At 31.2% G+C, this 230,686-nt stretch carries 212 protein-coding genes, 2 pseudogenes, 4 riboswitches and 1 other annotated feature (1 of these 219 cut by a window edge); of the genes and pseudogenes, 154 read left to right on the forward strand and 60 right to left on the reverse strand.

The window, feature by feature from the left end; translation table 11 throughout:
• On the forward strand, positions 1-528 hold the final stretch of the coding sequence (locus tag ACZ5N4_RS04755; RefSeq protein WP_464207626.1) for a PAS domain-containing sensor histidine kinase. It extends 1,305 nt beyond the left edge of the window; only the last 528 of its 1,833 coding nucleotides appear in the window; its start codon lies off the left edge, out of view; the stop codon is at positions 526-528.
• 78 nt (positions 529-606) lie between these two features.
• Positions 607-1,017, forward strand: coding sequence for a hypothetical protein (locus ACZ5N4_RS04760; protein WP_464207628.1), 411 nt, complete (start codon positions 607-609; stop codon positions 1,015-1,017).
• 319 nt (positions 1,018-1,336) lie between these two features.
• Here the strand turns inward: ACZ5N4_RS04760 and ACZ5N4_RS04765 are convergent, their stop codons facing one another.
• The gene (locus tag ACZ5N4_RS04765) at positions 1,337-1,741 is read right to left on the reverse strand and encodes a YsnF/AvaK domain-containing protein (protein ID WP_464207630.1); all 405 of its coding nucleotides are present in this window, start codon (positions 1,739-1,741) and stop codon (positions 1,337-1,339) included.
• A 131-nt stretch (positions 1,742-1,872) separates the two neighbouring features.
• Complete coding sequence (locus ACZ5N4_RS04770; protein WP_464207632.1) at positions 1,873-2,340, reverse strand: YsnF/AvaK domain-containing protein; 468 nt, start codon at positions 2,338-2,340, stop codon at positions 1,873-1,875.
• A gap of 444 nt (positions 2,341-2,784) precedes the next feature.
• Here ACZ5N4_RS04770 and ACZ5N4_RS04775 point away from each other — a divergent pair, with 444 nt between their 5' ends.
• The 31 genes from ACZ5N4_RS04775 (at position 2,785) to ACZ5N4_RS04925 (ending at position 31,195) form a co-directional block, all read left to right on the forward strand.
• Positions 2,785-3,759, forward strand: coding sequence for a helix-turn-helix transcriptional regulator (locus ACZ5N4_RS04775; RefSeq protein ID WP_464207634.1), 975 nt, complete (start codon positions 2,785-2,787; stop codon positions 3,757-3,759).
• 41 nt (positions 3,760-3,800) lie between these two features.
• Positions 3,801-4,340, forward strand: coding sequence for a nitroreductase family protein (locus ACZ5N4_RS04780; RefSeq protein WP_464207636.1), 540 nt, complete (start codon positions 3,801-3,803; stop codon positions 4,338-4,340).
• Positions 4,341-4,577: 237 nt separating this feature from the next.
• Positions 4,578-4,985, forward strand: coding sequence for a YjdF family protein (locus ACZ5N4_RS04785; RefSeq protein ID WP_464207638.1), 408 nt, complete (start codon positions 4,578-4,580; stop codon positions 4,983-4,985).
• Positions 4,986-5,158: 173 nt separating this feature from the next.
• Complete coding sequence (locus ACZ5N4_RS04790; protein WP_464207640.1) at positions 5,159-5,800, forward strand: TVP38/TMEM64 family protein; 642 nt, start codon at positions 5,159-5,161, stop codon at positions 5,798-5,800.
• Positions 5,801-5,993: 193 nt separating this feature from the next.
• Positions 5,994-6,554 carry a class I SAM-dependent methyltransferase gene (locus tag ACZ5N4_RS04795; protein WP_464207642.1) on the forward strand — a complete coding sequence of 187 codons (561 nt, stop codon included), beginning with the start codon at positions 5,994-5,996 and terminating at the stop codon, positions 6,552-6,554.
• Positions 6,555-6,572: 18 nt separating this feature from the next.
• Positions 6,573-7,259, forward strand: a complete 687-nt coding sequence (locus tag ACZ5N4_RS04800) for a response regulator transcription factor (protein ID WP_464207644.1) — start codon at positions 6,573-6,575, stop codon at positions 7,257-7,259.
• Positions 7,256-8,341 (forward strand): sensor histidine kinase, encoded by a 1,086-nt coding sequence (locus ACZ5N4_RS04805; RefSeq protein WP_464207646.1) that lies wholly within the window; start codon positions 7,256-7,258, stop codon positions 8,339-8,341. Before ACZ5N4_RS04800 ends, ACZ5N4_RS04805 begins: the two co-directional genes overlap by 4 nt.
• A 78-nt stretch (positions 8,342-8,419) precedes the next feature.
• Entirely contained in the window at positions 8,420-8,878 is a 459-nt protein-coding gene (locus tag ACZ5N4_RS04810; RefSeq protein WP_464207648.1) for a GNAT family N-acetyltransferase, read from the forward strand.
• Positions 8,879-9,099: 221 nt separating this feature from the next.
• Positions 9,100-9,642 carry a GNAT family N-acetyltransferase gene (locus tag ACZ5N4_RS04815; RefSeq protein ID WP_464207650.1) on the forward strand — a complete coding sequence of 181 codons (543 nt, stop codon included), beginning with the start codon at positions 9,100-9,102 and terminating at the stop codon, positions 9,640-9,642.
• A 1-nt stretch (position 9,643) separates the two neighbouring features.
• A complete protein-coding gene (locus ACZ5N4_RS04820; RefSeq protein ID WP_464207652.1) occupies positions 9,644-10,348 on the forward strand; it encodes a response regulator transcription factor in 705 nt (234 codons plus the stop codon).
• Positions 10,349-10,439: 91 nt separating this feature from the next.
• Positions 10,440-11,264 (forward strand): sensor histidine kinase, encoded by an 825-nt coding sequence (locus ACZ5N4_RS04825; protein WP_464207654.1) that lies wholly within the window; start codon positions 10,440-10,442, stop codon positions 11,262-11,264.
• 149 nt (positions 11,265-11,413) lie between these two features.
• Complete coding sequence (locus ACZ5N4_RS04830; RefSeq protein ID WP_464207656.1) at positions 11,414-12,337, forward strand: ABC transporter ATP-binding protein; 924 nt, start codon at positions 11,414-11,416, stop codon at positions 12,335-12,337.
• On the forward strand, positions 12,330-13,064 hold the full coding sequence (locus ACZ5N4_RS04835; RefSeq protein ID WP_464207658.1) for an ABC transporter permease: 735 nt from the start codon (positions 12,330-12,332) through the stop codon (positions 13,062-13,064). The genes ACZ5N4_RS04830 and ACZ5N4_RS04835 overlap by 8 nt, the downstream gene beginning before the upstream one ends.
• A gap of 23 nt (positions 13,065-13,087) precedes the next feature.
• Positions 13,088-13,933 (forward strand): undecaprenyl-diphosphate phosphatase, encoded by an 846-nt coding sequence (locus ACZ5N4_RS04840; RefSeq protein WP_464207660.1) that lies wholly within the window; start codon positions 13,088-13,090, stop codon positions 13,931-13,933.
• Positions 13,934-14,080: 147 nt separating this feature from the next.
• Positions 14,081-14,470 (forward strand): ACT domain-containing protein, encoded by a 390-nt coding sequence (locus ACZ5N4_RS04845; protein WP_464207662.1) that lies wholly within the window; start codon positions 14,081-14,083, stop codon positions 14,468-14,470.
• Positions 14,471-14,592: 122 nt separating this feature from the next.
• Complete coding sequence (locus tag ACZ5N4_RS04850; RefSeq protein WP_464207664.1) at positions 14,593-15,657, forward strand: HD-GYP domain-containing protein; 1,065 nt, start codon at positions 14,593-14,595, stop codon at positions 15,655-15,657.
• 116 nt (positions 15,658-15,773) lie between these two features.
• A complete protein-coding gene (locus ACZ5N4_RS04855) occupies positions 15,774-16,439 on the forward strand; it encodes a DUF3786 domain-containing protein (RefSeq protein WP_464207666.1) in 666 nt (221 codons plus the stop codon).
• Positions 16,440-16,719: 280 nt separating this feature from the next.
• A complete protein-coding gene (locus tag ACZ5N4_RS04860) occupies positions 16,720-17,517 on the forward strand; it encodes a lipid II flippase Amj family protein (RefSeq protein ID WP_464207668.1) in 798 nt (265 codons plus the stop codon).
• Between the two features lie 32 nt (positions 17,518-17,549).
• On the forward strand, positions 17,550-18,005 hold the full coding sequence (locus ACZ5N4_RS04865; protein ID WP_464207670.1) for a 2-thiouracil desulfurase family protein: 456 nt from the start codon (positions 17,550-17,552) through the stop codon (positions 18,003-18,005).
• A 356-nt stretch (positions 18,006-18,361) separates the two neighbouring features.
• On the forward strand, positions 18,362-18,865 hold the full coding sequence (locus tag ACZ5N4_RS04870; protein ID WP_464210831.1) for a GNAT family N-acetyltransferase: 504 nt from the start codon (positions 18,362-18,364) through the stop codon (positions 18,863-18,865).
• 42 nt (positions 18,866-18,907) lie between these two features.
• The gene (locus tag ACZ5N4_RS04875) at positions 18,908-19,828 is read left to right on the forward strand and encodes an AEC family transporter (protein ID WP_464207671.1); all 921 of its coding nucleotides are present in this window, start codon (positions 18,908-18,910) and stop codon (positions 19,826-19,828) included.
• A 304-nt stretch (positions 19,829-20,132) separates the two neighbouring features.
• Positions 20,133-20,900: a MurR/RpiR family transcriptional regulator gene (locus ACZ5N4_RS04880; RefSeq protein WP_464207673.1), complete on the forward strand. Its 768-nt coding sequence runs from the start codon at positions 20,133-20,135 to the stop codon at positions 20,898-20,900.
• A 153-nt stretch (positions 20,901-21,053) separates the two neighbouring features.
• Positions 21,054-22,658, forward strand: coding sequence for a PTS transporter subunit EIIC (locus ACZ5N4_RS04885; RefSeq protein WP_464207674.1), 1,605 nt, complete (start codon positions 21,054-21,056; stop codon positions 22,656-22,658).
• 28 nt (positions 22,659-22,686) lie between these two features.
• Positions 22,687-24,012: a 6-phospho-alpha-glucosidase gene (locus ACZ5N4_RS04890; RefSeq protein WP_464207676.1), complete on the forward strand. Its 1,326-nt coding sequence runs from the start codon at positions 22,687-22,689 to the stop codon at positions 24,010-24,012.
• A gap of 8 nt (positions 24,013-24,020) precedes the next feature.
• Positions 24,021-24,506: a PTS sugar transporter subunit IIA gene (locus ACZ5N4_RS04895; protein WP_464207678.1), complete on the forward strand. Its 486-nt coding sequence runs from the start codon at positions 24,021-24,023 to the stop codon at positions 24,504-24,506.
• A gap of 67 nt (positions 24,507-24,573) precedes the next feature.
• On the forward strand, positions 24,574-25,194 hold the full coding sequence (locus ACZ5N4_RS04900; RefSeq protein WP_464207679.1) for a bifunctional 2-keto-4-hydroxyglutarate aldolase/2-keto-3-deoxy-6-phosphogluconate aldolase: 621 nt from the start codon (positions 24,574-24,576) through the stop codon (positions 25,192-25,194).
• On the forward strand, positions 25,194-26,195 hold the full coding sequence (locus ACZ5N4_RS04905) for a sugar kinase (RefSeq protein ID WP_464207681.1): 1,002 nt from the start codon (positions 25,194-25,196) through the stop codon (positions 26,193-26,195). The genes ACZ5N4_RS04900 and ACZ5N4_RS04905 overlap by 1 nt, the downstream gene beginning before the upstream one ends.
• Positions 26,196-26,204: 9 nt before the next feature.
• Entirely contained in the window at positions 26,205-27,932 is a 1,728-nt protein-coding gene (ilvD, locus tag ACZ5N4_RS04910) for a dihydroxy-acid dehydratase (protein ID WP_464207683.1), read from the forward strand.
• A 59-nt stretch (positions 27,933-27,991) separates the two neighbouring features.
• Entirely contained in the window at positions 27,992-28,492 is a 501-nt protein-coding gene (locus tag ACZ5N4_RS04915; protein WP_464207684.1) for a molybdopterin cofactor-binding domain-containing protein, read from the forward strand.
• A gap of 170 nt (positions 28,493-28,662) precedes the next feature.
• The gene (locus ACZ5N4_RS04920; protein WP_464207686.1) at positions 28,663-29,802 is read left to right on the forward strand and encodes an aldo/keto reductase; all 1,140 of its coding nucleotides are present in this window, start codon (positions 28,663-28,665) and stop codon (positions 29,800-29,802) included.
• A gap of 253 nt (positions 29,803-30,055) precedes the next feature.
• A complete protein-coding gene (locus ACZ5N4_RS04925; protein ID WP_464207688.1) occupies positions 30,056-31,195 on the forward strand; it encodes a hypothetical protein in 1,140 nt (379 codons plus the stop codon).
• A 204-nt stretch (positions 31,196-31,399) separates the two neighbouring features.
• Here the strand turns inward: ACZ5N4_RS04925 and ACZ5N4_RS04930 are convergent, their stop codons facing one another.
• On the reverse strand, positions 31,400-31,597 hold the full coding sequence (locus ACZ5N4_RS04930) for a DUF1835 domain-containing protein (RefSeq protein WP_464207690.1): 198 nt from the start codon (positions 31,595-31,597) through the stop codon (positions 31,400-31,402).
• A gap of 360 nt (positions 31,598-31,957) precedes the next feature.
• Between ACZ5N4_RS04930 and ACZ5N4_RS04935 the strand changes: the two genes are divergently transcribed.
• Positions 31,958-32,827 carry a methionyl aminopeptidase gene (locus ACZ5N4_RS04935; protein WP_464207692.1) on the forward strand — a complete coding sequence of 290 codons (870 nt, stop codon included), beginning with the start codon at positions 31,958-31,960 and terminating at the stop codon, positions 32,825-32,827.
• A gap of 44 nt (positions 32,828-32,871) precedes the next feature.
• Here ACZ5N4_RS04935 and ACZ5N4_RS04940 read toward each other — a convergent pair whose 3' ends face one another.
• Both ACZ5N4_RS04940 and ACZ5N4_RS04945 read right to left on the reverse strand, forming a co-directional pair.
• Positions 32,872-33,474: a putative glycolipid-binding domain-containing protein gene (locus ACZ5N4_RS04940; protein ID WP_464207694.1), complete on the reverse strand. Its 603-nt coding sequence runs from the start codon at positions 33,472-33,474 to the stop codon at positions 32,872-32,874.
• 31 nt (positions 33,475-33,505) lie between these two features.
• A complete protein-coding gene (locus ACZ5N4_RS04945; RefSeq protein ID WP_464210833.1) occupies positions 33,506-33,751 on the reverse strand; it encodes a DMT family transporter in 246 nt (81 codons plus the stop codon).
• A 119-nt stretch (positions 33,752-33,870) separates the two neighbouring features.
• On the opposite strand from ACZ5N4_RS04945, the gene ACZ5N4_RS04950 reads away from it, so the two are divergent.
• Positions 33,871-34,416, forward strand: a complete 546-nt coding sequence (locus ACZ5N4_RS04950; protein ID WP_464207696.1) for a glutathione peroxidase — start codon at positions 33,871-33,873, stop codon at positions 34,414-34,416.
• Positions 34,417-34,430: 14 nt separating this feature from the next.
• Positions 34,431-34,859, forward strand: a complete 429-nt coding sequence (locus ACZ5N4_RS04955; protein ID WP_211141488.1) for a MarR family winged helix-turn-helix transcriptional regulator — start codon at positions 34,431-34,433, stop codon at positions 34,857-34,859.
• A gap of 87 nt (positions 34,860-34,946) precedes the next feature.
• Here ACZ5N4_RS04955 and ACZ5N4_RS04960 read toward each other — a convergent pair whose 3' ends face one another.
• The 3 genes from ACZ5N4_RS04960 to ACZ5N4_RS04970 form a co-directional block, all read right to left on the reverse strand.
• Positions 34,947-37,484 (reverse strand): immune inhibitor A domain-containing protein, encoded by a 2,538-nt coding sequence (locus tag ACZ5N4_RS04960; RefSeq protein ID WP_464207698.1) that lies wholly within the window; start codon positions 37,482-37,484, stop codon positions 34,947-34,949.
• 35 nt (positions 37,485-37,519) lie between these two features.
• Positions 37,520-40,084, reverse strand: coding sequence for an immune inhibitor A domain-containing protein (locus ACZ5N4_RS04965; RefSeq protein ID WP_464207700.1), 2,565 nt, complete (start codon positions 40,082-40,084; stop codon positions 37,520-37,522).
• Positions 40,085-40,498: 414 nt separating this feature from the next.
• A complete protein-coding gene (locus tag ACZ5N4_RS04970) occupies positions 40,499-41,590 on the reverse strand; it encodes a DUF3658 domain-containing protein (RefSeq protein WP_464207702.1) in 1,092 nt (363 codons plus the stop codon).
• 289 nt (positions 41,591-41,879) lie between these two features.
• Between ACZ5N4_RS04970 and ACZ5N4_RS04975 the strand changes: the two genes are divergently transcribed.
• Positions 41,880-42,122 (forward strand): hypothetical protein, encoded by a 243-nt coding sequence (locus ACZ5N4_RS04975; protein ID WP_464207704.1) that lies wholly within the window; start codon positions 41,880-41,882, stop codon positions 42,120-42,122.
• A gap of 476 nt (positions 42,123-42,598) precedes the next feature.
• Here ACZ5N4_RS04975 and ACZ5N4_RS04980 read toward each other — a convergent pair whose 3' ends face one another.
• Positions 42,599-43,204: a DUF975 family protein gene (locus tag ACZ5N4_RS04980; protein ID WP_464207706.1), complete on the reverse strand. Its 606-nt coding sequence runs from the start codon at positions 43,202-43,204 to the stop codon at positions 42,599-42,601.
• A 203-nt stretch (positions 43,205-43,407) separates the two neighbouring features.
• On the opposite strand from ACZ5N4_RS04980, the gene ACZ5N4_RS04985 reads away from it, so the two are divergent.
• From ACZ5N4_RS04985 to ACZ5N4_RS05000, 4 genes are all read left to right on the forward strand, one after another.
• Complete coding sequence (locus ACZ5N4_RS04985; RefSeq protein WP_464207708.1) at positions 43,408-45,654, forward strand: MASE3 domain-containing protein; 2,247 nt, start codon at positions 43,408-43,410, stop codon at positions 45,652-45,654.
• Positions 45,655-46,370: 716 nt separating this feature from the next.
• Entirely contained in the window at positions 46,371-47,519 is a 1,149-nt protein-coding gene (locus ACZ5N4_RS04990; protein WP_464207710.1) for an efflux RND transporter periplasmic adaptor subunit, read from the forward strand.
• A gap of 12 nt (positions 47,520-47,531) precedes the next feature.
• A complete protein-coding gene (locus tag ACZ5N4_RS04995; RefSeq protein ID WP_464207712.1) occupies positions 47,532-48,233 on the forward strand; it encodes an ABC transporter ATP-binding protein in 702 nt (233 codons plus the stop codon).
• Positions 48,230-49,441, forward strand: coding sequence for an ABC transporter permease (locus ACZ5N4_RS05000; RefSeq protein ID WP_464207714.1), 1,212 nt, complete (start codon positions 48,230-48,232; stop codon positions 49,439-49,441). The genes ACZ5N4_RS04995 and ACZ5N4_RS05000 overlap by 4 nt, the downstream gene beginning before the upstream one ends.
• 98 nt (positions 49,442-49,539) lie before the next feature.
• On the opposite strand, the gene ACZ5N4_RS05005 is transcribed toward ACZ5N4_RS05000, so the two are convergent.
• Positions 49,540-50,175 (reverse strand): hypothetical protein, encoded by a 636-nt coding sequence (locus ACZ5N4_RS05005; RefSeq protein ID WP_464207715.1) that lies wholly within the window; start codon positions 50,173-50,175, stop codon positions 49,540-49,542.
• A 231-nt stretch (positions 50,176-50,406) separates the two neighbouring features.
• Between ACZ5N4_RS05005 and ACZ5N4_RS05010 the strand changes: the two genes are divergently transcribed.
• Positions 50,407-51,471: an HD-GYP domain-containing protein gene (locus ACZ5N4_RS05010; protein ID WP_464207717.1), complete on the forward strand. Its 1,065-nt coding sequence runs from the start codon at positions 50,407-50,409 to the stop codon at positions 51,469-51,471.
• Positions 51,472-51,541: 70 nt separating this feature from the next.
• Here the strand turns inward: ACZ5N4_RS05010 and ACZ5N4_RS05015 are convergent, their stop codons facing one another.
• Together ACZ5N4_RS05015 and ACZ5N4_RS05020 are read right to left on the reverse strand one after the other, a co-directional pair.
• Entirely contained in the window at positions 51,542-52,519 is a 978-nt protein-coding gene (locus tag ACZ5N4_RS05015) for an alpha/beta hydrolase (RefSeq protein ID WP_464207719.1), read from the reverse strand.
• Positions 52,520-52,546: 27 nt separating this feature from the next.
• Entirely contained in the window at positions 52,547-53,863 is a 1,317-nt protein-coding gene (locus tag ACZ5N4_RS05020; RefSeq protein WP_464207720.1) for an ABC transporter substrate-binding protein, read from the reverse strand.
• Positions 53,864-54,137: 274 nt separating this feature from the next.
• On the opposite strand from ACZ5N4_RS05020, the gene ACZ5N4_RS05025 reads away from it, so the two are divergent.
• The 8 genes and pseudogenes from ACZ5N4_RS05025 (at position 54,138) to ACZ5N4_RS05060 (ending at position 60,879) form a co-directional block, all read left to right on the forward strand.
• Positions 54,138-54,911, forward strand: coding sequence for a DUF2278 family protein (locus tag ACZ5N4_RS05025; protein WP_464207722.1), 774 nt, complete (start codon positions 54,138-54,140; stop codon positions 54,909-54,911).
• 209 nt (positions 54,912-55,120) lie between these two features.
• Positions 55,121-55,444: pseudogene (locus ACZ5N4_RS05030) on the forward strand (response regulator); the annotation flags it as partial.
• 50 nt (positions 55,445-55,494) lie between these two features.
• Positions 55,495-55,602, forward strand: a pseudogene (locus tag ACZ5N4_RS05035) (ATP-binding protein); the annotation flags it as partial.
• Between the two features lie 93 nt (positions 55,603-55,695).
• The gene (locus ACZ5N4_RS05040; protein ID WP_464207724.1) at positions 55,696-56,271 is read left to right on the forward strand and encodes a phosphatase PAP2 family protein; all 576 of its coding nucleotides are present in this window, start codon (positions 55,696-55,698) and stop codon (positions 56,269-56,271) included.
• A gap of 162 nt (positions 56,272-56,433) precedes the next feature.
• A complete protein-coding gene (locus ACZ5N4_RS05045; protein ID WP_464207726.1) occupies positions 56,434-57,444 on the forward strand; it encodes a Gfo/Idh/MocA family protein in 1,011 nt (336 codons plus the stop codon).
• 151 nt (positions 57,445-57,595) lie between these two features.
• Positions 57,596-57,985 (forward strand): GntR family transcriptional regulator, encoded by a 390-nt coding sequence (locus ACZ5N4_RS05050; RefSeq protein ID WP_464207728.1) that lies wholly within the window; start codon positions 57,596-57,598, stop codon positions 57,983-57,985.
• On the forward strand, positions 57,978-58,877 hold the full coding sequence (locus tag ACZ5N4_RS05055; protein WP_464207730.1) for an ABC transporter ATP-binding protein: 900 nt from the start codon (positions 57,978-57,980) through the stop codon (positions 58,875-58,877). Before ACZ5N4_RS05050 ends, ACZ5N4_RS05055 begins: the two co-directional genes overlap by 8 nt.
• Positions 58,852-60,879: a DUF6449 domain-containing protein gene (locus ACZ5N4_RS05060; RefSeq protein ID WP_464207732.1), complete on the forward strand. Its 2,028-nt coding sequence runs from the start codon at positions 58,852-58,854 to the stop codon at positions 60,877-60,879. The genes ACZ5N4_RS05055 and ACZ5N4_RS05060 overlap by 26 nt, the downstream gene beginning before the upstream one ends.
• 74 nt (positions 60,880-60,953) lie before the next feature.
• On the opposite strand, the gene ACZ5N4_RS05065 is transcribed toward ACZ5N4_RS05060, so the two are convergent.
• Positions 60,954-61,166: a hypothetical protein gene (locus tag ACZ5N4_RS05065; protein WP_464207734.1), complete on the reverse strand. Its 213-nt coding sequence runs from the start codon at positions 61,164-61,166 to the stop codon at positions 60,954-60,956.
• A gap of 298 nt (positions 61,167-61,464) precedes the next feature.
• On the opposite strand from ACZ5N4_RS05065, the gene ACZ5N4_RS05070 reads away from it, so the two are divergent.
• Both ACZ5N4_RS05070 and ACZ5N4_RS05075 read left to right on the forward strand, forming a co-directional pair.
• Positions 61,465-64,569 (forward strand): PAS domain S-box protein, encoded by a 3,105-nt coding sequence (locus ACZ5N4_RS05070; protein ID WP_464207735.1) that lies wholly within the window; start codon positions 61,465-61,467, stop codon positions 64,567-64,569.
• Positions 64,569-65,525, forward strand: coding sequence for a diguanylate cyclase (locus ACZ5N4_RS05075; protein ID WP_464207736.1), 957 nt, complete (start codon positions 64,569-64,571; stop codon positions 65,523-65,525). The genes ACZ5N4_RS05070 and ACZ5N4_RS05075 overlap by 1 nt, the downstream gene beginning before the upstream one ends.
• Positions 65,526-65,541: 16 nt before the next feature.
• Here the strand turns inward: ACZ5N4_RS05075 and ACZ5N4_RS05080 are convergent, their stop codons facing one another.
• The 4 genes from ACZ5N4_RS05080 to ACZ5N4_RS05095 all read right to left on the reverse strand — a co-directional run bounded on the left by ACZ5N4_RS05080 (position 65,542) and on the right by ACZ5N4_RS05095 (position 68,959).
• Positions 65,542-66,744 (reverse strand): DEAD/DEAH box helicase, encoded by a 1,203-nt coding sequence (locus ACZ5N4_RS05080; RefSeq protein ID WP_464210835.1) that lies wholly within the window; start codon positions 66,742-66,744, stop codon positions 65,542-65,544.
• A 243-nt stretch (positions 66,745-66,987) separates the two neighbouring features.
• Complete coding sequence (locus tag ACZ5N4_RS05085; RefSeq protein WP_464207738.1) at positions 66,988-67,476, reverse strand: ferritin family protein; 489 nt, start codon at positions 67,474-67,476, stop codon at positions 66,988-66,990.
• A gap of 651 nt (positions 67,477-68,127) precedes the next feature.
• The gene (locus ACZ5N4_RS05090; protein WP_464207740.1) at positions 68,128-68,622 is read right to left on the reverse strand and encodes a hypothetical protein; all 495 of its coding nucleotides are present in this window, start codon (positions 68,620-68,622) and stop codon (positions 68,128-68,130) included.
• Between the two features lie 133 nt (positions 68,623-68,755).
• Positions 68,756-68,959: a cold-shock protein gene (locus ACZ5N4_RS05095; RefSeq protein ID WP_178908451.1), complete on the reverse strand. Its 204-nt coding sequence runs from the start codon at positions 68,957-68,959 to the stop codon at positions 68,756-68,758.
• A gap of 273 nt (positions 68,960-69,232) precedes the next feature.
• Here ACZ5N4_RS05095 and ACZ5N4_RS05100 point away from each other — a divergent pair, with 273 nt between their 5' ends.
• From ACZ5N4_RS05100 to ACZ5N4_RS05115, 4 genes are all read left to right on the forward strand, one after another.
• Entirely contained in the window at positions 69,233-70,414 is a 1,182-nt protein-coding gene (locus tag ACZ5N4_RS05100; RefSeq protein ID WP_464207742.1) for a S41 family peptidase, read from the forward strand.
• Between the two features lie 116 nt (positions 70,415-70,530).
• Positions 70,531-71,625 carry a GerAB/ArcD/ProY family transporter gene (locus ACZ5N4_RS05105; RefSeq protein ID WP_464207744.1) on the forward strand — a complete coding sequence of 365 codons (1,095 nt, stop codon included), beginning with the start codon at positions 70,531-70,533 and terminating at the stop codon, positions 71,623-71,625.
• A complete protein-coding gene (locus ACZ5N4_RS05110; RefSeq protein ID WP_464207745.1) occupies positions 71,606-72,748 on the forward strand; it encodes a Ger(x)C family spore germination protein in 1,143 nt (380 codons plus the stop codon). The genes ACZ5N4_RS05105 and ACZ5N4_RS05110 overlap by 20 nt, the downstream gene beginning before the upstream one ends.
• A 12-nt stretch (positions 72,749-72,760) precedes the next feature.
• Positions 72,761-74,191 carry a spore germination protein gene (locus ACZ5N4_RS05115; protein WP_464207746.1) on the forward strand — a complete coding sequence of 477 codons (1,431 nt, stop codon included), beginning with the start codon at positions 72,761-72,763 and terminating at the stop codon, positions 74,189-74,191.
• 245 nt (positions 74,192-74,436) lie between these two features.
• On the opposite strand, the gene ACZ5N4_RS05120 is transcribed toward ACZ5N4_RS05115, so the two are convergent.
• Positions 74,437-75,711, reverse strand: coding sequence for a dicarboxylate/amino acid:cation symporter (locus tag ACZ5N4_RS05120; RefSeq protein ID WP_464207748.1), 1,275 nt, complete (start codon positions 75,709-75,711; stop codon positions 74,437-74,439).
• 390 nt (positions 75,712-76,101) lie between these two features.
• Between ACZ5N4_RS05120 and ACZ5N4_RS05125 the strand changes: the two genes are divergently transcribed.
• Positions 76,102-76,770, forward strand: a complete 669-nt coding sequence (locus tag ACZ5N4_RS05125) for a nitrite/sulfite reductase domain-containing protein (protein WP_464207749.1) — start codon at positions 76,102-76,104, stop codon at positions 76,768-76,770.
• 122 nt (positions 76,771-76,892) lie between these two features.
• A complete protein-coding gene (locus tag ACZ5N4_RS05130) occupies positions 76,893-77,432 on the forward strand; it encodes a histidine phosphatase family protein (protein ID WP_464207750.1) in 540 nt (179 codons plus the stop codon).
• A gap of 24 nt (positions 77,433-77,456) precedes the next feature.
• Here the strand turns inward: ACZ5N4_RS05130 and ACZ5N4_RS05135 are convergent, their stop codons facing one another.
• Positions 77,457-77,804, reverse strand: coding sequence for a CGGC domain-containing protein (locus ACZ5N4_RS05135; RefSeq protein ID WP_464207752.1), 348 nt, complete (start codon positions 77,802-77,804; stop codon positions 77,457-77,459).
• Between the two features lie 112 nt (positions 77,805-77,916).
• Positions 77,917-78,669 carry a sulfite exporter TauE/SafE family protein gene (locus tag ACZ5N4_RS05140; RefSeq protein ID WP_464210837.1) on the reverse strand — a complete coding sequence of 251 codons (753 nt, stop codon included), beginning with the start codon at positions 78,667-78,669 and terminating at the stop codon, positions 77,917-77,919.
• 628 nt (positions 78,670-79,297) lie between these two features.
• Between ACZ5N4_RS05140 and ACZ5N4_RS05145 the strand changes: the two genes are divergently transcribed.
• The 3 genes from ACZ5N4_RS05145 (at position 79,298) to ACZ5N4_RS05155 (ending at position 83,198) form a co-directional block, all read left to right on the forward strand.
• On the forward strand, positions 79,298-79,834 hold the full coding sequence (locus ACZ5N4_RS05145; RefSeq protein ID WP_464207753.1) for a TetR/AcrR family transcriptional regulator: 537 nt from the start codon (positions 79,298-79,300) through the stop codon (positions 79,832-79,834).
• Between the two features lie 163 nt (positions 79,835-79,997).
• Positions 79,998-80,174, forward strand: a riboswitch (Lysine riboswitch).
• Positions 80,175-80,316: 142 nt separating this feature from the next.
• Positions 80,317-81,762, forward strand: a complete 1,446-nt coding sequence (locus ACZ5N4_RS05150; protein WP_464207755.1) for an amino acid permease — start codon at positions 80,317-80,319, stop codon at positions 81,760-81,762.
• A 278-nt stretch (positions 81,763-82,040) separates the two neighbouring features.
• Positions 82,041-83,198, forward strand: coding sequence for an MFS transporter (locus tag ACZ5N4_RS05155; RefSeq protein ID WP_464207757.1), 1,158 nt, complete (start codon positions 82,041-82,043; stop codon positions 83,196-83,198).
• A gap of 269 nt (positions 83,199-83,467) precedes the next feature.
• Here the strand turns inward: ACZ5N4_RS05155 and ACZ5N4_RS05160 are convergent, their stop codons facing one another.
• From ACZ5N4_RS05160 to ACZ5N4_RS05175, 4 genes are all read right to left on the reverse strand, one after another.
• A complete protein-coding gene (locus ACZ5N4_RS05160) occupies positions 83,468-84,895 on the reverse strand; it encodes a hypothetical protein (RefSeq protein ID WP_464207759.1) in 1,428 nt (475 codons plus the stop codon).
• 355 nt (positions 84,896-85,250) lie between these two features.
• Entirely contained in the window at positions 85,251-86,507 is a 1,257-nt protein-coding gene (locus ACZ5N4_RS05165) for a glutamate-5-semialdehyde dehydrogenase (RefSeq protein WP_464207761.1), read from the reverse strand.
• A gap of 29 nt (positions 86,508-86,536) precedes the next feature.
• Positions 86,537-87,664: a glutamate 5-kinase gene (gene proB, locus ACZ5N4_RS05170; RefSeq protein WP_464207763.1), complete on the reverse strand. Its 1,128-nt coding sequence runs from the start codon at positions 87,662-87,664 to the stop codon at positions 86,537-86,539.
• A 191-nt stretch (positions 87,665-87,855) separates the two neighbouring features.
• Complete coding sequence (locus tag ACZ5N4_RS05175) at positions 87,856-88,614, reverse strand: sulfite exporter TauE/SafE family protein (RefSeq protein ID WP_464207765.1); 759 nt, start codon at positions 88,612-88,614, stop codon at positions 87,856-87,858.
• A gap of 157 nt (positions 88,615-88,771) precedes the next feature.
• Between ACZ5N4_RS05175 and ACZ5N4_RS05180 the strand changes: the two genes are divergently transcribed.
• Together ACZ5N4_RS05180 and ACZ5N4_RS05185 are read left to right on the forward strand one after the other, a co-directional pair.
• Positions 88,772-89,638 carry a LysR family transcriptional regulator gene (locus ACZ5N4_RS05180; RefSeq protein ID WP_464207767.1) on the forward strand — a complete coding sequence of 289 codons (867 nt, stop codon included), beginning with the start codon at positions 88,772-88,774 and terminating at the stop codon, positions 89,636-89,638.
• Between the two features lie 202 nt (positions 89,639-89,840).
• The gene (locus ACZ5N4_RS05185) at positions 89,841-90,368 is read left to right on the forward strand and encodes a hypothetical protein (protein ID WP_464207769.1); all 528 of its coding nucleotides are present in this window, start codon (positions 89,841-89,843) and stop codon (positions 90,366-90,368) included.
• 78 nt (positions 90,369-90,446) lie between these two features.
• On the opposite strand, the gene ACZ5N4_RS05190 is transcribed toward ACZ5N4_RS05185, so the two are convergent.
• The 4 genes from ACZ5N4_RS05190 to ACZ5N4_RS05205 form a co-directional block, all read right to left on the reverse strand.
• Entirely contained in the window at positions 90,447-90,968 is a 522-nt protein-coding gene (locus ACZ5N4_RS05190; RefSeq protein WP_464207771.1) for a GNAT family N-acetyltransferase, read from the reverse strand.
• A 122-nt stretch (positions 90,969-91,090) separates the two neighbouring features.
• Entirely contained in the window at positions 91,091-93,172 is a 2,082-nt protein-coding gene (locus ACZ5N4_RS05195; RefSeq protein ID WP_464207773.1) for a methyl-accepting chemotaxis protein, read from the reverse strand.
• Between the two features lie 252 nt (positions 93,173-93,424).
• Complete coding sequence (locus ACZ5N4_RS05200) at positions 93,425-94,147, reverse strand: VCBS repeat-containing protein (RefSeq protein ID WP_464207775.1); 723 nt, start codon at positions 94,145-94,147, stop codon at positions 93,425-93,427.
• 199 nt (positions 94,148-94,346) lie between these two features.
• Positions 94,347-96,377 (reverse strand): methyl-accepting chemotaxis protein, encoded by a 2,031-nt coding sequence (locus ACZ5N4_RS05205; protein WP_464207777.1) that lies wholly within the window; start codon positions 96,375-96,377, stop codon positions 94,347-94,349.
• 251 nt (positions 96,378-96,628) lie between these two features.
• Here ACZ5N4_RS05205 and ACZ5N4_RS05210 point away from each other — a divergent pair, with 251 nt between their 5' ends.
• The 4 genes from ACZ5N4_RS05210 to ACZ5N4_RS05225 all read left to right on the forward strand — a co-directional run bounded on the left by ACZ5N4_RS05210 (position 96,629) and on the right by ACZ5N4_RS05225 (position 100,479).
• Positions 96,629-98,083, forward strand: coding sequence for an MDR family MFS transporter (locus ACZ5N4_RS05210; RefSeq protein ID WP_464207779.1), 1,455 nt, complete (start codon positions 96,629-96,631; stop codon positions 98,081-98,083).
• A 179-nt stretch (positions 98,084-98,262) separates the two neighbouring features.
• The gene (locus ACZ5N4_RS05215) at positions 98,263-98,967 is read left to right on the forward strand and encodes an MgtC/SapB family protein (protein ID WP_464207781.1); all 705 of its coding nucleotides are present in this window, start codon (positions 98,263-98,265) and stop codon (positions 98,965-98,967) included.
• A gap of 226 nt (positions 98,968-99,193) precedes the next feature.
• The gene (locus ACZ5N4_RS05220; RefSeq protein WP_464207782.1) at positions 99,194-99,895 is read left to right on the forward strand and encodes a B3/B4 domain-containing protein; all 702 of its coding nucleotides are present in this window, start codon (positions 99,194-99,196) and stop codon (positions 99,893-99,895) included.
• Positions 99,896-100,101: 206 nt separating this feature from the next.
• Entirely contained in the window at positions 100,102-100,479 is a 378-nt protein-coding gene (locus ACZ5N4_RS05225; RefSeq protein ID WP_178910204.1) for a PH domain-containing protein, read from the forward strand.
• 166 nt (positions 100,480-100,645) lie between these two features.
• On the opposite strand, the gene ACZ5N4_RS05230 is transcribed toward ACZ5N4_RS05225, so the two are convergent.
• Complete coding sequence (locus ACZ5N4_RS05230; protein WP_464207785.1) at positions 100,646-100,864, reverse strand: hypothetical protein; 219 nt, start codon at positions 100,862-100,864, stop codon at positions 100,646-100,648.
• A 320-nt stretch (positions 100,865-101,184) separates the two neighbouring features.
• On the opposite strand from ACZ5N4_RS05230, the gene ACZ5N4_RS05235 reads away from it, so the two are divergent.
• The 11 genes from ACZ5N4_RS05235 to ACZ5N4_RS05285 all read left to right on the forward strand — a co-directional run bounded on the left by ACZ5N4_RS05235 (position 101,185) and on the right by ACZ5N4_RS05285 (position 118,116).
• Positions 101,185-102,090, forward strand: coding sequence for a LysR family transcriptional regulator (locus ACZ5N4_RS05235; protein WP_464207787.1), 906 nt, complete (start codon positions 101,185-101,187; stop codon positions 102,088-102,090).
• Positions 102,091-102,258: 168 nt separating this feature from the next.
• Complete coding sequence (locus ACZ5N4_RS05240) at positions 102,259-103,641, forward strand: tryptophanase (RefSeq protein ID WP_464207789.1); 1,383 nt, start codon at positions 102,259-102,261, stop codon at positions 103,639-103,641.
• A gap of 424 nt (positions 103,642-104,065) precedes the next feature.
• On the forward strand, positions 104,066-105,847 hold the full coding sequence (locus tag ACZ5N4_RS05245) for a stage V sporulation protein D (RefSeq protein ID WP_464207791.1): 1,782 nt from the start codon (positions 104,066-104,068) through the stop codon (positions 105,845-105,847).
• 274 nt (positions 105,848-106,121) lie between these two features.
• Entirely contained in the window at positions 106,122-106,616 is a 495-nt protein-coding gene (locus ACZ5N4_RS05250; protein WP_464207793.1) for a superoxide dismutase family protein, read from the forward strand.
• 120 nt (positions 106,617-106,736) lie between these two features.
• Positions 106,737-106,940 (forward strand): Spo0E family sporulation regulatory protein-aspartic acid phosphatase, encoded by a 204-nt coding sequence (locus tag ACZ5N4_RS05255; protein ID WP_464207795.1) that lies wholly within the window; start codon positions 106,737-106,739, stop codon positions 106,938-106,940.
• A gap of 338 nt (positions 106,941-107,278) precedes the next feature.
• Positions 107,279-108,328 (forward strand): carbamoyl phosphate synthase small subunit, encoded by a 1,050-nt coding sequence (locus tag ACZ5N4_RS05260; RefSeq protein ID WP_464207797.1) that lies wholly within the window; start codon positions 107,279-107,281, stop codon positions 108,326-108,328.
• Between the two features lie 103 nt (positions 108,329-108,431).
• A complete protein-coding gene (gene carB, locus ACZ5N4_RS05265; protein ID WP_464207799.1) occupies positions 108,432-111,638 on the forward strand; it encodes a carbamoyl-phosphate synthase large subunit in 3,207 nt (1,068 codons plus the stop codon).
• A gap of 600 nt (positions 111,639-112,238) precedes the next feature.
• Positions 112,239-113,966: an aerolysin family beta-barrel pore-forming toxin gene (locus ACZ5N4_RS05270; protein ID WP_464207801.1), complete on the forward strand. Its 1,728-nt coding sequence runs from the start codon at positions 112,239-112,241 to the stop codon at positions 113,964-113,966.
• Positions 113,967-114,362: 396 nt separating this feature from the next.
• Complete coding sequence (locus ACZ5N4_RS05275) at positions 114,363-115,394, forward strand: ABC transporter substrate-binding protein (protein ID WP_464207803.1); 1,032 nt, start codon at positions 114,363-114,365, stop codon at positions 115,392-115,394.
• A gap of 207 nt (positions 115,395-115,601) precedes the next feature.
• Positions 115,602-117,329, forward strand: coding sequence for a sensor histidine kinase (locus tag ACZ5N4_RS05280; protein WP_464207805.1), 1,728 nt, complete (start codon positions 115,602-115,604; stop codon positions 117,327-117,329).
• Complete coding sequence (locus ACZ5N4_RS05285; protein ID WP_464207807.1) at positions 117,307-118,116, forward strand: response regulator transcription factor; 810 nt, start codon at positions 117,307-117,309, stop codon at positions 118,114-118,116. Before ACZ5N4_RS05280 ends, ACZ5N4_RS05285 begins: the two co-directional genes overlap by 23 nt.
• 338 nt (positions 118,117-118,454) lie before the next feature.
• Here the strand turns inward: ACZ5N4_RS05285 and ACZ5N4_RS05290 are convergent, their stop codons facing one another.
• On the reverse strand, positions 118,455-118,922 hold the full coding sequence (locus ACZ5N4_RS05290; RefSeq protein ID WP_464207809.1) for an Lrp/AsnC family transcriptional regulator: 468 nt from the start codon (positions 118,920-118,922) through the stop codon (positions 118,455-118,457).
• A 54-nt stretch (positions 118,923-118,976) separates the two neighbouring features.
• On the opposite strand from ACZ5N4_RS05290, the gene ACZ5N4_RS05295 reads away from it, so the two are divergent.
• The 7 genes from ACZ5N4_RS05295 (at position 118,977) to ACZ5N4_RS05325 (ending at position 129,218) form a co-directional block, all read left to right on the forward strand.
• Entirely contained in the window at positions 118,977-119,738 is a 762-nt protein-coding gene (locus tag ACZ5N4_RS05295; protein WP_464207811.1) for an MBL fold metallo-hydrolase, read from the forward strand.
• Positions 119,739-120,052: 314 nt separating this feature from the next.
• Positions 120,053-120,397, forward strand: coding sequence for an SdpI family protein (locus ACZ5N4_RS05300; protein WP_464207813.1), 345 nt, complete (start codon positions 120,053-120,055; stop codon positions 120,395-120,397).
• A 190-nt stretch (positions 120,398-120,587) separates the two neighbouring features.
• Positions 120,588-121,616: a threonine aldolase family protein gene (locus tag ACZ5N4_RS05305; RefSeq protein WP_464207815.1), complete on the forward strand. Its 1,029-nt coding sequence runs from the start codon at positions 120,588-120,590 to the stop codon at positions 121,614-121,616.
• 389 nt (positions 121,617-122,005) lie between these two features.
• A complete protein-coding gene (locus ACZ5N4_RS05310; protein WP_464207817.1) occupies positions 122,006-122,779 on the forward strand; it encodes a Na-translocating system protein MpsC family protein in 774 nt (257 codons plus the stop codon).
• 579 nt (positions 122,780-123,358) lie between these two features.
• On the forward strand, positions 123,359-127,492 hold the full coding sequence (locus ACZ5N4_RS05315; protein ID WP_464207819.1) for a MucBP domain-containing protein: 4,134 nt from the start codon (positions 123,359-123,361) through the stop codon (positions 127,490-127,492).
• A gap of 144 nt (positions 127,493-127,636) precedes the next feature.
• Positions 127,637-128,227 (forward strand): class D sortase, encoded by a 591-nt coding sequence (locus ACZ5N4_RS05320; protein WP_464207821.1) that lies wholly within the window; start codon positions 127,637-127,639, stop codon positions 128,225-128,227.
• An 89-nt stretch (positions 128,228-128,316) separates the two neighbouring features.
• A riboswitch (cyclic di-GMP riboswitch) is annotated at positions 128,317-128,410 on the forward strand.
• 13 nt (positions 128,411-128,423) lie between these two features.
• On the forward strand, positions 128,424-129,218 hold the full coding sequence (locus ACZ5N4_RS05325; RefSeq protein WP_464207823.1) for a transglutaminase-like domain-containing protein: 795 nt from the start codon (positions 128,424-128,426) through the stop codon (positions 129,216-129,218).
• A gap of 103 nt (positions 129,219-129,321) precedes the next feature.
• Here ACZ5N4_RS05325 and ACZ5N4_RS05330 read toward each other — a convergent pair whose 3' ends face one another.
• Entirely contained in the window at positions 129,322-130,203 is an 882-nt protein-coding gene (locus tag ACZ5N4_RS05330) for a YitT family protein (protein ID WP_464207825.1), read from the reverse strand.
• Positions 130,204-130,568: 365 nt separating this feature from the next.
• Here ACZ5N4_RS05330 and ACZ5N4_RS05335 point away from each other — a divergent pair, with 365 nt between their 5' ends.
• The 5 genes from ACZ5N4_RS05335 (at position 130,569) to ACZ5N4_RS05355 (ending at position 135,322) form a co-directional block, all read left to right on the forward strand.
• Positions 130,569-131,849, forward strand: coding sequence for an MFS transporter (locus ACZ5N4_RS05335; RefSeq protein ID WP_464207827.1), 1,281 nt, complete (start codon positions 130,569-130,571; stop codon positions 131,847-131,849).
• Between the two features lie 217 nt (positions 131,850-132,066).
• Positions 132,067-132,831: a DeoR/GlpR family DNA-binding transcription regulator gene (locus ACZ5N4_RS05340; RefSeq protein WP_464207829.1), complete on the forward strand. Its 765-nt coding sequence runs from the start codon at positions 132,067-132,069 to the stop codon at positions 132,829-132,831.
• A 294-nt stretch (positions 132,832-133,125) separates the two neighbouring features.
• The gene (locus ACZ5N4_RS05345) at positions 133,126-134,076 is read left to right on the forward strand and encodes a sugar phosphate isomerase/epimerase family protein (protein ID WP_464207831.1); all 951 of its coding nucleotides are present in this window, start codon (positions 133,126-133,128) and stop codon (positions 134,074-134,076) included.
• Positions 134,077-134,095: 19 nt separating this feature from the next.
• The gene (locus tag ACZ5N4_RS05350) at positions 134,096-134,473 is read left to right on the forward strand and encodes a RidA family protein (protein WP_464207832.1); all 378 of its coding nucleotides are present in this window, start codon (positions 134,096-134,098) and stop codon (positions 134,471-134,473) included.
• Between the two features lie 84 nt (positions 134,474-134,557).
• On the forward strand, positions 134,558-135,322 hold the full coding sequence (locus tag ACZ5N4_RS05355; protein WP_464207834.1) for a DeoR/GlpR family DNA-binding transcription regulator: 765 nt from the start codon (positions 134,558-134,560) through the stop codon (positions 135,320-135,322).
• A gap of 141 nt (positions 135,323-135,463) precedes the next feature.
• Here the strand turns inward: ACZ5N4_RS05355 and ACZ5N4_RS05360 are convergent, their stop codons facing one another.
• Positions 135,464-136,414, reverse strand: coding sequence for a DMT family transporter (locus ACZ5N4_RS05360; RefSeq protein WP_464207836.1), 951 nt, complete (start codon positions 136,412-136,414; stop codon positions 135,464-135,466).
• Between the two features lie 114 nt (positions 136,415-136,528).
• Here ACZ5N4_RS05360 and ACZ5N4_RS05365 point away from each other — a divergent pair, with 114 nt between their 5' ends.
• A complete protein-coding gene (locus ACZ5N4_RS05365) occupies positions 136,529-137,893 on the forward strand; it encodes an aminotransferase-like domain-containing protein (protein ID WP_464207838.1) in 1,365 nt (454 codons plus the stop codon).
• 23 nt (positions 137,894-137,916) lie between these two features.
• On the opposite strand, the gene ACZ5N4_RS05370 is transcribed toward ACZ5N4_RS05365, so the two are convergent.
• Complete coding sequence (locus tag ACZ5N4_RS05370; RefSeq protein WP_464210838.1) at positions 137,917-138,819, reverse strand: DMT family transporter; 903 nt, start codon at positions 138,817-138,819, stop codon at positions 137,917-137,919.
• Positions 138,820-139,178: 359 nt separating this feature from the next.
• The gene (locus ACZ5N4_RS05375; protein WP_464207840.1) at positions 139,179-139,733 is read right to left on the reverse strand and encodes a helix-turn-helix domain-containing protein; all 555 of its coding nucleotides are present in this window, start codon (positions 139,731-139,733) and stop codon (positions 139,179-139,181) included.
• A gap of 296 nt (positions 139,734-140,029) precedes the next feature.
• On the opposite strand from ACZ5N4_RS05375, the gene dsdA reads away from it, so the two are divergent.
• The 20 genes from dsdA (at position 140,030) to ACZ5N4_RS05475 (ending at position 158,052) form a co-directional block, all read left to right on the forward strand.
• Positions 140,030-141,403 (forward strand): D-serine ammonia-lyase, encoded by a 1,374-nt coding sequence (dsdA, locus tag ACZ5N4_RS05380; RefSeq protein WP_464207842.1) that lies wholly within the window; start codon positions 140,030-140,032, stop codon positions 141,401-141,403.
• A 211-nt stretch (positions 141,404-141,614) separates the two neighbouring features.
• Positions 141,615-142,784: a 1-propanol dehydrogenase PduQ gene (locus ACZ5N4_RS05385; protein ID WP_464207843.1), complete on the forward strand. Its 1,170-nt coding sequence runs from the start codon at positions 141,615-141,617 to the stop codon at positions 142,782-142,784.
• Between the two features lie 173 nt (positions 142,785-142,957).
• On the forward strand, positions 142,958-143,311 hold the full coding sequence (eutS, locus tag ACZ5N4_RS05390; RefSeq protein ID WP_464207845.1) for an ethanolamine utilization microcompartment protein EutS: 354 nt from the start codon (positions 142,958-142,960) through the stop codon (positions 143,309-143,311).
• A gap of 11 nt (positions 143,312-143,322) precedes the next feature.
• Positions 143,323-143,763 (forward strand): EutP/PduV family microcompartment system protein, encoded by a 441-nt coding sequence (locus ACZ5N4_RS05395; protein WP_464207847.1) that lies wholly within the window; start codon positions 143,323-143,325, stop codon positions 143,761-143,763.
• 47 nt (positions 143,764-143,810) lie between these two features.
• Entirely contained in the window at positions 143,811-144,389 is a 579-nt protein-coding gene (locus ACZ5N4_RS05400) for an ANTAR domain-containing response regulator (RefSeq protein ID WP_464207849.1), read from the forward strand.
• Between the two features lie 33 nt (positions 144,390-144,422).
• Entirely contained in the window at positions 144,423-145,832 is a 1,410-nt protein-coding gene (locus ACZ5N4_RS05405) for a histidine kinase N-terminal domain-containing protein (RefSeq protein ID WP_464207850.1), read from the forward strand.
• 127 nt (positions 145,833-145,959) lie between these two features.
• Positions 145,960-147,393 carry an ethanolamine ammonia-lyase reactivating factor EutA gene (gene eutA / locus ACZ5N4_RS05410; RefSeq protein ID WP_464207853.1) on the forward strand — a complete coding sequence of 478 codons (1,434 nt, stop codon included), beginning with the start codon at positions 145,960-145,962 and terminating at the stop codon, positions 147,391-147,393.
• A 22-nt stretch (positions 147,394-147,415) separates the two neighbouring features.
• The gene (locus ACZ5N4_RS05415) at positions 147,416-148,783 is read left to right on the forward strand and encodes an ethanolamine ammonia-lyase subunit EutB (protein ID WP_308041825.1); all 1,368 of its coding nucleotides are present in this window, start codon (positions 147,416-147,418) and stop codon (positions 148,781-148,783) included.
• Positions 148,784-148,797: 14 nt separating this feature from the next.
• Positions 148,798-149,679, forward strand: a complete 882-nt coding sequence (gene eutC / locus ACZ5N4_RS05420; protein WP_464207856.1) for an ethanolamine ammonia-lyase subunit EutC — start codon at positions 148,798-148,800, stop codon at positions 149,677-149,679.
• Positions 149,680-149,697: 18 nt separating this feature from the next.
• Positions 149,698-150,354 (forward strand): ethanolamine utilization microcompartment protein EutL, encoded by a 657-nt coding sequence (gene eutL, locus ACZ5N4_RS05425; RefSeq protein WP_464207858.1) that lies wholly within the window; start codon positions 149,698-149,700, stop codon positions 150,352-150,354.
• 15 nt (positions 150,355-150,369) lie between these two features.
• Positions 150,370-151,134: a BMC domain-containing protein gene (locus ACZ5N4_RS05430; protein WP_464207860.1), complete on the forward strand. Its 765-nt coding sequence runs from the start codon at positions 150,370-150,372 to the stop codon at positions 151,132-151,134.
• Positions 151,131-152,597 carry an acetaldehyde dehydrogenase (acetylating) gene (locus tag ACZ5N4_RS05435; protein WP_464207862.1) on the forward strand — a complete coding sequence of 489 codons (1,467 nt, stop codon included), beginning with the start codon at positions 151,131-151,133 and terminating at the stop codon, positions 152,595-152,597. The genes ACZ5N4_RS05430 and ACZ5N4_RS05435 overlap by 4 nt, the downstream gene beginning before the upstream one ends.
• Before the next feature lie 48 nt (positions 152,598-152,645).
• Positions 152,646-152,930 (forward strand): ethanolamine utilization microcompartment protein EutM, encoded by a 285-nt coding sequence (gene eutM / locus ACZ5N4_RS05440; protein WP_464207863.1) that lies wholly within the window; start codon positions 152,646-152,648, stop codon positions 152,928-152,930.
• Positions 152,931-153,035: 105 nt separating this feature from the next.
• On the forward strand, positions 153,036-153,788 hold the full coding sequence (locus ACZ5N4_RS05445; protein WP_464207864.1) for a cobalamin adenosyltransferase: 753 nt from the start codon (positions 153,036-153,038) through the stop codon (positions 153,786-153,788).
• A 22-nt stretch (positions 153,789-153,810) separates the two neighbouring features.
• Positions 153,811-154,437 carry an ethanolamine utilization phosphate acetyltransferase EutD gene (gene eutD / locus ACZ5N4_RS05450; protein ID WP_464210840.1) on the forward strand — a complete coding sequence of 209 codons (627 nt, stop codon included), beginning with the start codon at positions 153,811-153,813 and terminating at the stop codon, positions 154,435-154,437.
• Between the two features lie 13 nt (positions 154,438-154,450).
• Positions 154,451-155,278 carry an ethanolamine utilization protein EutJ gene (gene eutJ / locus ACZ5N4_RS05455; protein WP_464207866.1) on the forward strand — a complete coding sequence of 276 codons (828 nt, stop codon included), beginning with the start codon at positions 154,451-154,453 and terminating at the stop codon, positions 155,276-155,278.
• A 26-nt stretch (positions 155,279-155,304) separates the two neighbouring features.
• A complete protein-coding gene (locus tag ACZ5N4_RS05460; protein ID WP_464207868.1) occupies positions 155,305-156,024 on the forward strand; it encodes a hypothetical protein in 720 nt (239 codons plus the stop codon).
• Positions 156,025-156,052: 28 nt separating this feature from the next.
• Positions 156,053-156,322: a EutN/CcmL family microcompartment protein gene (locus tag ACZ5N4_RS05465; protein WP_464207870.1), complete on the forward strand. Its 270-nt coding sequence runs from the start codon at positions 156,053-156,055 to the stop codon at positions 156,320-156,322.
• Positions 156,323-156,423: 101 nt separating this feature from the next.
• Entirely contained in the window at positions 156,424-157,539 is a 1,116-nt protein-coding gene (gene eutH, locus ACZ5N4_RS05470; protein ID WP_464207872.1) for an ethanolamine utilization protein EutH, read from the forward strand.
• Between the two features lie 60 nt (positions 157,540-157,599).
• Positions 157,600-158,052, forward strand: coding sequence for a cupin domain-containing protein (locus ACZ5N4_RS05475; protein ID WP_464207874.1), 453 nt, complete (start codon positions 157,600-157,602; stop codon positions 158,050-158,052).
• Between the two features lie 122 nt (positions 158,053-158,174).
• Here the strand turns inward: ACZ5N4_RS05475 and ACZ5N4_RS05480 are convergent, their stop codons facing one another.
• Together ACZ5N4_RS05480 and ACZ5N4_RS05485 are read right to left on the reverse strand one after the other, a co-directional pair.
• On the reverse strand, positions 158,175-159,266 hold the full coding sequence (locus ACZ5N4_RS05480; protein WP_464207876.1) for an XdhC family protein: 1,092 nt from the start codon (positions 159,264-159,266) through the stop codon (positions 158,175-158,177).
• A gap of 77 nt (positions 159,267-159,343) precedes the next feature.
• Positions 159,344-160,981, reverse strand: a complete 1,638-nt coding sequence (locus tag ACZ5N4_RS05485; protein ID WP_464207878.1) for a hypothetical protein — start codon at positions 160,979-160,981, stop codon at positions 159,344-159,346.
• A gap of 270 nt (positions 160,982-161,251) precedes the next feature.
• Between ACZ5N4_RS05485 and ACZ5N4_RS05490 the strand changes: the two genes are divergently transcribed.
• The 3 genes from ACZ5N4_RS05490 (at position 161,252) to ACZ5N4_RS05500 (ending at position 165,127) form a co-directional block, all read left to right on the forward strand.
• Positions 161,252-162,403 carry a methyl-accepting chemotaxis protein gene (locus tag ACZ5N4_RS05490; RefSeq protein ID WP_464207880.1) on the forward strand — a complete coding sequence of 384 codons (1,152 nt, stop codon included), beginning with the start codon at positions 161,252-161,254 and terminating at the stop codon, positions 162,401-162,403.
• Positions 162,404-162,733: 330 nt separating this feature from the next.
• Complete coding sequence (locus ACZ5N4_RS05495) at positions 162,734-163,933, forward strand: hypothetical protein (protein ID WP_464207882.1); 1,200 nt, start codon at positions 162,734-162,736, stop codon at positions 163,931-163,933.
• A gap of 21 nt (positions 163,934-163,954) precedes the next feature.
• Positions 163,955-165,127 carry a M20 metallopeptidase family protein gene (locus ACZ5N4_RS05500; protein WP_464207884.1) on the forward strand — a complete coding sequence of 391 codons (1,173 nt, stop codon included), beginning with the start codon at positions 163,955-163,957 and terminating at the stop codon, positions 165,125-165,127.
• Positions 165,128-165,175: 48 nt separating this feature from the next.
• On the opposite strand, the gene ACZ5N4_RS05505 is transcribed toward ACZ5N4_RS05500, so the two are convergent.
• Positions 165,176-166,600 (reverse strand): sigma-54 interaction domain-containing protein, encoded by a 1,425-nt coding sequence (locus ACZ5N4_RS05505; protein WP_464207886.1) that lies wholly within the window; start codon positions 166,598-166,600, stop codon positions 165,176-165,178.
• Positions 166,601-167,024: 424 nt separating this feature from the next.
• Here ACZ5N4_RS05505 and ACZ5N4_RS05510 point away from each other — a divergent pair, with 424 nt between their 5' ends.
• The 6 genes from ACZ5N4_RS05510 (at position 167,025) to ACZ5N4_RS05535 (ending at position 175,840) form a co-directional block, all read left to right on the forward strand.
• Positions 167,025-168,458, forward strand: a complete 1,434-nt coding sequence (locus ACZ5N4_RS05510; protein ID WP_464207888.1) for a CheR family methyltransferase — start codon at positions 167,025-167,027, stop codon at positions 168,456-168,458.
• A complete protein-coding gene (locus tag ACZ5N4_RS05515) occupies positions 168,455-168,943 on the forward strand; it encodes a chemotaxis protein CheW (RefSeq protein WP_464207890.1) in 489 nt (162 codons plus the stop codon). The genes ACZ5N4_RS05510 and ACZ5N4_RS05515 overlap by 4 nt, the downstream gene beginning before the upstream one ends.
• Positions 168,944-169,121: 178 nt before the next feature.
• Positions 169,122-171,170 carry a methyl-accepting chemotaxis protein gene (locus ACZ5N4_RS05520; protein WP_464207892.1) on the forward strand — a complete coding sequence of 683 codons (2,049 nt, stop codon included), beginning with the start codon at positions 169,122-169,124 and terminating at the stop codon, positions 171,168-171,170.
• A 17-nt stretch (positions 171,171-171,187) separates the two neighbouring features.
• Positions 171,188-173,374 (forward strand): hybrid sensor histidine kinase/response regulator, encoded by a 2,187-nt coding sequence (locus ACZ5N4_RS05525; protein ID WP_464207894.1) that lies wholly within the window; start codon positions 171,188-171,190, stop codon positions 173,372-173,374.
• A 17-nt stretch (positions 173,375-173,391) separates the two neighbouring features.
• Positions 173,392-174,423, forward strand: a complete 1,032-nt coding sequence (gene cheB, locus ACZ5N4_RS05530; protein WP_464207896.1) for a chemotaxis-specific protein-glutamate methyltransferase CheB — start codon at positions 173,392-173,394, stop codon at positions 174,421-174,423.
• 37 nt (positions 174,424-174,460) lie between these two features.
• A complete protein-coding gene (locus ACZ5N4_RS05535) occupies positions 174,461-175,840 on the forward strand; it encodes a diguanylate cyclase domain-containing protein (RefSeq protein ID WP_464207898.1) in 1,380 nt (459 codons plus the stop codon).
• Positions 175,841-175,846: 6 nt separating this feature from the next.
• Here the strand turns inward: ACZ5N4_RS05535 and ACZ5N4_RS05540 are convergent, their stop codons facing one another.
• A complete protein-coding gene (locus ACZ5N4_RS05540; protein ID WP_464207900.1) occupies positions 175,847-176,143 on the reverse strand; it encodes a hypothetical protein in 297 nt (98 codons plus the stop codon).
• A gap of 62 nt (positions 176,144-176,205) precedes the next feature.
• Between ACZ5N4_RS05540 and ACZ5N4_RS05545 the strand changes: the two genes are divergently transcribed.
• The 5 genes from ACZ5N4_RS05545 (at position 176,206) to ACZ5N4_RS05565 (ending at position 180,410) form a co-directional block, all read left to right on the forward strand.
• Entirely contained in the window at positions 176,206-176,667 is a 462-nt protein-coding gene (locus ACZ5N4_RS05545) for a hypothetical protein (protein ID WP_464207902.1), read from the forward strand.
• 362 nt (positions 176,668-177,029) lie between these two features.
• Positions 177,030-177,138, forward strand: a riboswitch (TPP riboswitch).
• Between the two features lie 97 nt (positions 177,139-177,235).
• The gene (tenA, locus tag ACZ5N4_RS05550; RefSeq protein WP_464207904.1) at positions 177,236-177,895 is read left to right on the forward strand and encodes a thiaminase II; all 660 of its coding nucleotides are present in this window, start codon (positions 177,236-177,238) and stop codon (positions 177,893-177,895) included.
• 6 nt (positions 177,896-177,901) lie between these two features.
• The gene (locus tag ACZ5N4_RS05555) at positions 177,902-178,654 is read left to right on the forward strand and encodes an ABC transporter ATP-binding protein (RefSeq protein WP_464207906.1); all 753 of its coding nucleotides are present in this window, start codon (positions 177,902-177,904) and stop codon (positions 178,652-178,654) included.
• Positions 178,651-179,391, forward strand: coding sequence for an ABC transporter permease (locus ACZ5N4_RS05560; protein WP_464207908.1), 741 nt, complete (start codon positions 178,651-178,653; stop codon positions 179,389-179,391). Before ACZ5N4_RS05555 ends, ACZ5N4_RS05560 begins: the two co-directional genes overlap by 4 nt.
• On the forward strand, positions 179,391-180,410 hold the full coding sequence (locus ACZ5N4_RS05565) for an ABC transporter substrate-binding protein (protein WP_464207910.1): 1,020 nt from the start codon (positions 179,391-179,393) through the stop codon (positions 180,408-180,410). Before ACZ5N4_RS05560 ends, ACZ5N4_RS05565 begins: the two co-directional genes overlap by 1 nt.
• 170 nt (positions 180,411-180,580) lie before the next feature.
• Here ACZ5N4_RS05565 and ACZ5N4_RS05570 read toward each other — a convergent pair whose 3' ends face one another.
• Positions 180,581-181,483: a LysR family transcriptional regulator gene (locus ACZ5N4_RS05570; protein WP_464207912.1), complete on the reverse strand. Its 903-nt coding sequence runs from the start codon at positions 181,481-181,483 to the stop codon at positions 180,581-180,583.
• 141 nt (positions 181,484-181,624) lie between these two features.
• On the opposite strand from ACZ5N4_RS05570, the gene ACZ5N4_RS05575 reads away from it, so the two are divergent.
• The 4 genes from ACZ5N4_RS05575 to ACZ5N4_RS05590 all read left to right on the forward strand — a co-directional run bounded on the left by ACZ5N4_RS05575 (position 181,625) and on the right by ACZ5N4_RS05590 (position 184,674).
• On the forward strand, positions 181,625-182,794 hold the full coding sequence (locus ACZ5N4_RS05575; protein ID WP_464207914.1) for a threonine synthase: 1,170 nt from the start codon (positions 181,625-181,627) through the stop codon (positions 182,792-182,794).
• A gap of 93 nt (positions 182,795-182,887) precedes the next feature.
• Positions 182,888-183,424, forward strand: a complete 537-nt coding sequence (locus tag ACZ5N4_RS05580) for a cysteine hydrolase family protein (RefSeq protein WP_464207916.1) — start codon at positions 182,888-182,890, stop codon at positions 183,422-183,424.
• Positions 183,425-183,596: 172 nt separating this feature from the next.
• Entirely contained in the window at positions 183,597-184,136 is a 540-nt protein-coding gene (locus ACZ5N4_RS05585) for a helix-turn-helix domain-containing protein (RefSeq protein ID WP_464203245.1), read from the forward strand.
• Positions 184,099-184,674 (forward strand): transposase, encoded by a 576-nt coding sequence (locus ACZ5N4_RS05590; RefSeq protein ID WP_464203244.1) that lies wholly within the window; start codon positions 184,099-184,101, stop codon positions 184,672-184,674. The genes ACZ5N4_RS05585 and ACZ5N4_RS05590 overlap by 38 nt, the downstream gene beginning before the upstream one ends.
• 287 nt (positions 184,675-184,961) lie before the next feature.
• Here ACZ5N4_RS05590 and ACZ5N4_RS05595 read toward each other — a convergent pair whose 3' ends face one another.
• Together ACZ5N4_RS05595 and ACZ5N4_RS05600 are read right to left on the reverse strand one after the other, a co-directional pair.
• Positions 184,962-185,609 carry a 3-oxoacid CoA-transferase subunit B gene (locus ACZ5N4_RS05595; protein ID WP_464207918.1) on the reverse strand — a complete coding sequence of 216 codons (648 nt, stop codon included), beginning with the start codon at positions 185,607-185,609 and terminating at the stop codon, positions 184,962-184,964.
• Between the two features lie 13 nt (positions 185,610-185,622).
• Positions 185,623-186,339 carry a CoA transferase subunit A gene (locus tag ACZ5N4_RS05600; RefSeq protein ID WP_464207920.1) on the reverse strand — a complete coding sequence of 239 codons (717 nt, stop codon included), beginning with the start codon at positions 186,337-186,339 and terminating at the stop codon, positions 185,623-185,625.
• A 354-nt stretch (positions 186,340-186,693) separates the two neighbouring features.
• On the opposite strand from ACZ5N4_RS05600, the gene ACZ5N4_RS05605 reads away from it, so the two are divergent.
• The 3 genes from ACZ5N4_RS05605 (at position 186,694) to ACZ5N4_RS05615 (ending at position 189,824) form a co-directional block, all read left to right on the forward strand.
• Positions 186,694-188,118: a sigma-54 interaction domain-containing protein gene (locus ACZ5N4_RS05605; protein WP_464207922.1), complete on the forward strand. Its 1,425-nt coding sequence runs from the start codon at positions 186,694-186,696 to the stop codon at positions 188,116-188,118.
• 87 nt (positions 188,119-188,205) lie between these two features.
• Positions 188,206-189,015: a DUF817 domain-containing protein gene (locus ACZ5N4_RS05610; protein WP_464207924.1), complete on the forward strand. Its 810-nt coding sequence runs from the start codon at positions 188,206-188,208 to the stop codon at positions 189,013-189,015.
• 62 nt (positions 189,016-189,077) lie between these two features.
• Positions 189,078-189,824: a copper homeostasis protein CutC gene (locus ACZ5N4_RS05615; protein WP_464207926.1), complete on the forward strand. Its 747-nt coding sequence runs from the start codon at positions 189,078-189,080 to the stop codon at positions 189,822-189,824.
• A gap of 80 nt (positions 189,825-189,904) precedes the next feature.
• Here the strand turns inward: ACZ5N4_RS05615 and ACZ5N4_RS05620 are convergent, their stop codons facing one another.
• From ACZ5N4_RS05620 to ACZ5N4_RS05635, 4 genes are all read right to left on the reverse strand, one after another.
• A complete protein-coding gene (locus tag ACZ5N4_RS05620) occupies positions 189,905-191,212 on the reverse strand; it encodes an esterase/lipase family protein (protein ID WP_464207928.1) in 1,308 nt (435 codons plus the stop codon).
• Between the two features lie 331 nt (positions 191,213-191,543).
• Positions 191,544-192,785 (reverse strand): MFS transporter, encoded by a 1,242-nt coding sequence (locus ACZ5N4_RS05625; protein ID WP_464207929.1) that lies wholly within the window; start codon positions 192,783-192,785, stop codon positions 191,544-191,546.
• Between the two features lie 241 nt (positions 192,786-193,026).
• Positions 193,027-194,382 (reverse strand): DUF711 family protein, encoded by a 1,356-nt coding sequence (locus ACZ5N4_RS05630; protein ID WP_464210842.1) that lies wholly within the window; start codon positions 194,380-194,382, stop codon positions 193,027-193,029.
• Positions 194,383-194,406: 24 nt separating this feature from the next.
• Positions 194,407-194,676 carry an ACT domain-containing protein gene (locus ACZ5N4_RS05635; RefSeq protein WP_464207931.1) on the reverse strand — a complete coding sequence of 90 codons (270 nt, stop codon included), beginning with the start codon at positions 194,674-194,676 and terminating at the stop codon, positions 194,407-194,409.
• Positions 194,677-194,819: 143 nt separating this feature from the next.
• A riboswitch (glycine riboswitch) is annotated at positions 194,820-194,913 on the reverse strand.
• A 389-nt stretch (positions 194,914-195,302) separates the two neighbouring features.
• Between ACZ5N4_RS05635 and thrC the strand changes: the two genes are divergently transcribed.
• The 6 genes from thrC (at position 195,303) to ACZ5N4_RS05665 (ending at position 203,002) form a co-directional block, all read left to right on the forward strand.
• Positions 195,303-196,784 (forward strand): threonine synthase, encoded by a 1,482-nt coding sequence (gene thrC / locus ACZ5N4_RS05640; protein WP_464207933.1) that lies wholly within the window; start codon positions 195,303-195,305, stop codon positions 196,782-196,784.
• Between the two features lie 9 nt (positions 196,785-196,793).
• The gene (gene thrB, locus ACZ5N4_RS05645) at positions 196,794-197,702 is read left to right on the forward strand and encodes a homoserine kinase (RefSeq protein WP_464207935.1); all 909 of its coding nucleotides are present in this window, start codon (positions 196,794-196,796) and stop codon (positions 197,700-197,702) included.
• Positions 197,703-197,869: 167 nt separating this feature from the next.
• Positions 197,870-199,186, forward strand: a complete 1,317-nt coding sequence (locus ACZ5N4_RS05650; RefSeq protein WP_464207937.1) for an aspartate kinase — start codon at positions 197,870-197,872, stop codon at positions 199,184-199,186.
• 101 nt (positions 199,187-199,287) lie between these two features.
• Entirely contained in the window at positions 199,288-200,571 is a 1,284-nt protein-coding gene (locus tag ACZ5N4_RS05655) for a homoserine dehydrogenase (RefSeq protein WP_464207939.1), read from the forward strand.
• 86 nt (positions 200,572-200,657) lie between these two features.
• Positions 200,658-200,934 (forward strand) — a binding site (T-box leader).
• Between the two features lie 149 nt (positions 200,935-201,083).
• Positions 201,084-202,316 carry a threonine ammonia-lyase gene (gene ilvA / locus ACZ5N4_RS05660; protein ID WP_464207941.1) on the forward strand — a complete coding sequence of 411 codons (1,233 nt, stop codon included), beginning with the start codon at positions 201,084-201,086 and terminating at the stop codon, positions 202,314-202,316.
• 245 nt (positions 202,317-202,561) lie between these two features.
• Complete coding sequence (locus ACZ5N4_RS05665) at positions 202,562-203,002, forward strand: GNAT family N-acetyltransferase (RefSeq protein ID WP_464207943.1); 441 nt, start codon at positions 202,562-202,564, stop codon at positions 203,000-203,002.
• A gap of 103 nt (positions 203,003-203,105) precedes the next feature.
• Here ACZ5N4_RS05665 and ACZ5N4_RS05670 read toward each other — a convergent pair whose 3' ends face one another.
• Positions 203,106-205,574 (reverse strand): heavy metal translocating P-type ATPase, encoded by a 2,469-nt coding sequence (locus ACZ5N4_RS05670; protein ID WP_464207945.1) that lies wholly within the window; start codon positions 205,572-205,574, stop codon positions 203,106-203,108.
• 24 nt (positions 205,575-205,598) lie between these two features.
• A complete protein-coding gene (locus ACZ5N4_RS05675) occupies positions 205,599-205,967 on the reverse strand; it encodes an ArsR/SmtB family transcription factor (RefSeq protein WP_464207947.1) in 369 nt (122 codons plus the stop codon).
• Positions 205,968-206,158: 191 nt separating this feature from the next.
• On the opposite strand from ACZ5N4_RS05675, the gene ACZ5N4_RS05680 reads away from it, so the two are divergent.
• Positions 206,159-206,329 (forward strand): hypothetical protein, encoded by a 171-nt coding sequence (locus ACZ5N4_RS05680; protein ID WP_464207949.1) that lies wholly within the window; start codon positions 206,159-206,161, stop codon positions 206,327-206,329.
• Between the two features lie 213 nt (positions 206,330-206,542).
• Here the strand turns inward: ACZ5N4_RS05680 and ACZ5N4_RS05685 are convergent, their stop codons facing one another.
• The 3 genes from ACZ5N4_RS05685 to ACZ5N4_RS05695 are packed head-to-tail and all read right to left on the reverse strand — an operon-like array spanning position 206,543 to position 208,826.
• On the reverse strand, positions 206,543-207,061 hold the full coding sequence (locus tag ACZ5N4_RS05685) for a nitroreductase family protein (protein WP_464207951.1): 519 nt from the start codon (positions 207,059-207,061) through the stop codon (positions 206,543-206,545).
• A 45-nt stretch (positions 207,062-207,106) separates the two neighbouring features.
• Positions 207,107-207,760 carry a flavodoxin family protein gene (locus tag ACZ5N4_RS05690; protein ID WP_464207953.1) on the reverse strand — a complete coding sequence of 218 codons (654 nt, stop codon included), beginning with the start codon at positions 207,758-207,760 and terminating at the stop codon, positions 207,107-207,109.
• Between the two features lie 49 nt (positions 207,761-207,809).
• Complete coding sequence (locus ACZ5N4_RS05695; RefSeq protein WP_464207955.1) at positions 207,810-208,826, reverse strand: oxidoreductase; 1,017 nt, start codon at positions 208,824-208,826, stop codon at positions 207,810-207,812.
• A gap of 139 nt (positions 208,827-208,965) precedes the next feature.
• Between ACZ5N4_RS05695 and ACZ5N4_RS05700 the strand changes: the two genes are divergently transcribed.
• The 5 genes from ACZ5N4_RS05700 (at position 208,966) to ACZ5N4_RS05720 (ending at position 210,790) form a co-directional block, all read left to right on the forward strand.
• Positions 208,966-209,301 (forward strand): winged helix-turn-helix transcriptional regulator, encoded by a 336-nt coding sequence (locus ACZ5N4_RS05700; RefSeq protein ID WP_464207956.1) that lies wholly within the window; start codon positions 208,966-208,968, stop codon positions 209,299-209,301.
• A gap of 48 nt (positions 209,302-209,349) precedes the next feature.
• Positions 209,350-209,604: a TfoX/Sxy family protein gene (locus ACZ5N4_RS05705; protein ID WP_464207958.1), complete on the forward strand. Its 255-nt coding sequence runs from the start codon at positions 209,350-209,352 to the stop codon at positions 209,602-209,604.
• Positions 209,605-209,672: 68 nt separating this feature from the next.
• Positions 209,673-209,996, forward strand: a complete 324-nt coding sequence (locus tag ACZ5N4_RS05710; RefSeq protein WP_464207960.1) for a hypothetical protein — start codon at positions 209,673-209,675, stop codon at positions 209,994-209,996.
• Between the two features lie 46 nt (positions 209,997-210,042).
• Positions 210,043-210,447, forward strand: coding sequence for a VOC family protein (locus ACZ5N4_RS05715; protein WP_464207962.1), 405 nt, complete (start codon positions 210,043-210,045; stop codon positions 210,445-210,447).
• Between the two features lie 154 nt (positions 210,448-210,601).
• A complete protein-coding gene (locus tag ACZ5N4_RS05720; protein ID WP_464207964.1) occupies positions 210,602-210,790 on the forward strand; it encodes a hypothetical protein in 189 nt (62 codons plus the stop codon).
• Between the two features lie 395 nt (positions 210,791-211,185).
• Here ACZ5N4_RS05720 and ACZ5N4_RS05725 read toward each other — a convergent pair whose 3' ends face one another.
• Positions 211,186-212,073, reverse strand: a complete 888-nt coding sequence (locus ACZ5N4_RS05725; protein ID WP_464207966.1) for a LysR family transcriptional regulator — start codon at positions 212,071-212,073, stop codon at positions 211,186-211,188.
• A 132-nt stretch (positions 212,074-212,205) separates the two neighbouring features.
• Here ACZ5N4_RS05725 and ACZ5N4_RS05730 point away from each other — a divergent pair, with 132 nt between their 5' ends.
• The gene (locus ACZ5N4_RS05730; RefSeq protein WP_464207968.1) at positions 212,206-212,814 is read left to right on the forward strand and encodes a lactate utilization protein; all 609 of its coding nucleotides are present in this window, start codon (positions 212,206-212,208) and stop codon (positions 212,812-212,814) included.
• A 49-nt stretch (positions 212,815-212,863) separates the two neighbouring features.
• A complete protein-coding gene (locus ACZ5N4_RS05735; RefSeq protein WP_464207970.1) occupies positions 212,864-213,199 on the forward strand; it encodes a cupin domain-containing protein in 336 nt (111 codons plus the stop codon).
• A gap of 203 nt (positions 213,200-213,402) precedes the next feature.
• On the opposite strand, the gene ACZ5N4_RS05740 is transcribed toward ACZ5N4_RS05735, so the two are convergent.
• Complete coding sequence (locus tag ACZ5N4_RS05740; protein ID WP_464207971.1) at positions 213,403-213,744, reverse strand: winged helix-turn-helix transcriptional regulator; 342 nt, start codon at positions 213,742-213,744, stop codon at positions 213,403-213,405.
• Positions 213,745-213,861: 117 nt separating this feature from the next.
• Here ACZ5N4_RS05740 and ACZ5N4_RS05745 point away from each other — a divergent pair, with 117 nt between their 5' ends.
• Positions 213,862-214,407, forward strand: a complete 546-nt coding sequence (locus ACZ5N4_RS05745; RefSeq protein ID WP_464207973.1) for a flavodoxin family protein — start codon at positions 213,862-213,864, stop codon at positions 214,405-214,407.
• A 138-nt stretch (positions 214,408-214,545) separates the two neighbouring features.
• Here the strand turns inward: ACZ5N4_RS05745 and ACZ5N4_RS05750 are convergent, their stop codons facing one another.
• On the reverse strand, positions 214,546-216,435 hold the full coding sequence (locus tag ACZ5N4_RS05750; RefSeq protein ID WP_464207975.1) for a cell wall-binding repeat-containing protein: 1,890 nt from the start codon (positions 216,433-216,435) through the stop codon (positions 214,546-214,548).
• 189 nt (positions 216,436-216,624) lie between these two features.
• On the opposite strand from ACZ5N4_RS05750, the gene ACZ5N4_RS05755 reads away from it, so the two are divergent.
• Together ACZ5N4_RS05755 and ACZ5N4_RS05760 are read left to right on the forward strand one after the other, a co-directional pair.
• Positions 216,625-216,855: a hypothetical protein gene (locus ACZ5N4_RS05755; protein ID WP_464207977.1), complete on the forward strand. Its 231-nt coding sequence runs from the start codon at positions 216,625-216,627 to the stop codon at positions 216,853-216,855.
• Between the two features lie 251 nt (positions 216,856-217,106).
• Positions 217,107-217,670, forward strand: coding sequence for a GNAT family N-acetyltransferase (locus ACZ5N4_RS05760; protein WP_464207979.1), 564 nt, complete (start codon positions 217,107-217,109; stop codon positions 217,668-217,670).
• 300 nt (positions 217,671-217,970) lie between these two features.
• On the opposite strand, the gene ACZ5N4_RS05765 is transcribed toward ACZ5N4_RS05760, so the two are convergent.
• From ACZ5N4_RS05765 to ACZ5N4_RS05775, 3 genes are all read right to left on the reverse strand, one after another.
• The gene (locus ACZ5N4_RS05765) at positions 217,971-218,072 is read right to left on the reverse strand and encodes a putative holin-like toxin (RefSeq protein WP_010236926.1); all 102 of its coding nucleotides are present in this window, start codon (positions 218,070-218,072) and stop codon (positions 217,971-217,973) included.
• Positions 218,073-218,280: 208 nt separating this feature from the next.
• The gene (locus ACZ5N4_RS05770; protein WP_464207982.1) at positions 218,281-220,524 is read right to left on the reverse strand and encodes an ABC transporter permease; all 2,244 of its coding nucleotides are present in this window, start codon (positions 220,522-220,524) and stop codon (positions 218,281-218,283) included.
• Entirely contained in the window at positions 220,524-221,222 is a 699-nt protein-coding gene (locus ACZ5N4_RS05775) for an ABC transporter ATP-binding protein (RefSeq protein ID WP_464207983.1), read from the reverse strand. Before ACZ5N4_RS05775 ends, ACZ5N4_RS05770 begins: the two co-directional genes overlap by 1 nt.
• A gap of 232 nt (positions 221,223-221,454) precedes the next feature.
• Between ACZ5N4_RS05775 and ACZ5N4_RS05780 the strand changes: the two genes are divergently transcribed.
• Both ACZ5N4_RS05780 and ACZ5N4_RS05785 read left to right on the forward strand, forming a co-directional pair.
• Complete coding sequence (locus tag ACZ5N4_RS05780; RefSeq protein WP_464207985.1) at positions 221,455-221,994, forward strand: GNAT family N-acetyltransferase; 540 nt, start codon at positions 221,455-221,457, stop codon at positions 221,992-221,994.
• A 220-nt stretch (positions 221,995-222,214) separates the two neighbouring features.
• Positions 222,215-222,901 (forward strand): ferric reductase-like transmembrane domain-containing protein, encoded by a 687-nt coding sequence (locus ACZ5N4_RS05785; RefSeq protein WP_464207987.1) that lies wholly within the window; start codon positions 222,215-222,217, stop codon positions 222,899-222,901.
• A gap of 164 nt (positions 222,902-223,065) precedes the next feature.
• On the opposite strand, the gene ACZ5N4_RS05790 is transcribed toward ACZ5N4_RS05785, so the two are convergent.
• Both ACZ5N4_RS05790 and ACZ5N4_RS05795 read right to left on the reverse strand, forming a co-directional pair.
• Positions 223,066-224,070, reverse strand: a complete 1,005-nt coding sequence (locus ACZ5N4_RS05790; RefSeq protein WP_464207989.1) for a sensor histidine kinase — start codon at positions 224,068-224,070, stop codon at positions 223,066-223,068.
• Positions 224,071-224,085: 15 nt separating this feature from the next.
• The gene (locus ACZ5N4_RS05795) at positions 224,086-224,760 is read right to left on the reverse strand and encodes a response regulator transcription factor (protein WP_308041898.1); all 675 of its coding nucleotides are present in this window, start codon (positions 224,758-224,760) and stop codon (positions 224,086-224,088) included.
• Positions 224,761-225,084: 324 nt separating this feature from the next.
• Here ACZ5N4_RS05795 and ACZ5N4_RS05800 point away from each other — a divergent pair, with 324 nt between their 5' ends.
• From ACZ5N4_RS05800 to ACZ5N4_RS05810, 3 genes are all read left to right on the forward strand, one after another.
• Positions 225,085-225,852, forward strand: coding sequence for an ABC transporter ATP-binding protein (locus tag ACZ5N4_RS05800; RefSeq protein ID WP_464207992.1), 768 nt, complete (start codon positions 225,085-225,087; stop codon positions 225,850-225,852).
• A 7-nt stretch (positions 225,853-225,859) separates the two neighbouring features.
• A complete protein-coding gene (locus ACZ5N4_RS05805) occupies positions 225,860-227,752 on the forward strand; it encodes an FtsX-like permease family protein (protein ID WP_464207993.1) in 1,893 nt (630 codons plus the stop codon).
• A 149-nt stretch (positions 227,753-227,901) separates the two neighbouring features.
• A complete protein-coding gene (locus ACZ5N4_RS05810; RefSeq protein WP_464207995.1) occupies positions 227,902-229,404 on the forward strand; it encodes a serine hydrolase domain-containing protein in 1,503 nt (500 codons plus the stop codon).
• A 185-nt stretch (positions 229,405-229,589) separates the two neighbouring features.
• Here ACZ5N4_RS05810 and ACZ5N4_RS05815 read toward each other — a convergent pair whose 3' ends face one another.
• Together ACZ5N4_RS05815 and ACZ5N4_RS05820 are read right to left on the reverse strand one after the other, a co-directional pair.
• Entirely contained in the window at positions 229,590-230,093 is a 504-nt protein-coding gene (locus ACZ5N4_RS05815) for an AAA family ATPase (protein WP_464207997.1), read from the reverse strand.
• Between the two features lie 237 nt (positions 230,094-230,330).
• Complete coding sequence (locus ACZ5N4_RS05820; RefSeq protein ID WP_464207999.1) at positions 230,331-230,609, reverse strand: CD3324 family protein; 279 nt, start codon at positions 230,607-230,609, stop codon at positions 230,331-230,333.
• Between the last annotated feature and the right edge of the window lie 77 nt (positions 230,610-230,686).

A 230,686-nucleotide genomic window follows, 5' to 3' on the forward strand; every position in this document is an offset into this window, starting at 1 on the left:
AGCGTATCTGTAGTAATAAATAGTAAGAATGAACAAGATGATAGTTTATTGTACGTAGCTGTGAAAGACACTGGCATAGGCATAGCAGAGGAAAATCTTAATAAAATTTTTGATGATTTTACTCAAGTATATGATACAAAATACTCTAAAGGTGGTACTGGCTTAGGATTAACTATAACAAAAGAATTTGTTGAACTTTTAGAGGGCAGCATCACTTTAAAAAGTACATATGGGAAAGGCTCAGAGTTTAGCTTTTTTATACCAGTTACTATTGCAAATAACAGTAAAGAGAGGAGTTATATAAAGATTGAGCAAAATGAAAGTAATGATACCTCGTATAATGAAAAAGAAGTATGCTCTTTAGAGGAAGAAACTAAATTAAAATTAAAAGAAGCAATATTGGATGGAGATATTGATGAAATAAATGAAATAATAAACAATATAAGTAAAGTCAGCAGCAAAGAAATTGAATGCCTAAAGAAATTGGCAGGGGAGTTTAAATACGAAAAGATTCTTGAGCTATTGTAATTTGTGTAGGCTAAAATTCTAATTATTAAATCAATAATTGTATATACTTTGGGGGATATTAACAATGAGGTGGTGGCGATGTTCAAAAGATTAATTATTAGCCTAATTGTAATATTATCCCTTTCAACAAATGTTCATGCTGAAGTACATAAAAATATTGAAATCTTCAATATAAATCAAGGTAAGGTAGAAAGAATTATTCAATCAAATTCTAAGATTCAGGAAACGGTTGTAAGCTATCTTCAAGGAATAGATGGATTGTATAGTAAATTTAATCCAATTCCAGATAGAGGATATGCAGTTAGAATTCCTTTGAGTCCTTCTACAAAAATAGAAGGCAGATGGTTAAATGCTATTGTAGATGAGGTTATTATTATGTTTCCAGAAAATGAACAATCATTTTTAATGGTTTTTGAAGATGGCGGCAGGTTGCTGTGTTTTGAATTTAAAGGTAATAGAAATATCTTATTAAAGGAACTTGCACTTTAACAGTACATATGACTGATAACTTCAATTTTACTATCTCCATTTTTGTTATCTGTTGTATATAGCTGTGTTTAAGCAGTATATAGTATGTACTTAATTTATCTATTGTTACAAAATATAAACGCAATAGAAATTTAGTAAAAATACTTAATCAGGAGTCACTTTAGAGCGTGGCTCCTGATTAAGTATTTTTCAAGTTTATATTTTGTACACTGGAGTCATTTATATTATTATTTGGTATTGTTTCGTTATTATTGATGTGTGACATAGAAATTGTCATTTAGAAGGATTATATTCAAAATAGAGTGCTTGAATATGTGAATTAGGAATGTTTTTCAGAATCATTATAAATGACTACAGCATCACCAGTGGTTTCAATATGTAATTTTTCTTTTTTTAATGTCTCTTCAATAGGTTTAATATCTTGGTATTGACGTTTGAAAACTTTTATATCTTCTAGAATTATTGGATGTTTGACAATCTCGATGCGTTCTTCACTAATTGGTATTCTTATAGCTTCAGCATTTCCATCTGCTCCTTTTTTCTCAATGACAAGTTCTTTGCGATTGACAGGTATAGTAATATTTTTCTCCTCTGTTAAAATTTCTTCGTGTATGTTTACTTCTCCGGTTTGTATCCATTTTTTTGCAATATCCAATTTCTCCTCATGCAGTTGAATATTTGTGTTAGAAATTCCATCGTTATTAAATGATAATTTGTTTGACATATTAATCCCTCCAAAGTTATCTTTTGTAGAATTTACATTATAAGTTAAGAAATTAAGATACTTTCTAAAAAACACCTTTCAAATCATTTTTGTGATTTGAAAGGTGTTTTTGCGCCTAGTCTTATTGATTCTTACTGCATATTATTATCGCTATTAGATACTACGTTAGGATTACCTTCTGTATCAATACGAGCTTCTTCTCTTTTTAAAGTTTCTTCCACCTTTTTTGTTTCCTCAACTTCACGCTTATGAGCTGAAACTTCTCCTGTTACTACTGTATGTTTGCCAACTTCAACTTTTTCTTCACTTACAGGAATATGAATGCTCTCCGTTGAGCCAATAGGTGAGTCAGTGGCTTCATTATTAATAGATCTTCTTTCAATAACAACTTCTTCATGAGTAACGGGAACATCAACTGTTTTTTGTTCTTCTACAACGTCTTTGCTCAAAATTACTTCGCCCGCTTGAACCTTATTTTTACTGATATCTAACTGCTCTTGGCGAAGACGAAGCTTTTCATCTTCAGTATTTTCAGCTCTATTGTTATCTTTATTGCTATCCTTATCTTCATCGCCCCAAATTCCAAATATATTAGCCATAATTACCTCCAATAAACATAAAATTTTATTTACGTTGCTATGTTTCCCTTTTTAGGCGAAAGTTATCCAATACAAATATTTGCAATAAAGTTTGAATTTGCTATTGAAAAATTCGTAGATAAGTATTTTGAATAATATTGTAAAAAGTAAAATTATTCAGTATTCTAAAAGATAATATAATAAAAATATTTACTAACTGATTAAAAATTAAAGAACTAACAACTTACAAAATATAAATATTAATAGTAGCATAGTAATACTGACAGGTTTGTGTCAGTATTACTATGTTACTATTAATATAAGCTAGTTAAGACAGTAAATGGTTACGAGTTATTCGTAACTTAAAAGAAATATGAGGAGGTCCATTATGGGTATGCTGAAAAAAAAGAACCAGCAAATAGATATAATGAAGCAAAAGTACATTTTCATACATGGTGATTTGATATGCAGAAAATAGAACGATTAATGGCTATAATTTTAGCCTTAAAGAACAAGAAAAAAATGACTGCAAAAGAGTTATCAGAAACTTTTGAAGTTGATGTTAGGACTATTTACAGAGATATGCAGGCTCTAAGTGAAATCAATGTGCCTGTGGTATCTTATCCAGGCAGTGAAGGAGGCTATGAATTATTAGATGATTATTTCATACCACCAATAATGTTTAATAAGGATGAAGTTTTTGCTCTGCTTCTAGCTAAAAAAATAGTAGATATAATTAATATTCCAGGTTATGCTGCTTTTGCTAATTCTGCATTTTTAAAGATTGAGAATATTGTAAATGAATGTTTTAAAAAAGATTTTGAGGATGTCCAAAAGAAAATAGTTTTTGATATAAAATCTAATGATATTAATATTGAAAATTCTTATGTCTTTGATGTTGTAAAAAGATCACTTAAATATAACTTTAAAATAAAGGTAAGTTATGATAAAGGTATCTCTCCAAATTTAGTAGAGCAGATAATAAGACCTTATGGAATTGTATTTGAAGATGGCATATGGTATATTGTTGCATTCTCAGAGTTAAGCAATTCAAAAGTTCATCTAAATATTGAAAAAATAAAGAAGATTTGCTTATTAAATGAAGTATTTGACTCTCCAGAAGATTTCGATATGCAAAATTATTATAGTAGCTGTTGTTTTAAGAGTGCCTATGAAAGTGAAGATAGTATACTCATAAAATTAAAAATACAAAAAAATTTATACCCTAGCATAAAAGATTATGTATTTTTTAAATATGGTGAAGTTAAAGAAGAGGATGACGGCTACATGATTGATGTGAAAACAACTAAGCCGGATTTTTATATATCTCTTGCCTTTAGATTTTTTAGAAGCATGGAAATTATAGAACCCTTATGGGTTCGAGAAAAATTTAAAGACGAACTAAAGAGATTAAATAAAATTTATGAAATTAAATATTAATATTTAAATATAAAATTACAAAATTATAGGAGGTTAATATTATGATTAAAGAAATTGAAACCCGTAGAAGTATAAGAAAATATAGTAATAAACCAGTAGAAGATGAAAAAATTCTTCAATTAATTGAAAGTGCAAGAATTGCCCCATCAGGTAGCAATACGCAACCTTGGCATTTTATTATAGTCAAATCAGAGTCGACTAGACAAAGATTAGGAAAAGCGTCTCACGACCAAAAATGGATGAGTACTGCTCCAATTCATATCGTATGTGTGGCAGATATACGTGCAAGAATAAATGATGATATAGACATAACGCTAGATGAGAATAGTCCGCAGCCAGAGCTTAAGCTTATAATTAGAGATGCAACCATTGCAATAGAACATGTAGTGCTTGAAGCTGAAAATTTAGGATTAGGTACTTGCTGGGTTGCGTGGTTTGTTCAGGAAGATATCAGACCAATATTAAATATACCTTCGGACAAATATGTAGTAGGTATTATTCCTGTCGGCTATGCAGATGAAACACCAAAACCTCGTCCACGTAAGAAATTTGAAGATATAATACACTATGAAAATTGGTAGAAAGAAACCTTTATCAGTTTAGGTTAAAGGTTGCACCGCTAAAGGAAATGAAAAAATGAAGTAGACTTTAAGCTTGTTGAGCATAAGGTATGTAAATGATATAATGTAAATAAAAATTAGTAGCTTTGAGATAAAAACACGATTCGGTTGGTAGTCCGAATGCGGATAAGTCCGTCAGTAACCTGCCCTCCTGGGGTTGTCCCTTCTCTGTTTAAGCTAAATAACAGGAGGATAAAAATGATTAAACTGACAGTTTTTTTTGATGATCCATTTTGGGTAGGAGTTTTTGAAAGATTTGAGGAAGACAAACTTGAAATTTGCAGAATAGTTTTTGGGCAGGAACCTAAAGACAATGAAATATATGAGTTTATCTTGAAAAACTTTTATAAACTTCAATTTAGCAATTCTATATCAGTTGATGTAAAAGCAGAGACTAAAGTTAATCCTAAAAGAATGCAAAGAAAAGTTAGACGAGCTTTACAGGAGAGAGGTATTGGAACGAAGGCACAGCAAGCATTAAAACTTGATTGTGAAACTAGAAAAATCGAACGCAAAATGTTTTCAAAGGAAAAACGTGAGAGAGAAGAAGAAATTAAATTTCAAAAGAAACAAGAAAAGAAAAAGCAGAAGAAAAAAGGTCATTAATAAAGTGAAAAACACTTAGGGAATAAAACATCCTTAGGTGTTTTTATCTATAATACTAAAATCTTATGGGGAAATTATGATTTTCTTAATAAATCTTAAGATTTATTTGTACAGATATTTAAGAATTCACATCTAAAATAGTAATTAGAAATTACGTGTGAGGTGAATTTGATATGAAAAAAATTAGCAAGTTTTTAGTAATAGCAGTTTGGACCACATTGATATATATTTTTTACAAACTTAATCTATTGAATGGAGATATGGGTAATTTAAATGAGTTTCTTGACAGTTTTGGCGACTATAAGATAATACTATTTATTACGCTATCAACCATACGGGTAGCTGCTTTAATCCCTAGTGTAGCATTTATGATTTTAGGTGGTATTATGTTTAATCCACTAGAAGCTTTTGCTCTTACCTTAATTTCAGTTATACTTAGTGAAAGTATTATATATGTAGCATCAAAGGCTCTAGTTAGCTCAAGTATTCAAAGCTATTTAGTTAACAAATATCCTAAACTATACAACCTATTACTTAAAAATAGTACGAGAATTTTAGCAATTGGTATATTGTGTCCATTAGCCCCCTCCGATGTAGCTTGCTTTTTAGCTAGTTCTGCAGGGGTAAGCTATAGAAAGTTTATCCTCACAGTGGTACTAGCAAATATGCCACTGATGTTATTGTACAGTTTTCTTGGAGGCAGTATTTTATTTCCTAACAATAACACCATAGTAACTGGGGTAATTATTTTAATTATAACTATATACTCAATGTGGCTATGGAATAAGGAGCAAAAACAATGTAAATCAATCTAGATAAAAGGTCCAAATTTTGGATCTTTTTATTAATTTCTAGAAACATTAGAAAAACTTTAAATAAATTTAAGAATTCTTAAGGAATTTTCTAATGGAAATTTAATATTCGTATCTTATACTAAGCCTGTAAGTGAGTTTAAACAGATAGGCAGTTATAAATTGCTTATCTGCTAAAGAATACAGGGGGGTTAATATGAAGTGGATAAAATTTTTGATAGAGTATGTTAAATCACCAAGAACTGTAGGAGCTGTAGCACCTAGTTCAGAAAAGCTTGCGGATAGAATGATTAATGATATAGACTTTAAAAATGCAAAATGTATTGTGGAATATGGTCCAGGTACGGGAGTTTTTACAGACAAGCTTGTAAAGAATAAAGGAAAAAACACAATATTAATATTGCTTGAATATAATAAAGAGTTTTGTAAAGAACTAAAAGAAAGATATAATAAGTATGATAATATATTAATAATAAATGATTCTGCACAAAATATAGATAAATATCTAGAGAAATATAATATTGAAAAAGTGGACTATGTAGTTTCAGGGTTACCTTTTGCCAGCCTACCTAAAAAGGTTTCTAGTGAAATATTGAAGAAAACTAGAAATATATTAAGAAATGGTGGATTGTTTATTACATTTCAGTATACTCTGTTGAAGAAAGAGTATATTTCCAGTTACTTTAAAGATATAGATTATGAAAGGGTTTTACTTAATGTTCCACCAGCATATGTTTTAAAGTGCCAAAATGTTTAATTTGAAAGGGGTCTGATTATGCCTAATAAAATACTTATAGTAGATGATGATGCGGAAATAAGAAAGGTTATAAGTATATATCTAGAAAATGAGGGCTTTGAAATATATAAAGCAGAAAATGGACAGGAAGCTCTAAAAATAATTGAAGAAAATGAAGTGGATTTAGTGCTTCTAGATATAATGATGCCTGGAATGAATGGCTTAGAAGTATGCATGAAAATTAGAGAAAATAATGTAATGCCAATAATATTTTTATCAGCAAAATCTGAAGACATGGATAAAATCCAAGGATTGACTTCTGGCGCGGACGATTACATTACAAAGCCTTTTAGTGCAATGGAACTTATAGCTAGAATTAAGTCTAATCTTAGAAGATATAAGAAATATACTACTGCTGCACAAGTGCGTAAGAATGTTATCGAAATTGGCAACTTGACTATAAACACAGATTCCAGACAAGTATTTATTGGAGACAAAGAAGCTAGGCTTACTCCAAAAGAGTTTGATATTTTAGAGCTTTTAGCGAGGAATAAAGGAATAGTTTTCAGTATAGAAAAGATTTATGAAAGAGTATGGGGAGAGGAGTTTTATAAATCCGATGGTACGGTTATGGTCCATATAACAAAGATAAGGGAAAAAATAGAGGAAGATCCAAAGAAACCTATTTATATTAAAACGGTTTGGGGAGTGGGCTATAAAATATGAAGAAGTATATATTTACTAGAAGTCTTGGTTTTAAATTTCTGGCGAAAGTAGCGTTGAGTTTTTTTCTGGCGATAGTAGTAGCAGAAACATATGCCAGACTTTTTAGTAATCCATATATTGAATATAATCGAGCAAATATGAGTCTGACTATTTTTAATATTTTAGTTTTTGGATTGTTTATAGTAACTTGTAGTACATTCGTTTTGGTATTTCTAGTACTAATTAATAAGGAAATAAAGTATATTAAATATATTGCTAAACAAGTTAAGTTTATTGCGAATCAAAGCTTGGGTTTAACACTCGAGGTTCGTGGTAATGATGAGCTATCTGAACTATGCGCTAATATAAACTCCATGTCTAAAGAATTAAAAGATAAATTTGAAAGAGAAAGAGAACTGGAAAAAACTAAAAATGAACTTATTACTAATGTTTCTCATGACTTAAGAACTCCTCTTACATCTATAATAGGCTACTTAGACTTTTTAAAAAATGGAACATTTAAAAGTGAAGAAGAGCAAAAAGAATATTTAAACTCTGCTTATAATCTATCTACTAAACTAAAAGGGCTTATAGACGAATTATTTGAATATACAAAGCTATCAAGCAATGAAGTGCAATTAGAATTTGTGAGTGTGAATATATGCGCTATTTTAAACCAACTTTTAGGAGAATATGGTCCTATATTAGAAAAAAAAGAGTTGAGGATTATAAATAATATCCCTGATAACAATCTAAATGTAAAAGTAGATATTGAAAAGATTGTTAGAGTATTTGAAAATATATTAAGTAATGCAGAAAAATATAGTTACAAACCTTCGGATATAGTGATAAATATGGAGAAGAAAGAGGAATATATTGTAATATCTTTTTCAAATAAAGGTGAGCATATTTCAAAAGAGAAAATAGACAAGATGTTTGAAAGATTTTATAGAATTGATCCTTCACGCTCTAACAATGTACCTGGGTCTGGATTAGGATTAGCTATCTCTAAAAAAATAGTTGAATTACATAGCGGACAGATATGGGCTGAAAGCAATGGAGACATAATTACTTTAAAAGTTAAATTAGAATTAAATAAATAGATATTTTACTTAGGATTAATGAGGATAAATAAGTGGCACAGCCTGCCGAAACTAAAAGAGTTAATTGGAGAAGAAGGTATGGATATAGATATAAGAGTATTAGATAAAAATGAAAGAGCACCTTATGATTTGCTTTTATTAGCGGATCCATCAGAAGAAGCGGTTAGAGATTATATAGTTCGAGGGATTTGTTATATAGCTTGTTATAAAGAACAAATTGTTGGAGAATATGTTCTAATAAAAACAAGACCTTTAACAATGGAACTTGTAAATATTGCAGTAGATGAAAAATACCAAGGGAAAGGTATAGGTAAAAAACTTATACTGCATGCAATAAATAAAGCAAAACAGGACAATATAAAAGTCTTAGAGGTAGGAACAGGAAACTCAAGTATAGATCAATTAGCATTATATCAAAAGTGCGGCTTTCGTATTACTGGAATAGATAGAGATTTTTTTAAAATTCACTACAAGAAAAGAATTATAGAAAATGGCATTGAATGCATAGACATGATTAGATTAAGTATTGAATTATAGGGTTTCAATAAGAGGATAAATCTTTTAGATTATCCTCTTAAATTTTAAGTATATTTATTTAACTATATCTTTTATAACTAAATATAGCATCAAGAAGTACTATTTAGCAATTAAAATCTGTTTATCAGTCATTATTGATAATTGTAATATTAAAAATATATGTCCATTTTTTACAAAATTTGATATAATGAAATTTAAAATATAAAAAGGGGTGATGGATTATGTTTAAACATATTATTGACAAGGAATTAGAACTAAAACTTTTGGATAACTGTGATAGGGATGAACTATTTGCATTAATAGATTCTAACAGACCTCACCTAAAGCAGTGGCTTCCTTGGGTAGATGGAACTAAGAGCAGCGAGGACTTAAAGGGATTTATAGATTCAACTAAACAGCAGTACATAAACAACAATGGATTTCAATTATCTATATGGTATAAGAGGAAGATAGCAGGTGTAATTGGGTTCCATAGTGTTAATTGGTCAAATAAATCTACAAGCATTGGTTACTGGCTTGGAAAAGAATTTGAAGGAAAGGGTATTATGACAAGAGCATGTACAGTTTTTGTAGATTATGCATTCAAGGAGTTGAAACTAAATAGAGTAGAAATTAGATGTGCTGAAAATAACTATAAGAGCAGAGCTATTCCAGAGAGACTAGGATTTAAAAATGAAGGAACATTAAGGGAATCTGAATGGCTATATGATCATTTTGTTAGCCATATTGTTTATGGTATGCTTAAAGATGAATGGAAGCTTTAATATGAAAAAGAGTATTTTAATTATAGATGATGATATTGAACTATGCAGATTACTAAAAAAATGCATGGAAACGGAAGGCTATGAGGCGGAAGTTTGCCACACTGGAATAGAAGGCTTGAAGCTAATTAATAATCACGACTACCATTTAATTATATTAGATGTTATGATGCCAGAGATGGACGGTATTTCTACTCTAACAAACATTCGAAAAAGCAAAAACACTCCAGTATTAATGCTCACTGCAAAGGGCAACGAAATGGATAAAGTTTTGGGACTGAAATCAGGAGCAGATGACTATATAACAAAGCCTTTTAGCTTGTCTGAGTTAATCGCTAGAGTGCAATCTTTAATTCGTAGATATGTAGTACTTGGTGCTGCTCCTGAAAAGCCTAATTGCATGACCTTTGGCTCACTTGTTATTGATCCTGCACATATGCGTGTGACTTATAATGGTGAGGATCTTGGCCTTACTGGAAAAGAATATGATTTACTGTACTTTTTGTCCTCTAATCCTGGACAAATTTTCACTAAGAAACAGATATACCAAAATGTATGGCAAGATGAGTATGCTTATGATGATAACAATATTATGGTGCATATTAGAAGGTTGCGTAAAAAAATTGAGCCAGACCCAGAAAATCCAATATATATTATAACGGCTTGGGGTATGGGCTATAAGTTTAATGGAGATGCAGGAAATGAGTAGTGAGAACATATGGCTTATCATTATATTGATTATAGTTTTAACTTTTTTTCTTTATCGTGAATATAAGTACCGCTACCGCATTCGAGAGACTTTGAGTGTTCTAGAAGATATTATTGCAGGTAATGAAAACTGTAAAATTCATGTTGGAGCAAAGGAGCCAATTGCTCCTTTGGTATTTAAAATCAACCAACTGGTAGACTACTATCAAAAGGATAAAATAAATTCGCTTAGGGCAGAGCAGGCAAGAAAGCAGATGTTGTCTAATCTATCCCATGATGTGCGCACGCCCTTGACATCGGTTCTAGGATATTTAGATGCACTATGCGATGGAGTGGCTGGCGAAGAAGCTGAGGAATACTTACATATTGCTAAAAATAAGGCTTATGCACTAAATGAATATATTGATGAACTCTTTACTATTGCTCAAATAGATGCTGATGAAGTACAACTTGTTTTTGAACAAATTGATTTACTTGAGCTGCTACGAAGTGAGCTTATAGGTTGGGTACCAAGGTTGCAAAAAGAAAAGGTAACTCTTGAGGTTCAAATTCCCGATGAGGAGTATTTTGTAATAGGAGATCAACATGCATTAATCAGGATTTTTAGCAACTTGCTTCAAAATGCTTTTCGTTATGGAATGTGTAATCACTTTGTGGGAGTATCTGCATGGGCAGATGATAATAATGTCTATTTTGAGGTGTGGGATAAGGGACCTGGACTTTCTCAAGATGAAATGGCAAGAGTGTTCGAGCGCCTTTATAAGTGCGATTCTTCAAGATCGACGAAAGGTCATGGCCTGGGACTTGCTATAGCAAAGGAACTTGTACAGAAAATGAAAGGAACTATTTATATGGAAAGCACTCCTTATATTAAAACCCTTGTTCGAGTTTCTCTACCAAAAAGTAAGAAAAAGTAAGAAATACGTAAGCTGTATGTCAGAACTATTAGGTAGAATAAAAATATAGTTAGGCATATTCAGAAAATAACTAGCCTGTATGCTAGCCTGCTTGGCTAGTTGTTTTATTTGTATGTCTTAAATAGCAAGTAGAACAAGGAGCGATAGGGATGCAAAAGTGGATTTTAGAAACCAAAGAACTTACTCGAAAATTTGGTAATCAAACAGCAGTAAATGCTATAAATCTTCATGTTCCTAAAGGACGTATCTATGGTCTTTTAGGTCGTAATGGTGCAGGTAAAACTACCACATTACGTATGATTATGGGATTAGTGAAGCCTACATCAGGAGAAATTGAAATCTTTGGAAAGAATGCACAGCAAAGTGCAAAACAAGTTTATACTCGTATTGGATCAATTATTGAAACACCAGGATTTTATCAGAATCTCACAGGTAGTGAAAATCTTGAAATATTAGCTAGGCTTAGAGGAATTCACCGCTCAGATGCGGTGCAGTACGCTCTCTCAAGAGTTGGTCTTAATAAAGAGCCGCGTAAAATAGTATCTCAATATTCTTTAGGAATGAAGCAGCGCCTAGGAATTGCTGCTGCTATTATGCATGAACCGGAATTATTAATTTTAGACGAACCAACAAACGGTCTTGATCCAATTGGAATACAGGAAATGCGAAACTTTCTTGTCAGCTTATGTGAGGAAAAACATGTAACTATTATTATTTCAAGTCATATCTTAAGTGAAATTGAACAGTTGGCAAATAACATTGGGATTATTCATGAAGGAAGGCTGCTGGAAGAGATTACATTAGAAGAACTTAGAAAGAGAAATCGTAAGCATGTAGAGTTTCAAGTGACTAACGATAAGAAGGCAGTTATGCTTATGGAGAGGCACTTTGGGATTAGTGATTATGAAGTTCATGAAAAAGGAAATATCCGTGTATATTCGCACCTAGGAGAGCAGGGAAAGCTTAACAAAGTGTTTGTGGAGAATGATATCGAAGTATTAAAGATAAATACCAGTGAAGATAAATTAGAAGATTACTTTGTAAAATTGATAGGAGGTGGCACTATTGGTTAATTTACTATATACAGAAATATTAAAGCTTAAGAGATCGAATATGTTTTTAATCAGCATTGTTGGAGCAGCAGTAGCCCCTTTTATGTGCTTTATAGGGTATTTAATGAAGAAAACTGAAAGACCAGATATACCTATTCAGTTTAATGAGTTTTTTGTAGATACTAATTTGTATGTTGTGTTGCTAATTGGGGTCCTCCTATATGGAGTAATTACCTCTTATCTATTTAATAGAGAATATGTAGAAAATACATTGAAAAATGTATTAACTATACCTGTATCAAAAATAAGCATTATTATAAGTAAGTTGGCTCTATTGTTGATTTGGATTATCACGTTAACTGTAGTTTCTTGGGGACTGACTTTAATTTTGGGACTAATAGGATCCTTTGAAGGCTTGAACACTATAGTATTGATAAAATCTTTTAAAGAATATATTATAGGAGGTAGCTTGCTTTTTTTACTGTCAACCCCAACTATATTTGTAACACTACTGTTTAAGGATTACGTGCCAGCTATTGTATTTACTATTGCTGTAACCATGGTAAATGTACTGATTTCAAATTCGAAATATAGTGTTTTATATCCTTGGTCAGCAGTACTTGTTGTAGCAACAAATGGTTTTCGTCCAGAATATTCTCCAATATACTCGTATATTTTTATTGCTGCTACATCTATTATTGGATTTGCGGCAACTATAATCTACTTTAAAAATGTGGATGTAAAATAATAAATTTAGAAAAAGGTGATTAGATGGAAACAATATTTTTAATAATAAAATCTATAGTACTGGGAATCGTGGAAGGTATAACAGAATTCTTACCAGTATCTTCAACAGGACATTTGGTTATTTTTGAGAATTTAATGGGTTTTAAAGGAACAAATCCAAGCTATGTCGAAATGTATACGTATGTTATACAGCTTGGAGCAATACTTGCAGTGGTTATACTTTATTGGAGCAAAATAAAAGATACTCTTGTAAATTTCTTTCCACAAAAGGTTGGATATGAAAAATCAGGATTTAAATTTTGGTTTATGATATTTATTGCCTGTATTCCAGGAGGTGTCTTTGGAGTACTACTTAATGACTTAGCTGATAAGTACTTATTTACACCAATATGTGTAGCTATAACTTTGTTTTTAGGCGGTATATGGATGATATATGCTGAAAAGAAATTTAGAAATAATAATTCAAGGGGACAAGAATTAAATGTTACAATAAAGCAAGCTTTGATAGTTGGATTATTTCAATGTTTAGCTATAATCCCAGGAATGTCACGTTCCGCTTCGACAATTATAGGTGGATGGGTATCAGGACTTTCTACTGTTGCAGCTGCCGAATTCTCATTCTTTTTAGCAATTCCAGTTATGGTAGGAATGAGCTTTTTAAAGATCTTAAAGGTTGGTGGGATAGCTACTCTTACGTCTCCAGAAATAATCTCTCTTGCTGTAGGCTTTTTAGTTTCATTCATAGTAGCTTTAGTAGTAATTGATAAGTTTATTTCATATTTAAAGAAAAAGCCAATGAAGATATTTGCAATATATAGAATGATATTTGCGGTTATAGTTTTATTGGCTGGAGTTAAAGGTGTGTTTTAGTAAAAACGCACCTTTATAAAAGACATAGATAGAAAGGCTGAAAGATGGGCACAAGGGAAATAAGTTGTGCCCTATTTTTTCTATATTACGTTCAGATAGATATCTATGATAGTAAGGAGAAGTTATAAAGGATAAGGAGGATAAAAAATGTCAGAAAAAATATTAACAATGAAATTATCAAAAGAAAAATATGGAGTTTGTAGACTCAATAAAACTGAATTAATTCCTGAATGGGCAAAAGATAGCGAATTTTTTTCTATAACGAAAACATTAGATGAATTGTCAATTGTATGTGCTCAGGATAACATTCCCCATGATATAAAATGTGAAAAAGATTGGAGAGCTTTAAAGGTTGAGGGGCCATTAGATTTTTCACTAATAGGAATCCTTTCTTCAATTAGTACAATATTAGCACAAAAATCAATAAGTATATTTGCTATTTCCACCTATGATACAGATTATATTCTTGTTAAAGATAAAGATATAGATAATGCTATAGAGGAACTGATTAATGAAAGATATGAAGTTATAAAATAAAATGTGATGCAGAGCTTAGTAATGAGAATCGACTTTGGTTGAAGGATATTAAGAATTGTTGTGGAATATACATAGAATAACACATTCTAAATATTAACACTATTTAGAATTTTCAAGGGGGTATGGTAAAGGTGGATAAAAGAAAAATATTCCTGACAGTTAACGAATTAAAGCCAAAGATGATAATTGCAGAGGAACTTAAATTTAATGGTTTAGTTTTATTAAATGAGGGAACAAAACTGACTGAAACCATGATTAATAAGTTACAGAAGATATATTTCTATAGTAGAGTTGCGGTGTATAGTGACCAAGAAGAAGTGCTTGAATTCTATAAAAACAAGACTGTAGAAGAAATAGAGGAGAGCTTTAATGCTCTTTCAATTGATGTAAAAGCGATACTGAGCAATATAGAAGATACTATAAAAACTAATTTTCAAGAAATAGAGGAATTTGCTCGAAAAATTAAAGATGAGTTAAGATCAACAAGGTCTGTTATAAAAAATATAGTACTTATAGGTAGTGGAGAAGACGCTATATATAGGCACTCTGTAAATGTAACAGCTTTAAGTGCTGTTTTGGGAAAATGGCTTGGATTCAGTGAAAGTGATATAAATTTACTAAGTTATGCTGCAATTTTACATGATTTCGGAAAAACAAAAATAAGCAGTAAAATATTAGATAAAGTTACGCCTTTAACTGAAGAGGATTGGAGGAAAATAAAATCTCACCCAAGCTTAGTATATAAGTATTTAAAAGCTGTACCTTCTTTAGATACCTCTATACTTTATGGAGTACTTATGCATCATGAAAGATTAGATGGTAGCGGATATCCCTTAGGAATTAAAGAAGATAGAACTCACCCCTTTGCCAAAATAATTGCAATTGCAGATACCTTTGATGCAATTAACTCTAACAGGATATATAGAAAGAGCCAAGGGCCTTTTGAAGCACTGGAAACACTTCAAAAAGAAAGCTTAGGGAAATTAGACTATGTATATTGCAAAGTATTTATAGAACATGTAATAAATTTTCTTATGGGAGAAAGCGTTTTGTTAAATACAAATAAGATATGTACGGTAATAGGAGTTGACGCAAATGATATTTCACGTCCGCTTTTATTTGATGGAACAGATTTCATAGATTTAAAACAACGAAAGGATATTTATATAAAAAAGCTAATAATATAGTTGTATATGGATAGATATGAGCTGATGATATTTCCTAAATCATTGGCTCTTTTTATATAGAATTATGTAAAATTATGGTTTATAATCTATATATAGATTATAAGGGGGATATTTTTATGAGGGAAAGCAAAATAAATAATTACAATCTTTGCTATGAAAATTTATGTGCAGAATTTGATAAATATGATCCAGAAGAAATGGCTATAAGAAGCGGTGCTTACTACGATTCTGAAAAACAACAGCTTATTTTAACCTATTTCAATAGAGAATATTTAATTTCCTATCCAAAGGGAACTGTTACATTAAAAGAGAATGCACAAGAAAACTTCTCTAAAGGTGATAATAGAAAGATAATTGACAAAACGGTAATTCTTAGCTATCTTTATCGATGTACTAAGAGCAATTTGACAAACAAATGGGTGCCCTTCAGAGAATTGGAGGGAGTTGGTCATGCTTATGATGGCTTTGCTCTTCAGGGGATAAATAAATTAGCAAAGTTTTTTGGCAATAAAGGAGATCTTTTTTTAAAAGCCGGTCTTAAACTAGGCGGAAAAAAATTCACCTCTGGAGATGTAGGCTTAGAAATTAACGTATTACCTAATGTTCCTATGGCCTTTATTTTATGGCTAGCAGATGAGGAATTTGAAGCAGAAGCTGCTATTCTTTATGATTATTCAGCTACGAAAGAACTTCATGTAGAAGACTTAGCTGGGTTATGTTCTATGGCAGCTGATGAGTTAATTGGAGCCGCTAAGAAAATACTTGAAATAGAGGAGTTATAAATAGATATGAATTCAGAAGAAAATTATAAATTATATTTAAATTTATTATAAGGAGTTATTTATGAAAAAGAAAGTGACTTTTATTGTTTTTCCAAATTATGCAGAACAGAAACCATTCAAAAGTCCTTACAAATAATTATTATGATTAAGTTCGAAATATTCTTATATGACGAATTATCAACAAATCATTAATAAGTTATAATTAATTGATATAATATGGTGAAGAATGTGATAGTAAAAATAACTGATTTGAGGACATAGATTACAAAGGAGAAATTAAATGATTTTAGAGGTAAGTTTGTTTGAAAAATTAATTGTTCTAACAATAATTATTCATATAATTGATACTTTAGCTTATTCCGTTAGATTAAACTCTGTAAAAAGTGGGAACTTTGCATTATCACTTTCATTATTTAATCTGATAGTGTTAATTTCAAGAACAGCTAATATGCTTCAAGGGCCATTAATTGGAACAATGATTGATGACAGTATAAATATTAAATATAATCCCATTAATGAGGTTAGATATGTTATTTTAGCAACAACAGCTGGAACATTAATAGGTATTGTACTTATACCTACATTTTTAAGGGTATTCTCAAAGTTAGTTTCAAAGCTTGAGGAAACCGGCTCTATACCTAGTTTAGTTGTGCAATCTTTAAGTATAGCTAATATAAAACGTGTTGCAAAGAATGCAGTAATGCCGCGAAAAAATATGATTAGTGACTTAAGATACAAAAATATACCTAAGAAACTATTATTATTGAATGCATTAATTACAGGTATATATACAGTTGGAGTATTAGCTGCGTATTATGCATCAATTTATGCTCCGGGTAAGAGATTAGCTATAGCAGCATCCTCGGGAATGATTAATGGGATTGCAAGCATATTATTAACTATTTTTATTGATCCAAAAGCAGCAATAATAACAGATGAAGCATTTAGAGGAAAAAGAGAATATGGGGATGTAAAAACTTTAGTTATAATGCTTATAGGAACAAAGTTAATAGGAACGCTAATAGGTCAATTATTGTTGATTCCGTCTGCAAAGTTTATAGTTTATTTCTATAAATAAAGAAATATATACGCAAAAGGAGATGTTGCATCATGTATTTAGTTAGTTCATGTCTAGCTGGAGTTAATTGTAGATATAATGGAGGAAACAGTGAGCATAGAGCAATATTAGAATTGGTGAAGAAGGGAGAGGCTATAGCTGTATGTCCAGAACAGTTAGCAGAATTACCTACTCCAAGGCCAAGCTGTGAAATTGTTATAGACGAAAGTGGAAATAAAAGAGTAATTAGTAAAGATGGTCAAGATTTTACTAAAGAATTTATTGAAGGAGCAGAAAAAACATTAGCAATTGCGAAAATTATAGGTATTAAAAAAGCAATATTACAGTCTAAAAGTCCTTCATGTGGCTGTGGACTTATATATGATGGAACATTTTCAAGTAAATTAATAGAAGGAAATGGCTTAACTACAGAAATGCTCATTAAAAATGATATAGAAGTGTATACAGAAAATAATTTAGATAAATTAGGATTGCAGCTTAAAAAATAATTACTCTAGCTTAAATTGCCGAGGATTTAATTTACAAGATACCGAATTATTCAGAAGTGAGTTTTTCGGTATTTTTAGTTACAAATAAATGAAGATAATTTATTTGCTAAATATGACATACAGGATTATTTTAATAGAAAAAATAGAATAAAAGTATTTACTATATTAGTAAAATAATTTTAATAATAAAGTTGAATTTTCAACTATATTATGATATTATAAATATAATCTAGTTGAAAGTTCAACTTTATTTATTAGGAGTGATGATGGGCTAAAGATTTTGATATCTATATTTTAAGAGAAAATGTTAAAAATAACTGGAAAGAAATAAAAAATTTTTAGGAGTGATTATTGTGATGCGAAAAGCGGTTATAGAGGATATAAAAAATGTTATGGAAATTATAAAGGAAACTATTGTTGAGATGCATTCTTACGGAAACTATCAATGGGATGAAAACTACCCTCAAGAAAAAGACTTTCTAAATGACATTCAGAAAGGTGATCTATTTGTGGCAGAAAGAGAAGGCAAACTAGTAGGTTTTGTATGCATTAATAAAGTAGAGCCAGTTGAATATAATGGATTAAATTGGTCATTAAATGATAATGTCATGGTTGTTCATAGAATGGCTGTTAATCCAGCTTACAGAAAAAATGGAATTGGTACAGAACTTATGAAATTCGCTGATGAATTAGCTTTAAAGAATAATATAAGGTATTTAAAAACAGATACCTATTCATTAAATTCAAAAATGAACAGACTATTTGAAAAATGTGGGTACAAACTTGTTGGAGAGATGAGTTTTTTAGGAAAAGAAAAGCCATTCTATTGTTATGAAAAAGTATTAAATGAATCTAAATAGCTTATAGCTTAATAAGCTTGTATTTTGAAAGGCGCTCATAAATTGAATAGTTATTTTAGTGTTATAAATCAAGTTGGAATTTTATCATTGATAATGGGGGTTGGTCTTTTAGCAAAACGAAAGAATTTAATTAATGATGAACTAAGCAGAGGATTATCAGCAATACTGGTTAATATTGCATTGCCATCATTAGTTATAGGAGCCTTTATTGTAGATTTTTCCTATGAGCTACTGAACAATATGATAAGAATTTTTACCATATCTATCTTGTTTCATCTTGTTATCATATTATTAAGTAAGATTATCTTAAAAAAATATAGTATAGATAAGCAAAAAATATTAGGATTTATGTTCATATTTCCCAATAGCGGAGCAATGGGAATGCCTCTAGTATACGGATTGTATGGCAAAATAGGAGTCCTTTATTTATCAATTTTTTTAATTCCCTATCAAATACTCTTTTGGACCTATGGTGAAGGTCTCTTCTCCAATGAAAAAGAAAATATTAACATAAGAAAATATTTAAATAATCCCAATATAATTGCTATAATAATTGGTTTATTTATATTTATTTTCGCTATAAAGATTCCTTTTATAGCGAAAGAAGCACTTGGAGATATAGGCTCTATTACCATGCCTTTATCTATGATGATAATCGGAGAAAAAATTGGTTCTCTAGAGTTTAAAGAAATTATATTGGATAAGGATGTGTATTTCTGCTCATTTATTAGGCTTATAATTGCTCCAATTTTAATGTTTATCATAACAAGTTTCTTTAATGGAACACCTTTAATCAAAAATATCTGTATAGCAGCAGAGGTAATTCCAACAGCTACAGTTTCAGTATTATTTTGTGAAAAGTATAATGGGAATACTACTTTAGCATCAAAGTGTATTTTGACTACTCATATTCTATCAATAGTTACTATACCAGTGATGCTTATGTTTCTTCGATTTAGTTAAATATTAATGTAAATGCCCTTTATAGTAGGGCATTTATTTTTTATATTATAACAAAGCATAAAGAAATAATAAGGTTAAGCTTGAAATTTGCTTTAAGTTATTTGTATAAAGATGTAATATATATAGAAAATTAAGTTAACTTATACTATACTATAGTATAAGTTAACAATTACAGTATTTATTTGATCATAAAAGCTCGGTGGATATGGCAATCTTTGTACAGAAATGAAAGATTATGATTTATTACAATACTATTATGCAAATTATTTATTCAAACCTATATTAATTAGAGGATGGTTGAAGAATGAAAGTTGATTTAAGTAAAATAGTTAATAATAAAAAAATTACGGCTTTAGAAGAGCAAGTACTTAAATATATAATTAATAATATTGATTCTGTGATGGATATTGGTGTCAGGGGAGTTGCAGCTGAAAACTATACATCTACATCTACAATTATGAGGCTTGCGAAAAAATTAGGTTTTACGGGATTTATTGATATGGTTTATAATATTATGCCTCTGGTAGATGGTAATAATACTGGAGTTGTGAAAAAATCGGAAGCTCTAATAGGTACAGACATTAATTTTTTATATAAATATATAGATGATGAACATGTACGAAAATTTATAGAATTGTTATCAAAGGGGACGAGGAAGTATATTTTTATTTATGCCAGGGGCTTCTCTAAGATAACTGGAGAATATTTTAATAAAAAGTTGCTAGGCATAGGGATAAAAAGTATATTGATAGATTCTATAGGTAGTTTTGAAAACAACTTAGAAGACATGGAAATGCTAATAGTAATATCAAAATCCGGGGAGACTAAAGAGGTATTAGATAAGGTTCAAGTAGCAAAAAAGAAAAATAAATTAGTTGTTTCTTTTACTAAAGAAGTTGAAAACAGTATTTCAACACTTTCTGATATTTCTTTTAAGATATTTGATATGCACAAATTAGATGATAGCAATTTACTACCTAACTCATTTTTTGCTAATATGCTTATGTTTATGGAGTACTTAATTTATAGATACTATGAAGAAACAAAAAAAGGGAATAATAATGATGAATAGTCTAATTTGAGGAACCTGTTATCTTTTATGATAACAGGTTTCTTACTGCTTGAAATCTATTTCGAAAAGATGAAAACGTATATATAATGAAGCTGTAAAAGGAATTAAAGTAATTAAAGCTGTAAAAAATTTAGTAGTTAAGAGGTGAAAATTATGAAGGATAAGATTATGAATGCAATGCAAAGATTCTCAAAGGCTATGTTCATTCCAGTGTTGATACTTCCAATAGTAGGTATACTAATAGCATTTGGGAATATACTAACAAATGCTAAATTAGCTCAATATGCACCATTTCTAAAAAATAGTTTGATATTTGGATTTGGTAAAATACTTTCTGGATCCTTAGTGCCTATATTGGCAAACTTAGGAATAATATTTTGTGTAGGATTGGCAGTGGGACTCGCAAAAGAGAAGAAGGCAGAATCTGGTTTTACATCGGTTTTAGTTTATTTCATATTTAATAATGCTATGAATATATTCCTTAACTTATCAGGTAAGCTGGTTCCGATTGATAAATTAAGAGGCTCTGGTCAGGCAGTTGTACTTGGAACTCAAGTTTTGGATATGGGAGTTTTCTTAGGAATAATTCTAGGTATAGTAGTAGCTTATGTTCATAACAAGTATTGCAAAAAAGAATTTAATGGAGCTTTCCAAATATATGGAGGTTCAAGATTAGTATTTTTAATATTAATTCCAGTAGTAGTTATATTAGCAGTTGTACTTTCCTATGTTTGGCCAACAGTGCAGTTTGGAATATCAAGCTTAGGATACTATATACAGAAAACTGGTAACTTCGGAATATTCATGTATGGAATGTTAGAAAGACTTCTAATTCCAACTGGACTACATCATTTAGTTTACACACCATTCCTATATACTCAGCTTGGAGGAATAGAAACTGTAGGAGGAAAAGTGATAGAAGGGGCAAGAAATATTTACTTTGCACAAATTGCAGATCCTTCAATTAAGGTATTATCTAGTACAGTTATATGGGATGCCAGAGGATTATCAAAAATGTTTGGCTTAGTTGGAGCTTGTTTAGCACTTTATCATACAGCAGATGCTGATAAGAAAAAGAAAGCTAAAGCAATACTTATACCAGCAGCGGTAACATCAATAATAGCAGGGGTAACAGAGCCTATTGAGTTCTCATTCCTGTTCACAGCACCAATATTATTTGGAGTGCACGCAGTATTAAGCGGACTTGGAATGGTAGCTTTAAATATATTAAATGTAAGAGCAATAGCACCTAACGGATTTATAGACTTCTTACTATATAACCTACCGTTAGGCATAACAAAAACAGGATGGCCTATGTTTATCTTAGTAGGTATTGTACAATTTGTAGTTTACTACTTAGTATTTAGATTCTTAATAGTTAAATTTAATTTAAAAACTACTGGAAGAGAAGACAGTACTGAAGAAGTTAAACTTTACAGCAAAAATGATTATAAAAATAAAGTGTCAGCAGAAAAAGGAACTGAAGGAAAAGCTTCAGGTAATGGAGCTTTAGAAAATGAAGCACTTATAATAATAGAAGCCTTAGGTGGAAAAGAAAATATTAAAAAAGTAGATAACTGCTATACAAGGTTAAGATTGATTCTTGAAGACACATCAAAGGTTGATGAAGGTACACTAAAAGGAACAGGAGCAGCAGGTGTAATTAAAAAAGGCGAAAATGTTCAAGTGATTTATGGATTACAGGTAACCAGAATTAGATCTATGGTAGATGAAGCACTAGGAATTGTAGGAGAATAATATTAATTAGAGGAAAGAGGTAATATATATGAAAAAACATTCTATTGTTATTGCAGGAGGAGGAAGTACTTTTACTCCAGGAATAGTTATGATGCTATTAGATAATGTACACCGTTTTCCAATTAGAAAATTAAAATTATATGATAATGATGCCAATCGTCAAAGTGTTATTGGTGAGGCTTTAGATATAGTATTAAAAGAAAATGCACCTGATATTGAATTTTCTTATACTACAGATCCAGAAGAAGCGTTTACAGATGTAGATTTCTGCATGGCTCATATCCGTGTAGGAAAATATGAAATGCGTGAAAAGGATGAAAAGATTCCTCTAAAATATGGAGTAGTTGGCCAGGAAACTTGTGGACCAGGAGGAATTGCCTATGGAATGAGAAGCATTGGAGGTATGCTAGAGTTAATAGATTTAATGGAAAAGTATTCACCAGACTGTTGGATGCTGAACTACTCTAATCCAGCTTCTATTGTTGCAGAGGCTTGCCGTAGATTAAAGCCAAATTCAAAGGTTTTAAATATCTGTGATATGCCAGTAGGAACTCTTCGTCGTATGGCTGGTATTGTGGATATGGAGCCAAGTGACTTAGAAGTTAAATACTTTGGATTAAATCATTTTGGGTGGTGGACTAGCGTTAAGGATAAACAAGGAAATGATTTGACAGATAGAATTAAAGAGTATGTTGCAGAAAATGGATATTTAACAGTAAAGGAGGTAGAAACTCAACACACTGATCCAAGCTGGCAGGAGACTCATAAAAAGGCAAAGGATTTATTAGCAGTAGATCCACAATTTTTACCTAATACTTATTTAAAGTATTATCTATATCCAGATTATGTTGTGGAGCACTCTAATGCAGAATATTCTAGAGCAAATGAAGTAATGGACGGAAGAGAAAAAGATGTATTTAGTGCAGCAAAAGCTATTGTAAAAGCTAAAACAGCGAAAGGTGGAGAATTCCATATTGATGCTCATGCAACCTTTATCGTAGATCTAGCTAGAGCAATTGCTTATAATACACATGAAAGAATGTTATGCATAGTGGAGAATAAGGGCGCAATTGCTAATTTTGATCCAACTGCTATGGTTGAAGTACCATGTATTGTTGGATGTGATGGACCAGAACCTTTAGCACAAGGAGAAATCCCACAATTTCAAAAAGGGTTAATGGAACAACAGGTATCAGTAGAAAAGTTAGTTGTTGAAGCATGGATAGAAAAAAGCTATCAAAAATTGTGGCAAGCATTTACTTTGTCTAAAACTGTACCAAGCGCTAGAGTTGCTAAACTATTATTAGATGATCTTATAGAAGCTAATAAGGGCTATTGGCCGGAATTAAAGTAGAGGTTTATATGTTTAAGAATTTATTTAAGAAAAACAAGAATAAGATATTTTATGCTTTTGTAGATGGCGTAAGTGTTGATTTAAGTGACGTTAATGACGAAGTATTTTCACAAAAGATGATGGGAGAAGGAATTGCTATTAAACCAAGTGATAGTAAAATATATTCTCCTTGTGATGGAACTATTGTTGCAGTTATGAAAGAAAGTAAGCATGCAGTTGGTATCAGAACAGAAGATGGAATAGAACTTCTTATACATGTAGGGATTGACACTGTAACTTTAAAGGGTGAAGGTTTTGAACTACATTGTGGAGAAGGGAAAACTGTGAAAAAAGGTGATCTTCTTCTAAGTTTTGACAGAGAATTTATTAAACAAAAAGAATTAGATGATACTACTATGCTAGTAATTTCAGAACTTAACAATCATAAAATTGTAAGTTTTAATACTGGTGTGAGTATGAAAGCTAAAGAAGGAATCTTGCTAGAGTATAACTAGCTGAATAATAATTACATTGAAAGCAAGCTTCACTTTTAGGTGGAGCTTGCTTTTATAGGAGGATAATATGACCATATTAGATAAAATAATTAAAAATAAAATAGTAGCTGTTATAAGAGGGAACAACAAAGAAGAAGCAGAGGCAATAATTGAAGGAGCTATTGAGGGAGGCATAAAGATAATAGAAGTTACTTACACAAATAAGGACGCTTCACAGATTATTAAAAGCTTAGTGAATAAATATGATGATGTAGTCATAGGCGCAGGAAGTGTTTTGAATATAAATACTGCAAGAGAGGCAATTGAAGCAGGGTCACAATTTATAGTGGGACCTAACTTCCACAGTACTATTAATAAATACTGCCAGGATAAAAAGGTAGATTATATACCAGGATGTTTTACCCCAACAGAAGTAGCAAATGCATTAAATGAAGGTGTAAAGCTCATAAAATTATTTCCTGGCGAAGTATTAGGTCCTAAATATATTAAAGCTATAAAAGCACCCATTAAGGATGTAAGAATAATGGTAACTGGCGGAGTTAATCTTGAAAATATAGAAGAATGGTTAAACAGTGGGGCAGATGCTCTAGGAATAGGAAGTATACTTACTTCTGGCACAAATAATGAACATGAAAAAATTGTGAGTAGTGCAAGAAGCTTTGTAGAGAAAGTTGTAGGTGAGAGATAGTGGGAAAGTTTCTTTCAATAGGTGAAATACTTATAAGATTTACTCCAAGGGCTTTTGATGTGTATGGTAACAATAATGAATTAGAATATTTCTTTGGAGGGTCAGAGGCTAATATAGCTTCTACACTTTCTTCTTGGAATATTCAGAGTTCAATATTATCTGCTCTTCCGGATAACACATTATCAAAAAATATAAAAAGATATTTTAGAGGATTAGGAGTAGATGTAAGCAATATAGCAACAAAGGGAAATAAGATAGGTTTCTATTTTCTAGAAAGAAGTTCAGGAGTTAGAAACAGTAGTGTTATATATGATAGAAAGCACAGCAGCTTTTCAGAGTTTAATATTGAAGATATCAATATTTCTAAGGTTTTAGAAGAAGTAACTTGGCTTCATTTTAGTGGAATTACCTTAGCTGTAGGAGAAAACTCTAGAACTTTAGTTAAAGAAATAGTAAAGGAGGCTAAAAAGAGAAATATATTTATAAGTATAGATCTAAACTTCAGAAGTAAGATGTGCAGTACCATAGATGCTAAAAAATATATGACAGAGCTTGCACCTTATGCTGATATGTGCTTTGGCATAGAGCCTATAATGGTTAGTGAAAAAGATATAGAGATGTTTGATAGAGAAAATTCTAACAAAGAAGATATATTTGCAAGAATGAAAGAATTAAAGAATAAATTTGGATTTAAATATATATTTCATACAGAGCGTATAAACGATAAAGAAGACAATAATACCTACTACGCTTATGGCTTAGGAGAAAGCTTTGAAGAGTCAATAAAGGCAACTACGAAAATGATTGAGAGAGTAGGAAGTGGAGATGCCTTTGTAGCTGGAGTAATTTATTCATTAATGAAGAAGAAAACCTTAAAGGAAGCCTTAGATTTTGGAGTGGCATCAGCTACTTTAAAGTGCACAATAAAAGGCGACAGTATGTCAGTAGAACTAAGGGATGTAGAGAAAATAATATCAGAGAAAAATATTATAGATAGGTAGGGGAGAAAAATGTTGTATTCTCAAAAAGTAAGAAAAATAGCTCCTGAAATGGATTCTTTAAAAAGAGGTATGGGCTGGAACACTAAAGATTTGGAAAAGATGCAAGTAATAGTTGAAAGCACTTATGGTAAAAGTCATCCAGGAAGTGCACATTTAAATGTAATAGTAAATGAAGCCATGGATGAATTAGTTAACTTAGGGGCAAAGCCAGCAGATTATTATGCAACAGATATTTGTGATGGCCAAGCTCAAGGACATGATGGAATGAATTATTCTCTTGTATCTAGAGAGATAATTGCTGACATGATAGAAATACATGTCAATGCTACAGGCTTTGATGGCGGAATATTTGTAGCAAGTTGTGATAAAGGGATGCCAGGAAACTTAGTTGCTATGTGCAGAGTTAACATACCATCTATAGTTATTCCAGGTGGGGTTATGAATGCTGGACCTAACCTTTTAACATTAAATCAAGTAGGAACCTATAGTGCAATGCATAAAAGAGGCGAAATAACTAAGGAACAATATGAATCTTATAGAGAAAATGCATGTCCAAGCTGCGGAGCATGCTCATTTATGGGAACAGCAGCTACTATGCAAGTGCTTAGCGAAGCTTTAGGACTAGCTCTGACTGGTGCAGCTTTATTACCAGCTACCTCAGATATACTAAAGCTTTATGCTAGAAAATCTTCAAAGGCCCTTATAAACCTAATAGAAAAAGGAATTAGAGTATCAGATATAGTAAATAAAAAGTCCATTGAAAATGCAATAATGGTTCATGCTGCTATTGGAGGATCGACTAATGCATTACTTCATATACCAGCCATTGCGAAAGAATTAGGAATAGAAATTAATCCAGAAGACTTTGATAGAATTCATAGAGAAATTCCTTTTATACTAAATGTAAGACCAAGTGGCCAGTGGCCAGCTAACTATGTATTTTATGCAGGTGGGGTACCGGCTATAATGAATAAAATAAAGAAATATCTTCATTTAGACGTACTTACAGCAACAGGAAAGACTTTAGGAGAAAATTTAGAAGCCTTTGATGCTAAAGAAGTTTATGGAGAATATTTAAAATCAGCACCTAAAATGGATTATAGTGAAGTTATATATGATGCAGAGAACCCAATTAATAGAAGTGGAGCTGTATCAGTATTAAAAGGTAATATAGCTCCAGAAGGTTGTGTAGTAAAACATTCAAGCCTTCATGCTGGAATGAAGAATATGAAACTTAAGGTCAGAGCCTTTGATTCAGAGGAAGAAGCTTTTGAAGCGGTGATAAATGGAAGCATTAAACCAGGAGATGCTATAATTATAAGGTATGAAGGACCTAGGGGTTCAGGTATGCCTGAAATGTTCTATACAACAGAAGCAATAGCATCAGATGAAAAATTAAATTCTACAGTAGCCTTAATAACTGACGGAAGATTCTCAGGAGCAACTAGAGGACCAGCAATAGGACATGTATCACCAGAAGCAAGTAGTGGTGGTCCAATAGCTTTTGTCAAGGATGAAGATATAATTCATATAAATATAGAAGATAGAGGTATAAATATCGTGGGAATAAGTGGAGAGGAAAAAACTTTAGAAGAAGTTGCTTCTATATTAAATGAAAGAAAAAAGAATTGGAAACCAAAAGTACCTAAATATACAAAGGGAGTACTTGGACTTTATACAAGTATGGCAACCTCAGGTATGGAAGGTGGAGTTATAAAAATAAGGTTAAATTCATAATAATCAATAATAATAAATATATTATAAAAGTAAATAAGTATTATTCCAAGGAGTAGTCCATGCATAATCTAAATGTGATTGGAAAAAGTGTGCCAAGGAAAGAGTCCTTAGATAAAGTAGCAGGTGCTGCGAGATATACTGATAATTATGATATTCCAGGACTTTTACATGCCAGAATGGTAATAAGTCCTTATGCTCATGCAAAAATAAAGTTTATTGAATATGCAAATGCACTAAAAGCTTCTGGGGTTAGAGCAGTGCTAACGGGTCAATATAAGATTATAGATGAAGCTTTTCCAGAAGCCAATACAAATATCGCCAACCGAACTAAGATAAGAAAAGGTGATATTAAAAAGGGATGGGCTAAAAGTGAAGTAACAGTAGAAGCGAGCTTCTCTTTTCCGCCTTCTGATCATGCTGCTATGGAAACAAGGTGTGTAAGGGCAGAAATATTACCAGAAGGGAAGGTTATTATATATTCTGCTTCTCAGGCACCCTTTGTCATAAAAAAGCTCATAAGTTACTTCTTTAAAGTTGATCCTGGCAAAGAAAAGATGTAAGCTAATTGTTAGCCCTACGTCTTTTTTTTATTCTTTTGAGACTTATTAAAAAAGCTCTTGACTTTGTATATACTTAAAGGTGTAATATTATGAATATATTGGAAAATAAAACAATATTAATACTATGAACTATAAACAAATTTTACTATTCATCTAATGGAGGGGTTATTATGTTATATAGAAAATTTGGAAAAACTAATGAGATGGTTTCAATCTTGGGATTTGGATGCATGAGACTACCCATTCTTCCAGGAGGAGATCCATCTAAAATTGATGAGGAAAAAGCAATAAAGTTAGTTCGCAGCGCAATTGATGAAGGGGTAAACTATATAGATACTGCCTATCCTTATCATGGGACAGGTATGGATAAAGCTGGAGAAAGCGAACCTTTTGTAGCGAAAGCATTGAAGGATGGCTATAGAGAAAAAGTGAAAATAGCTACTAAACTTCCTAGTTGGTTGATAAAGTCAAAGGAAGATATGAATAAATACTTAAATGAGCAACTAAAGAGACTTGAAACAGATTCAATAGATTTTTACTTAGTTCATGCTCTTGATAGTAAAGTGTGGGCTACATTAAAAGAAGCTGGCATTGACAAGTTTTTAGATGAAGCTATAAAGGACGGAAGAATAAAACATGCAGGTTTTTCCTTCCATGATAAGCTAGAAGTGTTTAAAGAAATAGTAGATTATTATGACTGGTCATTTTGTCAAATACAATATAATTACTTAGATGATAATTATCAAGCTGGAAGTGAAGGGTTAAAGTATGCTGCAGCAAAAGATTTAGGAGTTGCAATTATGGAACCTCTTAGAGGAGGAAAGCTTGTTAATAATCTTCCAGAGGAAGCTAAAGTAGCTTTCAAACAAGAAAATCCAAAAAGAGCAGCAGCAGAATGGGCTTTAAAATGGGTATGGAACCACCCAGAAGTATCTGTTCTTCTAAGCGGTATGAATACAATGGAACAAGTTATAGAAAATATAAAAACAGCAAGTGAAACGAAAGCAAATTCGTTGACAAAGAAGGAATTAGATACGATCGATCAGGTTAAGAATATTATTAAAGGAAAAATAAAAGTTAACTGTACAGCTTGTAAATACTGTATGCCATGTTCAGCAGGCGTAAATATTCCTATGTGCTTCGAAATTTACAATAATTACCATATGTTTGGTGAAAAAGAATTTTACAACTGGCTTGAACCTAAGGAAAAAGCATCAAGCTGCGTAGAGTGTGGTAAATGTGAAAGTCATTGTCCTCAAGGTATTTCAATTAGAAAAGAATTAAAAAATATTAAAGAATTATTTGAATAAAATAAGTAAAGTGATATCAATGATGGTATCACTTTTGCTTTAGCACCTTTAATTTACAGATATTTATCAGTAAGGCAGATGTTTTTAGTATGTGCAATTTTAATCTTCAATGGAACAGCAATTATTAATAATTTAGTGCAAATGTAATCTTTTTGTAATACATACATAATACAACGGTTATATAATATATTATATAAATTTTAGTATAATCTATAAGCGAGGATAATTTATGTTTTATTATAACTATAAGTTTATGCAGAAAAAAATTAATCTAAAAAAAGGTGCTATTATACTTTTATTTATTAGCGCGTTAGTCTTTATCATATTTTTGATAATAATATTAAAATGTGAAAGATATAAATACATATATGGAGAATGTTATGAAGTTTATAGCCAAATTTTTAAAAGAGGCAGCGTAACAAATAATATAGGTAAGTACATGGCTATGTCAGCGAAAAAAAAAGAAATTAAAGAGTTTTATTTTAAAAATACTTTAAAAAGGAATGCAGAAAAAACTGTAAGTATACCTACTTATGAAAAAAGTGGCCAAGCTATGCATCCAGATATAGTTTATGATGAAAATGGAGTATTAGGACATAAGTATTGGATGGCTTTTACTCCTTATCCATTTTATGAGGATAAATATGAAGATCCTAGCATAGTTGTGTCAGAGGATGGAAAGAATTTTTCACTTCCTTCTGGTGCTAAAAATCCAGTGTTAGATGATATAGGGGATAAAGATAAAGGAGGACATTTGTCTGATACAGATTTAATGTATAATAAAAATCAGTTAATATTACATTATGTATATAATAAAAAAGGTGTATTAGGACCCTCAAAGTTTTACAGAATAGTTTCTGATAATGGTATTAACTGGAGCAAGCCTAATGTTGTTTACTTATGTAAAGAGACAGGAGAAGGATATTCTCCAGCTTTTATAATAGAAAATGATATTACAAAGATGTGGTATTTTGCTGGAGAGGATAACTTGATTTTTACAGAATCTAAAGATGATGAAAAATCATGGTCAAAGATCAAAAAATGCAAGTTAAATATGAGCCCTTGGAAGGGGTGGCATTTTGATGTAATAAAGACTGATAAAGAGTACGAGGCACTTATATGTGCTAGGCTTCCAAGAATTCAAACTAGAGCTTTATTTTATGCTAAAAGTACTGATTGTATAAATTGGTATGTGTCTAAATATCCAATAATATTTCCGAAAGAAAATTCGTGGGATGGCAGAGATATATATAGGTCTACCATGATAAAGGAAAAAGGAAAATATAAAATATGGTACTCAGCTGTGGGAAGGAATCGTATATGGAATACAGGATATACAGAGTTTGAAGAAAGTGAGATTAATAATCTTCAATTACAATCAAGTGAATCTTAGTTTTAATTATGGCTTGTACATATGCACCCCTGAATTTTATAAATACATCAGGGGTGAAGCTTTATGTTTTTTACAGTCTCTAAAAATAGTTTTTCTTTAAAGCCGCCATTAATATTCTTTTTTGTAATCTTATTTTTTCAAATTCTGTTATATCTATATTTTTATGTTCTAAAATAGCATAAATTTTTACCAAGTTGAATAATTTCAAGTATTCGCCATATAAACAGTTTCATCTTTTATCTCACAAATCTGTTGAAAAAAATCCTTGTAGTTTTGTTTTATATCTTCGATATACTCAAATTCATCTTTAGGTAGTACTTTATTCCACCATATAGCTCTGCTGTGCATTTCTACATTAGATATAGGTCCATGTGACAAATCATCACAAAAGCTTATAACCATGCTTCCTTCAAGTAAATTTTCTGATTAGGCATATTTAATAGATTCTGATATATTTTCTGAAAAACAAATAAGGATGATTTTATTCGCTGGTACTCCCCCTTATGAAGTAAAACTTTAGCTATGCTAGTTATAATTATACAAATAGCTTGTGTATATTGCTACAACTGCGAGAAAAGGAATGGTATCACTTTTACTTTTTATAAGTATAATGGTAAAATATAAGTTAGAGTTAAAAGGCATTATTTGTTAAAATCTAAATTTTGAAAATATTAATTAATTAGTTATAAATGGAGAATATAGAAGTGAAGGTCTAAATAGTATAATATCTTTAGTTAAAAATTAAATTAAGGAGAATATAAGATGAATTTAAATAGAAATGATGAATGTTGGTGCGGAAGTGGACTAAAATATAAAAAGTGCCATTTGGATTTTGATGAAAAGCTAGAGGAATTAAAACGACAGGGATATAAAGTACCACCAAGAGATATTATTAAAAATAAGAAGCAAATCGAAGGAATAAGAAAAAGCGCTGAAATTAATAATGGTGTTTTAGATTTAATTAGTAACAATATTAGAGAGGGTATGAGTACAGAGGAAATTAATAAATTAGCTCACGATTACACAGTGGCTAGAGGAGGAGTACCAGCTACCCTTAATTATAATGGTTTTCCAAAGAGCATTTGTACATCAATTAACGATGAGGTGTGTCATGGTATACCAAGTGAGAATGTAATTCTTAAGAGTGGAGATATCATAAATATTGATGCATCTACTATATTTAATGGATACTACTCAGATGCATCTAGAATGTTTACAATTGGCAATGTAAGTGAAGATGCTAGAAAACTAGTCGAGGTAACTAAAGAATGTCTATACAAGGGAATAGAAGCAGTTAGACCTTGGGGATTTCTAGGTGATATAGGAGCAGCCATACAAGAACATGCAGAAACTAATGGATATTCAGTAGTCAGGGATTTTGGAGGACATGGAACTGGACTCAAGTTTCAGGAGGAGCCTTTTGTTTATCACTATGGCAATAGAGGAAAGGGAATGATACTAGTACCAGGCATGGTGATTACTATTGAACCTATGATAAATGCAGGCAGTCATAAAGTATTTATAGATGCTAATGATGACTGGACAGTACTTACAGAAGATGGGTCACTTTCAGCACAATGGGAACATACAATTTTAGTAACCGAAGATGGTATAGAGATAATATCAAGATAACATAGGGGTGCAAGTCCGAGAGCTGACTTGCACCCCTGAATAACTTAACTTTCAAGATTATATATTCGTTTAAACAAATCAGGATAATCTATAACAAATCCTTCTGTATCTACCCAAAACTCTGCCATAAACCCGCTATCTATATTTTCATATCTATATTTATAGCCATCTATTTTTGATTCCAAGCAAGTATAACGCTGGTTTACAGGTCTTAAGCTGAAATTATAAACATCAACATAAACTACTTTTATTTCTTTTGATTCTCCTGTTTTTAAGGATAAACGCTTAATAGGAATTGTATTGGTAAAAGGTGTAGCTGAGATATCAATATCTATACAGCCTTTAAGTTCTTCTATGGATTCACCTGTACTAGTTGTCCAATTTCCTTTACCATCGGATACTAGCATAATATTTTTATAGTTATCATCAAACATATGAATGTCAAATTTGTTAACTTTCCAGTCTAAATCACAATATACTTTATACCAAACGCGAACTGGAGCATTTTCTCTCATTGTTAGAATAATTGAATTTGCTGTAATACAGTGATTATCTTTTAGTAAAAATAGGTGCTCTAATCCTGTTTCATTGCAGTTCTCCCACATCAAATCAATCTTAGCTTTGTTTCCTGTTGTTATTATTTCCATATTATCACTCCTTATACGAACACTTGTTCTATTAAAGAATACCAAACATAAGTTTGAATGTCAATATAAAAATATAACAAACATTTCCATGTAACATATATATAACATAGATCAGTGCAAGTTCTATAGTACCCACTGCAAAGCTAATTAATGAAGTTAGTATAGGACTACCAAGGTTAGAGCGAAGTTTTCCGTTAATTGCAACCTGTGTTGTTAAAATTGTTCCTGATATTAAAGTTTGAAGTGGTCTTATTTTATTGCCTAAAATTGAATTTATGAGTAATTATTTGGGGAAAATAATTATTGACAAACTTTTAGATATGTGATAAATTTAAAATATAAATTAGTTTTATACAATTTAATTTTATACAATTAAATTTAAGGGAGGAATATAATATGTCAATTTATGATTTTAAATTAAAAGGAATAGATGGTGAAGAAATATCTCTTGAGAAATATAAAGGAAAAGTATTAATAATTGCAAACACTGCAAGTAAATGCGGTTTTACACCTCAATATGCAGATTTAGAAAAGATATATGAAAAGTATAACAGTAAAGGCCTTGAAATATTAGGATTCCCTTGCAACCAATTTGCAGAACAAGAACCTGGAAATAATAATGAAGTTAAGAAGTTCTGTGAAATAAATTATGGAGTAACATTCCCTCTATTTGAAAAAATAGATGTAAGAGGTGCTTCAGCACATCCACTATTTAAATATTTAAGCGAAGCAATCCCTTTTAAAGGACTAGATTTAAATCATCCAAGTGGAAAAATATTAAATAGCTTCTTAGAAGAAAAGTTTCCTGAATACTTAATAGGCAACTCTATAAAATGGAACTTTACTAAGTTTTTAATTGACAGAGAAGGTAATATAGTTGGTAGATTTGAGCCTACAACAGAACCATTAGATATGATTCCTGAAATAGAAAAATTATTATAAGGTAATTTTAAAATATGAATTATGAATCACTAAAACTAGATAATCAATTATGTTTTGCCTTATATGCTTGTGCTAAAGAAGTGACTAGAATCTATAAGCCTTTTTTAGATAAGTTTGGCATAACCTATACTCAATATATTACTCTCTTAGCACTTTGGGAAGAGGATAATATAACTGTAAAAGAACTTGGTAAAAAACTTCATTTAGATTCTGGCACTCTTACTCCTTTGCTAAAAAAACTTGAGAATATGGAGATACTTAAAAGAATAAGAGATACAGAAGATGAAAGAAATGTGTATGTAAAGCTGTCTGAAAAAGGAATGAAGATGAAGGATGAGGCCCTAGAGATACCAGGTAAAGTATTTTGTAGCACTGGAATGTCTATGGAAGAAGCTTTAGATTTAAGGGAAAAACTTAAACTCTTATTGAATAATTTACAATAGTAGAAAAGACTATCTTAAAATTTTATTTTGAGATAGTCTCTTCTATTTACTTGATTCTGAAAAGGAATTACTTACTGTTTTTTTTACCTAGTTTTTAGAAGTTGAATCACCTTTGCTAAAGTCTGCGCCAAATACTTTGTTAGCTTTTATGTTATAGAAAGCTTTTGTGTTTTTATCGGAATCGGAAATAATTATATAATTAATTTTCCAAGTACCTTTTCCTGCTGCAAAGCTTATATCTCCTTCATAGGCTTTTTTATCTTCGTTGTAACTTAGCTTAATCTTATTTTCTGTTTGTCCATCTGGAGATAGATAGCTTACATAGGCAGTATCTGAATATTTTTTATCAGTAGTGATATAAACTTTGTTATCTTTTACCTTTATATGTTTAATTTCTTTAGCATCTTGGTAAGTTGGATTTTTTACATTTTTAGTAGTTACGTGAACTTTGTTGCTGCTGATATTTCCATTTTCTTCTGTTACAAAGACCATTACTCCATTGTTTGGTAATATTAATCCACCTTGAGGAGTAGCTTTATTTGAGTAATCTTTAGAATCATCAAATATCGGATTCATCATTAAAGAAGTATCTTCTGTAACAGTTCCATTTGACCAATTAAGTTTTAATGGAGTTTCTTCTCTTAAGCCGAAGGCAGCATCTCTAAGTTGATACATTATTTTATCTTTAATTTTAGAATTATCAGCTTTAGTAGCCATAACTGTATTTTGATCAGCGTCTATAACACCAGCCATTGCATAACCAGGATGTTTGCTAACATTCTGTTCGTTGTATTCTCCATTTGCATACCACATTAATAAACCAGCATCATATACCACATCTCCAGGTATAGATTTTCTAAGTGGTCCACCAAGAGACTTGTCTACATTTGAATTAGTATGATTTCTTAATTCCAAAATATAAGAGTGAGTTCCACTATTAGTTCCATCAGTAATTACAAAATCATTAAAGTTAAATGCTGAGTTCGCCTTATCTTCTGCACCATCACAAACAACAGTTTTATTGTCTACAGTTATGTTTACATCATCTATATAAATTCCAGGATGTGTTGACATATCAAAGGTCCAGTTGAATATTCTAAGTTCTATTTCTTTTCCTATAAAATCTTTTAGGTCAAAGCTGGCATCTACCCATTTACCATTAGAAGAACCAGTTATACCGTGACCTGGGTTTCTATCTAGTGGATCATTTGGAGTAGTGTCCTTAGGATTTTCTGTAGTAGTTATATTACCTTTTACCGCAACCCAATTGTTAGTACCTTTTACTCTAACCTGTACAGATGCAAAGTCATCATTAGGCGCTAAATCATATAAAGTTTTAAAGCTTATTGATGCACTTGTAGTGTTAGTTAAATCTAAAGTTTTTTTGAGTTCCATAGAGTTACGCATATCATACACAGGTTTTCCACTAAAGAAAACATTCTTTCCGCTTGGAGGAGTAACAAGTCTAGTTTCATTACCAGGTAATTTTATATTAATTAAATTTAAGTTTTTACCATTTACTGATTCTTCATTTAAGGTGAAGGTTTGACCTTTTTGCTTTAACTCGTCTAAAGTGACAGTTTTATCTTTAGCCCAATTTAGCGCTACATTTTTGTTTTTACCAATTTGCTGCAGCATATTACGTCCATAACCACCATAGCTCAATGGGTATACTCCACAAATAGGACCAGTATAGCTTCCTCCCATCTGAGACCAATATTGTACAGGAGGCTCACTTCCATCATAACCATATAAATCTGGTAAACCTAGATAATGTCCATATTCATGAACCATTAAATCAGGTGGAAGATTTTGTTCCATACAAATAAACTTGTTAGCCCTTATCTTACGACCTTTATTATCTGTTACCTCAGGCATAGTATTGCCAGCAGCACCATATTCATAGAACTTTCCTTGGAAAGGCCAAATAGCATCTCCACCTAGAGAACCGCCACCATACTCTTCCCCAATACCAGGATGAATAACAATTAAAGTATCGATAACTCCGTCTGGCTCAAAGTAGTTTCCATCACCATCTTTATCCATTGGATCTTCAACATCATATTGAGATAAATCAATTTTAGGATCTTTTGACGCTTTTTCAAGAGCTTCTAAAGCTAATTTTGCTGCATTATTCTGATCTGTTCCTCCATTAGTATAAAGAGGATCCAATGCACCGTAATATTTTGCCTCATGATCTGCTTGATACCAACCAGCAACTCCACCATTAAAGTCGAAGCTTCCGCCAGATTCTTCAAAAAGATGTCTTCTCATGGAAACATAATCTTTTCCATCAGCACCTTTATAACTGTTTTCTCCAAAGAACATATTTTGATAATGTTCTGAAGTATAGTCTTCAGCTTTGTAGTTAGCGAAATTAAAATCCTTTATGCTTTTTGCATCTTTTTCATTAATTTCAGTATGATTATAATCTTTATAATCCATTAATACTACTAATGGCTTTGCCTTATAAACAGTTCCTTTCCAAGGTTGCCTTTCATATTTAGGCATAGAATCTTTAAAAACATTATTTGCTTCTTTTGCACTAACTTTAAATGAAGGTACGATAAGTGTTGCAACAAAGGCTAGTGACAAAAGTTTGCACATAGTTTTTTTGCTTAACATAATATAAACCACCTTTCAAAATATTAATACAATAGCTAGTTTTTAAAAGTTAAATCACCTTTACTAAAGTCGTCACCAAATACTTTGTTGATTTTTATGTTATAAAAAGCTCTTGTATTTTTATCAGAATCAGAAATAATTATATAATTAATTTTCCAAGTACCGTTTCCTGCTGCAAAGTTTACATCTCCTTCATAAGCCTTTTTATCTTCGTTGTAGCTTAATTTAATCTTATTTTCTGTTTGTCCATCTGGAGATAGATAGCTTACATAGGCAGTATCTGAATATTTTCTATCAGTAGTAATATAAACTTTGTTATCTTTTACCTTTATATGTTTAATTTCTTTAGCATCTTGGTAAGTTGGATTTTTTACATTTTTAGTAGTTACGTGAACTTTGTTGCTGCTGATATTTGAATTCTCTTCTGTTACAAAGACCATTACTCCATTGTTTGGTAATATTAATCCAGCTTCAGGTTTAGCATCTTTACTTGAGTAATCCTTAGAATCATCAAATATTGGATTCATCATTAAAGAAGTATCTTGTGTAACATCACCATTATTTGGATTTGTAAATTTGAATGGAGCCTGCTCTCTTAAGCCAAAAGCAGCATCTCTCATTTGGTATGTTGCAATATCTGCAGATTTAGTATCATCGGTTTTAGTAGCTATAATTGGATTTTGGTCAGCATCTACAATGCCAGCCATTGCATAACCAAGATAATCTTTGGTTTCCTGTTCTTTGTATTCACCATTTTCATACCATACCAATAGACCAGGATCGTGAATTAAATCATAAACTGGTGCTTTAGCAGCTGGTAAATATCTAAATAGTCCACCACCAAGGGCATTATCTATATGGGAATTGTGATGATTTCTTAATTCTAACATATAGGTGTGAGTACCAGTGTTGGTTCCATCAGTAACTACAAAATCATTTAAGTTAAAAGCTGTTGTTGCTTTATCTTCTGCACCATCAGAAATAACAGTTTTATTGTCTACAGTTATGTTTACATCATCAATGTAGATACCAGGATATTTTGACATATCAAAAGTCCAGTTGAATATTCTAAGCTCTATTTCTTTTCCTAAAGAGTCTTTTAAGTCAAAATTAGCATCTACCCATTTACCATTAGAAGAACCGGTGATACCATTACCAGGATTTCTATCCATTGGGTCATCTGGTGTTGTATCATTAGGGTTTGCAGTAGTAGTTATATTACCTTCTACAGAAGTCCATTTGCCATTACTGCCTTTTTCTCTAACTTGTACAGATGCAAAATCATCATTAGGTGCTAAATCATATAAAGTCTTAAAGCTAATGGATGCACTTTTAGCCGTAGTTAAATCTAAAGATTTTTTTAGGTCCATAGAATTACGCATATCATAAACAGCTTTTCCACTAAAGAATACGTTCTTTCCACTTGGAGGATTAACAAATTTTGTTTCGTTATTAGGTAACGCTATCTTAATTAGATTTGGGTTTGTACCATTTAGAGCTTCTTGATTTAAAGTTACAGTTTGTCCCTTCTGCTTTAATTCATTTAAAGAAATAGTCTTATCTTTAGTCCAATTTAAGTCTACCCCTTTGTCTTTGCCAATTTGCTCTAGGCGATTACGGCCATAAGCACCATAGCTTATTGGAGATGCTCCAAGGAAAGGACCAAGATAGCTTCCACCATGTTCAGACCAATATTGTACAGGAGGTGTACTTCCACGGTAAGCATATAAATCCGGTAAACCTAAATAATGTCCATATTCATGAAGCATTAAATCAGGTGGAAGATTCTGTTCCATACATATAAATTTACAAGCTTTTATCTTATTACCTTTACTATCTTTTACTTCAGGCATACTGTTATCTGCAGCAGCATATTCATAGAACTTTCCCTGGAAAGGCCAAATAGCATCTTCACCTAGACTTCCGCCGGTGAAATTTTCTCCAATACCAGGATGAATAACAATTAAAGTATCGATAACTCCATCTGGTTCGAAATAATTTCCATCGTTGTCCACATCCATTGGATCTTCTACATCATAATCAGATAAGTTAATACTAGGATCATTTGCTACCTTTTGGAAAGCTTCTAAAGCTAATTTTGCTGCATTATTTTGATCTGTTCCTCCATTAGTATAAAGAGGATCTGCTGCACCATAATATTTTGCTTCATGATCTGCTTGATACCAACCAGCAACACCACCATTAAAGTCAAAGCTTCCGCCAGACTCTTCAGTAAAATATCCTCTCATGGAAACATAATCTTTTCCATCAGCGCTTTTATAGGTGCTTGGTGCAAAGAATATATTTTTGTAGTGTTCTGGAGTAAAGTCTTCAGCTTTGTATTTAGCATAAAATCTTTGATCTAGGATTGCTTTGTCTTTGTTCACAAGCTGAGTGTGGTTGTAATCTTTATAGTCCATTAATACTACTAATGGTTTAGCTTTATAAACATTTCCTTTCCAAGCTTGTCTTTCTACTTTAGGCATAGTATTTTTAAAGACATTACTTGATTCTTTTGCGCTAACTTTTGCTGAAGGCGTAACAAGCGTTGCAATAAAAGCTAGTGACAAAAGTTTGCACATAGTTTTTTTGCTTAACATAATATGAACCACCTTTCAAAAGAATATTACAGAGATTTATTCGAAAAATAGGCTAGATTTGGTTGTTGAATGTAAAATGTTTTGCGAGGATTTTTACACATGTGTATAAAGTATTATAGTGTTTTTGTTTTAAATATAAATTTTATAGTATAACTATAAAATTTATATTTATTCTATAATTTTTTATAGTTATACTATAAAAAATATTCTTATACTATAATTCTTTAGATTAATTATAGTATAATAGTAAAATAGTGTAAATGGATTTTAGTAAAAAATTTAAAATATTTAAATTTTTCTCAATATAATTATTTTTTGAGAAAAATTTATTTTATAAGTACAGTTTATTAAAAATGCACCCCTAGGCTTCATACAATACCTTAGGGGTGCACTTCTATGGTTTTCTTACAGTCTCTAAAAATAGTTTTTCTTTAAAGCCGCCATTAATATTCTTTTTTGTAATCTTATTTTTTCAAATTCTGTTATAGCTATATTTTTATGTTCTAAAATATCATAAATAACTTCTACTATATCAGCTAATTCCTCTGTGCTGCCATTATTTAAAGAGTACTCCATCATTTCTTCATGAAGTTTTTCATCTAATGCCTCTAAATATTCCTCATCTTCTAACTTTCTAAACTTAAGTTCTTTACCATCAGCTTCAATTATTTTTGGTATATTATCTCTTACAAGCTTGTTATAATTTCTAATATATATTCCCTCTGCTTGTTTTAGTTCCATTTCTCTCATGATTCCAAGGGTTCCCTTGTATTCTATTTTACCAAGTTGAATCATTTCAAGTATTCGCCAAAATATAAAGTCATCACTTACATGGATTTTACTGTATCCAAGAGCTTCTCCGACAATTCTAGCTGCCTTTCTAAACTTTTCATTGGTGTATCCTAATATAAATTCATCAAGATAATCCTCAGAAACACTGATAACTTTCCCATTTTCACAAATTCTAAAAAGTGTATTTTCCTCTTTTAATTTATTCCAAAGCTCTTTTATGTTATTAAAAGCTTCTTCATCAATTTTAGTCTTAGATTTTATAAAATCTATAAATTTTTTAGGTGCAATTTCTCCCGAGTATCTTGGTTTATATTCATTTTTAAGACCTTTATTATATTTAATATTTGATACATTAATAATGTATAAATTTTTAATGTTACATTCTACAGTTGAAATGGCATACATTAATCCGCAAAGTTCATGGGCGTTTTCAGCATACCACATATAAACAGTTTCATTTTTTATCTCACAAATCTGTTGAAAAAAATCCTTGTAGTTTTGTTTTATATCTTCGATATACTCAAATTCATCTTTAGGTAATACTTTATTCCACCATATAGCTCTGTTGTGCATTTCTACATTAGCTATAGGTCCATGTGATAAATCATCACAAAAGCTTATAACCATACTTCCTTCAAGTAAATTTTCTGATAAGGCATATCTAATAGATCCCCTTGTACTTTCTGAAAAACATATATGTATTATTTTATTCATTGGTGTTCCCCCTCGTATAAAGTAAAACTTTAACAATGATAGTTATAAGTATATCAATAGCCAGTGCATATTGCCACAAATAAAAGAAAAGGATTAATTGAATGTATAACAAAAATTAACATGTTTTTAGAGAATAATTTTAGTGATACTAAATATAAAGCGTGATAAATTGTTAGATTCAACGGCAATAATGGAAATAAATATATATTAGTGTTATAATTTCGTAGAGAAAATTTATTAAATGAAAGATAGCATTTAATTTTGCTTAAATAGAAAAGAGAGTGATAAAATGGACATTAATGAAGCTAAAAAAATACTTAGTGAAAAATCAATAGACCCATTATTACTAGTGATAGCAAACAAGGGATATAAATGGATTATAGCAGACAACTTTACTGAAGAAGATGCTGTCAAATTTGAACAATATATATTAAATAACACTACTGCTGAGGAACTTGAAGAGATTAGAAGTAAAAAGAAGTCCCTAAAGGACTTTATTATATGGAAATATGTAAATCATTTAGACAGATAATATATGGATTCAAAGCCGGTCAGTTAACTTATATACTAGAATCTACTGCAATATTTAAATTTAAAGTGAATACTTTTTAGTTAAGAGTTAAAAGTGAAGAATTAAGAGTTAAGGATGATTTTCTTTCGCTACGTTCACTCTAGATTCTTACCTCTTAACTAAAATTACTAATAATTCTTTTGCTATAAGGAAACTTTCGCCTTGTAACCATATATAGGTAAACTAACTAGAAAGTTAACTTATACAGAGGGATATGCCTCCAAAGCTGAAGGTAGATTTAAAAACTTTGTGCCAGTCTTAGTGAAGGGTTTTAAGACAACCTTAGCACCTTCGAGTTGTCTGAGCATAGCGAGTTTCTCGAAGGTTCTTAGGTCGTCTAAAACACAAGCTCTAGACTGGCCAAAAGTTTTTAACGTACTGAAGCTTGGAAGCATATTCCGACGTATAAGTTAACTTTCGGCCTAGTATCTCTGTACTTAAAATGAGCCATGGGAATTTTTAAGATTATCGTAAAAATTGGCAAAGGATATATTCATATAAGGAACTAACCATAAAAAACCTATCCCTAAAGTTAAGATACACAATATTCCCCAGCCTAAAAAACTCAATTGAAGCATGAAGAACTTTCCTCTATATCCTTTCATCATTTCCTTGCTGCGATTCAGTGCTTCTGTTGCAGTGAGTTCAGGATTATCGTTTAGAATATAAAAAGCCTGAGAATATCCCAGATATGCTATAACTCCTGGAACAATTAATAGTAATGACCACAAAAGTACAAATAATGATATGAGAATTTGTAGTACAAAGGCTGCGCTAAAACGCTTAAAACCGTCAAATATATTTTCTATGAAAACCTGTTCTTCACGTTTAAATTTTATTGAATAAATAGTTTGACCAAGTGTAAAAGGACCTGCTATTAGTAGGGTGATTACCCAACCTACATCAGGTATTGCTCCAGGCAAACCTACGATTATAGTAATTATAAAGTAGGCTAAAATTGCAGGGCCCCATCTTCCTACCAATTGTTTTCGAGCTGATTCTCTTATTTCAGCGTTGCTTTTAATTATACCTAGTTGTTCCATTATGCTAACCTCCATTTTTAACGTTACAGAATATTATATTAATCACAGCTATAATTGATGAATGTTTTATTATATAGATTTTAAAAGACATTTACTTAATATTTGATTGTATTTCCTTAATAAGAAAAGTGTGCTATGATTTCTATAGGAATAATTTGTAACTTTACGAGGCTTAGTGCATTAAGGAGGGGAAATAAGGTAAGATGATTAATACAAATACTAAAGATAACCACCAAATGATTTCTAAGTATATTTTTATATTGCTGATGAGCTTAGCTGCATCGCTTATAGCTTCGCAGACACTATGGAAAAGAGATATGTATTTATTCCACACTATACTTGAATTGACATGCATATTTATATCTCTAGCAACATTTCTGCTTATTTGGAATACTTATGAAAAGACTCTAAACTTAAATCATTTTATAGGATTTGGATTTCTTTCAGCTGCAATTTTTAATCTGTTTCATACCTACTATTTCTTGAATGCTCAAACACCTAATCAAGTTTGCTCCGATTTAACTGCAAAATATTGGATGATAGGAAGGCTGATTGAAGCAATTGTCCTAGCAATAGTATCATTGAAAATTAAAATAATTAAGATTGACAAATGGATTGGATTTATATTTACTATTTTGCTTTCTTTTGGTGCATCTATAATCATAATGTATTTTCCAGGTGTTTTACCTGTTATGATGTCAAAAGAGGGGGCAACTCCTAGCAAGATTGCACTAGAATACGTTATAATTACTTTAACGATTGTTAGCGTTTACAATTTAAAAGATAACTTAAGCAATAAGAATATTATTTCATATAGGAATATATTCATGGCACTTCTTATAATCATTCCTTCAGAATTAATTTTTGCATCATTTAAAGTATTAACATCATTCTATAGCACCTATGGTCATGTTTTAAAAATATTATTTTATTATTATTTTTATAGGGCAGTTTTTGTCAGTACTATAACATATCCTTATGAGAGATTGGAAGAGAATAAGAATAAGCTAAAACATTTAAGCGAAAATTTAAGTGATTTGCTTGATGCACTGCCCATAGCTATATTAATGTATGACGATACTGGTAGGCTTGAGTACATAAATAAAAAATTTGAAGAGATTTTTGTTTGTAACAGAGATAAATTATATGGCTGTTTTTCAGAAGAAATTCAAAGCATGTTTTCAAATAAAAAACATTATGGAAAGACAGTTTATGAAAGGACATTAGAAAATCAAAAGGGTATAAATAGAATTATAAAAACCTATAAAATTTCAAACGGTGATCATATTAAGCTTGCGGTTACTTCACATAAGACACATAATGGAGTTTTAGTACTACTTAATGATATAAAAAAAGAACAGGAGCTTGAAAACTTACAATTTCAAACCCAAACAATATTAAATTCCATAGAAAAGTTAATAATAATGGTAGATAGAGATAATAAAATAATTATGTGTAATAAAGAATATGAAAAGATAGTTGGATTATCTGCAAAGAATATAGTCGGTATGGATGTTAATGATCATATATCAACGCTTCAAATACATATAGATAAGGAATACGGGCAAGAGGATATTAACAATATAAAGTGTAAAAATTATGAAATAGAAATTACCACTATTAATAAGGTGAAAAAACGATTACTTTACAATTCATCTAAAATATATAATATAGATGGTGAATTAATAGGTTTAATAATAGTTGCTTCTGACATAACGGAATTAAAACAACAGCAGGAAAAGATGATGCAGCAGGAAAAACTCGCACTTTTAGGGCAAATGGGAGCAGGAATTGTACATGAAACTAGAAATTATTTGACAACTATAAAAGGAAGTTGTCAATTAATAGATACATTAACAGAAGAAGATAAGATAAAAAAATATACTAAAAAAATGAATAAAGGAATTGATGAAGTAAATAGAATAATTGGTGAGTTTTTATCCTTATCAAAGCCAAGAGAGACTGAATTGGAAGAGGTGTCAATGTATGATATAGTTTATTCTATAAAAAGCTTAATTATTACATCCTCCCTTATAAGTGGTATAAATATAGACTTTAAACTATCGAAAGAAGAAAGATATCTTCTTTGTGATGAAGGACAAGTAAAGCAGGTTGTACTAAATATTTGCAAAAACGCAGTTGAAGCAATGGCTGAAGTTAAAAACGCTGAGCTAAAAATTGAAGCTGGATATAATGAAAAGACAAATGAAATGTTTATTAAAATAACTGATAATGGACCTGGTATGTCTAAAGAAACCTTAGAGAAAATAGGCACACCTTTCTATACAACTAAAAGTAATGGTACAGGTTTAGGATTAAATTTTTGTTATAAAATTATTAAGGAACATAGAGGCAGAATAGAAGTAGAAAGTAAATTAGAAAAAGGAACAAAATTTACAGTTGTACTACCTTGTATAGAAGATGATGAGGAGTGTGATAGGGTAATATAAGATGAATGAATTAAATATTCTGAATATATATTGAATTTTAGAAAAATAGGTGATATAATATACTCAAGAAGAAGGATAAACCTACTTCTGGTAGATTCTAACTCATCAAGAAGTAGTAACTCAGGTATCTAGTAGTCTTTATGTAAACTGTACAAAGCGTCTAGTAGTATCAGACTATAGGGCGTATGTAGTACAAATAGGAAGTATTTGACTAATGTAATCTATACGATGATACTCATGCGATAGTGTTGTATAATGTGTTTGTTGTACATGCATCTAAAGGCATCGATATAGAATATGTTTAGTACAAATAAGAATTAGGTTTATAATAATCTGTTAAAAATCAGTTAATATCTAAAGGTTGTAATACCCTCGACATATAGTTATTAGTCGGGAACTCTAAAGAGAAAGGGTGATGAAAATTCAAATAGAACCAAATAGTTTTTCCGATGAGTTAGGATCTACTTAACCACCAATTAGTGTCATTTAACTAATTGGTGGTTTTTACTTTTTGTTATTTCGTACATGATGGTTTATGGTAAATAATAAAAGATTATTTATAAGCACTACAAAATACGTAATAGATAATGAATATAAATTTATCAAATACTAAAAATATAAGGAATACTACAGATAGACAATCCAGAAATTTCGTTTATAAAAACAGAGATATAAAGCAAATTTTTAGATTCTCTATATTAGAGAGGAGTAGTGCTATGAAAAAAAGGGTAGTGATAATAACATCAATAGTAATTATAGGTGCCATTACAGCTCTTGGAATATACAGCAGAAAGAAAGCGGAGATAAAGCAAGTTAAGACAGCTGTTGTAAAGAAAGGCGACATACAATCATATCTATCTACTACAGCTACAATAAAATCCAAGAATTCTAAAGAATATTATGGGGCACAGTTAAAAATACAAAAAATAAATGTAGCAGTGGGAGACAAAGTGAAAAGTGGTCAAAGTTTAATAAGCTATGATATTACGGATTTAAGTACTCAACTCAGACAGGCTGAACTTCAGTACAACAATGCTGTTTTGCAGAAACAGGAACTAGAGAATCAAGTTGGAAATATAAATTCAAAAATTAGTGATTTAGATGAAAAAATACGAGAAGCGGAAAATAGTAAAGATCCATCAGTGAGAGCTTTACTTCCAAGTTTAAAGCAGCAAAGAGATGAAATACAACCAATTTCGAATGTAAAAGTAGAAGAGGCAAATAATGCTATTGAGCTTGCAAAAACCTCTTTAGATGCTGCGAATTCAAGACTGAGTAGTGTAAAAAATGGTGTTGTATCACAGATAGACGGTGTAGTGACAGCACTAAATGCAGTAGAGGGAACTACTGCAAATCCTGCTCAGCCCTTAGCTGTTGTTCAGGACTTAAGCAATTTAAAGGCACAGGTATCCCTTGGAAAATATGATGCAGATAAGGTAAAGATAGGGCAGGAGGCAGTAATAAAAGCCCCAGGTAAATCTTACAAAGGAAAAGTTGCTTTTATAAATCCAGCTCCTACTAAAACACAATCTCCAACAGGGGGAGAAACTACTCTTTTAGCAGATATAGATATATTAAATGCTTCTGAAAACTTAAAGGTAGATTTTGATACAGATATAGATATTCTCACAGCATTCAAAGCAAACGTACTAAAGGTACCTGCTGAAGCTATAAAAACAGATAAGTATGGGAAAAGTTATATTTTTATAAATAATAACGGAATAGCACAAAAGAAGGATATAAAAACAGGAATTAAGTCAGATGTAGAGGCGGAGGTTACTGAGGGTTTAGCACAAGGAGATAAAGTTATTTTAAATCCAAGCAGTAACATTACTGATGGAACTAAAGTAAGAGAAGTAGCATAGGAGGGAAGAGCTATGCTTGAGGTAAAAGATATAGTGAAAATATATAGGACTGGAGAGCTAAGTTTTAAAGCATTAAAAGGAGTAAGTCTCAAAGTAGAAAGAGGAGAGTTTACATCTATAATGGGACCTTCTGGCTCTGGAAAATCAACATTTATGAATATTTTAGGCTGCTTGGATAGAATGGATGAAGGAAGGTATATGTTAAATAATAATGACGTATCTAACTTAAAAGAGGAAGAACTTGCGGCAATAAGAAACAAAGAACTAGGTTTTGTTTTCCAAGCTTTTAACCTACTGCCTCGTATGACAGTTTTAGAAAATGTGGAGCTACCTATGATATATGCCGGGCTTTCAGAAAAGGAAAGAAAGGAAAAGGCTATGATTGCTCTTGAAAAGGTTGGGCTTAAAGAAAGAGTAAAGCACAGACCTAATGAAATTTCTGGAGGTCAAAAGCAAAGAGTAGCTATAGCTCGGGCAATAGTAAATAGCCCAGCTGTAATTATGGCAGATGAGCCCACTGGAAACTTAGACAGCAAATCTACAATGGAAATATTAAAAATATTTCAGGATTTAAATAGTGAAGGTGCAACTATAATAATGGTAACTCATGAGCCAGATGTAGCAAAATATACAAAGAGAATTGTAAGATTTAAAGATGGTGAAATAGTAAGTGATGAAGCAGTAAAGGATAGGATTGAAGTGGTGAGCATATGAATATTAAAGAAAACTTTAAAATAGCTATAGAAAGCGTAAAGGCAAATAAAATGAGATCTTTTCTAACTATGCTTGGAATTATTATAGGAATAAGTTCTGTTATCACAATAGTTTCTCTAGGTCAAGGTGGGCAAAGTGCCATCACAGGAGAATTTGAAAAAATTGGAGCTGCATCAGTAAATATAAAGGTAAATTCCCCAAAAGCTTCTCAAAGTGATTATATAGATTTAAATGATGTAAGGCAGGTTAAGGAAAGAATTCCATCAGTAAAATATTCATCACCTGTTATGCAAAAGCAAGGCATAATAGGTTCGGATATCAAGTCTAAGAGAGCATTTATAACTGGAGTTAACGATGATTATGCAAATATAGATAATACGGAAATGTTGTTTGGAAGATATTTTAATACAGAAGAGTATTTAGAAGGAAAGCCTGTAATCGTAATAGATGAAACCTCTGCTAAAGCTTTATTTGGATACGATGATGCAGTAGGGCAAAGTGTAAATGTTGGTTCAAAAATTTCACCTAAAAAAGCTGTTATTGTTGGAATAGCGAAAAGCCAAATGGGAATATTCGGAGGAGGCTACGATGAGAATATTCCTGTAATGGTTTCAGCTCCGGCAACTTTAGTTCAAGAATTATATCCAAATGACAAACTTATTGACTCAATGATTGTAGTAGCAACTTCTAAGGAAGAAAGTGAAAATGCAGGTAATGGTGCTATAAGTGTATTGGAAAGCAGACATAACAATGCTGGCAGGGAGGTTTATAAAGCAGAGAGTATGATGAAACAGCTCAGTCAAGTTAATAAGATACTAGGAATTTTCACAGCATTTATAGGAGCAGTTGCCGCTATATCACTGCTTGTAGGCGGAATTGGAGTTATGAATATTATGCTTGTTTCTGTAACAGAAAGAACAAGAGAAATAGGTATAAGGAAGGCGATAGGTGCTACTACGCGAAATATACTTCTTCAATTTTTAACGGAATCAGTTATTATATCTGTTATTGGTGGAATAATCGGAATGATTTTAGGTATTATAGGGGCTTACTTAATAGGAACCTTTGCAGGTATAACTCCAGTGGTCTCACCGCTGGTAATAGTAGGAGTTATAATGTTTTCATCAGCAGTAGGCATATTTTTCGGAATATACCCTGCCAAAAAAGCAGCAGACCTTGATCCTATAGATGCATTAAGATACGAATAGATAAGGTGCAGGCAATTTTTTGCTTGCACCTTATCTACATTTCTATAATTACTTTTTTAGTACATAAAGAAATTCTTAGCTTCAGAGGAACTTAGTCTTTATTTTACAAATTCTATATTTAAAGCGGCAGTGTGAGGTGGAAGACTCATTGTCATTACTGGTCCATAAACTACTTTGACTTTAGCACCCTTCTTCAGATTTAAAAGGCTGCCATTGTTGAAAGTTGTTTTATCGCTTATGTTAAATATTATTTTATCAAAATTAGAGTTCTTACTATCAGATACCACAGATATTGATTTACCATATTTATTATCTATTACTTCGTCTATTTGTCCTTCATACACACAATCTTCTTTTAACTGGTTTATAGCAATTGCAGTAGCTTGCCCAGGTATACTTCTTGTGACAGCACCAGAGAAAAATACGTTTACTCTGTCTCCGATTTTTAAAGTTTCCTTATCTACATTAAGTTTTGTATCATTATTTACATGAAAAATTAATGAGTTAAGGGGAGAATCACTTTCGCCAAGCTTTGACACCATTAAATCTAATCCATCCTTTGTTTTCTTTACATCAGTTATTTTACCATCATACATTGATGCATCTGCCACTGTAATATAGCTTAAATCACCTCCTGTACTTTTTCTAGTTTCAGTGTTTGTCCCAGAATAAGCTGTACTGGATGTCATTACAGAAGTTGCTATAACCCCTGCCAATATTAAATCTTTTAGCATTTGTATTGCCTCCTTTATTGTCTTTTCATTATATTAGACGATAAATAAAGAAAATTGTTCCATAAAAAATATAAAAAGATTATGTAATGTTTTTAAAACTTTAGAGGAAATTACTGTATTTTGTAGAATTAATGATTAATGATGAATTTTTTATAAATTTGTGTTAATAGTTCTTAATATTTATTAAAATGCATAATAAATTAACTTCAATGGATGAGAGGTATATACAATATGAAATTAAAAAAGGTTTCTATGAGAATTCATGAGCTGAAATCTGGAATGATAGTAGCTGAAGAAATAAAGTCTGGAAATATAGTGCTAGTTTCTAAAGGAGTAGAGCTCACTGATGATTTAATAAAGAGATTAAAAGATAGATATTTTGAATATAAGATAATGGTTTATAGTGAAGATGATTATGAAGATGAGAATATTATAATAAATAGAATTAAAACCGTAGAGGAAGTTAAAAGAAGTTTTGACGAATTCTCAAATAATGTAGAAGAAATATTTGCAAGCATTGATGGAAGAATAAAAGTTGATATAACTGAAATTAGGAATTTCGCAAACAAAGTTGAGGAAGAATTAAATTCACCTAGTGCTGTGATAAAGAATATAGTGCTTTATGGAAGCGATAATGATTGCATATTCAAACATTCTGTCAACGTAGCAGCTCTAAGTTCTATACTTGGTAAGTGGATAGGTTTTGATGAAAAAGAAATAAAATTTTTAACCTATGCAGCCATTTTACATGATTTTGGTAAGACAAAAATTGATAAGAACATATTGTATAAGCCGGGGTTTTTAACAACAAAAGAAAAAGCTATTATAAGAGAGCATCCTGTCATTAGTTATAATTTTGTGAAAGAAATACCGTATCTACACAATTCAGTGGCTTATGGCATACTTATGCACCATGAAAGATTAGATGGTTCTGGTTATCCTTTAGGAGTAAAAGGAGATAAAATACATCACTTTGCTAAGATAATTGCCATCGCAGATACCTTTGATGCAGTTAACTCAAATAGGGTATATAAAAAGAGAGAAGACCCTTTTGCAGCTCTGGAGACAATTCAAAAAGAGAGCTTAGGAAGATTAGATTATGAATATTGTAAGATATTTATAGAGCATATAATAAACTATTATGTAGGAGAAAATATACTATTGGATACAGATAAAGTGTGTAAAATAATACAAATACACTTAAACGATTTGTCAAGACCGCTTCTACTAGATGAAGGAGAATTTATAGATTTGAGAAAAGAAAGAGACCTGCAAATAAAAAATTTGGTTTTATAGGGATTAAAGGCCGAAAGTTAACATATCCCTTTGTATAAGTTAACTTTCGGCCTAGTACCTTTATAAGAAACTAAGAAATAATTTTGTTTTGAATAAGAAATTGCTTTACCTTTGCAGTATACTCAGCTTTATTGGTGAAGTAGGACATAGCATGTTCAGCATCTGGTGAAATATATATAGTCTTAGGGCCTGTTTTTTCTAGATATAATTCTAAAGACATTGATGCTGGTATAAAGGTATCATTGCTGCCATGAATAAACATTATGGGGGTTTTAATGTTTTTTATTGCTTTTATAGGAGACACTGCGTATAATGAAAATCCAGATTTATTAAGTGCTATAATGTTTGCATAGAAAAGAATAAATCCAGAAGCAAGTCCCAAATGAGGTTTTTCATCTCCAGCCAGTTTCATACTTAATAGTTCCGAAATATCGGAGTAGGGACAATCTACTACGTAAAAGCTTACATTTTTTTTCGCCTGGTCTAAGTTTGCCTGAAGCAATGCAGTGACTGCACCAAGAGACTCACCATGTACACCCAATATAGCATTAGGGTTTACCCATCTCACCCATTTAACTATGTTATCAAGGTCAGTTTTTTCAAAGAAACCTAAAGATATATCATTACCTCCACTTTTGCCATGATATCTTGAATCATATACAATTACATTGAAGCCCATATCAAGGTACATGTCAGCATATTTCATCGATTCCCAGCGACTTGCAGTAATACCATGGACTATAATAACGGTATTATTTGTAGGCTTAGAATTGAATATATATGTACCAGCAAGCTTGTATCCAAAGCTGGATTCTATAGATATATCATAGGATTCAAGAGTTTCAAACCGTTTAAAATTAAAGCTGCTTTTGTAGTATCCAATATCTGTGTTGGCTCTATTAATAGATACCTTACATATATTTTGATAATACATATTACCAAAATATAAGCCTATTAGATTTACAATAAGTAATAATACTATTGATACTGATAATATTAATTTATATTTCTTTTTGGGCTTAGGTATTTTTACTTCTAAGTTGTTCATTAAAACCATCTCCAGAAAATAACTATGTTATTTTAACTTTAATCCATTATCCATTTCTCTAGTATAACTATCTACAGAGAGAAGACCTGTCATAAATGCTGAAGAATCCTCAATTACTGCCTTTGATGCATTAGCATTTATGTTCCCCTGTAGTAAGCTAGAAGCAATATTTTTATTAGTAGATAAATCCTGTGTAAATTGCTGTAATAACGCAGGAGAGTTACTAGCTAATTTCCAGTTTTGCTTGCTAGGAATATAAATGATTGAAGGATTACCTTGTTTTTCATATAAATACTTATTGTAATACTTGGACATTTCTATAGCTAACTTCACTGCTTCTTTTGGATGCTCTGAGGTTGATGAAATAAACAAGCCTGAATTTTTTCGTAAGCCGCCTACCAGATTATTAGAGGCAATTGACTTTGATTTTCCTATATAAGGATAATAAAGTAATCTGCATTTTCCATTAAGTTTTTGATTAGATATCTTAAAATTTGAGGAACTTGTACAATACATAGCGGCCTTACCTGAATAAAAAAGGTTAGCAGCATCTGCATCTGTAAGGGACTTAGGATTATCTCCAAAGGCACCCATGTTTATTAAATCTTTTACACTAGACGCAGCCTCTTTAAAAGATTCATCAGAAAACTTTTCTTTACCATTCATAATTTTTTTGGTAACTTGTGGATCAATAGTGCATGCAAACCCTTCAACCATGTTATATAAAGCTCTTCCATCTTTCCCGCCAAGGGCTATAGGTACAAGTCCTTTGGACTTAAATGTAGAAACTGCAATTTTAAGTTCCTCAAAGTTAGTAGGAGCTTTAATATTGTTTTGTTCAAATAAAGCAGTGTTTATTTCAATCATTTGATAATATACTTCCTCGAAAGGCACTGCATATATATGACCATCGGAGCTATCGACTTTTGCTGAAGGAATAACCATATCCCAGAATTTTAATTCATTTAAATATTTATCTACAGGTTGTACTACATTTGCAGATAAAAGCTCATCAGAAAAACCATCTCCATTTGAGAAAAAAATATCAGGTTTATCATTTGAGGATAAAAGTACCTTTATTTTTGTTTGATAGTTCTGTATATCACCTTTTATGAAGCTGAAGCTTATATCATAGTCTGGAAATTGAGTTTTTATATCTGCCGCAAAAGTTTTGAATGCCTCTAACTTGATGTTATCTTCCGAGGACATAACACATCTAAGTTTTATTTTTCCTTCGCTCTTGGGGGAAATTACCTGTGGTGAGGATTTATTACAAGCTGTGAGCATAGAAAGAAATAGAAGCATGGCAATCAGCAGAGAATATTTAAAGTTTACGGCTCTCATTAACGCTAACACCTCCAAGTTATTATAGAGTTTAAACTCTATAATCTGAATTTAGGCATCTGAAATAAAATAATAAGCCAGATATAATACTGCATGTCCATTTTTGGAAGATACCTTAACTCATAAATAAAATTATAAATCTAATTTATGGAAATGTAAATCTATCCCTCTAGTTCTAAAAAATGAAAAAATATTAGAAAATATCGTATAATAATATACATAACTGGAGAGAAAATTAATAAGATAACATATGAAATAATATGGGGGTGTATGTGTGGCTATTCCTATATACGTTGTGTGCAAAGCAAAAGCAAAAACTATTACGAATATTGGCTGTGAGGTTCCGAAAAAAGAGGGTAGATTGAAGTTAGAAGGAGATGTCCAATGCCGCTATGAAAAGTTAGGAGGAGTATTTCATTATTATTTTAGAATACATGCTGAAACATTATACATGGAAGAGAGTAAATTTCCTTTCAATAATGGCAATATTGAGGTTCAAGTTAATGTTAGATCTCATGAAGGAAGAAAAACCCCAAAATTGGAATACCTATTTAAAGAAGATATAAAAGTGAAGGATGAGAAAAAGTTTTCACTAAAAGAACTATCAAGACTAAACTACGGAATAAAGATATTTAATTATAATCAGGAAGAAAATAAAGAAAATGCAATAGCCTTAGATTATATAAGAAGTAACCTATTTGATATGGATGAATTCAAAACTGTTCCTACAACTAGTGATTTGAACCACGAACTGCATGAGCATATTATTCAAGCTAAAAAGAGGGATGCAGATATTTATATATTTGGAGATTTATATTCTTTTGAAACAAAAGAAGGAGAAACAAGAGAAGAGAGATTTATGAATTTAAAGAAAAGTGGGCCAAGAGGTATTCATGATGTGCATATGAATCAGGGAAGTTCCCACAAAAAAGAATGGATATCTAATAATGGAGAATATCAAGACGGAGGAGTTCTTATTCATTTTAAATCAAAAGAAGAAGATAGATGGGTAGGTATTTTCTTGAGATTTGAAGGTCAGTATATATAGGATTTTATCTAAAAAGTTCAATAGCTACCAGTGCTAAGGCTACATTTATTGTAGCAAAGCACTGGTTTGTGTTTTTTATTTAAGTAAAAATTATCAGGTTAAATTTAGATTAAAAATTCCAATAATGATTGATTAGGTAGATATAGTAATGCATAATTATTTTAAATTAAGTCTTCGACTTTTTACAGGACACTTGAAGGGAGGGTATTATGAACAACTATAAAATTTTAGTAGTTGAAGATGAGGAAAGTATTTCTAGTTTTATTCAGTTGGAATTAAATCATGAGGGCTATATAGCGGATGTTGCCTTTGATGGTATAGAAGGCTTGAATAAAGCTAAGAAAAATATTTATGATTTGATAGTACTAGATATTATGCTTCCAGGAATAAATGGTATCGAAGTTTGCAGGAAAGTTAGACAGTTTTCAGATATTCCAATCATTATGCTCACTGCAAAGGATGATGTATCAGATAAAATAACAGGACTTGATATGGGTGCAGATGATTATATGACTAAACCTTTTATAATAGATTTTATAGAGTAGATAAAGCTCGCTTCCAAAAAACCGGTGGAAGTGGTCTAGGTCTAGCTATTGTGAAACAGATAATAGATATACATAACGGAACTATATCTATTAACAGTAAATTGGGAAAGGGAACAAAAATAACTATTAGTCTGCCTCTAAAATAATCTAATCTAATTTTAATGTTACATTGAGAAAATGTATCTGTTAAATGAATTAGATTAGAAAATTACTTAAGATAGTAAGAGGTGGAATATAGAATGAACATGTATATATTTAATCTTATAAATGGATTAGCTCACAAAAATATAGTCTTAGATAAAATTATGATTATATTTTCAAAATATGTTCCTATAGCTTTTATGGCGGTATTAGCAGGGGTGTATATACTGGGAATAATAAAAAAAGATATAAGAATCAGATGCATTGCAGTGGATATCTTTGCACTAACAGCAATAAATCTTCTGATAAGTTTTTCTATAGGACTTATCTACTATGTAAATAGGCCCTTTGTTCATAATAAGGTAAACTTACTATATTCACATGTGGCAGATGCATCTTTTCCAAGTGACCATGCAATAGGTACTATGAGTATAGCACTAGGTATAAATAATTGGTTTAAAGTATATGGTCGTATTTTAATTGCTTTATCATGCATAGTAAGTTTTTCTAGGGTTTATGTAGGACATCATTTCCCTATAGATGTAATTGGAGGCATTGTAATTGCTGCGTTTGTAAATTATCTTTACAAAATACTTGTTAAAGATAAAATTGCTATACGCTACGAAACAATAGAAGGAAAATTACTTAAGCTTTTATATCCTAATATGGCTTAAGAAATATAGGGTTAAAAAGGTATCTCAGATATAGGTGATACACCTTTTTCTATTGCTTTAAAGTCTTATTTGAGCAGAAAAATAACTGTTACATTGCAGTAGATTAGATGTGGTGGTAAAATAATAGAAATATTTGAAAAGATATAGAAAGGATGAATATAGATGGAAAAAAGAGCAATAAGATTTGGAGTTATAGGTACAAATAATATTACAGATTTATTTTTAAAAGGTGCGGCAAATGTTAAGGATTTTGTCTTAAATGCAGTTTATTCGAGAACTGAAGAAAAAGCAAAAGCTTTTGCTGAAAAGTATGGTGTAAAGCATACTTTTACAAATTTGAGCGAAATGGCAAAAAGCGATTTAATCGATGCTGTTTATATTGCATCACCTAATGCTTTTCATGGAGAGTATGCTATATTATTTTTAAAGCATAAAAAGCATGTATTATGTGAAAAAGCTTTTGCATCAAATTCAAGGGAAACTGTTGAGATGATAGAAACAGCTAGAAAGAATAATGTGGTTTTGATGGAAGCTATAAAAACAATATATCTTCCTAACTTTAAGGTGGTAAAAGACAATTTACATAGAATAGGCAAGGTAAGAAGATACTTTGCAAATTTCTCTCAGTACTCATCAAGGTATGATAAATATAAAGAGGGGATAGTCCTAAATGCTTTTAAGCCTGAGTTATCTAACGGAGCTTTAATGGACATAGGAGTTTATTGCATACATCCTATGATAAATCTATTTGGTAAACCAAAAGAAATAAAAGCAAACGCTGTAATGTTAGAGTCTGGTGTTGATGGAGAAGGTAGTATACTGTTTAAATATGATGATATGGATTCTGTAGTATTTTATTCGAAAATTAATAATTCATATTTACCATCAGAAATTCAAGGTGAAGATGGCAGCATAATAATTGAGGGCATCAATAACTTTCAAAGAGTAAAAATAATATTTAGGAATGGAGAAGAAGAGGATTTAACAGAATTTCATATTAAGGATGATATGTACTATGAAGCACAAGAGTTTATAAATTTAATACATAGAGGAAACATAGACTCTACTATTAATTATCTTGGAGCTTCACAATCAGTGATGGAAATAATGGATCAAGTAAGAAGGCAGATAGGATTAATTTTTCCAGCGGACAAGGTCAATTCTAATTATTAATATATTTTTAGTTGTAATTTATAAGAGCGAAAAAATTTCGCTCTATTTTCATTATTGTGCTTATGTTACATTATTTACAAAATTTAAAGTTTAGTATATACTATAACTGTATTAATATTATTAATACAGTTATAACGGAAGGAGGGAGCATATGTTTCAATTAGATATTAGAAGTAGATTGCCTATATATGAACAGTTGGTGGAAAAATTTAAAGAACTTATAATAAGTGAGGTATTAAAAACAGATGAACAGCTTCCCTCGGTGAGGGCTCTTTCAAATGAAATTACTATAAATCCAAACACTATACAAAAGGCATACAGAGAACTAGAAAGACAGGGCTACATTTATTCTATACCGGGAAAAGGAAGCTTTGTAGCACCTATGATGCCAAATGAAAATGCTGAAAAAATAAATAAATTAAAAGAAGAATTGATTAAAATTTTATCGGAAGCTATGTATTTGGGGATGAAAAAAGAGGAGATTATGAGGATAGTTTCTGAGGTTGATGACATGATTAGGGGGGGAAAAAATCATGATTGAAGCAAAAAATGTAAGTAAGCATTTTGAAGACTTAGATGCACTAAAAAATGTAGATATTCATGTAAATAAAGGATCTATTTATGGGTTAGTGGGCTCAAATGGAGCAGGTAAAACGACTCTTATAAAAACCTTAGTTGGTGTATATAAACAGGATAAAGGTGAAGTGTTTATTGATGGTAAAGAAGTATTTGAAAATACAGAGTTAAAATCAAGAGTTATATTCATACCAGATGCCCTTTACTTCTTTTCGCAATACAGCATAAAAGATATGGCTAGATTTTACAGAAGGATATATGAAAGATGGAATAATGAAAGATACGAAAAATTGAAAGAGGCTTTTAATATTGATGAAAACAAGAAAGTACATAGACTTTCTAAGGGAATGCAGAGACAGGTTGCTTTTTGGCTTGCACTATCAGCTATGCCGGATGTACTTATTTTGGATGAGCCTCTAGATGGATTAGACCCTGTTATGAGACAAAAGGTAAAAAGTTTAATAATACAAGATGTAGCAGAAAGACAGATGACGGTGCTCATATCCTCTCATAACTTAAGAGAGCTAGAGGATTTATGTGATCATATTGGAATACTGCATGAAGGTTCTTTAATACTTGAAAAGGAATTAGACGACCTAAAATCAGATATTCATAAAATTCAGGTAGCCTTTAAGGGAGAGATATCAGATGAAATACTGCAGAATGTTAACGTACTTTATGAGGAACAAAGAGGCAGTATAAGGCTTATTATTGTTAGAGGTAAAAAAGAAAATATATTAAATCAGATTAACAAATATAACCCTGTAATTTTAGACATTTTGCCTTTAACATTAGAGGAAATTTTCATCTATGAAATGGGGGATGTAGGATATGAAATCAAAAACATCATTTTTTAGTAAGGGAATATTTTTTGATGATTTAAGAAAAGTTGGATGGATTGGTGCTGCATATTTATTAGTTTTATTTTTTGTTGTACCTCTTCAAATATTAATGATGTACAGTGCAGATAAAATATATAAGGATGCATTTCAAAGCTTATTTCATTTTAGAAATTCGGAAATTCAAGGGTTACTTGTAGTAACAGTTCCAGTTTTGCTTGCTATTTTTCTTTTTAGATATATTCAAGTGAAAATATCATCAGATATGATTCATAGTCTGCCAATAAAAAGAAGTGCTTTGTATATGAGTCATGTCATTATGGGAGTTATATTATTAATAGTGCCTGTATTAATTATTGCGGCAATATGCATAATCATGAAAAGTACGCTGGACTTAGGGCAATACTATAGAATTTATGATGTTATACAGTGGTGTGGAATCACAATTTTAATGGACATGGTATTTTTCTTTAGTTGTGTATTTGTAGGAATGATTGTAGGACTTTCAGTAATGCAGGGAGTATTAACTTATATTTTTCTATTTCTACCAGCAGGATTAATGGCTTTATTGACCTTTAATCTTGAGGTGTTCTTGTATGGGTTTATTTATAATTTAGATGATGGAATAAATAAACTTTCACCTATAGTAAGGATTCTTTACGGGTTTAATGGGTTTAATGAGTTTGATAAAGCTATGAGTACAACAGAAATAACAGTTTATATTGCTTTGTGTATTATTTTATTTTTTTCTGCTATCTTTGTATACAGCAAAAGAAAGTTAGAAGCTGCAACACAACCAATTGCTTTTAAAACTTTGCAATATGTTTTTAAATATGGAGCAACATTCTGTATGATGCTGGTTGGAGGGCTATATTTTCTACAAACACAGAAAAAATTAAGCTGGATTTACCTCGGGTTTTTAATTGGTTCCTTAATAGGTTATTTTGCAGCAGAAATGATATTAAAAAAATCTATATGGGTATTTAAAAATATAAAAGGTTATATTATTTATGCTATTGCTATGGTGGTCATGATAACTGGAATCAATCTTGATATTGTTGGTTATGAAAAAAAGCTTCCAGGCTTAAATGATGTTAATAAAATATACTTTAGCGAAGGTTATTATAATGAGAAATTTCAAAAATACAATATGGATACATACTATGATAAAAACAATTTGAAGTATATTTATGATTTTCACAAAAAGCTTATAGAAGATAAAAACAAAAATAAGTATAAAGATGATAAAGACTTGAGAAGCATTTTTTTTATGTACGAATTAAAGGATGGAAGCAAAATTCAAAGAGGTTATAGAATAGATTATGATGAATATAAAAAGTATTTAAAACCTATATATCAATGCTCAGAATTTAAGAAAAATAGATATGATATTTTAAAGGCTGATGCTTCTGACATAGAAAAAATCACTATTCATCCTTCTTTTGGTGTTAACAAGCAGTCGGTAATAGTAAAACCAGAAGATATAAAAGAGGCATTAGATGTATTAAAGCAGGATATTAATAATGAAACTTATGAAGATATGGACAATAAAAAAACAGGATGGGCAGACATAAGCTTTATGGTTGCAGCAGATAAACTAGATAAGTATCCCAAATTAAAAGATAAAGGACTTCATGGTGATGATAAACAAATTCACACTACATGGAGAAAATCATATAAATTATTTGAAGAATGGTTGAAAAAGAAAGGTTATATTGAGAATGCAAGAGTACTGCCAGTGGATATACAATATGCTGTAGTAGAAAAGATTACTAGCACTCAGCAGTTAGAGGAAAAACGTAAAAATGGTCAATTCATAAATGGCAACAATGTAAAAAGACTAGAAATAAAAGACAAAAACCAAATAGAAACTTGTTTAAGAAATTATGATTATCCTCACAATAACAGTAATGCAAAATATGTTATAGGATTTTATAACAATGAAAAGAAAAATGTAGAGTATGGAAGCTTTGATGAAAATAATGCTCCAGACTTTGTAAAAGATTATTTTAATAAATAAGAAAATCAGCTTACACCCTGGGCAGATTGCTATCCCCTAGGTGTAAGCTGATTTTTTTGCTGTATTTGTGTATATTACTTATTAACTTTTTTGTCATAAACTTTCTCGAGCAAAGTTGTAACTCCAACAAATACAATAATGCATATTCCTAAGTCCAGCATGACATCTGGATTAAAAATTCCACCTTTAAAAGAATAACTAAAATTAGTAAGCTTGTAGATTATACGAGTAATTAATAAAGTTAAAACAACTCCTGCTGCATTAATCTTTAGTGCCTTAGCTTTCATTTCATCACCTCTAAATTTTGTGTACATATCATTATAATTCTGTAATGACTAAAGAATCAAGAAAATTACAAGAAAATTATCAAAAAATTTAAGATTTTAAATTAAATGTTGAAGTTTTTGATAAAGTGTTCAGTTAATAGTACAAAATTTTAATAACAAATATTAATATATATATAATAAAATTGTTGATTTATATCAAAATTGAAGTTATTGTTTAATATATATAGATAATTTTGTAATATTAAAATTATTTAAAACTTGCAAGAACCTATTTAGAAGATATCGATGAGGTGATAATATGAAAAAAAGCGATATTTTTAATGAACAAGGTAAGCGTAAGTGTGAATGTATTTTTGACAAGATATTTAGATTAAATCCCAATCTAATAGCTATCTCTGCATATGAAGATGGAAGAATTTTAGAGTGCAATGAGGCGGTTTTAGATAATTTTGGATATAAAAAAGCAGATGTTATAGGAAGAACAGCCTTGGAATTAGGCATATGGATTAACAAAGAAGATAGGTTAAGATATATTGATGCTCTTAGAGAAAGAGGAAGTATAAAAGATTTAGAAATAAATATTAGAGTTAAATCAGGTGAGATAAGAAGTTATTCGGTTGTATCACAAATTATTGAGACAGATGGAATAAAGTGCATACTTTACTTTTTTAAAGATATTACAGAAAAAAATGCCGCTGAAAAAGAGCTTTTAAAAAGTGAAAGAGAGTTTAGAGGAATATTTGAACAAGCAGCTGTTGGCATTTGCTACTTATCATTAGAAGGCATGTTTATCAAAACCAACAATAAGTTTTGTGAGATAGTAGGATATACAAAAGAAGAACTCATAGATATGAACTTTAAACAAATTACTCATCCAGAGGATTTAGAAAAGGACTTAAAACTTTATTATAAAACACTAAATAATGAAATGGAAACTTATACTGTAGAAAAAAGATACATAAGAAAAGATTTTTCAATAGTATGGGTAAGCTTAACTGTATCATTGTCTCTTGATGGAAACTTAAAGCCTCAATATCGTATTGCAGCTGTTATAGATATTACAGAAAAAAAATTACAGGATGAAGCAATAAAAAAGCTGAATGAGGAATTGGAAAAGAGAGTAGAAGAGAGAACAAAAGAACTTAAAGATACTCTTGATAAATTACAGAAAAGAGATACACAAAGAAGGATTGCGGAGGATCATCTTAGAGAGGCGTATACATTTAACAGGAAGGTTATCGAATGTTCTCCCATAGGTATAATGACTTATAATTTAGAAGGACAATGTGTATCAGTAAATGATGAGGCTGTAAGAATAGCAGGATCTACTAGAGAAGAACTGCTCAAACAAAATTTTAAGTATAATGAGACTTGGAAAAAATATAATCTTTATGATGCAGCTATAAAAGCCTTAAGTACTGGAAAAGAAGAAAGAATAACTGTTAACATGGTCACTACCTTTGGAAATAAAGTATGGCTTGAATGTAGGTTTGTTCAATTTAGTATGAAAGAAGAAACCCATTTGCTGTTTTTGTCTAATGATATAACCAATCAAAAGGTTATGGAAAACGAAATTTCATTATTTTTCAATACAGCATTAGATATGCTATGTGTATATGACTTTGACGGATACTTTAGAAGAATTAGCCCTACATGGAGCAAAACTCTAGGCTGGAGTGAAGAAGAGTTATATTCAAAATCATTTATAGAACTTGTTCATAAAGAAGATAAGACTAAAACCATTGATGTTTTGAAGAGGTTGAATACTGGAGGACAAGTAGTAAGATTTGAAAATCGGTATCTGTGTAAAGATGGAACCTATAGGTGGCTTGCTTGGAACTCTTATGGATATTTAGAAAGAAGAATTATCATAGCAACAGCAAGAGATATCACAGAAAGTAAGAATACAGAAGAGATGCTTAGAAATGCAAAAGAAATGGCGGAAAAAGCGGATAAGGCAAAAAGTGAATTTTTAGCAAATATGAGCCATGAAATTAGGACACCGTTAAATGCTATTATTGGTTTTAGTGAAATACTTTATTCAGAAGAAAATGATGAAAAGCATAAAAACTATCTAGAATCCATAAATATTGCTGGAAATAGTCTATTAAATATTATAAATGATATTTTAGATCTATCTAAAATTGAAGCTGGGATGATGAAACTCCAGGTTATTCCTATTAATCCAAGGAGAATACTTGAGGAGATTGAGAGGATATTTCGTAGGGAGATCTCTCAAAAGGGGCTGCAGTTTTACGTTGAAATTGGTAGTGAAATTCCAGACACACTTCTTCTTGATGAAACAAGAATAAGGCAGGTACTTTTAAATTTAGTTGGAAATGCTGTTAAGTTTACTGATAAGGGATATATTCGGCTATCTATGAAAAAGCATTTTTCTGGCTCTGTTTATCAAGATAAACTTAATTTAGCTATTTCTGTTGAAGATACTGGTATAGGGATACAGGAAAGTGATTTGGAAAGTATATTTGAATCTTTTAAACAACAACATGGACAAAATAACAGGAAATATGGAGGAACAGGTCTTGGTCTTTCAATAAGTAAAAGATTAGCGGAAATGATGAATGGAAGGTTAACGGTTAAAAGTGTTGTTGGTAAAGGGAGTGTATTTACATTAATAATTCAGAATTTAAATGTATCAAATCTAAAGCCTGTCAGTGAAAATAACAATGAAAGTCAAATTACAAAAATATTGTTTGAAAATAAAAAAGTTCTTATTGCCGATGATGTAGATTCAAATAGAATTATTTTGAAAGAAATACTTGAAAAAGTAGGATTACAAGTTGTAATGGCACAAAATGGATTTGAGGCATTAGATATATTATCTAAAGAAAAACCAGATTTAATTATTATGGATATTATGATGCCTGAGATGGATGGTATAGAAGCCACAAAAAAAATTAAAAGCTCAAAAGATACCGCATCTATACCGATTATTGCATTAACTGCTACTGTAAAGTTTGAGGAGGATAGAAGCATCGATAGTGTACAGTTTGATGGTGCTATATATAAACCAGTTACTATTTCCAGATTACTAGAGGAAATTACAAAGTTTATTCCAAGTATTAAAGAAAAAAGCACAGAAAATAGACAATTGGTTATTAAAAATGAGAGCACACTCTCTCCGTTATTAGCAAAACAGTTAGTGGACACTATTTCTCCATATGTTTCAAAGCTTAAAATAGCAGTAAGAGGAACTGTTGCAGAAGAACTTTCAGAGTTACTAATTACATTGGGAGAACAACATAATATAAAGTATTTATATGAAGAAGGGGTAGAGTTAAAGAAGGCTGTTGGATACTTTGATGTAATAAAAATTAATGAATGTGTTGTACACCTTGAAGATTGGTTGAATAGATTAATATATGTGGGGGGTGATATGTAATGGAAAGCTTAGATAATGCACTTGTAATGATTATAGATGATAATCCTGAAAATCTTAAATATCTTGCAAGCATAGTTAAAAAGAGCGGTTACGAATATGTAATGTCTTTAAACGGAAAACAAGCCTTTGAATTTTTAAAAAGTGAAAAACCAGATATCATTTTATTAGATATAATGATGCCTGAGATGGATGGATACGAGATATGTCAAAAGCTAAAAAGTAATGAAAATACAAAAGATATACCAGTTATTTTTGTTACTGCAAAGACAGAAATAGATGAAATTGTTAAAGGTTTTGAGGTAGGCGGAGTTGATTATGTAACAAAACCCTTTAATTCCGTTATTTTAGAATCCAGAATACGGACCCATATTGAACTTAAACGATCAAAGGATAAATTAAAGAAATATATTGCTAAACTTGAAGAAACTAATACAATACTGGAAGAAGAAAAGGAACGCTCGGACTATCTTGCCAATAGAGATTATCTTACTGGAATTTTTAACAGACGTTATATGGTTGAAAGAATGAAGGAAGAGTATGCTAGATTTTTGAGATATAAAGAGATATTCGCTATAGGTATATTTGATATAGACAACTTTAAGAAGGTTAATGATACTTATGGACATGAATGTGGTGATTTTATATTAGTGTCCTTAACAAAATCAATAAGTGAATCTATAAGAAAAATGGACTGCTTTGCAAGGTGGGGAGGAGAAGAATTTATTGTTATGCTTCCTAAAACTGATTTAGAAGGTGCAGCAGTTTTATTTGAAAAGATTAGGAAAAAGGTGGAGAACACAAAATACAGCTACAATAATTTTAATTTAAATATAACTTTTACCTGTGGAATTGCAGAGATTTCTAATGAAGAAACTATAGATAACTGTATAGTTCGTGCAGATAAGGCATTGTATAAAGGGAAAATTAGCGGAAAAAATCAAATAGTAAAGGGATAGGTATATAATTATATACCTATCTTTTTTTATTAAAGTTAGGACTCTTATTTGACCTAAAAGGTGGTCTACTTGCTTTTGGGTCCATAATAATTCCTCTATGTATCTCCTTTGGTTCAATTGTTATCTCAAAGTTCTTTTCATATCTTTTAATTACTGACTTTTCCTTTATTGTAACTAGTGAAATGGCAGTTCCAGTTTTTCCGGCTCTTCCAGTCCTTCCTACTCTATGAAGGTATTCTTTTGGGTCTTCGGGTAAATCTAAATTAAATATATGAGTTACATCTTTTACATCTAATCCCCTTGCCGCTAAGTCTGAGGCCACAAGAATTTGAATTTTTCCGCTTCTAAAACCCTCTAAAGCTTTCTTTCTTTCTTCTTTTGAGGCATTACCAAATATTCCGTATGCTTTAATATGGTGATGTTGAAGTTTTAGTGCAGTAAGCTGAGTTTCTTCATTTTTGTTTATAAATACAATGGCTCTTTCAGGATTTATAGAAGCTATAAGCTTTCTCAATAACTCAATCTTATCTCTTTGCTCCACAGTAAAATACATATGATAAATATTAGGGTTAACTAAAGATTCTTCTTCAATTTTTATAATTTTAGGTTCTTTCATTAAATCTTTTGCTATTTTAAGTGTTTCATCATTTATAGTTGCTGAAAATATCATAAGCTGTCTGTCTCTCATTGTAGTCTTAATAACATCTTTTACTGAAGATAGGTTGTTTTGAGATAGCAGTCTGTCGCCTTCATCAATAACAATAGTCTTTATGGTATGAGCACTTATTTTTCTCATTTTAATAAGTTCAAGTATTCTCCCTGTAGAACCTACAATTATGTGAGGTTTTTCTTTTAATTTTTCCACTTGTCTCTTTATGTTAACTTCTCCTATTATAGCAGCAGAAGTTACTGGAATATTAGAGTTTTCAGATAATAACTTTATTTGGTTATTTATCTGCATAACTAATTCATGGGTTGGAGCTAATATAATAGCTTGCATCTCTCTTTTTGTATTATCTATCTTTTCAAATATAGGCAACAGATAAGCAAGAGTTTTTCCACTTCCAGTCTGCGATTGACCTATTACATCAATATTTTCAAGTGCAGCAGGTATTATTTTTTCCTGTATATCAGTAGGTTCAGTTATTCCTTCTTTTTTTATTCCTTCTATCAAATTTTTATTTAATCCTAATTTATCAAAAGGGGTCATGTTATTTATCTCCTTCAGATTTAAATTTTGCCTTGTTAAAAACTCCTATAATTTTATACTTACTACCCTTGTTTGTCAAATGAATTTAATTTGATGAAAAGCCTAAGTGACTTTTCATGAGAGACTTATCAATGTCAATTGATAAGTTGGTATGATGACTAGGATTTGAGTTTATCAAAGATTCTTAGATATTAAATAATAAGGTTCTAATGCTAAATTCTGAGCACTAGAACCTTATATCTCTATATATAATTAACCGTTATCTATTTCATTAAGTAATTTTGTAAAATAATCTATATGAGCTTTTTCTTCATCTATTAATTTAAATAATACTTCTTTAACTTCACCTTCTGTAATTCCCTGATACATTTTTGTATAAACTTCTACAGTAAGCTTTTCAGACTTAACAGCGTATTCTATAGCAGATTTTAAATCTTTGAAAGCATCTTCAGAAGGTTCTTTTTTATCAAATACCTTATCTTCTATTAAAGCTTTTAAATAAGATGTTACTTCAGCATCAAAGAGGTAATCATAATCTACATCTTTTCTACTTGATAAATCATTATATAACTTTGTAAATTGCTCTTTGTGGAGAAACTCTTGTCCTGCAGCTGCTAATAAAAAGTCTTTTATCTTTCCAGTTGTGTATTTAGCTCCATTAGTATAGAAGCTTCGTCCTTCTTCCTCCATTAATATAGCAATTTTTAGTATTTCTAAACCATTAAATGTATTTGATGACATTATACCCCACCCCTTCTTATAAATATGTAATGTTCAAGAATACCATAAATATTCAGTATATGATGTAAATAATATAACATACAAACTTTAGATAATACAAGTATAAATTTAAAATTTATTTTAAAATACTGATTATTATTTAATAAAATATACTTGGTATACAGCAATCAAGGGAATTAAATATATAAATCAATAACTTGAGTATTTATAATGTTGTTATTATTATCAATAAAAAAGCTATCAATGGCTTTAGACATTGATAGCTTTTAGTTAGATATTATTAATCTAGACATTCTATTAGACACTCTTCAATAACATCTTCTGTAATTATAAATACATCTAAAAAGTTCATTTTAATACCTCCTAATACTACGACTTAATAGAATTGTCGCAACAAATACTATAATGGTAGTATTGTTAGTACAAAAACCAACGAAATTTTAAAAATTAGGGACTAAATTAGAAGATGGAGTTTGAAGATTCTCAGAATTGCTAGCTAAGATATTCGATCATTTTTCTAATTTTATATAACTCTAATATTTGAAAAAAATTTGATTTTGCAAATGTACCTTGCAACTATTCTATAATATAAATTAATTTTACCGCGGATATATAATTATAACATATCCTAAAAAAAATACAAGCTAATTATTAATTTCTTTCGTGGGAAATCATTTCCTTTATGATATTTAGATATGATTGAGACACATCAGGAAATACTGTCAGCATAGTATCTATAACGTAATCAATACTACTATCATCTATTTTTTTAGCTCTGTTATCATTGTCTAAAATCATACCTTCGCTATCTAGGTTGTCATATATAACAGCTACAATTGGAGATTGCATAACCATATCATTTTCTATACACCTCTCTGAGTAGTATAATGCTCCATCCATAACTATAAGTTGTCCATACACATATTCTTTTTGGGAGGTGCTGTTATTATGGTCATTATCAAAAGCATATTGCGTATGCTCTACGTGTTTAATATCAAGTCTATAGCTATCTTCTTTTCTTGTTAAAACACATCTTACCTCTAGCTCAAGTAGTCTTTTTTTCATATGTTTAGAGAAGTTTTCACCAAATTCATTAATAAACATCTTCATGGATATTGTTTTTTTCATTTTATAATTTTTTTTCACTATAAATAATCTCCTTTATAATGTAATATCTTAAAAACTACAAATATTACCGTTGAATAAAAAGCCACCTTTGGAAAGGTGGCAGAACGATTGCTGTTTATATATTAAAATTTAATATAATACAAAACTAAATTTATAGTTTTACAACGTTAGTTGCTTGAAGACCTCTAGGTCCTTTTTCAACATCGAACTGAACTTTTTCACCTTCTTCAAGGCTCTTTCTAGGAGCGTTTCCTTGAATTGCTGAGAAGTGAACAAAAACATCACTTTCACCTTCAATTTCAATAAATCCGAATCCTTTTTCTGAGTTAAACCATTTTACTGTTCCGATTTTCATTAATTATCCTCCTAAGACAAAACATTTTAGATTAATACACCACATTTTTGTAATAATCATGTTTTGTTAGCAATTCTTATATTATATCATTAAGTTTTTTCAAAATCAAGAAAATTATTACGATTCCCTTGATCAAGTTTCGAAAACAATTAATATTTAGTTCAAAACTATAGAGTTTACAACTAGAAAGCCTATATGAAATAATCTTATACCTAGAGTTATTTTGTGTTAATATTAGAATATATATTAACTATAATAGCGAGGGAAAAGTATATGGTTTTAAGTAGAAATGACAAATGGATAGAAGATATTGATTTGCTGACTTTAGAACTTCCTAATAGGCATAAAAATTTATTTTTCAATAAATCAAAGGAAGAGTTTTTAAAAGAAATAAAAGAATTAAAGAGAAAAATTAAAAATTTAGATGAATACGAAATCAGAGTAAATTTAGCTAAAATAGTTGCGGATATAAGGGATGCTCATACCGGCATTATGTTACCTGTTAATTTTCTTTGCCCCATAGAACTATATTGGTTTAAAGATGGAATATATATAATATCAACCATTGAAAAATATAAACACATAGAAAATTGTAAGATAATTAAAGTTAATGGTATGGATATAAAAGAAGTTATCAAAGTTTTAAGTTCTATTGTTTCCTATGAAAATGAGGCTTTGTGTAAAGCTCAACTTCCTAAATATTTTCCTGCTATTGAGCTTTTATATGGATTAGAAATTATTGATACCATTGATAACTTGGAATTGACTATTGAGGATAGAAACAAAAAAATAAAAAACATAGAAATTGAGTCCTTACCAATAAGAGAAGTAAGAAAGAAGCTTAAAGAAAGCCAAAAGTCTATGTTAAAGGATAATAGCTTACCTCTTTATAGAAAGAACTTTGATAAATATTATTGGTATGAATACATGGAAGAGTTCAAGGTTGTTTACTTTAAATATAATGCCTGCAAAGAGATGGAAGATAAAAGTGTTTTTGATTTTGGTAAAGAGCTAATAAAATTTATTAATGAAAATCAAGTTGATAAACTTGTTATAGACTTACGTAACAATTCTGGAGGCAACTCTACCTTATTAGAGCCATTTATTGAGGACCTAAAAGCTTGCGATAAAATAAATAAAAAGGGTAATCTCTTTATAATAGTAGGTCGTGAAACTTTTTCTTCCGCTTTATTAAATGTATTCTCACTACAGAAATATACTAATGCTATATTTTTAGGAGAGGCTACAGGGGGGAAACCTAATTGCTATGGAGAGGTAGAGAGATTTACACTAAAAAATTCTGGCTTAACAGTGTGCTATTCTACTAAATACTATAAAATTATTGAAGACGATAGTTTACCAAGCTTTTATCCAGAGGTGAGTTTAGATTTAACTATAGAAAATTATATTAAGAATGAAGATCCTTTTTTAGATTATGTTTTAAAGTTCGAGTAAAAAGGCAAGGAAAGTGGATGTTATACGTCTCGCTGACCTTGCCTTAAATTTTGTATAAATATAATGTAATTAAGTGGATATCCTATTAATATGTAACCTTACAGGGAGGGAAATACATGAATAAATTTATTACAAACAGGCAAATTTCTCTCATGTTGTACTGCACAATTGTTGGGTATGGGGTTATTAATTTACCTAGGGACGCGGCAAAGAGTGCTGGATTGGGTTCTTGGTTTTCACTGCTTGTTTTAACAATTATATTTATTGCAATTGCTTATATAATTACATATCTCCAATATATTTTTGAAGGTAAAACGCTTTATGAATATAGTCAGCAATTAGTAGGTAAAACTATAACATATATATTTTTAACTGTATACATATTATACTTTTTTCTAAGCTTTACTATGTTAACAAGAATATATGCTGAAACTTTAAAAATGATCATTCTTAATAAAACCCCTGTAATAGCCATATGTGCTCTATTCTACATAGTTGTATTTTATGCCTTAGCAAAAGGAATAAATGTTGTCGCAAGAGTATGCGAACTATATGGGATTTTGAATATTATTGGATTTATGTTTATAAACACACTTTTACTTACAAAGGGAAGGCTTGTTCATATACGTCCCCTATTTGTTGTGCAAGATTTAGGAATTTATTTTAGTGCAGTATTTAAAATTGTTCTTGCCTTTTTAGGAATGGAAATACTCTTTGTTCTGCCTCTCAGCAGACAACATAATAAAAAAGTATTAAAATACACAACTTTTATTGTAGGTTTTATTGGTATTATATACATTTACATAGTAGAGTCAGTAATATCAGTAGTTGGAGTAGATTCGCTAGTGCATTATGAGGTATCTTTACTTGATGTTATAAGAGGTACTGATATATACTATCTTGAATTTTTTAGAAGGCTTGATGGTATATATATGATATATTGGTCCATGAATATAGTTTGTGCTATGTGTTTATGGGGATATGGAGCAATTACTTTTACAAGTAAAATAATTAAAAGAATAAAATATAAATATATTGTAACAGGCGTAGTTATTATGTCATTTATAATAGCTCAAATTCCAAAAACAAAAGATCAAATAGAATTGATTATTAAATATAATTCTTATTTGGGAGCTATAGCAACAATAGTAATACCAGTTATTCTACTTATAATTACAAAGGTGAAAAAATATGATAAAAAGATACAATAAGATAATAATTATGTTACTACTGGCATTATTTTTAACAGGATGCTGGGATTATAGGGACATTAATAGAAGGAGTATTAACCTTTCTATAGGGGTAGATGATGTAGAAAATCAATTGGAGTTTACTGGTGAAATAGCAAAGCTTACTGCAAGTAATACCCAGGGAAGGGGTATGTTGCAAGTTGTAGATGTATATAAGTATAGATCTCTAGGAAAGCATTTTGAAGAGTCAAACGCTGACTATAATGTTAAAATTCCTTTTCAGGATTTTGCAGGAGCAGCAAGAGTAATAGCATTTAGTAAAAAGTATGCTGAAAAAAAGGGTATAGAAGCTTATATAAATAGAGCCTACTTTACTGTATGGCTTAGAAATTCTGTACCCGTAGTAATATGTAAAGAGCCAGCAAAGGAACTGTTTACAGGGAGAATTGAAAACGACATATTTATAGGCTATGGAATAGAAGATACAATTAGATATTTAGATGAAACTGGAGCAACATTACATAAAACAGTACAAGATATACAAACAGATATCCAATTCGGAGACATAGGGTTGTTACTGCCCTATATTACTAAAGAGGATAACAAAAATATTAAATATTTAGGTTTTGCAGTAATGAAAGATTCAAAGTTAATTGACATCATAGATTATAAAGAAAGTACAGGATTTTTATATCTAGTAGCAAAAAAAACAACTGTAGAACGTGTTATTCCACATCCCCAAAATGGAAAAAATTTGGTTTCTGTCAAGCCTGTTCTTGGAAAAAGAACTATAAGAACAAAGTATGAAGATAACAAAATCAATATATATATAGATTTAAAATTAAGTGCACAAATTCAATATGAATATAGCATAGAACCCTTAAGTAAAGCTGAAGTGAAAAAAATAGAAGACATAGTTTCCAATATGACAAAAGAAGAGGTTATGCGTGCGATAAAGCGTTCACAAAATGAAATGCAGTGCGATGTATTCGGATTTGCCAAATATTTTAGGGCTGAACATCCAATAGAATACAAAAAGATGAATTGGAAAGAGGAATACCCAAAAGCAAATTTTCATGTCAATGTAAAAACAACTATAAAAAATACTAGCATATTAGATCCAAATGGTAAAAAACCAGATTAAAGGAATGATAATATGATTAAACAAGATAACTACAGAACTAAGGTTGAAGAGCTAACAAGAAATATAACTGGATTGATTTCAAGAAAATTAGTTATTAAAGAGAAAGAGATCTATATATTATATATTCCACAAATAACAAACAGAGATGGCTTATCTGAAAATATTATAAAGCCGTTATTGCAATATGATGGGGCACAAATATTAACAGCAGAATTAATAATAAGTTCAGTTATATATATAGATGACGTTTTTTCTGACGAGGATGAAAATAAAATAATAAATTATATTGTAGCAGGAAAGTCCATTATTCTTATATCTGGGGAATGTAGATATATAGTGGCAAATACTTTAAAAATAGAAAAGAGAAATATTCAATCACCAGAAATTGAATCAGGAATTAGATCGCCAAAGGATGCCTTTAATGAGAATTTAGATTCAAATTTGTCTCTAATACGCTATAGAATAAAAGATCAATCGCTAAAAATAGATTATTATATAATTGGAAGAAGAACAAAAACCCCTGTTGCTGTAATTTACCTTGAGGGTGTTGCAAACCCAAATTATGTTGCTGAAATTAAAAAAATACTGGGGGAAATAGACATTGATGGTGTCATAGAATCAGGATATATACAAAAGGCTATATCTAATAAAAGTGGTTTGTTATTTCCACAAGTAGGTATTAGTGAAAGATCAGATACAGCATGTGCTAATATACTAGATGGAAAGGTATGTATCATAATAGAGGGAAGTAATTTATCATTAATAGCGCCTAAAAACTTTATTGAATTTCTTGACGCTAGTGATGATCATTATGATAATGTTTATGCAGCAGTATTTTTCAAGTTTTTAAGATTTTCATCTTTAATGATAGCATTAACGCTATCATCTATATACGTTACTGTAGTTGCTTTTCATCCGGATATTCTTCCAGCACATTATATTTTAACACTTGCAGCTTCTAGAGTTGGAGTACCTATAAATGCTCTAATAGAATCTATAATGATGGAAGCAATATTAGAATTGCTAAGAGAAGCAAATCTAAGGCTTCCAAAGCAAATAGGCTCCTCTATAAGTATAGTAGGAACTATCGTTATTGGTCAGGCAGCAGTTTTCGCAGGACTTGTAAGTCCTCTTATGGTAATAATTGTAGCATTATCTTCTATGGCATCCTTTGCCATTACAGATTATACTTTGATGAATCCTATAAGACTGTTAAAGTTTCTTATGATCATATTTTCTGGGATATTTGGAATATTTGGATTTATAATGGGTTTGACTGTTATAGTGATAAAGGTAGCATCCATTGAAAACTTTGGAATACCATATACTGCACCTGTAGCACCTTTTAATTTTAAGGATTTAAAGGATCATATTATAAGTAATCCATTAAAAGATAATGATAGACCAAGGTTTCTGCATCTGAAGAATAGAAAGAGAAAGTAAATTATAGGAGCATCTTTACTTTATCGGAATTATATGGTAAAATGACATGATTATCTACATAGATTCTACATTTTGATTACAATCAGAAAGATGACATTACTAGATTATATAAAGCCAAAAGCTATATATATCAAATAAAGTAAAATTTAAATCCTATGGGGATTGTACGCTGTTAGCTGTAGAATCCCCATAGGATAAATGTTAATCATCAATAAAGTCCCTGTAGGATTTTTTCATAATATGATTTAGGAAGATAACTCCGTTGATTGGCATACCTTTTTTTCTAGCCAATTTTTACCCTCTACCAACCTTGCTACCAGCATAGCACATACTGTATTTCCTGTAGAATTCAACAGTGTAGCTGGAGCGTCTATAATTGTACTTATGACAGCTATTATAGGTAAAACCTCAGGAGAAAAACCATAAATACTTATAATAAGCATCTCACCAATCATACCACCACCAGGAATAGCACCCATAACAGCGCCTACTAGGAAGGAGATGACTATTATACCTAATATTGATGATATACTGCTCATATCCTTACCGAATAATCCAAGTAAGAAAACAATTTTCATAACTCCACCAAATACGGAGCCATCTTTATGAGTATTAGCCCCAAGTGGAATTACAGTTTCAGCTATATCCTTTGGAACTCCCATTTTTCTTGTGTATTCGAGATTAGTCGGTATACAAGCGGCACTTGAACAAGTGGCAAGGGCTGTCACTGATGGAGCTATGGCATTTCGCCAGAAAGTGGTTACACCTTTTTTTCTACCGGATATAAATGCATATATAGTAAAGAAACCAAAGTAGTAAATAGCAGCTAGAGCCAAATATAAAATGAACACTCGGAGGTATCCTTTAAGTATTTGAGTACCAAGCTGACCGATCATGGATGCAAAATAACAACCAAGACCTATAGGTGCATAATACATTATAATACTAACAAATTTCATCATTACATTTGTGCCGGACTCTAGGAGCACAGCAATAGGTTTGCCCTTTTCGCCAATGATCGCTGTAGATGTGCCAAATAGTACTGAAAATACTATAAGTTGAAGCATATTTTTTCTTGAAAATAAAGCTGGAAAGTCAGAGACTGTAATAGTATTTACAAGCTGTTGAAGTATTCCAGGGTATTCAGAGGCTTTTGGAGCATCTGATGATTTAGCTATAATGCTTTGAATTGCGGCAGGATCTACTCCCTTAGTAGGATTGACAATTAATGCTCCAATCAATCCAATAATTGCAGCAACAAATGCTGTACAGGTAAAAACTAGAACTACACTAGCCATGATTTTTCCAAGTCTTTTCATTCCATTCATATTAGCAATAGCCGAAGAAACACTGAAAAATACTAATGGAACTATAATCATGAACATTAAGTTTATGAATAAAGTACCAAAAGGTTCAAGTAGGGATGCCTTTGGTCCCATAAATATTCCTATAATTCCACCTAAGATTATAGAACATAATAGTACAATAGAAGATTTGTAAGAATTAAAAAATGATTTCATTGATAAACTCCCCCTAAAAGTAAATTATTACAAACTTTATTTAAATATATTATTTTCTTATGTATATATGAAACTCCTTCTCCTGTCGTCGAATGAGTACTCGCTGAGTAAGTGACTCACTCCAAATTACAGATTTGAGTTCGCTACTTAACCGATCATCTCAAAATCATAGATTTTGGATGCCTACTTAAGATTTTGGATGTCTGCTTATATTATACTATAAATTTTTGCATAGTCTATTGCTAAAAATGCTTATTATATTGCAAAAGATGCTTTATTAAAATTAAGCAATATTTTTGGCGAAATGATTATAATCATAGAATCTTTGATTATAATTTGGTAAAATATTAATTAAAAAATATCTATACTTTTAAATTAGGAGAGATTAATATGAGTAGCCATTTTGGTAATTTGCAAAAAATAAGAAACGGTAAAAGAAAGTTTTCAATAACTCCATATATTCCAGGAGGATTCATAACTCCTGAAGCCCTCGAAAAAATAGCTCAAGTAACTAAAAAGTTTAATGGAGTTTTAAAAATAACTTCTGGTCAGAGAATTATGATAACAAATTTAGAAGAAAGTGATTTACCAGCTATATGGGAAGAGTTAGGTATGGAACCTGCTGTAAGAAAGCAAAACTCTGTTAAAAATGTGGAGATGTGTCCAGCAGGATTCTGTAAAAGATCAAAATACAATACTATAGGTACAGGTATGAAACTAGCAAGAAAATATCAATGGATGGATATGCCTTGTAGAACTAAAATAGGTGTTGCAGGATGCAGAAATGCCTGTGGAAGTGTATATAGCAAAGATGTAGGCGTAATAGCAGATATTACAGGCTTTATGGTAGTTGTAGGAGGTTCTGCAGGATACAATCCTAGAATGGCAGATATCATAGCAGTTGATTTAAGTGAGGAGAAAGCATTAAGATTAGTAGATAAAATTTTTGACTATTATAAAGAAACTGCAGAGGATGGGGAAAAACTAGGATTTTTTATTGATAGAATTGGAGTAGAAAATTTTAAAGCCGAAGTTTTAAAGAGAGCAGAACTTCTGTAAATTTATAACGGAGCAAATTTTGCTTCGTTATTTTTATTGTAACAATGGGTATTAGAATAAAATTTTTATATATGTAAATTATATAATAAGTAAAGCATTTTAATTTGGAATGGAGAATAAGAATGAAAATAGGTCTTATAAGGCATTTTAAAGTAGATCTAAAAAAAAGCAGATTTATGTCATCAAAAGAATATAATAAGTATATTTCAGATTATGATATATCAGAGGTAATACCTAATGAAATTGTTGTTGATAAGGAATGGGATAAATGTTATTGTAGTAGTCTGAGCAGAGCGGTTACTACTGCTAAAACTGTATATGATGGTGAATTAATTATAACTGATAAGCTGGTAGAAATTCCATCAGCAGCATGGAGAAACATTAGATTCAAAATACCTTATAATGCATGGGCCTTGCTAAATAGACTTGCGTGGATTAGAAATCACGTTTCTCAGCCAGAGGGTAGAAAAACCACATTAAAAAGAGTTAATGAAATTTTAAACACGATATTAAAGGAAAAAGATAAAAATATATTAATTGTAAGCCATGCTGGTACTCTTTATGAAGTACAAAAGATGTTAATTAAAAAAGGATTCAGAGGCAACTACTTTTTAAAGCCTAGAAATGGAAAATTATATGTTTTTGAAAACAAAAAATATTAATAAAATGATAGAATGCAGAGAATGTTACTCTGCATTTTTATTTTTTCGCTCTTTACCACCGTGAGTATATCCTATTACTTCAAAATTTTTAGAAAGTGTACTTAAAAATTCGTCATACCAAGGACACTTAGACCTTATGCATGATGATAAATGAATTGTGTCCACACCAATTTCTTTCATTCTTTCAGCCCTGCTTATAACCTGATCTATTGAATTTTCACTGCATCCGTTACAGTGAACGAAGCTTAACAGTTGAGACTCCTTGTCATAGTTCTCAAATGAAGCAGCTCTGTTATTAAAAGCTTTAAAACACCCCGATCCAGAGCATCTTTTAGATACTTCAAAACAATTTATAATACCTATTTTTTTCATCTAGTTTCTCCTTTGTTGAGTGATATGCCTATATGAGAATAATATCATAGAAATAACTATTTTCCTGTGACAGTTATCACAAATGGAAGAGGATTTTATGTATCAATTAAATCTATCTCATTATTACATAAAGCATTTTACCTGCTACAGCAAGAGACATTGTTACGAATATAGGTTTTATAACCTTAGCTCCTTTATTTAATGCAACTTTAGTTCCAAGTCTTGCACCTAATATCATAAATATTGCTATTGGTATACCTAATTTTAAATTAATTTGTCCTCTCATAGCAAACATTATTACTGCAGCAACGTTTCCTATAAAATTTAAAGCTTTGCAGTTGCCACCTGCCCTGACAAAGTCAAATCCAAATATATTTATTAGGCCAAATATTAAAAAAGAGCCTACACCAGCGCCTAAAAATCCATCATAGAATCCTAAACATAGAGCAAGAATAATACCTAGTGTTATATTTTTTCTTGAAAAGCCATTAAATCTATCTTCCATACCAGCAGTTTTCGAAAATAAGCTATATATCCCTACAAATAGTAAAAGTATGAGAACTATGGTATTAAGGTAATTCCCATTTATTTTAAGTACTGTATTTACCCCTAAGATAGCTCCTAAAAAACTAAAAGGGGCTAAAATTTTTAAGAGATAAAAATCCACTTTATCAGATTGAGCAAATTCTATAGAACTAATAAGTGTAGAACAGCAAGAGCAAAATTTATTTGTTCCAAGCACCAAATGAGGTGGAAGGCCTGAAAGTAAAAAAGCTGACAAGCTAATAATTCCTCCCCCTCCTGATATACAGTCTATAAAACCAGCAAGGAATCCAGCAATGCATAGAAATATTAAAGTATTAATAAAAATCCCCTCCTCAAGTAAGTGATATAGGGTAATAGGCGGTCAGTTAACTTATACCCCGGGCTATGCTTCCAAGCTTCAGTCCGTTAAAAACTTTTAGTCAGTCTAAAGCTTGTGTTCCAAGACAACCTAAGAACTTTCGAGAACTCGCTGCGCTCAAACAACTCTAAAGTTCTAAGGTTCTCTTAAAACTCTTCACTAAGACTGACACAAAGTTTTTAAATCTATCTTCAGCTTTGGAAACATATCCCTCTGCATAAGTTAACTTTCTGGTTATTCCGCCTATATAAGGTTATAATTCTAAAAGTTATCGCATCCATCTTATATTTATAATTGTAGCAGAAGGGAAACCATATAAAAAATATTCAATACATATTATAGGTATATGAAAAAAATATACATATTCTTTTACATAAGTGAATACCTAGATTAGGTATATATCCAACATCGATAATTAGCTTAATCAAGGTACCCCTATGAATATCGCTAATAAGTTAAGTACCCAAGGTGGATATCTATAGGGAAACTAACTTTGAATCATACATATTTAACAGATTTGGCCAGCGTTATTGACAGAAAAGTATGAATATGGTATATTATGAACAAAGTTCATTAATAGGAGGATAAAATGCCAAAGTTAATTGAAAATGCTAAGGAAAAAATAATAATTCAAGGAAGAAAAACTCTTTTAGAAGAGGGATATAAAGGTCTGAATATAAGAGAAATTGCCAAACAGTGCGATATAGGAACAGGAACCTTTTATAATTATTTTAGAAATAAAATAGAGCTTGTAATAGAAATTTTTCAAGATGATTGGAATAAGACCTTGAATATTATAGAAAGTTTAAAGTTAACTGATGAACCTTTTAAAGAAAAAATAAGAAAAATATATGAATCCTTACAGGGATTTGTAGATGATTATATTTCAATTTTTTATGAAATTGCAAATGAGGAAAAGCAAGGGTATCACTGTAGAGAAAAAGATAGTTTTACAAAGTTATATACAGAAATAGGAGAATTAATTGAACTTGAGAGGAAAAAAGGAAATATAACATCTAAACTTGATTCTGAAAAACTCTCTTATTTTATTATTTCTAATCTTACATATTTAAGCAAAAATAAATATATGTCATTTGATGAACTTTATGATCATTTAAAAATATAATTTTTTTAAACTTACATGAATAAAGTTCACCTAATCTATTGGCTATCTTAGGTTTAATACTATTATAATTATAAGAAATGGCGAAAGAGCTTCTCACATTAAAATATTAAAAAACTGTTTACTAATTATAAATATTACTGTATAATAATTAACATAAGTGAATAACTGAGGTAGAGGCGCGGGATTTAAGAGTAAAACTGCAGAGGTAAGCACAATGAAGCAGTTTAAAAGGAAATTTCGCCGAAGCGTACAGTAAATGCTTTAGTACTGTATAGCTGGGGTTGCATAGAATATATGCAAGACTGTCACAAAGAGGATTTTGTGGTGAGCTATCATTCGTTGTATATTAATATGTATGTTTTAGTAATTAATGTAAATTCATATTAAATGCCTTGAGTGTATGCTCAAGGCATTTTTTACGTTTCTGATCTTAGTTATTTCACTTATCGGAATAAATAAAAGCCGGTAAGGAGGAAAAATTTATGCAAAATGCAGTAGAAAAAAATGTTCAGACTTCTAATGAACTTAAAAGAAGTTTAACAGCAAGACATCTTAATATGATTGCAATGGGAGGTGCCATTGGAACAGGAATATTCCTGGCTCTTGGAGCTACAATTAAACAAGCTGGACCAGGAGGCGCACTAGTTGCATATGGTTGTATAGGTATTATGGTTTATTTCTTAATGACTAGTTTAGGGGAAATGGCAACATTCATGCCGGATTCAGGTTCCTTTGGAATATATGCATCAAAATTTGTTGATCCTGCTTTTGGATTTGCAATGGGATGGAACTATTGGTATAACTGGGCTATTACAGTTGCAGCTGAAATGGTTGCAGGTGCCCTTCTTATGAAATACTGGTTTCCTGGCGTGCCAGCTCTTGTATGGAGTGTTTTATTCCTTACAGTAATAGTTGCACTTAATCTTTTATCAGCAAGAGCTTATGGTGAATCAGAATATTGGTTTGCAAGTATTAAAGTTATTACCGTTATTATATTTTTATTAATAGGTGTTGCAACAATAGTTGGAATAATAGGTGGACATGCTGTAGGATTAAAAAACTTTAGTGTTGGTGAAGCACCATTTGTTGGTGGAGCTAAATCAATTTTCATGGTATTCTTAATTGCTGGTTTCTCATTCCAAGGTACAGAGCTTGTTGGTATAGCTGCGGGAGAAAGTGAAGATCCAGAAAAAAATATACCTAAAGCAATAAATACGATCTTCTGGAGAATTTTAATATTCTATTTAGGAACAATATTTGTTGTTGGCGCATTAATTCCTTATATGGATGCTGGAGTTGATACAAGTCCATTTACATTAGTATTCCAAAAGGCTGGTATAGCAGCAGCGGCATCATTAATGAATGCAGTTATCTTAACTTCAGTACTATCAGCAGGAAACTCAGGAATGTATGCTTCAAGCAGAATGCTATATGCAATGGCTAAGGATGGTAAAGCACCAGCGTGGCTTGGAAAAGTTAACTCAAGAGGAGTTCCTGTTAACTCGCTAATATTAACTACAGTAGTAGCATCCCTTTGTTTCTTAACAGGACTTTATGCAGAGACTACAGTTTATGTATGGCTTGTAGCAGCATCAGGACTTGCAGGCTTTGTTGCATGGTTGGGTATAGCACTATGTCATTATCGTTTCCGTAAGGCTTATGTTGCTCAAGGACGTGACTTGAAAAAATTGAAATATGTTGCAAAGTTATTTCCATTAGGACCAGTAATAGCAATGGTATTATGTATAGTTGTTACTTTAGGACAAGGTCTTAGCTACTTTGAAGCTGATAAAATAGACTGGAATGGAGTTATTTCATCATATATCGGATTACCATTGTTTATAGGATTATGGTGGGGTTATAAAAGAAAACATAAAACAAAAGTTGTTGATTTAATGGAAATTGATTTTGACACTGTTAAAAAATAATATAAAAAGGGTCGCATTAATTGCGGCTCTTTTTATATACACATTGAGAAGTATGTAACTTTATACAATATTTATGCCCAATTGATTTAAGTTTTAATTTATAGTATTAATCATTTTAAATATAATGTAACTATGGTAAAATATTGTTATAATTGTTATTTTAAATAATATTGGAGGAACTATAATGAGAAGGATTTGATGCATCTGCACAACCATATATTAAAAAAATCATTTTCTAAAGGTTTTTTTGTTGTGCAAAATTTTGGAGGTGTATCAAATTGAATAAAAAGATAAATGTTTATTTAATGTATATTATTGCATTTCTTCAAGGACTTGTTTTTTATGGACCTATAGCTACTTTATATAGACAATCAAGAGGCTTGTCTATGTATAATATTTTTTTAATTGAGTCCATATTCATGATTTTAATGCTGCTCTTTGAGATTCCTTGGGGATGGTTTGCAGATAAATATGGATATAAAATAACCTTGTTGATGGGAAACTTTCTACTTTTCATATCAAAAATTGTTTTCTATGAAGCGAATTCCTTTTCCTTATTTTTAGTAGAAGGAATATTAGTAGCCTTAGCTACTTCTGCAATTTCAGGTTGTGATATAGCATTATTATACTCATCAGCAGACAAAGAGAAGACAGAAAAGGTATTTGGCATGTATACTGCTATGAGTGTCGCAGGTTTTCTATTGGCATGTTTACTTTCTACAAAAATGGTCGAGAGATCAATGGATTTAACGGTGTTTGGAACAATAATTCCTTATGGTTTAGCTGTAATCTTAACATTTTTTATTAAGGATGTGTCTCATAATTTAGAAAAAAAGACAAGTATTAAAAATAGTATAAGAGATGTATTAAATAATAAACAAATTATAATAATTGTAGTAGTCTTTGCTCTCATTAGTGAAACAACTCATTCAATTGGTGTCTTTTTAAATCAACCTCAATATTTGAAAAGTGGAATAGGTATCAGATATTTTGGATTTTTAACAGCATTAATGCAGATAGTATGTCTAATATCTGCTAAATCCTATAAGTTTACTGAAAGATTTGGTCAAAACAAAACCTCAAAAGTTCTATTAATAAATATTTTAGTGGGATGCGCAGTATTAATATATACTGGAAATCCAATTATAAGTGTAGTTGCAATTGCTGTTACTCAAGGATGTTTTTCAATTATAAGACCTATTATTTTAGATATAGAAAATAAATCAATAAACACCAGCAATAGAGCAACAATACTTTCTATCTACGCTATGGCTGGCGATATACTTTCCTCTATAGTTAACATTTCTATAGGTAAATTTGCTGACGTATCTATTGAAGCAGCCTTTAAAGCATGCACGTTTATTAGCATTGCTGCCTTTGTTTTAGCACTAATATACTTTAATAAAGCCAAAATGAATTCAGTAAACCAAAATTAAGTAAGCACTATATATAGAGAAACTAACTAGAAAGTTAATTTATACAAAGGGATATGTTTCCAAAGCCGAAGTAGATTTAAAAACTTTGTGCCAGTCTTAGTGAAGAGTTTTAAGAGAACCTTAGAACTTTAGAGTTGTTTGAGCATAGCGAGTTCTCGAAAGTTCTTAGGTTGTCTTGAAACACAAACTTTAGACTGGCTAAAAGTTTTTAACGTACTGAAGCTTGGAAACATATCCCGGCGTATAAGTTAACTTTCGGACTATTACCTCTATAGTTGACTCTGTTTATTGTAGTCAGTATAGTCAGGTGCAAACCACTTCACAGATATGCTGTACTTTCCTGTTTCATCCTTAGGATTTACTTTCAGTTCTTCGCTGCTAATGTTGGTTTTATTTAGCAGCAATACAGTATTCTGAGGATCATCGCAATAAAAAGTAATTCCTCTTATATTATCAAGAGTAGGAACGTGTTTCCCGAAAATAGGATCATTTATATTCGTTATATTAATATAAGTTTTGCCGTTATCATTTACTTTATTATACATTATATATTTATGAACGTTGGCGTAATCCAGAAGTCTTGAGGTTCTGGCAACGAGTATCTTTCCGTCTGTTTCATACTGTTTTAGTAATCTTAAGGATTTTATATTTTCATCATGGAATAAATCTTCAGCATCGACACCAAAGTGTTGTCCTACTATAGAATAATACTTATTGCTTACAATACTATCTAAATTTGATTGAGTAAGTTGTTTGTGAAGATGTTTAGGAATCCATGTCCATTCAATTCTTCCATTCACCATGTTATTGGTATATCTATAAAAGCCCCATACCTTTTTGCCATCCCTTAGAGAAATTTCATAAAGAGGATAATCATGCCCAAAGTTATAATCCGATATAGAGTTCCAAACATATTTAATACCATTAGGGATAGTTAAATCTGTATGATAATATGAAGAATTAGAGTTGTCCCCTTGTTGATAATTCATAAAATTAGAGGTACCATAAGCACCAAAATTTTGTTTGTTTGATTTATTGCCGTGATTTATCCATACTACTGGTTTGAAATTAATAGCTCTTAATGCTTCCCAGCCGTCTACTGCTAAAGCTCTGTTAAAAGAGGAGTTTCTTTCATTTTTAGTTGAAAAATCTCCAAAAGAGTGGAGGGAATCTATCCATCCGCACTTAGTGAAATTAATAATTTCATCGGAGTCGTGTCGTGAAGATTTATCTATACCTTTAAAGAAAGTCATTATATTATCAACACCATTGCCATATTTATCTACTTTATATCCTGCATTATCAGCCATGTACAACCACATAGAGTCACTAATATCTAGACCTATGCCTTCACCGTTAGCAGTCTGCTCTTTAGTGTTTAAAAATCTATGATAGTTTTTAAATTCCTCTAAAGTTGCATCATCTATATCAGAGCATATAGCAAGCATAGCACTGTAGGGGTAAGGAAATTTCCTTAAATCCTTATTTTGAGAATCTGAAATCTCATTACTGGAATTTAGTATAGCTGTAGGTATTCCATCATGGGTTTTGCTTTTTTCATGTTTTTGCTCCTGATTGGCTACATTAGAAGCTAACTTTGCAGTGGTTTTTGTTTTATTAGGGTTAAATATTCTTGTTGCTGCAAAAGCAGCCATAAAGATGAATAATAGTAAAAATAATAATTTAAATTTTTTCATAGTTTTCAGTCCTTTATATAATTAATTTATGTAGCATAAGTAAACATACTTGAATATTGTACCATATTTTCCATTGAAATTAAAAGAAGTAAAGATAATTAAATAAATAACTAGTATTCTATAATAAATTTAAATTATAAAGCACCCTATAGAAATTTAATTATTATTAAATCAAACAAAAGGGGATGTATCGTAGATATAAGAAGCACTGAAAGGCTATAGAATAGAAAGTGTATCTAATATATAAAATGCTTACAAAAGTTAATGAAAATAAATCTTCAATCATATTCTTTGGTGATATTGGAACAGAACCATTTTGTTCCTACTAGAAATGGTCCTGTCCAATGAAATTGTCTTATTTTCTGATCTGTCCTTCGCCGTATATAATATATTTTATGCTGGTTAACTGCTCAAGTCCCATAGGACCTCTAGCATGAAGCTTTTGTGTACTGATTCCTATTTCACCACCAAAACCAAATTGCCCTCCATCGGTAAATCTGGTAGATGAATTTACATATACTGCAGCTGCATCTACTTCATTTAAAAATCTTTGAGAACTTTTATAACTATTGGTTATTATAGCTTCTGAGTGTCTAGTACCATATTTATATATATGATCCATTGCTTCATCTATTGAAGATACAACTTTTATAGCTAAAATCAAATCTCCATATTCAGTTTCCCAATCTTCTTCGGTTGCTTGGTTAACATTAGTTACATATTTTTCAGTTTTACTACAGCCTCTTAGTTCTACACCTGCTGCTTTTAAACTTTCAGCAATCTTTGGTAAAAATGTTGAAGCAGCATTTTTATGAACTAACAAGGTTTCCATAGCATTACAAACGGCAGGCCTTTGAGTTTTTGCATTTATAATTATTTTTTCTGCCATATTAAAATCTGCATCTTCATCTACATATATATGGCAGTTTCCAACTCCAGTTTGAATTACTGGTACAGTTGAATTTTTTACTACACTTTGTATAAGATTGGATCCTCCTCGTGGAATTAGAACATCTATATATTCATTAAGTTTCATCATAATATTAGTTGCTTCTCTGTCAGTAGTTCCTATAAGTTGAATACTTCCCTCTGGAAGTCCTGCGGCAACTGCAGCTTTCGTTATAATATTTGCAATAGATATATTAGAGTTAAGCGCTTCTTTTCCTCCTTTTAAAATTACAGCATTTCCTGATTTAATGCATAAAGCAGCTGAATCTACAGTAACATTAGGTCTAGCTTCATATATAATTCCTATTACTCCAAGAGGTACTCTTACCTGACCAATCTGAAGGTTATCTCGATTTCTCCACATTTTTAGCACTTCTCCAATAGGATCTGGCAATGCAGCAATACTTTTAAGACCTTCGGACATATCTTCTATTCTTTTAGTATTTAAAGCTAATCTATCTAAAAGAGATTGAGACATGCCGTTATTTTTGCTATTTATCATGTCTTTTTCGTTTGCTGATAATATAAAATCTTTATTTTTTATTAAAGCTTCACTCATAGCAATTAGTGCTTTATTCTTAACTTCTGTGCTTGTATAAGCAAGCCTTCTTGAAGCATTTTTAGCACATTGACCTTTTTCCATCATATAATTATAAATATTCATGATTTATCACTCCACTCTTAAAATATTTATTAAAATATAGACAGGTTATTACAGTGTATTATTTCATCATAATTTTTATATCCAAGCTTATCTTCTATTTCATCTGTTTTCAGGGATTTTATTTGTTCAATCTCCCAAGAATCATAGTTAGTAATTCCTCTACCTATTTCTTTACCATTACTATTTATAATAGATACAATTTGTCCATGATTAAAAAAACCTTCAACAGATAATACTCCAGAAGGTAGAAGGCTTTTATGTTCATTAGTTACTGCTTCAATAGCTCCATCATCTATCATTAACGTTCCTTTTATATCTGTATTAAAAGTGATCCAATGCTTGCGTAATTGAAGAGGAGATTCATTTGGTGCAAAGAAAGTACCAACTTCTTTGATATTTACAACATCTCTAAGGATACTATCATTAGATCCATTTACTATTACCATTGAGATTCCAGCAGAAGTAGCAATTCGTGCAGCACTTATTTTTGTAGTCATCCCTCCAGTACCTAAAGAAGTTCCTGCTCCTTCTGCACTTTTTTCTATTTCTTCTGTAATTTCTTCTACTTCACGTATAAGCTTTGCATTTGGATTTGTTCTAGGGTTACTGTCATAAAGTCCATCAATATCTGAAAGCAGTATTAGTAAATCTGCTTCAATTAAAGAAGCTACAATAGCAGACAAAGTATCATTATCACCAAATTTTATTTCGTCAACTATAATTGCATCATTTTCATTGACTACTGTAATTGCTCCTTTTTCAAATAAAGAGAAAAAAGTGTTTCTTGCATTTAGAAATCTAGTTCTATTAGAGACGTCATCTTTAGTTATAAGAATTTGAGCTGCTATTTTTCCATACTCAGAAAACATTTTCTCATACATATGCAATAATATCCCTTGTCCTATAGCAGCAGCTGCTTGCTTCTCTGGAATAGTTGTAGGTTTACTTTTAAGCCCCAATTTACCTACACCTGCGGCAATGGCTCCAGAAGTAACAAGAACTATTTCGATACCTTGATTATGTAAATCTGCAATTTGCCTTACAAGCTTTTCAATTTGGTTAAGATTTAAAAAACCGCTTGAATGTGTAAGTGTGGACGATCCGACCTTTACTACTACTCTTTTTACCTGTTTTAGATATTTATTTCTAATGTTCATATTGTTTATGTTACGTAACAGTAACATAAGCCCCCTTTCTTAGTTATGCATAAATATTATGAAATTTGAATTTTTAAAAAGTATACCACAAAAATGGAAAAACCATCAAGTACTAATTTATAGATAAAACATAGGGTTCAAGCGTGGATAAGTTTGCTTATATATCCACACTTGAACCCCATATTTAAAAATTATTTTATCAACACTCCATAGAGCATTTTAATTGCTACTGCTAGAGACATAGTTACAAAAATAGGCTTCATCAGCTTAGCACCTTTATCTAAGGCAACCTTTGTACCAAATTTAGCTCCTAGTACCATAAATATTGCAACTGGTATACCTAGTTTATAATCAATTTGTCCTCTCATAGCAAACATACCTAGAGCGGCAATGTTACTTATAAAGTTTAAAACTCTTCCGTTTCCTCCAGCTCTTACAAAATCAAATTTAAATATTTTTATAAGACCAAAGATTAAAAAAGAACCTGTCCCAGGACCGAAAAAACCATCATAAAATCCTAAGGAAAACGCAAGTAGTATTCCGAAAAGCTTGTTCTCCTTTGTTAGACCTTCGAACTTATCCTCAATTCCTGCAGTTTTTGAAAAGAGGCTGTATATGCCAACAAATAGTAAAAGTACAAGTACTATTGTATTAAGGTAACTTGCATTTATGCTGAGAACTGTATTTACACCTAAAATAGCTCCTATAAGGGTAAATGGACCTAAAATTTTCAGAATTCCAAAATCCACCTTGCCAGATTTAGCAAATTTAACAGAACTAGTAAAAGATGCACAGGAAGAAGAAAATTTATTGGTTCCTAGTGCAAGATGAGGTGGAACACCTGCTAACAAATAAGCTGGAACGCTAATAATTCCTCCACCACCAGCTATGGAATCTATGAAAGCAGCACAAAAGCCAGCTGTGCATAAGAATATTAAATTATTAAGCATAAATACCTCCGTAAAATTAAACCGAAATAAGACTTATTTTGACAGCGTCTATTCTTTACTGTATCATTATAGCAAAGAAAAATATATATGAAAAATATTTAATAGCTATAAAATATATATGAAAAACATATGGTTACAATTAAGAGGGGATATTCTTATGGATATTAGACAATTAAGATATTTTATCACAATTGCAGAAGAAGGAAATATAACTAAAGCAGCAAGAAGGTTGCATATAGCGCAGCCACCTCTTAGTCAGCAACTAAAGCTTTTAGAAGAGGAACTTGGGGTTAAATTAGTTGAAAGAGGAAGCAGAAAAATACAACTGACGGATGCAGGCAAAATATTAAGACATCGAGCAGAGCAGGTAGTGGAGCTAGTTGATTCTACTGTTAAAGAGTTAAAAGATTTTAATGAAGGACTTCAAGGAACATTATCCGTTGGTACAGTACCGTCCTCAGGATCTACACTTTTACCGGAGAGGATATATAACTTCCATGAAAGTTATCCAGGAGTAACTTTTCAGATATGGGAGGGAGATACTTACAGGATACTAGATTTATTGAATAATGGAGTTATAGAAATAGGAATTGTACGAACACCAATAAACTCAGAGTTTTTTGAGATAATATATTTGCCGGATGAGCCAATGGTAGTAGCGACAAGAGGAGACAGGTATTGGGAAGAAGAGCAAAAATCAATATGTCTTGAAGAACTTAAGGACAAACCTCTGATAATAGATCGAAGATTTGAAAAAATGATAGTAGATTCCTGTGAAAAATCGGGATTTGAACCTAAGATACTATGCAAAAGTGATGATGCGAGATCAATATTATTATGGGCAGATACAGGAATTGGTATAGCTATTGTGCCCAAAGCAGCAATGGGACTTATACCAAGCACAAATTTAAAATATAAGGAAATTGATGAATCATCTTTAGAAACTCAAACTGCTATAATATGGATGAAGAATAGATACTTATCCTCAGCAGCAAAACACTTTTTAGAAACCTTTTTAGTTTAGAAACAGATATTTAAGACTATTTTGTAATTTTTCAGAGTATAGGATAATTATAGGTAAAAGTTTGTCATCAATAGTTAACAATAAGAATTGCATGTGTTAAAATGTAGTAAAGAATTAGAGATTAAAAATTTATAGAAATTTTTTTATTTACGTTTTAAGAATAGTATTATATTAAACTACAGGAAACAGGAGGAAAATGAAATTGTCACATAATGAATTGCTGCTAGGATTAGGGGTTATTGTGATTATTCTTATTATAATTAGTTTTATAAAGAAAGTAGCTAAGATTATTATTTATGCTCTAATAGGATTGCTTGTATTTTTTGTAATAAATGCTGTAAGTTCAAATAAAAGTCCAGAAGCAGTGTTTAACTCTACAAAAAGTGATGCTGTTTATACAAAAGAGATATACAGTTACACTGGGAAAATAAAAACCTCAGTAGATAATACAATGAAAGGAATTGAAAATAGAGCACTGCCACAATTAAAAGAAGAAAATAAAAATCTTCACAAATATTTGGATGAAGTGACTAAGCTTCCTCATGGCAAAGAGTTAGATTCTTTTCATGAGAAGTATCGCAATTATTTAGAAAACATAGTAATCACTTCTGATACTGCTGTTAAAAGCGGAGATTTTATAAATGGAACAACAAAAAGTGCGGAAGAGGCAAAAGACAAGATTAATAAAGCGTTAGATGGATTGACAAATATGAAAATCAATTCTCAATAAGAATATAAAACATTTTTTTAGTAAGGCTAAAGTTGTAAGGAGCTGCATAATTAACCAATCATGCAACTCCTTTAAATATTATATAACCTCACGATTTTCACAAGGAATATTTGATTGCTCTGCTTTATAATCTTTACACAATAAAGCTCTAATATAGCCTCGATCTTTAGTGGTTGACTCAATATAAAAACCTCTGCCATAATAAAATCTAACAAGTGATAGCATTCTAGAAGCAGTATGAAGATATAAGTTAGTTACACCTAAATCTATCATTGCATTATCTACTGCATTTATTAATATTTTACCTACACCATTATTTTGATAATCCAATTTAACTCCAAATCTGCTCAAGTAGGCAGTTTTATCAGGATTCACTTCAATTCTAACACTTCCAACTACGTCCTCATTTAAGAGGGCTACAAAAACTTCTTTTGTTTCAATATCTTTCTCTACATCTTCATAGGTTTCATTCAATGCGCTAAGTGTACCTTTAACACCTGCATTTTCAGCATAGATTTTAAAAACTATTTCAGTTATTTCATGTATTTTTGGTATATCTGCTTTTTCAGCTTTTCTAACCACAAAGACCATTTTTTCCATCGATCTACCCCCAGTACTAAATCTAATTTATTTTTCATATGAATAATTATACAAAATATATAATAAAAATTCAATATGAAATAAATAAAAATCCCGAACTTTAAATAAGTCCGGGATTTTTATTAATTTATTTTAAATGTCCTTATAGAATCATGAAGTTTTGCTGACATACTATTTAACTCATCAGCTAGACTAGATATTTCCTCTACAGCAGCGCTTTGTTCTTCTGTTATAGCTGAAACTTGCTCTGAAGACTTAGCTAAAGTTTCAGCCACTTTTGATGCAGCATTTATAACGGTAGTAAGCTGATCTCTAGTAACAATAACGTCATTAAGACTAGAGGCAGTTATATTTATTTTATTTACCACGTCTTGAATACTGGAGGATATTTCCCCAAAGGTTTCTCTAGCATGTTTTACAGCATCATTTTGTTTATAAGCTACAATTTCTGCTTGATTTATAGTATCCTTAGCTGTGATAATGTCTTTTTGAACATTAAATATAATTTCCTTAACATTATTACTTGAAGAGGCGGTGTCTTCAGATAACTTTCTAACTTCTTCAGCAACTACGGAAAAACCTTTGCCTGCTTCGCCTGCTCTTGCAGCTTCTATAGCAGCATTTAGAGCAAGAAGATTAGTCTGTTCGGAAATTGAGGTTATAGTATCAGCTATATTTCCAACTACATTTGCCTTATCACTTAGTGAATTTATAACTAATGCTACATTATTTATAGATTGATTACTTTCCTTTGCGGCACTTTCTAATGTATGAATAGCTTCGATACCTTTAGTGCTAACATTGCATATGTTATCTGCAGATGTTTTACCATCATTCATGTAATCTGTCATAGTAGTAATTTTATCAGATAACTCTTTAGTTGTATTAAGTCCTGTTGCAGCATTGGAGGCCTGTCCATCAGCAGCTACTGTAATATTTGAAATATTAGCAGCTATCTGTTCTATAGATTTAGAGGTAGATTCAGTAGTAATGGCCAGAGTTTTAGATGAATTAGTCACAAGTACCGATGCTTCATCTATATTAGTAATAAGTTCTTTGATTTGAGACATCATTAAATTGAAGTTATTACTTAGACTTCCAAGTTCATTTTGACTTTTATATTGAGATTGAACTGTTAAATCTCCCTCAGATGCTTTTTGCATCAGTATAACTAAATCAGATATTGGTTGTGTAAATTTTTTCGCAAGAAAATATATTAATATAATTACTAATAAGAGCAGAAATAATGCTATAACTGTGTTTTTTATTTGAGTAGTTCTTATTACTGCCATAGCAGATGCTTTATCTTGTACTGTTATTACCGCCCAGTTTTGAGACTGTCCTGGGAGCTTTATTGTAGTATAAGAACTTGATATTTCTTTTTTATCATTATCTGTATACTCAACAGTGCCAGACTCTCCCTTTAATGCCTTCTCAGTAATGTCTTTAAGAGCTTGGGGAAGTTTTATATCTTGAAGCTGAGTTTGCTGATTTCCAGTAGCATCTTTAACTACATTACCTGAAGAATCTTTAACTAAAACCGTTTTCTTAAAGGTTTTATAATTGTAAAGCTCTGAAACTTGATTTTTATCAGGATGAGCAATAACTACGCCATCGCTGTCTAGAATAAATGAATACCTATTTTTACCATCAGAATACTTATCTACAAGCTTTTGTAATTCATTTAATTTAAGGTCAGCGCCGAATATTCCTGTTATATTGGAGTTCTTGTCAAAAATAGGATGAAATATTGAAGTTACGGCACTATTACCAGTTACAGAGTAATAAGATTTGCTAACGAATGACTTTTTTTCATTCATAACTTGTGTAAACCACCATCTATTAGCTCTATTGGCTAGTTCGCCGGAAGAACGAGCTGTCTGATTTCCATCATTTTTTAATATGTACAGCAGATCAAAATAAGGATTTTTAGATACAGACTTGGTAAGCATCTCGTTTTGATCTTCTGGATTAAAGTCGATAGTGGTCTTATTTTCAGCCATTGTCTCTGTAAGGGTGTATGCCTTATCAATAAAACTTTTAACTTCGTCAGCTATTGTAGATGAAAGACGTTTATTATTATCTACTATGCTGGATTCAATATTATTGGAAAAATAATAAGAACAGATAAAATTAGTAATTGCTACTGGGATTATTACTAGCAAGACTGCAACAGAAATTAATTGACGTTTTATGGATTTCATCGTTTGTCCCCCTATAAATGTTAATAATATGTTTACATTTTAACATAATAATATAAATATTTCAAAATGTAGTTTTTGTTCAAAAAATATGAAACTTGATGTAAAAAGTAGCAAAATTATAGAATTTATACTACATTTAGGTTAAGTGTAGATTGTTAAAAATATATAAGTGAAATAATAATTGCAAAAAATGGGCAACCTAAAATACAATTTTTAGGATGTCCATTTAAATTTTTTAACAATAAAGCATATCTATCCCTGTGATCCCCAAATAGCTACATTTTGATTATCCAAAACAAATCTATTTCCCTTCCATTTTAAAGTATTTAAAATATAGCCTAGAGAATCTGCATTATATCTACCAGCTATTTTTTGGTATGCCAACAACTCGTATACTCCATTTGAATCAAAATCTACAGGGTATAATCCGCTTAGGGGATTTACAAATCCACTAATTGGCTTTTTCAGCTTGCCATTTTCATCGTATATTTCCTTTAAATAATTCTCTCCCTTAAGGGATATATCTATAATGTACTTTATATTATTTGCCTTACTAGTAACTTCAACCTTGTAGTTATCCTTATAAATAACATCATAGTTATATTCCGCGTTGTATGAATTAAAATTAAATATTAGTTGAGGGGTATTATTAGTGAAGGAATAAATATAATGATACATTATTGCTCCACTTCCACCTGAATCAATACTAATTAATATATCATTTATACCATCCCCGGTAAAATCCCCTAGAAACAGCCTAGGGTTATATCCAGCGTTTTCATTTAGTGGTACACTAACAACTCTGCCTGTTCTTCCATCCAGTACTAAAAGAGTAATGTTTTGAATAAAGGGACTAGAGGGGCTTTTTACTCCAACTAAGTATATATTATCAGGAATTCTATCACCATTTACGTCCCCTCTGACATAAGCAACAATATTTGAACCTATGTTAGACCTAAAATAGCAACTGTACATAATAACTCCTCTGTATATAAGCTTTATATATATACTATGAACTAGGTATAAAAGCTGTTACAGGGATTTTTATCTAATTTACCCTATGACTATCCGCTCTAATACTCCCATCGCACTCTGTGAAAGGGATTCGTTTAACCAAACTAGAGATGGGATCTAAAACCCCATCTCTAGTAAGTTTCACTTTATCAATTATAATTTACTCGTTAATCTTAAATTGCATTATCATATTAAGTAATTCAGAAGATAAGAATTTCAATTTGCTGATACTTTCATTAATTTCTTCGAATGCCGCTGCCTGTTCTTCTGTAGCAGCAGATATCTCTTCTGTTGTAGCAGCAGTTTCTTGAGAAACAGATGCAATATTATTAACAGATACAACCACTTTGTCTGTATTTTCACTTAAAACCTTACAAATATCATTTAAATTTCCTACAAGGGCAACCAGTGAATCATTTGAATCTTTAAGCAGATAAAAAGCTTCGACGGTGTTATCAAGCTTTTCATTTGATTCGCCAACGGATTTTCCTGCTATATTTATAGATTTTACAGCATCTGATACATCATTTTTGATCTCATTAATAAGAGAATCAATATTAAAAGCTGCATCTGCAGATTGTTCAGCTAGCTTTCGGACCTCTTCTGCTACAACAGCAAACCCTCGTCCAGCCTCACCAGCTCTTGCAGCTTCAATAGATGCATTTAATGCTAGTAGATTAGTTTGGCTGCTTATTGCAGAAATGGATTCTGTGATTGCTCCTATTTGATTCGATCTATCAGCAAGTAAGGTTATCTTCTCACTTACACTTTCTGTTGCATCTTTATTTTCAGCAAATTTATTTTTTAAGATATTTATTGATTCAAGGCTATTTTTATTTTGATGGTCTATTTCACTTATCTTTTCAGAAATTATACTTGTATTTGCTACGATATCCTCAATATTCTTAGATACCTCAGATAATTGATCGGCACTTGTTTGAGCTTCTTGTGCTTGATTAGTTGTACCTCCTGCTATTTCAGAAACACTTCTTGCAATCTCTTGTCCCGAAGCTGAGGTTTGCTCCGTTGCTTGTGCTACTGCATCAGAGGTTTGTGTTACATTTGAGGCAGTAGTATTTATACTTAAAACTAATTCTTTTAAATGATTTATAGTATTATTAAATCCAAATGCCAATTGTCCAAGTTCATCATTCTCAGAATCTTTAATGGAAACATTAAGATTTCCACTGCCGACATCCTCTACTACCTTTAATATATTTTTAATTCTTTTAATAATATATTTGTTGCTTACTACAAAGATAATAAATGAAGCTAAAAGCAAACTAAATACTATTGAAAAAATAATATTATTTCTTAAAGTTGATAACTGACCATAGTATTCTGATGTAGGGATTGTAGCCATAATAATATATTTATCTGTCTTTTCAAAGGCCATCAAATTTTCAGTACCATTCATTTTATACTTGAAATTTCCCTTGTTTGAGGATGCTACTTTTGGCCCCCAATCGAAATCCTTTAAGCTTTTTCCAATAAGTTTATCATCGGGATAACTTATAAATTTACCATCTTTATCAAGTATAGCTACATATCCGCCTTTACCAACTTTGGTTGATTTAGAAATATTTTTTACATTGACTCTATCTAATAAATCCTGTAACTCTTTTGGAACTACTCCTATTTGTACAAGACCAGGTTTGTCTATCCTTGATACGGTAATATACTGAAAGAGTTCCTTATTACTTCCCCTTGGCTGAGGGTCCTGTGCTAATGCAAAGTTTTTATCAGTGAGCCCTGGTAGAAAAGGTTTAGTTTGATCAGAGGTTTTAAAGTCAAATCCATAAAAGTCTGGAACAGATCCCCACCTTAACACCCCATCGCCGTCAGTAATGTGTATTTCTGGAGTTCCTAAAGACTGAGCCAATCTTTTAGCTTCATCATTTAATTTATCTTCAGGAACTGTCTTTAAGGTCTCGGCGATGCTTTTTGTAACTGAAACTAAGTATTTATCGAGAGCTTGTTTTAAGGATTTGACGTTATCTTCTCTTTCTGTAATCAATCCCTTTGTTTCCTCCACTTTAAGTGTAGTCATATTTTCCATAATTCTAGTTAGCGCATTTTTTTCACCTATATAGGACAATATGCCAATGCTGCTTGTAGCTAGAAAAGTAATTATAAGTATTGGCATTAAAAATTTAATTCCTATTCCCCTATAATTCGTGTTCTTCCCCATAAGTATTCCTCCTTAATATATATTGTTTAGATTCAATTACAAAAGCTCTCAAATAATAATATCGTTATATTAATACACTTACTTTATGTAATTAATGGATAATATGTGTGAATAGTGCGTTTTGTCAAAATATTTGTCTAAAGAGAAAGTTATTTTTAAATTCTTGGCAAGTTGACATATTAATGATAAAATGAAATTTGCTATGTTTTTTGAGGTGTTAATTTTTATTATATAAGGAAGTGATATTTGGAATGGATTCTAAAAAAAGAAGTATAGTTATTGCAGTAATGGTTGCCATGTTCCTTGGAGCTGTTGAGGGAACAGTTGTAACTACTGCAGTACCTACTATAGTTAAAGAATTAAATGGATTTGAACTTATAAGTTGGGTTTTTTCATTATATTTACTTACATCAGCTATTTCAACGCCTATATATGGCAAGCTATCAGATTTATATGGAAGAAAAAATGTATTATCTGTAGGAATAATAATTTTTTTAATTGGAAGTTCACTTTGTGGTATATCTCAAACTATGTATCAGCTCATAGCTTTTCGAGCAGTTCAAGGATTGGGAGCTGGATCAATATTTACAGTTACTTACACAATAGTAGGAGATGTATTTTCTCTTTCAGAGAGAGCAAAAGTTCAAGGGTGGTTAAGTACAGTATGGGGAATAGCTAGCTTAGCAGGTCCCTTTTTAGGAGGGTTCCTTATAGACTATCTTTCATGGCATTGGATATTCTTTATAAACATACCTTTTGGAATAATGTCTATAATATTAATTCAGAAGAATCTTAAGGAAAACTTTGAAAGAAAAAAACATAAGATTGACTATGCAGGAACAGCAGCGTTATCCGCATCAATAATAGCTCTTTTATATGGTGTATTAGTAGGTGGAGAAAGTCAAAGTTTTTATTCGCTTACGATTGTAGTCTGTTTGATAATTACTATAATATTTTTAATAGTATTTTATTTTATAGAAAAAAAAGCAGAAGAGCCAATTATACCTTTTGATATTTTTACTAAAACTAATATAATAGTTAACATAATTAGCTTTTTAGCATCAGCTGTTTTAATAGGTGCAGATGTTTATATGCCTATATACATGCAGAATGTTTTAGGTTTTGGAGCAACAATTTCAGGAGTTTCTATGGCGCCTATGTCTGTTGCATGGCTTATGTCTGCAGTTATCTTGGGAAAAGCTATACCTAAGCATGGAGAAAGAGCAGTTATTGCATTATCCACAACTATTTTAGTAGTAAGTTGTGCACTTTTACCGACACTAACGGTTAGTTCGCCATTGCTGTTGGTTATAATATATATTACTATAATGGGATTTGGTTTTGGTGGAAGCTTTACAACATTAACAATAGTAGTACAGTCCTCTGTGGATTACAGCAAAAGAGGAGCTGCAACAGCATCTAATTCCTTAGTTCGTACTTTAGGCCAGACTATTGGAGTAAGTGTCTTTGGAAGCATGTTTAACTTAGGTATAGTGAAATATTTTAGTAAACTAGGTATTCAAGGAGTAGAACCAAACAATCTATATTCTGCTGCCAGCGTAAACTATGGAGTTTCGATTGACCAAATAAAGGCATCATTACATTCTGGATTATATTCAGTATTTATATTATTAATCATACTTACTGTAGTATGTTTAACATTGTCCTTTATACTTCCAAATGCCCTTAAGGAGAAAAGAGCTTAATAACATATAACTATTTCATTTTTTATAGGACATTTTTTAAATCTGAAGATAAAAGCATTTCTAAAAGTATTTTTGTTGTGTTCTTTTCTAAAAATAATCATAAAATGTCAATATAATATTGATTATTTAGAAGAACTGTGGAAAAATATATGAAAATACTATTAAAGGGGACAGGGATAATGGAAATATACGAAGTTATAATAAGGTTGCTGCTCGCCATACTAATCGGTGGTCTAATAGGATATGAAAGAGAGTTTAAAAACAGACCAGCAGGTTTTAGAACTCACATACTTGTGTGTATAGGTGCCTGCGTAATATCAATGATACAATTATATGATGTACAAAAAACTGTACAACTAATATTAGATCAGCCGCAGCTAGCTAGTGCATTAAAAGCGGATATAGGAAGAATAGGTGCTCAGGTTGTAAGTGGGGTAGGTTTCTTAGGTGCAGGAACAATAATTCATGAGAAAGGTTCAATAAAAGGACTTACTACAGCTGCAAGTTTGTGGGTGGTTGCTTGTATTGGTCTTGCGATAGGTCTTGGATATTACTATTTAAGTATTTTAGCAGCTATTGCTGTAGCTATATGTCTTGTAACGTTAAAGAAGTTTGAATCTAGATTTTTGGAAAAGTCCAGCATAATAAAAATCCAAATCGAATATTTAGATAAAAAGGAAATGGTTCAAAAAGTTGATAGCTACTTTGAAGATAAAAATGTAAAGATTAAAAATATCGAGTTTTTACTTGAAGAAGAACTTGAGGACGAATTTGCATATATGAAGAGTTTATACACTATTTTAGTTCCAAGATATGTGAGAAAAGAAGAGTTAATTAAAGATTTAGCGTCATTTAATGAGGTTTTAGGAGTGGCAATTATATAAAGTCGTATATACTTATGAAACTACAATAAATATATAGTTTGTAAAAGCATAGAGGTTTTTCCTTCTATGTTTTTTAATTTAATAAGACTGTGAATTTTTATTGTAAAAAGTTTCATAAATAGGTTATAATGTATTTTAAAACAAATTATAACCACAATAGTAAAATAATATAGTGATGACAGCTAAGGTGGTAAATTTTGATATATAAAAACAAGGGGTGAAAAATATGAAATTCATAGTTTCGGAAAAAGTATTTGATGAACTTGGAGATGTTTGTTTTGGAGTTGTAGTGGCAAAAGGTATAAATAATAACGGTAATAATATATGGATAAATGAACTTCTCAAAGAAAGTATAAATTCTGTAGAGCAAAAATTTCAGGATAAAAAGGTAAAAGAATCAGAGGAAATCCTGCCATACAGAGAAGCCTTTAAAAAAATAGGAATTAATCCTAATCAAAATATGAGTTCTATTGAAGCGATGACTACAAGGATATCAAAGAAAAAAGGTCTTCCAAGTATAAATCCTATAGTAGATTTAGGGAATGCCATATCTTTAAAATACCTTGTTCCATTGGGGGCACATGATATGGAAAGTGCTTCAAGTGATATTCAAGTTAGATTTTCTAATAAAGGAGACTTGTTTGTTCCTTTTGGAGAGATAGAAGCAGAGGTATTAGAAGATGGAGAACTTATTTACTCTGTTGGTGATAAGGTAAAAACAAGAAGATGGATTTGGAGACAGAGTGAAGAGGGGAAAATAACGGAAGGTAGTAAAAACATATTTTTTCCTATAGATGGTTTTAAAGATAGAAACTATGATAAAGTGATTGGAGCTAGAGACGAGCTTGCACAATTACTAAAACAACTTCTAGGGGCTGAAGTAAAGGTAGGATTTATTGATAAAGACAATATGGAATTAGAATTATAATTTAGAGGATTTTTTTACTTTATGTAGAATTTAATATAGGCAAGGATGTAACTATATCAGATAGAATTTTTAGTCTATCTGATATTTTCTTGTATAAATCCGAAGAATTAGCATCACTTAAGGACTGTATAAGTTAGATACGAGATTTATGGTTCTATTATGATAACTAGTCACCGGGTAATTTAAACGATTTGGAGGAAGAATAAATGGGATTGTTTGATGGACTTATGGGAAACGCTTCAGAGGTTAATATTCAAGAGGTGCAAAAAGAATTTTCCAACATATTATCTTCTACAGAAAGTATTGAAAAGGCGTACAAGCTAATTCGTGACATGTTTATCTTTACAAACAAAAGACTTATATTAGTAGATAGACAAGGAGTAACAGGGAAAAAGGTGGAATATCACTCAATTCCATATAAAAGTATTACTCACTTTAGCATTGAAACAGCAGGAAACTTTGATTTAGATGCAGAGCTAAAAATATGGATATCAGGAACTCAGCTTCCAGTACAAAAGCAATTTAACAAGAGTTTAAATATATACGAACTTCAAAGTGTATTAGCTGAATATGTGTTGAAATAAAAGCAAAGAGTTGTAAGACCGAAAGTTAACTTTCGGTCTTACAACTTTATAGCTATTTTCTTTATTTTACTTTTCTTAACGTCAGCGCCTATCACATCTTCAAGGTTTCTGTTTACAAACTTTAAAGAAAGAACTGCCCCGTTAAAAGGGCAGTTCTTATATTAGACTAAAATCTTCTTCTGCGGTTTGAAAAATAAACTATTGCACAAATAATCATTATAACAAATAGTGGCCCGCCAAAGACAAATTTGAGAATAATAGAAATAACAGAGAAAACTAAACCAACTGCAATAACAACAGCGATTATAGGAAGAGCCGCAGCACTAAGGGCAAATACAACAACTCCAAATATCAACATTGAAATTAAAAATAATAGGGTTAACATAATTTAATACCTCCAAATTTATATAATTATATCTATGAATTGTTAGTTACAAGTATTAACCTATATATAATCAAATATTTATATAATTAACACTTATTTATGTAGTATATAATACCATATAAATAGGTAAATATAAACGCTTAATTTATTTCAATATCATCTATTTTAGATTGAATAAGCTTGTTTATAAAGAATTAATCTACATTTCTTTGTAAATCTAAAGATTACTCATATTATATTAAAGGATTTACTTTAGGGATATATATAATGTGTTATAATTGCAATAAAATTATAGTATGAGAACAGTAAGGAGGTTATTTATGATTCAATTACAACAGTTAATATTCTTTGAAAAAATTGCTGAGAAAAGTAGTATGAATAAGGCTGCTGAAGAACTTTACATGAGTCAACCTAATTTGAGCAAAGCTATCCGAAATTTAGAGAATGAATTAAAAATTAAGATATTTGAACGAACAAATAAAGGAGTAAAGTTAACAGAAGACGGATATAAATTATATAAATATGTAAAAACGATTCATAAACAGGTAGATATGATTCAGAGTATTGCGCTTAAAGAAATACCTAATAGTATAAGTGTGTCTGCCTACCCATGTCCCCTATTATATAAGGTTTTGGGGGAATTTCATAATAGAAATAAGGAACAATATATTGAGGTAACATTAAAGGAAGAAAGAGTACAAAATATCATTGAAAGTGTAGTAAATCTTCAATCGGATATTGGCATAATAGAGATTAATGATGTTCAAAAAAAAGAGGTTCGGCATCTATTGGAGTCGAAGAATCTTGAATACCATGAGCTTGCAAAGAATACATGGTATGCACATGTTGGAAAAAGTAGTCCTTTTTATAATCAGGAAACCATAGAGATGTCTCAGCTTGTTGACTGCACTATTATGCGCTCTCCAGATGATTATTTCTCTAACTTATCTTATTTATTCGAAGTGGATGGAATACATTTCACCCAATTTGAAAAAACAATGTTTGTCAATGACTATTTCACACGATTAAGACTTTTGAACATGACAGATATGGTTTGTATAGAAACTGCCTGGGATAAAGAACTTGAAAAAGAAATTAGTGTGAGAGCTATACCAATTGCGAATTGCAATATACAGATAAGCATGGGGTGGATTAAACGAAAAAAAGAAAATCTTTCCGTGAAAGTATTGGATTTTATTGAAATACTGGAGCAGCTATTTCAGTAAATACAGTTGTTATAATTAATAGTAATAACTGAAATATAAATAGAATATCTTATTCAAATAGACAGAAAAGTGTTACTATTACCTTATCAGTAAGAAGAGTTTAAACAAAAAAACATAAAATGTTGAAAAAAACATATTATTGTTAAAAATTAAAGGAGGTAATAGTAAATGGGCGTAAAATATATTCCAGAACCATTCAGAATCAAAATGGTAGAAACCATAAAAGTTCTTTCTAGAGAAGAAAGGGAAGAAGCACTTAAAAGAGCAAAGTATAATATGTTTTATTTAGCAGGAGAAGAATGCTATATTGACCTTTTAACAGACAGTGGAACTAATGCCATGAGCCAAGAACAATGGGCAGGAGTAATGAGAGGCGACGAAGCTTATGCAGGTTCAAGCAGTTACTATAAACTGGTTGACGCAGGTAAAGATATTTTTGGATATGAATATATTCAACCTGTACATCAAGGTCGTGCTGCTGAAAAAGTACTTTTCCCAATTTTATTGGGCGAGGGAAAATACTCCATTTCCAATATGCACTTTGATACAACAAGAGCACATGTAGAGCTATCAGGAGCTAGAGCTATTGACTGTACTGTAGAGGAAGCCTCAGACCCATCTTTAAGAGTACCTTTTAAAGGAAATATGGATACAGAGAAGTTAGAAAAGCTTATTCTTCAATATGGTCCTGAAAATATTGGCGTTGTTGTTATGACAATTACTAATAATTCTGCAGGGGGACAACCTGTTTCTTTAGCAAATGTAAGAGAGACAGCAGCTATTTGTAAAAAATATGGTATTTTCTTTAATATTGATGCTGCTCGATATGCAGAAAATGCTTTCTTTGTTAAACAACGTGAGGAAGAATGCAAGAATATGTCTATCAAAGAAATTATCAAGACAATGTTTAGCTATGCAGATACTTTTACAATGAGTGCTAAAAAAGATACAATTGTTAATATGGGTGGCTTACTTGGTGTTAAAGAAGATACGGAATTATTCCAAAAAATTAAAGGAAGAACCATTTCTTTTGAAGGATTTATTTCCTATGGTGGTTTATCCGGACGTGACCTTGAAGCTTTAGCAATTGGTTTATATGAAGGGTTAGATGAGAATTATTTAAGATATAGAATCGGACAAATGGAATACCTTGCAGGACGTTTAGATGATGCAGGTATTGCATATCAAGCACCTGTAGGTGGTCATGGTGTATTTATAGATGCAAAGGCAATGTTCCCACATATTCCATATTACGAATTCCCAGGTCAAGCACTGGCAATTGAGTTGTACAGAGAAGCGGGAATACGTACATGTGATATAGGTTCTTACATGTTGGGTAATGATCCTGATACAAAGAAGCAATTAAAAGCTGACTTTGAATTTACAAGACTTGCAATCCCACGTCGTGTATATACTCAAGCACATATTGATATTATGGCAGATGCTTTGATTGCAATTAAAGAAAGAGCGGCATCCGTTAAAGGCTACAAGATTACATGGGAGCCACCGATTCTTCGTCACTTCCAAGCATATTTAGAGCCAATTGAATAAATTGTCAATAATATTCAATGCTGATTGTGTATTTAAAATAGGTAGTCCTTTCTGGGACTGCCTATTTGTTGTTTGGAGCTGCGTATCGATGTATATCTAAAAGAATTGCATTAGAATAATTTTTTACATTTTTGTAATTGGTATTACTTAAAGAAAAAGAAGGAATGAATGGCATAGAGTAGTTAAAATTCCTATAAATTATTTTAATCTTGTAACAAAGTTGTCACAAAGAGTCTGTATAATAAAATATGTATAAGAATATAGAATAGATTAAATCATTCCTAGTCTTGTGGAGACATATATTAAATTGTATGTCTCTATTTTTTTCGTTGTAGTGACTCAGAGAATTTGTTAAAATAAAGTGAAGCTACCAATTAAACGATATTAATAATAGCACATATATTAAAGCACAAAGGAGCTTAAGATGAAAAACAAAAAAAATAATTTAAAACATAGATTTATGGTCATTTTCATATTTTTATTCTTAATATTTTTTTCATTAGTAGGACGACTTTTTTACATAATGGCAGTTACAGCGGACAAGTATAAAAGCAAAGCCTATGAACAACAAAAAAGTGAAATAAAAATTAATGCTAAAAGAGGAAGAATATTAGATAGAAGCAATAATGAGTTAGCCATAAGTGTTAATGTTTATCAGATAGATTTAGACTTAATAACATTGAAAGATACTTTGAAAAATAAAAACATGACCTTTGATGAACTGGCAGACAAGCTTGTTCCAATAGTCAACATGAAAAAGGAAGATATAATTAAAGTATTTAATACTACATTACCAAGTGGTTTGCCAGCTAGTTCTGCTATATTAAAAAGGCAAGTTGAAAAAGCAGAGGTAGATAAAATTAAGGCACTAAATATTAGAGGTATTGTTATTTCACCGGATACAAAAAGGTATTATGCAAATAGCAATTTTTTATCTAATGTGTTAGGGCGTATTAATTATCAGGGTAAAGGTATCTCAGGAGTTGAGCTTAGTTACGATAAAGAACTTTCAGGAGTACCAGGAACTCTAACCTATGAGAAAGATGTAAAAAACAATCAGCTTCCTTATGAAGATCAACAATATGTAAAGCCTGTGGATGGCAAAGATGTTATTTTAACTATAGATGAAACAATTCAAGACTACGTAGAGAAAGCAGCTGAAAAGGCTTTAGTTGATAATAAAGCAAAAGCTGTAAATATTATGGTTATGAATCCTAAAAATGGTGAAATACTAGCGATGACAAGTAAACCAAGCTATGATCCTAGTAAGCCACAAAAAGATTCGGAAGGTTCTAAAGGGGCAAGCAACATTTGGAAAAATCCTTCTGTTCAGGATACTTTTGAACCAGGATCTATTTTTAAGGTTATAACTGCTGCGGCTGCCTTAGAAAATAATATAGGTGTAAATGATGGATATACCTGTGGTGGAAGCATAAAAATAGGAACTACAGTAATTCACTGCTGGAATCTAGACGGTCATGGTAATGAAAGTTTTGTAGATATAATAAAGAACTCTTGTAATGTAGGTTTTGCTCAATTAGGCGGCAAATTGGGTAAGGACAAGCTTCTGGCTTTTGCACAAAAAATGGGATTTGGACAGAAGACTGGTATTGACTTGCCAGGAGAATCACCAGGAATTTTGAGAAAACCAGATCAAGTAAACGCAGTAGATTTAGCATCAATAGCTTTTGGACAAGGATTAGGAGTTACTCAGGTCCAATATATGGCAGCTTTCAATGCAATTGCAAATGGAGGAACATGGGTAAAACCTCACGTTATGAAGAGCATTGCTCATCTTGATGATAATAATAAGATGGCTGTTGATAAAGAGTTTAGCGATTATAATAAAAAGAAGGTTTTTGATACAAATTTAGCTGCAAGTTTGAGAGGAGATTTAGAAAAGGTTGTTACTGAAGGTGTAGGTAAAAATGCTTTTGCAGAAGGATTAAACATTGGAGGAAAAACAGGTACTGCCCAAGTAGCAGATCCTGCTACTGGTAGGTATGCCCCAGGAGTATACATGTCATCCTTTGCAGGTATGGCTCCGATAAGTGATCCTAAAATAACAATTTTAGTAAGTGTTGATGAACCAGATAGCTCAAATTACTATGCCGGAGATGTTTCTGCTCCTGTAGCAAGAGAATTGTTTAAGCAGATATTTAACTATATGGCGATTAAGGGCGAGGAAAATGTTGTAGGAAAATAGTGAGTCATACAACAACAGGCTGGTAGATATACTATCAGCCTGTTTATATTAGGAAACCAAAATTTACTACATGGGTTAACTTTATTTTTTTAATAAGCCTCCATATATTATACTTACTTCGTTATTTTACTCAAAATAGTTTTATTGTACCATAATTATTCTACAAAAGTTCTATCAGTATAGAAATAAGCGTATATAAAAAAACAAGGCCTAGTGGAACCATATTAGTGGCTACTGCATAGAATGATTACGGATTAAAAACTGGAGGTAAAACATGAATGCCGTAGCTCAAATACGAGGAGGGAATTTGGCTCCAAACCTTAATGGAGTTGTATATTTTAGAGATGTTCCAGGTGGTGTAGAAGTACAGGTAGAAGTAAGAGGATTGCCTAAATATAGACCAGGCACAGCTAAAACGCCACAAATTGGTCCTCATGGATTCCATATACATGAAGGTGGAAGCTGCAATATAGGAGACCCTAAAAATCCATTTGCTTCTGCTGGAGAACACTGGAACCCTACAAAACAACCTCATGGGAACCATGCTGGAGATTTTCCAGTACTTTTTTCTAATAATGGATATGCTAGAATGACATTTTTTACAGACAAGTTTAGAGTTAGAGACATAATAGGTAAAACAGTAATAATACATGAGAGTCCTGATGATTATCGTACACAGCCAGCGGGTGCATCTGGTAAACGTATTGCATGTGGAGCAATTAGATCCTATCCAAATGTTGCCCAACCAATGCCTCGTATATATTTCTAACAAAAACAGAAGAAAGCTGGAATGAGATTTCCGGCTTTCTTTATAATATTTTTTAGTACCCCCTTAAATTTAGCATAATATTCGTATATCCAATTTGCTTATTAGAAAGGGAAGGATGTTATGCTAAAAATGGAAGAAGTATTATCAAAGATAGAAGAGTTGAGAGATTTAATGTATCAATTAATTGATGGAAAAGAACTGTTAACGAACGCAGAGTTAGTTTCACTTAGCCAAGAGCTAGACAAGCATCTGAATAAGTACAACAGACTTTTAAATATTAAAAGAGAAAGTGAGGATAATGAAAATAGTAGAAGTAATAAGTAAGTATAGAAAGTGTAAGTCTAATTAAGTCGACGCAATAAGTAATATTTAAAATCAAGGCGTAATATCAGCTCTTGACAGTTTTAAAAATATGAATTAAAATTAGCTGTGAAAATAAAGTAAAAAATACACTTTAATTTGGTCCTGTGAGGCCAGGAAGAGGTATAATTATGATGATGTTTTTTTGTTGTGTGAAAAAAAAGGTGAATACTATAACTATAGCGGGTAATGGGAAGATTAATTTTTAAAATTTAGTCTTCTTATTACCCTTTTCCTTTGAATAAAGAAAGGCCTTCAACAAAAAGTGTATTTTTACTGTAGCAAATTTAGGAGGTCTATTTATGAAAGCAAAACTTATATTAGAAAACGGAACAACATTTCAAGGAAATGCATTTGGCTACCTAAAGGACAGTGTTGGAGAGGTTGTATTCAATACTGGAATGACAGGGTATCAAGAGATTCTTACAGACCCATCCTACTATGGTCAAATTGTCACAATGACTTATCCACTTATAGGAAACTATGGTATAAACTTAGAAGATATGGAATCAAAGTCTCCTAAGGTTAAAGGATTCATTGTCAGAGAAAAATGCAGTGCGTCAAGTAACTTTAGATCTGAATTAGAATTAGAAGATTACCTAAAACAAAATAAGGTTATAGGATTAGAAGGAATAGATACAAGAGCTTTAACTAAAATACTGAGAAACAATGGAACTATGAAAGGAATAATAACATTAGAAGATGTTTCTCATGAAGAAGTTAAGAACAAAATAGAAGCCTTCTCTAATAGAGAAGCGGTGCAAAATGTAACTGTTAAAGAAAAGTATGTAGTAGAGGGAAGTGGAAAACACGTTGCTATTATGGACTTTGGCATAAAGCAGAATATAGTTAGATCCTTCCTAAATAGAAAATGTAAAGTAACAGTTTTTCCAGCAGATACAAAGGCTGAAGATGTTCTAAATGTAAATCCAGATTTAATATTTTTATCTAATGGTCCAGGAGACCCAGAGGATTTAACGGATGTCATAGAAAATATAAAGAAGCTAATAGGTAAAAAACCCATCGTTGGAATATGCTTAGGACATCAGCTTTTAGCTTTAAGCCTTGGAGGGAAAACAGCAAAGCTTAAGTTTGGACACAGAGGATGTAACCACCCTGTTAAAGATTTGGAAGCAAACAGAGTTCATATAACTTCTCAAAATCATGGATACTACGTGAATATTCTGCCAGATAATATGAAGGTAACTCATGTAAGTGTGAATGATGAAACTATAGAGGGAATGAAGCACAATAGTTTACCTATTTTCTCAGTGCAGTTCCATCCAGAAGCATGTCCAGGTCCAAAGGACAGCGACTATATATTTGATAGATTTATGGAGTACGCAGAGTAAAAAATGCGAAGCGTTTTTTAGAGGACATTTGACAGAGGACAGAGGACAGTGAAGGTGAGTTTTCTTCCTTACGTCAGAAAACTAATTTTAGGAGGTAGCCAATATGCCATTAAATAGAGATATAAAGAAAGTTTTAGTTATAGGATCAGGTCCAATAGTTATAGGTCAAGCAGCGGAGTTTGATTACTCCGGAACGCAAGCTTGCCAAGCTTTAAAGGAAGAGGCAGTAGAGGTTGTACTTATAAATAGCAATCCAGCTACAATAATGACAGATAAAGAAGTAGCAGATAAGATTTACCTAGAACCTTTAACAGTAGAATTTGTAGAAAAAGTTATAGCAAAGGAAAGACCAGACAGCCTTCTTGCAGGAATGGGAGGACAGACAGGCTTAAACTTAGCTGTAGAACTTTATGATAAGGGAATATTAGAAAAGTACAATGTAAGAGTTATAGGCACATCTATTGAATCCATAAAAGAAGGAGAAGATAGAGAACTTTTCAGAAATATGATGAACAGAATAAACCAACCTGTTATACAAAGTGAAATAATCACTGATATGGAAAGTGGAAAAGCCTTTGCAAATAAAATAGGCTATCCAGTTATAGTTAGACCAGCTTATACCTTAGGGGGAACTGGTGGTGGAATAGCTAACGACGAAGAAGAATTAGAGCAGACTTTAGCACTAGGACTTCAACTGAGTACTATAGGTCAAGTACTTCTTGAAAAGAGTGTTAAGGGATGGAAGGAAATTGAGTATGAAGTAATGAGAGACAGCTTTGGAAACTGCATTACTGTATGTAACATGGAGAACATAGATCCAGTAGGTATTCATACAGGAGACAGTATAGTTGTAGCACCAAGTCAAACCTTATCAGATAAGGAATATCAGATGCTTAGAAGTGCATCAATAGATATAATAAACGCTGTAGGAATAGAAGGAGGATGTAACGTACAGTTTGCATTAAATCCACATTCCTTCGAGTATGCAGTAATAGAAATAAATCCAAGAGTGAGCCGTTCCTCTGCACTGGCGTCAAAGGCTACAGGATATCCAATAGCTAAATTGGCAGCAAAAATTGCACTAGGTTATGGATTAGATGAAATTAAAAATGCAGTTACGCAAAAGACATATGCATGTTTTGAACCATCACTAGATTATGTAATAGTTAAAATTCCAAAATGGCCTTTTGATAAATTCCAGGGAGCAGACAGAGCTTTAGGAACTAAAATGATGGCAACAGGAGAAATAATGTCCATAGGAAGCAACTTTGAGGCGGCTTTCTTAAAGGGAATAAGATCCTTAGAAATAGGAAAATACTCACTAGAGCATAAAAAATTCAGAGAATTAAGTATGGCAGAATTAAAAGAAAGAGTAATCACTCCAGATGATGAAAGAATATTTGCCCTAGCTGAAATGCTTAGACGTGATTATAGAATAGATAAGGTTGCAGAAATAACAGGAATAGATAAATTCTTCATTGAAAAGTTTAAGTGGATTGTGGAAGAAGAGCAGAGGTTAAGACTTAGCAAAATAGGCGATTTAGACAAGGAATGGCTATATAAATTAAAGAGAAAAGGCTTCTCCGATAAAGGAATAGCAGATATGCTAAGAGTTTGTCCGGAAGATGTATATAGACTTAGAATTATATGGGGGATAACTCCAGTATACAAAATGGTTGATACTTGTGGAGGAGAGTTTGAAGCCATTTCACCATATTACTACTCAACTTATGAAACTTACGATGAGGTAGAGGTTTCAGATAAGAAAAAAGTTATAGTTATAGGATCAGGCCCAATTAGAATAGGTCAAGGTATAGAGTTTGACTATGCTTCAGTACACTGTGTAATAGCTCTTAGAAAATTAGGAATAGAAACAATAATAGTAAATAATAACCCTGAAACAGTAAGTACCGACTTTAATATATCAGATAAATTATACTTTGAGCCTCTTACAGAAGAAGATGTATTAAACATAATAGAAAAAGAAAAACCTGATGGCGTAATTCTTCAATTTGGAGGACAAACAGCTATTAAACTTGCTGAGTTCTTAAAGGAAAAGAATATACCTACACTTGGAACTACTGCAGATCAGATAGATATGGCAGAAGACAGAGAAAAGTTTGATGCTCTGCTTGAAAAATTAGAAATATCAAGACCTAAAGGAAAAGGAATCTGGAGTGTAGAAGAAGGCTTAGAAGAAGCTAAAAAACTAGGATTCCCAGTACTTGTAAGACCTTCCTATGTAATTGGGGGCCAGGGTATGGAGATAACTTACGATGAAAAGGAGCTTATATACTATCTATCAAGTGCCTTCCAAAAGGATAAGAAGAATCCAATACTAATTGACAAGTATCTTATGGGCAAAGAAATAGAAGTAGATGCTATATCCGATGGAGAAGATATATTGATACCAGGAATAATGGAACATCTTGAAAGAGCAGGGGTACACTCAGGAGACAGTATAACTATGTATCCAAGTCAAAATGTATGCTCTAATATAAAAGAAAAAATACTAGAGTTTACTAAAAAGCTTGCTTTAGGAATAGGAATAAAAGGAATGATAAACATTCAGTTCATAGAGTTTAAAGGAGAGCTTTATGTTATAGAAGTTAACCCAAGAGCATCAAGAACTGTACCTTATATAAGCAAGGTAAGTAACGTGCCTATAGTAGATATAGCAACTAGAGTTATGCTTGGCGAAAAATTAAGAGACTTAGGCTATGGTGTAGATATATACAAAGAACCGGAATTAGTATCTGTAAAGGTACCTGTATTCTCTACTCAAAAACTTCCAAAGGTTGAAGTTTCACTAGGACCTGAAATGAAGTCTACAGGAGAGGTTTTAGGAGTTGGAAAGACAATAGAAGAAGCTTTATATAAAGGATTTGTAGCAGCTAACATGTTCACTAACAAAACAGGATCAACTATACTTGCTACAATAAATGATCACGATAAGCAAGAGTTCTTGCCAATAGCAAAAGAACTTCATAAGCTAGGATTCAAGTTTGCAGCAACTTCAAAAACAGCACAGCTTTTAAGAGATGCTGATGTAGAAGTAAGAGAAGTTAGAAAGCTTAGTGAAGAGCATCCTAATATAATAGATGCAATTAAAAATGGAGAAGTAGATTTAGTAGTTAATACTCCAACTAAAGGTAACGATTCAAAGAGAGATGGCTTCCATATAAGAAGAGCAGCCATTGAAAGAAATATAGGAGTTATAACAGCTTTAGATACCTTCAAAGCTATGGTAGATGTCAAAATTAAAGGAATAAAAGATGAAGAGCTGGATGTATTTGATCTAGCTAACTAGAAAAAGTAGTGACGGTATAGCCGTCACCCAGGCTGTTGATAAACATATATTATCAACAGCCTCCCTTTTTGCCCGGTAGGGCTTATTTTTTTAACTCAAAAAGGAAAATTTACAAAGCTAAGATTCCAATATGTAAGGGAGTTAGATATATATATATGTATGTATGTATGTATGTATGTATGTATGTATGTATGTATGTATGTATGTCCTAATTTAACTGCGCTAAAATATAAAACAACAATACCATCAAAGTTCATTTTTTAAGATAATTGTGCATTTTTGTCGGATTGTAATAATTTACTTAGCAGATTATAATTAATTTTAATAAGACAAGGCATGTCTATTCTCCTCCTCTATGATTTATTATTTTGTGGGATACATTTATCATTATTATTTCATAGTGGAGGAAAATATAGAAGCTTAACGGCTAAAAAGTTAGGTGAATCAACTCTTGCGGAATTTGCAAGCAACTAAGTTTTATTATTTTAAAAAGGAGGAAACGTATATGAATGGGGGGGAAATAAAAAAACATTTCTTCGAAACTAAAGTTTAAAGAAAGTAAAAATCTGAGAATAGTTTTATAAACAAGGGGGATGAAATATGATTAATTTGAAAAAAATCGTAAAAACTGCTTCTCTTAGCGCTCTAATTCTATCACAAACTATGACTCCTATGTCTTCTGTTTTTCCTGATTCTTTTAGGTCTTTTCTAGGGCCACAAGTTGTACATGCTGCATCTGCTGATCCAAGTGGGATAACACCAAAGAGTGCACTCATATATGGTGAAACAGATACTGAACAGTTAAAGGCAAAAATCTTTAGTGATCCTGATTTTATAAGCACTTATGCATGGTTTGCTGATAAACTAGGATTTGGATGGTGTGGTGGTACTGATGGTAGATGGGACAGTTTCGATTTTTCTAAATCAGGTGATGATTATATATTACAAGCCCATTACGATCCAAACCAAACTGCCTCAAGAGGATATAGAGATAATGAGAGATTAAAGATGACAATCTCCAATGTAAAATTCTATCTTGATCCGAACTCAATCAAGTATGACCCTATGCAAGCCTCAGATCCTCAACCTTTTTTAGCAGCTATGGCTCATATAAATAATGGTGGTGATACCCCATTAACAGCTTCTCCTTCACTTTCATACCAAATACAAACACAGAAGTCACATGCATCTACTGCCGGCTTTTCAGAAAATATAGGATTAAAAGAATCCTTGGAACAAAGTGGAGGAATATTTGGCTTCGCTGGAGTAAAGCATTCTACTGAGCTTAGTTTTAATTTTACCGCACAACAAGGCTGGACGGATACAAAAACAGAGTCATTAACCGGCACTATAAATGCACCAACAACTGTTACTGTGCCGCCTCATAGTACAGTGAATGTTTCTATGCAATCTTTGAAACTTAATTATTCCGCAGGATATACCGCTAATGTATATGTTTCTTATACGATTACTTACCATGGATTCTTGCGCTACCAAAATGGTAGAGCCGACAATACACACGATAGACCAACGGTAGATGTGACCTTTGGTAACAAAGATAAAAACATCAGTGCAGTAGAGGATATTATGAATCAATATAATCATAGAAATATACCTGGATACTCAAATTGGAATTGGGATTGGGTAGCAAACTATCAGGGACAAGGTGCATTTTTAGATAATTTAGCCTATATTATGAGACAGCGTGGTGCTGTTAATGTTGGAAAATTTGAATTTAAAGATTGTAACGACATCACAGTAACAGCTGATGCAGCTAAGCCATATTCCGGAACCCAACAAGGTGTAGACTGGCAGTTATCTGGCAATACTCCTCAAACAGCTGCACAAACCACTCAACCTTCTGGAACTAGCTCCACTCCGGATGCAAGTATAAAGATAATAGATTATAAATGTCCTATAACAATCGCACCTACACCTACATTAGTTAAAATACCACATAGCCAAATGGGCGCAGCTGACTACAATGGTGCTGTCAATACTCCTATAGATGATAATCCGTCAACAATTTGGACTTCAAGGGGAGGATCACAAGGGATTGCATTATCTCTAGGTGGAACTTACAATATTAGTCAGATTAAATACCTTCCAAGACAGGATAGCAGCTCAGATGGTACAATTACAAACTACAAAATATATGTGAGTACTGATAACATAAATTTTACAGAAGTGGCAACGGGTACATGGGCGAATGATAAAACAGAAAAAACAGCTCAATTTAATCCTGTCAATGCAGCTTATGTATGGATTGGATCATCAACAGAAATGCCTGTTGTATCTGCAGCAGAAGTAAATGTTTATCATAATTAATTTTAGTTTCTAAAGTGTATAATATTCCTGATTAAAGTTTTAGAAACGAGGGTTGTGTAGTAATACAATATAAATTTACTACACAACCCCATATTTATAATACTGTCCGTACAACAATTAGAAATGCAATCATGCATATAGTTGGTGCAGGACAGTCATATGCCATGTATCAGTGGAACCCTAATGCAAAACCTGTAATTAATTGAGCAGAATATTTAAAAAAAGTATTAAGAGACTAGAAGCTGATTTCTATATTGTTAGGAGTAAGCTTTTTTATTTTGAAGTTCATGAGGTTGTCATTTTACGACTTTATGGTTGAAAAGCATAGTAATCATATAGTATTATATTAATTAAAAGTCCGAGAGCACTTCGTTAAACCTAAAGGAGGATAATAAAATGAAAATAATCATTATCATTCTTTTATCAATAGGTATTATTATATCAACAATTGCTTGTTCAAGCCAAAAGTCAAAAAATAAGCCTAAAGCGCAAAAATCGGCATCAAAAAAGTTAGTAATTTATACTGCATCTGCTACAGAGCTTTTAAATCCAATCATTTCAGAGTTTGAAGCAAAAACAGGTATTTCCACTGAAGTAGTAACAGCTACTACAGGAGAACTTCTTAAAAGAATAGAATCTGAGCAAGCTAATCCCCTAGGAGATGTTGAATGGGGAGGAGTAGTTTCTGTTATATCACCTAAACAAAATCTATTTGAAAATTACAAATCTTCTAATGAGAGTTCAATAATTGACAGTTGTAAGAATATTGAAGGTATGATTACTAGATTTTCCATTTTACCTAGTGTTTTTTTAGTAAATAAAAAACTTATTGGAGACATTAAAATAGATGGATATGAGGATCTTCTTAATCCTAAATTAAAAGGTAAAATTGCAATTGCTGATCCAGCAAAATCATCAGCTTCCTTTCAACATGTTGTAAATATTCTTTATGCAATGGGAAATGGAAATCCTGACAATGGTTGGGATTTCGTAGATAAATTATGCAAGAATCTTGATGGAAAACTGCTTGACAGTTCTGCAGCGGTGACTAAGGGAGTTGCTGATGGTGAATATGTAGTAGGTCTTATACATGAAGAGTATGCATCACAGTATGTCAAACAAGGTGCCAATGTTGAGATAGTTTACATGAAAGAGGGAACTAGCGTAGCGCCAGATACTGTTCAAATCATCAAAGGTGCAAAGAATATGGATAATGCTAAAAAGTTTGTTGATTTTCTCACAAGTAAAGAAGCACAGACACTTATAGCTGCTAAACTTAAAAAGCGTTCAGTAAGAAACGACGTTGCTGCAGACTCAATTTTAAAACCAATAGATCAGGTTAAAACCCTACAACTTGATCAAAAGACTATATTGTCAAACAATCAGGCTTGGCTTGACAAATTCAAGGATGTTTATACTAGTAAATAATGTGAGATATTTAGTTGAATTAGGTAGGAGTGAAAAAAAGAGTCTAACTGCAGAAATGTAAATATATCCCTCTACATAAGTTAACTGATCAGAAAGTACTACTATAGTTTTTAATAGGCCAAAAGTACATAGAACAGTAGTATTCCTTATATAAAGTAAATTTAATAAAATATTTATAATATAGATATTGTAAGGGGATAGGGAGACATGGGGAATAAAAATATCAAACATTTTAAAAATGATATTAGAAGAACTTTTACAATATATGCTCTCATACCTGTGGCAATTATTACATTTTTCAGCTATCTAATTACATTTTCCATTCTGTATAGAACTGTGGTTAATCGAAATAACAATATCAATACAGAAGTATCAAAAAGAATTGAGTCCGTCATATCCTCATATATGAATCAGGCGGAAAAGATATCAATCCAGGCTAATGTTATAGATTGCCTAAATTATCGACACATAAGCCGCAATATATACGAAGAACTGTACAAATTTGTAAATAGCATGGAAATAAAAGGTGCATTTTTTGTGTTTGATAAAAATATGAAACCAGTTATAACCAGTACTACTATTTTACCTGAATATGCTCAAGAGAAAAATACCTTTACAGGAGGTATCACTAGAAGAATGTTGGACATGCCTAATCAGGTCGTATTGGCTCGAGAAGCACGGGTGAATTCATCAAAACAGACATTGTCTATTGGGAAATCCATTGTAAGAAATGGAGAAATAATAGGATTTGTAACTTTTGATTTGGATGAGAAGGAATTGCTTAAAATTATTAGTCAAAACTTCTCCATTAATATGGTTGTTACCGACAAATATGGAAATGTAATATCCAGTACAAATACATTGTTAATCAATCAATTTAATAAAATTGATATAAATTTTAGAGATAAATCTGGATTTGTAAAATCAACTAATGATAACCATTATGTATCCATAACAAGAATATTGGATGAAAATATATGTATTTATACAATTACAACCATGGGATATTTTTGCCCAATATTAATCTTTTCAGGTATTCTAATAATTTTACTCTTTGGCATATTAACCTTAACTACATTTTTTGTTGCAAAAAAGATTGCCAATAGTAAAACCAAGGTAATTGATGAAATTATTGAATCTATTGAAAATGTTCAAAATGGTAATTTGGATATTGTGCTAAATATAAATACTGGAGATGAATTTCAAGTTATTGTAGAATCATACAATCAAATGTTAATTGATATTAAAAATTTGATCGAGGTTAACAAAGAACAGGCTAGACAAAGCATTTTATCCGAGATAAAGCAGTTGGAATCACAATTTAATCCTCACTTTCTATTTAACACATTGGAGATTATCAAATATATGGTGAAAACAGACCCTGATTCTGTAAATAAAATAATCGTGGGATTATCTTCGCTGTTAAGATATAGTATCAATAATTATATCACCAAGGTAACTTTGGCTGAGGATATTGAATATACTAAAAATTATCTTTTAATACAAAAATACCGTTTTGGTAATAATTTGGATTATTCAATAAATGTTGAGCAAGGCATGTGTGATTGTATTGTTCCAAAGCTTATTGTACAGCCTATTATAGAAAATGCAATCAAGTACGGCTTTGAAAATAGGAAGTCTTTATCCGTTGAGGTTAAAGCAAGTTATATAGATAGCAACCTGGTGGTAAAAATATGCGATAATGGCATGGGTATGGAAAGTGAGATTCTTGAAGAAGTAAAAAAAATATTAGAGCAAAGCAAAAATAGCTCCGCACATATCGGCTTATTTAACGTTCATAGAAGAATCCAGCTTATGTATGGGGAAAGGTATGGTATTGAAATTTCAAGCAGAAAAAATGAAGGAACTACTGTAAAAATAATATTACCCATTAGTAGGAGTGATAATAAATATGTTGAAGGTGTTAATTGTTGAAGATGAGTATATTATAAGAAAAGGTCTTATTCATACAATCGATTGGTTATCCATGGGTTGTACTATTATAGGCGAAGCTTGTGATGGATTGGAAGGACTAAAACTAATTGAGGAGTATCATCCTGATTTGGTGATTAGTGATATTAAGATGCCTGTAATGAATGGGATTGAAATGCTTGAAAAAGCCTTAAAAAACAATAGGTTTCACAGTATTCTACTTACAAGTTATTCTGAATTTGAGTATGCAAAGCAGGCGATTTCACTTAAGGTTTTTGAATATTTGTTAAAGCCTGTAGATGAAGAAAAACTTGTAAGCATTATTGAAAATGTCAAGAATAAGGTAAAGCAAGAAAACATCTATGGTGATTTTATCAAAAAAACCATAAAAGGAAATGAAATAAATCTAGTGGATTTAGATATCTATATATTTTCAAATAGTAAGCTTAATTATTATGTAAGTGAAGCCTTAAAGCAAATCAAGCTAAATTATCATCAGAAAATCAGTATAGAATCAATTGCCAATGACCTAGGTGTAAGTCCAAGCTACTTAAGCAGAAAATTTAGAGATGCAACATCCGAAACTTTTTTAGATATCCTCAATAAATATAGGATTCAAAAATCTGTAGAGCTGCTCAACACGGGGCAATTCCGTGTAAAGGAAATTTCAGATATGATTGGTTTTAGTGATTACAAGCATTTTAGCAGCGTATTTAAAAAATATATACATATTTCACCTACAGAATTCACAAAAGCAAGTACCTGTATTATCCATAAGAAAGCATACTAAAAGTCACTTTAAATGAATGTCCAAGCGTTTAGAGAGCCAGTTTGATGCATGAAAAGTCACTCTAACTGGATTTTTGATACCCCTCAAAATATTTAACATAAAAAAGTTTTCAACATAGTACAAAATATCAAGAGTGGTTTTAGAAGTTGTATATAATTAAAAGAGATAGTTACTTAGAGTAAAATCACAAAGGACTGTCTCTTTCTTATTGAACAGTTGTTTTTTATTAAACTCAACAATCTCAATTAAAGAATTATAAATTTTGAATTACCTTAGGTAAATGTAAGTTCTCCCAACCTTGTTTTTATAAAAAACTCTATAGAATATTTGCAAGTTTATTACTTTATTTTCCCAATTGATATGTTAACTCGATAGTTACCATACTTTAAAATCTCATCTAATAAATTCATAAGATCCTCTTCATTAGATACATTTACTTTTAGTAAATAACATCCATCACCACTAATTCGATTTGCTTCTAATATTTCTGATTTTTCTTTAATAAAAGTTTGAAAAGATAGATGATTAGTAGTTTTCATAAATATAGTGATAAAAGCAATTAGAGTCTTGCCTAATTTACTTTGATCTAGTTTAACGGTATACTCTTGGATAACTCCAAGTTCCTCCATTTTGCGAATACGGTTTGCAACGGATTGTCCCGTTAGATGGACTAATTCCCCAATTTCTCGCCATTGTATTCTAGAGTTTTTCTTTAATAAAGAAAGTATTTGAAAATCAGTTTGATCAAGCATAATTTCTAAATTCCTTTCATCAATCAATTCATAGAGTATTTTTGTTTTCTCCAATCAATATCATTATTACGTATAATAAGTATATCATATACCTTGGAGGTGCAAATAATGAAAATTCAATTAGTAAGACATGCAACTTTACTTTTAAAGATTAATAACAAAACAATTTTAGTTGACCCGATATTAAGTTCAGCAGGAACTATGGATGCTATACCGAATGTTTATAATACCAATAAAAATCCACTTGTAGATTTATCTGTAAGTGTTGATATACTTACTAATGCCGATGCAGTTCTAGTAACACATACCCATAGAGATCATTTTGATGAAGCAGCAGCTCAATTAATCTCCAAACACATACCAGTATTTTGTCAGCCAATTGATAAAGAAAAAATAGAAGCCAAGGGCTTTGTTAAAGTTAACTCTATAGAAGAGTCTTATACATGGGAAGGCATCACCTTTAATCGTACTACAGGGCAGCATGGCACAGGAAAGATTGGGAAAGAAATGGGGTTAGTTTCAGGCTTTGTTATTACTGCTCATAATGAACCTTCTTTATATATTGCAGGAGACACTATCTGGTGTCCGGAAGTAGAAGAAGCATTAGAAAGCTATAAACCGCAAATTACTATTGTTTTTGCTGGGGCAGCTAGGTTTAGTGAGGGAGATCCAATTACAATGACAGCACAAGACGTTTATCATGTTTGTAGGAAAGTAGCTAATTCAAAGGTTATTGTTGTTCATATGGAGACATGGAATCATTGTACCCTTACAAGATTGGAACTAAAAGATTTCTTACAAAAACATTCATTAGTCGAACAGGTATATGTGCCTTATGATGGAGAAAGTATAAACTGTGATATTTTTTAATGAAGAATCTCAAATAGTATGAGATTAAAAGGGAAAAATTGACTTACATGCAGAGACATGTTTACAAGTTTCAGTCTGTTATATTTTCCTAAACATGTTTTGATAAAAATCCCTGTTAGGCATTAAAAATCAATGCACTAAGGGATTTTTTTATTAGTGTCTTAAAGATAATAATATGGCTGGTAAAGTTTTCATGTAAGCATTTATTTTGAATAGATTAAGGGGTATAATGAAAATAAACAAGGGCTATTTTATAGCGGCTCAGACTTAATAGGCAAGGTAGTCTGATTAAAAAGGTAAAATGGGGTGTGTATATGGTATTTCTAATAGTAGGGATAACTTTTAGTACGACTGGATTTATCTTAAAGAAATTTCCGCCTGAAAGTATAAATGGAGCGTATGGATATAGAACTCCTATGTCGATGAAAAATAAGGATACCTGGGATGAAGCACAAAAATATGGTGGACATAGTATGATTATACTTGGAATAATTAGTTGTATTATTGCAGCTTATGCGTATCTTGTGCCAAATTCTATTATTAATAATATGAGTATTCAATTATTATTCTTACTTATAGGTTCTGTAGGGATGATAGTTATTGATGAAGTTCATTTGAGAAAATTATTCAATAAAGATGGGAGTAGAAAACTTATATAAATCATATATTCATTTATGTTAATTGGTGTGTTAATATTTAGTAAGAGACTAATATACATAATATTTAGTAAAAAAATAAATTGTAACTCTACTTCTTAATATCAAAGAACTAATAATAGGTTATATACAGTTAAATAAAATCAATCAGTGTATAAGCAAGTACACTAGATGTAAAAAGGGAGGTTTACCAATGTACAGTTTTAAAAATGACTACAGCGAAGGAGCACATTCAAGAATATTGAATGCTTTGGTTGAATCAAATATGGAGCAGACTCCAGGATACGGTGAAGATAGTCATACAGAAAAAGCCGTTGAACTTTTAAAGAAAAGAATCAAGCGTAATGATGTTGATGTTCACCTATTTGTTGGAGGTACACAAACAAATCTCACAGCAATTTCAGCTTTTCTAAGGCCACACGAAGCGGCTATTGCTGCAAATACAGGGCATATACTAGTTCATGAAACAGGAGCTATCGAGGCAACAGGTCATAAAGTTATATCTATAGAAGTAAGTGATGGTAAATTAAGACCTGAAGATATCAAGTCTGCTTTAGATGCACATACTGACGAGCATATGGTAAAGCCTAAGCTAGTGTACATTTCCAACTCTACTGAAATTGGTTCAATATATAAGAAAAGTGAACTAGAAGAACTAAGTAAATTCTGTAAGGAAAACAAACTGTTTTTATATGTAGATGGTGCAAGATTAGGTTCAGCACTATGTTCAGAAGAAAATGATATGGAGCTTTCTGATTTAGGCAGATTAGTAGACGCCTTCTATATCGGTGGAACCAAAAATGGTGCATTAATGGGTGAGGCTATGGTTATATGCAATGATTCACTTAAAGAGGATTTTCGCTTCCACATTAAACAAAAGGGAGCGCTGCTTGCAAAAGGAAGGCTTCTTGGTATACAGTTTTTAGAGCTTTTTAAGGATGACTTGTATTTTGATTTAGCAAGACATGCCAATAAGATGGCTGATTTACTGAAAAATGAAATCAGTAGAGCTGGATATAAGTTTTTAATACACTCACCTTCTAATCAGATATTTCCAATTTTGCCGGATAAGTTAATTGCAAAGCTTCAAGAGAATTATTCTTTCTATGTTTGGGAAAAAGTTGATCAAGATAACTCTGCTATCCGCCTTGTAACCTCTTGGGCTACAGAAGAGGAGAAGGTTTTGGCTTTTGTTGAAGATTTAAAAAGTGCTGTGATTTAGGAGTATTAAGTCTGAGTAGCTTATATTCATCCAATAGATAAATGCATTCTCCTTATGTTGTAATATAATTCAATATATTTAAAGATTTTTTGATGGGCTTATTCAGGTGTTTCGAAATTAGCATTCTGAATAAGCTCTCTTTTTGTTGTTCTATAAAATGATTTTATTATTCGTTTGGACGGTTTTCTATTTAGGTATTCATATGAGATACTTAGTTATTTTATGTGAGAACAAGATTTAACGAGTTTCATGTGTCTACTTTATTGGCGGAAGGTTATTTGTAGATAAATGTGGTTTTAATTGATTTTTTGCAAAATTAAACATTAATATGGTATAATATTTAAAGTATCCCACAGAACTATGATTATTTCATTAGGGGAGGATATATAATGAATAAAACTAATATACTATCTTCATTAAAAATTTTATATGTCGAGGATGAGCCGATTACTAGAGATTATGTTTTAAAGTATTTAAAACAACAGGTAGGAAAGATTATCTTGGCTATAGATGGAAATGATGGTATAAAAAAATTCTTTGAATTTAATCCAGATATAATTATAACAGATTTAGTTCTTCCAGATATGAGTGGCATTGAGATGATGGAACAAATAAGAGAAAATAAAGTTAAATGTCCCGTTATAATAACTTCAGCATTATCCGATTCGCAAACTATTTTAAAGAGTATAGATTTAAAAATAGATAAATATTTAGTAAAACCGATAGACTTGAATATTTTATTGAAAACATTATTAATTATTTCGATTCAATTATTAGAGGAAAATCAAGGTGTTCTTGTAATAAATGAAGAACTTATTATTTCAAAGGAAAACAAAGACAAGTTGGAATTAGAGATAAGAAATATATATTCTAAATATTTAAAAAGCATTACTGGAAAAGGAGCTAAAACAATACAGGTTTTTCTAAAAGGAAAAATAATAGAAATTGTTTCAAAAGAAAATTTAACAATAATTGAAGAAAATTTACTTAATGCAGGAAAGTATAGTAAAGGCGTTGAAATAATTAGACAAGTGATATATGAGGATACGAAATTACTTATTGAGAAGGAATTAGAAAAACTAATTAGTAGAAAAGTAGTAATGGATAAAGTAGAAATTTATCCATATGAAAAATGCGAAAGGGTTACCTTTAATATTAAATAGCAGCAAGATTTAAATTGTGTTAAATACCTAGAATATTTAATATATAATAAAGGACATTTTATGTACTAGCTTTTTAAAATAATTTGCAGCTTTTTGTATAAGAATTATAAAGTAATTTAAAAAAAGATTTAAAAATATATCCATATTTGAAAAATAATAAAATAAATTAAGATATTTGTAAAAAAAGATAATATTTTTGTGAAAAGATATTTACAAAATATTATCTTTTTAATATAATTAAAACATCAAAATTGAAGTTTCAGACTATAATCTGTATTGATAAGAAAAAATAGATATATTTTTATAAGCTATTTTTTTATATAGATTATAATCTAAATTTTAAAATTAATATTTTATGGACTAGCTTTTTAAATCAATTAGAAAATTGCAATTTAGAAAGCCCATAGCAAAACTTGAAATAGTTTTTGTTATGGGCTTTTTTGATTACAAAAAATGCATTTGAAAAAGCAATAGTATTTTAAATGGAGGTGTTTAAACATTGGATTTTTTTAACAAGAGAGAAGGAGGTATGTTATTATAACTAAAAGAATTAATTTATTTATTCTCTTGGCTTTCTTTATGAATATACTTATACAGGGTTTAAGCATAAATACCGTATTTGCTGCGGAAAATGTAAGTTTAGACCTTAATTTGAAACGAGCAGTTACTGGAACAGGACCTTTTAATACTAGTAATGCTGGGGAAGGCTTTCATCCTGGAGACGACTACAGTGATTCAGATGAGTATGTAAGAACTTTAGACACAGTAACTTATGATTTTAGCTATGCTATAAATCCAGGGACAACCGATAGTGCTATAAATCTGGTTATAACTAGTACAATATCTCTTGGTGATAATAACAAACCAGTTGCAGTATGGGATGAAGAATTTGTAAAGACACACCCAGGACTTTCTGTTACAAATGAAGGAAGAACTTTAATTTGTACTTTGGGAAACCAAAGTGCAAGTGATGCCTATAAATTTTCACCCGTTGCTAGAATTTTACCTAATGCTGAAAATGGTGCCGGTTTTACTGTAAGTGCAACCATTTCAGCAGATAATGCGCAGCAGAAAACTGTAGATACATCTAGAGTAATAGTATCAGCATTACCTAAATTGGATTTAGTTAAGCAAACTAGCGCAACCTTTGATGGGACAGGACCAAATGGGGAAAAAGGTAAGTTTTTTATATTTTCCATTGCTCTTCTTGTAGGGGATGGAAAGGGTAGTGAGCCAATAGAAGGACCTATAACTTTTACAGATGATTTAAGTAACTTCGGAATACCAAATGCAAGATTGTATACTTTTGATGGAAACCCTGCTGTAGGTATTAATGGAAGTAACAACTCTAGAAAAATACAATACCTGCCTTACGGAAGTACTACAGCAAGTAATCCTGTAGAACAAAGTGTTCCAGGTTCTCCAACTATAACAGCTGTTCAAACAGCATCGGGACAGAACATACAGTTTACTGTTAACAATATAGAGACAACAGGAAGTAAGTTTCCTTCTCAAAATATGAATGGCAGTGCTGTTGCAGCAAACCAAAAATATGTATTTTCTGGATTTGTAGCACTTTGGGTAGATGATAAAGATATACCAGAGGGAGATACTACCATAATCAATAAATATACAGATTTGTATTGCAAGGGTACAAGCGGAATTTTAAATTATGGTGGAAAGTCAGAGCCTTTAGGCAATAATATAGTCTCCTTTAACAATCATAAAGCTTCAGCTGGCGAAACAGGAACAGCTAGTTATGGAGCAAGTATTCAGTATAAAGATGTTCCTACAATGACACAACCATTATCAGGAGATGGAGTTGTATATGAAGGTCAAGCTTTTACAGCAAGAGCTTATTTCAACAACGGAGGAACATTAGGCTTAAATAATTATATTGAAATGATTAAGATAGATCCATCTAAAGTTAAAGTAACAGATTTAGAGGGAAAACCTGGAAGTGCAATGAATTTAACTGTTTCTAATGTCAATTTAGATGATCTTCAAGTTCAATATGGAACAGGAGTTTATAGTAGCTGGCAGGAGCAAAGAGCTGATACTGGTGAAAGTTCAAATTGGTATAACTCTACAACAGAAGCATTGACGTCAGGAACAGGGCCTATAAATAAGGTAAGGGTTATTACGAAGTCAGGAAAAGTAATGCCTCAAGGTTCAACTATGATTATGGATTTAAATGTGACAGCCTTAGATAGCGGAGTAGGCACAATTGCACCTGTATTTTTAGCTGCAAGAGCGGATGGTGTGGACAATGGACAATGGAGAATAGGAAGTTATGACCCAGAAACCCATAGTAATTCAGGTGCTGGAGATAGAGTGGCAATAAGTGAGGTAATTTCTAGAATACAGATGAAAACAGAACCAGAAGGAATTTTGACTTCTGACGTTGATAAAGAAATTACATTTAAGCTACAGCCTACTTTAACAACTGATTCTAGATATAGCAATATCACAGTTGCTGAAAATGTAGTGATTACCAATACGCTTCCAAAAGGATTTAGTTATGTTCAGGATAGTGCCACACCAAGTCAACCAGCTAGTGTGGTGAAAAATTCGGATGGTACTACAACACTAAAATGGAATTTACAAAATGTAAATATAAATTCAACCATAGCACCAATTTATTATAAAGTGCTTGTTGACTTTGATGTTAGAACTGGAAGTCTACAAAACCAAGTAGTGATTAGTACCCCTTTAGATGGAAGCATTGAAGCACTGAGAACTTCTAGCCTAGGGATAAATGTTGTGAATAACAAGGCTTGGGGAATACGTAAAAGTGTAGATAAGCCTATAGTTGAAGTAGGAGATGAGTTAGTCTACTATTTAAAATATGCAAAGATTGAGAACGATTTTTTATACGATCTTAGATTTATAGATATTCTTCCTTACAATGGAGATGGAAGAAGTCCTCAAAGTAGTTTTAATGGAACCTACGAAATTAAAGAGATTTCAGGAAGTAGCGGAGAATATTTCTATTTTACTACAGATCCGCGAGATAGCATTAATAGGGATCCAGAATTAAATACGAATAACTGGCAGCCATATTCTGAGGCGGCAGTAAAGGGAAAGGCTGTTACAGCTATTAAAGTTACTAGAGACTTTTTCTTTCAGCCTAATGCTCCAACACAAGTTGTCAAAGTCAAATTAGTTCCTTTTAACAACAAAGCTGGAGATGTTTATGCTAATAACTTTAGTGGTAGAGCTTTGGGTATTAATGTACCGGTTTATTCAAGTGATGTTGCGATTAGAGTTGTTGGTAGTTCCATAGGTGATTATGTATGGAACGATGCCAATGCCAACGGAGTGAAGGATTCAGATGAGGTAGGAATTGCTAACGTAACAGTAAATCTATTAGATCAACAAGGAAACGCAATCTCATCTACAGTAACGGATGCTGCAGGTAAATATACTTTTGACAATATCCATTCAGGAAACTATAAAGTAAAAGTAGATGAAAGTACTTTACCTATTGGATTTGTACCAAGCTATGATTTGGATGGAACTTTAGACAATACAACAACGATGAGTTTAGCTGTAAATACAAAATATGAAGATGCTAATTTTGGATACTGTCAAAAGTTCGGAAATCTAGTGGTAAAATACTTAGAACAGGGAACAGATAAAGTACTTGCACCGCAAATAACAAGCAGCCAAGCAATAGGAGTAGATTATACAACAACAGCAGCAGCAATAGATGGATATTCTTTAGTAAGCACACCATCAAATGCAACTGGAAAGTATATAGATGGAACAGTAGAAGTAATATATTATTATACAAAAACAACACCATGGATACCAATAGTGCCAGCTGAAAAGTTGGGAAATCTAGTAGTAAAATACTTGGAGCAGGGAACAAATAAGGTACTTGCACCAGAGGTTACAGATAAGCAAAAAGTAGGAACAGATTATACAACAACAGCAGCAGCAATAGATGGATATGATTTAATTGCAAAACCAACTAATGAACAAGGAAAATATATAGATGGAACAATAGAAGCAATTTACTACTATGTTCCGAAAAAACCAGTTTCACCAAGTGGAGGTGGAAGCTCTGGTGGCGGTGGTGGTAGTAGTTCTGGAATTAGAGAAGGCGTGTTAGTAGTTAAATATTTAAATAGAGATACAAATAAAGAACTTGTACCAAATATTACTGACAGAAAGCCAGTAGGAACAGAATATACAACATCCGCAAAAGATATAAATGGATATCAATTAATGAATATACCAACTAACGAAAAAGGAAAGTATATAGATGGAACTACAGAAGTAATATACTATTATGCTCAAAAAGTAGTTGTTCCAGATGAAAAAGTTCCTGAAGGAAATCCAGAAATTAAAGAAGGCGTGTTAGTAATTAAGTATTTAGATAGAGATACAAACAAAGAAATTGCGTCACAAATTACTGACAAGAAGCTAATAGGAACAGAATACTCTACAACAGCGAAAGACATTGATGGATATGAGCTAGTTGAAGTACCAAGTAATGAAAAAGGTAAATATATAGACGGAACTACAGAAGTAGTATACTATTATGCTCCAAAAAAAGTAGCTGTACCACAAGATAAAATTGCAGACGGAGCATCGTTATTACCTAAAACTGGTGAAGGAAGTTCTATTCCATATTATGCTTTAGGAACATTGCTTTTAATTGCTGGATTAAGAATAAATTCAAGAAAAAGCAAAAAAATAGTGTAATTTAATAATTAGACCTCTATAATGTATTCTATATTAATATATTATAGAGGTTCTTTTTATTCGACTTTTAGAGTTCTTATAATTTGTACTGTCACTGTTGTGTTAGGGGGATGAAATTGAACTTATACAATACTAGGAGGTTATATGAGGAGAATAATTTCTACATTATTGATTTTTATAGGAATTGTAATAATTTGTTACCCTAAGCTATCAGAATATTATTATACGTATAAACAAAAAGAAATTATGAAGAAATTAGATTTGATTTACAAGGATAATATAGAGAATAGTGAAGATAAAACAAAATTGAAAACTAATAACAGTAATTTGCAGGAATCAAATAATAATTCTACATGCACAATTAAAATTGACAAAATAAATTTATATCAGCCTATTTTACAAGGGGCTTCACAAGAAAACTTAAGTGTTTCAATAGCATCTGTTAATACTGATGTTAAACCTGGTCAAGTTGGTAACTATGCTTTAGCAGGACATAGAAGTCATACTTATGGTAGAAATTTCAATAGATTATCAGAGATAGAGATAGGAGATAAAATAAAAATTTTTGATGGATCACAGGAATATGTATATACTGTGTATGAAAAATTTTTAGTAAAACCAGAAGAAACTTGGGTCTTAAATAGTAATAAAGTAGATAGAGAGATTACTTTGATAACATGTAATCCTATGATTAATCCAACAGGTCGTCTTATTATTAAAGGAAAAATTAAATGAAAATAGATAAAAAAGCAAAAAAAATAGTGAAAAAGATTTAAGTGTGTATTATAATATAGTTAAATAAAATTTTTTATCGAGTGATTCTTCACCGATAAAGGCAAAACTATCGAAAGGTAGTGACGCAAAGCTATAGGGCCTTAGGTATAAGTTATATTTATATCATGGCAGCCAGTTACCGAAAGGAGAATAGAATATGTTAAAAAAAGCTACTTGCTATTTTGTAATATTTATTTTTATGCTTTTATCTACGAAGCCGGTGTTAGCTTATTCAGATACTAGCATATTTGATAAAACTGAGTTAAATAAAGGACTTTTAAAGGTAAACTATAATGCAAACAAAGATGTTAAGACAAAAATAATGGTTCAAAAAGGGAACAATAAATATTTCTATAACTTAAAACCACAGACAAATATTCCACTTCAGTTAGGTAATGGTGAATATAATGTTGCTTTATTAGAAAATAGTAATGGTAATGAATACGTTGTAGTTAAATCAGAAAAAATAAATTTAGATTTAAAAAATGAAAATGATATTTACTTAAATTCAGTTGAAAATATAAACTGGAATCAAGAAATGAATGTAGTAAAAAAAGCACAAGAGCTAACTAAAAATTTAAAAACTGATGATGAAAAAATTAAGAGTATTTACGATTATGTCGTAAAGAATATAAGTTATGATTATAATAAAATAAGTCGTATAGATGATGAGTATGTTCCTGATGTAGAAAGTATTTTTAAATCTTCAAAAGGAATGTGCTATGATTATTCAGCTTTATTTGCAGCTATGTTAAGAAGTGTAGGTGTCCCAACAAAATTAGTAAAGGGATATAAAAATGATGTTAAAGCTTATCATGCTTGGAATGAAGTTTATTTAAATAACAAATGGGTTACTATAGACACAACATATGATTCAATTTTTAATAGTAAAAAATTAAACTATACAATGATTAAAAATAGTGATGAGTATTCTGTTTCAAAGAAATATTAGTTTTTGATAATTAATTATTAAATAAAAAAGCATCAATATTAGATGCTTTTTACATATTCAAAATAAAACCTGGCATCCTATATGATAGCCAGGTTTTACTTATTTAATCTAACTGTAACTCATCAAATCCATTTCCTTTTCCCCATGCATAGATTACAGGAACAAGGTTGACAAATGCAGATTTATCTACTTTTGCAACATAATTTTTAACAACCATTGCCTCTCGGGTAGAGCAAATCAAGATAACTTTTCTTTTAGGTTTATTAGAATAAGCACCTAAAATTTGACCAATACTAACTCCGCGGTTAATTGTATTCATGATAAAATTAGAAATTTCATCTGTTTCACTACTAAGGATAACCATTTTTACCAAAGATGATCCAAAACCGAACAGGATGGTATCAACTGCTTTTGTATATATCATCTGCATAATAATAGCATATAATATTGCAGTATGTCCAAAAACAAATCCAGACAAGACAAGAACGCATATATCGATAATAAGTAGAATTTGTCCAATGCTTATATAGGGAAATATCTTCTTATGAATTATTTTAGCAAGAGTATCTGAGCTCCCTTGTGAAAAGCCTTTTTTTAGTACTAAACCCATACCGACACCTGCAATAATTCCATAGTATATGCAGTATAATAATTTATCACTAGGAGCAAGATCAATAAAGTTCAAATTAAGGTTATCAAAGAAGATTAATATAATTGGATATGTGATAGATAAAAGAATAATCTTTAAAGCTTCTTTTTTGCCTAGAACAATCCAGGCTGCTGTCAAAACTAAAATACATAGGGAGTAATAAATAAATGTATATTTAATATTTATCATTTTAGCTAATATAAGTGAAATACCTGTAAAGCCCCCTACAACTAGTCCACCTGGTTTTAAGATTGATGTAACCGCAAAGGCTTGAAGAATACATCCGCAATATACAATAATATAGTCTATAATGCTTTTGCTATTTTTTTCTTTCATATATTTCTTTCCTCCTTTCAGTGGTCACACTGGGTAATTAACCCCTGCTCGTTCCCACTCGCAAAATTACCCGTTAAAGTCCATTTAGGACTTTAACCTCCTTTTATCAATTACTTTTGTAATTGATATTAAAAACAAGTATAAGTAATAGAATTTAATCTTTAACATTGCTTATATAATACCAATGAAATCAAGCAAATGCAACTGAAACTTGTCAAAAAAGCACAAAAAAACAACAAAATGCAATAAAATTGCTTTACAATCCACAAAAAATGATATATACTTAAAACGAATTGAAAATGTTTTCGTCATTTAACGACTTTTTTATGCAACATTAATCATTGAATAACTAAAAGGGGGTCTTTATGTTGGACAAAAAAAATAGTAATTTTCAAAAATGGTTTAAATTAATTGTTCTAATTCTAGGAGGAGGAACAGTATACAAACTTGCTTATTTAAAAGATGCATTTTATGTTCCTATGCAGCAGTACATGCATTTAACAAATGCTCAGATAGGAAATGCCTTATCAATTAATGGAACGATATCTTCTTTTGGATTTATAGCTTCAATATATTTAGCGGATAGATTTTCTAAAAAAATATTATTACCTTTAGGATTAATAGGGACAGGTTGTATTGGATTATATTTATCAACATTCCCTGGATATTACGGCATACTTTTAGTTTGGGCTGCGTTAAGTATATTTAATGATATGATATATTGGCCTGTATTACTGAAGTCTGTTAGATTGCTAGGGGATGAAAGCGAACAAGGAAGAATGTTTGGTTTCCTTGAAGCTGGAAGAGGGGTAATTGATACAGTTGTAGCTTTTAGTGCATTAGGTATATTTGCATTGCTAGGCAAGGGAGCTGCAGGTTTAAGAGGTGCTATATTATTTTACTCAATTACAGTAATTATTGTAGGTATTGTTTCTTACTTCTTACTTGAGCATGATAAGATAGTTGTTAAGGATAAAAGCGAAAACGTTAGCGGTAATAAGGTTGCATTCCAAAATATGGTTAAGGCGTTAAAAATGCCACAAATATGGTTAGTTGCATTTACTATTTTCTCTGTATATTCAGTGTATTGTGGTTTAACTTACTTTATTCCATTCTTAAAAGATATTTATGGACTACCTGTAACTTTAGTTGGTGCTTATGGTATTATAAATCAATATGGTTTAAAAATGGTTGGTGGTCCTATTGGTGGATACTTAGCTGATAAAAAATGTAAATCTGCATCAAAATATTTAAGAGCATCATTTGTAGTAGTAATTGTAGCTATGATTATAATCATAATGATGCCTCATGGATCTATGAGCGTATATGCCGGAATGACAATGACACTTGGCTTTGGTGCAATCATATTTGCCATGAGAGCAGTATTCTTTGCTCCTATGGAAGAAATAGGAGTGCCAAGAGAAATGACTGGTGCTGCAATGTCACTAGGTAGCTTTATAGGTTACGCACCTGCTATGTTCTGCTACTCTATATATGGTAATATCTTAGACAAAGCACCAGGACTAGATGGATATAGACATGTATTTATGCTTATGACAGCTTTTGCAATAATGGGATTTGTTATTAGTAGTATATTAGTTAGTATAGTTAATAAGAGAAAACAAGCAGCAAAGCAAGTAGCTTAATATACTTAAAGAAATGAATATAATTTGATTTGAAAGATCACTTAATATAGAAATTTATAAAAATAGCTTTAGAAATATTCAACTAAATATTGCTAAAGCTATTTTAAATTTATGAACTAAGAAAATTAAGTGTTTTATAATTTGTATTTAAACAGATAAGTTATATTGGTATAATATTTAAGTGAATATTTATAATTTAATGGAAGGGTGTAATTTAGTGCTAGCAGAAGAAAGAAAAGATTCAATTTTGCAAATGCTTGAAGAAGAAGGAAGTGTTAAAGTATCCAAATTAATTAAATTATTTGGTGTTTCTATTGAAACAATAAGAAGAGATTTAGAGGCCTTAGAGAAAGATGGCTTCTTAAAACGTGTTTATGGTGGTGCTGTATTAAAGAAAAATGAAATTCAAAAATTAAATTATATAAAAAGAGAAAAAGAGTTTATAAATGAAAAAAAAGAACTTGCAAAGACTGCTATTAGATATATAGAAGAGGGCCAATCAATTGCATTAAATGATAGTACTACTAATATAGAACTTGCTAGAGAGTTAAAGAAGAACTTTAAAGAACTTACAGTCATAACAAATTCATTATTGATTACTAATGAATTAGTAGATGCAGATAGGTTTACTGTTATTTCAACTGGAGGCGTATTAAATCATAAAGAGCGTGCTTTTTATGGTGAGTTTGCTGAAAATCTAATTTCTAATTTTATTGTCGATAAAGCATTTATTAGTGTTAGTGGTGTATCCTTAATAAGAGGAATTACTGATTTTTCGCCAGAAGAGGTTCAAATACAAAAAAAATTAATAGAAATTTCTCAAGAAACTATAGTATTAGCTGATAGCAGTAAAATAGACACTGTATCACTTATTAAAGTGGAAGATATTCATGAAGTAAACTTAATTATAACGGATTCAAAATTAGATTCTAAAATTTTGAACAAATACTTGAAAAACGGAATAGAAATTGTTAATGAATAGATAAAAACCATATGTTTAAGTTATATAGGTAGAGATATTAAAGTAAGATATATATGCACTCAAAGTGAAAGTAGGTATTTGTTTTGAGTGCTTTTGTTATTTCAAATAAAGAAACACTTAAAACAAAAAACGTCAAAATCACACGTGAAAAATGTCGTGAATACGTTTAATAACACATAAATACAATAAATATCAATAAAAACCTTGAAACTACACATAAACTAATGTATACTGATATTAGTTAAATAAATAATAAAACAAAAATTTGTTTGTACATAGAAAGGATGGACTCGCATGAAAATAGGATTAGAAACAGAAAGCTACCATTTGCAGTTTATTACTAAAAGAATGGATGTATTTAAATTTATAAGAAAAACTGCTGAATTAGGATTAGATGGTGTAATGTTAAATATTATTCCATGGCCAGGAAAAGAACACATAGCTGTTTTAGAATCTTTTGAACCTGAATACTTAGAAAGAGTAAAACAAGAAATTCAAAAGTACAACCTATTTGCCGAAATCGATACCAACGGAACAGATCCAGAACATTTAACAAAGGTTATAGAAGTTGCTCATAAAATAGGAGCAGACGTAATTCGTACCTATTGCTGTTTCGGTGTTTATGACCCTGCCATCTTAGAGAGAGCTCCAGAAGATATAAAACAAATAGTACCATTATTAAAGAAATATAGAATAAAGCTTGCAGTTGAAAATCATGAAGAAGAAACTACAGATGAAGTAATTAAAATAATTAAAGAAGTAAACAGCCCTTGGGTTGGAGCACATTGTGATATTGGAAATGGAATGATGGCATGGGAGGATCCAGTTGAAGCTGTTAGAAAGTTAGCTCCATATGCATTTACTACACATTTCAAAGATCATACTGTTATTAAAGATGGAGATGAATATAAAGTTTGCGGAGTTCCAGCAGGTACAGGTAATATAGATTTAGATGAATGTTTCAAAACGCTAGTTAATGAATCAAAATTAACAAGAATTAATATAGAAATGTGTTTCCCATATGCAGTTTCTTTTAAAAGAGAACCTGGAGCAGGTGGAGTATATGAAGTAGGAGAAGGTGCATTTAAAGTTGAAAATCCACCATATGATCCAAATGTAATTAAACCTGCAGATTACTATTATCCACCAGAAGAACTTATTGAAAAAATGATTGAAGATCAAGAAAAAGGTGTTGAACAAACAGTTAAATATGCCTTAGCTTTAAGAGATAAATATTGTAGATAATATAATTGGAGGAATAAACATGGAAAAACAAATTATATCAACTAATGATGCACCAGCGGCTATTGGGCCTTATTCACAAGGAGTAATAGTTAGAGATACAGTGTATACTTCAGGTCAATTACCAATTAATCCTCAAACAGGAGAAATTGCAGAGACTATTGAAGAACAAACAAGACAAGCTCTAGAGAATGGAAAGGCTATTATTGAAGCAGTTGGAAGCGATATGAGCAAAGTTTTTAAAACAACAGTGTTCTTAAAAGACTTAAAAGATTTTGCAAAAATGAATGAAGTTTATGCCACTTATTTTTCAGAAAAACATCCTGCTAGAAGCACAGTAGGAGGAGCTGAATTAGCAAAGGGTGCATTAGTTGAAATCGAATTAGTAGCAACTATCTAATATATAAATTAAGGATGGCGTTAAAAATCGCCATCCTTATTAAATTGTTTGTGATGTTCTGTATTGTGATAGGGGGGAGAATTCATGTTGGCACAATATAGGTATGGGAAGATTATCAATATTCTTGAAGAAAAGGGTGCTGTAAAAGTTTCTATGCTGACTAAATTATTTAATGTATCTATTGAAACTATACGGCGAGATTTAGAAAATTTAGAGAAAGAAGGATTATGTAAAAGAGTCCATGGTGGAGCAGTTCTTGAGAAAGTTAATAAAAGAACCACAGGATTTGAGGCTCGTAAAAAAGAATGTGTGGAAGAAAAAAAAGAAATTGCAGATATTGTAGCAGGTTTAGTTAAGGAAGGACAATCTGTCGCAATGGATGCTAGTACGACTAATTTAGAACTTGCAAGGGTATTAAAACGTAAATTTGAAAGATTAACTATATTGACAAATTCTTTAGTTATTGCAGATGAATTATCAGATATGAGTCAATATACTATCATTGTTATAGGGGGATTTTTGAAAAGTGATGAGCTTTCTATTGTTGGTCGTACAGCAGAGAATATTATGAACAACTTTAATTTAGATATTGCATTTATTAGTGTAGGTGGCATATCTATTAATAAAGGTATTACAAGTTACAGTTTTGAAGAGGTTGGAGTACAGAAAAAAATGATTAAGGCATCCGAAAAAACTGTAATATTAGCTGATAGCAGTAAGTTTTGTAAAGTGTCTTTACTAAAGCTTTGTGATTTTGAAGAAATTAATGTTATTGTTACTGATTCAAAATTAAAGGATAGTTATATTGATATGTATAAAGATAATGGCATTGAAATTATATGCAAATAAAAAAGTTATAAAGTGCAGTAATTTAATTGGAAGATCAAAATGGAGCACTATTTACCAAAGAAAGACTTCTTGGCGTGGATATAACCGGTATTTAATAGTATCAATTCAGATAATATTAAATACCGATTTTTATTTTAAATTTTAAAGAGGAAGCTTAGGAGTCTTTTCTTCAGAATTATTTGTAAGAATTTTTTTATCTAAAAAATTCGTTCCAATTATTCCAGCAATAATCATCACTGCTCCAATTATATGAAAATAATATAAACGCTCTTTTAGAAATATAACTCCAGCAAGCATGGTTATCAATGTAGATAAATTACTAAATACGCTCATCTTAGATGCTTCTATTTGGGACAAAGTATAATTTGATAATAGCGATGTTACAAGTGAAGATAATATACCTAAATAAAGTACTGAAACTACAAATAATGGACTAACAAATGGCTTGAAATAAACATTAAGGGTGCCTCGAAGACTATGATCCACAATAGATATTAAATTAAAACTTAGAAAACCTATAAAGGTCATCATATAAGTTAAATCCACTATTTTATATTTTTTTGTTATTTTCCTTGCTAGCACATTATAACCAGCTGATGCAAGTGCTGATAAAATCATCAATATGGCTCCTATAAAGCTAGCAGATTTTAAGTTTATACCCTTCATAAGAAAGATGTAGATCACTCCAGATACAGATAAAATCAGTGATATCTTTTGTAGTCTGCTAGAATACTCCTTTAAAAAAAGTGTTGCTAGAATCATTGTGAAAATTGGAATTATCGCTTGAATGATTCCAGCTTCTGAGGATGAAATATATACTAATCCAAAGGCCTGAAAAGCAAAAAATAAAGTTGGATAAAACAATGAAATTGGTAATATAGGAAGCATATCTTTGAAAGTTATATCCAACTTTATCCATCCAAATACAATAGGAATAGAAGCAGCAAGAAAAGATATTGTAAATCTATGTGCAAGTATATTTAGTGGATCTGTAACAGTTAAAGCTAGTTTTACGAATAGAAATGAGAATCCTATAATAAGTGCATATAGAGAAGCAGCAAAATAGGCATTCTTTTTATTTACATTTTTCATTTTAATATTCCTCCATAGTTATGATCTTATATATCTATGTTATTAGATAAAACTCTATGATACAATAAAAATAAAATCAATCTATACCGGTACAATAGTTCAAAGGAGTAAGTTATGTATAAATATTTAGCAGTATCAAATGAGATTGAAAACATGATAAAAAGCGGTAGATATAAAGAAGGCGAAAGAATTCCTTCTATTCGAAGTTTAACTCAAAATTACAATTGTAATAAAAGTACGGTTATTAGTGCACTGAATGAATTGGAGAGAAGACACATAGTTTATTCTCTACCCAAAAGTGGATACTATGTTGTGACAAGAAAACCTAACTTAACCCAAGGCGAGAAGCTTATATTGAATTTTTCATCTTCTGCTCCAGATCCAGAGGTGTTTCCATATTTAGATTTTCAGCATTGTATTAATCAAGCAATTGATATATATAAAAATGATTTGTTTATATATGGCACACCTAAAGGATTATCTTCTTTAATAGATGTTATACAAAAACAATTGGCTAACTATCAGGTGTTTACCAATAAGAAAAATATTTTTATTACATCCGGTGTTCAGCAAGCATTATCAATTTTAGCTGCAATACCTTTTCCAAATAATAAAGAAACTATACTAATTGAACAACCTAGTTATCATTTGTTTATAGATTATTTGGAAACACATAAAATACCAGTGGTTGGTATAGAAAGAACCAGTGAAGGAATTGATATGTTAGAATTAGAGAGAATATTTAAATCAGAAAACATTAAATTTTTTTACACTATGCCAAGATATCATAATCCTTTAGGAACTTCATATTCACAAGAAGAAAGGAAGAAGATTTTAGAGCTTGCAAAGGAATATGATGTGTATATTGTAGAAGATGATTATTTAGCTGATTTTGAACAGAATTTGAAGGCTGATCCAATATTCTCATATGATAATTTTTCCCATGTTATATATCTAAAAAGTTATTCAAAAATTATTTTTCCAGGATTAAGGATTGGTATTGCAGTTATTCCTGAAAGCATCATTGAAAGATTTAGTAAATATAAAAGTGTTCTTGATATAGATAGTTCAATGCTTTCTCAAGCAGCATTAGAAATCTACATTAAAAGTGGTATGTTTGAAAGACATAAGGAAAAAATTAAGGCATCCTATCTTTTAAGAGCAAAATCTTTAACTTCTTTATTGGAAAAGAAAATTGATAGTTGTAACCATATTTATAAGTATAGTCCTTTGAAAAATATATGTGTTCATACATATATAGAATTAGATAAGAAAATATCCTGTGAAAAGCTTATAAATAGGTTAAAAAAGAAATCAATTATAGTTGACACAGCAGATAGCAATTATTTGAGCTCATTTCCAATAAAGAAATCAATACTGAAAATAAATGTTTCAAATGTAGCAGAGGACTATATTGATAAAGGAATTAGTGAAATAATTCAGGAGATTGAGTATTTAAGCAAGAATAAATTTGTCTAAAGTACGAAATAATTGAAAATTGACTATGATTGCTTTGGAGAAAATTTAATCTGTGATACTAATATTCCTCCAAGTATAAGAATACAACCTATATACCCCCTGCTGCTCATAGTTTCTCCAAGTAGAAGTGCACCGCCTATAGCACCAAATACTGATTCCATACTTAGAATGATGGCTGTGTGAGATGGCTTGGCATTTTTTTGAGCTACTACTTGAAGGGTATATGCTACACCAACAGATAAAAGGCCACTATAAAGAAGTGGAATTAAAGCATCTAATACGCTGCTCATAGTAATCTGTTCGAATATTAAAGCTGTTATTAGGCTTAATAATGAACATGTTGCAAATTGAATACATGATAATTTCAAAGGCTCAATCCTATTAGAAAAATAATCTATTGTTAAAATGTGTATAGCCCAGAACACTGATCCTATAACCTCGAGCAAGTCGCCATAGCTTATACTAAAATTTTCATTTATGCTTAAAAGGTAGAGCCCAACAACTGCAAGTCCTACTCCGATCCATGAGCTTTTTCCAATTTTATGTCCTAAAAATATTCCGATGACTGGTACAATGACCATGTAAAGCCCTGTAATAAAACCTGCTTTCCCGGCAGTTGTATATATAAGGCCAATTTGTTGCAGCGTTGCACCTGCGTAAAGAGCAATACCAACTAATATCCCAGGTAGAATTGTTTTTTTAGAGGGTACTTCTACAGTACTCTCACCATCGCTGGTGATTTTCCTTCTTTTATTAAAATAAATAAGTAAGGGGATAAGAGAAATGCTCCCAAGTGCAAATCTTATTCCATTAAAGGTAAAGGCTCCTATAGATTGAGAACCTACTCTTTGTGCAACGAATCCCAATCCCCATATAGCGGCAGTAAGTAATAAGAGTATATTAGCAGCTAATCTTTTATTATTCAGTTTAATCATCTCCTTTCATAAATTAATTATGATTAATAATAATTCTTATTTTATTAATTCTACTTTTATATTTTCATACCTTTGTATAAAAAATCACCCCTACAACATTTTAATTAATGGATTTTGTGTAGTATTATATTTATATATTGTTACATCTTAAACTATTCCTATATATATCACTTCATTTTAGGGGATATTTATTAATAACAGTACAGAAGAGGTACCCCTATGAATACCGCTAATAAGTCAACTGACCGCCTAGTAATTCTATATGAGTTGGATTTTGCATTGAGGAGTTTAAATATAAATTGAAGAATTAAAAAATGTGATGACAATAAAACTGTCACCACATTCCTATACTAAAATGATGGCGGAGTAATGGCAAAAACAATTGCTCCATTCTCCTTATATGAGTTTTCCCACTTATGTTTCATTCCCCTAGGAATGCGCACGCTATCTCCAGTGTCTAATACAATAACATTACTATCTATATAAAGATTTAGCTTTCCTTCTATAACAAAAGCCACTTCTTCTCCTTCGTGCTCCATCAACTCTTCAGAGGAATTAGAATTAGGTGTTAACTTCATAAGCGCAAATTCAATTGCTCCACTTAGATCTGGTGACAATAATTCATAGGCTATATCTTTATTTTCTGGTAATATCATTTTTTTACGTTTATCAGACCTTACTACTAACTCCTTAGTATTTAAAGGTGTAACGAAAAATGCGAATAGAGGAACTTCTAAAATTTTAGCAATAACTTTTAGTGTATTTAAAGAGGGATTTGCTAATCCTCTTTCAATCTGGCTTAATAAAGAAGGGGTTACATTAGTTAACTTTGCTAAATCTCTTATGCTCAAATTTTTTGCTTTTCGATACTCTGATATTTTTTCACCAACGTTTATATCATCCATACATTGTTCTCCTTCTTATATAGGTTATTTTATTTAAAAAATGCTTTATACATTTAATAATAAATATAATTATTTATTATAACATAATACTTTAATATTTTGTAAAACCGTGTTTAATATAATTTAATTATGTTAAATAAAACTTGACTAAAATGAATGGTGTTGTTAAACTGTATTTAACAATATTAAATTAAAATAATTTGCATGAGATGATTATGTATAAAATTATTATATAAAATAAACTTCTCTGAGAAAACGTTTAATGTAAAATATTATAAAAGAAAGAGGTATATTGTATGAGTGGAAAAGTAGTACAAGGAAAGACTTTAGAACAGTGGAAAGAAGAATATCCTTTAATGGACAAAATTATTTGCACAGAAGAAGCATTTTGGACTAATCCTAAGTATGGAAAATTTGAAGATGCTATAAAAAAGATTTCTTTATCAGAAGCGGATGTAAAAGATGCAGAAGAAAGACTAAAAAGATTTGCACCATATATAGCTAAAGTTTTCCCAGAAACACAAAAAACAAATGGAATTATAGAATCTCCTATTGCTAAGATCCCTAATATGCAAAAAAAAATAGAGAAAATGTTTAATCAAGAAATTTTAGGACAACTATTACTAAAATGCGATAGTCATCTTGCTATTTCAGGATCAATTAAAGCAAGAGGCGGTATTTATGAAGTTTTAAAGCATGCAGAAGATTTAGCTATTGAAAATGGCATGCTAACAGTAGAGGATGATTATTCAATTTTAGATAGTAATAAATTTAGAGAATTCTTTGCTAAGTATTCTATCGCAGTTGGATCAACTGGAAATCTAGGTCTTAGCATTGGAATAATGAGTGCTCAACTAGGTTTCAAAGTTTTTGTTCATATGTCAGCAGATGCAAAACAATGGAAAAAGGATCTTCTTAGAAGCAAGGGAGTTACAGTAGTTGAGTATGAGTCAGATTATAGTAAAGCAGTAGAAGAAGGTAGAAAACAATCAGAGGCAGATCCAAATATGTATTTTGTTGATGATGAAAACTCAACTAACTTGTTTTTAGGATATGCAGTTGCAGCTTATAGATTAAAAAATCAATTAGAGGAAAAGAATATAGTTGTAGATGAAGAGCATCCACTATTTGCTTATCTTCCATGCGGAGTTGGAGGTGGACCTGGTGGAGTAGCCTTTGGTTTAAAATTAATATTTAAAGATAATGTACACTGCTTCTTTGCAGAACCAACACATTCTCCATGTATGATTATAGGATTAATGACAGACATGCATGATAAGGTATGCGTTCAAGACTTTGGAATAGACAACATTACAGCAGCAGATGGACTTGCTGTTGGCAGAGCTTCAGGTTTCGTAGGAAAGACACTACAAGAGCTAATGAGCGGGTCTTATACAGCAAAAGACGAAAAATTATATGTACTTTTAAGTACACTAATAGAATCAGAAAATATCTATCTAGAGCCTTCTGCTTTAGCTGGTATACCTGGACCAATTGATCTATTTAAAACTGAAGCTGGACAAAAGTATATAGAAAACAACAACTTAAAAGATAAAATGAAAAATGCTTCACATATTGCTTGGGCTACAGGTGGAAGCATGGTTCCAAAGGATGTAATGGAAGCTTACTATAAAAAGGGATGTGAGTTATCAACTCAAGTAATAAAATAAAGTAATTAGGATATATTTGTATTGACAAAGATTAGTCTACGTAATAATATAGTAGGTAAATAGCTATATAATTTTTTGAATTTAATATAGAGATATGTACAAAGATGTACATGTTTATGTGAGTAATGAAGCTCCTTAAGATTTTCTTAAGGGGCTTTTTATATTTTTTTAAACTATCAAAAATAAGAATTTCAGAATAGGAAGTGATTAAATGAGTACTTTTAATGTAGGACCAAAAGTGTATTTTGGGACAGGAGAACTTAAAAAGTTAAGAGAAATAAATTGTAAAAAAGCATTTGTTGTAACAGATCCATTTATGGTGACTTCAGGATTTATTAATAAGGTAACTGAGCATTTAGAGGCTTCAGATATTAATTATGAAATTTTTTCTGAAATAGTTCCAGATCCACCTATTGAAGTAGTTGCTAAAGGAATTAAAGCTATGGATAAATATAATCCAGATGTACTAATTACGATGGGCGGAGGCTCAGCGATAGATGCTGCTAAAGCTATAATTCATTTTAGAACTTTAATCAAAAAAGGCTTAGAGAAGGGAAATGAAGTTAAAAAACCAATATTTATTGCAATACCAACTACCAGTGGAACAGGATCTGAGGTTACCTCATTTTCTGTTATTACAGACAAAAAGCTTAATATGAAGTATCCATTAGTTGAAGAAGAAATGATACCGAATATAGCAATTTTAGATGCAGAACTTGTAAAGTCTGTTCCGAAACCGATTACTGCAGACACTGGAATAGACGTATTGACTCATGGTATTGAAGCTTATGTTTCTAAAAACGCTACAGACTACACTGATGCATTAGCTGAAAAGAGTATTAAACTTGTATTTAAATATTTGCAAAGAGCTTATAAAGATGGTAGCGACATGGAAGCAAGAGAAAAAATGCATAATGCTTCATGTATAGCTGGACTTGCCTTTACCAATGCTTCTCTTGGAATAAATCATAGTATGGCACACATACTAGGAGGAAGATTCCATATTTCTCATGGAAAAGCAAATGCAATAGTATTGCCACATGTAATAGAATATAATGCAGATATAAAGTTTAGTCCAAGAAAGGAATATACTAACGCTGCTATTAAGTATGCAGAAATATCTAAATTTTTGGGACTAACTACTTCCAATAATGTTAGTGATGGCGTTAAAGCATTGATCAGTGGAGTTAAAAACTTAATTAAAAGCGTTGGAATTATAAATAAAATTAAAGATTTAAATATTAATGAAACTGAATTTGAAAAAAACTTGAGTGATATTTGTGATATAGCGCTTAAAGATGGATGTACCGCAACTAATCCTAGAGAGGCATGTAAGGAAGATTTAATTCAGTTATTTAGAAAAACTTACAGCGGAAAGTAGTTTTTTTACAGAATAAATAAAGTATTGACAATTTTCCTTTTTATTTATATAATTAGTACATAAATATATAAGTTATAAATGTTGTTCAACGGCGAGCAATATAAATTGAGTAATGGAGCTCTTATAAATTACGCCATAGGTGTTTTTTTAAGAGCTTTTTATTTCGTATTGGAGTGTTGAAGTTGGAAGAAAAACAAAGAGTAATTCAAGAATATGTTCCTGGAAAACAAATAACATTAGCTCATTTAATTGCTCATCCGAATAAGGCTGTATATAAAAAGCTAGGATTATCAGATGAGTACAGTGAAGCCATAGGAATTTTAACTATAACTCCTAGCGAGGCTGCTATAATCGCATCTGATGTAGCCACTAAGGTAGCTGATGTAAAAATAGGCTTTGTAGACAGATTTAGTGGATCTCTTGTAATTGTAGGTGACGTTTCCAGCGTTGAAGTTGCATTAACAGAGGTTTTAAATATGCTTAGTACAGTGCTGGATTTTACTACATCCAAGATAACTAAATCATAGGAGGAATACCGTTGAAAAAGATAATGCTAATTGGACAAGTTGGCAGTGGAAAAACAAGTCTAACCCAAGCACTAAATAATGAAAAAGTGAAATATAAAAAAACTCAAGCAATGGAATATAGTAATCTAGTTATAGATACTCCGGGAGAGTATATTGAAAATAGAAATTACTATAATGCGTTGATTACAGAAGCTGTAGATGCAGACGTTATTGGTCTTATACAGCCTTGTAATAAAGAATTAAGTGTTTTTCCACCTAGCTTTGGGAGTATTTTTCCTAAACCTGTTATTGGAATAATAACTAAGGTGGATTTATGTGATGAAGATAAAGAGATAAAAGCTTCAGAGGAATATTTAATAGAAGCAGGTGCTGAGAAGATATTTAAAGTAAGTGTTATTGAAGATCTAGGAATAGAAAACATAAAAAGTTATTTACATTGGAATAATAGTTAACAAATATTGATCTGATTTGATTATTATTTCCAAAGAGGGGTGTAAACATGAGTAAAAAAATTGTAATAGCCGATGACGAACCTATTACAAGGATGGACATTAGAGAAATGTTAGAAGAAGCTGGCTACGTTGTTGTGGGAGAAGCTTCAGATGGCTTTGATGCTATTGAAATATGTAAGAAACATTTACCTAATATCGTAATCATGGATATAAAAATGCCACTATTAGATGGAATAAATGCTTCAAAAATAATTATTCAAGAAGGACTAGCAGATGGTATTATTCTTCTAAGTGCTTATAGTGATACAAACTTTGTTGAGAAAGCAAAGGATGCAGGAGTAATTGGGTATTTAGTAAAACCATTAGATAATAAATCACTTATACCTGCGGTAGAAGTAGCTATGTCCAAATCAAATGAACTAAAAGAAATGAAAAATAACATGATAAATATAGAAAAAAAACTTGAAGCAAGAAAATTAATTGAAAAAGCTAAAGGTATATTAATGGCTCAACAGGGAATATCAGAAGAAGAGGCTTTTTCAATGATTAGAAATTTAAGTATGAATAAAAGAGTAGCAATGAGTGATATTGCGGAAATAATAATCATGAGCAAAGATAATGTTTAACTTTACAAATAATAAAGCAATGTAGGTAGTAATATGAGTGAAATAAGAGAATTGTGTTTAACACACACATATTTAACTGATAAGGATATAAAGATTATTGAGGATATAGCTAGGACTATCCAGTTCATTGCAGATTCTGCTGGTGGTGATGTTTTTATAGATTGTCCAACTACTCATAAGGATGCAGCTATTGTGGTAGCGGAAGCAAAGCCTACAAACAAAGCTTCTTTATACAAGCAAAAGGTAGTTGGGAAGCTAGCCATAAGAGAAAATGAACCTGCAGTTATTAGAGCAATTGATATTGGAATGCCTGGAAGAGATATAAAAGGAATAACTCAAGAGCAAATTAAAGTAAAGCAGAGTGTTGAACCTATAAGAAATAGTGATAATAAAACTATAGGCATACTTATTATAGAAAAAGATGTAACTGAAAACTTAAACAATGATAGAAAGATGGAAATATTAGCAGAAGCAAATGAAGAGCTAACTACTCAAATTGAAAAGAAATATTACAGGGAAAGTGATATAACCTACTATATTAATGAAGCTATATTAATATTTGATGAAAATGGAATATTAAAATTTAAAAATCCAGGAGCAGACTTACTTTATAGTAAACTTGGATACAGAGAAGATATACTAGGTATGAACTTTTCTAATTTATCCTTAGATAAAATTTATTTTAAGGATATTCTTTTAAATAGTTGCATTGATGTATATGAACTTGAAGTGGGAGAAATGTGCCTACAAGTAAAATATATAGTTCAAAGCAATAAAGCTTTAAATTTGGTTGTACTAATTAGAGATATTACTGATATGAAGCAAAAGGAAAAGGAATTAATATTAAAGTCTGTAGTTATAAAAGAAATTCATCATAGAGTTAAGAATAATCTTCAAACCATCGCGAGTCTTTTGAGACTTCAATCTAGAAGAATTAAAAATGAAGAATTTCTAAATGCAATGAATGAAAGTATCAATAGAGTACTTAGCATTGCAGCAACTCATGAGATTCTAGCAAAACAAGGAATTGATGAGGTTAATATAAAAGAAGTAATTAATAAAATAAAATCCAGTATAGTAAGCTTTGAAAAAAACGATGATGTCAATTTGAAAATTAATATTACTGGTGATGATTTCACAGTAAGCTCAGATAAAGCTACATCAACGGCACTAGTAGTAAATGAACTCCTTCAGAACTCTCTTAAGCATGCTTTTAAAGGTAGGAGGGAAGGAGAAATCACAATCAATGTAGAACAAAGAAACATATATCCTACTATATCAGTTATTGATAATGGGATTGGATTTGATACTGATAAGATTTTAACAAATAGTTTAGGATTGATGATAGTAAGAAGTTTAGTTAAGGATAAATTAGATGGTAATCTAAATATATATTCAAATAGTCAAGGTACAAAAGTGGTATTTGATTTTAAAATTAAATAATAAGTACAAAGTTGTGCTTAGCAGTGGCAATGGAGCCCAGAGTATGTATTTTTAAGTAGTTATGAATAGCTATTTAAAAATATATAATCTGGGCTTTTATGTTTGGCATATGAAAAGAGGTGAGAAAATGCGAGAAAAAATATTGAGTGTAGGAATAGATATTGGGACATCAACTACACAGTTGGTATTTAGTAACATAACAATTGAAAATACAGCAAGTAGTTTTACTATACCTAGAATTAAGATTGTAGATAAAGAGCTTATTTATAGAAGCAGCATTCACTTTACTCCTCTTACCACACAAACCAAAATTGATGGAAATAAAGTTAAAGAGATTATAGAAATAGAATATAAAAGGGCCGGTGTTACTCCTAATGATGTAAAAACAGGAGCGGTTATTATAACTGGAGAAACTGCTAGAAAAGAAAATGCAAATGAGGTATTACAAAACCTTAGCGGCTTTGCAGGAGATTTTGTTGTAGCAACAGCAGGACCTGATCTTGAATCTATCATTGCAGGTAGAGGAGCAGGAGCAGACAGAGTTTCTGATGAAAAAAATGCTTATGTTGTAAATATTGATATAGGTGGTGGAACATCTAACCTAGCATTATTCAAAAATGGGGAGCTTGTAGATACAGGATGTTTAGATATAGGTGGAAGGCTTATAAAGATTGATAAAGATACTAAGAAAATTTACTATATATATCCTAAAATAAAAAAATTAGCAGAAAGTATAGGTGTCAAAATTGAAGTTGGTGATACTGCTGATATAGATAAAATAAGGGAAATTGCTGGGGCAATGACCAAAATTTTAGAAGAATCTGTTTCAATAAAAGCAAGAACTCCAATATATGAAGAGCTATTAACCAATAAAGGCATTAAAGATGGATATAACATAGAATACATTACTTTTTCTGGTGGGGTAGCTGACTATGTATACAATGAAGATTACTCAGATCCCTTCAAATATGGAGACATAGGAGTAATTTTAGGAGAAGAAATAGCTAAATCAGATTTGGTTAAAAAATTAAAGGTCAAATCTGCTATAGAAACTATTAGAGCTACAGTAGTTGGGGCTGGCTCTCATACTACGGATATAAGCGGCAGCACTATAACCTATACAGATGATGTATTCCCAATAAAAAATTTACCTATATTAAAGTTAGCCGCTGAAGATGAAGCTGGGGGATTTGATTCAATAGAAAGAAGTATAAGAGAAAAGCTTAAATGGTTTAACTTGGAGAATGAAAGTCAGCAAGTGGCTGTGGCAATAAAGGCCTTTAAAAGTCCAAGCTTTGAGGATATTCAAATGCTCGCAAGAGCTTTAATAAATGGAATGACTGAACTCTTAAAAAAGGGATACCCAATTTTTATTATTGTTGAAAACGATATAGCGAAAGTTCTAGGACAAACCATATATCGTCAGTTAAATAAGAGCAGCACTGTAGTTTGCATCGACAGTATAAAAGTTGAAAATGGTGATTACATTGATATTGGGAAACCATTAGTTAATGGAAAAGTTGTTCCAGTAGTAATAAAAACACTAGTATTTAATTCTTAATTTTAATAAAGGAGTGAATAGCGTGATACTAAAAACAAAATTATTTGGCAAAGTATATCAATTTAAAGATGTTAAAGAAGTATTAGCAAAGGCTAATGAAGAAAAGTCAGGGGATAATTTAGCTGGAATTGGGGCTGAAAATGCTCAAGAAAGGGTTGCTGCTAAAGTTGTACTAAGCAATTTAACTGTTGCAGATTTAAGAAACAATCCAGTAGTTCCATATGAAATGGATGAAGTTACAAGAATAATTCAGGATGCTGTAAATGAAAAAATCTATGGTGAAATAAAAAACTGGACAATCTCCGAACTTAGAGAGTGGATCTTAAATGAAAAAACTACAGGCGCAGATATAAGAAGAATAAGCAGAGGATTAACAAGTGAAGTTATCGCTGGAGTTGCTAAATTAATGTCTAACCTAGACTTAGTTTATGGAGCTAGCAAAATTAAAGTTACAGCTCATGCTAACACAACTATTGGAGAAGTAGGAAGGTTATCTGCAAGATTGCAACCAAATCACCCAACAGATGATGTAGATGGAATTTTAGCGTCATTATTAGAAGGTTTAACTTATGGTATAGGTGATGCTGTTATAGGATTAAATCCAGTTGATGACACTGTAGGAAGTGTATCAAAAGTTTTAAAGAAATTTGAAGAAATAAAACAAAAATATGAAATACCAACTCAAAATTGTGTGCTTGCTCATGTAACTACACAAATGGAAGCAATAAAACAAGGTGCACCTACAGACTTAATATTCCAAAGTATAGCAGGTTCTGAAAAAGGAAATGCAGCTTTCGGAATCACTGGAGATTTAATTGAAGAAGCAAGACAGCTTGCATTAACTCAAGGTACAGCAGCAGGTCCAAATGTTATGTACTTTGAAACAGGACAAGGATCAGAGTTATCTTCAGATGCACATCATGGTGCTGACCAGGTTACTATGGAAGCAAGATGCTATGGTTTTGCTAAGAAGTATCAACCATTTATAGTAAATACCGTTGTTGGATTTATAGGACCAGAGTATTTATATGATAACAAACAGGTTATTAGAGCAGGCCTTGAAGATCACTTCATGGGTAAATTAACAGGACTTCCAATGGGCTGTGATGCTTGTTATACAAATCATATGAAGGCAGATCAAAATGATATAGAAAACTTAGCAATATTACTTGGTACTGCAGGATGTACTTATTTTATGGGAATTCCTCATGGTGATGACATAATGCTTAACTATCAATGTACGGGTTTCCACGAAACTGCTGCATTAAGAGAACTTTTAGGCAAGAGACCAATAGCTGAGTTTGAAGCATGGCTTGAGAAGTGGGGCTTCATGGAAAATGGAAGATTAACAGGAAAAGCAGGCGATGGATCTGTATTTCTTAAGAAATAAGAGGGGGTAGAAGAATGTTTTCAGAAAATGATTTAAAGAAACTAGTAGAACAAGTTTTAGTAGAAATGACAACAAAACAAGAAGTAACTACTGCTTCAGAAAATAATATAGAAAAAAATACTACAGTTGATACAAATGGAATGATTCCAGATATAACTGAGATTGATATAAAAACTACTCTTTTAGTTGATGATCCAACTGACAGAGAAGGATATTTAAAAATGAAAAAACATACTCCAGCAAGAATTGGCATTGGTAGAACTGGAGCAAGATACAAAACTGAGACAATGCTTAGATTTAGAGCAGACCATGCATCAGCTCAAGATTCAGTTTTTACAGATGTTAATGAAAATATATTAAAAGAAATGAACTTAGCAACAGTTCAAACTAATTGTACTTCTAAAGATGAGTTTATCACAAGACCAGACCTTGGAAGACAAATATCTAAAGAAGAATTAGCTAAATTAAGCTCTTTTAAGAAAAATCCACAAGTTCAAGTATATGTATCAGATGGATTAAGTTCAAAAGCTATAGAAGCTAATGTAAAAGATATTCTACCAGCTTTAATGCAAGGTTTAGAAGGATATGGAATAACAGCTGGAACACCATTCTACGTAAAATTTGGAAGAGTTGGAGCTATGGATGTTATTTCTGAGGAACTAGGTTCTGATGTAACCTGTGTATTAATAGGAGAAAGACCAGGTCTTGTTACAGCAGAAAGTATGAGCGCTTATATAACATATAAGGGAACAGTTGGAATGCCTGAATCAAGAAGAACTGTTGTATCAAATATTCATAAAGGTGGTACACCTTCTGTTGAAGCAGGTGCATACATTGCAGATATCATTAAATTAATGCTTGAGAAAAAAGCAAGTGGATTAGATTTAAAACTATAATTTAGGGGGAATAAGCAAATGAAAAACGATCAACTTCGTCCAACGGTATTAAGTGTTAAAATAATTCCTAATGTTAATGCTGATATGGTAAAGCAATTAGAGTTAAAGCCAGAACACAAAAGTATAGGTATCATTACTGCAGACTGTGATGATGTAACATACACAGCTTTAGATGAGGCTACAAAAGAAGCAGATGTTGAAGTAGTGTATGGAAGATCATTATATGGTGGAGCAGCAAATGCAAACACCAAACTTGCTGGAGAAGTTATTGGAATAATTGCAGGTCCAAGTCCAGCAGAAGTTAGAAGTGGATTAAATGCAGCAGTAGATTTTATAGAAAGTGGAGTTGCTACTTTCTATAGTGCAAATGACGACGATAGTATAGCTTACTATGCACAGTGTATATCAAGAACTGGATCATACCTTTCTAAAACAGCTGGAATTGAAGAAGGAGAAGCTTTAGCATACTTAATAGCGCCACCAATGGAAGCTATATATGGATTAGATGCAGCAATGAAAGCTGCAGCTGTTGAACTTAAAGCTTTCTTTGGACCACCATCAGAAACAAACTTTGGTGGAGGATTATTAACAGGAAGCCAATCAGCATGTAAAGCAGCATGTGATGCCTTTGCAGCGGCAGTTAAGTTTGTAGCAGAAAACCCTACTGATTATTAATACTAGGTAATATATATGAAGCAATCCACACTAGGATTAATTGAAACTTATGGTTTTATCGGAGCTGTTGAAGCTCTTGATGTAGCCGCAAAAGCTGCAAATGTTGAACTGGTAAGCTGTGAATTTGTTAAAGGCGGTATTGTCACCATAATAATTACTGGTGAAGTAGCTTCTGTTAAGGCATCAGTTGAAGCTGCTGCCATAGCAGTAGAAAGACTAGGAGTACTTCGCAGTACTCATGTTATAGCTAGGGCTTATGACGAAGTACGGGACATACTTCAAGATGTAAAAAGTCCTGACCTAGTTAAAGAAGATGAGGTAAATGAAACTGGGGTAGGCTTAACTGAAATAGATTTAGATGAGCTAGAGAGAGCTGAAATAGACTTAACTGAAATAGAAGAAGATAGTATGAATGAAACTGAAGTAAACTTAGCTGAAAGAGAAGAAGATAAGATAAGTGAAACTGAAGTAAATTCAACTGAAATAGATTTAAGTGAAGAATTTAAAGATAAAACAGAATTACTAAATAGTAATGATGAAACAATAAAAGAAGAATTTGAAGAAGAAAAAAATAGTGAAGAAGTAACGGATGAAAAGATTAAAGAGAATGCTAAAATCTATACAACACGTGAAGAGCTTGAAGGTATGAAAGTAACCGAACTTAGAACTATAGCAAGAGGACTTCAAAATATACCTTTAACTAAAAAACAAATTAAGTTTTCTAAGAAAGAGCAACTTATTGAAGAAATACTTAAGAACAATAGGAGGCAAGATAAGTGACAAGTTTAGATAAAGATTTAATGTCAATACAAGAAACTAGAAACCTTATTATGAGTGCTAAAAAAGCCCAAGAAATATATAAAACTTTTTCACAAGAGAAAGTTGATGTAATTGTTAAAGCTGTTGCTGAAGCTGTTGAGAAGGAAGCAAGTAGACTTGCTAAGATGGCTTTTGAAGAAACAGGCTTTGGAAAATGGGAAGATAAAATAGTTAAAAATACTTTTGCTAGTAAAGTAGTCTATGAAAAAATAAAGAATATGAAAACTGTAGGAATAATTAGAGAAGAAAAGGTTGGTAAATACTTTGAAGTAGCCGTTCCTGTGGGAGTGGTTGCAGCATTAATTCCTTCAACTAACCCAACATCAACTACTATATATAAGACTTTAATTTCTCTAAAATCAGGAAATGGAATAGTAGTTTCACCTCACCCAAATGCAAAAAACTGTATCATTGAAACTGCCAATATATTAAAAGAGGCAGCAGTTAATGCAGGAGCACCAGAGGGACTAATAGGATGTATAACTATACCATCTCTAGATGCTACTAATATATTAATGAAGCATAAAGATACAGCATTAATTCTTGCAACTGGTGGAGAAGCTATGGTTAAAGCTGCTTACAGCTCAGGGACTCCAGCTATAGGAGTAGGACCAGGAAATGGACCTGCATTTATAGACAAGTCCGCAAATGTTTCCTTAGCAGTTAAGAGAATTTTAGACAGTAAAACCTTTGATAATGGAGTAATTTGTGCTTCAGAGCAATCAATAGTAGTTGAAAGCTCAATGAAAAAAATTGTTATAAATGAACTTAAAAAGCAAGGAGCATACTTCTTAAATGAAGAAGAATCGCAAAAGCTAGGAAACTTTATTTTAAGAGCTAATGGAACAATGAACCCACAAATAGTTGGTAAAAGTGTTGAAACATTAGCTTCAATGGCTAAATTAAATGTTCCAAAGGGAGCTAGGGTTTTAATATCAGAGCAAACTACAGTTGGCAAAAACAACCCATATTCTAGAGAAAAACTTACTCCAATATTGGCATTCTATACTGTAGAGAGTGTAGAGGATGGAATTAAGCTTTGCACAGAAATATTGATGAATGAAGGAAAAGGTCATACATTAGTAATTCATAGCGAAGATGAGAATATAGTTAGAGAGTTTGGACTTAGAATTCCAGTTTCAAGATTGTTAGTTAATACACCAGGAGCATTAGGCGGAATTGGTGCCTCAACTAATCTTGTGCCAGCACTTACATTAGGCTGTGGTGCAGTAGGAGGAAGTTCAACTTCAGATAATATAGGACCTATGAATTTATTAAATATAAAAAGAGTAGCTTATGGTGTTAAAGAGCTTGAAGAACTAAAGGGAAGTGAAGTTGTACAACCTACAGCTCAAATTCCTGAAGAGTATCTAGAGTTTATCATTAGCAAAGTAGTTGAAAAATTAGCATTAATTAATAAATAAAACAAATATAAAAAATAATTATAGTGTAAATTTGAGGAGGATAATAAAATGGCAAATTTAAATGCATTAGGAATGATCGAAACTAAAGGATTAGTAGGAGCAATTGAAGCAGCAGACGCAATGGTTAAAGCTGCAAATGTAACATTAATAGGAAAAGAGCAAGTTGGTGGTGGATTAGTTACTGTAATGGTAAGAGGAGATGTTGGTGCTGTTAAAGCTGCTACAGATGCAGGAGCTGCTGCTGCTGAAAGAGTTGGAGAATTAATATCTGTACATGTTATTCCAAGACCACACGGTGAAGTTGAAGTTATACTTCCTAAAACTGATTTATAATCAATAAAAATTTAGAATTGTTAAAGACTTGTAGTGCAATTTAATATTCTCATTTTGCACTACAAGTTCAATTATATCAAATACATCTTTAAAGGATGTGAGAGTGTGAGTGTTTTAACGGAAAGCACATTAAGAAATAAACTGAGAAATACAAGTGTAACTGAGTATGAAGTAGAAAAAGGGGTAATTGTTACTCCATCAGCAAGGCAATATTTACAAGATAAAAACATTAAGTTAGTTTACAAAGATGAAAAATCTAAAGAAGTAAATAATCAGAATATTCAAAGTGAAGTTAAGGCTTTTACACCTAAATATATACATGTGAATGGTGGAGTTTTTGAAAAGAAGCCGGAGCATATGACACAGCTTAAAGATAATAAGCTAGTAGCTAAAGACCATAAAAGGATTATATTTAGAGGTAAAATAGATAGTCTTCAAAGTAAAATATTAGAAGTTCAAGTTCAGTGTAAAAATATCAATGAAATTAAGGTATTAAAGGAACTTGAAGAAGTGCTAGGTTATGTAAGAAAGATACTAGAAGCAGAAGTCCTAGAAAAAGAATTTAATTTAGATACTTTAATTGGATTAAGCAGTGATGAATTAAGAGCCTACTCACATAACCCTAAAAAGCATCTAAATACAGAGCATATATTTTACCCAAGTATTGATATGGGACCAATAGTTATTTGGCTTAATGCTTTAAGAGCTGTAAGTAGAGAAGTAGAAATTTCTGCATATCAAGCTTTTAAAAATGAAGAAAATGAGTCAACTAGAGAAGATATAGCTTTGGCATTGAACAGATTAAGTAGTTGTTTTTATATAATGATGTGTAAGTATATGGCTGGTAAGTACAAGTAAGAGGTGAAATTTAGTGAATACAATGGAAGAAAGTCTTAATTATATAGTAAATGAAGTAGTAAAAAGATTACAAAGTGAAGAGGAAGGTATATTAGTTGAAGCTTCAGGACGTCATGTTCATCTTTCAAAGGAGTCTGTAGAGATATTATTTGGAAAGGGATATAAGTTAACTAAAAAAAGAGAATTATCCCAACCAGGACAATATCTATGTGATGAAAAGGTTATGATTATAGGACCTAAGGGAACTATACAAAATATTTCAGTTTTAGGACCAGAAAGAGAAGAAACTCAAATAGAACTATCAAAAACTGATGCTGTATCAATAGGAATAAAAGCACCAGTTAAAATGTCCGGCGATATTGAAAATAGTGGGTCCGTAATTATAGCTACTCAAAATGCAGTCATAAAGCTTGATAAGGGAGTAATAGTTGCTAAAAGACATATACATATAACTCCTGAAGATGCTAAAAAATATGGAGTTTCAAACAATGAAGAAGTTAGTGTAAAAGTTATTGGAGAAAGAGGAGTAATTTTTACTAATGTAGCGGTAAGGGTCAGCGACAAGTTTGAAACAGTAGTGCATTTAGATTATGATGAAGCAAATGCTTGCGGATTTGTTAAAGGGATGAAGGCTACCATAATTAAATAGAAAGGACAAGGCTATGAAAAATTTCAATAAAGTAGATGAGCTTATACTAGCGGTGGAAAAAACTATAAATAATCCTGTAAAAGTTAATAGAAACTCAGATTTGTTTGTAGGTGTAGATCTTGGTACTGCTTATATAGTAGTTGTTGTTTTGGATAAAGATAAAAAACCAATAGCCTGCGAAATGGAGTTTGCTCAAGTTGTAAGGGATGGACTGGTAGTTGATTATATAGGAGCTACAAACATTGTTAGAAAGCTTAAGGCGAATATTGAAAGAAAACTAGGAGTTGAACTTACTAAAGCAGCTATAGCTATTCCACCTGGTACAGATGAAAGGGATGTAAAGACTCATAACTATGTAGTAGAGGGAGCCGGCATGGAAGTAGTAGCAGTCTTAGATGAACCTACTGCAGCAAATGCAGTGCTTGGAATTGAAAATGGTGTTGTAGTAGATGTAGGTGGAGGAACCACAGGCCTTTCTATAATTAAAGATGGTGAAGTTGTATATACTGCGGATGAAGCTACAGGAGGAACCCAGTTATCTCTTGTAGTTGCAGGTGCCTATGGAATACCTTTTGAAGAGGGAGAGAAGCGTAAAAAAGATCCTAAATATTATAATGAAGTTTTTCCTATGGTAACTCCTGTAGTGCAAAAGATTGCATCTATTATAAAATCCCATGTAAAAGGATTTAATGTAGATAAAATTTACTTAGTTGGAGGAACTTGTTGTCTAAAAAATATTGAACAAATAATAAAGAAAGAAACAGGTATAGATACAATTAAGCCTGCTAATCCATTTTTAGTTACTCCAGTAGGAATAGCAATTAATTGCTGTAAAAATTAATTGCGTAAGTAAAAGGGGAAGGTAGTATGAACAATGAACAATTAGTTGAGATTATAACAAAAGAAGTTATAAATAAACTAAAAACTATGTTGATGGATAAAAACATGGCTGCTAAAAAAAGAGTTTTGGTATTAGAACCTAAAGAAACTTTATGCAGTGAGTTAACTCTATCACTAGAAAAAAACAATTATATAGTAGATTGCATAGATAATATGGGAGATTTAAGTTCCTATGAAGGTATAATTCTCCAAAATATAAAAAATGGTGAGCTTGCAAATTTAGCTCATGGCATAGAAGGTTCAATTAAAGAAAAAGTAGCTATTCAAGCTATATTTAATGGAAATAAGTTATATTTAATGAAAAAAGGTGTAGAGTATAGAAAGTTTGAAGGAACCTCTAATAGATTATTCTTTAATATGTTTAAGGAATATGAAGATAAACTAATGTCCTATGGTATAGAGTTTGTTGGACTAAAAGAACTAATAGAATCTCTTAATAATAAACCTATTTATTTAGAGGAACCTACCTGCAAAACTTCAGTAAAAAATAATATTGAGACAACAGAGGTTAAAGAGAATAAAGAAACTTATATAGATTTAACCAACAAAAAACTAGTATCTGAAGTTGAATTAAGAACTATCTTTAACCAGGGAATTAAAGAAGTGCTAGTTTCTAAAAAATCTATAATTACTCCGTTAGCTGCGGACTTTGCCAGAGTTAATAGACTTAAAATAAACAAAGGATAAGAAATATAGGAGAAGGAAGGATAGAATAATGATAGTTGGAGAAGTGATAGGTAACTTATGGGCTACAAGGAAAGATGAAAATCTTAGTGGGTTTAAGTTTTTAGTAGTTAGGGTATTAGACTATAAAGGGGAAAAAACTGATAAAATGATAGTTGCAGTAGATAGTGTTGGAGCAGGAATTAGCGATCAAGTGCTAATTGCATCTGGAAGTTCTGCTAGAGTAACTTTAGGGGACAGAAAAGCACCAGTAGATGCAACTATTGTTGGTATTGTTGATTCACTAGAACTACAAGATTAAACTATAATTCCATCTCCTAAGGCATATGAAAGAAAATAATAAGTTAAAGATGCCTAATATAGATATTGTAAAAAATTTAATATGAAAAGAGGATAGACCATATGAGTATAAATGAAATTATAATATATATCATGGTAATATTCATGGTAATAGGTGTAATAGATAAGATTCTGGGAAACAAATTTGGATACGGTGAAAAGTTTGAAGAAGGAGTTATGGCTATGGGATCCTTAACTCTTGCCATGGTCGGAATTATATCACTTTCACCAGTTTTAGCTAATGTTTTAAAACCAATAGTAGTTCCAGTATACACAGCACTAGGTGCAGATCCATCAATGTTTGCAACTACATTGCTTGCATGTGATATGGGCGGATACCAGTTAGCGCAGCAACTTGCAGTAGACCCAAGTATAGCTCCTTTTGCAGGGTTAATATTAGGTGGAATGATGGGACCTACAATAGTATTTACCATTCCAGTAGCTCTTGGAATAATAGAAAAAAAAGATCAGAAATATTTAGCTAAGGGAGTTTTAGCTGGAATGATTACAATCCCAATAGGATGCTTTGTAGGTGGATTGGTAGCAGGATTATCACCAATAGTTATATTAAAAAACCTAACTCCAATTATTATATTCGCAATATTAATAGCACTAGGATTGAAATTTGCACAAGAAAAAATGATAAAGGGATTTACCTATTTCGGAAAATTTGTTACCGCTATTATAACAGTTGGACTTGCAGCAATAATTATTGAAACACTTACTGGAATAGTTGTTATCCCAGGAATGGCTCCAATTAGCACAGGAATCAAAATTGTTGGAGATATAACAATAGTTCTTGCAGGAGCATATCCACTAGTTCACTTTATAACAAAAGTATTCTCAAAACCATTAATGAAGCTTGGTTCATTGCTAGGTATGGGGGAAGTAGCGGCAGCAGGTATGATAGCTACACTTGCTAATAATATTCCGATGTTTGGAATGATGAAAGATATGGATGAAAGAGGAAAAATCATAAACGTTGCTTTTGCAGTAAGTGCTGCCTTTGTATTTGGAGATCACTTAGGCTTTGCAGCAGGGGTTAACAGAGACATGATAACAGCAATGATAGTTGGTAAATTAGTTGGAGGAGCTACAGCAATAGTAGTAGCTTGTCTTATTGCACCTAAAGCAGCAACAGCTAAATTAGACAATTTATCTGCTGAAAGTAACGCTTAAACTTAATATAAAACTAATTATATATAAAAATTGAAGATTATATAAGAAGGAGAGATAATAATGGAAAATATAAATGCACAAGTAATTGAAGAAATAATAAGAAAAATTATAAATGAAAAGTTAGGACAAACTACTCCAGAGTTTGAAAAACATAGAGATCCTAGTGGGATTATGTCTATTAAAACAAGTACTGTAAAACCAGAAAAGTTTGATACAGGGAAAGAAGGAGACAAAGTTTTATTAAAAGATGTTTTAACACTTGAAGAAAGTCCAAGACTTGGCTGTGGAATAATGGAGATGGAAGAAACAAGCTTTGCATGGACCCTAAAATATGACGAAGTAGATTATATAATAGACGGAACATTAGAAATAGACATAGATGGAAGAAAAGTTGTGGGAAACAAAGGGGATATAATTTTCATTCCTAAAAATTCATCAATTCATTTTACAGTTCCAAATTATGCTAGGTTTATGTATGTAACTTATCCAGCGAACTGGGCAGAGACAGAATAAAACTAATAAATAAAAACTCATAATTAAGTTAATATGATGAGTTCAGATTGAATACTAACCCCTATGTTTTAAAACATAAGGGTTAGCTTTTTATTTTTTTAATATTAAATAATTCTAGTGTTTTAAAAATCAAAACGCTCTATAACCACATTCATGATTCCGCCGCATACCATGCCTGCTTCTTCTGCAACATCCCCTGTCATATCTATTTTTTCAGTTTGATATGCAATGTTGTTTCTAAGCATATAACGAGCAGTATTTATTACTTCACCTTCGCTGCAGCCACCACCAATGCTCCCTAAAATTTCACCCTGAGAACCTATAAGCATTTTTGCTCCTTCTTTTCTTGGTACAGAGCCCTTAGTAGAAACAATTGTGATCACTGCTTTTGATGTATTTTCTTCTTTGCTGAGTTTTGTTAATACATCTCTGTCAAACTCAGGCCAATTGGTTTTCGAGGTTTTCATAAGTCCTGTGCTTCTGTCAACAAGTCTTCTATATTGAATAACTTGAGATATAATGGAAAAGGCTATTTCCTCAGGCGTAACTGCGCCTATATCAAGACCTATAGGGGCATTAACTTTATTTAGTTTTTCCTCAGAATAGCCTTCAATTAGCAATTGTTCCATAACACCTCTAACACGGCGCTTTGAACCAATCATTCCAACATAGGAAGTATTGTACTTCAAGGTTTGTCTAAGACAATCCATGTCATGTCTATGGCCTCTAGTTACAATAACAACAAAGGAAGACTCATTTAAGTTAATGAGATCAAAGCACTTTTCAAAGCTTTCACAAATTACATTTTCAGCATGAGGAAACCTCTGTTTATTTGCAAAGGATGGTCTGTCATCAATAACAGTAACTGAAAATCCTGCTTTAGCACCGAATTCAACTAGAGGCTTAGCGATATGCCCACCGCCTAAAATTATCAAATTAGGTTCAGGAAAATAGGGTTCAATTAAATATGTTTTTTCCTCAGAAACTTTAATAAATTGAAGATTACCAGTTTCTAAGGCATATTTAGCTTTTTCATAGATTATTTCATCAAAATTAGATGTTTTACTATATTCAAGTAAACTTTCTTGTGTAAAAAGAATTTTGTTTTGAGAAGAGTTTATATCATTGTGACTGTTATCTAAGATCGTAACTACAACTGCTCTTTTCCCAGCATTAATTTCCTCCAGCAAGCTTTTATAGATATTTGTTTTCATATTATTTTTCCCCCGTTAAACTTTAATAGTTAAATTATACTACTGATTAATTTGGAAATTTTCATAGGACCTTATTTTTATAAATTATTTAGTCCTTTCATTTGAGACTCAAACCATGAAATGACGGACTCTTTTTCTTTATTTATTGGAGCAATTTGATCCCATAAGTCTTCAAAATAGTTTTTAAAAGTGTTTACTATATTAGGCTCAGAAATTGATACGCAGGATTTATTGATAGTCTTTTTGCTTCTATCAGAATAATTAGTAAGTATAACATTTGAATCCTTTATCATACATGAAAAATTACTTAAGGTTCTTAGGTTAGAACTATTTAATAATCCAATGTTGTAGTTATCATATTTTTTTAACATATATATAATATTTTCAAAAAGTTTAAGTATATCAGAAGGCTCAATTTGAGTTAAAGGACTTTTGCTGATTTTAACAAGATTTTCAATAGAACTTTTTGAATATATGTCAAGAAACTTGTAATTTTTAATTTGCTTTTCGAAAGCTTTTTTCATTCTTTTATATTGGTAATCTCTTTTAAAAATATTATTATCGGACATTTTTTCTTTAGTTGAGAATGAAAACTTTTCTATAAGTTCTAATGGAATTATTATATAATTTAAGCAGAAATTAAAGGTGAATCTGTCACCACTTAACTCCTCGCAATTTGCAATTTCAGTTAATAAGCCTATATTTTGTTCAGTATATCTATTAGTTATCAAAGGTTTGGTGTAATTAATACAAAGATCAAGGGCACCTTTTAAAGCTCTTGATGCTTGTTCATCTCTAATAAGAAAAGCACAATCAATTCTATCGGCATTACCACTGCACAGACATACTAAGATACCAATTGAAGGAATCATAATAAATTCTCTAAGCTTTATTATAGAGTCATATTTATTTAAATAATAGGGATGATATTTTTTAGACATTATGTTTACTAGAAATTCATTTATTATTTTCATATTTCTATTTATATTTTCATTTATGTTCATAAGTTTATTAATAGACCAACCCTTTGCTTGTGCCTCTAATAGAGCATTATGCCATTCAAGATGTGTACTTTCAAAGTTAGAAAATGAGTCTAATTCAGTTAGAAATGTTATTAAAATAGATTCCTTTATGTAATCAGGTTTCTTAGGAAGAGATTTTAAAAGGTTTATTCCAGCATTCATTACATTACCGTGACCTATTATCATTTCAAAATTGCTAATATATCCAGTCTCAGTAAAAGCCTTTGGTTGTAAATATGCAGATTTGTTATCTATCATATGGCTTGGATAACAAATATTTTCATTATGGCTAGTATTTACACCGAAGTTTGGATTTATCATGTGATTGATATTAGAAGTTCTTATATTGTTATTTTTAACTTGTACATTCTTTGAACTTTGTAGGGACGAAATCAGAAGAATGTATATGTATTCTTTCATATTGTTAGAGTATTCTATACTAATTGGTAAATTAAACTTACTTGCAATATCTATAATACTTGTTTTTTGATAGTCATTGAGAATTTTACTGGAAAAGCAATCTGCAATCGCCTTCAAATGATTAGATTCATGGGATACTTTTCTTTTACCTGTCTTCCATCTACTTATTAAAGAAGGGTCTACATTAATAGCTTTAGCTAATTTATTACTACTAATATCCAAAATACTAAGTAATGTAGAGATACACATACTAAAATCCCAACTATTTTGCATAAAATCACCTTTACGAATTATTTTGTAAGAGAAAAACGTTTTTTTTTAATTATAAAGGAAAGTTATATATATATCAACTAAATGTAATTTGACCAATTGACTTGCAAAAAGTCAATGACACTTTATTGCCGTTTAACACTTATTTATTGAATTGAAAAATTTTGCAATTTATAATTTAAAATAAAAGAATAAGTCGAAATATAAGAATGTAAAAATAATAAAACCAAAAGTTATGCGGAAAAAATAGACTTGAGGAGCTGATTATATAATATGATGACGAAAACAGAAGTAAAAACATTTAAAATGATTGCCGAAATGCAGATTGATCAAATCTCAGGAGGTGCTATATATTTCTTGGCAGAAGGAGATACAATTGTTTGGAGTTTAGCTTCCCATAATTTTAGGATTAAGGCACTTGAAGTTGGACAAAAACTTAATGCTCAAAGTTGTACATTAAAGGCTATTAATGAAGAAAAAATATTAACAATGAAAATTCCAAGATCAGTATATGGTACACGTATAATTGCTACTTCTATGCCTGTAGTAGACGAAGCAGGGGTAGTTACCGGTGCTGTCACAATAGTATATCCAAGGCTGCATCCAGTTGCCTCTGCATTTGATGAGTTCGCACCTATTCTTTCTGGAATGTTTCCAGAGGGTGTTTTATTATATGTTACCGATTTACATAAAATAATAAACAGACAAGCTTCAGAGAAGTTTGATATTCCAAATATTACAGTTGGATATGGGCTAAAAGAAAGTGATATTGCAGTAAAAACTATAAAAAATAAGAATATTTCAGTTGAAGAAGTTGATGCAAGTCGATATGGAGTGCCAGTATTAATTTTGAACCATCCGATGTTTGATGAAGACAATGCAGATGTGGTTGTTGGAACTTTTGGGATGGTTATACCAAAGGGTGTTGCTTTTCAATTGAGAGAAATGTCAAATAACGTAGACGATAGTTTAGGAGGGGTGTCTGCAGCGATCGAAGAGTTAGCCTCTTCTGCAGCTCAAATTCACAGTAATGAGCGAGAACTTAACACTGCTTTAAAAGAAGTAAATAAGTTTTCTGATGAGATAAATACGGTCTTAACATTTATTAGAGAAATTGCTGAAAAAACCAATATGTTAGGCTTAAATGCTGCTATTGAAGCTGCTAGGGCTGGAGATTCAGGTAGGGGATTCTCAGTAGTTGCAAATGAAATAAGGAAGCTGTCAAGTCAAATAAAAAGTTCTGTGCCTAAGATTAAAAATTTAACAGAAAACATAAAAAATAAAGTAGATGATACTAGCCAAATAAGTGAAATTACCCTTCAGGCAAGTGAAGAGCAATCTGCTGCGACGGAAGAAATTACTGCAAGTATTGAGGAAATCAGCAGTCTAACAGAGGAGTTAAATAAAATCTCACAAAAACTTTAGTTATAAGATATATCTATTTTTTAAATTAATTCAGTTGTCATAAGTACTTGCGGAACAAAGGACTATAAATATATCCAGTTCTGTAGGTTAACCTTCGGAGTTGTAACTCTATAATTTAGTAACATATTGTTACAAAGTAGAGCTTTAAAACTGTAACAAAATTATACAATTTTTATGAATAAACTTTATACTAAACTTTACATGAGCAGATGAATTTAAAAGTTCATCTGCTTATTTTATTGGTAATTTTACATTGATTATAAGATTGGCATAATAGTTGCTCTTATTTACCATTGAAAAGTTTCAACTTTATAAAAGGGGGTATTACTTATGAAATTTAATGCTATTCAATGTTTCCTTATAGTAATGGGTTTTTTGCTAATAGGGGAGATTATTTCTATTAAAACAAAAGCTTATGTACCATCGGTTTTTGTTTCTGCAGTGTTGTTCTTATTAGGTTTTTGGACCTTTGTACCTAAAGATGTTGTTGCTCAAGCATCCTTTGGAGCAAACTTTGTGCAGGTTTGTATGAGTTTACTTCTTGTTCATCTTGGAACATTGATGAGTCTCAAAAAGCTTATAGAACAGTGGAAAGCAGTAGCCGTTGCAGTACTTGGTATATGCGGTACAGTTTTTATGACCATGACTGTAGGAAGAATATTTTTTGACTGGCATACGGTAGTAGCAGCAACGCCGCCATTAACTGGAGGAATTGTAGCAGCTTTATTAATGTCAGAGGGTTTAAAAGCTAAAGGAATTACTGCATTAGTAGCTCTTCCAATTGCAATGTTTATAACTCACAGTTTTTTTGGTTACCCACTTACTTCCTGGTGTCTAAAAAGAGAAGGTAGAAGAGTGTTAGATAACTTTAGAAAGAATGGGCCAGATGAAAAGGAATTGAAAAGTAGTCAAGCTTTAGAAACTGAGAATGCAGAAAATATAAAGAAAAAATTGATTCCACCTTTACCAGAAGAATATCAGTCTCCAGCAATAATATTATTTAAAGTCATGATTGTAGGTATTTTGGCAAGCTTTGTATCAAACCTTACAGGAGGCGCTGTTAACCAGTACATTATATGCTTAGTTTTTGGTGTGATATTTTGTGAAATTGGATTTCTTGAAGAAACTGCGCTTGTTAAAGCGGGAGCATTTAATTGGCTTATCTCCGGTCTTTTAGCATACGTTTTCTCAGGACTTTCTGGTGTGGGACCAAGTCAATTAGCAAAAATATTAATTCCTATTATTAGTTTAATAATCTTAGGCATTTTTGGTATGTTTATAATGTCTATGATAGTTGGTAAATTCTTGGGATTTACAAAAGAGATGGGCTTTGCCTGTGCACTTACCTCTCTTTTTGGATTCCCTGCAGATTATATTATAACTCATGAGGTTTGTAAGTCTGTAAGTAACACTGAAGAAGAAAGACTTTATTTGGTGGATATTCTTCTTCCGAGAATGTTGGTAGGGGGATTTGCAACTGTATCAATAGCATCTGTTATAATAGCAAGCATATTCTTGAAGTTACTATAATTTAAGTTAGGAGTGTTAAAAATGAGTGTTAATATATTAGAAAAAGCTAAGGAAGTACAGGATTATGTGGTTGAACTTAGAAGAGATTTTCATAGACATCCAGAGCCATCTTTTAAAGAGTATAGAACCTCACAAAGAGTGAAAGAAGAGCTTTCAAAAATAGGGATTAAAGTAGAAAGCCTAGGGGAAAGTGGTGTGGTAGGAATATTAGAAGGTAATACAAAAGGAAAGGTTATAGCATTAAGGGCAGATATGGATGCTCTTTCCATAACAGAGGAGACAGGATTGCCATTTTCTTCAGAAAACCCAGGATTCATGCATGCCTGCGGACACGATTGTCATACTGCAATGCTTTTAGGAGCAGCAAAGGTTTTATCTGGAATGAAAGATAGTTTAAAAGGCACAGTTAAGTTTATTTTTCAATCAGCTGAAGAAGTCGCTGCTGGTGCAAAAAAAATCATAGAAGAAGGTGCCTTAAAAAATCCAGATGTGGATTTCATTTTTGGCATGCACATCTGGGCAGATACTCCTATTGGAAAGGTAATACTTCAAGAAGGTCCTTTAATGGCCTCTGGCGACATATGGGATCTTGAAATTAAAGGAAAATCAAGCCATGGTTCAGCACCGTGGCAGGGGGTAGACTCAATTGTATGTGCTGCTTCAGTAATTAATGGCATCCAAACTATAGTCAGCAGAGTAAATGATGTAAGATTTCCAATAGTAATAAATATAGGTACAATACAGGGAGGAGAGAGGTTTAATGTAACTCCGGGCTCTACAAAAATAGAAGGAATGAATAGAGCTTTCAGCTCTTACTGCAGAAAAAATATGCCAGTATGGATTGAAAAAGTAGTAAAAAATATATGCACTGCCTATGGGTGTGATTATGAGTTTAATTATAATTTCATTTGCGGCGTAACTATTAATGATGATGAAGCCACTAAGTTTACTAAAAAATCTATTGCAAAGATAGTTGGAGAAGATGGTTTTATAGCAACTGAAAAAATAATGGGTTCTGAAGACTTTTCAGAATATCTTGAAGCTGTGCCAGGTGCTTTGATGCTTCTAGGAGGGAAAAATGATGAAAAAGGCTGCTGCTACTCACACCATTCAAATTATTTTGATGTAGATGAGGATGCTCTACCAATAGGGGTAGCGGCCTATGTTCAGGTGAGCATTGACTACCTCACATAAGGAATTATAGGGTTAAAAGGCCGAAGGTTAACTTTCGGCCAAGTAATCCTATTTGAAATTTATTTCTTTTAACTTTCTATATAGAGTCATTCTAGGTATGCCTAAGACCTCTGCAGTTTTGGATTTATTAAAGTTGTTTTTTATTAGAGTATTTATTATAAGTTCCATTTCTGTTTTGAAAACACTGTTTTTTAATGAGCTGAAGCTTTTGGTTTTAATGAGTTGATGCATATTAATACCTACTATTTCATGGTTACTATTTAATATGTTTTTAGGTATACTATCCACTTTAATTGAATGTTCTTTAGAAACAATCAGCATTCTCTCTACAACATTTTTTAATTCTCTTACATTTCCAGGCCATTTGTATAAACATAATGTTTTTATAACATCTTCAGTGAATTCACCATATATGCCGTATTTTTTATAAAAATTATTTATAAATCTATCAATTAAAAGAGATATGTCTGAAGATCTTTCTCTCAGAGGAGGTATTTCTAAGTTTAAAACATTAAGTCTATAGAATAAGTCTTTTCTAAAAGTGCCAGCATTAACTTTTTCTTGAAGGTTGCAGTTTGTAGCTGCGACTACTCTTATATCTAAATTTATAATTTTATTACTTCCAACTCTCTCTATTTCTTTTTCCTGTAGAATTCTAAGCAGTTTTACTTGCATCTTAAGTGGTAAATCTCCTATTTCATCTAAAAAAATTGTACCTGTATTGGCTAATTCAAATTTCCCCACTCTGCCATTTTTTGAAGCTCCAGTAAAAGAACCTTCCTCATGTCCAAAGAGTTCAGACTCTATTAGACTTTCTGGTATTGCTCCACAATTTATGCTTATAAAAGGATTACTATTTCTTTTGCTGTGGTTATGAATAGAATGAGCAAAAAGTTCTTTTCCAACACCGCTTTCACCAGTTATTAAGACAGTTAAGTCTGTTTCAGCGAAAGACTTTGCTTGCTCTTTACAGTTATTTAAGCAATTAGAATTTGATAGTATATTCTCAAAGGTATATTTAGCTTTATATACTTGAGAGATAGCAGATTGGTTATCCTTATAAGATTTTAAGTTTTTTATTAGATTATTTTCCGTTATTAATCTATAAATATAATTTAAATCTCCTATAATAGTTATACTAATGCCACCAATTATTTTATTATTAAAATGAAGAGGAATCCTATGTACGATTATCTCTCTACTTTGAAATTTGTGTTTTATACCAATTTCAGCTTTTCCTGTTTTTAAGATAACAGGAAACCTAGCATTAGGATCTACCTCACCTACAAATTTACCCTTTTCATTTTCAAGTTTAAGGTTGAAACAGTCCTTAAAGGAAGTATTAAAAGTTACAACTTTACATTCCGAATTAACGAGACATATTGGTACTGGTATTTGGTTGAAAATTATATCATTTATTTTTATAAAAAATTTATCTATTTTTTCAGAAGTTATTTTTTTAAATGTTCCCAATAATATCACCTTATTTCTAAATTTATAAATTTAACTAAGTCTAAGAGTTACTTGATAGAATTATACTAAGAGATTGTTAATAATATACTTCAAAAATTAATTATTTCTAAAATATATAAGGGGAAAACTAGAATTGTTTAAAAATTAATAGTTCATTAGATAAATAGCGACATGATTTTTTAAATTTAATATATATGTGAAAAGATAGGCATAAGAATAAAAGTATCACCAATATAATAGCATTCATATAATGATGTGGGAAAAAACAGATTGAAAATAGTACTATTTGAATAAAAATCCTTTTACCTCAAGTAATATAAGATAATTAAATATACGTAGATAACACATTTTCATAAATTTTGGTATAATATTTCTATGCATTAAGCAGACATCCCAAATTTAAAAAATTAAATAGAGGTATGAAATGAATTATAATATTTCAAATACTGTGATTGAAAATATAAATAATTTCATTGAAAAAAAACTTGGATTATATTTTTCTAAAGAAAGATTTAAAGATTTAATAAGAGGCGTATCTTGTGCTGCAAAACAAAAGAATATTGTCTTAGAGAAGTATATTGATTTGATACTTGAAAATAAAATGTCTGAAGAGGATATTAAAATTTTAGCTTCATGCCTAACTATTGGAGAAACTTATTTTTTTAGAGATAAAAGTTTATTTGAAATAATGAAGCAAAAAATACTAACGGACATAATTAATAGTAGAAAGAACTTTAGTAAGAGTTTAAAGATCTGGAGTGCAGGCTGTTCTTCCGGTGAGGAAGCATATTCAATAGCCATATTAGCTAAAGAGCTTATCCCAGAGTATGAAAATTGGGATATAAATATAATTGCTACAGATATAAACTATAAATCTCTTGATAAGGCTAAGGAAGGTATATATGGAGAATGGTCCTTCAGAGGGGTGGACTCAAACTTAAAAAATAAGTATTTTGATAAGGTTGAAAATACACGGTACAAGCTCAAAGACAGCATAATGAAATTGGTAAAGTTTTATAGCTTGAACTTAGCAGACTCGAACTACATAGTAGATGGCAAAATTATAAACAATGTTGATATTGTATTTTGCAGAAATGTTCTTATGTATTTCAGCAGACCTCAAATTAATCAAATAATAAACCGGTTTTATAATATTATTATAAATGGAGGGTGGTTAGTTGTAGCTCCTACTGAAAGTATGTTTGTCAATGATACTGTTTTTAAAACCGTTAACATTAATAATATGTTTTTATTTAACAAAAATATAGGACAAGATAATTCAGTTAGAATTCAGGATAATCACAGCAGGTTAGAAAGCTTTTCAATAGAAAAGGAAATTAAAAAAAACTTTGTACATAATTCTCTCTATAATAATGATGAACTAAAAAGTCCATCTGATTCTTTTATTATAGAAGAAAAAAGCTCAAATAAATTACTTGGCAAAGAGGCATGTATCATAGAAGACTTCGAATTATTATGTCGTTCTTCTGCAAATGAAGGTAATTTTGAAGAGGCTCTTAAATGGTGCGAAAAAGCTATTTCATCAGATAGAATAAATCCCTATTATTATTACCTTCTTGCAAGTATTCAGCAAGAGCAGGGAAATATTAATGAAGCAATCACATCTTTAAAGAAAGCAGTCTATTTAGATTCAGATTTTATTATGGCTTATTTTAATCTAGGTAATCTAAAATTAAAACAGGGCAAATATAAAGAGTCATATAAAAATTTTGAAAATGCAGTTATGCTTCTTAATAAGTTAAGTGAAGAAGATATAGTGCCATATTCTGAAGAGATGACAGCGGGAATGTTAAAACAAATTATTAGTAATATAGAGCTTCAGGGAGAATTTATATGAATAGATATGATAGTGAAGAGATGATCGAAAACATAGAGATTATTGAGTTTTTACTAAATAATGATAAATCCAGTGAAAAGTATGCAATTGAAGTTTTATATGTAAGTGAAGTACATTCTGTGAAAAATGTTACTATGCTTCCCTGTACTCCAGCCTTTATAATAGGTATCATAAATTTTAGAGGAAAAATAATATCTGTAGTAGATATTAGAAACTTCTTAGGATTTTCAGCAGAACTCATTGATGCAGAGAATGTAAGTAAGGTTATCGTGGTAAAATTAAATGATATAGAGATTGGTATAGCAGCAGATGCTATCTTAGGCTGTAATAAAATTTGTACATCAGAAATACAGAAAAATGCTTTACCATCAATAAATTTTAAAAGTAACCATCTTAAAGGAGTAACAAAGGAAAGAAGCATCCTTTTAGATATTAAAAATATACTGATGGACGAGAATATCATTGTTAATGAAGAAGTGGTTTAATAGTTTAAGGAGGTTAAAGTCCTAAATGGACTTTAACGGATGATTTTGCTAGGTAAAAGTTCTAAATGAACTTTTACGGGTAACTTGTGAGCGGGAGCGAAAATCTTAAATTATCCAGTGCCCGAAGGGAAACAAGCAAAATTAACCAGTGTAACCACTAAAAGGAGGATATATAAATATGAAAAAATTAAGTTGGTTTAAAGGTTTAAGAGGAAAGCTAACTATATATTTTTTAATACTTTCTATTATACCATCTATAACTATAGGTGGATTAAGTTATCTTAATTCAAAAAAATCCTTAGAGAAAGATGCACAGTCCCAATTAGCCTTTGTAAGAGATTCAAAAAAAATGGAAATAGAAGACTACTTAAAATCTGGTTTAAATAGAATTTCATACATGGTACAAGAACCAATAACTATAGAGGCTATGGCGGAGTTTAGCCATACAACAGAACTTGGAAGCAGTACATATAATAGCATATATCAAAAATATAATGCTACATTTACTAATTTCGTTAGTAAATTAGAGAATGGTGATATACTTCTTGCAGATGCTAAAACCGGTACTGTGCTGTATTCCACACTTAAGGAAAGTGATTATGGTACAAGCTTAATAACTGGCCCTTACAAGAATACAAATGCTGCAAAGGCTTTTGAAGCAGCTAAAAATAGTAATGATAAAAATTTTGCTACTATCACAGATTATGAACTTTATGCTCCTTCAAATAATAAGCCAACGGCATTTATAGCGGCACCAATTTTTAAAGGAGATGAAAAAGTTGGTATTCTTATTTTTAAGCTAGGCACAAGTAAAATAGACCAAATTGTTTCTAATAATAATAAGTGGGAATCATTAAACCTTGGACAAAGTGGAGAAGTAGTTTTAATTGGACAAGACTATAAAGTAAGAAACAATACTAGATTTTTAAGTGACGAGAAAGACGAAAAGATAAAGGCAGCTAAGAATACAACTCTATTGAAAGAAATAAGAACAACAGGAGTGGAAGACGTACTGAAAGGTAATACAAATATTAATACCTATACAGATTACCATAATATAAAATCTATTGTTGCATATGCACCATTAAATGTGGGCAATTTGAAATGGGGTATATTAGTTAAGATAAATTACGATGAAGCATTTCAATCAGTAAATAAATTACAGAACCTAATGTCAATTATCTTAGCAGCCACAATAATTACTATAATAGCTTTTTCTATTATTTTATCATCACATATTGCAGTGCCTATGATAAAAATGTCAAAGGCTGCGGAGCAGATAGCTAAAGGAGATTTGACAGTAGAGCTTCCTAAAGGAAAACGTTCAGATGAAATAGGAATTTTAATGAATTCTACTAACCATATGCTTCATGGGCTTAGAGAGCAGACAAAGGAAATTATCAATGTTGTAAATGTACTTTCATCCTCTGTAAGCGAAATCACAGTTTCACTTACTCAAGTAACTTCAGGAGCTGCAGAAACCTCTTCAGCTGTTAGTGAAACAACAGCAACTGTTGAGGAAGTTAAACAAACTGTATATTTATCAAGCGAGAAAACTAAAAATGTTTCAAGCTGTGCAAAACAATCTCTTGAAGTGTCTAAATCAGGAAGTAAAGCAACAGAAGATACTTTAGATGGAATGAAGGTTATTAACAATCAGATGCAGGAGATTGCAGATAGCATAATAGCATTAAGTGAACAGACTCAAAACATAAGTGAGCTTATAGAAAGCGTTGACAATATATCGGAACAATCAAATATTCTTGCTGTAAATGCCTCAATAGAAGCAGCTAAAGCAGGAGATATGGGTAAAGGATTCTCAATAGTAGCTCAGGAAATTAAAAACCTGGCAGAGCAGTCAAAGCAGGGCACAAAACAAGTAAGAAACATATTAAAGGATATACAAAAGGCTACGAATACAGCAGTAATGACAACAGAAAAAGGAATAAAATTAGTAGATATGGGAATGGAACAAGCGAATGAAGCGGGCAACGCTATACATAAGCTTATGGAAAATATAAATTTATCTGCTCAAGCTGCTATTCAAATAGAAGCTTCCAGCCAGCAGCAGTTAGTTGGCATGGACCAAGTGGCAATTGCTATGGAAGGTATAAACCAAGCCAGTATTCAAAATGTTGATAGTATGAAACAGTTAGAAGAAGCAGCTCGTGGGCTTCAAGAAATGGGATATAGACTTAAGCAGTTAACAGAAAAGTATAAAGTTTAGAGAAAGAGAGGATAGGAATGAATACAAATGATGCTGTATTTTTAAAGAAGCTTCAATCTACCTTTAAAATAGAGGCTTATGAGCATATAAAAACTATCTCTTTACTACTGCTTGAGTTAGAGAATAAACCTACAGAAGAAGAAAATAAAACAGCTATTGAAACTATATATAGAGAGTTTCACAGCCTAAAGGGGGCAGCTAGAGCAGTAAATATTAAGGAAATTGAAACTATCTGCCATACACTTGAAGGCATATTTTCAAGTGTAAAAAAAGGAAAGTTAATTTTAAATTTGCAGATGTTTGATATATTTAACTCAGCCTTAGACACTGTAGAAGATATTTTGGCTATGCCTGAAGATAAAATTAAAGATATTTCAAAAATTATTGAAGAACTCTCCAAAGTGGAGTCAGGATGCTTTATAAATAAAGGTTCTAAGGAATTTAGAAATAAAGATGTAAGTAATAATATAGATATGAGAAGTATTTCCCAAGAAATAAAAATAAAAGATGTTGAGATTTCTGAACCTACAAAAGTAGATGATGTCATAAGAGTCTCAAAAAACAAACTAGATACCCTGCTGATTCAGGGAGAGGAAATGCTTTATGCAAAGCTTTCAGCTGCACAGAGGGCTAGAGAAATTAAAGAAATATACACATTATTTCAACTATGGAAAAAAGAAAAGAAGGATAGCTATATTGAAGTATTGGAAAATAATATTGGAGCTTTGATGAAGCTAGCGGAAAATGACGCTAAAACAATAGAAGGTATGATAGATACTTTTATAGAAGATGTAAAAGATATAATGCTTCTTCCTTTTTCATCAATAATAGAAAGCTTTCCTAAGATGGTAAGGGATTTATGTAGACAAACTAATAAAGAGATTGAGCTTATAAAAAGTGGGACAGAGATAGAGGTTGACAGGCGCATACTTGAGGAAATTAAGGACCCACTGATTCATTTAATAAGAAATTGTATAGATCATGGAATAGAGAAGTTAGAAGAACGAGAAAAGTTAAGAAAGCCTTCAAAAGGAACAATAAGTTTAAATATTACTCAGATAAGCAGTGATAGAGTAAAGGTTGAAATTTCCGACGATGGAGCAGGAATTGATATTGGTAAGGTTAAGGAAAAGGCTATTAAAAACAAGCTCTTGACAGAAAAAGAACTTAAGAATATTAAGGATGAAAAGGCTAAGATGCTTATTTTTAAGTCAGGAGTCTCTACTAGTGATATAATTACAGATATTTCTGGAAGAGGCTTAGGACTTGCTATTGTATATGAAAAAATACAAAAGCTAGAAGGTACTGTAACTGTAAAAACTCAAAAACAAAAGGGAACTACCTTCACCATAATACTGCCTATAACTATTTCTTCAAATAGAGGAATAATTATAAAAGCCGCTAAAACCCCTTTTGTAATACCAACTGGAAAAGTTGAAAAGGTCATGAGGATTAAAAAAGAAGAAATAGAAGTGATAGAGAATATGGCTACAATACTAGTTGATGGCTATATTACCCCTATCTTTAAATTAGAAGATGTACTAGGGCTTAAGAGTAGAGCAGTAGAAGAAGCTTCAAACAATACTATTTCGATTCTAGTCGTAAATCACATGGAAAGAAAAGTAGCTTTCAGCGTTGATGAAATAGTAATGGAGCAGGAAGTATTGGTGAAAAGATTTAATAAACAATTAAAAAGGGTTAGAAATATTTCTGGAGCAACTGTACTAGGTTCTGGAGAGGTCGTTCCAATATTAGATGTTAAAGATCTGATAAAGTCTTCCCTCAAATATGGGAATAGATCTTCCAACTTTACTGATACAAGTTCAAAAGATGAAGTTATGAAAAAGTCTATTCTTGTGGTGGAGGATTCAATAACCTCAAGAACACTTTTGAAAAATATTTTAGAGAACAATGGATATCTAGTGAGAACTGCTGTTGATGGTTCTCAAGGATGGAGTTTATTGAAATCTGAACAATTTGATCTTGTAGTTACAGATGTTGAAATGCCTGTGATGGATGGATTCCAGTTAACTAAAAAGATTAGAGAGGATAGTGAAATTTCTGAAATGCCAGTTATCCTTGTAACATCCTTAGAATCTAGAGAGTATAAGGAGAGAGGCGTTGATGTTGGGGCAAGCGCATATATTGTTAAGAATGACTTTCAGCAAAGCAACTTATTAGAAATTATAAAAAGACTTATATAAATAATGGAGTGTAGAAGATGATTAAAGTACTTGTTGTTGACGATTCTCCAACTATAAGGGAGATAATGAAAGACATACTGAGTTCAGATAAAGATATTGAGGTAATAGGAGCTGTCTCTAATGGAGAAGAGGCAATCAGGTTTATGGGAAAAAATAAACCTGATATTATAACTATGGATATAGACATGCCTAAGATGAATGGGTTTGAAGCAACAAGAAAGATAATGGAAACAACTCCTGTACCTATTGTGATAATAACTGCACTGTTTAATTCTAAAGACATAGATAGAACCTTTCAAGCAATGGAGGCAGGAGCAGTTTCAGTAATTGAAAAACCTACAGCAATAACAGATGACGATTTTGATAAAGCATCACAAAATATTGTTCATATGATAAAGCTCATGTCAGAGATAAAGGTGATAAAACGTAAAACTATATATAAAAATAAAAAAACAGGTCCTTTAGAGAATTATAAGTCTAAGAACACTTTATCAAGTATAAAAATAGCAGCTATTGGTGTATCTACAGGAGGACCTCCTGTTCTTCAAAGCATATTCTCTAAACTTCCTTCAAACATTAAGATCCCTATACTTGTGGTACAACATATAACACCTGGTTTTATAGAAGGACTTGTTGATTGGCTTTCTGGAGTTACGGAATATCCTATACATATAGCAGTTCATGGAGAAAAGGTATTGCCAGGACATATTTACTTTGCACCAGATGGATTCCATATGGAGATCAGAGGCGATGGGAAAATATTTTTAAATGGAGCTGAAAAAGAAAATGGATTAAGGCCGGCAGTATCTTTTTTATTCAGATCTATTGCACGTTACTATGGTAAAAACTCTATAGGAATTCTCCTGACAGGCATGGGAAAAGATGGCGCAGAAGAACTAAAGTTGTTAAAAGATATAGGCGCAATTACTGTGGCACAGGATAAAGAGACTTCTATAGTTTATGGTATGCCTGGAGAAGCGGTGAAGCTTGATGCTGCTACATATATTCTTCCACCAGAAAAAATAGCAGAGCTATTTGGAAGGTTGTAACTTTTGTTAGTGTAAATTAAGGAGGCTAATATCAAATATGAACAAAGAAATAGAGATTTTAGTTGTAGAGGATAGCTTAACACAAGCGGAACAACTTAAATTTATCTTAGAAAAAAAGGACTATAAAGTAAAAATTGTAAATGACGGACTGCAAGCTTTAGAGTATATTAGCAAGTCTATGCCAGATTTGGTTATAACAGATATACTTATGCCAAAGATGGACGGATATGAATTATGCCAAAAAATTAAGGAAGATGATAAATTAAAGCATATTCCAGTTATATTACTTACATCATTATCAGATCCTATCGATGTTATAAAAGGACTTAAGGTTAAGGCGGACAATTTCATAACAAAACCATATAATGAACATTTTCTTGTTTCACGTATTCAGCATATGCTTATCAATATTGAATTAAGAAAAAACAGAATCAGTGAAATTGGAATTGAGGTATTTTTTGCAGGAGAAAAGCATTTTATTAATTCAGAAAGAATACAGATAATAGATCTTCTTCTCTCTACCTTTGATAATGCTGTACAAAAAACCAAAGAGCTGGAAGATACAAATAAGGAATTAAAAAAGGCTTCTGAAACTATAGGAAGACTTGAAAGAAATTATAGAGCAATTTTAGAAAGTAACACAGACGCATTGCTCGTAATTAATGATAATAAGGAAATACTTTATCTTAATCCAGCAGCTAAGAAATTGCTTGGCAAAAACTATGAGGAATTAATAATTAGTATATTGGATTTTGAGAAAATTAGAAAGGGTGTAAAAGAAGTTACAATAAATTATGAAGAAGACAATCAAGTCATTGGAGAGATGTGTATTTCAGATACGGATTGGGAAGGAAAAGAAGCCTATCTTCTATCCATTAGGGATATTACCGAAAGGGTGCATCTTCGAGAAAAATTAAGAATTCAATCAATTACAGATGAGCTTACAACATTATATAACAGAAGAGGTTTTCTAAGCTTGGTTGAACATAAAGTTAACTTTGCAAAGCGTAATAAAAAAGGAATGTTATTATTTTTTGTGGATGTAGATGGTATGAAATGTATAAATGACACACTATCCCATAATCATGGAGATTGTGCGTTAGTTGGTGTATCTAATATCTTAAGAGATACTTTTAAAGAAAATGATGTTATTGCAAGAATCGGTGGAGATGAATTTGCAATTTTATCTATGGATGTAAGTGAGCGGGATGCGGAAAAATTTATAAATAGGCTTTTAAATAATCAGAAAAAGTATAATGATAAAAGCAATTATCCTTTTAATATATCCATGAGTGTAGGCGCTGCATATTTTGACCCTGAAAATCCAATGAGTATTGGCGAATTAATGGCTAGAGCAGACAGATTAATGTATAAAAACAAAAGCTGCAAGGGCAGAACACAAGACTATAATTGTTAAGTATCTTTAGTCTACCCTTTTTGTTATTAAGTCTTGAAGATTGGATATAATCATATTCTTTTTATTTAAGGAATTTTTTATAACTTCAACTTCTCTTTTTAACTTAATATTTTTGCTATGTACATTATTTAATTCTTTTTCCAGGCTTTTGATTTCTATTGTTTTATTTTGTATTATTGAAGTATACATATTGTCAATAGTTTCTTTTCTCTGGAAAAAGGTACTGCAATATTTTATGAGAGATAATAATAGCCTTTTTAGTGTTTCTAAGCATTTTATTATATTTAAATAAATTTTATCCATATTTAACACCTCCCATAGTGTTATTTTATACCTAATTTAACCATTAAAGCAAGGAGAAAAGCATGAGTGAAAAAGATGGTTTGCTGTCTAAGCTTATAAGAACATATAATGACTTCAAAAATAGAAAGATAAATAATTTAGACAGCAGAAAAGAAAAACTGAAGTTAAAACTTAAAAATGAACAGAATGACTTCAATCAGTTAATAAACGAACAGGAAAAGCTGAAAGAAGAGGATAAAAAGGTTGATTCAGTATTTAATTCACTAGTAGCAATATTAAAATCAAGAGGAATAATATTTGATATACCAAACAAAAATTTTCAAGTTAGAGAATGGGACAACCTGTATATAAAAAAATCAGATAACCTGTACAGCTTTGTAAATAAAAATGGAGTATGTTTGTATGTGCTTGAGAAAAAGTACTGTGATGTCATGGAGTATATAGTTAACAACTATTCATACAGCATTATAGTTATAAGAAAAAATCCGCACTCTTTGAAGGTGCAATTAAGAATCGTAAAGTAGTGTAGGGGTCCTAGGCCGAAAGTTAACTTATGCTCCGTGCTATGTTTCAAAGCTTCAGTCCGTTAAAAACTTTTAGTCAGTCTAAAGCTTGTGTTTTAGACGACCTAAGAACTTAGATAAACTCGCTCTGCTCAAACACTATCTAAGGTTCTAAGGTTGTCTTAAAACCCTTCACTAAGACTGACACAAAGTTTTTAAATCTACCTTCAGCTTTGGAAACATAGCCCTTCGTATAATTTAACTTTCTAGTTTGAAGCCCTATTGCATAAACTTGTGAATTAGAAAGATTTTAGTTAGCACTATTGACGTTGTTAATGTAGTGTAGTAAGATGACTTTGTAGGAAAACTTAATAAATTAAGATCATTGATCCCAGGGGGGCTGGTGTTACCAGCTGAGATTAAGAATAAAATTCTTTGACCCTATAACCTGATCTGGGTAATACCAGCGTAGGAAGAGGTTTTATGTATTTGAAAAATACCTTTATAGTTTTAAAGATATAGGTACAAACCTCGAAACGGTTTGTACCTTTTTTATTTTCAAAAATTAAAAAATTGGGGAGGCGTTAAGATGAAGTTTTCGGAAAGTTTATACGAAAGTGTTAAAGAAATTTGGGAATCCTATTATACTCATCCCTTTGTAAAGGGTATTGGGGATGGTACTTTAGGGGTAGATAAGTTTAAGTTTTATATGATTCAGGATTACATATATCTTTTAGATTACGCAAAGGTTTATGCATTAGGTATAGTAAAGGCAGACAGAGAAGAGATAATGCAGGGTTTTTCAACTATGGTAAATGGGATATTAAATGGGGAAATGAGTATTCATCGTTCTTATATGAAAAGGCTTGGGATTACTCAAGAGGAGGTTGAAAATACAAAAGCTTCACTTTCAAATATTTCATATACTCATTATATGCTAGCTGTATCTCAGATGGGTGGCTTGACAGAGCTTTCGGTATCCCTGCTAGCTTGTATGTGGAGCTATTTAGAGATTGGTAAAGTTTTAAGTAAAAATCCTGGGGCAACAGAACATGAATTTTACGGAGAATGGATTAGGGGCTATATTTCGGAAGAGTACAAAGAAGGTACTCAATGGGTTATAGATTTGGTAGATGAGCTTTCAGAAAACCTTTCAGCAAAGGATAAGGAAAAGCTGAAGGAGATATTTATAAATACTAGTAAATATGAATACATGTTTTGGGACATGTCTTACAATAAGGAGATGTAACTCTCAATGTTAAAGTTTTTTAATGTTAATTTTAAATATAAGAATGATTCAAAGCTTCTTATAGACAATTTGAGTTTTAATATAAATAAGGGAGAATTTATAAGTATAATTGGTCCAAGCGGATGCGGTAAGAGCACTATATTCAGATTGATTTCAAGACTTGAGCAAAGCTCTGGTGGAGATATTTATATTAATGACAACAATGTTAACGATATCGATAGCCCTATAGGATATATGCCTCAAAGTGACTTACTGATACCATGGAGGACTATTTTAGAAAATGCCTGTTTGCCTTTAGAAGTAGGTGGTAAAAAGCAAAAAGATGCAAAAAAGAAGGCTGAAGAATTTTTAGAGGTTTTTGGATTGGACAGCTATAAAGATAAGTATCCAAAGGATTTATCAGGAGGTATGAAGCAGAGAGTTTCTTTTATTAGAACATTACTTACGGGAGCAGAGGTTATGCTTTTAGATGAGCCCTTTAGTGCATTAGATGCTATAACAAAGATTTCTATGCAGGAGTGGCTTTTAAATCAGTGGTCAAAGTTTAATAAGACCATACTATTTATAACTCATGATGTTGAGGAAGCATTATTTTTATCTAATAAGATATTTGTTGTTTCCGAAAAGCCTATTACCAAACTAAAGGAAGTAGTAGTACCTGTTGGTTATCCAAGGGACAGGCATATGTTAAGTAGACCTGAAATACTAAGAATAAAAGAAGAGCTTGTAAATGAATTAAAGCAGAGGATTGAGCTATGAAGAAGTATAAATCATCAATAATTGTAGGCATTATATTTTTTATAATTTGGGAGGGGCTTGCAAGATATATAGATGCCATGTACATACTTCCATCACCAAGCAGAATATTAGAAAAGATTTGGGTTTTGAGAGAGGATCTTTTCTTAGTGCATCTTCCGGCTACGCTGCTGGTTACCTTTATGGGCCTTATTATATCAGTAGTTTTAGGTGTAGCCTTAGCTGTGGCAATGAGTTTGAGTGAAAAGATTGAAAAAGCTATATATCCTATTGTAGTTGTAACTCAAACTATACCGATTACTGCCTTAGCACCAATATTTGTACTTTGGTTTGGATACAGTATCTGGAGTAAGGTGGTGGTAACTATACTTATTACCTTTTTTCCGATAGTCGTAAATGTCTATGATGGTCTTCGTTCTACGAAAAGAGAGATGGAAGAATTATTAATTACCTTTGGAGCAAGCAAAAGGGAGATATTCATTGAATTAAAGTTTCCTTCTGCACTGCCATATTTCTTTTCAGCACTTAAAATAGCAGTGCCCCTTAGTGTAATTGGTGCCGCAATCAGTGAATGGCTTGGTTCTCAATCTGGCCTTGGATACTTTAGTAAAAGAATGATGACACAATTAGACGGAGCAGCAGTTTTTGCGCCAATAGTGATTCTATCTCTTGCGGCAATTGTCCTTGTTTTTATACTTAATATTTTAGAGAATAAAATAATAAAATGGAGGAATGAATGATGAAAAGACTTAAGTATTTATCGCTATTATTAGTATTCGTATTTGTAACTTTCATGTTAGCTGGATGCGGAAGCAAACAAGCTGCTAATAATAGTTCAGAAAAGCTGGAGGATGTAGATTTAGTACTGGATTGGTATCCAAATGCAATACATACATTTATATATGCAGCTATTGAAAACGGCTACTTTAAAGAAGAAGGATTAAAGGTTAATATTAAATATCCTTCTAATCCAACAGACCCACTTTCACTGCCAGCTGCAGGTAAAGCAACTTTAGGTATTTATTATCAACCGGATATAGTAATTGCAAGAGCTAATGAAAAAGTTCCAGTAAAATCTATAGGAGCAATAGTACATACACCACTAAACGTAATTATAGCTTTAAAAGAAAAGAATATAAATTCACCAAAGGATTTGTCAGGAAAAACTATTGGATTTTCAGGAAATCCTTTAAACACAGAATATGTTAAGACTATGGTAAAAGCAGATGGTGGAGATCCAAACTCCGTAAAAGTGATAGATGTAGGTTTTGAATTACTTTCTTCAATGGTAACAAAAAAAGTTGATGCTACAACTGGAGGGCTTATAAATCATGAAGTTCCTGTAATGCAGCATGAAGGACATCAAATAAATTACTTCGATCCATCTAAGTATGGAGTACCTAATTACTATGAAGAAGTTTTTGTTACAAGCGACAAAACTTTAAAAGAAAAACCTGAAACTTTGAAAAAGTTCATGAGAGCTGCAAAGAAAGGCTTTGAATTTACTAAGAATAATCCAGATAAATCTTTAAAAATATTATTAGACAACCAGCAGAAGGACAACTTCCCTCTTATAGAGGATGTTGAAAAACAAAGTATGAACATACTTCTTCCAAAGATGGAATCAAAGGATGAACCATTCTTATATCAAGATAAGAAGGTTTGGGAGAATAATATAAACTGGCTGCAAGAAAAGGGTATGCTAAAAGAGAAAGTTAAAGCAGAAGATTTTTATGTAAATCTTGATGAAGTTAAATAGTTTTATACATATTTAACCCAGAAGCATTGAATCACATTGCTTCTGGGCTTTTTTCGCATTTACTTGTGGTGCGGTTTACCGTATAATCAGCAAATACGTTTTTTCTGTTATATTTCAAAGCTTAAGACAACTCAAAAACTCAATGGCTGTCAGTTATTATTTTAAACACATTATTGTTTTGTTGAAGATGAGTAACGCGAAAAAGACGAAGACATAAACTCAGTCAGCCATTGACTTACTGCTTCCGAATTAATTCGCTGCCTGTTTATTAACATATAGCTTTCCATATTTGGTGGTGTGTTTTCGAGAAGTTTTACTTCCACTAGTGAACCTTCTTCCAGAAACTTCCTGAATGCTGACTCTATCATGAAGCTAAAGCCAATCCCTTCTTTTAAAAATTTAATGATGCTGCTGCTAATATTGATATCCAGTGGATATACATAGTTTTTCGGAAAAATTGAGTAGAACCATTCCTGAAATGGGGCAGTTAGAATTGCAGAGTGCAATAAAGGTAAATTTCTAAGCTCAACCTCTGTGATACCGCATGCAGCGGCACTATTCTGTGAACCAGTAACCAATATGATTTTGTCGCTATAAAAGGGCTCACATATAAATTTAGGAGACTTGATGTCCAAATATGTAAATGCAATATCTAACTGATCATCATGAAGCAATTGTATCAGTTCTTCACTGTGTTCAATAGTAACTTTTACTGCAATTTTTTTATTTTGCTGCATATATTTAAGAACCATGTCCTGCACATGGCAATCGTAAATAGAGTGTACAGCACCAATATTAAGTGTATCGTTGAATAATTCCAGAGCTTTAAGCCGAAAAATAGCAGATTCCTGTATACTTAGCAACTGTTTAGCGTAGGGAAGAAAAGCTTCTCCCGCATTTGTCAGTTCTACATTCTTATTTGTCCGGATAAACAGGGTTTCTCCTATATTATATTCAAGATTTTTTATTCTGCTGGTGATGGTAGACTGAACCACATGAAGCTGTTCAGCTGTTTTAGTAAAGTTTTTCAACTTAGCTAAGTAAATGAAAGTTATTAAAAGATCATAGTCCATACGTCAAATCACCTCTTATCTATAATTAATATTTTCGATAGTTGTTATTCAATATATTCGTTATACAAATAGAAAAACCTCTTTTATAATCGAAGATGTAAATAATTCGATAAAACTATTATAAAGGAAAGAGGACTATTTATGTATAAGATGAATGAAAAAATTGAATCGATGTATTGTATTAAATGTGGAGAAAAATATACGGTAGGAGATTATTTTTTAGGATGCCCTAAATGTCTAGAAAAAGGGGAAAATGCCGCTATTTCATTTAAGTATAATGAAACAGTTTTCAAAAATTCCAGCATAAAAGGTATGCAGAAATATGGAAGTATACTTCCTTATGAAACATTTCCAACCTTAGGTGAAGGTGATACACCAGTGGTGAAGCTTGAGAAAATGGCAAAACTCTTGGGAGTTAAAGAAATATTTATAAAAAATGAGTTCCAAAACCCTACCGGTTCTCACAAAGACAGAATGAGTCCACTGGTAGTGGCACGAGCACTTGAACTGGGCAAAAAAGGTATAGTAGCTGCCTCAAGTGGAAATGCAGGTATTTCCATAGCAGCCTATGCTGCCAATTCAGGCCTGGATTGCAAAATCATATCATTACCAAATGTGAATATTGCTTACAAGACTGCTATTGAAGCAACAGGCGCAGAACTGGTAATAGTTGATGAAGCTAATGATATAGCTGCTAATGGTAGATGGGGTTATATGAGGAAAATGGTTGAAGAATATGATTGGTATCCGGCAACAAATTATATTTTACCAGCAGTAGGAAGCAATTGCTTTGGAGTTCAAGGATATAAGACAATCGCTTATGAAATATATGAGGAATTTGGAGACAACTTACCTGAATATATATTTGTGCCTGTATCTAGGGGTGACCTCCTTTGGGGAATATTTGAGGGTTTTAAGGAATTGCTGAAGCTTGGATATATTGTTGCATTACCAAAGTTGGTTTGTGTAGAACCATTTAGAAGAATTTCCAAAGTGTTGGAAGGGGAAGACTATAGAAAAGAATTTCCGGGCGAATGTTCTTTAACCGCTTCCATCGGAGGGAGTACCGTAACTTACCAGTCTTATGTAGCTATAAGGGATTCCGATGGTTTTGCGGTTGATATACCTCAAGGTAATGTAATTGATGATGTTAGACAAATGGCTCATTTGGGATTATACCTTGAAACATCCTCTGCGGTAGTATTTAGTGCTCTAAAAAGGGCAATAGAAAAAAGGATACTGGATAAGAATTGCAGAATTCTTATCATAGGAACATCCAGTGGATTTAAAAACAAACCTGAGTTATTTTAGAAATAGAAGGTAATAAAATAAGACGAGCAATGTAATGTTTGCTAATATGGAATAATAGGAAAAGATTATTTATAAACGAAAGGAAGAATGTATATGAGTAATATTGTTTTGATGGTTATAGATGTGCAAAATGCACTGATTAAGAAACATCCTTATAATGAACAGAAAGTTATTAAAAATATTAAAAGACTTATTTTAACTGCAAGAGATAATAAGAAAGAAGTTATATATGTACGTCATGATGATGGCAAGGACACCGATCTTGAACAGGGTACAGATGGATGGCAAATTTATGATGACATAGCACCTAACAGTAGTGAATTTATCGTTGAAAAAGAGTATAACAGTGCTTTTCATAAAACTGGATTAAGGGAGCATTTAGAAAGTAAAGAGATAGATACCATTATACTTGTAGGACTTCAAACAGAATATTGTATTGATGCTACTTTAAAAAGTGCCTTTGATTATGGGTATAAAATAATTATTCCAGAAGAAACAAATACAACTTTCGATAACGAGTATCTATCTGGTGAGAAACTTTATGAGTTTTATAATCATAAGATTTGGAATAAACGTTTTGCTAATGTTATTCCAGTGGACGATGCAATGAAAATTTTGCTAGACAATTAACTAAGGGTAAAAGCCTTTACTAATGGGATATTAGTAAGGGCTTATAAAAAATTAAAGGGATTGAATTACTTTTTACTATAGATAAACCAACTCCATGATTGACTTATTCAAAATATTATAGTGATTTCTGCACAGACTAAAGTTAAGTAAAACTTAGTTAGGAGAGGTTACTATGGGTAGAAGAGGTATGGAAATTGAATCATTATATGGATTCACAACAGAAGAACTTAAGAAAATAAGAAATTCACATGAAGATGAATTTGCTAGAAATGTATTAACTGCTGTGATTATGCGCTACGAGGGTTTTAGTACCATAAAAATTGGCCGATTCTTATTAAAGTCTAAACAAACAGTTATAGACTATATAAAAAGATGGAATTCTAGGGGCTTAAAGGCATTAGAAAATCATCGTGGAGGTTCAGAGGGAACTTTTAGTGCTGAGATGTTGGATGATCTAATAAATACTGTATTACACACACGGCCTAATGATTTTGGATTTATAGGTAACGTATGGACCTGTCCTCTTCTTGTAGAGTACATTTATCAAAACTATGGCGAAAAGTACTCTAAGGAATATATAAGAATATTGTTAAAACGAAATAATCTTAGCTATAAAAGAGCGCAGCGCAAGCCGACTAAGGCTGATAAGGTTGAACAAAAAACCTTTTTAAAAAATGAAAACCCTTCTAATTTCTGTAGAAAACTCTTCTGAGTGTGTATTTTATGCCATGGATGAAACTGGTCTTAGGACGGAGTCTGATATTCGTAGAACGTGGAGTCTCGTAGGAATATCCCCTGTTTTAGAGAGCAACAATTGCCATGAAGGACTTAACCTAATAGGTGCTACTGAAATTACTAAAAACTTTGATACTGTCATAGATGCCTATTCGGCAAAACAAGTAATTACCTCTGAAGAAGTGAAATTGTTTCTTAAGCGACTACTTGATATCAATGTAGGTAAAAAAGTATATGTTCTATTAGATAATGCGGGATTTCATGTTAGTAAGGCTATGCAGGCTTTCGCCGAAACTCATAGAGGTGAGTTGTTTTTAATAAATACTCCTAGATATTCTCCTAAGCTAAATCCTCAGGAGAATATCTGGAATAAATTAAAAAATTGCATGTTTAGTGCAAGTGCATATTTTTCTATTGATGAACTTTTTGAGTCAATCAAAATGGTTTATCATCATTTTAATGAACAAAAGGATATGATTAAGTCCTTAGTTTACGCTAAAAATTACTATAAATAAGTCTAGCTTTGAGTTTGTTTATCTATATAGAGAAACAAACTAGAAAATTGACTTATACAGAGGGATATGTTTCCAAAGCTGAAGTAGATTTAAAAACTTTGTGACAGTCTTAGCGAAGGGTTTTAAGAGAACCTTAGAACTTTAGAGTTGTTTGAGCGAAGCGAGTTCTCGAAAGTTCTTAGGTTGTCTTGAATCACAAGCTTTAGACTGGCTAAAAGTTTTTAACGTGCTGAAGCTTGGAAACATATTCCGGCGTATAAGTTAACTTTCGGTCTAGTAACCCTATACTACATAAGGCCAATTTTTTCAGGAATAATTAATTCAGCTTCTGTGCTTTTTACTACATCTTCTACGCTTACTCCAGGAGCAACTTCTTTTAGCAATAGTCCATCTTTTGAAACTTCAATAACTGCCTTTTCAGTTATTATTAGATTTACAACACCAGCAGCGGAAAGAGGAAGAGTGCATTTTTTGAGAATCTTAGGATTACCTGCTTTATCAGTATGGGTCATTGCTACAATTACCTTTTTAGCACCAACTAATAAATCCATTCCACCACCCATACCAGGAACGAACTTACCAGGTATCTTCCAATTAGCTATATTTCCTTGTTGATCTACTTCGAGGGCCCCTAATACAGTAGCATCAACATGTCCTCCTCTTATAATAGCAAAAGATAAGGATAAGTCGAAGGCAGATGCACCAGCAAGCATAGTTATAGGTTCACCACCTGCATTACCTAAATCAGGATCGGACTCTCCAAGCTTAGGCTTAGGACCAAATAACAAACCACCGTTTTCGGTTTGTAAAATTACGTTAACCCCTTCAGGTATATAGTTAGCTGATGCTGTAGGAATTCCGAAGCCTAAATTTACAACCATTCCGTCTTTAAACTCTTTTGCGATTCTTTGAGCTATAATTTCTCTTTCACTCATATTTATACCCCCATTATCTTAGTTTTTTGCTTTTTACCCATAAATCTTCAAAGGTCTTTTCTCTTTCTTCTAAGCTATTACCTTGAATAATAATGTCAACGAAAATTCCAGGTGTACCTATTTCATTATAAGAGAGTTCGCCAGTTTCTACTATTTCATCAACTTCTGCTATAACTAAATCTGCAGCAGTGGCCATTACAGGATTTGAATTTAAAGCTGTTCCTCTATATTGAAGATTACCAAATTTATCTGCTTTGTGAGCCTTTATAATGGCTATATCTGCTTTTAGTGGAGGATATAACAAAAATTCCTTTCCATCTACAATAACTTTTTCACGTCCATCTTCCATTTCAGTACCTAAGCCTGTAGGGGTTAGCACTCCACCTAAGCCAGCTCCAGCAGCTCGTATTCTTTCAATCAAGGTTCCCATGGGATTAAATTCTATCTGAACTTCATTGTTTATATATTGTTGTACAAGACAAGGGTCTGTTCCTATATGCGCTCCAATGAATTTTTTAATTTGCTTGTTTGCCGTAAGTTTTCCAATATCAAAGTTTCCTCCAGGGTTAGCGCCTACTACGCTTATGACGGTTAAGTCTTTTACAGCATCTTTTACTAGCTCGTCAATTATTCTCAGTGGTGCACCTACCCCTAAGAATCCGCCAATCATAACAGTTGATCCCTCTTTAATATTTTTTACTGCATCTTCAACTTTTTGTATAATTGCCATTTTTTATCCCCCCATTAAAATAATTTAGCCATTGGATACCAGCTATAGAACTCCAACTTCAACAAGAAGTGAGTTAATGGCTGCTAAGCGTTGGATTGACGGTTTATTATATCAGCAAGTAACATGCCAGAGCCTTACTGTGAAAAACCTAATATTTTCAATATAAGATTATTATCTACTAATATGCCCTGGTAACATTTTGTTGCATATAAGTAAAAAAATCCTCGTGCACTAAGTCTACTAGCTTAGTTACAATGGGTAACAAAATGTTATTAAGTAACACTCTGTTACTTAATTTTACTTATAGGTAACATAAATTTGAAATTTATGGATATAATGTAATGGGGTGATGCTATGCTTGAAAATAACAATACCAGTTTTAATAAAGAAGAAATTTCTAGTTTATTTACTTATATAACTTCGCTTATTTTTGATCAATTGCCTATACCCATTAACATTGTAGATAAAGATTGCAAAGTAATAGTTATGAATAAAGCATTTTTAAAGCTTCTTAACCTTAAACATGAAGATGTGGAAGGGAAATATTTATCAGAAATTGATCCCACAGTTCGATTACCTCTTGTATTAAAAACTGGACAAGCAGAGATAGGACAAAAACATAAATTTAAAGATGGTAGAGAATGTATTGTAGATAGGATTCCTATTTTTTATCATAATGAGATAATTGGAGGGTTAGGAATTATATCTATTGATGATCTGAGTTTTCTATATAATCTTTTAGTAGAAGATGACATTACTAAAAAGTTATCCTTATATAAAGCTAGTAAAGTATCAGAAGTATATAACTCAAAATATACTTTTAATGATATTTTAACAAGTTCTTCAGCGGGATTGAGTTGCAAGAGAAAAGCTATTAAATATAGCGCTGCAGATTTTACAGTTTTAATCACTGGGGAAAGTGGAGTTGGAAAAGAGTTATTTGCTCATTCTATTCATAATGCTAGTCTACGAAAAGAAGGACCTTTTATTCCAGTAAATTGTGGGGCAATACCGGAAACACTTATAGAATCCGAACTTTTCGGATATGAAGAAGGAGCTTTTACAGGCGCTCAAAAATCCGGTAAAAAGGGTAAATTTGAACTGGCTAATGGAGGCACTATTTTTTTTGATGAAATTGGAGAACTTCCGCTAAACATGCAAACAAAGTTATTAAGAGTTTTACAAGAAAAAGAATTAGAAAAAGTGGGAAGCAATAAAAAGACTATTGTAGATGTAAGAGTAATTGCCGCAACTAATGCTTTATTAGAGGATAAAGTAAAGCAAGGGAAATTTAGATTGGACTTATTTTATAGACTAAATGTGTTAAATTTAAAAGTTCCTAGTCTTAGAGAAAGAGAAGAGGATATTCAGTTACTTGCTGAGCATTTTGCAACTAAGTTATATCAAAAGTTAGGAATATACAAAATAATTCCGGATGAAATTATGAAAATTCTTGAATCTTATTCTTGGCCAGGAAATGTGAGAGAGTTAAAAAATATTATTGAAAGTATTATCATAAACTCAGAAGATACTGTTATTAAAATTGAAGATATCCCAGAATATATATTAAAAAATGTACAAACACAACAAATGAAAAATTATCAGCTAGATTGTCCTAAAGATTCAACTTTAAAGGATACATTAAAAGAAATAGAAATGAAAATTATATACGATACTTTGAAAAAATGTAATTATAACAAGAAAGAGACATGTAAAGCTTTAGGTATTCCACGTATGACTCTTTACCGTAAACTAAATGAAAAGCATAATATTAAATAGAGGAAAAATAGATTTATGTTGATTTCAGCAGGGTAAATTAATATAATAGCAATATAAAATTAATGATTGTCTATGTTTTAAAAAATAATGAAAGAAGGAAAAAATTTGAAATATATAAAATATCTAATTTACTTTGCAGCACAACAAGCATTATCATGTGTTTTTCCAGTTGCAATATTTCTCATATTAGCAATTTCAAAGGTGATAAACATACCTTTTTTATATAGATATGATTTTATTTTGATAGCTTGTGTAATTGTTCAAGTAATGATGGTTCACTTTAAATTAGAAACTATAGAAGAATTAAAAGTAATATCACTATTTCATATTATAGGTTTAGTTCTTGAATTATATAAAGTACATATGGGTTCTTGGGCTTATCCGGAGTATGCTATAACTAAATTTTGGGGAGTTCCTTTATACAGTGGTTTTATGTATTCCAGTGTAGCAAGTTATATTTGTCAGGCATGGAGGCGGTTTGATCTAAAATTTATAAATTGGCCAAGCAATTATATTACTTACCCTTTAGCAGCTGTAATATATATTAACTTTTTTTCACATCACTATATATTGGATTTAAGATGGTTTATTGTATTAAGTCTATTTGTCATTTTTTTAAAGTCAAATGTAGAATTTAAAGTTTATAAAAAATGTTTTAAGATGCATCTTGTTCTCTCCTTTTTCTTAATTGGATTTTTTATATGGGTAGCAGAAAATATATCAACATTTTTAGGGGCTTGGAAATACCCAAACCAAACAGAAGCATGGAATATGGTTCATTTACAAAAGATAAGTTCATGGTTTCTACTGGTGATTATAAGCATAATAATTGTTGCTAATTTAAAACTGAAGCATTCCAGTGATGAAATTCATGAGATTGAAGGAACAAATTATTGATGATATTATATTAAATGCTAAAATTTATGCATTAAGTTTTATAAAGTTAGCAGGTGAAAACTATGAGTAGAATAGTAGAAATATGTTGTGGAAGTTATTATGATTGTATACAAGCTTATAAAGGAAAGGCAGATAGGGTAGAGCTAAATAGCGCTTTATATATGGGAGGCTTAACCCCTAGTATTGCTAGTCTTGTTTTAACTAAAAAAAATACAAATTTAAAGGTTATTTGTATGGCAAGACCAAGAGGAGCTGGCTTTTGTTATGGGAAGGAAGATTTTGAAACATTAGTATTGGATGTAAGAACTATGCTGGAGCATGGTGCAGATGGAATTGCATTTGGCTGCTTAGATGATAACGGAAATATTAATACTTTTCAAACAAAAGAGGTGGTGAAGGTAATTAAATCCTATGGTAAGGAAAAAGAGGCAGTATTTCATAGAGCCTTTGATTGCGTTAATGACCCTTATGAAGCAATAGAGACTTTAATTAGTCTCTGTATAGATCGGGTTCTAACTAGTGGTTTGGAAGAGAAAGCCATTGATGGGTTAGAATTATTAAAGAGTCTGCAAGAAAAGTATGGAGATAAAATTGAAATACTAGTAGGTAGTGGAATTAATGCTAGTAATGCTAAAAAGATTATTGAGTATACTGATGTTAATCAAGTGCATAGCTCCTGCAAAGCATGGCTAAAAGATGAAACTACTACTAAAAATCATGTTAGTTATGCCTATAGTAAGGATGCTTATGGTTATGATGTAGTAGATTCCAAAATAGTTGATAGACTAGTAAAAGTATGTAAAGCATAGTTTAGAAAAAATTAAGGGTTGTTGTATTAGAATTGCTTAGTACAACAACCCTTAATTAAATTTTATTTTAACAATGCTGTTTAAAGTGGGAGTTCATTTAACATTTTTGCTAAATCTATGAATCTGTTTTGAAGATATTTTTGATAAATAGGATTATGTTGTGATACTACTTCAATATGATCTACATCGTTTATCTCACCCATATAATTCCAGACACCTTTTTCAGGAAGGGAGCTTGAGTCATAGTTCACAATTTTGTCTGTAGATCCTTCATGAGGAGCTATAGCAGATCTAACACTAACTATACCATCATTTCTCCACCAGCTACTATCCACTCGGACTTTTCCTTCAGTACAATTTGTATATCTTCCTATAAAGATAGAACTTTTTATAAGCAAGGGATTCATATTAAGATTAGGAATTTGATGCTTAGTTAATAAATCTTGATGTGTATCTACACAAGCAATAGAAAAATAGTAAATATCATTTTGTGCCTTAACCCAACTGTTTAATTCTTTTGCACCTTCTAGAGATAGATCCCATATACTTAAATCTTTAGTTTCCTTCCAGATGTTACTACTAAATACTCTATGAGTATAACTATCAAAGGATTCATTTGGTTGTTTTTTTAATCCCCATTGATCCATTCTGAAATCAAAGCAAGGATTGGTAGAATCAATCACTCCACCACTACTTGCCATAGCAGCGAAAAGTTGATGAAAAAAAGGTTCTAGATTATTTTGTTTTTCATCCTCTTGACTTCCATCATGGGGAGTCCCTATTGTAGTAATACTAGCAATCCAATGATGATTTCCAGTAAATAATTGACTTATATCAGTATCGTTGTATTTTATTTCATCAGGGTCACCATTTTCTAACAATTGAGCTAATACTCTAATTGTTTCTCCACCCATGCTGTGACCAATTAAATGTATCTTTCTTAATCCATTTGCTCCTAAAGTCCCTAGTTCGGGATAAACTCCAGAATAAGTTCTTCCATAACGAGAATGACCTTCGTTTTTTGAATGTTCTTTTCCATAGTCTACTGTGCCGCCCTTTAGATAGGCATATAATTCACAAGCCCTATCCCAATTACTAGATATGGAGCCAATAGTGGGAGTAAAAACTTTATATCCATTTTTAGTTAACAGATCTTTTAAACTGTTTTCTCCACCCCAATAATTTATTCCAGAAAGCTCATCATTTCCCCAGCCAAATAGACCATGAACCATTACAATAGGGTAATTGTTATTTAATTTAGATAACGATGAACTTGTATTGGAAGTTTTATAGGAAGTAGATACAGCAAAAGCATTAGTTGAAGGCACAAACACCATCACTATGAAGGATAGGATTAAGATTAGAGTTCTTTTAATAAAGTTTTTCATAATAAAACACCTCATTAATTAGTTTTATACTGACAAGTACAATATAACATTATTTTCATATTTTGTACAAAGTTGCAAAATCCATAAAATATGAAATAAGTTATTGTACTGAATAGTAAAAGCATAAAGCTTTGAATTGCTTGAAATTGGAAAAATTTACATTATTCATTATTGAGAATACGGCTTTAACTATAATGAATACAAGCACATTTCAAAACCTAGAGGTGATAGTATTTAAGGTTCTTATTAAATAGAACAGATAAGAGGAGAACCCAAGTCTTTAAAAATATATCAACATTGGTCTAAGAGCTAAACCTGCAAGATTAAACTTCTATGTTGCAGGTTTAGCTCTTATTTTAAATATAATCATAAGCATAAAAACACAAATTAACGTTAAAGAACCACATAGTACAAAAGCCCAGGCAGAGCCAGCTTTGTCTGCGGCATAACCAGAAAATAAACTACCTAAAGGAGCACTGCCAGCGAATACAAGTGAATATACGCTCATAACTCTTCCTCTGTATTCATCCTTAGAATTAAATTGCAGCGTTGAATTAGCAGTAGTAGAGAAATAAATATTGAAAAGTCCATTTATTACAAGAAAAATTGCCGCCGTATAATAAGTACGGGAAAAACCTATGAAAATAAGCATAACAGCAGTAATTATTGAACTTCCAAATAAAATTAGCTTCTTAGGGCCTGATTTACTTCTTAAGGAAACCATAACGGCACCTATAAGGGAACCTGCTCCAAGAGAGGACATTAAAAATCCATATATTTTTTCCTGCTGATGAAGAATGTTTTTTGTAAAAACAGGAATTAAAATATTATAATTAAAAACAAATACTCCAATTACAGTGACCATACAAACAGTTTCAAATAGAACAGAAGTATTAAAAATATATTTAAGACCATCCTTAATTTCCTTAAATATGTTGTTAGAAAAGTTCTTTCTCACATAAGGTTTTGATTTAATATATATGAGACCACAAAGCACTGTTAAAAAGCTCAAGCCGTTTAGAAAAAAGCACCAAGCTATGCCTATATAAGCCATAAGTAATGCACCTATAGCAGGGCCTACAATTCTAGCAAGATTAAAGGTAGCAGAGTTTAAAGCTATTGCATTCATTAAATCCTCTTTGCCTGCAATTTCAACTATAAAGGACTGTCTTGTAGGCATGTCAATTGTATTTATGAATCCTAAAAAAAGTGCAAGAATTACAATATGATAGTATTTTATGCTGTGAGTAAATACTAGTGCAGACATTATAAAAGCCAAAAGCATTGATAATGATTGTGTGATTAAAAGAATTTTTTTCTTTGGAAATCTGTCTATAGCAACTCCTGCAAATAGCGAGAAAAGCGTTATAGGTAAAAATTGCATTGTTCCTATAATTCCAAGTAAGAAAGGTGAACCTGTAAGTGAAAGTACAAGCCAAGATTGACTAACACTTTGAACCCAGGTACCAATAACAGATACGCATTGCCCAATCCAATAATATCTAAAGTTTTTATGGGTAAGAGCATGAAAATTATCTTCTATAAACATTCTAAAATGATTTTTCAAATTCATATTTTATCGCCTTCTTTAACCATGTTTAATTTAAAAAATATGTCTAGATAGACATATTTCAATACGTGAAGATTATATCATATCTTCTTAAGCTTTAACAAAAGTCAAATAGAAGCAAAAAACGGATTGTAAAGTATTTCTATTAGTTAATACTATAAAATAATAGGCATAACAATATTGAATACTTATGTAAAAAGAAAGCACATGAATTTGTATTGTAAAATCCATGTGCTTTTGGCTTTTAATTCTTAAAGCTGTGAATCGGCGCAGGAATATGTCCGCCTCTGTTTATAAAATCTTCGCTGGAAAATTTACTTACAGGCATTATAGGAGCTGTTCCTAAAAGTCCACCAAATTCAGCTTCATCACCAACTGTTTTGCCGTAAACAGGTATGATTCTCACTGCAGTTGTCTTGTTATTTATCACTCCGATAGCAGCCTCATCTGCAATAATTGCTGATATAGTTGATTCTGGAGTATCTCCAGGGATTCCTATCATATCAAGGCCTACAGAACAAACACAAGTCATTGCTTCTAACTTTTCTAAATTTAAGGAACCAGATTTTACTGCAGCTATCATTCCTTCATCTTCACTTACAGGAATGAATGCACCACTAAGTCCACCTACTTGAGAAGCGGCCATTACACCGCCCTTTTTAACTGCATCGTTTAATAGGGCTAAAGCAGCAGTAGTTCCATGACATCCACAGCTTTCAAGTCCCATTTCTTCTAAAAGTCTTCCTACACTATCACCTATAGCTGGTGTTGGAGCAAGTGATAGGTCAACTACTCCGAAAGGAACATCTAGTCTTTTTGAAGCTTCCTGTGCTACAAATTGACCAAGTCTTGTTAGCTTGAATGCAGTTTTCTTTATTGTTTCTGAAACTATATCAAAGCTTTGTCCTTTTACTTGCTCAAGGGCAGATTTTACAACTCCTGGCCCGCTAACACCAACATTTATTATGCATTCAGCTTCTCCAACGCCATGAAATGCGCCAGCCATAAATGGATTATCTTCTACTGCATTAGCAAAGACTACAAGTTTAGCACAGCCTATACTGTCTGCGTCCTTTGTAAGATAAGCAGCTTTTTTTATTATTCTCCCCATGTCTCTAACAGCATCCATATTTATTCCAGATTTGCTATTTCCAACATTTACTGAGGAACAAACTTTTTTTGTAATAGCTAGAGCCTCAGGAATTGATTCTATAAGTATTCTGTCTCCTTTAGTGTATCCTTTTTGTACAAGAGCTGAAAATCCTCCTATAAAGTCAATTCCTAAAGTTTCAGCAGCTCTATCTAAAGTCTTAGCGAATTCAACATAATCAGTATCATCACAAGTTTGAGCAATAATAGATATAGGAGTTACAGATACTCTTTTATTGACAATAGGTACTCCATATTCTGTTTCAATTTCTCTTCCAACTTTAACTAAGTTTTCTGCATATTTAGTTATTTTATCATAAATTTTAATTCTTGATTGCTTTCCGTCACTATGGCAGCAATCTAAAAGAGATATACCCATTGTAATTGTTCTTATATCCAAATTTTGATCATCTATCATTTTTATTGTTTCCATTATATTGTTTAAATTAATCATTACTTTAAAACTCCTTGTAATTTAAATTTTGTACATTGAATTAAATATATCTTCTCGCTGAACTTTAACAGAAACATCTATTTCTGCAGCTTTATTTTCAAGCTTAGTCTTTAGATCTTTAAATTCCAGCTGCATTTTTGACAAATCAACAAGCATTACCATAGTAAAGTAATCATCTATGAGAGTTTGATTAATATCTAAAATATTTACGTTGTTTTTAGATAATACAGAAGTTACTTCATGAATAATACCTACCTTATCTTTTCCTAGTACACTTACAAATGCTTTCATTTTTTATCTCTCCTTATGAAATTAAATTTTAAACAATTTACCCAGGTGTGTATCCATCGGACAAAATAAAAGAGACTAAATCTAAATTTAGTCTCTGGAAAGCAAGATTTTTGAATCAAAAAATAAATAGTTATTTTTCCCGTTCAAAATTCCCTGTCCTTTTACCTGAGAGCTTCACCAAAATATCTTTTGGCTTTCCCCTTCGGTGCTCAGTTGAGTCTCTCCAGAGGTTCGTCCAATAACGGTTTAATAAAATTATTCCGCTAAATTCATCCGATCCGTATTAAATTGTTTAAATGGATATTAACATAGACATCCATCTAAATCAACTTTCGAATTTTGTTTGTTTTTGCAATAAAAACGTTTTCTGACAGGAGAATCCTGCAAAAATCTTGCATTTTGAACTATAACTAAAACTTTTAATTTTTTCAGTTTTTAGAAAAATATAAACTTGTTAATAAAATTACAGAATAACCCAGTGTTAACGTTTAAATTTTACAATTAGAAACTGTACGCATATAAAATACATTTGACTTTTAGTGAAAAACATTATAAAGTATTAATCAGTTTGATATTTTAAAAATAAAAAACTAAGTGGCATTAACTGTAAAAAGGGGGCTAATACATTGTTGTATAGAAGTACTAGGGGAAAAGGGAAGGTTGTAGAAGCATCTGCAGCAATAATTAGGGGAATAGCTGAAGATGGAGGACTATATGTACCAGAGGAATTTCCTAAAATCACAAAATCCTTTCAAGAGTTAGGGAATATGAACTATAAGGAACTTGCATTTTATATTATTAAAAAATATTTTGATGATTTTAGTGATGTTGAACTTAGAGAATGCATAGACAAAGCCTATGATGAAAAGTTTGAAAATTCTTATATAGCGCCACTGACCTACAAAGCAGGAGCATATTTTTTAGAACTTTATCATGGAAAGACATTGGCATTTAAGGATATGGCATTAAGTATACTTCCACACCTTTTAAAAACAGCAGCAAAGAAAACAGGCATAACAAAAGAAATAGTTATACTTACAGCTACATCCGGAGACACTGGAAAAGCAGCATTAGAAGGTTTTGATAGCGTTGATAAAACAAAGATTGTAGTTTTTTATCCAAAGGATGGGGTAAGTGAAATTCAAAAGAGACAAATGACTACGCAAGAAGGAAAAAATACTTTTGTAGTTAGTATAGAGGGTAATTTTGATGATGCGCAAAATGGAGTTAAGGAGATATTTAGTGATAAAGCCTTTAACGAATTATTAAATAAAAATAACTATATGCTTTCTTCTGCAAACTCTATAAATATAGGAAGATTGGTGCCTCAGGTTGTCTATTATGTTTATTCATATGTGAAATTATTAAAAGATAAAAAAATACAAGAAGGAGAAAGGATAAATGTAGTTGTGCCAACAGGAAACTTTGGTAATATACTAGCGGCTTTCTATGCTAAAGCAATGGGAGTGCCACTAGGAAGATTGATTTGTGCATCTAACGAAAATAAAGTACTTACAGATTTCATAAACACTGGAATTTATGACAGGAGAAGAGAATTCTCCGTAACCAATTCTCCCTCTATGGATATTTTAATATCCAGCAATTTAGAAAGATTTTTATATGAAATAAGCGGCAGAGATGAAGAACTTATAAATAATCTCATGAAACAACTTAAAGAAGAAGGTAAGTATGAGATAAATGATGAGATGAAAGAAAAGCTGAAGATATTATATGGGGACTTTGCTGACGAAAAAGAAACTCTTGAAGCAGTTAAAAAGGTCTATGAAACTTCAGAGTATGTTATAGATACACATACTGCTGTAGCTTATGATGTTTATGAAAAGTATAAGAAAAATACATATGATGATAGCGCTACCTTAATAGCATCTACTGCAAGTCCATTTAAGTTTCCAAGAAGTATAAATGAGGTTCTAAACTTTGCAGACAGTAGTGATTCGGATTTTGAGATGGTGCAAGTGTTATCTGAGAAGATGGGATTGAAAATACCTAGGGGAATAGAGGGCTTAGATAAAAAAGAAATTCGTCATAAAGTAACATGTAAAAAGGATGAAATGAGAGAAGTAATTAAAAGTTTTTTAGGGGTGTAGGTGATAGTTATGGTAGAAGTTAGAGTACCAGCAACAAGTGCTAATATGGGACCAGGTTTCGATTGTCTTGGGGTAGCAGTTAATATGTACAATAGATTTTATGTGGAAGAAATCGAAGAGGGGCTTGTTTTTGAAGGTTGCGGAGATAAATTTAAAAATGAAGATAACTTGATATATGTTGCAATGAAAAGATGTTTCGAAAAGATAGGCTATAAACCTACTGGTTTAAGAATAAGAATAGAGAGCGATATACCTGTATGTAGAGGTCTTGGAAGCAGTGCTGCCTGTGTAATAGGGGGAGTTATTTGTGCTAATGAATTAGCTGGAAGAGTTTTAAATGATCAAGAACTCTTAGATTTGGCAGTGGAGGTAGAAGGTCATCCAGATAACATAAATCCAGCCTTTTGCGGAGGAATGACGGTATCTATATCGGAAGGCAACAAGGTTGTCTACAACAATGTAAGGGTTAAAGAAGGTATTAAATTTTGTGCACTTATACCTAATTTTACATTGTCTACGGAAGAAGCCAGAGCAGTTTTGCCTAAAAATATAGATTATAAGCAGGGGATTTTTAACGTAGGAAGAACTGCACTTTTGATATCAGCACTAAATAATGGGGATTTTCATTTAATTAAATATGCTTGCAAAGATAAGCTCCATGAGGACTACAGAGCGCAGCTTATAGAGAATTTTTATTCAATAAAGGAAGAGTGTGAAAAACTTAATTGTTTGGGTGTATTTTTAAGTGGGGCAGGCCCAACAATTATGGTTATGCTTAAGGATGAAGATCAGGAGTTCTGCAAAAATATTCAAGGTTTTTTAGAAAACTTACAAAGTAAATGGGAAGTTAAGGAGCTTAATATAGACAATGAGGGTACTGTGGTAAATAACTTAGAACAGTTAACCCAGTGTGGATAATTGTAAAATATTATAGTTAGGTCAAGTTAAGAATTAAAAGTGAAAAGTTAAGAGTGAAGGAGTTTTTTTCTCCGAAAAATCTTAAATTTAGAGTGTATTGAAGCAAAGCTTCAAAAACTCTCAACTTTTAATTCTCAACTCTCAACTAGATAAATGGGGGGCTAAAAATGAATAATCTAATCGTAGCTAAGTTTGGAGGAAGCTCACTTGCTGATAGTGAGCAGTTTAGAAAAGTAAAGAACATAGTTTTAGAAAATGAAAAAAGAAGATATGTTGTGCCTTCAGCACCAGGTAAAAGGTTTAGTAAGGACTACAAAATTACAGATCTTTTATATTTGTGCCATGCACATGCTCAAAATAGTATATCTTTTGATGATGTTTTTAAGCATATAGAAGAGAGATATACTGGCCTAGCAAGGGAGCTTGAGATTAGGATAGATATAAAAAAGTATCTTGATGAAATAAAAAAGAAAATCGAAGATGGGGCTTCAGCAGATTATACAGCTAGTCGTGGAGAATATTTAAACGGATTAATTCTTGCTGACTATTTAGGCTATGAATTTGTAGATGCAGCAGAAATTATACGTTTTAAAAATTATGGCAGGATAGATTTTGAAGCTACACAAAAAGCTGTAGATGAAAAGATGTCAGCTGTGGAAAGAGCAGTTATACCAGGCTTTTATGGGGCAATGCCTGATGGAACTATAAAGACTTTCTCAAGAGGAGGTTCTGATGTAACTGGGGCAATAGTTGCAAGATGCTTAGGCGCAGAACTTTATGAAAACTGGACAGATGTTTCAGGCTTTTTAATGGCAGATCCAAATATTGTGGAAAATGCAAAGCCAATAGAAGTGGTAACTTATAAAGAACTTAGAGAACTCTCTTATATGGGGGCAAAAGTACTGCACGAGGAAAGTATATTTCCAATCAGAGACGTATGTATCCCTATAAATATAAAGAATACTAATAGACCGCAGGACAAAGGAACTCTAATTGTGGATGATGACAAGCCTATAAGCTACAGTGGAACTATCACTGGTATAGCAGGAAAAAAAGGCTTTACAGTTATAGCTGTACAAAAAATGCTTATGAATTCAGAACAAGGTTTCTGTAGAAAGCTTCTTTCCATATTGGAGAGTAATGGAGTATCCTTTGAAAATATGCCTTCTGGTATAGATTCTGTTTCCTTGGTTATAGAAGATACACAGCTTGGAGATAAGCTGGATAATATATTGGAGGAAATCAAAAGACAGTGTAATCCAGATTCTCTGGAGGTTTATCCTAACATGGCACTTGTAGCTACTGTAGGTAGAGGAATGGATAGAACGAAGGGAATATCCTCAAAGTTATTTAGAGGTCTTGCAGAGGGAGACGTAAATATAAGAATGATAAATCAAGGAGCAAGTGAAATAAATATAACTGTCGGTGTAGAAAATGAAGATTTTGAAAAAGCACTAAGGGGAATATATAAAGCATTCGCATAGTTTGGAGCTAGGTGTGAAAGTTAACTTATCCACCGGACTATGTTTCCAAGCTTCAGTCCATATATAAGATAGCTTATAACTAGAAAAGAGGGGGCAAAATTATGAAAAAGGTTAGAATAGCATTATTAGGTTTAGGAAATGTAGGTAAGGGCGTTTGGAATATATTAAATTCTAATAGAGAAGCCATAATGAAAAGATCAGGTTACGATATTGAGATAGCAAAGATATTGGTTAGAGATATAAATAAAAAGAGAACTGTAGATGTTCCAGAAGAACTTTTAACTACAAATGCTGATGAGATATTTAATGACGATAGCATAAAAATTGTGGTAGAGGTTATGGGAGGAATAGAGCCTGCAAAGGAGTATGTACTAAATGCTATAAGAAGAAAGATGCATGTGGTAACTGCTAATAAAATGCTTATTGCAACTAACGGTCAGCAAATCTTTAAAGAAGCAGAGGAAAATGGAGTTATTGTGAACTTTGAAGCTAGTGTAGCTGGTGGAATTCCTATAATCAATGGCATAAATGAAAGTTTAACTGCAAACAAAATACAAGAGGTTGTTGGTATAATAAATGGAACTACAAACTATATACTAACTAAAATGACTTTAGAAAATATGAGTTTTGAAGAAGCACTAAAGGAAGCACAGGAAAAGGGATATGCTGAGGCAGATCCAACCTCTGATGTAGAAGGTTATGATGCTGTTTATAAATTAGCCATTTTATCTACACTAGCCTTTGAAACAGAAGTAGACGTAAATGATATATATGCAGAGGGAATAACTAAAATAAAGGCTATTGATATTGAATATGGTAAAGAACTTGGATATGTTATAAAACTTCTGGCAATAGTTAAGGAAGTAAAGGGCAAGTTGGAGCTTAGAGTGCATCCTACAATGCTTCCAGCTATTCATCCTTTAGCAAATGTTAATGATTCCTTTAATGCTATTTTCATTAAAGGAGATGCTGTAGGAGACTTAATGCTCTATGGAAGAGGAGCGGGAGAACTGCCTACAGGTAGCGCTGTAGTTGGAGATATTATATCGGTTTTGAGAAACGATACTGAAGGATCAAATGTTTTAGTTAGGAATTACACAGATAAAGAAGTAGCTCCTGTAGAAAGTTTTAAATCTCAATATTATTTAAGAATTTCAGTAAAGGATCTTCCAGGAGTTTTGGGGAAAATTGCTACTATTCTTGGTAAAAATGAAGTAAGCATTTTATCCTTTATACAAAAGCCTAAAAAAGGAGAGTTTGTATATATAGTTATTGTTACCCATGAAACTCTTGAAGGTAATGTTAATAAGTCTTTAGAAAATATAAAGGAATTAGAAGAAGTAAATAAAGTTGAGAATGTAATTAGAATTGAAAATTTAAGTTAAAAAAGTTGTTGACAGATTTAAATAATTAAAATATAATTATTTAAAAATTATCAACTAAACATGTGAATAATTAATAATTTAATACTAAAAAGGCTGAGATGGAGAAAAAAGTATTCCTTATGTTAACTACAGAGAGCTAACATTAGGTGGAAGTTAGTGTTGATGTGAATATGCAATGATCACTCCGGAGCCCCCGAATTGAAAGACTTAGGTTAAGTAAATTAGGACGTTTACCAGCGATATATGGTTAGGGTTCATGATGAATAATATTTATTGTTCAGAGTCGACCTGATAAAGAGTGGCAATTAGTATATCTAATTGCAAATAAGGTGGTACCACGGAAGTTAATCTTTCGTCCTTATAAGTGTAAGAAAAATTATGCTTATGAGGATGAAAGATTTTTTTATTTTCAACAATAAGATAAGGAGGGCTATTTTTTATAAAATTGGGGCAAAACAAAATATTTTAAGTGAAAAATTAAGAATAATAGCAAGAAGGGAGATTTAAAAACCATGAAAGAAAGTTTGGCAGCAGATAGAGAATATTTGACTTTAAAGGATGTGCTAGAGGCTAGGGAGAGAATAAAGGATATATGTGTAAATACTAAATTGATATATAGTTCCGAGTTTAGTAGAGAAAGTGGAAATGAAGTTTATATAAAACCAGAAAATCTTCAGGTTACAGGGGCATTTAAGCTAAGAGGGGCACTGAACAAGGTAAGTAAGTTAAGCGAGGAGCAAAAAAGAAAAGGCTTAATAGCTTCATCCGCTGGAAATCACGCACAGGGAGTTGCTTATTCAGCAAGCAAACTCGGAATTAAGGCAACAATTGTTATGCCTGAAACTACGCCGTTAATAAAGGTACAAGCTACTAAAAGCTATGGTGTTGACGTAGTTCTAAAAGGAAAAGTTTATGATGAAGCTTATGAGGAAGCTAAGAGATTAGAAGAGGAAAATGGTTACACCTTTGTTCACCCTTTTAATGATGTGGATATAATGGCAGGACAGGGAACAATAGCACTTGAAGTTATAGAAGAATTGGAAGATGTGGACGCTATATTGGTGCCAATAGGAGGGGGCGGATTAATAAGCGGTATATCAGTAGCTGCTAAAGCTATTAATCCAAATATAAAAGTAATAGGAGTTCAGGCAGAAGGAGCAAACCCTATGAAGCTCTCCTTTGACAGCGGCAAGCTCACATATGTAGATACTGTAGACACCATTGCTGATGGAGCAGCAGTGAAAAAACCAGGAGATATTACTTTTGAAGTAATAAAAAAACATGTAGATCAAATTGTTACTGTAAGTGATCAAGAGCTTATGGAGGCCGTCTTCATTCTGTTAGAAAAACATAAACTCGTAGCAGAGGCAACAGGAGTAATGTCTTTAGCGGCTTTAAAGAGATTAGACTTTAAAGGTAAGAAGGTAGTTTCCTTAATAAGTGGAGGAAACATAGATGTAGTAACAATAGCATCACTTTTAAATCATGGACTGCTTTCACGAGGCAGAATATTCTGTTTCTCAGTTAAACTTCAAGATACACCAGGGCAATTACTTAAAATATCTAAGATTCTAGCTGAAAAAGGAGCCAATGTAATAAAGTTAGACCACAATCAATTTAAAGCTATTGATAGATTAAAACATGTTGTTTTAGAAGTTACAGTAGAAACTAATGGACACGAACATATAGAGGATATAGTTAAGGCTTTAAATGAAGAAGGATATAATGTAGACAAGGTATATTAGTCTTCAATCTGAACCAGTGCTTAAATAGCACTTATTCAGATTGGAGACAAAAGAGAAAGACTATTTTAATTATAGATTGTTACAAAAAACTATAGAATGTTTTTGTGGTAAAATAATTTAATAAGAGTATGAATGAGAGGTGTGGACAATGACCTTTTCAATAGAATGGTTGAAAACACGAAAAGTAATTTCTGATTATTTTGAGAGGAAGGTGATGTTATAATAACGAAAAAGGAGAATTTAATATGATAGAGTATAGAATAGCAAATATAAATGAAATAGACGAAGTTTTTGAAGTATGGAAAGAATCAGTAAAAGCTACACATGATTTTTTGAAAGAACAAGATTTTAATGAAATAAAACTACAATTGAGAGACTATCTAGATAAAGTTGTAATCGAAGTAGCTTATGATACAGAGCTAAAAAGTATACTGGGATTTGCAAATGTAAAAGACAACAATTTAAATATGTTGTTTTTACATCCAGATTCCATTGGAAGAGGAATTGGAAGCGGCTTATTTGATTATATGATGGAAAAGTACGACTTCTTATCACTAGATGTAAATAAGGACAATCCAAAGGCAAAAGACTTTTATTTACACAAAGGATTTAAAGTAGTATCTGAATCTCCAACAGATGATGATGGAAGACCTTATCCAATATTGCATATGGAAAAAGCACTATAAGAAACAAATAGAATGGAGCCTAATCATTTCAATGATGCGGCGAGTTTGAAGACAAATGGGAGAGACTATCAGATGTTCTGATAGTTCTCCTAACCAAATATAATTATATATTTTCTGTTTTCATAGCTCTCATAGAATTTAATACAGCAAGTAGTGTTACTCCAACATCACCAAACACTGCTTCCCACATAGTTCCCAAACCTAAGGCTACAAGAACTAATAAGATAAGTTTAATGCCTAAAGCAAAGAATATATTTTGCATTACTATAGTTCTTGTCTTCTTTGCTATTTTTATAGCTGAAGCAATCTTTGAAGGCTCATCAGTCATTATAACTACATCAGCAGCTTCAATTGCGGCATCAGAACCTACTCCACCCATTGCTATGCCTATATCGGCTCTTGCCAGAACTGGAGCATCATTTATTCCATCGCCTACAAATATTAGCTTACCTTTTGGCGATTTTTCTTTATCCAATAATTCTACTTTTTCAACCTTTTGATCTGGCAGCAGTTCAGAATGAACTTCATCTAATCCTAATTGTTCAGCAACTTTAGTCCCAACAGTTTTATTATCACCTGTTAACATTACTGTTTTCTTAATGCCAATAGACTTTAAAACTTTAATTGCTTTTGCTGAATCCTCTTTAACTTCGTCTGATATTACGATATATCCTGCGTATTCTTTATCTACAGCAACATGGACTACAGTACCTATAGTTTCAACTTGCTCATAAGCTATCTTTTCTTTAGTCATTAGTTTATAATTACCAGCTAATACTTCTTTACCTTTAACCACAACTTTTACGCCGTGCCCTGATATTTCTTCATAGTTTTCTAATGAGTCCTTAACTATTTCTTTACCATAAGCATTTAATATAGAAGTTGCTATTGGGTGATTAGAATAACTTTCTGCATAGGCTGCATAAGCTATAAGTTCATCTTTTGAGATGTTATTTTGTGATTTTACTTCAGTTACCTTAAATATGCCTTTTGTAAGTGTTCCTGTTTTATCAAAAACGACCACTTCAACATTGTTTAAAGCTTCTAAATAGTTACCACCTTTAACAAGTATTCCATTTTTTGAAGCTCCACCAATTCCTCCAAAGAAACCAAGTGGTATAGATATAACTAAAGCACAAGGACAAGATACTACTAAAAATGCTAGTGCTCTATATATCCATTGAGAGAAAGTAGCGCCTTCTATAAATAACGGTGGTAGTATAGCTAATGCTACTGCTGAGAAAACAACAGCGGGTGTATAGTATCTGGCGAATTTTGTTATAAAGTTCTCGGTTGGAGCTTTTTTGCTACTTGCATTTTGAACTAAATCTAGTATCTTTGCGATAGTAGAATCTCCAAATTCCTTTTCTACTTCAATTGTTAAAAGTCCATTTTTGTTAATAACTCCACCTAAGATATTATCTCCTACACCTACTTCTCTAGGAACTGACTCGCCAGTTAGAGCAGAAGTGTCTAGCATTGAATTTCCATCAATTACTTTACCATCTAATGGAACTCTTTCTCCAGGTTTTACTACTATAATATTACCTACAGTAACTTCTTCTGGTGACACTTTTTTAAGATCGCCACCTATCTTTAAGTTAGCAAAATCAGGTCTTATATCCATAAGAGCTGTAATAGATTTTCTTGAACGATTAACTGCTATCCCTTGAAATATTTCTCCTAATTGATAGAAAAGCATAACAGCTACACCTTCTGGATACTGTCCAATAGCAAAAGCACCAATAGTTGCTATACTCATAAGAAAGTTTTCATCAAACACTTGTCCTCTGCGTATATTTTTTAATGCTCTTAACACTACTTCTCCACCTACAAGTGCATAGCTTATTAGGTAGAGTATTAGTTCTATAGAATTTGAAAACTTTATAGCTGTTGCTATTCCAAAAATTGTAGCACCAACAACTAACCTAATTATTTCTCTTTTATTGCTTTCACCATGTTCATGTCCATGATCATGAGCTTTATTTTCTGATGTCTTGCTTTTATTTTCAAGTTCAATTACTTTAACATCAGGTTCTATTCTTTTAACTATTTCCTTTACTCTTTCTATAATATCATTTTGCTTCGATAGGTTGTCTATTTCCAAGATAAGCTTTGTAGATATAAAATCCACTACAGCTAATTTTACACCATCTATATTATTTGATTCTCTTTCTATCTTTGCAGCACAATTGCCACAACATAAACCTTCAAGTAGTATTTCTTTTTTCAAAACTTTTTCTGATTGTTTTTCTTTTATTTTTACATGAGATTCTATTTTTTGAATTTCCTCGGATGTTGCTGCAATTAATTCTTGTACTCTATTTATTTCTTCAATTTCTAAAGTCAGAGTTTTAGTTAGGAAGTTTACATTAGCTGAACTTATTCCTTTAATTTTACTAACCTTTCCCTCTATCTTAGATGCGCAGTGAGCACAATCTAATCCTTGAAGAATAAACTCCTTTTTAATATTTTTAAATTTCTGTGATTTAACATTAGTATTCTTTTTGCCAATATCTTTAGCTGATAAATTTAAAGTATTTTTACTAATCTTTTTAATTGTTTTGTTCATAGTTTTTATCCCCCCAATAGTAGTTTAGTTTTTTTCAGATATATGAATTAGGCCTTGGTCAAATATACTTTTAACGTGTTCGTCTTCTAAAGAATAATAGACTACTTTGCCTTCTTTTCTATACTTTACAAGTCTTGCTTGTTTCAAAACCCTTAGCTGGTGTGAAATAGATGATTGGGTCATTCCTAGTAGTGCGGCTATATCACAAACACACATTTCAGCTTGAAACAAGGCACATAATATCTTTATCCTTGTTGTATCACCAAATATCTTAAATAAATCAGCTAAGTCATAAAGTATTTCCTCTTGAGGTATACATTCTTTGACTTTAATAACTACATCCTCGTGAATTATTGTACAGTTACAATTTTCAATATTATTTCTATCTTTCATAATTTACTGCCTCACTATTCAAATACATGAACATATGAATAATGATTCATATGTTCATGTATTCATTATATGCAAACATTCTAATTTTGTCAATTAAATAAGAAAATTTTTCATAAAAAAGAACAGTCCGTTTTTTTATGAAACGTTGAGGAAGAAAATTTAAAGGGATTACGTTAAGATTTATTGGAGGTTTGATACTTGCAATTGTGTGCTTTGATTTATTACCTGAACCTTTTGAAGCTGGAAGCATTTACATAGCTATGGTAGGGATTACTCGTGATACGTGGAAAGGAGGAATGTCTACGATAGGGAATGTAATAAATATGATTGTTGGAATGTTAATAGTATCATTTTTAGACTAATAAAAAAACTCCTATTAACTTTTTATTGAGTCTAATAGAAGTTTTGCTTATAAATTTAAACAATAAAAGTCTATCAAAATTCTAATTGATAGTTTTTTCAAATTTATAATTAATTATATTTTACTATAAAAAAGACCATAGACATTGACTTATAAGGTTTCGTCTACAGTCTAACCAGTGCTTAAATAGCACTGGTCTATTAATTAAATTAAATTAAAAATGGTTATAAGAAACAGTTTCTGAAATATCTTTTCTTTTTGTATGATTAGGATGAGGTTTTGCATCTTTACTTGGATAGCCTACTGGGAAAAGGCATACTGGTTCAAGATTTGATGGTATATTAAAAGCGTTACGAATAGCAGCTGGATCAAAATGACCAACCCATGTTGTACCCAATCCAAGTTCAGCAGCTTGCAGCATTATATGTGTAGCAACAATACTTGCATCAATGTCAGTATGGACTTTTCCATCATAAGTACGCTTCCATGCTTCATCTTTGTTAGCACATACGAGTAAAGCCATAGGTGCATTAAAGTGATAAACTGTACAATCTTTTAGTTTAGCAAGTGCCTCATCACTTTCAATTACTAAGATTCTTTGAGGTTGATAATTTACAGCAGTAGGGGCTAATTGTCCAGCTTTCAAAATTAAATCTAACTTTTCTTGTTCAACTTTTTTAGTATCAAAACTTCTTAAAGAATATCTTTCCTTTGATAATTCTATAAAATTCATATATAAATACCTCTCTTTTATATGTTATTTGTAATATAGTAGGTTCTATATAATAGTTTGCTTAGCAAATTTTACTCCCATATCAAAAGCCTTTTGACAGTCTTTAGGGAATTGTTCTTTTCTAACTTTTGCTTTTTCCTTTTCATCAAATGCTGTTACAACATATTTTGAATAATCATCAAACTGGTATGTGTCGTTGACAATTAATGATTCAGAAGAACCAAAGAGTCTTTTCATAACCATCTCTGAAGATTTAAAATCTTGTTCATATCCTAAATCTTTCATTCGTTCATTAGTTACATTCATAGTATAAATGAATCCAGTTGATATTTTTTTACTAAAAAGGCTTGAATAATCAGTATCATAAACTAAATATTGAAACATGAACCTTTCTAAAAAAGATCTCATAGCTCCAGTAACTGATGCAAAGTATATTGGAGATCCAAGAATAATGGCATCAGCCTTTGCAGCCTTTTCAAGTATAGGTGTTAAATCATCTTTTAAAGCACACTTACCATAACTTTTGCCATTTTTCATTTTGCAAGCAAAACAACTAATACAACCTTTATAATTTTGGTCGTAAAGATGGATAAGCTCTGTTTCAGCTCCTTGTGAAGCTGCTCCTTCAAGTGCTTTATTAAGAAGAATAGCAGTATTCTTGTCTTTTCTAGGGCTTCCGTTAATTGCTAGTACTTTCATTAATTATACCTCCATGTTTGCTATTTTATTAAAATCAAAATAAATTATCTTATGATTCTTCACGTACTTTTGTTTTAATCTGTACTGGACATTTCTCGCCATTTATAAACCACTGACAATTTTTACATCTAAGACAGGACTTATAATCTGAGTTTTCCATAGACTTTATCATAAAATGGGAGTCTGCGAGAAATGGAGTTCCATAGGCTACAAAATCGCACAACTTGTTTTCAATTAAGTAATTACCCCTGTTTAATGTTCTTATATCATTTACAACGGTAACAGGAATATTTACATTTCTTTTAATTTGGCAACCAGTATAGACGACTTCATTAAACTGAAAATCTTTGGGAAGTTCAAGATTCCTGTCACTAGGTATTCCAGAAGAAATATGAAGCATTTCTATACCTATATTTTCTAAAGCATGAGCAGTTTCGATATCGGTGTTCAAACAATCATTCCATCCCAATCGATAAGAGATGATAAAATTATCGTCAGCAAATTCTTTTATTCCCTCAACGATTTTTTTTACTAAAGATAATCTTTCATTTATATCTCCACCATATTGATCTTTACGATTGTTTGAAAGGGGAGATGCAACCATATTGAGAAAAAAACCATGTGCACCATGTAGCTCAATACCATCACAATCAGCTTTTTTACAGATTTTAGCGGCATTAATAAATTCATTTTGTATTTTTAAAATATCTTCTTCTGTTAAGTTATTAATAGTATCACCATTTTGATAACCGATGCTAGGATAGGCAATCTGTGCAAAAAATTTTGTTCCATTATCATGACAAGTTTTTGCTATTGTGCTTAGATAATCTATATGTGAATCTGAACATGCACCTGCTCTACCATCTAATGTTTTTCTAGCTGTTACTGAAAGCGACTGAGAAATAATAAGTCCAATTCCAGTATCTGCTCTTTTTAAATAATGCTGCAGCATTTCTTCTCCCATAATCCCGGATTCACTCTGCAATCCGAAAGGAACCATAGGAGCCATAACCACTTTATTTTTAAATCGGATGTTTTTAACTTTAATTGGATTTAAAATTTCCATTATGATTTCATCTCCCTATAAATTTATGTGTAATATTTGGTATTTATTTTCTTTACATTTTTTATTATAATAACTTTGAAGCAAAAAGAAAGTATGCACTTTTTTGTAGCATACTTACCGTTAGGAGAGTGTAACTTAGATGAATACATTATGTCGTAGTAAACAAGCCCCTTTTGAATATACCCTTGCTATTATTAGTGGTAAATGGAAAATGAAAATAATCTATGAATTGGCTTGTGAATGTACATTACGGTACGGCGAACTAAAACGAAATATACCTTATATTACGCATAAAATGTTAAGTGGTCAACTCAGAGAATTAGAGAATGATGGAATTGTTACACGTAAGGAATATCCTCAAATTCCTCCCAAAGTAGAGTATTCTTTGTCTGAAAAAGGTCTGTCGCTAGTTCCTATAATTAATGAAATGTGCAAATGGGGTAAAAAACATAAAGAAAACAATAGTATAATATGATGAAGTATATAATTGTGTGCATATGCAAATAAATGGAGGGATGATGTTATGGGAGAATTGTCTACCTTGCCCAATATTGGAAAAACAGTTGAACAACAACTAAATGAGGTTGGAATAGAAACGATAAAACAATTAGTTGAGATTGGAAGTAAACAAGCTTGGTTGAGAATAAGAAGTATCGATGACTCGGCGTGCATAAATAGGTTATATGCTTTGGAAGGCGCAGTAGAGGGAATTCGATGGCATAATCTTTCAGAAGAAGTAAAAGCCGAGCTAAAAGAGTTTTATAATGCTTTTAAATGATTGATAGAAATATTTTAAGATGTAAATACATAAGCCAAAATTAATTAATATTCTTGGAGGTAATTTTTATGGAATGTGTTGAGATTAGTCAAGAGAAAAAAGAAAAATATCTTGAAATGGTAAAAGAATGTAGAGAAATGATAAAAACGGAAAAGTATAGACATTGTACATGTCCTAAAATAAAGTGTGAGTGGCATGGAAAGTGTTTTGAATGTGTACTTTTACATAGAGTTAATCAAGACCATGTGCCTAGTTGTTTACAACCGATGCTTCGTAACAAAATCAAAGAACTTGCAAAAGTAGCAGAAATGATTACTGAACCAAAAACCTTGACCCCAGGAGAATATTGGGATTATGTAAATGAGGTGTGTCCTAACAAGGATGACAAATAAATACGAAACAATATTTTGCAATTAAGTTACTTAAGGAGACGTTATTATGAGTATAAAAATGATGCACCATGTATGTATTCAAACAAAAAAATATGAGGAATCACTTGAATTTTATACTAAAATTTTAGGATTTGAATTAGTTACAGAAACTGCAAATTTTCATAAAAGAGATTTTAATACATGGTTAAGATTAGGAACATTCATGATTGAATTACAGACCGGTAAAAAGGGAGATGAATTAAAAAATTGGAGTCCATTAAATGAAGGAATAGTACATATGTGTTTTTTAGTGGATAATGTTCAACAAGAATTTGATAGAATAAAAAAATTAGGATATACAAATTTTAAGATTAAAAATGGAGAGATAGTGTATAAAGTTGAAGGTGGATATTTATTTAAAATTAAAGCACCAGAAGGTACAGAAATTGAAATAAGAGATTTACCGATATAGAGATTCAAATTATTATTGATCCTAAGAAATTAAAAATAACACAATAACGGAAGTAAAAAGATATAATATTAAAAGTTATATGTATTTTTAGATATATATTAGGACAAATTATATATGAAAATTTAAATACAGCAATTTTGTGTGAGGTATTATTATGATTGATAAAGAGACAGAGATAGATATGGAACTAGGAAGACATGTAAAGAAACCTAATGAACAGCAATATGAAATAGCTAAGCAGCTAGATACCATGTTGGCTTATGGTTCTGTTAATTTAGGATTAAATGATATAAAGAGAGAAAATTATTCAGAGGAAAGAATAAAGGAAGATTTAAAAAAATAAATTTGAAAAGTTTAGGAATATTAATAGCAGAAAATTGTGCTCTGGAAGCCTTTAAGGCCCAGAGTTTTTTATTTTTATGATGATAGACTATTTAACATTGTAAGTTGTAATATGTAGATGATTGTTATAACATAAATATAAGGATTAATTTTACAATTACTTTATAAGGTATTAAGCTCATACTTGTAAAATATTATGACTTAAAGTTCTTCATCCAGCTTGGATTTGCAGTAACCCCGGTCTGTGGTAAACTCTCGAGGAGCCTTGCCAAATATTTTCTTACGCCTTCGTATAACGGCCCGCATCCGTAGAGCGGGCTATATTGCATTCTATTACCGTGGGATTTACCATAAGGCGTTTATTCTTTACAACGCCAAGTTCCTTTAGTCGAGATATTAATGATTCATTGTTTCTTTTGCCAGATCCAGGAAAGCCTTTAATGCCGGTGAAACCCACTTGTCTTTGTGATAAAGCATTTGTGTTACCAAGTCAAAACTAGTTCCCGCCCAATCAAGTTCAACTAACAGATTCCTGTTCAATTCATCTTCAACTGCAATTCGAGGAAGCAAAGTTATTCCTATACCACTTATGGTAAGTTGTTTAATAGCCTGGATACTGCCAGCTTCCATAATATACTTAGGAAAAACCCCAGCCTCTTCTAAGTTTTTCTCAAAAGTGCTACGATAGCTGCAACCCCTTTGTGAAAGGATTACAGTGTATGGGGTTATATCTTCAGGAGAAATATGATGTTTGAAAGAAAGCGAGTGCCCTGGAATTGCCAGCAAAGCCGCAGGTTCTGGAAATTCAAGGTCTGAAATGAATTCGGAAGTACATATTTTCGAGCTAATTACAAAAGCCACATCAATTTCATTTTCTCTTAATAATGTTTGTGATTCATTACAACTTGCCATTTTTAGAATTATTTTAACTGCAGGATATCGCTGGTGGAATTCCTTGAAAAGAAGAGGCAACCTTAAGGTACAGAGTGATTCGCTTGCTCCGATAGTTATGGTTCCTTCTAGTTCATTAGATGCAGTTATGGAGTTTTTCGCTTCATCGTAAAGTTTAATTATCTGTTTGGAGTAGGCCAGAAGTTTCTCCCCCTCGTGAGTCAAAAATATATTTTTTCCTATTCGGTCAAATAAGTGAACTTCTAATTCTTTTTCCAACAATTGTATTTGGGAGGTTACAGAGGACTGTGAATAGCCTAGGTAGGCTGCAGCTTTTGTAAAATTATTAAATTTAGCTACGGTAACAAATGTGTTTAATTGACGTAATTCCATTACTTCACCTCATCATCAATCGTATTTATCGATTGTTATCATTAATATCATTAATTTTACTAATTAATATCTCCATGATAGCATAAGATATATAAATTGCAAATATATCATCGTATTAAGAGGAGGGTTTATATGAATAAGTTAATACATGTTGCCGAACAGTTTGAGAAGAGAGGAATCAGTGCAAGGGTATTTCCAAGTCGTTCAGAAGCACTTATTGCATTGCTAGAGACGATTAAAGATGATCAGACGACGGCTTTTGGCGGCTCAATGACTCTTCAAGAATTAGGAGCATATGAAGCCCTAATGAACAGTGGAAAACACGTACTTTGGCACTGGCGAGCTTCCGATGAGAAATTACCGAAACTGATGAAAGATGCCATGAATTCGGATGTATATGTTTCCAGCAGCAACGCAGTCATTGAAGATGGCAGATTATTGAATATTGATGGAACAGGAAATCGAACAGCATCCATATTCTTTGGGCCTCCCCGAGTGATCATTATCGCTGGGAAAAACAAACTTGCACCGGATTATTCTTCCGCTCTGGAACGAATCAAGACTGTAGCATGTCCCAAAAATGCTGAACGATTGAACCGAAATCTGCCTTGTCGCATTACTGGTAAATGTCAGGACTGTCGTAGTCCGGAACGTATGTGCCAAGTGTCAGTACTGATTGAAAATAATTTAAACCAGAGATCTTTGGAGGTTTGGTTGGTGAACGAAGAACTTGGATTTTAACGGTTCACACATGCGATTGTGTATTCATAAACTTAAAGGAGGTAGTGCCATGGATAAAGTCAATATACGTAAAGAACTTGCATCTATTAATGAACACTGGTCTCAGAAAATAATCGGCGAGGCCAATGGGCAATTGTTTAAACTTGCTAAAGGAATAGGTGAAACAAAATGGCATATGCATGAGGATCAAGATGAATTATTTATTCTTTACAAAGGTCAATTGACCATACAACTGAGAGATAAAAACATTGAGCTGTTTGAAGATGAAATGTTTGTTGTTCCCAAGGGAGTAGAACATTGTCCCAAAGCTCTTGAAGAAGTAGAATTTTTGATTGTTGGGTTAAACATTACCTCAAATGAAGCGGGTGGAAAACCAAATCTATAAATATATAAGTATCCATCAAAAGTAGCCCATATAGGCAATCAAATAGTGATATGAGATAATGCATCAAAGATACTTTCAATGCGTTATAGGTCAATAATCAATAGAAGAAGGGATATTTCAAAACTAAGTAATTAGTTGAGAAACAATCCTTCTTTTTTGTTATTACAATGCACTCCAGTTATGAGATATGAGAAACATTTAGGCTATAAACGATTTTTCCCACCCCAAGCACACATCATATCTAAAATAGGTATGAGTGATTTTCCACGTTCTGATAAACTATATTCAACTTTAGGTGGAATTTGAGGATATTCTTCCCGTATTATTAATTGGTCATCTTCCATTTCTTTAAGTGTTTTACTTAAGGCTTTAAATGAGATTGTGCCAATAGAACGTTGAAGCTCATTAAATCTCATAACTGACTTATATTCAGCAAGCCAATACATGATAATCATTTTATATTTACCATTTATAAGTGATAATGTATATCCAAAATCAGTATCTTTTATATTTACACCAGTTGAATTGCAGCTTTCCTTGGACATTTTTACACTTCCCTTCAAGCTAGTACATAACCTTAATGTGCGTACTTTACTAATATTATATTGTAAATTATACTCTAATTGTTGTCAATTATAATAATTTGAAAGGATTAATGAACTATGAAAAAAAATATTTTAGTATTAAATGGTAGCCCAAGAGTTAGAGGTAATAGTGATTTATTGGCTGATGCCTTTATAAAAGGAGCAACCGAAGCAGGACACGAAGTAGTAAAATGTGATGTTTGTAAAAAAAATATTAAGGGGTGTATAGCTTGTAATACTTGCTATAGTAAAGAAACACCTTGCTCATTCAATTGTGACTTTAATAATATTGCCCCTCTTATAGAAAAAGCAGATGTAATCGTTTTTGCAACACCACTATACTGGTATACGTTTCCGTCTCAACTTAAGACAATCATTGATAAAATGTATTCATTTATAATTGGAGAAAAGAAACTAAATATAAAAGAGAGTATGCTTCTGATTTGTGGAGAAGAAAATAATGAATCTGCCTTTGACGGTATTATTACCACATATAAACTGATTTGCTCTTATCAAAAATGGACAGATAGAGGTCAGTTAGTTGTTCCAGGGGTACTCAATAAAGGAGATATATTATCTACTGACTATCTTATTCGTGCAGAAAAAATGGGCAGTAATATTTAGTAGCTAAAGAATTAGTTGTAACTGAGAAAAATGGAATTAACACCTCAAAATTTAAAAGATTATATGATTGGATAATAAAAACCTATGCTAAAATTTAATTAAAGCATAGGTTTTTTATTTTACTAATTCCTCTTATTATTATCTATATTTAGGATCTATAATGCTATTTTCAGAACCATTTGTTTTAACTTTACACTTATATGTAAAATAATCGTCACCTGGAGTATGAACATCACATTCATAGTAAATCCAATCTCCTACAATGGTAGGGAAAAATATACTGCGTGTTCCGGGAGTGAGTTTAAATGCGTTAACATCTGCTACTTTAACATTACCGCTACCATCTGATTTTATTTTATATAAATTATCTTCTCCCATCGTATAATAAATCCAATCACCTGAAACATTAAAGGTTACACCATTGTTATGATTATTAACAATACAAACAACATCTGAATTATCAGGTTTCATTCTATAAACTCCACCATTTACTGAGTAATATATAAAACCATTGTCGATAATCATTTGTTGAACAGCCTCATCACGTACTTTTATTTTATTTGAACCATCAAGTTTCATCTTATATATCTCATTATTATCTGAAACATTTATATAATAAATCCAATCACCAGATATATTTAAGCTAAGCATATTATTGTCTAGTTTTTCATTTAAAGTAGTTTTTTCTGAACCATCAATATTTACTTTACATAAACTATTACGATCGGTTGACGTATAGTAAACTGTATTACCAATAACAGCTAGAAGGAATCCCTGGTCTATTTTTGTTTTACTTGTTCCATCAATTTTTATCTTATTTATGTCATAGCCTTCATTATAATAAATCCATTCTCCTAAAACATTTATATCTGATATTCTAGAGGGAGATGCAGCATCTTCTTGAATATCAATTAATTTTATAGTAGAACTTCCATCATCCTTAGATTTATACAATCGGCCATATCCGTCCGTATAGTAAATCCACTGACCTTCTTTTGCTGCTATTCCTCCAAATGATAAGTTACCATTAGTATTGCCTTGAGTATTGCCTGGAGCATTACCTGTAACGTATAATATATTATCTATTTGTTCATTTGGCATTACTGCATTTCCACCGAGTATATTAATATTGGAATTTGAAGTTATATTTGAACGCATAAAGTCTTTAGTTGCTTGTCCAACATGATCGCTTAATAATAAAACACAAGTAGAATCTTTTGCTGCTATAGCTGAACCTGCTAAAGCATCAGGGAAATTCTCACCATTAGCTATATAAATTTTATTAAAATTCAATTCATTTTCAAACCTTTTTAATACTGCAATATTGGTATCATATTTGTTACTTCCCCATATTCTTTCGCTGTTAGGAAAGCTACTTGCAATTTTATCGTTTACTACATCATTTTCACCTATAATATAACTTTTGCTTATTTTATTGTCTTTTATGTACTTAGCTACAACATTAGGTAAAGTGTTTGATGGAGTAAGTATAACTGGCATAGACTTTTGGGCTGCAATAGGTGATATAGATAAAGCGTCAGGAAAATTTTCGCCATTTGCTACTGCAACTTGACCATTAAAGCCTAATTGCTCTGCAATCTTAATTGAAGTTTCATATCTATCTTGTCCCCAAAGTCTTGTAGTTTTAATGTTAAGTTTTTCAAGCTTATTTTTAACAGTATCAGGTACTACTGCTGAACCGCCAATAATAAATACTTGCTTTACCCCTAATCTTTTTAACTCGTTTTCAACTCTGATGTCTAAGGTAGCACCTGGATTTAATAGTATAGGTGCATTATATTTTTTAGCAAGTGGAGCGGCACTAAGGGCATCAGGAAAGTTTTCACCATTAGCTAACACAGCATATTCTGAACCATTAGTCCAACCATTTTTAGAAACTTCAATAGCAGTAGCATACCTATCATTACCCCAGATACGCTGAGTATTGTTTGAAGCTAATACTTTAGTTGATAGAGAAAAAGTTATGCCTATAGCACACAGCATAAGTATTAATTTGCTTTTAATCATTTTAGTTCCTCCGATGTTAGTAAGCTTTTTGAAATATTGTATATTCTAGCACTATTATAATACAAAAAAGGTTATTTCGGAATAATTTGGTAGTAAAATTTTTATTTTTTGTAGATAAGAAACGTAGAACTCCATTTTCTCATAAATATTCTTTATTATTTAAAAATAAGTCATGTGGAGGTAGAATTCATGAAGAAAAACTTTTCAATAGCAATGTTATTATGTTTTACCTTATTATTTGCAGCATGCTCCGCCGATGTAAATAGTAAAGGGAGACAGTTAGATGAAAATCTTTTGGATGAAAATAATCATTTAAAATACTCAATAATTGGCCCTGTGTTGTATCTGGGAGATCACGCTTGTCGTGTTTATAGGTATGCTGAGAAGAATAAAGCTGATAAGTTTCAATCTTTTCTATAAAAGAATTAAACTATCATATAAAGTGTTTAATTTAGTTTAATGTGGATATAATCTAATATGTGAGTATATTTTAATCCCCCTAAAATATAAGGGCTGGTAGTATATCTACCGGTCTTTTTATTATGTAATACTTTATGTTTCTTGTAATAAATTGTATAATTTAACTATTAGAAAATGTCATAACTTCTTCAGATAGTGGACAATATTCTTATATTGTAAACTTAATTTTATTATATATAAGGAGGAAAAGTATGGACAAGGCGATTTTATTTTCAAAATTTCCATTCATTCAAACAAATGAAATTACTCTCAGAAAAATAGAAAAATCTGATTTAGAGGACCTTTACTCAATATACAGTAACGAAAACTTATTCAAATATAGACCAGGAGAAGTAAAAAAGAATAAGTCTACAGTTGAAAATATGATTTCTCATTTTGAAAGAGATTTTGGTAAAAAGAAAACCATATTTCTTGCAATTTGTCTAAATGAAGATTTGAAAAAAATTATTGGAGTTGCTGAAATATTTGATTTTGACGCAAAAGTAGACATGGTTACTATAGGATACACTTTAAACGAAGATTATTGGGGACATGGTTTTGCTACTAAAACAGTAGAAGCATTACGTGATTATTTGTTAAATACTATCGGAATAAATAGAGTACAAGCCTTTGTCATGCCTAATAATATCAAGTCAAAAAATGTGCTAGAAAGAAATAAATTTACAAAAGAAGGAACAATAAGACAAGGGGCAGTTTGGACAGGAAAAGGTACTATTGATTTAGATTTGTATTCATTTTTAAAATCAGATTTATAATTAAAGAATAATACATGGTTGAAGGTAATTTACAACTTTCTTATATGATGACTTAACTATATAAAAGTATTAGAATTAAGAACGCTGAACTGTATCATAATTTAAATATGTTAATTAAATAATACAAAAATATAGGTTTATTTTTTATATTATTTTGATATAATATAAATAAGAAATGCAGAAAATAAAAATAGGGTGCTACCAACACCCTATAGTATACAATTCTAGTTGCTTAGGCAACTGGTATCACTATTTTATTTATTGTAAAAAATAGTAGCTATCCAATTGCGGCTGGGGCTACTATTTTTTTGAGATTTTTTCTATAAGTAACACTATTAATGTTAATAGTGCTATTAAGAATAAACCACCTTGAAATAGCAACATTAAAACGTCGTTACTCATATATATCACCTCCCTTCAACAGGGATGAGTGATATCAGTAGCCCACATACAACTATATTGAATTGTACTAAGAAATTATAACATATGATTTATGAAAATTCTATAAATAATCGGGGAGGGTTATTTTAAGCAGAAGAGAAACCTTAGTATAATATATACTTCAAGCCAACCTCTAGTTTTAAAAGGGATTGGCCTGAATTATCGAATTCTATTCCATTCGAGATTTTAAAGCTTCAGCCATGGAAATTCTATTTATTTTTCTTCTGCTCAATAACTTTGATAGTTCATAGGTTAAGTATATTATAACAAAACCGACTAAAACATAAATATAATTTATAGTTACGGGGAAGGATACACTCATATTTTTGGTTATTGATTTAAACATAGCACTTAAGGATGCAAGAAGCAGTGGTACTCCAAGAATATAGCCGATTACTACTATAAAGGAGGAACTGTTTAGAATCAGGGAATAAATTTCCTTCTTCCTGTAGCCTAAGACCTTCATTAGAGATATATTTTCCTTATTTTCCTCTATAGTAAGGGAAGTAACAACATATATTACTATAAGTCCAATTATGAAGGACATAAAAGCTATAGCTCCTATAATGGCCTGAAGGGGTTTTGTCATTGTATTAAAGGCATTTCTCATATCATCAACTGTTACAGCAGCTAATAATTTGTTTTCCGGAATATCTATTCTTTCTGAACTCCATAGCCCCGTATAGCTGCCTGAGGGAAATCCCAGTATATCATTAAGTTTATCAAGAGGTATATAAATATATTCACCTACGTAAGTTTCGGCAATACTATCAACTGTTATACTGTACTCTTTTGAGTCCAGTCTGTTAATAACTTTAACAGTATCCTTTGGCTTTATATTAAGCTTATCAGCTAGAGGTCTTGTTATAATAACTCTATCAGATTTCAATACATTGCCTGCTTTATCTTTAAAGGAAATATACTGAGAATTAGGACTTACACCATACACCGTAAAAGTTAGCTTGTTATCTGATTTTAATGCAAAGGGTATTTCAGAGAAAGCTTCACCTTTTTCCGGTTTACCATTTTGAACAGAGTTGAATACATATTGATAATTATATTTAAATGATTCACTAAAAGAATCTTTGATTAAGTAGTCCATAGAACTCTTTGCCGCAAAGCCCATTAAAAGAAGCATAGTTGCCATAATAATACCAAGTAAAAGAAATGTACTTCTTGGTATGCTTCTAAGCAGTTCTCTTATTCTAAACTTAGTATTGAAACTTAGCTTATCAAGCTTTATTCTTCTTTCTATGAAGCCAACCTTATTTTTTTTCTTTCCGCCTCTCATAAGTTCAACAGGTGAATCTTTAAGTGATTTATTTACAACAAAATAGCTGCAGATAATTAGAAAGATTACCGGAAGCAGAACGCTTATTATAAGATAATTTACATTAAAGTTTAAAGAACCTACAGGTATATTAAAGTATGACACATAATAAGAAATCATAGGTTTTAAGGTTATGGTTCCGAGTATAGTTCCAATTACACCGCCTAATAATGAGATGACTAAAGGATACAAAAGGTAATGTTTCATAATCTCTTTCTTTTTATAACCTAGTGCATAAAGAGTTCCTATAATAGCAGATTCTCTTTTTAACATTCTCCACATTACTATACCTGTCAATATACAGGTAAGAAGCAGTATACTTATAGGCATAGAGGAGCTCATCTCATCAATCCCGGCAAGTTTTGCAGTCATATAGGTTACTCTTGGGTTATCCGTTACATTCATCCAGCTGAGGATAATAACATTTTCAGTTCTTAAGTAATCCTTAAATTGAGATATTCTATTATCTAAATTGCTTCTATCACCATTAAATCTTATAGCATAAAAACTATTACCTCTATTTAGAAGGTTAAAATCATCTTTTCCTATTACTGCTATACCAAAACTGTTTGGGTCATTCAGTATATCTGATTCTGATTTTAATGGATATATATAATTCGGCAGAGACATAAAGCCAGAAATAGTGAAATTCTTATCATATATTTTTATGCTGTCACCAATCTTTAATTTATTAGCTTTTGCATAGGAGGGATCAATAAGAATATGGCCGCCACTTAGAGCTTTACCTTCAATTATTGCAGGTATATCAACCTTAGTATTTTCTCTGAATATTCTCAGTGTTTTATTCTTTGATATGGAATAATCAATTGACTTTGATTCCTCTATGCTCATATCGAATTTTGACTCTAAAGATTCAATATTATTTAATTTTTTGTCGGCCATAAAGTTTGCATCTTCCTGCCTATAGTCTCTTTCAAAAGAAGATAATAGTCCAGTTAAGTTTACAGAAACTAAATTAAACATTGTAAAAAGAAGGCAGCTAAAAATAATAAGCAATAAGGAACCAAGGTATTGAGATTTGCTTTCCAGCATGATTCTTTTAATTTTTTTATTTATAATCATTACCACTCAATCCTTTCCGCAGGCGTAGTTGTTCTATTAACTATGCTCTCTAGGATTTCTCCACTTCTTACCTTATAAACCTTATTAGCCATAGCACTGATTGCAGTGTTATGTGTTATCATAAGTATGGTTGATCCAAAGTCCTTGTTGATTTTCTGAAGAAGCTTCAATATCTCTCTGGAGGTTGAAAAATCAAGTGCACCGGTTGGCTCATCACATAATAAAAGCTTTGGGTTTTTAACTATTGCTCTTGCAATGGAAACTCTCTGCTGTTCACCACCACTTAATTCCCTGGGAAACCTATGCTTTTTATCAAGCATACCTACGGATTTTAAAACTTCATCAGTAATTAGCGGGGACCTGCTTATGTTTGAAACAACTTCTATATTTTCTCCTACAGTAAGATTAGGTATTAAGTTGTAAAACTGAAATATGAAGCCTAAATTTTCTCTTCTGTAATCTGTGAGCTTGATATCATTTAATTTAGTAATTTCAATATTATCTACTGAGACAACACCGGAGTCGCATCTGTCAATTCCACCTATAATGTTAAGAAGGGTTGACTTCCCGGAACCAGAAGGGCCAAGTATAACTCCAATTTCACCCTTGTCTAAATTCATTCCTACACCTTTTAGAACTGTTGTAGTTACCTCACCTGTCTTATAGCTTTTCTTTAAATTTTCTACTTTTAAAAACATTTACTTTCTCACCTAACATTCCATTTTTATTAATCCGACCATGACATTTAGTTCTTTTTATTATAATTAAAAGGTTTATCTATTATAGCTTCTCCTACGCTTTTCGCTTTATCCATGAGAAAAGCAATTTATATATAATTATGTTAAATATTTGAAGATAAAATTAATATTTAATATAACTAAGTAAAGAAGCATAGGATATTACAAATAACTATGGATAGGAGAAAAGATAATGAAAATATGCTTTGAAGAATTTAAAGATGATATTGATACTCTTATAGAATTTTTAACATCAGATACTTGGGATTTTTTTGGAGAGCCGAATCCAAATCCAGAAAGAATTAGGGAGAACTATAAAAACCAGGTATATACTGGGGATAACAACAAAACATTTTGGGTTATTTCAGACCAAGGAATAAAAGTGGGAATGATAAGGATTTATGATTTGCAAGATAGTACCCCGTTGTTTGATATAAGAATTTTGAGCAAGTACAAAGGCTTAGGAGTTGGGACAGCTACTGTCAATTGGATTATCAATTATATATTTAATAATTTTTCTGATAAGGAAAGGATAGAAGGTAATACAAGGCAGGATAATTATGCTATGAGGTGTGTATTCCATAAGTGTGGTTTTGTTAAAGAAGCACACTATCGAAAAGCATGGAAAGATAAAAGTGGAAAACTATATGATGCAATTGGATATGGTTTTATTAAAGAAGATTGGCAGAATGAAAAGACGACTCCAGTAGATTGGAATGACTTTAAGTATTGAATTTATTAATACTCAATATTTGTATTATATGTATTAAGGGAAGTTGGACTGGCTTCCCTTAAAAATCCTTTTTGTAAGTATTGCTAGGAATTTTAAATAGCACAACGAGTTAAATTAGATATAGAAATACCATTAAGAAATTATTTATTGACTTTTTCAGAGGATTTCATTAAAATGATAATGATATTCATTATCATTTTAATTATAAAGGAGAATTGATATGGTTTTAATTTATTCATTAATTTTTGCAGCAGTTTTATCACTAGTTTTTACATCAAGTATTAAGAAACATTATTGGTTTTATTACTCATTATCAGGATTAATAGCTATTAGTACAACCATATACGAAATCTTAAGACTTACTTCTAATATGAAACTTTATGGATTTATTTCTATCCTAGAGAAGGCATCGATAAAAGGTATTATTTCAATATCATTTTTTATATTAGTTATGTTTGCAGGTGCTTTACAAACAAGGTGGACAATTACAAGAAAATTATTAAGAATTAGAGCTGAATTAGCTATTATAGCTTCTATTCTTTTATTACCACATGGTCTTATATATTTAATTCGTTTTATTATTAAAGCGATGAATGGTTCTTTATCCGTAATATACTTGAGTTACATAATTATTGGAGCTATAGGATTTATTATAATGATACCATTATTTATTACTTCATTTAAAAAGATAAGACTTAAGATGAAAGGGCGCCAATGGAAGAAGTTGCAAAGATGGGCATATCTTTTCTATCTCTTAGCATATCTTCACATTTTAATTATATTAGTAGGTAAAGAAAAAATAGATTGGTTAAAATTAAGCACTTATACAATAATATTTGGTGTTTATGCAATCTTAAGATTAATAAAGTCTAAAAATATTAGACAAGCTCAAGTTGTATCACCATAGATAAACCTAGTTTTAAGAAGTTTATAATATACTTACATATTATTAGTATGTTTTACATTTAAAATTAAATATTTTTTAGTTTAATATAAAAAGTGAGATTAAAAAGACTGTAGTAAGAGTTTAGAGAATAAACTTTGCTATAGTCTTTTTAATTCTTATTCTTTTCAGATATTTTGTTGAAATACAATGATAAACTCTGTGTATTCATTATATATTGAGTTTACAATTATGTTATGTTCAAGCTTATTACATAGCTCTTTTACTAGATATAACCCAAGTCCTGTAGATTTCGCATTGTTTCTACCATTATTCCCAGTAAATCCTTTATTGAAAATTCTGTTTAAATCTTCCTTTTTTATGCCGCATCCAGTATCTCTTATAATTACTATGAGTGAATTATCTTCTTTTTCACCTGTTATAGATATAGAACCCTCAGATTCAGTATATTTTAGAGCATTATTTATTAGTTGGTCAAATATAAATGAAAGCCATTTTTTATCAGATAAACAAATAAAATCTAAATTATCTAGGTTCAACTTAATTTTCTTAGAAATGAAATATTTAGAATACCTTCGAATTATTTCTCTCAACATTTTTTCAAGTTGAACTTCTTGAATAAGAAAGTCATTATGAAAATCTTCGAGTCTTGACAAATAGAGTACTCGCTCAACAGAATTTTCAATTCTCATAACTTCATTGTCTATTTTATCTAAAAGCTGTTCACAGGATGGATCTTCATTCCTTTCTATTATAAGCTTTAATATTGATATAGGCATTTTTATATCATGTACCCACATATCCATAATTTCTGTATTTCTTTGAAAGTTATTACTAATTTTATTCATAGAATCTTCCCATTGTTCTTGGTAGTTTTTTAAAAGCTTAACATATATTTTTTCTTCATTAGTAAGTTTGAATAAATTAATATCATTAAACCTATTAATATTAATGCCTTCGATTAGCGAATGGAAAAAACCATTTTTTTTATAATAGCTAATACATATATAAAAGCTTAAAAATATTAAATTTACAATGACTATATATGATATAGTGTCAAGTAAAATTATATCTAATGGCGAAAAGATAATAACTAAAATAACAAAAGCTAAAAAAGAAAAGTTGAAAATAAATAATTCAAATTTATCTTTAATAAAATCTATAAATCTCATAATAATTCTTTATTACTACATTATAATGTAGCCTAAACCTCTCTTAGTTTCTATAAAAGTATCAAGTCCAACTTCTTTTAATTTTCCTCTTAGCCTATTTATATTTACAGTCAATGTGCTATCATCAACATACCAATCGCTATCCCAGAGTTTTTTCATGAGTTTATCACGGCTTACTATTTTGCCTATATTTTTCATTAATTCATGAAGTATTTTCAGCTCATTTTTGCTCAATTCTATAGTATTATTTTTATATAAAAGAAGAGCTGTAGACAAATCTAAGATTACTTCATTATGAACAATTTTGTCAGAAGCCATTTCGTTAAAATTATAAGTTCTTCTTAAAATGGCATTAATCTTTGCAATTAGCACATCTATTGAAAAAGGTTTTTGTATATAATCATCTGCACCTAAGTTTACACCCATTATAATATCTAGGTTAGTGCTTCTAGAAGATATAAATATTATTGGTACTTTAGAGATCTTTCTTATTTCATTGCACCAATGAAAGCCATCATAAAAAGGAAGGTTTATATCTAATAAAACTAGTTGAGGATTAAAAGCATTAAATTCCTCCATTATATTTTCTAAGTTATTTATTTTATAAACAGAATGTTTCCACTTTGTAAGTTCTTCTCCAATTTCATTTTTTAAGGTTACATCATCTTCAATTATCATTATTCGAAACATTAAGTACCTCCAAGTATAAATTTGTAAAAAATATTGAGCAAAACATATCTACTAAGCAACATGAATCATTAAAACTATAAATGAAATTTATAAAAAATTTGACTAGCACAATAGGCTATATGATTTTACAAGCACTCAAACTTTATTTAAAAGTAGCACTAAACCATGTATATGTGAATTATAGCATTAATCTGATATTATAGAAATTATAAGATGAAGAATGTTATATTACAAAAATGTTATGTTTATGTTATTTAAAGATATCGATAAAGAAATTAATGGTTTATATAATAATCTCATGAACTAAAGGCGTAGGAGGATATTATGGGAAATATATTGACTGTAGAAAATGTAAAAAAGGAATATGGAAAAAAGGGATTAAAATATGAAGCTTTAAAAGGTGTTAGTTTTAAGATTGAAAGAGGCGAATTTGTTGGAATAATGGGAGCATCAGGGGCTGGTAAGTCTACCTTATTAAATATAATATCTACTATAGATACTCAAACATCAGGTAAAGTTATTATAAATAATAAGGATCTAAGTAAATTAAATGAAGACGAAGTAGCTGACTTTAGGCGTGATAATTTAGGATTTATTTTTCAAAATTCAAATTTATTAGACACACTTACTATTAAGGAAAACATAATGTTACCATTGTCTTTAAATAATGAAAAAGTATCTACAATAGAAAAAAGAATAGAAGAAGTAACAGAGACAATTGATATAAAAGATATTTTAAACAAATATCCCTACGAAGTATCTGGAGGGCAAAAGCAAAGAGGTGCGGTTTGCAGAGCTATAGTAACTAATCCTGCATTAATATTAGCAGATGAACCTACTGGAGCTTTAGATTCAAAGGCCGCTAGAAATTTATTAGAAACATTTTCAAAATTAAATAGTGAAAGAAAGTCTACAATTCTTATGGTAACTCATGATGCAACAAGCGCAAGTTTTTGCAATAGAATTTTATTTATAAAGGACGGCATTATATTCACAGAATTAGCTAAAGGAGAGAACAATAAAGAATTTTATTACAAAATTTTAGATACAGTAGCTTTACTTGAAGGTTGTGATAGAAATGAACTTATTTAATATATCCATGAAAAATGTAAAGAATAGTTTATCTAATTATATTATGTATTTTATGTCTGTAGTTTTCAGTGTATTTATATTCTTTAGTTTTAAGTCTATACAGTATAATAAAGCTTTAGTTAACATAGATAAAAGATTAATAGTAAGTATAAATGCAGCATCCATTATTTTAGCTTTGTTTTCATTTATGTTTATATATTATTCAAATTTGTTCTTTATAAATAGACGTAAGCAAGAGATTGGAACCTATAGCTTGCTTGGAATGAGGAAAAAGCAAATAGCAAGAATATTTATATATGAAAGTTTTATAATAGGAATGATTGCTATATTTTTAGGAGTATCCTTAGGATTTATATTTACTAAAATAATAACTATGATTTTAGTAAAACTTATGGGAGAAATTCTTGTAGTTAAGATGAGTTTAAGCTTAAAAGTTGTTTGTCAAACCTTAGTTACATTTGCAATTATATTTATAGTAATTGGTATTAGAAATAATATTGTAATAAGAAAAAAGAAGATTATTGACTTCTTTAAAGATGAAACAGACCCATTGGATACTAAAAAAACTTCTGCAATAAAGGGGATTATTGGAGTAATTTTAATAGTAATATCATACATGATAGCTACAAGTCAGTTACTATTTAAGGAAATTAGGTTGTCATTTGTTATTCTAATATTAATAATACCAGGTACATTTTTATTTTTCTCGTCAGCAACATCACTTATGATAAGTTTGATTAAAAGAAATAAAGTATTTTATTACAAAGGAAGGAACTTAATAGCTTTTTCTGAGGTTAGTTATAAAATATCCAGTAATTCAAAAATGCTTTCAATCATAGCAATACTAATAGCAATTAGTGTTACAATCTTAGGATATACAGTATATCTTTATTATGATATTGATAAAAACATAAAAGAAAATTATAAATTCAGTTATAACATAAACGCTGAAAATCAGAAGGTTAATAATGAAATAGATACTATATTAGATAAAAATAATTATCAAATAAAATTTGATAGAACTATAGAACTCATAAATAAAAAGGCTAGTTATAAATTAGTCAACAAAAAAGATAAAATAAGTACTTCTAGTGAAGAATTTATACAACTTATAAAAGAAAGCGATTTTCAAAGCATAATGAAATATCAAAATAGAGAGTATTCTAGTTTAAAAACGAATAATGATATTTATTATATTAAAGAAAAGACTACAAACTTGTTTTATGAGACTTTAGAAAATAAATCAATAAATTTAATAGATGAAAATAAAATTTTTAATGTAAGCAAGCAATATGATGAGTTACTATTAAATAAGTATTCAACTTATAGTTTAGTAGTAGTTAAAGATAGTGTATTTAATGAAATTAAGACTAAGGAAAATATATGGAACTTAAGAGCAATTAAGATAGAAAATGAAGAAAAATCACTAGAAGTATCTAGAAGTATTCAAAGGTTAGTCGATGAAAATATTAAATTTAAGCATCCATTTAATTTTATATCTAGTATTATAGAAAAGAAGGAACTCACACAAATTTATGGGTTATTTCTCTTTATAGGTATATTTTTAGCCATTGCATTTTTGCTTTGTACAGGAAGCATAATTCTATTTAAGCAGTTATCAGGTATATATGATGATAAAGAAAGATATATAATGCTTAAGAAATTAGGAGCAACAAATAAAGACATTAAAAAAATGTTGTCAAAGCAGCTAATGATTGTATTTACATGTCCTGTAATAGTTGGAACTGTGCATAATTTATTTGCAATGTCCATTGCACAAAAGATTATACAAAGACCTATAGTAATGCCTACACTTATAACTTTAGGGGGATATTATATTGGATATTTTATATACTACTTTGTTACTCTAAAATATGGAAATGATATGATAGCAAATTAAGAAAAATAGAAAAAGATGTAGCTTACTGGCTACATTTTTTTTATTTAAACATTACAAAACTGTAATATAAACGTTATGTAGTTCAATGGCTCAGGAATCCTACTTAACTTATACTATATTTATAAGTTAAAAGAAAGGAAGTTAAGATAATGAAAGGTACGTTAGAAAAATTAATAATATCAATATTAAGCTTAGTTATGTTAACTAATTTGTTACAGAGCAATAATATTGCCCTTGCATCAAATAAAGTTTCACATAGCAAAAGTGTAGAAGAGCTTAAAAGTAAGTTAGACAAGTCTGTGCCCAAATTGCAAAAACGTTATGGAGTAGAAGGAACAGCTATAGGTATAATTAAAGATGGAGAAGTTAAATACGTATTGAATTATGGGTTAGAAGATAAAGTGAAAGATAAACCTATAAGTAATAATACAGTATTTCAAGCAGCATCAATGTCAAAAAGCTTGACAGCTTGGGGAATTATGAAATTAGTAGATGAAGGTAGAATATCCCTAGATGACCCTGTCGAGAAGTATTTGAATCGATGGCATTTACCAGAGTCTAAATTTAATAAGGATGAGGTAACTATAAAAAGATTACTAAGTCATACAGCAGGATTAAATGTTCATGGATACTTAGGAATAGAGCCTGATAAAAAAATACCTACAATAGAGGAATCTTTATCAACAAATAAATTTCCTAATAAATCATTAGAAATAGCTATGAAGCCAGGAAGTGATGTTAGCTACTCAGGCGGAGGATATACATTATTACAGCTAGTTATAGAAGAAGTAACAGGAAAAACTTTTGAGCAATACATGGAGAAAGAAATATTGAAGCCGCTAAAAATGGATAATAGTTCATTTAGTAACAATTTTTCAGATGATAATATGTCAAAGGGATACGGATATTTTAATCAAGTAATTCCAAACTATAATTTTACCGAGAAGGCTGCAGCAGGACTTAAAACTACTGTACCAGATTTTTTAAAGTTTATATTAGCTAGTATGGATGGAGTCAATGATGAGGTTAGAGGAAGAAATATTTTAAAAAGTGAAACTGTAGATTTGATACATAAACCAATAATAGGTGATTCTGCACTAGGAGTTTTTTTGAAAAAGCTATCTGATAGTAGTGAGCTTTTATATCATAGTGGAGATAATAGGGGATGGCATGCTGTTTATGGTCTTATTCCAGAAAAAAAGGATGGTATAGTTATATTTACAAACAGCGATAATGGTATAGACTTAAGACAAGACATATATAATTTTTGGATAGAATATGAAACCGGAACATTACCTGAACAATATTATGCTATGGAGAAATATAGAAATACCAACTTTGCTATTGCAGTGTCTTCAGGAATTGCACTTGTAGTATATATTTTATTATTTGCTATAAGATTAAAACAGGGTAAGAGAGTCTTTATTTCTAAAAAAGAATACAAGACTTTATTAAAATCATTTATAAGACTTTTTATTCCATTATCTTTGGCAGGTATAATATATTATGTAGTATATGAAATGAACATACTTAAGCTTCAAGGAGGGGTTAAAAATATTGCTAGTGTAAGTCTATTATGGATAATAGTTTTATTTATAACTGGACTTTTCCCAAAAAACAAAATAAGGAATGAAAAGGAAATTCGCGCTTAAAGATGATATGGTGAAACATACTATAGATAACGTAGATTTTTTAGTATCGGAATTATAACTTTTAGAGTTTAGATTAATGAGGATATAGCCAAGGACTTACTATAATAAAGTAAGCCCTTTTCTAAATTTAACCAATTAATTATTTTCACAAGATTAGTAAGCAATAAGGTTAATGTTATTACTAGCTATTTTTCAATAATTTTTATAATTTTATTAGCTGTTTCTAAAATAGAAATATCACTTGTATCAATTTTTATAGTATTCATATTTTTGTATAGTGGAATGCGTTCTAATCCCATATCTAAAGCTTCATTCTCTCTTAAATCATTGTCTATATCTGCTGATACTCTTTTTCTAAAACTATCTTCATTGCACATAAGGGTTATTTTAATTACTTCGAATTCTAACCCATCTAGTTTACTTAAAACCATATCAAATATTTCTTCCAAATGTATTACCCAATTAAATATTACATATTCAAAAGAAGAATTCATTAAAAAATTTCTTAAGAGATGGGCAATATTATCTAGAACCATTTCTTTATTTTCATCGTTCACAATAAACGGATTCATCATCCAGCACCAATCTCCATCAAGCCATACTGAATTTTCTAGTTTCTTATATAACGCTTTGCTCGTTGCAGTTTTACCGATGCCCATAGTCCCATTTATAATAATTAATTTTTTCATTGTTTTAACTCCTTTCACAAATTGTTTATCTATAGTATAGAAACTAACTAGAAAGTTAATTTATACGAAGGGATATATTTACGCAACAAGAAACTGTAAATATATCCCGAAGTATAAGTTAACTTTCGGCCTAGTAACTCTATAAAATGATATCATTACTTTCATCACCACATCAACCTACAACATTTTTCTGAATTAAAAATGCACCATTAAGCTTCTAGCTTATGGCGCACTTTGTTATTGGTTTTCTCTTTTCATTTTTAAAATAATTCTTTGGATGCTCTTGGGAGATAAGTAATATATATCAGAAAGAAGTTTTATTGATACACCTTCTTTATATTTCTCATAAATATCTATGTTTCTAGTAGATATTTCCTTTTTACTTTCCGTTGTTTCTCCCCAAGTCTTTTTGTTGCTTTCTTTTCTCGGAATATAAATATACTCACCATCAATATAGCTTTGAATTAAATCTAATAATTCTTCTGGTAACACATCTGCTGCTTTAATATAGCTCATTATGCTCCTCCTAAATATAATATTATCTTAGGATTGAGCAAAGGCTATTTCATATTTTTAATCATTAGTTGTTATGC

It is taken from the genome of Clostridium nitrophenolicum (assembly GCF_055391695.1).

What these genes read in the sequence shown, in the direction of transcription:
- ACZ5N4_RS04760 (WP_464207628.1), top strand. Translation starts at nt 607, where the DNA reads ATGTTCAAAAGATTAATTATTAGCCTAATTGTAATATTATCCCTTTCA.
- ACZ5N4_RS04765 (WP_464207630.1), bottom strand. Translation starts at nt 1,741, where the DNA reads ATGTCAAACAAATTATCATTTAATAACGATGGAATTTCTAACACAAAT.
- ACZ5N4_RS04770 (WP_464207632.1), bottom strand. Translation starts at nt 2,340, where the DNA reads ATGGCTAATATATTTGGAATTTGGGGCGATGAAGATAAGGATAGCAAT.
- ACZ5N4_RS04775 (WP_464207634.1), top strand. Translation starts at nt 2,785, where the DNA reads ATGCAGAAAATAGAACGATTAATGGCTATAATTTTAGCCTTAAAGAAC.
- ACZ5N4_RS04780 (WP_464207636.1), top strand. Translation starts at nt 3,801, where the DNA reads ATGATTAAAGAAATTGAAACCCGTAGAAGTATAAGAAAATATAGTAAT.
- ACZ5N4_RS04785 (WP_464207638.1), top strand. Translation starts at nt 4,578, where the DNA reads ATGATTAAACTGACAGTTTTTTTTGATGATCCATTTTGGGTAGGAGTT.
- ACZ5N4_RS04790 (WP_464207640.1), top strand. Translation starts at nt 5,159, where the DNA reads ATGAAAAAAATTAGCAAGTTTTTAGTAATAGCAGTTTGGACCACATTG.
- ACZ5N4_RS04795 (WP_464207642.1), top strand. Translation starts at nt 5,994, where the DNA reads ATGAAGTGGATAAAATTTTTGATAGAGTATGTTAAATCACCAAGAACT.
- ACZ5N4_RS04800 (WP_464207644.1), top strand. Translation starts at nt 6,573, where the DNA reads ATGCCTAATAAAATACTTATAGTAGATGATGATGCGGAAATAAGAAAG.
- ACZ5N4_RS04805 (WP_464207646.1), top strand. Translation starts at nt 7,256, where the DNA reads ATGAAGAAGTATATATTTACTAGAAGTCTTGGTTTTAAATTTCTGGCG.
- ACZ5N4_RS04810 (WP_464207648.1), top strand. Translation starts at nt 8,420, where the DNA reads ATGGATATAGATATAAGAGTATTAGATAAAAATGAAAGAGCACCTTAT.
- ACZ5N4_RS04815 (WP_464207650.1), top strand. Translation starts at nt 9,100, where the DNA reads ATGTTTAAACATATTATTGACAAGGAATTAGAACTAAAACTTTTGGAT.
- ACZ5N4_RS04820 (WP_464207652.1), top strand. Translation starts at nt 9,644, where the DNA reads ATGAAAAAGAGTATTTTAATTATAGATGATGATATTGAACTATGCAGA.
- ACZ5N4_RS04830 (WP_464207656.1), top strand. Translation starts at nt 11,414, where the DNA reads ATGCAAAAGTGGATTTTAGAAACCAAAGAACTTACTCGAAAATTTGGT.
- ACZ5N4_RS04840 (WP_464207660.1), top strand. Translation starts at nt 13,088, where the DNA reads ATGGAAACAATATTTTTAATAATAAAATCTATAGTACTGGGAATCGTG.
- ACZ5N4_RS04845 (WP_464207662.1), top strand. Translation starts at nt 14,081, where the DNA reads ATGTCAGAAAAAATATTAACAATGAAATTATCAAAAGAAAAATATGGA.
- ACZ5N4_RS04850 (WP_464207664.1), top strand. Translation starts at nt 14,593, where the DNA reads ATGGTAAAGGTGGATAAAAGAAAAATATTCCTGACAGTTAACGAATTA.
- ACZ5N4_RS04855 (WP_464207666.1), top strand. Translation starts at nt 15,774, where the DNA reads ATGAGGGAAAGCAAAATAAATAATTACAATCTTTGCTATGAAAATTTA.
- ACZ5N4_RS04860 (WP_464207668.1), top strand. Translation starts at nt 16,720, where the DNA reads ATGATTTTAGAGGTAAGTTTGTTTGAAAAATTAATTGTTCTAACAATA.
- ACZ5N4_RS04865 (WP_464207670.1), top strand. Translation starts at nt 17,550, where the DNA reads ATGTATTTAGTTAGTTCATGTCTAGCTGGAGTTAATTGTAGATATAAT.
- ACZ5N4_RS04870 (WP_464210831.1), top strand. Translation starts at nt 18,362, where the DNA reads ATGCGAAAAGCGGTTATAGAGGATATAAAAAATGTTATGGAAATTATA.
- ACZ5N4_RS04880 (WP_464207673.1), top strand. Translation starts at nt 20,133, where the DNA reads ATGAAAGTTGATTTAAGTAAAATAGTTAATAATAAAAAAATTACGGCT.
- ACZ5N4_RS04885 (WP_464207674.1), top strand. Translation starts at nt 21,054, where the DNA reads ATGAAGGATAAGATTATGAATGCAATGCAAAGATTCTCAAAGGCTATG.
- ACZ5N4_RS04890 (WP_464207676.1), top strand. Translation starts at nt 22,687, where the DNA reads ATGAAAAAACATTCTATTGTTATTGCAGGAGGAGGAAGTACTTTTACT.
- ACZ5N4_RS04895 (WP_464207678.1), top strand. Translation starts at nt 24,021, where the DNA reads ATGTTTAAGAATTTATTTAAGAAAAACAAGAATAAGATATTTTATGCT.
- ACZ5N4_RS04900 (WP_464207679.1), top strand. Translation starts at nt 24,574, where the DNA reads ATGACCATATTAGATAAAATAATTAAAAATAAAATAGTAGCTGTTATA.
- ilvD (WP_464207683.1), top strand. Translation starts at nt 26,205, where the DNA reads ATGTTGTATTCTCAAAAAGTAAGAAAAATAGCTCCTGAAATGGATTCT.
- ACZ5N4_RS04915 (WP_464207684.1), top strand. Translation starts at nt 27,992, where the DNA reads ATGCATAATCTAAATGTGATTGGAAAAAGTGTGCCAAGGAAAGAGTCC.
- ACZ5N4_RS04920 (WP_464207686.1), top strand. Translation starts at nt 28,663, where the DNA reads ATGTTATATAGAAAATTTGGAAAAACTAATGAGATGGTTTCAATCTTG.
- ACZ5N4_RS04925 (WP_464207688.1), top strand. Translation starts at nt 30,056, where the DNA reads ATGCAGAAAAAAATTAATCTAAAAAAAGGTGCTATTATACTTTTATTT.
- ACZ5N4_RS04930 (WP_464207690.1), bottom strand. Translation starts at nt 31,597, where the DNA reads ATGGTTATAAGCTTTTGTGATGATTTGTCACATGGACCTATATCTAAT.
- ACZ5N4_RS04935 (WP_464207692.1), top strand. Translation starts at nt 31,958, where the DNA reads ATGAATTTAAATAGAAATGATGAATGTTGGTGCGGAAGTGGACTAAAA.
- ACZ5N4_RS04940 (WP_464207694.1), bottom strand. Translation starts at nt 33,474, where the DNA reads ATGGAAATAATAACAACAGGAAACAAAGCTAAGATTGATTTGATGTGG.
- ACZ5N4_RS04950 (WP_464207696.1), top strand. Translation starts at nt 33,871, where the DNA reads ATGTCAATTTATGATTTTAAATTAAAAGGAATAGATGGTGAAGAAATA.
- ACZ5N4_RS04955 (WP_211141488.1), top strand. Translation starts at nt 34,431, where the DNA reads ATGAATTATGAATCACTAAAACTAGATAATCAATTATGTTTTGCCTTA.
- ACZ5N4_RS04960 (WP_464207698.1), bottom strand. Translation starts at nt 37,484, where the DNA reads ATGTTAAGCAAAAAAACTATGTGCAAACTTTTGTCACTAGCCTTTGTT.
- ACZ5N4_RS04965 (WP_464207700.1), bottom strand. Translation starts at nt 40,084, where the DNA reads ATGTTAAGCAAAAAAACTATGTGCAAACTTTTGTCACTAGCTTTTATT.
- ACZ5N4_RS04970 (WP_464207702.1), bottom strand. Translation starts at nt 41,590, where the DNA reads ATGAATAAAATAATACATATATGTTTTTCAGAAAGTACAAGGGGATCT.
- ACZ5N4_RS04975 (WP_464207704.1), top strand. Translation starts at nt 41,880, where the DNA reads ATGGACATTAATGAAGCTAAAAAAATACTTAGTGAAAAATCAATAGAC.
- ACZ5N4_RS04980 (WP_464207706.1), bottom strand. Translation starts at nt 43,204, where the DNA reads ATGGAACAACTAGGTATAATTAAAAGCAACGCTGAAATAAGAGAATCA.
- ACZ5N4_RS04985 (WP_464207708.1), top strand. Translation starts at nt 43,408, where the DNA reads ATGATTAATACAAATACTAAAGATAACCACCAAATGATTTCTAAGTAT.
- ACZ5N4_RS04990 (WP_464207710.1), top strand. Translation starts at nt 46,371, where the DNA reads ATGAAAAAAAGGGTAGTGATAATAACATCAATAGTAATTATAGGTGCC.
- ACZ5N4_RS04995 (WP_464207712.1), top strand. Translation starts at nt 47,532, where the DNA reads ATGCTTGAGGTAAAAGATATAGTGAAAATATATAGGACTGGAGAGCTA.
- ACZ5N4_RS05000 (WP_464207714.1), top strand. Translation starts at nt 48,230, where the DNA reads ATGAATATTAAAGAAAACTTTAAAATAGCTATAGAAAGCGTAAAGGCA.
- ACZ5N4_RS05005 (WP_464207715.1), bottom strand. Translation starts at nt 50,175, where the DNA reads ATGCTAAAAGATTTAATATTGGCAGGGGTTATAGCAACTTCTGTAATG.
- ACZ5N4_RS05010 (WP_464207717.1), top strand. Translation starts at nt 50,407, where the DNA reads ATGAAATTAAAAAAGGTTTCTATGAGAATTCATGAGCTGAAATCTGGA.
- ACZ5N4_RS05015 (WP_464207719.1), bottom strand. Translation starts at nt 52,519, where the DNA reads ATGAACAACTTAGAAGTAAAAATACCTAAGCCCAAAAAGAAATATAAA.
- ACZ5N4_RS05020 (WP_464207720.1), bottom strand. Translation starts at nt 53,863, where the DNA reads ATGAGAGCCGTAAACTTTAAATATTCTCTGCTGATTGCCATGCTTCTA.
- ACZ5N4_RS05040 (WP_464207724.1), top strand. Translation starts at nt 55,696, where the DNA reads ATGAACATGTATATATTTAATCTTATAAATGGATTAGCTCACAAAAAT.
- ACZ5N4_RS05045 (WP_464207726.1), top strand. Translation starts at nt 56,434, where the DNA reads ATGGAAAAAAGAGCAATAAGATTTGGAGTTATAGGTACAAATAATATT.
- ACZ5N4_RS05050 (WP_464207728.1), top strand. Translation starts at nt 57,596, where the DNA reads ATGTTTCAATTAGATATTAGAAGTAGATTGCCTATATATGAACAGTTG.
- ACZ5N4_RS05055 (WP_464207730.1), top strand. Translation starts at nt 57,978, where the DNA reads ATGATTGAAGCAAAAAATGTAAGTAAGCATTTTGAAGACTTAGATGCA.
- ACZ5N4_RS05060 (WP_464207732.1), top strand. Translation starts at nt 58,852, where the DNA reads ATGAAATCAAAAACATCATTTTTTAGTAAGGGAATATTTTTTGATGAT.
- ACZ5N4_RS05065 (WP_464207734.1), bottom strand. Translation starts at nt 61,166, where the DNA reads ATGAAAGCTAAGGCACTAAAGATTAATGCAGCAGGAGTTGTTTTAACT.
- ACZ5N4_RS05070 (WP_464207735.1), top strand. Translation starts at nt 61,465, where the DNA reads ATGAAAAAAAGCGATATTTTTAATGAACAAGGTAAGCGTAAGTGTGAA.
- ACZ5N4_RS05075 (WP_464207736.1), top strand. Translation starts at nt 64,569, where the DNA reads ATGGAAAGCTTAGATAATGCACTTGTAATGATTATAGATGATAATCCT.
- ACZ5N4_RS05085 (WP_464207738.1), bottom strand. Translation starts at nt 67,476, where the DNA reads ATGTCATCAAATACATTTAATGGTTTAGAAATACTAAAAATTGCTATA.
- ACZ5N4_RS05095 (WP_178908451.1), bottom strand. Translation starts at nt 68,959, where the DNA reads ATGAAAATCGGAACAGTAAAATGGTTTAACTCAGAAAAAGGATTCGGA.
- ACZ5N4_RS05100 (WP_464207742.1), top strand. Translation starts at nt 69,233, where the DNA reads ATGGTTTTAAGTAGAAATGACAAATGGATAGAAGATATTGATTTGCTG.
- ACZ5N4_RS05105 (WP_464207744.1), top strand. Translation starts at nt 70,531, where the DNA reads ATGAATAAATTTATTACAAACAGGCAAATTTCTCTCATGTTGTACTGC.
- ACZ5N4_RS05110 (WP_464207745.1), top strand. Translation starts at nt 71,606, where the DNA reads ATGATAAAAAGATACAATAAGATAATAATTATGTTACTACTGGCATTA.
- ACZ5N4_RS05115 (WP_464207746.1), top strand. Translation starts at nt 72,761, where the DNA reads ATGATTAAACAAGATAACTACAGAACTAAGGTTGAAGAGCTAACAAGA.
- ACZ5N4_RS05120 (WP_464207748.1), bottom strand. Translation starts at nt 75,711, where the DNA reads ATGAAATCATTTTTTAATTCTTACAAATCTTCTATTGTACTATTATGT.
- ACZ5N4_RS05125 (WP_464207749.1), top strand. Translation starts at nt 76,102, where the DNA reads ATGAGTAGCCATTTTGGTAATTTGCAAAAAATAAGAAACGGTAAAAGA.
- ACZ5N4_RS05130 (WP_464207750.1), top strand. Translation starts at nt 76,893, where the DNA reads ATGAAAATAGGTCTTATAAGGCATTTTAAAGTAGATCTAAAAAAAAGC.
- ACZ5N4_RS05135 (WP_464207752.1), bottom strand. Translation starts at nt 77,804, where the DNA reads ATGAAAAAAATAGGTATTATAAATTGTTTTGAAGTATCTAAAAGATGC.
- ACZ5N4_RS05145 (WP_464207753.1), top strand. Translation starts at nt 79,298, where the DNA reads ATGCCAAAGTTAATTGAAAATGCTAAGGAAAAAATAATAATTCAAGGA.
- ACZ5N4_RS05150 (WP_464207755.1), top strand. Translation starts at nt 80,317, where the DNA reads ATGCAAAATGCAGTAGAAAAAAATGTTCAGACTTCTAATGAACTTAAA.
- ACZ5N4_RS05160 (WP_464207759.1), bottom strand. Translation starts at nt 84,895, where the DNA reads ATGAAAAAATTTAAATTATTATTTTTACTATTATTCATCTTTATGGCT.
- ACZ5N4_RS05165 (WP_464207761.1), bottom strand. Translation starts at nt 86,507, where the DNA reads ATGAATATTTATAATTATATGATGGAAAAAGGTCAATGTGCTAAAAAT.
- proB (WP_464207763.1), bottom strand. Translation starts at nt 87,664, where the DNA reads ATGAACATTAGAAATAAATATCTAAAACAGGTAAAAAGAGTAGTAGTA.
- ACZ5N4_RS05175 (WP_464207765.1), bottom strand. Translation starts at nt 88,614, where the DNA reads ATGCTTAATAATTTAATATTCTTATGCACAGCTGGCTTTTGTGCTGCT.
- ACZ5N4_RS05180 (WP_464207767.1), top strand. Translation starts at nt 88,772, where the DNA reads ATGGATATTAGACAATTAAGATATTTTATCACAATTGCAGAAGAAGGA.
- ACZ5N4_RS05190 (WP_464207771.1), bottom strand. Translation starts at nt 90,968, where the DNA reads ATGGAAAAAATGGTCTTTGTGGTTAGAAAAGCTGAAAAAGCAGATATA.
- ACZ5N4_RS05195 (WP_464207773.1), bottom strand. Translation starts at nt 93,172, where the DNA reads ATGAAATCCATAAAACGTCAATTAATTTCTGTTGCAGTCTTGCTAGTA.
- ACZ5N4_RS05200 (WP_464207775.1), bottom strand. Translation starts at nt 94,147, where the DNA reads ATGTACAGTTGCTATTTTAGGTCTAACATAGGTTCAAATATTGTTGCT.
- ACZ5N4_RS05205 (WP_464207777.1), bottom strand. Translation starts at nt 96,377, where the DNA reads ATGGGGAAGAACACGAATTATAGGGGAATAGGAATTAAATTTTTAATG.
- ACZ5N4_RS05210 (WP_464207779.1), top strand. Translation starts at nt 96,629, where the DNA reads ATGGATTCTAAAAAAAGAAGTATAGTTATTGCAGTAATGGTTGCCATG.
- ACZ5N4_RS05215 (WP_464207781.1), top strand. Translation starts at nt 98,263, where the DNA reads ATGGAAATATACGAAGTTATAATAAGGTTGCTGCTCGCCATACTAATC.
- ACZ5N4_RS05220 (WP_464207782.1), top strand. Translation starts at nt 99,194, where the DNA reads ATGAAATTCATAGTTTCGGAAAAAGTATTTGATGAACTTGGAGATGTT.
- ACZ5N4_RS05225 (WP_178910204.1), top strand. Translation starts at nt 100,102, where the DNA reads ATGGGATTGTTTGATGGACTTATGGGAAACGCTTCAGAGGTTAATATT.
- ACZ5N4_RS05230 (WP_464207785.1), bottom strand. Translation starts at nt 100,864, where the DNA reads ATGTTAACCCTATTATTTTTAATTTCAATGTTGATATTTGGAGTTGTT.
- ACZ5N4_RS05235 (WP_464207787.1), top strand. Translation starts at nt 101,185, where the DNA reads ATGATTCAATTACAACAGTTAATATTCTTTGAAAAAATTGCTGAGAAA.
- ACZ5N4_RS05240 (WP_464207789.1), top strand. Translation starts at nt 102,259, where the DNA reads ATGGGCGTAAAATATATTCCAGAACCATTCAGAATCAAAATGGTAGAA.
- ACZ5N4_RS05245 (WP_464207791.1), top strand. Translation starts at nt 104,066, where the DNA reads ATGAAAAACAAAAAAAATAATTTAAAACATAGATTTATGGTCATTTTC.
- ACZ5N4_RS05250 (WP_464207793.1), top strand. Translation starts at nt 106,122, where the DNA reads ATGAATGCCGTAGCTCAAATACGAGGAGGGAATTTGGCTCCAAACCTT.
- ACZ5N4_RS05255 (WP_464207795.1), top strand. Translation starts at nt 106,737, where the DNA reads ATGCTAAAAATGGAAGAAGTATTATCAAAGATAGAAGAGTTGAGAGAT.
- ACZ5N4_RS05260 (WP_464207797.1), top strand. Translation starts at nt 107,279, where the DNA reads ATGAAAGCAAAACTTATATTAGAAAACGGAACAACATTTCAAGGAAAT.
- carB (WP_464207799.1), top strand. Translation starts at nt 108,432, where the DNA reads ATGCCATTAAATAGAGATATAAAGAAAGTTTTAGTTATAGGATCAGGT.
- ACZ5N4_RS05270 (WP_464207801.1), top strand. Translation starts at nt 112,239, where the DNA reads ATGATTAATTTGAAAAAAATCGTAAAAACTGCTTCTCTTAGCGCTCTA.
- ACZ5N4_RS05275 (WP_464207803.1), top strand. Translation starts at nt 114,363, where the DNA reads ATGAAAATAATCATTATCATTCTTTTATCAATAGGTATTATTATATCA.
- ACZ5N4_RS05280 (WP_464207805.1), top strand. Translation starts at nt 115,602, where the DNA reads ATGGGGAATAAAAATATCAAACATTTTAAAAATGATATTAGAAGAACT.
- ACZ5N4_RS05285 (WP_464207807.1), top strand. Translation starts at nt 117,307, where the DNA reads ATGTTGAAGGTGTTAATTGTTGAAGATGAGTATATTATAAGAAAAGGT.
- ACZ5N4_RS05295 (WP_464207811.1), top strand. Translation starts at nt 118,977, where the DNA reads ATGAAAATTCAATTAGTAAGACATGCAACTTTACTTTTAAAGATTAAT.
- ACZ5N4_RS05300 (WP_464207813.1), top strand. Translation starts at nt 120,053, where the DNA reads ATGGTATTTCTAATAGTAGGGATAACTTTTAGTACGACTGGATTTATC.
- ACZ5N4_RS05305 (WP_464207815.1), top strand. Translation starts at nt 120,588, where the DNA reads ATGTACAGTTTTAAAAATGACTACAGCGAAGGAGCACATTCAAGAATA.
- ACZ5N4_RS05310 (WP_464207817.1), top strand. Translation starts at nt 122,006, where the DNA reads ATGAATAAAACTAATATACTATCTTCATTAAAAATTTTATATGTCGAG.
- ACZ5N4_RS05315 (WP_464207819.1), top strand. Translation starts at nt 123,359, where the DNA reads ATGAATATACTTATACAGGGTTTAAGCATAAATACCGTATTTGCTGCG.
- ACZ5N4_RS05320 (WP_464207821.1), top strand. Translation starts at nt 127,637, where the DNA reads ATGAGGAGAATAATTTCTACATTATTGATTTTTATAGGAATTGTAATA.
- ACZ5N4_RS05325 (WP_464207823.1), top strand. Translation starts at nt 128,424, where the DNA reads ATGTTAAAAAAAGCTACTTGCTATTTTGTAATATTTATTTTTATGCTT.
- ACZ5N4_RS05330 (WP_464207825.1), bottom strand. Translation starts at nt 130,203, where the DNA reads ATGAAAGAAAAAAATAGCAAAAGCATTATAGACTATATTATTGTATAT.
- ACZ5N4_RS05335 (WP_464207827.1), top strand. Translation starts at nt 130,569, where the DNA reads ATGTTGGACAAAAAAAATAGTAATTTTCAAAAATGGTTTAAATTAATT.
- ACZ5N4_RS05345 (WP_464207831.1), top strand. Translation starts at nt 133,126, where the DNA reads ATGAAAATAGGATTAGAAACAGAAAGCTACCATTTGCAGTTTATTACT.
- ACZ5N4_RS05350 (WP_464207832.1), top strand. Translation starts at nt 134,096, where the DNA reads ATGGAAAAACAAATTATATCAACTAATGATGCACCAGCGGCTATTGGG.
- ACZ5N4_RS05355 (WP_464207834.1), top strand. Translation starts at nt 134,558, where the DNA reads ATGTTGGCACAATATAGGTATGGGAAGATTATCAATATTCTTGAAGAA.
- ACZ5N4_RS05360 (WP_464207836.1), bottom strand. Translation starts at nt 136,414, where the DNA reads ATGAAAAATGTAAATAAAAAGAATGCCTATTTTGCTGCTTCTCTATAT.
- ACZ5N4_RS05365 (WP_464207838.1), top strand. Translation starts at nt 136,529, where the DNA reads ATGTATAAATATTTAGCAGTATCAAATGAGATTGAAAACATGATAAAA.
- ACZ5N4_RS05375 (WP_464207840.1), bottom strand. Translation starts at nt 139,733, where the DNA reads ATGGATGATATAAACGTTGGTGAAAAAATATCAGAGTATCGAAAAGCA.
- dsdA (WP_464207842.1), top strand. Translation starts at nt 140,030, where the DNA reads ATGAGTGGAAAAGTAGTACAAGGAAAGACTTTAGAACAGTGGAAAGAA.
- ACZ5N4_RS05385 (WP_464207843.1), top strand. Translation starts at nt 141,615, where the DNA reads ATGAGTACTTTTAATGTAGGACCAAAAGTGTATTTTGGGACAGGAGAA.
- ACZ5N4_RS05400 (WP_464207849.1), top strand. Translation starts at nt 143,811, where the DNA reads ATGAGTAAAAAAATTGTAATAGCCGATGACGAACCTATTACAAGGATG.
- ACZ5N4_RS05405 (WP_464207850.1), top strand. Translation starts at nt 144,423, where the DNA reads ATGAGTGAAATAAGAGAATTGTGTTTAACACACACATATTTAACTGAT.
- eutA (WP_464207853.1), top strand. Translation starts at nt 145,960, where the DNA reads ATGCGAGAAAAAATATTGAGTGTAGGAATAGATATTGGGACATCAACT.
- eutC (WP_464207856.1), top strand. Translation starts at nt 148,798, where the DNA reads ATGTTTTCAGAAAATGATTTAAAGAAACTAGTAGAACAAGTTTTAGTA.
- eutL (WP_464207858.1), top strand. Translation starts at nt 149,698, where the DNA reads ATGAAAAACGATCAACTTCGTCCAACGGTATTAAGTGTTAAAATAATT.
- ACZ5N4_RS05430 (WP_464207860.1), top strand. Translation starts at nt 150,370, where the DNA reads ATGAAGCAATCCACACTAGGATTAATTGAAACTTATGGTTTTATCGGA.
- eutM (WP_464207863.1), top strand. Translation starts at nt 152,646, where the DNA reads ATGGCAAATTTAAATGCATTAGGAATGATCGAAACTAAAGGATTAGTA.
- eutD (WP_464210840.1), top strand. Translation starts at nt 153,811, where the DNA reads ATGGAAGAAAGTCTTAATTATATAGTAAATGAAGTAGTAAAAAGATTA.
- eutJ (WP_464207866.1), top strand. Translation starts at nt 154,451, where the DNA reads ATGAAAAATTTCAATAAAGTAGATGAGCTTATACTAGCGGTGGAAAAA.
- ACZ5N4_RS05460 (WP_464207868.1), top strand. Translation starts at nt 155,305, where the DNA reads ATGAACAATGAACAATTAGTTGAGATTATAACAAAAGAAGTTATAAAT.
- ACZ5N4_RS05465 (WP_464207870.1), top strand. Translation starts at nt 156,053, where the DNA reads ATGATAGTTGGAGAAGTGATAGGTAACTTATGGGCTACAAGGAAAGAT.
- eutH (WP_464207872.1), top strand. Translation starts at nt 156,424, where the DNA reads ATGAGTATAAATGAAATTATAATATATATCATGGTAATATTCATGGTA.
- ACZ5N4_RS05475 (WP_464207874.1), top strand. Translation starts at nt 157,600, where the DNA reads ATGGAAAATATAAATGCACAAGTAATTGAAGAAATAATAAGAAAAATT.
- ACZ5N4_RS05480 (WP_464207876.1), bottom strand. Translation starts at nt 159,266, where the DNA reads ATGAAAACAAATATCTATAAAAGCTTGCTGGAGGAAATTAATGCTGGG.
- ACZ5N4_RS05485 (WP_464207878.1), bottom strand. Translation starts at nt 160,981, where the DNA reads ATGCAAAATAGTTGGGATTTTAGTATGTGTATCTCTACATTACTTAGT.
- ACZ5N4_RS05490 (WP_464207880.1), top strand. Translation starts at nt 161,252, where the DNA reads ATGATGACGAAAACAGAAGTAAAAACATTTAAAATGATTGCCGAAATG.
- ACZ5N4_RS05495 (WP_464207882.1), top strand. Translation starts at nt 162,734, where the DNA reads ATGAAATTTAATGCTATTCAATGTTTCCTTATAGTAATGGGTTTTTTG.
- ACZ5N4_RS05500 (WP_464207884.1), top strand. Translation starts at nt 163,955, where the DNA reads ATGAGTGTTAATATATTAGAAAAAGCTAAGGAAGTACAGGATTATGTG.
- ACZ5N4_RS05510 (WP_464207888.1), top strand. Translation starts at nt 167,025, where the DNA reads ATGAATTATAATATTTCAAATACTGTGATTGAAAATATAAATAATTTC.
- ACZ5N4_RS05515 (WP_464207890.1), top strand. Translation starts at nt 168,455, where the DNA reads ATGAATAGATATGATAGTGAAGAGATGATCGAAAACATAGAGATTATT.
- ACZ5N4_RS05520 (WP_464207892.1), top strand. Translation starts at nt 169,122, where the DNA reads ATGAAAAAATTAAGTTGGTTTAAAGGTTTAAGAGGAAAGCTAACTATA.
- ACZ5N4_RS05525 (WP_464207894.1), top strand. Translation starts at nt 171,188, where the DNA reads ATGAATACAAATGATGCTGTATTTTTAAAGAAGCTTCAATCTACCTTT.
- cheB (WP_464207896.1), top strand. Translation starts at nt 173,392, where the DNA reads ATGATTAAAGTACTTGTTGTTGACGATTCTCCAACTATAAGGGAGATA.
- ACZ5N4_RS05535 (WP_464207898.1), top strand. Translation starts at nt 174,461, where the DNA reads ATGAACAAAGAAATAGAGATTTTAGTTGTAGAGGATAGCTTAACACAA.
- ACZ5N4_RS05540 (WP_464207900.1), bottom strand. Translation starts at nt 176,143, where the DNA reads ATGGATAAAATTTATTTAAATATAATAAAATGCTTAGAAACACTAAAA.
- ACZ5N4_RS05545 (WP_464207902.1), top strand. Translation starts at nt 176,206, where the DNA reads ATGAGTGAAAAAGATGGTTTGCTGTCTAAGCTTATAAGAACATATAAT.
- tenA (WP_464207904.1), top strand. Translation starts at nt 177,236, where the DNA reads ATGAAGTTTTCGGAAAGTTTATACGAAAGTGTTAAAGAAATTTGGGAA.
- ACZ5N4_RS05555 (WP_464207906.1), top strand. Translation starts at nt 177,902, where the DNA reads ATGTTAAAGTTTTTTAATGTTAATTTTAAATATAAGAATGATTCAAAG.
- ACZ5N4_RS05560 (WP_464207908.1), top strand. Translation starts at nt 178,651, where the DNA reads ATGAAGAAGTATAAATCATCAATAATTGTAGGCATTATATTTTTTATA.
- ACZ5N4_RS05565 (WP_464207910.1), top strand. Translation starts at nt 179,391, where the DNA reads ATGAAAAGACTTAAGTATTTATCGCTATTATTAGTATTCGTATTTGTA.
- ACZ5N4_RS05570 (WP_464207912.1), bottom strand. Translation starts at nt 181,483, where the DNA reads ATGGACTATGATCTTTTAATAACTTTCATTTACTTAGCTAAGTTGAAA.
- ACZ5N4_RS05575 (WP_464207914.1), top strand. Translation starts at nt 181,625, where the DNA reads ATGTATAAGATGAATGAAAAAATTGAATCGATGTATTGTATTAAATGT.
- ACZ5N4_RS05580 (WP_464207916.1), top strand. Translation starts at nt 182,888, where the DNA reads ATGAGTAATATTGTTTTGATGGTTATAGATGTGCAAAATGCACTGATT.
- ACZ5N4_RS05585 (WP_464203245.1), top strand. Translation starts at nt 183,597, where the DNA reads ATGGGTAGAAGAGGTATGGAAATTGAATCATTATATGGATTCACAACA.
- ACZ5N4_RS05590 (WP_464203244.1), top strand. Translation starts at nt 184,099, where the DNA reads ATGAAAACCCTTCTAATTTCTGTAGAAAACTCTTCTGAGTGTGTATTT.
- ACZ5N4_RS05595 (WP_464207918.1), bottom strand. Translation starts at nt 185,609, where the DNA reads ATGAGTGAAAGAGAAATTATAGCTCAAAGAATCGCAAAAGAGTTTAAA.
- ACZ5N4_RS05600 (WP_464207920.1), bottom strand. Translation starts at nt 186,339, where the DNA reads ATGGCAATTATACAAAAAGTTGAAGATGCAGTAAAAAATATTAAAGAG.
- ACZ5N4_RS05605 (WP_464207922.1), top strand. Translation starts at nt 186,694, where the DNA reads ATGCTTGAAAATAACAATACCAGTTTTAATAAAGAAGAAATTTCTAGT.
- ACZ5N4_RS05610 (WP_464207924.1), top strand. Translation starts at nt 188,206, where the DNA reads ATGAAAGAAGGAAAAAATTTGAAATATATAAAATATCTAATTTACTTT.
- ACZ5N4_RS05615 (WP_464207926.1), top strand. Translation starts at nt 189,078, where the DNA reads ATGAGTAGAATAGTAGAAATATGTTGTGGAAGTTATTATGATTGTATA.
- ACZ5N4_RS05620 (WP_464207928.1), bottom strand. Translation starts at nt 191,212, where the DNA reads ATGAAAAACTTTATTAAAAGAACTCTAATCTTAATCCTATCCTTCATA.
- ACZ5N4_RS05625 (WP_464207929.1), bottom strand. Translation starts at nt 192,785, where the DNA reads ATGAATTTGAAAAATCATTTTAGAATGTTTATAGAAGATAATTTTCAT.
- ACZ5N4_RS05635 (WP_464207931.1), bottom strand. Translation starts at nt 194,676, where the DNA reads ATGAAAGCATTTGTAAGTGTACTAGGAAAAGATAAGGTAGGTATTATT.
- thrB (WP_464207935.1), top strand. Translation starts at nt 196,794, where the DNA reads ATGGTAGAAGTTAGAGTACCAGCAACAAGTGCTAATATGGGACCAGGT.
- ACZ5N4_RS05650 (WP_464207937.1), top strand. Translation starts at nt 197,870, where the DNA reads ATGAATAATCTAATCGTAGCTAAGTTTGGAGGAAGCTCACTTGCTGAT.
- ACZ5N4_RS05655 (WP_464207939.1), top strand. Translation starts at nt 199,288, where the DNA reads ATGAAAAAGGTTAGAATAGCATTATTAGGTTTAGGAAATGTAGGTAAG.
- ilvA (WP_464207941.1), top strand. Translation starts at nt 201,084, where the DNA reads ATGAAAGAAAGTTTGGCAGCAGATAGAGAATATTTGACTTTAAAGGAT.
- ACZ5N4_RS05665 (WP_464207943.1), top strand. Translation starts at nt 202,562, where the DNA reads ATGATAGAGTATAGAATAGCAAATATAAATGAAATAGACGAAGTTTTT.
- ACZ5N4_RS05670 (WP_464207945.1), bottom strand. Translation starts at nt 205,574, where the DNA reads ATGAACAAAACAATTAAAAAGATTAGTAAAAATACTTTAAATTTATCA.
- ACZ5N4_RS05675 (WP_464207947.1), bottom strand. Translation starts at nt 205,967, where the DNA reads ATGAAAGATAGAAATAATATTGAAAATTGTAACTGTACAATAATTCAC.
- ACZ5N4_RS05685 (WP_464207951.1), bottom strand. Translation starts at nt 207,061, where the DNA reads ATGAATTTTATAGAATTATCAAAGGAAAGATATTCTTTAAGAAGTTTT.
- ACZ5N4_RS05690 (WP_464207953.1), bottom strand. Translation starts at nt 207,760, where the DNA reads ATGAAAGTACTAGCAATTAACGGAAGCCCTAGAAAAGACAAGAATACT.
- ACZ5N4_RS05695 (WP_464207955.1), bottom strand. Translation starts at nt 208,826, where the DNA reads ATGGAAATTTTAAATCCAATTAAAGTTAAAAACATCCGATTTAAAAAT.
- ACZ5N4_RS05700 (WP_464207956.1), top strand. Translation starts at nt 208,966, where the DNA reads ATGAATACATTATGTCGTAGTAAACAAGCCCCTTTTGAATATACCCTT.
- ACZ5N4_RS05705 (WP_464207958.1), top strand. Translation starts at nt 209,350, where the DNA reads ATGGGAGAATTGTCTACCTTGCCCAATATTGGAAAAACAGTTGAACAA.
- ACZ5N4_RS05710 (WP_464207960.1), top strand. Translation starts at nt 209,673, where the DNA reads ATGGAATGTGTTGAGATTAGTCAAGAGAAAAAAGAAAAATATCTTGAA.
- ACZ5N4_RS05715 (WP_464207962.1), top strand. Translation starts at nt 210,043, where the DNA reads ATGAGTATAAAAATGATGCACCATGTATGTATTCAAACAAAAAAATAT.
- ACZ5N4_RS05720 (WP_464207964.1), top strand. Translation starts at nt 210,602, where the DNA reads ATGATTGATAAAGAGACAGAGATAGATATGGAACTAGGAAGACATGTA.
- ACZ5N4_RS05725 (WP_464207966.1), bottom strand. Translation starts at nt 212,073, where the DNA reads ATGGAATTACGTCAATTAAACACATTTGTTACCGTAGCTAAATTTAAT.
- ACZ5N4_RS05730 (WP_464207968.1), top strand. Translation starts at nt 212,206, where the DNA reads ATGAATAAGTTAATACATGTTGCCGAACAGTTTGAGAAGAGAGGAATC.
- ACZ5N4_RS05735 (WP_464207970.1), top strand. Translation starts at nt 212,864, where the DNA reads ATGGATAAAGTCAATATACGTAAAGAACTTGCATCTATTAATGAACAC.
- ACZ5N4_RS05740 (WP_464207971.1), bottom strand. Translation starts at nt 213,744, where the DNA reads ATGTCCAAGGAAAGCTGCAATTCAACTGGTGTAAATATAAAAGATACT.
- ACZ5N4_RS05745 (WP_464207973.1), top strand. Translation starts at nt 213,862, where the DNA reads ATGAAAAAAAATATTTTAGTATTAAATGGTAGCCCAAGAGTTAGAGGT.
- ACZ5N4_RS05750 (WP_464207975.1), bottom strand. Translation starts at nt 216,435, where the DNA reads ATGATTAAAAGCAAATTAATACTTATGCTGTGTGCTATAGGCATAACT.
- ACZ5N4_RS05755 (WP_464207977.1), top strand. Translation starts at nt 216,625, where the DNA reads ATGAAGAAAAACTTTTCAATAGCAATGTTATTATGTTTTACCTTATTA.
- ACZ5N4_RS05760 (WP_464207979.1), top strand. Translation starts at nt 217,107, where the DNA reads ATGGACAAGGCGATTTTATTTTCAAAATTTCCATTCATTCAAACAAAT.
- ACZ5N4_RS05765 (WP_010236926.1), bottom strand. Translation starts at nt 218,072, where the DNA reads ATGAGTAACGACGTTTTAATGTTGCTATTTCAAGGTGGTTTATTCTTA.
- ACZ5N4_RS05770 (WP_464207982.1), bottom strand. Translation starts at nt 220,524, where the DNA reads ATGATTATAAATAAAAAAATTAAAAGAATCATGCTGGAAAGCAAATCT.
- ACZ5N4_RS05775 (WP_464207983.1), bottom strand. Translation starts at nt 221,222, where the DNA reads ATGTTTTTAAAAGTAGAAAATTTAAAGAAAAGCTATAAGACAGGTGAG.
- ACZ5N4_RS05780 (WP_464207985.1), top strand. Translation starts at nt 221,455, where the DNA reads ATGAAAATATGCTTTGAAGAATTTAAAGATGATATTGATACTCTTATA.
- ACZ5N4_RS05785 (WP_464207987.1), top strand. Translation starts at nt 222,215, where the DNA reads ATGGTTTTAATTTATTCATTAATTTTTGCAGCAGTTTTATCACTAGTT.
- ACZ5N4_RS05790 (WP_464207989.1), bottom strand. Translation starts at nt 224,070, where the DNA reads ATGAGATTTATAGATTTTATTAAAGATAAATTTGAATTATTTATTTTC.
- ACZ5N4_RS05795 (WP_308041898.1), bottom strand. Translation starts at nt 224,760, where the DNA reads ATGTTTCGAATAATGATAATTGAAGATGATGTAACCTTAAAAAATGAA.
- ACZ5N4_RS05800 (WP_464207992.1), top strand. Translation starts at nt 225,085, where the DNA reads ATGGGAAATATATTGACTGTAGAAAATGTAAAAAAGGAATATGGAAAA.
- ACZ5N4_RS05805 (WP_464207993.1), top strand. Translation starts at nt 225,860, where the DNA reads ATGAAAAATGTAAAGAATAGTTTATCTAATTATATTATGTATTTTATG.
- ACZ5N4_RS05810 (WP_464207995.1), top strand. Translation starts at nt 227,902, where the DNA reads ATGAAAGGTACGTTAGAAAAATTAATAATATCAATATTAAGCTTAGTT.
- ACZ5N4_RS05815 (WP_464207997.1), bottom strand. Translation starts at nt 230,093, where the DNA reads ATGAAAAAATTAATTATTATAAATGGGACTATGGGCATCGGTAAAACT.
- ACZ5N4_RS05820 (WP_464207999.1), bottom strand. Translation starts at nt 230,609, where the DNA reads ATGAGCTATATTAAAGCAGCAGATGTGTTACCAGAAGAATTATTAGAT.